Annotated in this window: 224 protein-coding genes, 1 tRNA gene, 1 other RNA gene and 8 pseudogenes (2 of these 234 cut by a window edge); 126 read left to right on the plus strand and 108 right to left on the minus strand. The window is 67.2% G+C overall.

Translation table 11 applies throughout. The annotated features are described in order from the left end of the window. On the plus strand, positions 1–824 hold the 3' portion of the coding sequence (locus tag QGN31_RS05700) for an MCE family protein (protein ID WP_014942778.1). It extends 484 nt beyond the left edge of the window; only the last 824 of its 1,308 coding nucleotides appear in the window; its start codon lies beyond the left edge, outside the window; the stop codon is at positions 822–824. Between the two features lie 50 nt (positions 825–874). Here the strand turns inward: QGN31_RS05700 and QGN31_RS05705 are convergent, their stop codons facing one another. Both QGN31_RS05705 and QGN31_RS05710 read right to left on the minus strand, forming a co-directional pair. Then, positions 875–1,792: a DMT family transporter gene (locus QGN31_RS05705; protein ID WP_009952918.1), complete on the minus strand. Its 918-nt coding sequence runs from the start codon at positions 1,790–1,792 to the stop codon at positions 875–877. 104 nt (positions 1,793–1,896) lie between these two features. Continuing rightward, entirely contained in the window at positions 1,897–2,772 is an 876-nt protein-coding gene (locus tag QGN31_RS05710; protein ID WP_014942777.1) for an oxidoreductase, read from the minus strand. A gap of 186 nt (positions 2,773–2,958) precedes the next feature. Between QGN31_RS05710 and QGN31_RS05715 the strand changes: the two genes are divergently transcribed. The 5 genes from QGN31_RS05715 (at position 2,959) to QGN31_RS05735 (ending at position 10,631) form a co-directional block, all read left to right on the plus strand. Further along, positions 2,959–3,990: a diacylglycerol/lipid kinase family protein gene (locus tag QGN31_RS05715; RefSeq protein ID WP_014380891.1), complete on the plus strand. Its 1,032-nt coding sequence runs from the start codon at positions 2,959–2,961 to the stop codon at positions 3,988–3,990. 436 nt (positions 3,991–4,426) lie between these two features. Then, positions 4,427–7,675: a thioester reductase domain-containing protein gene (locus tag QGN31_RS05720; protein ID WP_014942776.1), complete on the plus strand. Its 3,249-nt coding sequence runs from the start codon at positions 4,427–4,429 to the stop codon at positions 7,673–7,675. Between the two features lie 21 nt (positions 7,676–7,696). Further along, positions 7,697–8,605 (plus strand): metal-dependent hydrolase, encoded by a 909-nt coding sequence (locus tag QGN31_RS05725; RefSeq protein WP_008259582.1) that lies wholly within the window; start codon positions 7,697–7,699, stop codon positions 8,603–8,605. A 17-nt stretch (positions 8,606–8,622) separates the two neighbouring features. Continuing rightward, entirely contained in the window at positions 8,623–9,546 is a 924-nt protein-coding gene (locus tag QGN31_RS05730) for an alpha/beta fold hydrolase (protein ID WP_043955299.1), read from the plus strand. A 2-nt stretch (positions 9,547–9,548) separates the two neighbouring features. Next, positions 9,549–10,631 carry a PDR/VanB family oxidoreductase gene (locus QGN31_RS05735; RefSeq protein WP_014942774.1) on the plus strand — a complete coding sequence of 361 codons (1,083 nt, stop codon included), beginning with the start codon at positions 9,549–9,551 and terminating at the stop codon, positions 10,629–10,631. Positions 10,632–10,645: 14 nt separating this feature from the next. On the opposite strand, the gene QGN31_RS05740 is transcribed toward QGN31_RS05735, so the two are convergent. After that, positions 10,646–11,704, minus strand: a complete 1,059-nt coding sequence (locus QGN31_RS05740) for a hypothetical protein (RefSeq protein WP_014385615.1) — start codon at positions 11,702–11,704, stop codon at positions 10,646–10,648. Between the two features lie 95 nt (positions 11,705–11,799). Here QGN31_RS05740 and QGN31_RS05745 point away from each other — a divergent pair, with 95 nt between their 5' ends. The 3 genes and pseudogenes from QGN31_RS05745 (at position 11,800) to QGN31_RS05755 (ending at position 14,895) form a co-directional block, all read left to right on the plus strand. Then, positions 11,800–13,083 (plus strand): hypothetical protein, encoded by a 1,284-nt coding sequence (locus tag QGN31_RS05745; RefSeq protein WP_014942773.1) that lies wholly within the window; start codon positions 11,800–11,802, stop codon positions 13,081–13,083. Positions 13,084–13,128: 45 nt separating this feature from the next. Next, positions 13,129–13,419, plus strand: coding sequence for a YiaA/YiaB family inner membrane protein (locus QGN31_RS05750; RefSeq protein ID WP_009952929.1), 291 nt, complete (start codon positions 13,129–13,131; stop codon positions 13,417–13,419). Positions 13,420–13,546: 127 nt separating this feature from the next. Beyond that, positions 13,547–14,895 (plus strand): annotated as a pseudogene (locus QGN31_RS05755) (acyltransferase family protein). Here QGN31_RS05755 and QGN31_RS05760 read toward each other — a convergent pair. The 4 genes from QGN31_RS05760 to QGN31_RS05775 all read right to left on the minus strand — a co-directional run bounded on the left by QGN31_RS05760 (position 14,859) and on the right by QGN31_RS05775 (position 17,964). After that, entirely contained in the window at positions 14,859–15,524 is a 666-nt protein-coding gene (locus tag QGN31_RS05760) for a response regulator (protein WP_008259567.1), read from the minus strand. The pseudogene QGN31_RS05755 and the gene QGN31_RS05760 sit on opposite strands and share 37 nt — an antisense overlap. Continuing rightward, positions 15,517–16,674, minus strand: coding sequence for a MacS family sensor histidine kinase (gene macS, locus QGN31_RS05765; RefSeq protein WP_014712206.1), 1,158 nt, complete (start codon positions 16,672–16,674; stop codon positions 15,517–15,519). Before macS ends, QGN31_RS05760 begins: the two co-directional genes overlap by 8 nt. A gap of 57 nt (positions 16,675–16,731) precedes the next feature. Then, the gene (locus QGN31_RS05770; protein ID WP_014380876.1) at positions 16,732–17,421 is read right to left on the minus strand and encodes a PAS and ANTAR domain-containing protein; all 690 of its coding nucleotides are present in this window, start codon (positions 17,419–17,421) and stop codon (positions 16,732–16,734) included. A gap of 93 nt (positions 17,422–17,514) precedes the next feature. Next, the gene (locus QGN31_RS05775; RefSeq protein ID WP_014942771.1) at positions 17,515–17,964 is read right to left on the minus strand and encodes an Hsp20/alpha crystallin family protein; all 450 of its coding nucleotides are present in this window, start codon (positions 17,962–17,964) and stop codon (positions 17,515–17,517) included. Positions 17,965–18,107: 143 nt separating this feature from the next. Here QGN31_RS05775 and QGN31_RS05780 point away from each other — a divergent pair, with 143 nt between their 5' ends. Both QGN31_RS05780 and QGN31_RS05785 read left to right on the plus strand, forming a co-directional pair. Beyond that, positions 18,108–18,488, plus strand: a complete 381-nt coding sequence (locus QGN31_RS05780) for a MerR family transcriptional regulator (RefSeq protein ID WP_014385609.1) — start codon at positions 18,108–18,110, stop codon at positions 18,486–18,488. A gap of 64 nt (positions 18,489–18,552) precedes the next feature. Beyond that, positions 18,553–19,089 carry a DUF1360 domain-containing protein gene (locus tag QGN31_RS05785; RefSeq protein ID WP_009954052.1) on the plus strand — a complete coding sequence of 179 codons (537 nt, stop codon included), beginning with the start codon at positions 18,553–18,555 and terminating at the stop codon, positions 19,087–19,089. 3 nt (positions 19,090–19,092) lie between these two features. Here QGN31_RS05785 and QGN31_RS05790 read toward each other — a convergent pair whose 3' ends face one another. Beyond that, positions 19,093–20,403, minus strand: coding sequence for an NAD(P)/FAD-dependent oxidoreductase (locus tag QGN31_RS05790; RefSeq protein WP_043955295.1), 1,311 nt, complete (start codon positions 20,401–20,403; stop codon positions 19,093–19,095). Between the two features lie 307 nt (positions 20,404–20,710). Between QGN31_RS05790 and QGN31_RS05795 the strand changes: the two are divergent. The 5 genes and pseudogenes from QGN31_RS05795 (at position 20,711) to QGN31_RS05815 (ending at position 27,648) form a co-directional block, all read left to right on the plus strand. Further along, positions 20,711–21,414: pseudogene (locus tag QGN31_RS05795) on the plus strand (GAF and ANTAR domain-containing protein). 59 nt (positions 21,415–21,473) lie between these two features. After that, the gene (locus tag QGN31_RS05800) at positions 21,474–22,655 is read left to right on the plus strand and encodes a zinc-dependent alcohol dehydrogenase (RefSeq protein ID WP_009954047.1); all 1,182 of its coding nucleotides are present in this window, start codon (positions 21,474–21,476) and stop codon (positions 22,653–22,655) included. A gap of 93 nt (positions 22,656–22,748) precedes the next feature. Continuing rightward, positions 22,749–24,908: a glycogen debranching protein GlgX gene (gene glgX / locus QGN31_RS05805; protein ID WP_009954046.1), complete on the plus strand. Its 2,160-nt coding sequence runs from the start codon at positions 22,749–22,751 to the stop codon at positions 24,906–24,908. A gap of 86 nt (positions 24,909–24,994) precedes the next feature. After that, a complete protein-coding gene (locus tag QGN31_RS05810; RefSeq protein ID WP_014942767.1) occupies positions 24,995–26,788 on the plus strand; it encodes a sensor domain-containing diguanylate cyclase in 1,794 nt (597 codons plus the stop codon). A gap of 92 nt (positions 26,789–26,880) precedes the next feature. Beyond that, positions 26,881–27,648 carry an SDR family oxidoreductase gene (locus QGN31_RS05815; RefSeq protein WP_008259541.1) on the plus strand — a complete coding sequence of 256 codons (768 nt, stop codon included), beginning with the start codon at positions 26,881–26,883 and terminating at the stop codon, positions 27,646–27,648. On the opposite strand, the gene QGN31_RS05820 is transcribed toward QGN31_RS05815, so the two are convergent. Together QGN31_RS05820 and QGN31_RS05825 are read right to left on the minus strand one after the other, a co-directional pair. After that, positions 27,645–28,616 carry an aldo/keto reductase gene (locus tag QGN31_RS05820; protein ID WP_014942766.1) on the minus strand — a complete coding sequence of 324 codons (972 nt, stop codon included), beginning with the start codon at positions 28,614–28,616 and terminating at the stop codon, positions 27,645–27,647. The genes QGN31_RS05815 and QGN31_RS05820 overlap by 4 nt on opposite strands. Positions 28,617–28,795: 179 nt before the next feature. Beyond that, positions 28,796–29,812 carry a sensor domain-containing protein gene (locus tag QGN31_RS05825; protein WP_014383122.1) on the minus strand — a complete coding sequence of 339 codons (1,017 nt, stop codon included), beginning with the start codon at positions 29,810–29,812 and terminating at the stop codon, positions 28,796–28,798. Positions 29,813–29,981: 169 nt separating this feature from the next. Here QGN31_RS05825 and QGN31_RS05830 point away from each other — a divergent pair, with 169 nt between their 5' ends. Both QGN31_RS05830 and QGN31_RS05835 read left to right on the plus strand, forming a co-directional pair. Then, positions 29,982–30,539, plus strand: a complete 558-nt coding sequence (locus QGN31_RS05830; protein WP_014942764.1) for a hemerythrin domain-containing protein — start codon at positions 29,982–29,984, stop codon at positions 30,537–30,539. A gap of 67 nt (positions 30,540–30,606) precedes the next feature. After that, positions 30,607–31,266 (plus strand): UdgX family uracil-DNA binding protein, encoded by a 660-nt coding sequence (locus QGN31_RS05835; RefSeq protein ID WP_008259535.1) that lies wholly within the window; start codon positions 30,607–30,609, stop codon positions 31,264–31,266. A gap of 22 nt (positions 31,267–31,288) precedes the next feature. On the opposite strand, the gene QGN31_RS05840 is transcribed toward QGN31_RS05835, so the two are convergent. The 3 genes from QGN31_RS05840 to QGN31_RS05850 form a co-directional block, all read right to left on the minus strand. Then, a complete protein-coding gene (locus QGN31_RS05840) occupies positions 31,289–33,082 on the minus strand; it encodes a thiamine pyrophosphate-requiring protein (protein ID WP_009956826.1) in 1,794 nt (597 codons plus the stop codon). Between the two features lie 223 nt (positions 33,083–33,305). Next, positions 33,306–34,361 (minus strand): DNA topoisomerase IB, encoded by a 1,056-nt coding sequence (locus QGN31_RS05845; protein WP_043955827.1) that lies wholly within the window; start codon positions 34,359–34,361, stop codon positions 33,306–33,308. 141 nt (positions 34,362–34,502) lie between these two features. Beyond that, complete coding sequence (locus tag QGN31_RS05850) at positions 34,503–34,901, minus strand: heme-binding protein (RefSeq protein ID WP_008259529.1); 399 nt, start codon at positions 34,899–34,901, stop codon at positions 34,503–34,505. A gap of 324 nt (positions 34,902–35,225) precedes the next feature. Between QGN31_RS05850 and QGN31_RS05855 the strand changes: the two genes are divergently transcribed. The 7 genes from QGN31_RS05855 to QGN31_RS05885 are packed head-to-tail and all read left to right on the plus strand — an operon-like array spanning position 35,226 to position 39,696. Continuing rightward, entirely contained in the window at positions 35,226–35,765 is a 540-nt protein-coding gene (locus tag QGN31_RS05855; protein ID WP_014942762.1) for a Na+/H+ antiporter subunit E, read from the plus strand. After that, positions 35,762–36,022, plus strand: a complete 261-nt coding sequence (locus tag QGN31_RS05860; RefSeq protein ID WP_014383120.1) for a monovalent cation/H+ antiporter complex subunit F — start codon at positions 35,762–35,764, stop codon at positions 36,020–36,022. The genes QGN31_RS05855 and QGN31_RS05860 overlap by 4 nt, the downstream gene beginning before the upstream one ends. After that, a complete protein-coding gene (mnhG, locus tag QGN31_RS05865) occupies positions 36,019–36,366 on the plus strand; it encodes a monovalent cation/H(+) antiporter subunit G (RefSeq protein WP_014712192.1) in 348 nt (115 codons plus the stop codon). The genes QGN31_RS05860 and mnhG overlap by 4 nt, the downstream gene beginning before the upstream one ends. Further along, positions 36,363–36,662: a Na(+)/H(+) antiporter subunit B gene (locus QGN31_RS05870; protein WP_014383119.1), complete on the plus strand. Its 300-nt coding sequence runs from the start codon at positions 36,363–36,365 to the stop codon at positions 36,660–36,662. The genes mnhG and QGN31_RS05870 overlap by 4 nt, the downstream gene beginning before the upstream one ends. Then, positions 36,640–37,584, plus strand: a complete 945-nt coding sequence (locus QGN31_RS05875) for an MnhB domain-containing protein (protein WP_014942761.1) — start codon at positions 36,640–36,642, stop codon at positions 37,582–37,584. The genes QGN31_RS05870 and QGN31_RS05875 overlap by 23 nt, the downstream gene beginning before the upstream one ends. Further along, a complete protein-coding gene (locus QGN31_RS05880; RefSeq protein WP_014942760.1) occupies positions 37,581–37,949 on the plus strand; it encodes a Na+/H+ antiporter subunit C in 369 nt (122 codons plus the stop codon). Before QGN31_RS05875 ends, QGN31_RS05880 begins: the two co-directional genes overlap by 4 nt. Before the next feature lie 4 nt (positions 37,950–37,953). After that, a complete protein-coding gene (locus tag QGN31_RS05885) occupies positions 37,954–39,696 on the plus strand; it encodes a complex I subunit 5 family protein (RefSeq protein WP_014942759.1) in 1,743 nt (580 codons plus the stop codon). A gap of 1 nt (position 39,697) precedes the next feature. Here QGN31_RS05885 and QGN31_RS05890 read toward each other — a convergent pair whose 3' ends face one another. Continuing rightward, positions 39,698–40,501 (minus strand): SDR family oxidoreductase, encoded by an 804-nt coding sequence (locus tag QGN31_RS05890; protein WP_014942758.1) that lies wholly within the window; start codon positions 40,499–40,501, stop codon positions 39,698–39,700. Positions 40,502–40,680: 179 nt separating this feature from the next. Between QGN31_RS05890 and mbp1 the strand changes: the two genes are divergently transcribed. Beyond that, positions 40,681–40,917: a microaggregate-binding protein 1 gene (gene mbp1, locus QGN31_RS05895; protein ID WP_008259513.1), complete on the plus strand. Its 237-nt coding sequence runs from the start codon at positions 40,681–40,683 to the stop codon at positions 40,915–40,917. Positions 40,918–41,025: 108 nt separating this feature from the next. Next, on the plus strand, positions 41,026–41,313 hold the full coding sequence (locus tag QGN31_RS05900; protein ID WP_043955290.1) for a DUF3349 domain-containing protein: 288 nt from the start codon (positions 41,026–41,028) through the stop codon (positions 41,311–41,313). Positions 41,314–41,323: 10 nt separating this feature from the next. On the opposite strand, the gene QGN31_RS05905 is transcribed toward QGN31_RS05900, so the two are convergent. The 3 genes from QGN31_RS05905 to QGN31_RS05915 all read right to left on the minus strand — a co-directional run bounded on the left by QGN31_RS05905 (position 41,324) and on the right by QGN31_RS05915 (position 43,890). Continuing rightward, positions 41,324–42,088: an endonuclease/exonuclease/phosphatase family protein gene (locus QGN31_RS05905; RefSeq protein WP_014942756.1), complete on the minus strand. Its 765-nt coding sequence runs from the start codon at positions 42,086–42,088 to the stop codon at positions 41,324–41,326. Between the two features lie 69 nt (positions 42,089–42,157). Continuing rightward, the gene (locus QGN31_RS05910; protein ID WP_014942755.1) at positions 42,158–42,940 is read right to left on the minus strand and encodes a PIG-L deacetylase family protein; all 783 of its coding nucleotides are present in this window, start codon (positions 42,938–42,940) and stop codon (positions 42,158–42,160) included. Then, positions 42,937–43,890: an acyl-CoA dehydrogenase gene (locus tag QGN31_RS05915; protein ID WP_014942754.1), complete on the minus strand. Its 954-nt coding sequence runs from the start codon at positions 43,888–43,890 to the stop codon at positions 42,937–42,939. Before QGN31_RS05915 ends, QGN31_RS05910 begins: the two co-directional genes overlap by 4 nt. Positions 43,891–44,093: 203 nt before the next feature. Between QGN31_RS05915 and QGN31_RS05920 the strand changes: the two genes are divergently transcribed. Beyond that, positions 44,094–44,672: a nucleotidyltransferase family protein gene (locus tag QGN31_RS05920; RefSeq protein WP_009957454.1), complete on the plus strand. Its 579-nt coding sequence runs from the start codon at positions 44,094–44,096 to the stop codon at positions 44,670–44,672. On the opposite strand, the gene QGN31_RS05925 is transcribed toward QGN31_RS05920, so the two are convergent. Together QGN31_RS05925 and QGN31_RS05930 are read right to left on the minus strand one after the other, a co-directional pair. Beyond that, a complete protein-coding gene (locus QGN31_RS05925; RefSeq protein WP_008259505.1) occupies positions 44,666–44,923 on the minus strand; it encodes a DUF7218 family protein in 258 nt (85 codons plus the stop codon). The genes QGN31_RS05920 and QGN31_RS05925 overlap by 7 nt on opposite strands. A 72-nt stretch (positions 44,924–44,995) precedes the next feature. Further along, positions 44,996–47,098 carry a catalase gene (locus QGN31_RS05930; RefSeq protein ID WP_014942753.1) on the minus strand — a complete coding sequence of 701 codons (2,103 nt, stop codon included), beginning with the start codon at positions 47,096–47,098 and terminating at the stop codon, positions 44,996–44,998. Between the two features lie 211 nt (positions 47,099–47,309). On the opposite strand from QGN31_RS05930, the pseudogene QGN31_RS05935 reads away from it, so the two are divergent. From QGN31_RS05935 to QGN31_RS05960, 6 genes and pseudogenes are all read left to right on the plus strand, one after another. After that, positions 47,310–48,062: pseudogene (locus QGN31_RS05935) on the plus strand (chemotaxis protein CheB); the annotation flags it as partial. Then, positions 48,059–48,817 (plus strand): STAS domain-containing protein, encoded by a 759-nt coding sequence (locus QGN31_RS05940; protein ID WP_014385590.1) that lies wholly within the window; start codon positions 48,059–48,061, stop codon positions 48,815–48,817. The pseudogene QGN31_RS05935 and the gene QGN31_RS05940, both read left to right, overlap by 4 nt. A gap of 99 nt (positions 48,818–48,916) precedes the next feature. Continuing rightward, a pseudogene (locus QGN31_RS05945) lies at positions 48,917–50,609 on the plus strand (CheR family methyltransferase). A gap of 147 nt (positions 50,610–50,756) precedes the next feature. Beyond that, the gene (locus QGN31_RS05950) at positions 50,757–51,920 is read left to right on the plus strand and encodes a glycosyltransferase (RefSeq protein ID WP_014942752.1); all 1,164 of its coding nucleotides are present in this window, start codon (positions 50,757–50,759) and stop codon (positions 51,918–51,920) included. A gap of 42 nt (positions 51,921–51,962) precedes the next feature. Next, a complete protein-coding gene (locus tag QGN31_RS05955) occupies positions 51,963–53,045 on the plus strand; it encodes a helix-turn-helix domain-containing protein (protein ID WP_043955287.1) in 1,083 nt (360 codons plus the stop codon). 231 nt (positions 53,046–53,276) lie between these two features. Continuing rightward, on the plus strand, positions 53,277–54,242 hold the full coding sequence (locus QGN31_RS05960) for an alpha/beta fold hydrolase (RefSeq protein WP_014942750.1): 966 nt from the start codon (positions 53,277–53,279) through the stop codon (positions 54,240–54,242). Here QGN31_RS05960 and QGN31_RS05965 read toward each other — a convergent pair. Genes QGN31_RS05965 through QGN31_RS05975 form a run of 3 tightly spaced genes read right to left on the minus strand, consistent with a single transcriptional unit; the run spans position 54,237 to position 57,894 of the window. Next, positions 54,237–55,583 carry a flavin monoamine oxidase family protein gene (locus QGN31_RS05965; protein WP_009957462.1) on the minus strand — a complete coding sequence of 449 codons (1,347 nt, stop codon included), beginning with the start codon at positions 55,581–55,583 and terminating at the stop codon, positions 54,237–54,239. The two genes, QGN31_RS05960 and QGN31_RS05965, sit on opposite strands and share 6 nt — an antisense overlap. Positions 55,584–55,642: 59 nt before the next feature. After that, positions 55,643–56,758 (minus strand): hypothetical protein, encoded by a 1,116-nt coding sequence (locus tag QGN31_RS05970; RefSeq protein WP_014385582.1) that lies wholly within the window; start codon positions 56,756–56,758, stop codon positions 55,643–55,645. Then, the gene (locus QGN31_RS05975) at positions 56,758–57,894 is read right to left on the minus strand and encodes a phosphotransferase family protein (protein ID WP_014385581.1); all 1,137 of its coding nucleotides are present in this window, start codon (positions 57,892–57,894) and stop codon (positions 56,758–56,760) included. Before QGN31_RS05975 ends, QGN31_RS05970 begins: the two co-directional genes overlap by 1 nt. A 60-nt stretch (positions 57,895–57,954) precedes the next feature. Between QGN31_RS05975 and QGN31_RS05980 the strand changes: the two genes are divergently transcribed. The 7 genes from QGN31_RS05980 (at position 57,955) to QGN31_RS06010 (ending at position 63,735) form a co-directional block, all read left to right on the plus strand. Continuing rightward, the gene (locus QGN31_RS05980; protein WP_008259472.1) at positions 57,955–58,557 is read left to right on the plus strand and encodes a TetR/AcrR family transcriptional regulator; all 603 of its coding nucleotides are present in this window, start codon (positions 57,955–57,957) and stop codon (positions 58,555–58,557) included. After that, a complete protein-coding gene (locus QGN31_RS05985) occupies positions 58,554–59,426 on the plus strand; it encodes an SDR family NAD(P)-dependent oxidoreductase (protein WP_014385580.1) in 873 nt (290 codons plus the stop codon). The genes QGN31_RS05980 and QGN31_RS05985 overlap by 4 nt, the downstream gene beginning before the upstream one ends. 158 nt (positions 59,427–59,584) lie before the next feature. After that, on the plus strand, positions 59,585–60,532 hold the full coding sequence (locus QGN31_RS05990) for a DUF4129 domain-containing protein (RefSeq protein WP_041785156.1): 948 nt from the start codon (positions 59,585–59,587) through the stop codon (positions 60,530–60,532). Next, the gene (locus tag QGN31_RS05995; RefSeq protein ID WP_014383104.1) at positions 60,529–61,011 is read left to right on the plus strand and encodes a hypothetical protein; all 483 of its coding nucleotides are present in this window, start codon (positions 60,529–60,531) and stop codon (positions 61,009–61,011) included. Before QGN31_RS05990 ends, QGN31_RS05995 begins: the two co-directional genes overlap by 4 nt. Before the next feature lie 19 nt (positions 61,012–61,030). Continuing rightward, entirely contained in the window at positions 61,031–62,008 is a 978-nt protein-coding gene (locus QGN31_RS06000) for an AAA family ATPase (RefSeq protein WP_014385578.1), read from the plus strand. Positions 62,009–62,015: 7 nt separating this feature from the next. Further along, positions 62,016–63,278 (plus strand): DUF58 domain-containing protein, encoded by a 1,263-nt coding sequence (locus QGN31_RS06005; RefSeq protein WP_014942748.1) that lies wholly within the window; start codon positions 62,016–62,018, stop codon positions 63,276–63,278. Then, the gene (locus QGN31_RS06010; protein WP_014380857.1) at positions 63,271–63,735 is read left to right on the plus strand and encodes a hypothetical protein; all 465 of its coding nucleotides are present in this window, start codon (positions 63,271–63,273) and stop codon (positions 63,733–63,735) included. Before QGN31_RS06005 ends, QGN31_RS06010 begins: the two co-directional genes overlap by 8 nt. A 19-nt stretch (positions 63,736–63,754) precedes the next feature. Here QGN31_RS06010 and nuoN read toward each other — a convergent pair whose 3' ends face one another. From nuoN to QGN31_RS06140, 26 genes are all read right to left on the minus strand, one after another. Then, the gene (nuoN, locus tag QGN31_RS06015) at positions 63,755–65,344 is read right to left on the minus strand and encodes an NADH-quinone oxidoreductase subunit NuoN (RefSeq protein ID WP_009952984.1); all 1,590 of its coding nucleotides are present in this window, start codon (positions 65,342–65,344) and stop codon (positions 63,755–63,757) included. Next, the gene (locus QGN31_RS06020) at positions 65,341–66,921 is read right to left on the minus strand and encodes an NADH-quinone oxidoreductase subunit M (protein ID WP_014712170.1); all 1,581 of its coding nucleotides are present in this window, start codon (positions 66,919–66,921) and stop codon (positions 65,341–65,343) included. Before QGN31_RS06020 ends, nuoN begins: the two co-directional genes overlap by 4 nt. Before the next feature lie 5 nt (positions 66,922–66,926). Continuing rightward, positions 66,927–68,828 carry an NADH-quinone oxidoreductase subunit L gene (gene nuoL / locus QGN31_RS06025; protein WP_014383100.1) on the minus strand — a complete coding sequence of 634 codons (1,902 nt, stop codon included), beginning with the start codon at positions 68,826–68,828 and terminating at the stop codon, positions 66,927–66,929. Between the two features lie 10 nt (positions 68,829–68,838). Further along, on the minus strand, positions 68,839–69,138 hold the full coding sequence (gene nuoK, locus QGN31_RS06030; protein WP_008259456.1) for an NADH-quinone oxidoreductase subunit NuoK: 300 nt from the start codon (positions 69,136–69,138) through the stop codon (positions 68,839–68,841). Then, a complete protein-coding gene (locus QGN31_RS06035; RefSeq protein ID WP_014712169.1) occupies positions 69,135–69,923 on the minus strand; it encodes an NADH-quinone oxidoreductase subunit J in 789 nt (262 codons plus the stop codon). The genes nuoK and QGN31_RS06035 overlap by 4 nt, the downstream gene beginning before the upstream one ends. Positions 69,924–69,955: 32 nt before the next feature. Further along, entirely contained in the window at positions 69,956–70,450 is a 495-nt protein-coding gene (gene nuoI, locus QGN31_RS06040; RefSeq protein WP_230487587.1) for an NADH-quinone oxidoreductase subunit NuoI, read from the minus strand. 43 nt (positions 70,451–70,493) lie between these two features. Then, positions 70,494–71,765 (minus strand): NADH-quinone oxidoreductase subunit NuoH, encoded by a 1,272-nt coding sequence (gene nuoH / locus QGN31_RS06045; protein ID WP_014712168.1) that lies wholly within the window; start codon positions 71,763–71,765, stop codon positions 70,494–70,496. 61 nt (positions 71,766–71,826) lie between these two features. Then, positions 71,827–74,241: an NADH-quinone oxidoreductase subunit G gene (locus tag QGN31_RS06050; protein WP_014383097.1), complete on the minus strand. Its 2,415-nt coding sequence runs from the start codon at positions 74,239–74,241 to the stop codon at positions 71,827–71,829. 7 nt (positions 74,242–74,248) lie between these two features. Next, positions 74,249–75,589, minus strand: a complete 1,341-nt coding sequence (nuoF, locus tag QGN31_RS06055) for an NADH-quinone oxidoreductase subunit NuoF (RefSeq protein ID WP_009955121.1) — start codon at positions 75,587–75,589, stop codon at positions 74,249–74,251. Then, positions 75,586–76,344, minus strand: coding sequence for an NADH-quinone oxidoreductase subunit NuoE (nuoE, locus tag QGN31_RS06060; RefSeq protein ID WP_014942746.1), 759 nt, complete (start codon positions 76,342–76,344; stop codon positions 75,586–75,588). The genes nuoF and nuoE overlap by 4 nt, the downstream gene beginning before the upstream one ends. After that, positions 76,341–77,666, minus strand: a complete 1,326-nt coding sequence (gene nuoD / locus QGN31_RS06065; protein WP_008259439.1) for an NADH dehydrogenase (quinone) subunit D — start codon at positions 77,664–77,666, stop codon at positions 76,341–76,343. The genes nuoE and nuoD overlap by 4 nt, the downstream gene beginning before the upstream one ends. Beyond that, positions 77,666–78,373, minus strand: coding sequence for an NADH-quinone oxidoreductase subunit C (locus QGN31_RS06070; protein WP_009955118.1), 708 nt, complete (start codon positions 78,371–78,373; stop codon positions 77,666–77,668). The genes nuoD and QGN31_RS06070 overlap by 1 nt, the downstream gene beginning before the upstream one ends. Further along, positions 78,370–78,924: a NuoB/complex I 20 kDa subunit family protein gene (locus QGN31_RS06075; protein WP_008259437.1), complete on the minus strand. Its 555-nt coding sequence runs from the start codon at positions 78,922–78,924 to the stop codon at positions 78,370–78,372. The genes QGN31_RS06070 and QGN31_RS06075 overlap by 4 nt, the downstream gene beginning before the upstream one ends. An 8-nt stretch (positions 78,925–78,932) precedes the next feature. Further along, positions 78,933–79,310, minus strand: coding sequence for an NADH-quinone oxidoreductase subunit A (locus QGN31_RS06080; protein WP_008259436.1), 378 nt, complete (start codon positions 79,308–79,310; stop codon positions 78,933–78,935). Positions 79,311–79,576: 266 nt separating this feature from the next. Further along, a complete protein-coding gene (locus QGN31_RS06085) occupies positions 79,577–79,990 on the minus strand; it encodes an Rv3143 family two-component system response regulator (protein ID WP_008259435.1) in 414 nt (137 codons plus the stop codon). 54 nt (positions 79,991–80,044) lie between these two features. Then, positions 80,045–80,581: a YceI family protein gene (locus QGN31_RS06090; protein ID WP_193375514.1), complete on the minus strand. Its 537-nt coding sequence runs from the start codon at positions 80,579–80,581 to the stop codon at positions 80,045–80,047. A 32-nt stretch (positions 80,582–80,613) separates the two neighbouring features. Further along, the gene (locus QGN31_RS06095) at positions 80,614–81,027 is read right to left on the minus strand and encodes a nuclear transport factor 2 family protein (protein ID WP_014942744.1); all 414 of its coding nucleotides are present in this window, start codon (positions 81,025–81,027) and stop codon (positions 80,614–80,616) included. Between the two features lie 11 nt (positions 81,028–81,038). Continuing rightward, positions 81,039–82,427, minus strand: a complete 1,389-nt coding sequence (locus QGN31_RS06100; protein ID WP_014380850.1) for a phosphotransferase family protein — start codon at positions 82,425–82,427, stop codon at positions 81,039–81,041. Then, on the minus strand, positions 82,424–83,662 hold the full coding sequence (locus QGN31_RS06105; RefSeq protein ID WP_009955110.1) for an acyl-CoA dehydrogenase family protein: 1,239 nt from the start codon (positions 83,660–83,662) through the stop codon (positions 82,424–82,426). Before QGN31_RS06105 ends, QGN31_RS06100 begins: the two co-directional genes overlap by 4 nt. A gap of 10 nt (positions 83,663–83,672) precedes the next feature. Continuing rightward, on the minus strand, positions 83,673–84,296 hold the full coding sequence (locus QGN31_RS06110) for a TetR/AcrR family transcriptional regulator (RefSeq protein ID WP_009955109.1): 624 nt from the start codon (positions 84,294–84,296) through the stop codon (positions 83,673–83,675). Next, positions 84,296–85,207: a hydroxymethylglutaryl-CoA lyase gene (locus tag QGN31_RS06115; RefSeq protein ID WP_014383092.1), complete on the minus strand. Its 912-nt coding sequence runs from the start codon at positions 85,205–85,207 to the stop codon at positions 84,296–84,298. The genes QGN31_RS06110 and QGN31_RS06115 overlap by 1 nt, the downstream gene beginning before the upstream one ends. After that, positions 85,204–86,409: a CaiB/BaiF CoA transferase family protein gene (locus QGN31_RS06120; RefSeq protein ID WP_014385570.1), complete on the minus strand. Its 1,206-nt coding sequence runs from the start codon at positions 86,407–86,409 to the stop codon at positions 85,204–85,206. The genes QGN31_RS06115 and QGN31_RS06120 overlap by 4 nt, the downstream gene beginning before the upstream one ends. Continuing rightward, positions 86,406–87,602 carry an alpha/beta hydrolase family protein gene (locus QGN31_RS06125; RefSeq protein WP_009955106.1) on the minus strand — a complete coding sequence of 399 codons (1,197 nt, stop codon included), beginning with the start codon at positions 87,600–87,602 and terminating at the stop codon, positions 86,406–86,408. Before QGN31_RS06125 ends, QGN31_RS06120 begins: the two co-directional genes overlap by 4 nt. A 28-nt stretch (positions 87,603–87,630) precedes the next feature. After that, positions 87,631–88,725 (minus strand): homogentisate 1,2-dioxygenase, encoded by a 1,095-nt coding sequence (locus tag QGN31_RS06130; protein ID WP_009955104.1) that lies wholly within the window; start codon positions 88,723–88,725, stop codon positions 87,631–87,633. Positions 88,726–88,956: 231 nt separating this feature from the next. Continuing rightward, positions 88,957–89,928 (minus strand): NADPH:quinone oxidoreductase family protein, encoded by a 972-nt coding sequence (locus QGN31_RS06135; protein WP_014383089.1) that lies wholly within the window; start codon positions 89,926–89,928, stop codon positions 88,957–88,959. Between the two features lie 22 nt (positions 89,929–89,950). Beyond that, positions 89,951–90,949: an acrylyl-CoA reductase family protein gene (locus QGN31_RS06140; RefSeq protein ID WP_009955102.1), complete on the minus strand. Its 999-nt coding sequence runs from the start codon at positions 90,947–90,949 to the stop codon at positions 89,951–89,953. Between the two features lie 22 nt (positions 90,950–90,971). On the opposite strand from QGN31_RS06140, the gene QGN31_RS06145 reads away from it, so the two are divergent. Continuing rightward, a complete protein-coding gene (locus QGN31_RS06145; protein ID WP_009955101.1) occupies positions 90,972–91,829 on the plus strand; it encodes an oxidoreductase in 858 nt (285 codons plus the stop codon). On the opposite strand, the gene QGN31_RS06150 is transcribed toward QGN31_RS06145, so the two are convergent. The 3 genes from QGN31_RS06150 to hisN all read right to left on the minus strand — a co-directional run bounded on the left by QGN31_RS06150 (position 91,822) and on the right by hisN (position 95,323). Then, the gene (locus QGN31_RS06150; RefSeq protein WP_008259399.1) at positions 91,822–93,027 is read right to left on the minus strand and encodes an acyl-CoA dehydrogenase family protein; all 1,206 of its coding nucleotides are present in this window, start codon (positions 93,025–93,027) and stop codon (positions 91,822–91,824) included. The two genes, QGN31_RS06145 and QGN31_RS06150, sit on opposite strands and share 8 nt — an antisense overlap. 32 nt (positions 93,028–93,059) lie before the next feature. Further along, on the minus strand, positions 93,060–94,457 hold the full coding sequence (locus QGN31_RS06155; protein WP_008259397.1) for an acyl-CoA dehydrogenase family protein: 1,398 nt from the start codon (positions 94,455–94,457) through the stop codon (positions 93,060–93,062). An 80-nt stretch (positions 94,458–94,537) separates the two neighbouring features. After that, positions 94,538–95,323 (minus strand): histidinol-phosphatase, encoded by a 786-nt coding sequence (hisN, locus tag QGN31_RS06160; protein WP_014380847.1) that lies wholly within the window; start codon positions 95,321–95,323, stop codon positions 94,538–94,540. A 33-nt stretch (positions 95,324–95,356) separates the two neighbouring features. Here hisN and QGN31_RS06165 point away from each other — a divergent pair, with 33 nt between their 5' ends. Beyond that, positions 95,357–95,701 carry a hypothetical protein gene (locus tag QGN31_RS06165; protein WP_009955097.1) on the plus strand — a complete coding sequence of 115 codons (345 nt, stop codon included), beginning with the start codon at positions 95,357–95,359 and terminating at the stop codon, positions 95,699–95,701. 6 nt (positions 95,702–95,707) lie between these two features. Here QGN31_RS06165 and QGN31_RS06170 read toward each other — a convergent pair whose 3' ends face one another. The 7 genes from QGN31_RS06170 to QGN31_RS06200 form a co-directional block, all read right to left on the minus strand. Beyond that, positions 95,708–96,796: a PPE family protein gene (locus QGN31_RS06170; protein WP_014942742.1), complete on the minus strand. Its 1,089-nt coding sequence runs from the start codon at positions 96,794–96,796 to the stop codon at positions 95,708–95,710. A 48-nt stretch (positions 96,797–96,844) separates the two neighbouring features. Then, entirely contained in the window at positions 96,845–98,020 is a 1,176-nt protein-coding gene (locus QGN31_RS06175) for a PPE family protein (RefSeq protein WP_014380845.1), read from the minus strand. A 447-nt stretch (positions 98,021–98,467) separates the two neighbouring features. Further along, positions 98,468–99,265, minus strand: a complete 798-nt coding sequence (locus QGN31_RS06180) for a slipin family protein (RefSeq protein WP_009954275.1) — start codon at positions 99,263–99,265, stop codon at positions 98,468–98,470. Continuing rightward, positions 99,262–99,888 carry a hypothetical protein gene (locus QGN31_RS06185; protein ID WP_014712156.1) on the minus strand — a complete coding sequence of 209 codons (627 nt, stop codon included), beginning with the start codon at positions 99,886–99,888 and terminating at the stop codon, positions 99,262–99,264. The genes QGN31_RS06180 and QGN31_RS06185 overlap by 4 nt, the downstream gene beginning before the upstream one ends. A 2-nt stretch (positions 99,889–99,890) precedes the next feature. Then, entirely contained in the window at positions 99,891–102,221 is a 2,331-nt protein-coding gene (locus QGN31_RS06190; RefSeq protein WP_009954273.1) for a nitric-oxide reductase large subunit, read from the minus strand. Between the two features lie 712 nt (positions 102,222–102,933). Continuing rightward, positions 102,934–103,350 carry a pyridoxamine 5'-phosphate oxidase family protein gene (locus QGN31_RS06195; RefSeq protein ID WP_009954272.1) on the minus strand — a complete coding sequence of 139 codons (417 nt, stop codon included), beginning with the start codon at positions 103,348–103,350 and terminating at the stop codon, positions 102,934–102,936. 47 nt (positions 103,351–103,397) lie between these two features. Continuing rightward, positions 103,398–104,774: an FAD-dependent oxidoreductase gene (locus QGN31_RS06200; RefSeq protein WP_009954271.1), complete on the minus strand. Its 1,377-nt coding sequence runs from the start codon at positions 104,772–104,774 to the stop codon at positions 103,398–103,400. Between the two features lie 171 nt (positions 104,775–104,945). On the opposite strand from QGN31_RS06200, the gene prfB reads away from it, so the two are divergent. The 9 genes from prfB to ssrA all read left to right on the plus strand — a co-directional run bounded on the left by prfB (position 104,946) and on the right by ssrA (position 111,886). Next, entirely contained in the window at positions 104,946–106,058 is a 1,113-nt protein-coding gene (prfB, locus tag QGN31_RS06205; protein ID WP_008259372.1) for a peptide chain release factor 2, read from the plus strand. After that, positions 106,048–107,025: a mechanosensitive ion channel family protein gene (locus QGN31_RS06210; protein WP_026071243.1), complete on the plus strand. Its 978-nt coding sequence runs from the start codon at positions 106,048–106,050 to the stop codon at positions 107,023–107,025. The genes prfB and QGN31_RS06210 overlap by 11 nt, the downstream gene beginning before the upstream one ends. Continuing rightward, positions 107,022–107,510 carry a hypothetical protein gene (locus tag QGN31_RS06215; protein WP_014380843.1) on the plus strand — a complete coding sequence of 163 codons (489 nt, stop codon included), beginning with the start codon at positions 107,022–107,024 and terminating at the stop codon, positions 107,508–107,510. The genes QGN31_RS06210 and QGN31_RS06215 overlap by 4 nt, the downstream gene beginning before the upstream one ends. A 43-nt stretch (positions 107,511–107,553) precedes the next feature. Then, a complete protein-coding gene (gene ftsE / locus QGN31_RS06220; RefSeq protein WP_036459544.1) occupies positions 107,554–108,243 on the plus strand; it encodes a cell division ATP-binding protein FtsE in 690 nt (229 codons plus the stop codon). Continuing rightward, positions 108,244–109,137, plus strand: coding sequence for a permease-like cell division protein FtsX (ftsX, locus tag QGN31_RS06225; RefSeq protein ID WP_009954262.1), 894 nt, complete (start codon positions 108,244–108,246; stop codon positions 109,135–109,137). A 2-nt stretch (positions 109,138–109,139) separates the two neighbouring features. Then, positions 109,140–109,649, plus strand: a complete 510-nt coding sequence (gene smpB, locus QGN31_RS06230) for an SsrA-binding protein SmpB (protein ID WP_009954261.1) — start codon at positions 109,140–109,142, stop codon at positions 109,647–109,649. Between the two features lie 95 nt (positions 109,650–109,744). Continuing rightward, positions 109,745–110,488 (plus strand): EamA family transporter, encoded by a 744-nt coding sequence (locus tag QGN31_RS06235; RefSeq protein ID WP_434089309.1) that lies wholly within the window; start codon positions 109,745–109,747, stop codon positions 110,486–110,488. Positions 110,489–110,507: 19 nt separating this feature from the next. After that, on the plus strand, positions 110,508–111,353 hold the full coding sequence (locus QGN31_RS06240) for a maleylpyruvate isomerase family mycothiol-dependent enzyme (protein ID WP_014942739.1): 846 nt from the start codon (positions 110,508–110,510) through the stop codon (positions 111,351–111,353). A gap of 165 nt (positions 111,354–111,518) precedes the next feature. After that, positions 111,519–111,886, plus strand: a transfer-messenger RNA (tmRNA) gene (gene ssrA / locus QGN31_RS06245). Positions 111,887–112,092: 206 nt separating this feature from the next. Here the strand turns inward: ssrA and QGN31_RS06250 are convergent. After that, the gene (locus QGN31_RS06250) at positions 112,093–112,698 is read right to left on the minus strand and encodes a TetR/AcrR family transcriptional regulator (RefSeq protein ID WP_014385562.1); all 606 of its coding nucleotides are present in this window, start codon (positions 112,696–112,698) and stop codon (positions 112,093–112,095) included. Positions 112,699–112,773: 75 nt separating this feature from the next. Between QGN31_RS06250 and QGN31_RS06255 the strand changes: the two genes are divergently transcribed. The 5 genes from QGN31_RS06255 to QGN31_RS06275 are packed head-to-tail and all read left to right on the plus strand — an operon-like array spanning position 112,774 to position 118,434. Continuing rightward, entirely contained in the window at positions 112,774–114,981 is a 2,208-nt protein-coding gene (locus QGN31_RS06255) for a molybdopterin-dependent oxidoreductase (protein WP_083863020.1), read from the plus strand. A gap of 4 nt (positions 114,982–114,985) precedes the next feature. Beyond that, positions 114,986–115,810, plus strand: coding sequence for a nuclear transport factor 2 family protein (locus tag QGN31_RS06260; RefSeq protein ID WP_014942737.1), 825 nt, complete (start codon positions 114,986–114,988; stop codon positions 115,808–115,810). Positions 115,811–115,827: 17 nt separating this feature from the next. After that, positions 115,828–116,766 carry an NADP-dependent oxidoreductase gene (locus tag QGN31_RS06265; protein WP_041785151.1) on the plus strand — a complete coding sequence of 313 codons (939 nt, stop codon included), beginning with the start codon at positions 115,828–115,830 and terminating at the stop codon, positions 116,764–116,766. Between the two features lie 20 nt (positions 116,767–116,786). Further along, positions 116,787–117,800: an LLM class flavin-dependent oxidoreductase gene (locus QGN31_RS06270; protein WP_232065618.1), complete on the plus strand. Its 1,014-nt coding sequence runs from the start codon at positions 116,787–116,789 to the stop codon at positions 117,798–117,800. Next, positions 117,787–118,434, plus strand: a complete 648-nt coding sequence (locus tag QGN31_RS06275) for a maleylpyruvate isomerase family mycothiol-dependent enzyme (RefSeq protein ID WP_014385557.1) — start codon at positions 117,787–117,789, stop codon at positions 118,432–118,434. Before QGN31_RS06270 ends, QGN31_RS06275 begins: the two co-directional genes overlap by 14 nt. Positions 118,435–118,685: 251 nt before the next feature. Here the strand turns inward: QGN31_RS06275 and QGN31_RS06280 are convergent, their stop codons facing one another. From QGN31_RS06280 to QGN31_RS06310, 7 genes are all read right to left on the minus strand, one after another. Continuing rightward, positions 118,686–119,024 carry a DUF3024 domain-containing protein gene (locus QGN31_RS06280; RefSeq protein WP_014941576.1) on the minus strand — a complete coding sequence of 113 codons (339 nt, stop codon included), beginning with the start codon at positions 119,022–119,024 and terminating at the stop codon, positions 118,686–118,688. A 5-nt stretch (positions 119,025–119,029) separates the two neighbouring features. After that, positions 119,030–119,608 (minus strand): hypothetical protein, encoded by a 579-nt coding sequence (locus tag QGN31_RS06285; RefSeq protein ID WP_014941577.1) that lies wholly within the window; start codon positions 119,606–119,608, stop codon positions 119,030–119,032. Between the two features lie 39 nt (positions 119,609–119,647). Then, complete coding sequence (istB, locus tag QGN31_RS06290) at positions 119,648–120,451, minus strand: IS21-like element helper ATPase IstB (protein ID WP_014941578.1); 804 nt, start codon at positions 120,449–120,451, stop codon at positions 119,648–119,650. Further along, a complete protein-coding gene (gene istA, locus QGN31_RS06295) occupies positions 120,448–122,040 on the minus strand; it encodes an IS21 family transposase (protein WP_043955664.1) in 1,593 nt (530 codons plus the stop codon). Before istA ends, istB begins: the two co-directional genes overlap by 4 nt. Before the next feature lie 194 nt (positions 122,041–122,234). Continuing rightward, a complete protein-coding gene (locus QGN31_RS06300; RefSeq protein ID WP_014942734.1) occupies positions 122,235–122,642 on the minus strand; it encodes a hypothetical protein in 408 nt (135 codons plus the stop codon). A 133-nt stretch (positions 122,643–122,775) separates the two neighbouring features. Beyond that, on the minus strand, positions 122,776–123,237 hold the full coding sequence (locus QGN31_RS06305; RefSeq protein WP_014942733.1) for a DUF1942 domain-containing protein: 462 nt from the start codon (positions 123,235–123,237) through the stop codon (positions 122,776–122,778). A 123-nt stretch (positions 123,238–123,360) separates the two neighbouring features. Continuing rightward, positions 123,361–123,801 (minus strand): nitroreductase family deazaflavin-dependent oxidoreductase, encoded by a 441-nt coding sequence (locus QGN31_RS06310; RefSeq protein WP_014942732.1) that lies wholly within the window; start codon positions 123,799–123,801, stop codon positions 123,361–123,363. Positions 123,802–124,017: 216 nt separating this feature from the next. Between QGN31_RS06310 and QGN31_RS06315 the strand changes: the two genes are divergently transcribed. Both QGN31_RS06315 and QGN31_RS06320 read left to right on the plus strand, forming a co-directional pair. Then, complete coding sequence (locus QGN31_RS06315; RefSeq protein WP_014942731.1) at positions 124,018–126,219, plus strand: acyltransferase family protein; 2,202 nt, start codon at positions 124,018–124,020, stop codon at positions 126,217–126,219. Between the two features lie 97 nt (positions 126,220–126,316). Continuing rightward, positions 126,317–129,442: a Kelch repeat-containing protein gene (locus tag QGN31_RS06320; RefSeq protein ID WP_014942730.1), complete on the plus strand. Its 3,126-nt coding sequence runs from the start codon at positions 126,317–126,319 to the stop codon at positions 129,440–129,442. 7 nt (positions 129,443–129,449) lie between these two features. On the opposite strand, the gene QGN31_RS26320 is transcribed toward QGN31_RS06320, so the two are convergent. The 4 genes and pseudogenes from QGN31_RS26320 to QGN31_RS06330 all read right to left on the minus strand — a co-directional run bounded on the left by QGN31_RS26320 (position 129,450) and on the right by QGN31_RS06330 (position 132,984). Then, positions 129,450–130,571, minus strand: coding sequence for an ABC transporter permease (locus QGN31_RS26320; RefSeq protein WP_439709086.1), 1,122 nt, complete (start codon positions 130,569–130,571; stop codon positions 129,450–129,452). Positions 130,572–130,661: 90 nt separating this feature from the next. Then, a pseudogene (locus QGN31_RS26325) lies at positions 130,662–131,024 on the minus strand (ATP-binding cassette domain-containing protein); the annotation flags it as partial. A gap of 174 nt (positions 131,025–131,198) precedes the next feature. After that, positions 131,199–131,987, minus strand: a pseudogene (locus QGN31_RS26330) (FHA domain-containing protein); the annotation flags it as partial. Between the two features lie 46 nt (positions 131,988–132,033). Further along, a complete protein-coding gene (locus tag QGN31_RS06330) occupies positions 132,034–132,984 on the minus strand; it encodes a LysR family transcriptional regulator (RefSeq protein ID WP_008259343.1) in 951 nt (316 codons plus the stop codon). Positions 132,985–133,080: 96 nt separating this feature from the next. On the opposite strand from QGN31_RS06330, the gene QGN31_RS06335 reads away from it, so the two are divergent. The 9 genes and pseudogenes from QGN31_RS06335 (at position 133,081) to QGN31_RS06375 (ending at position 140,025) form a co-directional block, all read left to right on the plus strand. Then, a complete protein-coding gene (locus QGN31_RS06335) occupies positions 133,081–134,364 on the plus strand; it encodes an aromatic ring-hydroxylating oxygenase subunit alpha (protein WP_014942728.1) in 1,284 nt (427 codons plus the stop codon). Beyond that, complete coding sequence (locus tag QGN31_RS06340) at positions 134,361–134,684, plus strand: hypothetical protein (RefSeq protein ID WP_009955127.1); 324 nt, start codon at positions 134,361–134,363, stop codon at positions 134,682–134,684. Before QGN31_RS06335 ends, QGN31_RS06340 begins: the two co-directional genes overlap by 4 nt. A gap of 3 nt (positions 134,685–134,687) precedes the next feature. Then, complete coding sequence (locus QGN31_RS06345) at positions 134,688–135,518, plus strand: TauD/TfdA dioxygenase family protein (RefSeq protein WP_014380832.1); 831 nt, start codon at positions 134,688–134,690, stop codon at positions 135,516–135,518. Next, the gene (locus QGN31_RS06350; protein ID WP_014942727.1) at positions 135,515–136,372 is read left to right on the plus strand and encodes a TIGR03619 family F420-dependent LLM class oxidoreductase; all 858 of its coding nucleotides are present in this window, start codon (positions 135,515–135,517) and stop codon (positions 136,370–136,372) included. The genes QGN31_RS06345 and QGN31_RS06350 overlap by 4 nt, the downstream gene beginning before the upstream one ends. Positions 136,373–136,755: 383 nt before the next feature. Then, positions 136,756–136,951 (plus strand): annotated as a pseudogene (locus QGN31_RS06355) (adenylate/guanylate cyclase domain-containing protein); the annotation flags it as partial. Positions 136,952–137,031: 80 nt separating this feature from the next. Beyond that, positions 137,032–137,334: an RNA 2'-phosphotransferase gene (locus QGN31_RS06360; RefSeq protein WP_225326442.1), complete on the plus strand. Its 303-nt coding sequence runs from the start codon at positions 137,032–137,034 to the stop codon at positions 137,332–137,334. A 9-nt stretch (positions 137,335–137,343) separates the two neighbouring features. Next, positions 137,344–139,134, plus strand: a complete 1,791-nt coding sequence (locus tag QGN31_RS06365; RefSeq protein ID WP_014942724.1) for a WXG100 family type VII secretion target — start codon at positions 137,344–137,346, stop codon at positions 139,132–139,134. 2 nt (positions 139,135–139,136) lie between these two features. Next, the gene (locus QGN31_RS06370; RefSeq protein WP_043955278.1) at positions 139,137–139,562 is read left to right on the plus strand and encodes a hypothetical protein; all 426 of its coding nucleotides are present in this window, start codon (positions 139,137–139,139) and stop codon (positions 139,560–139,562) included. A 127-nt stretch (positions 139,563–139,689) separates the two neighbouring features. After that, positions 139,690–140,025, plus strand: coding sequence for a hypothetical protein (locus tag QGN31_RS06375; protein WP_041785145.1), 336 nt, complete (start codon positions 139,690–139,692; stop codon positions 140,023–140,025). A 16-nt stretch (positions 140,026–140,041) separates the two neighbouring features. Here the strand turns inward: QGN31_RS06375 and QGN31_RS06380 are convergent, their stop codons facing one another. From QGN31_RS06380 to QGN31_RS06395, 4 genes are all read right to left on the minus strand, one after another. Next, a complete protein-coding gene (locus tag QGN31_RS06380; protein ID WP_233425288.1) occupies positions 140,042–140,413 on the minus strand; it encodes a DUF732 domain-containing protein in 372 nt (123 codons plus the stop codon). 33 nt (positions 140,414–140,446) lie between these two features. Continuing rightward, complete coding sequence (locus QGN31_RS06385) at positions 140,447–140,953, minus strand: DUF2505 domain-containing protein (RefSeq protein WP_014385546.1); 507 nt, start codon at positions 140,951–140,953, stop codon at positions 140,447–140,449. Between the two features lie 54 nt (positions 140,954–141,007). Next, entirely contained in the window at positions 141,008–141,871 is an 864-nt protein-coding gene (locus QGN31_RS06390; protein ID WP_014942723.1) for a phytanoyl-CoA dioxygenase family protein, read from the minus strand. Positions 141,872–141,952: 81 nt separating this feature from the next. Continuing rightward, positions 141,953–143,407: a phospholipase D-like domain-containing protein gene (locus QGN31_RS06395; protein WP_014942722.1), complete on the minus strand. Its 1,455-nt coding sequence runs from the start codon at positions 143,405–143,407 to the stop codon at positions 141,953–141,955. 128 nt (positions 143,408–143,535) lie between these two features. Between QGN31_RS06395 and QGN31_RS06400 the strand changes: the two genes are divergently transcribed. Beyond that, the gene (locus QGN31_RS06400; protein WP_014942721.1) at positions 143,536–143,874 is read left to right on the plus strand and encodes a DUF732 domain-containing protein; all 339 of its coding nucleotides are present in this window, start codon (positions 143,536–143,538) and stop codon (positions 143,872–143,874) included. Here QGN31_RS06400 and QGN31_RS06405 read toward each other — a convergent pair. After that, positions 143,855–144,859: an oxygenase MpaB family protein gene (locus QGN31_RS06405; RefSeq protein ID WP_014942720.1), complete on the minus strand. Its 1,005-nt coding sequence runs from the start codon at positions 144,857–144,859 to the stop codon at positions 143,855–143,857. The two genes, QGN31_RS06400 and QGN31_RS06405, sit on opposite strands and share 20 nt — an antisense overlap. Before the next feature lie 98 nt (positions 144,860–144,957). Between QGN31_RS06405 and QGN31_RS06410 the strand changes: the two genes are divergently transcribed. Genes QGN31_RS06410 through QGN31_RS06425 form a run of 4 tightly spaced genes read left to right on the plus strand, consistent with a single transcriptional unit; the run spans position 144,958 to position 147,165 of the window. Beyond that, positions 144,958–145,554 (plus strand): TetR/AcrR family transcriptional regulator, encoded by a 597-nt coding sequence (locus tag QGN31_RS06410; RefSeq protein WP_009955143.1) that lies wholly within the window; start codon positions 144,958–144,960, stop codon positions 145,552–145,554. Positions 145,555–145,568: 14 nt separating this feature from the next. After that, entirely contained in the window at positions 145,569–145,841 is a 273-nt protein-coding gene (locus tag QGN31_RS06415; RefSeq protein ID WP_014942719.1) for a hypothetical protein, read from the plus strand. 58 nt (positions 145,842–145,899) lie between these two features. After that, positions 145,900–146,298 (plus strand): DUF4267 domain-containing protein, encoded by a 399-nt coding sequence (locus QGN31_RS06420; protein ID WP_009955144.1) that lies wholly within the window; start codon positions 145,900–145,902, stop codon positions 146,296–146,298. Between the two features lie 39 nt (positions 146,299–146,337). After that, on the plus strand, positions 146,338–147,165 hold the full coding sequence (locus tag QGN31_RS06425; RefSeq protein WP_014942718.1) for an LLM class F420-dependent oxidoreductase: 828 nt from the start codon (positions 146,338–146,340) through the stop codon (positions 147,163–147,165). Between the two features lie 2 nt (positions 147,166–147,167). Here the strand turns inward: QGN31_RS06425 and QGN31_RS06430 are convergent, their stop codons facing one another. The 3 genes from QGN31_RS06430 to QGN31_RS06440 all read right to left on the minus strand — a co-directional run bounded on the left by QGN31_RS06430 (position 147,168) and on the right by QGN31_RS06440 (position 149,690). Continuing rightward, positions 147,168–148,631 carry a protein adenylyltransferase SelO gene (locus QGN31_RS06430; RefSeq protein ID WP_014942717.1) on the minus strand — a complete coding sequence of 488 codons (1,464 nt, stop codon included), beginning with the start codon at positions 148,629–148,631 and terminating at the stop codon, positions 147,168–147,170. A gap of 20 nt (positions 148,632–148,651) precedes the next feature. After that, positions 148,652–149,218: a hemerythrin domain-containing protein gene (locus QGN31_RS06435; protein WP_008259311.1), complete on the minus strand. Its 567-nt coding sequence runs from the start codon at positions 149,216–149,218 to the stop codon at positions 148,652–148,654. 199 nt (positions 149,219–149,417) lie between these two features. Next, positions 149,418–149,690, minus strand: coding sequence for a WGxxGxxG family protein (locus tag QGN31_RS06440; protein ID WP_043955275.1), 273 nt, complete (start codon positions 149,688–149,690; stop codon positions 149,418–149,420). A gap of 341 nt (positions 149,691–150,031) precedes the next feature. Between QGN31_RS06440 and QGN31_RS06445 the strand changes: the two genes are divergently transcribed. Next, on the plus strand, positions 150,032–150,952 hold the full coding sequence (locus QGN31_RS06445; protein ID WP_008259307.1) for an HpcH/HpaI aldolase/citrate lyase family protein: 921 nt from the start codon (positions 150,032–150,034) through the stop codon (positions 150,950–150,952). A gap of 3 nt (positions 150,953–150,955) precedes the next feature. Here QGN31_RS06445 and QGN31_RS06450 read toward each other — a convergent pair whose 3' ends face one another. After that, positions 150,956–152,230: an HNH endonuclease gene (locus QGN31_RS06450; protein WP_201407247.1), complete on the minus strand. Its 1,275-nt coding sequence runs from the start codon at positions 152,228–152,230 to the stop codon at positions 150,956–150,958. 55 nt (positions 152,231–152,285) lie between these two features. Between QGN31_RS06450 and QGN31_RS06455 the strand changes: the two genes are divergently transcribed. Together QGN31_RS06455 and QGN31_RS06460 are read left to right on the plus strand one after the other, a co-directional pair. After that, entirely contained in the window at positions 152,286–152,642 is a 357-nt protein-coding gene (locus QGN31_RS06455; protein ID WP_041297978.1) for a DUF488 domain-containing protein, read from the plus strand. A gap of 1 nt (position 152,643) precedes the next feature. Further along, a complete protein-coding gene (locus QGN31_RS06460; RefSeq protein ID WP_014385540.1) occupies positions 152,644–153,261 on the plus strand; it encodes a GNAT family N-acetyltransferase in 618 nt (205 codons plus the stop codon). A 1-nt stretch (position 153,262) separates the two neighbouring features. On the opposite strand, the gene crcB (QGN31_RS06465) is transcribed toward QGN31_RS06460, so the two are convergent. Next, on the minus strand, positions 153,263–153,640 hold the full coding sequence (gene crcB, locus QGN31_RS06465; RefSeq protein WP_014385539.1) for a fluoride efflux transporter CrcB: 378 nt from the start codon (positions 153,638–153,640) through the stop codon (positions 153,263–153,265). Next, positions 153,637–154,035, minus strand: a complete 399-nt coding sequence (gene crcB, locus QGN31_RS06470; protein ID WP_008259297.1) for a fluoride efflux transporter CrcB — start codon at positions 154,033–154,035, stop codon at positions 153,637–153,639. The genes crcB (QGN31_RS06465) and crcB (QGN31_RS06470) overlap by 4 nt, the downstream gene beginning before the upstream one ends. Positions 154,036–154,137: 102 nt before the next feature. On the opposite strand from crcB (QGN31_RS06470), the gene pgm reads away from it, so the two are divergent. The 3 genes from pgm (at position 154,138) to QGN31_RS06485 (ending at position 157,168) form a co-directional block, all read left to right on the plus strand. Then, the gene (gene pgm, locus QGN31_RS06475; RefSeq protein WP_014385538.1) at positions 154,138–155,781 is read left to right on the plus strand and encodes a phosphoglucomutase (alpha-D-glucose-1,6-bisphosphate-dependent); all 1,644 of its coding nucleotides are present in this window, start codon (positions 154,138–154,140) and stop codon (positions 155,779–155,781) included. A 92-nt stretch (positions 155,782–155,873) separates the two neighbouring features. Continuing rightward, positions 155,874–157,055: an MFS transporter gene (locus QGN31_RS06480; protein WP_014385537.1), complete on the plus strand. Its 1,182-nt coding sequence runs from the start codon at positions 155,874–155,876 to the stop codon at positions 157,053–157,055. Between the two features lie 40 nt (positions 157,056–157,095). After that, positions 157,096–157,168 (plus strand) — tRNA-Ala (locus tag QGN31_RS06485). Between the two features lie 79 nt (positions 157,169–157,247). Here the strand turns inward: QGN31_RS06485 and QGN31_RS06490 are convergent. Then, positions 157,248–158,441, minus strand: a complete 1,194-nt coding sequence (locus tag QGN31_RS06490) for a tyrosine-type recombinase/integrase (protein WP_326544678.1) — start codon at positions 158,439–158,441, stop codon at positions 157,248–157,250. 179 nt (positions 158,442–158,620) lie between these two features. Here QGN31_RS06490 and QGN31_RS06495 point away from each other — a divergent pair, with 179 nt between their 5' ends. The 8 genes from QGN31_RS06495 (at position 158,621) to QGN31_RS06530 (ending at position 164,591) form a co-directional block, all read left to right on the plus strand. Further along, positions 158,621–158,902 carry a hypothetical protein gene (locus QGN31_RS06495; protein ID WP_326544679.1) on the plus strand — a complete coding sequence of 94 codons (282 nt, stop codon included), beginning with the start codon at positions 158,621–158,623 and terminating at the stop codon, positions 158,900–158,902. Positions 158,903–159,056: 154 nt separating this feature from the next. Next, the gene (locus tag QGN31_RS06500; protein WP_326544680.1) at positions 159,057–159,275 is read left to right on the plus strand and encodes a helix-turn-helix domain-containing protein; all 219 of its coding nucleotides are present in this window, start codon (positions 159,057–159,059) and stop codon (positions 159,273–159,275) included. Positions 159,276–159,479: 204 nt separating this feature from the next. Beyond that, on the plus strand, positions 159,480–159,701 hold the full coding sequence (locus QGN31_RS06505; protein WP_326544681.1) for a helix-turn-helix transcriptional regulator: 222 nt from the start codon (positions 159,480–159,482) through the stop codon (positions 159,699–159,701). 105 nt (positions 159,702–159,806) lie between these two features. After that, positions 159,807–161,255, plus strand: coding sequence for an AAA family ATPase (locus QGN31_RS06510; RefSeq protein WP_326544682.1), 1,449 nt, complete (start codon positions 159,807–159,809; stop codon positions 161,253–161,255). A gap of 726 nt (positions 161,256–161,981) precedes the next feature. Continuing rightward, positions 161,982–162,311 (plus strand): hypothetical protein, encoded by a 330-nt coding sequence (locus tag QGN31_RS06515; RefSeq protein ID WP_326544683.1) that lies wholly within the window; start codon positions 161,982–161,984, stop codon positions 162,309–162,311. Continuing rightward, on the plus strand, positions 162,308–162,682 hold the full coding sequence (locus tag QGN31_RS06520) for a flagellar hook-length control protein (RefSeq protein ID WP_326544684.1): 375 nt from the start codon (positions 162,308–162,310) through the stop codon (positions 162,680–162,682). The genes QGN31_RS06515 and QGN31_RS06520 overlap by 4 nt, the downstream gene beginning before the upstream one ends. Next, on the plus strand, positions 162,679–162,972 hold the full coding sequence (locus QGN31_RS06525) for a hypothetical protein (protein ID WP_326544685.1): 294 nt from the start codon (positions 162,679–162,681) through the stop codon (positions 162,970–162,972). Before QGN31_RS06520 ends, QGN31_RS06525 begins: the two co-directional genes overlap by 4 nt. Continuing rightward, positions 162,969–164,591 carry a terminase large subunit domain-containing protein gene (locus QGN31_RS06530; RefSeq protein ID WP_442792210.1) on the plus strand — a complete coding sequence of 541 codons (1,623 nt, stop codon included), beginning with the start codon at positions 162,969–162,971 and terminating at the stop codon, positions 164,589–164,591. The genes QGN31_RS06525 and QGN31_RS06530 overlap by 4 nt, the downstream gene beginning before the upstream one ends. Here QGN31_RS06530 and QGN31_RS06535 read toward each other — a convergent pair. Continuing rightward, entirely contained in the window at positions 164,588–165,295 is a 708-nt protein-coding gene (locus tag QGN31_RS06535; RefSeq protein WP_326544686.1) for a recombinase family protein, read from the minus strand. The two genes, QGN31_RS06530 and QGN31_RS06535, sit on opposite strands and share 4 nt — an antisense overlap. A gap of 183 nt (positions 165,296–165,478) precedes the next feature. On the opposite strand from QGN31_RS06535, the gene QGN31_RS06540 reads away from it, so the two are divergent. From QGN31_RS06540 to QGN31_RS26335, 7 genes are all read left to right on the plus strand, one after another. Further along, positions 165,479–165,724 carry a hypothetical protein gene (locus QGN31_RS06540; protein ID WP_326544687.1) on the plus strand — a complete coding sequence of 82 codons (246 nt, stop codon included), beginning with the start codon at positions 165,479–165,481 and terminating at the stop codon, positions 165,722–165,724. Between the two features lie 95 nt (positions 165,725–165,819). Beyond that, on the plus strand, positions 165,820–166,407 hold the full coding sequence (locus QGN31_RS06545) for a hypothetical protein (protein ID WP_326544688.1): 588 nt from the start codon (positions 165,820–165,822) through the stop codon (positions 166,405–166,407). After that, positions 166,404–167,210, plus strand: a complete 807-nt coding sequence (locus QGN31_RS06550) for a hypothetical protein (protein ID WP_326544689.1) — start codon at positions 166,404–166,406, stop codon at positions 167,208–167,210. The genes QGN31_RS06545 and QGN31_RS06550 overlap by 4 nt, the downstream gene beginning before the upstream one ends. A 165-nt stretch (positions 167,211–167,375) precedes the next feature. Next, on the plus strand, positions 167,376–167,870 hold the full coding sequence (locus QGN31_RS06555) for a hypothetical protein (protein WP_326544690.1): 495 nt from the start codon (positions 167,376–167,378) through the stop codon (positions 167,868–167,870). 127 nt (positions 167,871–167,997) lie between these two features. Continuing rightward, on the plus strand, positions 167,998–168,669 hold the full coding sequence (locus tag QGN31_RS06560; protein ID WP_326544691.1) for a hypothetical protein: 672 nt from the start codon (positions 167,998–168,000) through the stop codon (positions 168,667–168,669). Between the two features lie 106 nt (positions 168,670–168,775). Continuing rightward, positions 168,776–170,032 (plus strand): AAA family ATPase, encoded by a 1,257-nt coding sequence (locus QGN31_RS06565; RefSeq protein ID WP_326544692.1) that lies wholly within the window; start codon positions 168,776–168,778, stop codon positions 170,030–170,032. A 162-nt stretch (positions 170,033–170,194) separates the two neighbouring features. After that, positions 170,195–170,758: an HNH endonuclease gene (locus QGN31_RS26335; protein ID WP_442792211.1), complete on the plus strand. Its 564-nt coding sequence runs from the start codon at positions 170,195–170,197 to the stop codon at positions 170,756–170,758. An 11-nt stretch (positions 170,759–170,769) separates the two neighbouring features. Here QGN31_RS26335 and QGN31_RS06570 read toward each other — a convergent pair whose 3' ends face one another. Together QGN31_RS06570 and QGN31_RS06575 are read right to left on the minus strand one after the other, a co-directional pair. Further along, the gene (locus QGN31_RS06570; protein WP_326544693.1) at positions 170,770–172,125 is read right to left on the minus strand and encodes a hypothetical protein; all 1,356 of its coding nucleotides are present in this window, start codon (positions 172,123–172,125) and stop codon (positions 170,770–170,772) included. A 318-nt stretch (positions 172,126–172,443) separates the two neighbouring features. Beyond that, positions 172,444–172,659 carry a hypothetical protein gene (locus QGN31_RS06575; protein WP_009954684.1) on the minus strand — a complete coding sequence of 72 codons (216 nt, stop codon included), beginning with the start codon at positions 172,657–172,659 and terminating at the stop codon, positions 172,444–172,446. Positions 172,660–172,761: 102 nt separating this feature from the next. Here QGN31_RS06575 and QGN31_RS06580 point away from each other — a divergent pair, with 102 nt between their 5' ends. The 3 genes from QGN31_RS06580 to QGN31_RS06590 all read left to right on the plus strand — a co-directional run bounded on the left by QGN31_RS06580 (position 172,762) and on the right by QGN31_RS06590 (position 173,741). Then, a complete protein-coding gene (locus QGN31_RS06580) occupies positions 172,762–172,968 on the plus strand; it encodes a hypothetical protein (RefSeq protein ID WP_026071253.1) in 207 nt (68 codons plus the stop codon). Continuing rightward, on the plus strand, positions 172,965–173,342 hold the full coding sequence (locus tag QGN31_RS06585) for a type II toxin-antitoxin system death-on-curing family toxin (RefSeq protein WP_009954685.1): 378 nt from the start codon (positions 172,965–172,967) through the stop codon (positions 173,340–173,342). Before QGN31_RS06580 ends, QGN31_RS06585 begins: the two co-directional genes overlap by 4 nt. 204 nt (positions 173,343–173,546) lie before the next feature. Beyond that, complete coding sequence (locus QGN31_RS06590) at positions 173,547–173,741, plus strand: hypothetical protein (protein ID WP_014380809.1); 195 nt, start codon at positions 173,547–173,549, stop codon at positions 173,739–173,741. Here QGN31_RS06590 and QGN31_RS06595 read toward each other — a convergent pair. After that, positions 173,738–174,178 (minus strand): DUF5994 family protein, encoded by a 441-nt coding sequence (locus tag QGN31_RS06595; RefSeq protein WP_009954687.1) that lies wholly within the window; start codon positions 174,176–174,178, stop codon positions 173,738–173,740. The two genes, QGN31_RS06590 and QGN31_RS06595, sit on opposite strands and share 4 nt — an antisense overlap. 169 nt (positions 174,179–174,347) lie before the next feature. Continuing rightward, a complete protein-coding gene (locus QGN31_RS06600) occupies positions 174,348–175,982 on the minus strand; it encodes a fatty acyl-AMP ligase (protein WP_041785756.1) in 1,635 nt (544 codons plus the stop codon). A gap of 209 nt (positions 175,983–176,191) precedes the next feature. Between QGN31_RS06600 and QGN31_RS06605 the strand changes: the two genes are divergently transcribed. Beyond that, complete coding sequence (locus QGN31_RS06605) at positions 176,192–176,425, plus strand: hypothetical protein (RefSeq protein WP_026071254.1); 234 nt, start codon at positions 176,192–176,194, stop codon at positions 176,423–176,425. A 43-nt stretch (positions 176,426–176,468) separates the two neighbouring features. Here the strand turns inward: QGN31_RS06605 and QGN31_RS06610 are convergent, their stop codons facing one another. Further along, positions 176,469–177,914, minus strand: coding sequence for an aldehyde dehydrogenase (locus QGN31_RS06610; RefSeq protein ID WP_014385535.1), 1,446 nt, complete (start codon positions 177,912–177,914; stop codon positions 176,469–176,471). 164 nt (positions 177,915–178,078) lie between these two features. Here QGN31_RS06610 and QGN31_RS06615 point away from each other — a divergent pair, with 164 nt between their 5' ends. Genes QGN31_RS06615 through QGN31_RS06660 form a run of 10 tightly spaced genes read left to right on the plus strand, consistent with a single transcriptional unit; the run spans position 178,079 to position 186,340 of the window. Then, entirely contained in the window at positions 178,079–179,347 is a 1,269-nt protein-coding gene (locus QGN31_RS06615) for an aromatic ring-hydroxylating oxygenase subunit alpha (protein ID WP_014942713.1), read from the plus strand. Then, positions 179,344–179,679, plus strand: a complete 336-nt coding sequence (locus QGN31_RS06620) for a hypothetical protein (protein ID WP_008259272.1) — start codon at positions 179,344–179,346, stop codon at positions 179,677–179,679. Before QGN31_RS06615 ends, QGN31_RS06620 begins: the two co-directional genes overlap by 4 nt. Beyond that, on the plus strand, positions 179,676–180,929 hold the full coding sequence (locus QGN31_RS06625) for a metal-dependent hydrolase family protein (RefSeq protein WP_014385533.1): 1,254 nt from the start codon (positions 179,676–179,678) through the stop codon (positions 180,927–180,929). Before QGN31_RS06620 ends, QGN31_RS06625 begins: the two co-directional genes overlap by 4 nt. An 11-nt stretch (positions 180,930–180,940) precedes the next feature. After that, positions 180,941–181,393, plus strand: coding sequence for a MarR family winged helix-turn-helix transcriptional regulator (locus tag QGN31_RS06630; protein ID WP_008259268.1), 453 nt, complete (start codon positions 180,941–180,943; stop codon positions 181,391–181,393). Between the two features lie 56 nt (positions 181,394–181,449). Then, on the plus strand, positions 181,450–182,544 hold the full coding sequence (locus QGN31_RS06635; RefSeq protein WP_014385532.1) for a ferredoxin--NADP reductase: 1,095 nt from the start codon (positions 181,450–181,452) through the stop codon (positions 182,542–182,544). A 20-nt stretch (positions 182,545–182,564) separates the two neighbouring features. Beyond that, positions 182,565–183,308 (plus strand): SDR family NAD(P)-dependent oxidoreductase, encoded by a 744-nt coding sequence (locus QGN31_RS06640; RefSeq protein ID WP_014383055.1) that lies wholly within the window; start codon positions 182,565–182,567, stop codon positions 183,306–183,308. A gap of 13 nt (positions 183,309–183,321) precedes the next feature. After that, entirely contained in the window at positions 183,322–184,584 is a 1,263-nt protein-coding gene (locus tag QGN31_RS06645) for an aromatic ring-hydroxylating oxygenase subunit alpha (RefSeq protein ID WP_009954698.1), read from the plus strand. Then, the gene (locus tag QGN31_RS06650; RefSeq protein ID WP_009954699.1) at positions 184,581–184,919 is read left to right on the plus strand and encodes a hypothetical protein; all 339 of its coding nucleotides are present in this window, start codon (positions 184,581–184,583) and stop codon (positions 184,917–184,919) included. The genes QGN31_RS06645 and QGN31_RS06650 overlap by 4 nt, the downstream gene beginning before the upstream one ends. A 27-nt stretch (positions 184,920–184,946) precedes the next feature. Beyond that, the gene (locus tag QGN31_RS06655) at positions 184,947–185,789 is read left to right on the plus strand and encodes a TauD/TfdA dioxygenase family protein (protein ID WP_009954700.1); all 843 of its coding nucleotides are present in this window, start codon (positions 184,947–184,949) and stop codon (positions 185,787–185,789) included. Then, on the plus strand, positions 185,786–186,340 hold the full coding sequence (locus QGN31_RS06660; protein ID WP_014385530.1) for a carboxymuconolactone decarboxylase family protein: 555 nt from the start codon (positions 185,786–185,788) through the stop codon (positions 186,338–186,340). Before QGN31_RS06655 ends, QGN31_RS06660 begins: the two co-directional genes overlap by 4 nt. 2 nt (positions 186,341–186,342) lie before the next feature. Here the strand turns inward: QGN31_RS06660 and QGN31_RS06665 are convergent, their stop codons facing one another. The 7 genes from QGN31_RS06665 to QGN31_RS06695 all read right to left on the minus strand — a co-directional run bounded on the left by QGN31_RS06665 (position 186,343) and on the right by QGN31_RS06695 (position 192,312). Next, positions 186,343–187,170, minus strand: a complete 828-nt coding sequence (locus tag QGN31_RS06665; RefSeq protein ID WP_014385529.1) for a mycofactocin-coupled SDR family oxidoreductase — start codon at positions 187,168–187,170, stop codon at positions 186,343–186,345. Between the two features lie 44 nt (positions 187,171–187,214). Continuing rightward, the gene (locus QGN31_RS06670) at positions 187,215–190,043 is read right to left on the minus strand and encodes an MMPL/RND family transporter (protein ID WP_014385528.1); all 2,829 of its coding nucleotides are present in this window, start codon (positions 190,041–190,043) and stop codon (positions 187,215–187,217) included. Beyond that, complete coding sequence (locus QGN31_RS06675) at positions 190,040–190,438, minus strand: MmpS family transport accessory protein (protein WP_014385527.1); 399 nt, start codon at positions 190,436–190,438, stop codon at positions 190,040–190,042. Before QGN31_RS06675 ends, QGN31_RS06670 begins: the two co-directional genes overlap by 4 nt. A 147-nt stretch (positions 190,439–190,585) precedes the next feature. Continuing rightward, positions 190,586–191,011 carry a hypothetical protein gene (locus QGN31_RS06680; RefSeq protein ID WP_009954706.1) on the minus strand — a complete coding sequence of 142 codons (426 nt, stop codon included), beginning with the start codon at positions 191,009–191,011 and terminating at the stop codon, positions 190,586–190,588. A 77-nt stretch (positions 191,012–191,088) separates the two neighbouring features. Continuing rightward, on the minus strand, positions 191,089–191,274 hold the full coding sequence (locus QGN31_RS06685; protein WP_009954707.1) for a hypothetical protein: 186 nt from the start codon (positions 191,272–191,274) through the stop codon (positions 191,089–191,091). Between the two features lie 10 nt (positions 191,275–191,284). Then, positions 191,285–191,944: a hypothetical protein gene (locus QGN31_RS06690; RefSeq protein WP_014385526.1), complete on the minus strand. Its 660-nt coding sequence runs from the start codon at positions 191,942–191,944 to the stop codon at positions 191,285–191,287. A 44-nt stretch (positions 191,945–191,988) separates the two neighbouring features. Beyond that, positions 191,989–192,312, minus strand: coding sequence for a DMT family transporter (locus tag QGN31_RS06695; RefSeq protein WP_008259239.1), 324 nt, complete (start codon positions 192,310–192,312; stop codon positions 191,989–191,991). Position 192,313: 1 nt separating this feature from the next. Between QGN31_RS06695 and QGN31_RS06700 the strand changes: the two genes are divergently transcribed. The 4 genes from QGN31_RS06700 (at position 192,314) to QGN31_RS06715 (ending at position 195,579) form a co-directional block, all read left to right on the plus strand. After that, a complete protein-coding gene (locus tag QGN31_RS06700; protein ID WP_009954709.1) occupies positions 192,314–193,324 on the plus strand; it encodes an alpha/beta fold hydrolase in 1,011 nt (336 codons plus the stop codon). Beyond that, positions 193,321–193,761, plus strand: coding sequence for a DoxX family protein (locus tag QGN31_RS06705; RefSeq protein ID WP_014385525.1), 441 nt, complete (start codon positions 193,321–193,323; stop codon positions 193,759–193,761). Before QGN31_RS06700 ends, QGN31_RS06705 begins: the two co-directional genes overlap by 4 nt. A gap of 61 nt (positions 193,762–193,822) precedes the next feature. Further along, entirely contained in the window at positions 193,823–194,620 is a 798-nt protein-coding gene (locus QGN31_RS06710) for an SDR family NAD(P)-dependent oxidoreductase (RefSeq protein WP_014385524.1), read from the plus strand. Beyond that, positions 194,620–195,579 carry a phosphotransferase family protein gene (locus QGN31_RS06715; RefSeq protein WP_014385523.1) on the plus strand — a complete coding sequence of 320 codons (960 nt, stop codon included), beginning with the start codon at positions 194,620–194,622 and terminating at the stop codon, positions 195,577–195,579. Before QGN31_RS06710 ends, QGN31_RS06715 begins: the two co-directional genes overlap by 1 nt. A gap of 6 nt (positions 195,580–195,585) precedes the next feature. Here the strand turns inward: QGN31_RS06715 and QGN31_RS06720 are convergent, their stop codons facing one another. Continuing rightward, a complete protein-coding gene (locus tag QGN31_RS06720; protein WP_225331023.1) occupies positions 195,586–195,915 on the minus strand; it encodes a hypothetical protein in 330 nt (109 codons plus the stop codon). Between the two features lie 107 nt (positions 195,916–196,022). Between QGN31_RS06720 and QGN31_RS06725 the strand changes: the two genes are divergently transcribed. Then, positions 196,023–196,694 (plus strand): MspA family porin, encoded by a 672-nt coding sequence (locus QGN31_RS06725; protein WP_008259228.1) that lies wholly within the window; start codon positions 196,023–196,025, stop codon positions 196,692–196,694. Here QGN31_RS06725 and QGN31_RS06730 read toward each other — a convergent pair. Genes QGN31_RS06730 through QGN31_RS06745 form a run of 4 tightly spaced genes read right to left on the minus strand, consistent with a single transcriptional unit; the run spans position 196,691 to position 201,116 of the window. Continuing rightward, on the minus strand, positions 196,691–197,986 hold the full coding sequence (locus tag QGN31_RS06730) for an acyl-CoA dehydrogenase family protein (protein ID WP_014383041.1): 1,296 nt from the start codon (positions 197,984–197,986) through the stop codon (positions 196,691–196,693). The genes QGN31_RS06725 and QGN31_RS06730 overlap by 4 nt on opposite strands. Continuing rightward, positions 197,987–199,132 carry a CaiB/BaiF CoA transferase family protein gene (locus QGN31_RS06735; RefSeq protein WP_014383040.1) on the minus strand — a complete coding sequence of 382 codons (1,146 nt, stop codon included), beginning with the start codon at positions 199,130–199,132 and terminating at the stop codon, positions 197,987–197,989. Then, entirely contained in the window at positions 199,129–199,911 is a 783-nt protein-coding gene (locus QGN31_RS06740) for an enoyl-CoA hydratase/isomerase family protein (protein WP_043955270.1), read from the minus strand. The genes QGN31_RS06735 and QGN31_RS06740 overlap by 4 nt, the downstream gene beginning before the upstream one ends. Next, positions 199,908–201,116 (minus strand): acetyl-CoA C-acetyltransferase, encoded by a 1,209-nt coding sequence (locus QGN31_RS06745; RefSeq protein WP_225336798.1) that lies wholly within the window; start codon positions 201,114–201,116, stop codon positions 199,908–199,910. The genes QGN31_RS06740 and QGN31_RS06745 overlap by 4 nt, the downstream gene beginning before the upstream one ends. 499 nt (positions 201,117–201,615) lie before the next feature. Here QGN31_RS06745 and QGN31_RS06750 point away from each other — a divergent pair, with 499 nt between their 5' ends. Next, a complete protein-coding gene (locus tag QGN31_RS06750; protein ID WP_014942711.1) occupies positions 201,616–202,581 on the plus strand; it encodes an LLM class F420-dependent oxidoreductase in 966 nt (321 codons plus the stop codon). A gap of 3 nt (positions 202,582–202,584) precedes the next feature. Here the strand turns inward: QGN31_RS06750 and QGN31_RS06755 are convergent, their stop codons facing one another. The 3 genes from QGN31_RS06755 to QGN31_RS06765 all read right to left on the minus strand — a co-directional run bounded on the left by QGN31_RS06755 (position 202,585) and on the right by QGN31_RS06765 (position 206,400). Continuing rightward, positions 202,585–203,262, minus strand: coding sequence for a nitroreductase family protein (locus tag QGN31_RS06755; protein ID WP_193375513.1), 678 nt, complete (start codon positions 203,260–203,262; stop codon positions 202,585–202,587). Next, positions 203,262–204,788: an Hsp70 family protein gene (locus tag QGN31_RS06760; RefSeq protein WP_008259210.1), complete on the minus strand. Its 1,527-nt coding sequence runs from the start codon at positions 204,786–204,788 to the stop codon at positions 203,262–203,264. The genes QGN31_RS06755 and QGN31_RS06760 overlap by 1 nt, the downstream gene beginning before the upstream one ends. A gap of 82 nt (positions 204,789–204,870) precedes the next feature. Beyond that, positions 204,871–206,400, minus strand: coding sequence for an ATP-dependent DNA ligase (locus QGN31_RS06765; protein WP_014942709.1), 1,530 nt, complete (start codon positions 206,398–206,400; stop codon positions 204,871–204,873). Positions 206,401–206,512: 112 nt separating this feature from the next. Here QGN31_RS06765 and QGN31_RS06770 point away from each other — a divergent pair, with 112 nt between their 5' ends. Then, a complete protein-coding gene (locus QGN31_RS06770; RefSeq protein ID WP_008259206.1) occupies positions 206,513–207,280 on the plus strand; it encodes an SDR family NAD(P)-dependent oxidoreductase in 768 nt (255 codons plus the stop codon). Between the two features lie 128 nt (positions 207,281–207,408). Beyond that, on the plus strand, positions 207,409–209,586 hold the full coding sequence (locus tag QGN31_RS06775; protein WP_014942708.1) for an acyl-CoA dehydrogenase: 2,178 nt from the start codon (positions 207,409–207,411) through the stop codon (positions 209,584–209,586). 9 nt (positions 209,587–209,595) lie between these two features. Here QGN31_RS06775 and QGN31_RS06780 read toward each other — a convergent pair whose 3' ends face one another. Further along, positions 209,596–209,931: a Zn-ribbon domain-containing OB-fold protein gene (locus QGN31_RS06780; protein WP_014942707.1), complete on the minus strand. Its 336-nt coding sequence runs from the start codon at positions 209,929–209,931 to the stop codon at positions 209,596–209,598. A gap of 62 nt (positions 209,932–209,993) precedes the next feature. Here QGN31_RS06780 and QGN31_RS06785 point away from each other — a divergent pair, with 62 nt between their 5' ends. The 3 genes from QGN31_RS06785 to QGN31_RS06795 all read left to right on the plus strand — a co-directional run bounded on the left by QGN31_RS06785 (position 209,994) and on the right by QGN31_RS06795 (position 213,785). Next, on the plus strand, positions 209,994–211,187 hold the full coding sequence (locus QGN31_RS06785) for a thiolase family protein (RefSeq protein ID WP_043955818.1): 1,194 nt from the start codon (positions 209,994–209,996) through the stop codon (positions 211,185–211,187). Positions 211,188–211,205: 18 nt separating this feature from the next. Further along, complete coding sequence (locus QGN31_RS06790) at positions 211,206–212,663, plus strand: FadR/GntR family transcriptional regulator (RefSeq protein ID WP_014942705.1); 1,458 nt, start codon at positions 211,206–211,208, stop codon at positions 212,661–212,663. 129 nt (positions 212,664–212,792) lie between these two features. Further along, positions 212,793–213,785, plus strand: a complete 993-nt coding sequence (locus tag QGN31_RS06795) for a sensor histidine kinase (RefSeq protein WP_014380781.1) — start codon at positions 212,793–212,795, stop codon at positions 213,783–213,785. Positions 213,786–213,834: 49 nt separating this feature from the next. On the opposite strand, the gene QGN31_RS06800 is transcribed toward QGN31_RS06795, so the two are convergent. Next, positions 213,835–214,035, minus strand: coding sequence for a hypothetical protein (locus QGN31_RS06800; protein WP_008259198.1), 201 nt, complete (start codon positions 214,033–214,035; stop codon positions 213,835–213,837). 713 nt (positions 214,036–214,748) lie between these two features. Between QGN31_RS06800 and QGN31_RS06805 the strand changes: the two genes are divergently transcribed. Continuing rightward, positions 214,749–215,243, plus strand: coding sequence for a hypothetical protein (locus QGN31_RS06805; protein WP_014942704.1), 495 nt, complete (start codon positions 214,749–214,751; stop codon positions 215,241–215,243). Between the two features lie 119 nt (positions 215,244–215,362). Here QGN31_RS06805 and QGN31_RS06810 read toward each other — a convergent pair whose 3' ends face one another. Then, entirely contained in the window at positions 215,363–216,841 is a 1,479-nt protein-coding gene (locus QGN31_RS06810; RefSeq protein WP_009954730.1) for a cytochrome P450, read from the minus strand. A 113-nt stretch (positions 216,842–216,954) separates the two neighbouring features. On the opposite strand from QGN31_RS06810, the gene QGN31_RS06815 reads away from it, so the two are divergent. Both QGN31_RS06815 and QGN31_RS06820 read left to right on the plus strand, forming a co-directional pair. Continuing rightward, positions 216,955–217,590, plus strand: a complete 636-nt coding sequence (locus QGN31_RS06815) for a TetR/AcrR family transcriptional regulator (protein ID WP_008259189.1) — start codon at positions 216,955–216,957, stop codon at positions 217,588–217,590. A gap of 37 nt (positions 217,591–217,627) precedes the next feature. Beyond that, the gene (locus tag QGN31_RS06820; RefSeq protein ID WP_008259188.1) at positions 217,628–218,569 is read left to right on the plus strand and encodes an SDR family oxidoreductase; all 942 of its coding nucleotides are present in this window, start codon (positions 217,628–217,630) and stop codon (positions 218,567–218,569) included. Here QGN31_RS06820 and QGN31_RS06825 read toward each other — a convergent pair. Next, positions 218,504–219,558 (minus strand): annotated as a pseudogene (locus QGN31_RS06825) (DNA polymerase IV). The gene QGN31_RS06820 and the pseudogene QGN31_RS06825 overlap by 66 nt on opposite strands. Beyond that, entirely contained in the window at positions 219,555–220,169 is a 615-nt protein-coding gene (locus tag QGN31_RS06830) for a TetR/AcrR family transcriptional regulator (RefSeq protein WP_014942703.1), read from the minus strand. The pseudogene QGN31_RS06825 and the gene QGN31_RS06830 overlap by 4 nt, the downstream one beginning before the upstream one ends. Positions 220,170–220,260: 91 nt before the next feature. Between QGN31_RS06830 and QGN31_RS06835 the strand changes: the two genes are divergently transcribed. The 4 genes from QGN31_RS06835 to nrdE all read left to right on the plus strand — a co-directional run. Then, complete coding sequence (locus QGN31_RS06835; RefSeq protein WP_014942702.1) at positions 220,261–220,815, plus strand: NAD(P)H-dependent oxidoreductase; 555 nt, start codon at positions 220,261–220,263, stop codon at positions 220,813–220,815. Between the two features lie 528 nt (positions 220,816–221,343). Then, positions 221,344–221,583: a redoxin NrdH gene (locus tag QGN31_RS06840; RefSeq protein ID WP_008259184.1), complete on the plus strand. Its 240-nt coding sequence runs from the start codon at positions 221,344–221,346 to the stop codon at positions 221,581–221,583. Positions 221,584–221,614: 31 nt separating this feature from the next. Further along, positions 221,615–222,067: a class Ib ribonucleoside-diphosphate reductase assembly flavoprotein NrdI gene (gene nrdI / locus QGN31_RS06845; RefSeq protein WP_008259183.1), complete on the plus strand. Its 453-nt coding sequence runs from the start codon at positions 221,615–221,617 to the stop codon at positions 222,065–222,067. A 17-nt stretch (positions 222,068–222,084) separates the two neighbouring features. Further along, a protein-coding gene (nrdE, locus tag QGN31_RS06850; protein WP_014942701.1) for a class 1b ribonucleoside-diphosphate reductase subunit alpha crosses the window boundary here: on the plus strand, positions 222,085–223,827 show its 5' portion. 375 nt of this gene lie beyond the right edge of the window; 1,743 of the gene's 2,118 nt are visible here — the first part of the coding sequence; it begins with the start codon at positions 222,085–222,087; its stop codon lies beyond the right edge, outside the window.

Here is a 223,827-nt window from a genome sequence, read left to right on the forward strand (position 1 = left end):
AGAAGGTCGATCCGGTCAAGTTGAATCTGACGTTGAGCGCGGCGGCGCAGTCGTTGGCCGGGCTGGGGGACAAGCTGGGGCAGTCGGTGGTCAACGCCAATACGCTCCTCGACGACGTGAATCCGCGGATGCCGCAGGCGCGCAAGGACATTCAGCGGCTGGCGGCGCTTGGGGACACGTATGCGGACGCCTCGCCGGATTTGTTCGACTTTTTGAGCAACGCGGTGGTCACCTCGCGCACGATCAACGCGCAGCAAAAGGATTTGGATCAGGCGTTGTTGTCGGCGGCCGGGTTCGGCAACACCGGCGCGGACTTGTTCACCAAGGGCGGCCCGTATCTGGCGCGCGGGGCCGCCGATCTGGTGCCCACGGCCCAGCTGCTCGACACCTACAGCCCCGAGATCTATTGCCTGATGCGCAGCGAAGTCGATGCGCTGGGCCCCACGGGCGCGGCCGAAGGCGGCTTCAACGGTTACTCGCTGAACATGGACACCGAGGTGCTCTCCGGGCTCGGACTGATCGCGAACCCGGTGTCCGCGGTGCCCGTCATCGCGTCGCTGGTGGGCGGCATCGCCGGGGTGGTCGGCGGGGCGCCCAACCCCTACATCTGGCCCGAGAACCTGCCACGCGTGAACGCCCGCGGCGGCCCCGGCGGCGCCCCGGGTTGCTGGCAGAAGATCAGCCGCGACCTGTGGCCCGCACCCGAGTTGGTCATGGACACCGGCAACAGCATCGCGCCCTACAACCACCTGGACACCGGATCGCCGTACGCGATCGAGTACGTCTGGGGCCGCCAGGTCGGCGACAACACCATCAACCCGTAGCAGCCGAAAAGCTTGCTAGAGGCGGTGATTCGCGTCCCGCTCCGGCCCGCTCACGCTTGGGTGGCGGCGGTCGGCCGCTCATTGGATTTCACGTCGCGCCCCGCGCCGGCCGACACCGTGGCCGCCTCACCGCGCGCCAGGCCCACCGTCGCGACGATCACCACCACCGCCGTCACCGCCAGGACAAACCACTCCCAGCCGCCGGCCGCAAGCGTCTCGCCGAGCACGACGATTCCGAGGATCCCGCCCACCACGGGCTTCGCCACGATGATCGTCGGCAGCGACGCGGTGAGCGCGCCGGCCCGATACGCCGATTGGTGATAGATCATCCCGGCCACCCCGCAGCCCACCAGGGCATAGAGCTCGAAGGATTGCCACACCTGGCCCGGGTGGCGCTCGAGGATGTCGACGACGCCCTTCATCAGGACCGCGAACACCGCCAGCAGCGAGCCGGCCACCGCCGCAAGCAGCAGCGCCGCGACGGGACGATCCACCCAGATGCGGGCGCCCAACAAGCCCAACAGCAACAGCGGGCCGATCACCGCGGCCACCACGAGCCACGTCTGCAGCGGCGCCCGCTGCTGACCGCCGGTCGGGTCTCCGATCGCGATGAGCACCGCCAGCGCGACCGCCAGCAGCAGCGCCCAGGTCCACTCCCGGCGCGTGATCGGGTGATGGCTCATCCGCGCGTAAATCGGCAGCGCGAACAGCAGCGCCGTCACCTGCAGCGACATCACCAGCAACACCGAGCCCTTGTCGAGGGCGGCGGCCAGCAGCACGTAACTGCCGATGTCGCCCAAACCGCCCAGCCACCACCGGGTGTCGCGCAGCAACATGCCGAACAACGTCAGGTGGCCCACCCGCCTGTCGGTGACCTCCTGCGCGGACCGCTGACGCACGACGTTGCCGATCGCAGATGCCAGCGCGGCACACAGGGCGAGAATGGCCGCCAGATGCACGTCGGACATGGCATAACCTCCTCACCCAGCTGGCTTGTGCTCGAATTACTAATTTAATCGCGGCCCCGACCGGCGCGCCTCGCGGTTGCCCGGGCCGCACGGACGCGGCCCGCTCAGAGCGGGAATGCGGTTCCGGTGAGCCGCTCGGACAGTTCCCAGAGCGCGGCGGCGGTGCCCGCGCGCTTGGCCGGCCAGTTGCGCCACGTCGGTTGGGTGCGACCGTACAGCCCGAACCGCGGGCCGACGAAAGTGTTGCCCGGCAAATCCTGCGACACCGCGTACAACGTCTGGCGGGCGCCGAAATCCGCGTCGGTCGACACGATGCGGTCGACCGCCAGGACCGCCGCGTCGCCCAGTTTGCGGCCGGAGTTGCCCTGCAGGTTCGTGTGCGACCAGCCGGGGTGGGCGGCCAGGGCGCGCAGCGACGCGCCGACGCCGTCCAAACGCCGCTGCAGCTCGCTTGTGAACAGCAGATTGGCCAGCTTCGACTGGCTGTAGGACAGCCAGGCCGAATAGGGCCGCGACTGAAAGTTCAAGTCCTTGAGGCTGATATAGCCGAAGTGGTGCATCAGCGAGGACACCGTCACCACGCGGTCGGTCAGCTTGGGCAACAGCAGGTTGGTCAAGGCGAAGTGGCCGAGGTGGTTGGTGCCGATCTGACCCTCGAAGCCGTCGACGGTCACCGCGTGTTTGGTGGCCATGATGCCGGCGTTGTTGACCAGGACGTCGACGGTGTCGATGCCCTCGGCGAAGCGCCGCACCGACGACAGGTCCTGCAGATCGAGCTGGCGCACCTCGGCCCGACCGGGGCCGGCGATGCGGGCGGCGGCGGCGTGCCCCTTGTCGGTGTTGCGGACGGCCAGGATGACGTGGCCACCGACCCGGACCAACTCGCGGGCGGTGATCTCACCCAGCCCGGCGTTGGCGCCGGTGATGATGATGGTCCGTCCGGCGAACGAGGGCAGCCGGGCTGCGGTCCAATCGGCCATGGCAGACACCCTAACGACGCGCCTGCCGAGCGCGGCGCTGGGCCGAGCGGCCGCGCGGTGGCGGTGAGGACGCATTGCTCGTCCGGCGGCGCTCGCAGGTATCGTGCCTGGGATGACCAGCGACATCCCACCGGCGCGGGTAGCACGACAGCGGTGTTTTGTCAGGTACGCGTGGGGGACCGCCGGATGTTTCTAGGCGTCATCGTCAATCCGAAAGCGCGGAAGAATCGTGCCGCGCCCCGCGAGCGCATCGACGAACTGCGTCGCCTCGTCGGTCCCTGGGGCGAGGTGCATGAGACCGCATCAATCGACGATCTCCGCGACACCATCGCGCAGATCGGTCCCCGGGTCACCCACCTGGTGGGCGACGGTGGCGACGGCGCGCTGCACTGGTTGATCAACGAAACCGAGCGATGCATCGGCGACCCGGAAAGTTGGCCGGCGTTCGTCCCGTCCAACGGGGGCAGCGTGAACGCGGTGGCCCGCAAGGCCCGGGTCCGCGGCCGGCCGGAGACGATCATCCGCGCATTGGTCGCCGCCGCCGAGGCCGATCAGCCTCCGCCCGAGATGTGGCTCGACACGCTGGTGCTCGACGGCGAAACCGCCGACGGCGCGGCGTTTCATCGGCTCTGCTTCGGGCTGGCCGCGGGCGGGGTCGGGAACCGCTTCTACGACCGGTATTACGACGCCCCCGATCACGGTCGGCTCGCCGTCGCGCGGGTGATCGCCCGCAGCTTCGGCGACTACATCACGTCCAAGATCGCCCCGAGTCGGGTCAAGACGCCGAACTACGCCTCGATCCTGTTCACCCCCACGAGCGCTCACGTGGTCATCGACGGCGAGGAGGTCCCGTCGCGCACGCACAGCCTGCTGCACGCCGGCGCGATCGATCTGCGCATCGGTGGCCCGCTGCGGTTGTTCCCCAAAGCTTCCGAGCCGGGTGCGCTGCACTTTCAGGCCGGATACCTGCGGCCGTCGCGGATCGTGGCGCAGCTTCCCACGGCGCTGACCAACGGCATGCTCCGCGGCAAGGGGCTGCGTGATGTCAACGGCCACGAGATGATCATCGAGGCCGAGGACGAGCCGCTGTCACCCATCATCGACGGGGAGCGCTTCCTGGGCATCGTGAAGCTCGTGGCCCGGGCGGGACCGCGGATCCGCATCGCGCAGGTCGCCCCGTCCACCATCGCCCGGGCGCACAGCGCGCCCGCGCCGTGACGCCTGTCACTTTCTAGTTCCGCAATCCACTTCCGGCGCCTGGGCACAAAAGCCGGCAATATCGGAATCTGGAAATCTTTTCTGGCTCAGCGATTTGACCATAAGGCGACGCGGGTGGCAGGGTTATTATTGCGCGCGCCGCGGGACATATGAATTGCGTGGATTAGTACATCCGTACGTCAGTATCTGAGGAGCAACATCAGGCATAACCCCTGCTCAACGACCACTGAGATACTGAAGTCCGTATCGACACAGATCAGGATTTATGCAATTGAATTCGCCGCTTAAGTCGAAGCTGTGAATGTGTTGTGCATAGCCCATTAATGCTGCTGGATGTTTTGCTCTTCACCGGGCGTCAGGGTTACATTGGTTTTATATTCATGACGGAAGTCGTTCCCGGGCTCAGCCCAAACCTGGAAGGGGGGTCGCTCCAAAGATGGAGACGCTGATCGATTACCTGCACAAGTGGGAAGCGCTGAAGCCGGACCAGACTCTCTTCCGCTTCGTCGACGTCGACGGGCGCGAACTCGAGCACTACACCTATCAGAGCTTCGCCGACCGCACCCGCGAGCTGGCCGCCTACCTGTCCAAAGAGGCCGGCCTCAAAGCGGGCGAGCGCGCGTTGCTCGTCTACCCCCCCGGCCTGGAGATGATCGCGGCGCTGTATGCCTGCGCCCGAATCGGGGTGATCGCCGTCCCCGTCAGCCCACCGCTGCCCATGTCGTTCGAGTCCGGACTGGCCAAGCTCAGTTTCATCGCGCGGGATTGCGGCGCCAAGGCCGTGCTGTCGACGAAGCAGTTCGAGTACGACTTCCGGCTGCTGCTCGGCCAGCGCCACGGTGGGCAGGCGTGGTCCGACGCCGCACTGCCGGAGCTGCCCTGGTTCGCCACCGACGGCGCCCAGGAATTCGGCGGCGCCCCGGTGGCGGACACGCCGGGGGACGTGCTCTTCCTGCAATACACCTCGGGCTCGACGAACGACCCCAAGGGCGTCATCGTCAGCCACGCCAACGTGATTGCCAACGGGTCCGCCTTCACCGGCGACGTGGTCCTGGCCTCGTGGCTTCCGCAGCATCACGACATGGGCCTGATCTCGGCCTACATGTTCATCCTGCTGCTGGGCGGGTCCACCCATGCGATGTCGCCGCTGGACTTCCTCGCGCGGCCCTCGTCCTGGCTTCGGCTGATCAGCGACGTGCGCGCCACGCACACGCCGGGACCGAACTTCGCGCTCGAATACTGCCTGCGTGAAGACAAGCTGCCCGCGTCCGAGCTGGCCGGTGTCGACCTGAGCAGCCTCGAGTGCATCGTCGTGGGGGCAGAACCGTTGCGGGCCAACACCTTCGACCAATTCCGGAAGCGGTTCGGCGACTACGGCCTGCGGCCCGAGGCGCTGACCGGCGCCTACGGCATGGCCGAGTCCACCCTGATCGTCTCGATCCGGGGGCGCCAGACCATCACGGTGAACAAGCGCGGGCTGGAAAAGAATGTCGCGCGGGTCGAAAAGGCGTTGCCGGAGAACAGCAACCAGGTCCCGTTGGTCAGTTGCGGCAAGCCCATCGACGAAACCCTGGTTCGCATCGTCGATCCCGAATCGCGAACGGCGCTGGGCGAGGGCCGGGTCGGCGAAGTCTGGCTGGACGGGCCCTCCAAGGGCGGCGGCTACTGGAACCGCCCGGAGCTCACCGCGGAGATGTTCGGGGCCCGCATCGCCGGCGATGACCACCACACCTATCTGCGGACCGGCGATCTCGGCTTCCTCTACGAGGGTGAGCTGTTCGTCTGCGGCCGCAGCAAGGACCTGATCATCGTGCGCGGCGTCAACTGCTACCCCTCCGACGTCGAAGCCGTCGTCGAACGTTCCGCCGGCCAGGTCCGCAGCGGGTGCGTCGCCGCGCTGTCGGTCGAGCGCGACGAGCAGGAGGCGCTGGTCGTGGTCGCCGAGGTGCGAGACGAGCACAACCTGCCCGACGCGAAGGCCCTGGCCCGCGCGATCCGGCGGCACTGCCACATCGATCCGCACACCATCGTGTTCGCGCCGCCACGCAGCATCCCCAAGACGACCTCGGGCAAGATCCGGCGCGCGCGGACCCGCCAGCTGTGGCTGGACGGCACGCTGCCCGCGTTCACGAGTTGGGTCAACCCGGCGGCCACCCGGACCCGCGACGCCGTGGAGGTCGGTGCGGGCCCGCTGGAGCGCTTCCGCAATCTCATCGAGAGCTACGACCTCACCGGCGACGAGGACTGCTCGTTCGCCGACCTCGGCATCGATTCGCTGGCGCTGGCCGAACTCCGCACCGACCTGCAGGCCGTGCTCGAGGAGCACGGCGCGGGCGAGCTCGCCGACGAGGTCAACACGCGCCTGCTGCAGCGGCTGACGGTGGCCGAATTCTTCGGGCTGATGCGCCAATTCGGCGAGGGATCCGGCCAGCCGCTGGACGCCCTGCGCCGGGCGCTGGATCAGATCTCGGCCGACTACGAGGCCTACGAGACCGCGCAGATGCGCGCCGACGCCGCCCTGCCGCTGCCCGAGCTCGCGCCCGCGCGAGCGGGTGCGCCCACCGACATCCTGCTGACCGGCGCGACCGGGTTTTTGGGGCCGTTCCTGGTGGGCAGCCTGCTCAGCCGGACGTCGTACAACGTGCACGCGCTGGTGCGAGCCACCGACGCCGCGCACGGTTTGGACCGTATCGTCGCGTCGCTGCGCCGCGCCCAGCTCTGGACGCCGGCGCTCGAGGCGGAGGTCCGGGCGCGGGTGCGGGTGATCTGTGGCGATCTCGCCGAGCCCGCGCTGGGCATCGGGGAGGCGGCCTTCCAGCAACTCGCCGAGGACGTCGACGCCGTCGTGCACAACGGCGCGCTGGTCAACTACGTGCGGACCTACGACGCCCTGCGGCCCGCGAACGTGGAGGGCACCCGCGAGCTGTTGCGACTGGCGATGACCGCCCACCGCAAGACCTTCCACCTGGTCTCGAGCACGTTCATCTACGGCTGGAGCACCGAACCGGTGGTCGGGGAGTGGGACGCGAACGAGAAGATGGCCGGGCTGGACTTCGGCTACTCGCAAACCAAGTGGGTCGGCGAGCAGCTGGCGCTGGCCGCGCAGCGGAAGGGCCTCGACGTCCGCATCTACCGGCCGTCGCTGATCTCTCCGACCCGGGCGGGCTTCGGCAGCCAGGACGACATCCTGGTGCGCCTCACGGCATTCATGATCGAGCACGGTCTGGCCGTCAACGCGCTCAACCAGATCAGCCTGCTGCCGGCGGACCTCATCGCGGATCACATCGTCGCGCTGATGGACCTCCCCGACGAGTCGGGCAGTGTCTTCAACATGACGGCCGACGACTACTACAACCTGACCGACATCACCCGGATCTTGACCGAGCGCTACGGGTACCGCTTTGAGTACCACGACATCGAATCGTTCGCCGAGCAGCTGGATCGTCAGTGCACGCCGAACGACCAGATGTATCCGCTGGTCGACTTCCTCACCCGGTCGGCGGGCAAGATCGCGGCGATGCGCGACAAGCGCTACGACAACACCCAGTACCGTCACCGGCGGGGGCTGGCCACGGTCCGCCTGCGCGAGCCGGCGCTCACCGAGACGGTCGATCACCTCGTCCGGTTCTTGCGCAGCGAGCGTCTGATCACTGAAGTAGAGGACGAGGCCCAGCGCAGCGCCTAGCACGGAAAGGGGATGGCAACGATGTTCACCGTCGATGACATGGCAGCGGGCCCGCATGACGCCTCGCTCGATCACGAGCGCATCGTCCTGCAGGCGCGTGACGTCGACTTCGACTGGTCGACGCTGCCGTTCTACTACGTGCCGAACGAGCCCTTCACCACCCACTTCTGCAACGTGCTGCACCTGCTGTTGCCGGCGGGTGAGGAGTTCATCGTCGACGCGTTCAAGGACACCCTGCCGCTGATCAAAGACGATCAATTGCGGCGCGATGTGCAGGGATTCGTCAGCCAGGAGGCCATGCACTCCCAGGCGCACGCGGGGGTGCTCGGGCACTTCGCGGCCAACGACATCGACGTCACGCCGTTCACCGACCAGATGCGCTGGCTGTTCACCCAACTCATCGGTGACCGGCCGCACTGGAGCCGGCGCCGCCGGCAGAGCTGGTTGCTCGAACGGGTCTCGATGGTGGCGGCGCTCGAGCACTACACCGCGATCCTGGGCGAATGGATTCTGGACACCCCTCAGCACGACGCCCTGGGCACCGATCCGGTGATGCTGGACTTGCTGCGCTGGCACGGCGCCGAGGAGGTCGAGCACAAGGCCGTCGCGTTCGACACCATGAAGCACCTGCGCGCCGGGTATTGGCGGCAGGTGCGCACCCAGCTGCTCGTGACGCCCGCGTTGCTGTGGCTGTTCATCCGCGGCGTGCGGTTCATGTATTCGGTCGACCCGTACCTGCCACCGGGGACCAAACCGCGCTGGCGCGACTACTTCCGCGCGGCCCGAAGGGGCTTGGTGCCCGGGCCATTCCAGTTCCTGCGGGTCATCGGCGCCTACTACACGCCGAGTTTCCATCCGTCCCAGCTGGGCGGGGTGGGTCGCGCGGTCGACTATTTGGCCCGCTCACCCGCCGCCCGCGCGTCGCACTGAACACGGGAGCGTTCGGGATGACTCAGTCCAGCACAGTGATCGCCTCAGACGGGGTTTCGCTGGCCGTCCACGCCTACACGGAGATCGACCCACGGCGGCCCACCGTTCTGGCGATCCACGGCTACCCGGACAACCACCACGTGTGGGACGGTGTCGCAGGCGAACTCGCCGGCCGGTTCAACGTCGTGGCGTATGACGTGCGCGGGTCTGGCGACTCCTCCAAACCGGCACGGCGAACGGATTATGTTCTGCCGCAGCTGGTTTCCGATGTCGGCGCGGTGATCGACAGCCTCGGGGTTGGCCAGGTCCACCTGTTGGCCCACGACTGGGGTTCGATCCAGGGCTGGGCGGCGGTCACCGACGATACGGTGATGGCCAAGGTCGCCTCGTTCACGTCGATCTCCGGGCCGCACCTGAACTATGCCGGCAGGTTCCTACGGTCCCCGCGCACACCGCGCGCCGTCTTCGACGTCGTCAAGCAGGCCCTCGCGTCGTCGTACATCTGGTTCTTCCTGTGCCCGGTTGTGCCGGAGCTGGCAATCCGCTCGCGCGCCACGGGGAAAGTCTTTGCCGCGGTGGAACGTATCAGCCGCAGCCGCGGCAGCGACCGGCAGCGGGCGGCGGCGACCCGGTCGATCGACGACTACCTCAACGGCCTCAACCTGTACCGGGCGAACATGCCGGCGCCGTTCTTCGTGCCCGTGAAGCAGTTGCCGCAGACACGGGTGCCGGTGCAGGTGCTCGTCGCCCGGCGGGATTATTTCGTATCGCCCGCCCTGCAACGGTTTACCGGCTCCATTCCGGACGGCGGCAGGATCGTCCCGATCGAGGGTGGCCATTGGGTGGTCACCTCGCATCCCGACGTCATCGCCGGATTCACCGGCGAGTGGGTCAACCTGACATCGGAGCCCGCGGGCCGTCACGGCATGGGGCAGGCGTGAGGATGGCTGTGACACGGGCTATTTGGGACAGCATTCCGGCCGACCTCTACGGCCGGCGCAAACGCGACCGGATGTACACCGCGTTGTACGGCGTCGGCACGCTGTTCGGCGGCATGGCGTCGGCGTCGCGGTGGACGCCTTCACGGGTCCAGCCCGTGCGGCGGACCACGACCGCGGTGATCACCAAACGTGAGGAGCCGGCGCCCGACGTGGTCGCGTTGACGCTGGCCGACCGGGACGGCGGATTGCTGCCATCCTGGACGCCCGGCGCGCACATCGACGTCCGGCTCCCGTCGGGACGCCGCCGGCAGTACTCGCTGTGTGGTGCGCCCGGGCGGCGCACCGACTATCGCATCGCCGTGCGCCGCATTCCCGACGGCGGCGGTGGTTCGATCGAAATGCACGACACCTTGCACGTGGGGGACTCGATCGAGTTCGAAGGCCCCCGCAACGCGTTTTATCTCGTCACCGACGAGCACGAGGTGTTGTTCGTGATCGGCGGCATCGGGGTCACGCCCATTCTGCCCATGATCCAGACCGCGCAGCAGCACGGAATCGATTGGCGCGCCGTGTATGCCGGGCGCAGCCGCGATTACATGCCGCTGCTCGACGAAGTGGTGGCGGTCGCGCCGGACCGCGTCACAGTCTGGGCCGACGACGAGCGCGGCCGGATCCCCACCGCGGCGGACCTGCTCGCCGACGCCGGCCCAACCACCGCCGTCTACGTGTGTGGCCCGACCGCGCTGCTCGAATCGGTGCGCATCGCGCGCGACGAACACGCGAACGCGCCGTTGCACTACGAACGTTTCGGACCGCCGCCGGTGATCGACGGCGTCCCGTTCGAACTGGAACTCGCGCGTTCGCAGCGGGTGCTCACCGTGCCGTCCAACCGGTCGGCGCTGGACGTGATGCTCGACCGCGACTCGACGACGGCCTACTCCTGCCAGCAGGGCTTCTGCGGCACCTGCAAGGTGAAAGTCCTTGCCGGACAGGTTGATCGACGGGGGAGCGCCGCCGAGGGCGACGACGAGATGCTGGTCTGCGTGTCCCGGGCCAAAAACGGGCGCGTGGTCATCGACGCCTGAGCGTTTCGAATCGCCTACATGGGGCCGGGAAGCTCTCCCAGGCTGGAAAGTTCGGCATGCACGGGTCCGATGGCGGCCTGGTATTGCTCGTCGGTGATGGTCTTGGCGTAGTAGCGGCTCATGCGGAGCTGGTATTGCTGGTCCCGGAGTTGGCGGATCCGATCGAGCCTGGCGGCGTCCGCCGCGCCGAATTTGAGCTGCTCGACGCTGATGTGGCCGGCCATGACCTGTTCGATGGGCGAGAGCCGGTAGCCGCAATGGGCGAGCAGCTCCAAGTAGACCTTGTGGGATGGCTGCTCTCCTGCCCGCCACGTGCCGCGCTGGGTTCCCCATTCGAAGGCGGCCAGCACCATCGCGAGCGTTACGACGAGGGGGTGCGCGTCGGCGTTGGCCGCTGCCGCCAAGTCCTCATCGCGGGAGGCGTCGACGCCGAGAAGCTCTGCGGCTATTGACATGCTGGCCGGGCAGTGCAATTCGGTCAGGTAGTGGAAGTTGCGGGCGATGAAGATGTCGATCCATGGCGGCGGCGCCGCAAGGAGATTGGCCCGAACCCAGTCGCGGCGCGCCCCGGCGACGCTCCGCGCGAGTCGGTCCAGCTCGCGCATCAGCACCCAGTCGCGTTTGGCGTCGGCGGCGGCCTCGGATTCCAGCTTGGTGGGCCGGCATCCGGTGAACGTGGAACTTCCCTCAACCTCGTCGAGGCTTAAGGGTCGCGCTTGATCGAAGGTCAAGTACGACGCATAGACGTCGAGTTCCGACGATCCGGTCCATCGCGCCAAATCGCCCAACGTTCTCTCGCCGGGCGACAACCTGCAGATGTGGTCTCGCTGTCTAAGGTCGTCACGGGTGTAGATCAGGCCGATTTCCCAATGCTGCCGCTCGTGACGAGTTCCGACGTACACGTACCATCCGGCCGGCCCGGCGACTCCCGGTAAGAAGTGCGAAGAAATCTCGACCAGCAGGTCATCGATGGTGGCCGAGGCGGGATAGACCCAGAACTCGCGATGGGAGTCGACGTCGTCGCCCATGGCGACCGAGTCGCGGTCGACGGTCACCTTCACCGTGTCAGACATGTGCAGCCCTACCTACCTTGACCCTGGGGCTACAAAGTATCGGAACGCGTTGGCGTTCGGTATTCGATTGCGCGCCGCTGCGTCATGCTTGAGCGATGCCGAAGAAACCGCTACGCCCGCCGGCGCCGCCGGAATCCGGTCCAAACGGTCCGCTGCTGGGGACGTGGCAAGCGGCCGGGCTGAGCATGGCCGTGATCGCGTCCGCGGCGGCGGATGGGCTGGGCGCGCTGCTCGGGGCGGTGACCGTGATTCCGGTGATCTATGCCTTGACGCGGCTGCGCGCCTACGCCCCGCACGCGCGCAGTACCGCCGAGTTGATCGGCGCCACGCTGGGACCCCGGGCGGGTTTCGCGGCGGGCGCCATTCAGCTGCTTGCCTATCTCGCGTTGGCGGCCAGGTTCGCGGTCGCGCTCGGAGCGGTTGTGCTGGTGGACTTTTCCTCCGGTGACGACCCCGCCAAGGTTGTCCTGTGGCTGCCGGCTTGCGCACTGGTGGCCGCGCTCGCCGTCGGTGCCGTCGTCTGCTGGGTGACGACTCGGGTCGTCGCCTCGGTGGTGACGCTGCTCGTGGTCGCGGGTTTGCTCGTCTACGTCTACCTTGCGGTGGCGGTCACCGCCCGCGTCGCCGCGGGCAGTGACGCGGTCGTCATCGGAACGGCCGCAACCCCGAGCCAGCTGTCCGGCCAGCTCGTCGGGTTCGGTCTGGGGATGGTGGGCGTCGAACTCGTAACGGCCCGCGCCGCGCGCATCGCCCGGCCGGGCCGATCGATGTCGCTCGCGGTCGCGGTGGTGATCGGCGCGGCGGTCATCTTGTGGGTGGGCGACCACCAGGGCGTCGCGGGGCCGTGGCGGTGGAACGCCAAGTTTCTGACCGAGGCTGTTCCGGAGTTCTACGCCGACGCAGGCTGGACGTGGATGGCCGTCGCGGGCGTCGCGTTGACGGCGGCGGCCGCGTTGGCTTCGGGGTGGGCGGCGGTGCGCGTCGCCGCCGGGCTGGCGGCCGCTCGTGAGGCAACGCCGAATACCGGCCCGCGAGTGGCGGTAGTAGGGCTTGTCGCGGCGATGGCGGCCACCGTTTCGGCGCACGGGATGCGCGGGATCGCCACGGTCGTTTTCGGCGCGGCGGCCCTGTTGCTCATCTTGTTGTATGTGTTTGCCACAGAGGCAAATTCACGCATTCCCGGTGACAGCCTCGTGGCGTGGTGGGTGCGGCTGATCGTGCCCGCCCTCGCCGTGGTGTTGGTGGTCAAACCGGTCGTGGATGCCCACTTCGCCGTGGTGGAGGTGGCGACGGTGATCGCCACGATGCTCGGGGCGTGCGCCGCGAGTGTTGCGGCGTCGCTGTCGAGGGCACCCCGAGTCGTCGCCAAATCTGAGTAGTCTTACGGATCCCCGCCACGGGTGTGCCGTCGCAGGCTTATTGGCATGACCGTTCCCAACAGCATGTCAAAAACCACCGCCGCCTTCTTCGTTCAGGCCGCCGTCGCCTTCGCGATCAGCTTTCTCACCGCGCTGGCCGGGATTTACTTTCTTCCCCTTGACGCGTGGCAACGCCTGTTCCTCGGCATCACCTTCCTCTTCTTGGTGTCGAGCGCGTTCACGCTGGCCAAGGTCATTCGCGACCAGCAGGAAGCCGCAACCGTGCGGGTCCGACTCGACGAAGCCCGCATCGAGAGGCTGCTGGCCGACTACGACCCACTCAACACCGCGAGCTGAGTAGTACTACTCAGCCCCAACGCGTAGAACCGCTCAGGCTCACAGCCGCGCGGTCGGCAATGCTTCTCTCATCGCACGACTTCGGCCCCGCCGCAACGCTTTCATCCCGATTCGCAGAAGGACACCCATGTCAACTCTCGCCAGATTTCCCGACGTCGCCGAGGTGGCCGCGCGCACGCCGGCCGACCGTGATCGCGTCCTGGACGTCATACGCATCACCTCCTTGATCGGTGTGGTGCTCGGCCATACCGTGATGGCCATCAGCGTTATCGAAAACCATGTCCTGATCTGGGACAACCTGCTCACCACCTCGATGCTGTTCCAGGCGGCGACCTGGCTGCTTCAGATCATGCCGCTGTTCTTCTTCGCCGGCGCCGCGGCCTGCCTGTCCTCCTGGTCCCCGGGCACCAACTGGGGAGACTGGCTGATGAAACGCTGCACCAGGCTGTTCCGGCCGGTGTTCTACTACCTGGCATTCTGGGCGGTCGCGCTGACCGTGCTGTATCGGGCTCTGCCCCAACACATTTACGAGCCGATTGCCGGCGTCAGCACGCAGCTGCTGTGGTTCCTGGGCGCCTACGTCCTGGTGCTGGCCGCCATGCCGATGCTGTATCGCATCACCACGGCGCGGCGCCTCGCCGCGGGGGTGGCAGCGGTCTACGGGGCGATCGCGCTGATCGACGTCATAAGGCTGCATTCGCCGGGGATGATGCCGCTGGGCTACCTCAACTTGTGCGTCTGGCTCTTTCCGGCCATGTTCGGCGTCGCCTACCGCCGCCGGCTGCTCGACGGCCGCGCCGCGCTAACCGTGGCCGGCGTCTTCTTCGCCGTGGACATCGCACTGGTGCGCTGGGGGCCGTACCAGATCAGCATGGTCGGCACCGGGGATCACCATCTTTCCAACACCAGCCCGCCGTCGTTGCTCTTGGCCGGGCACGCAATCATCTTGAGCGCCTTGGCCATCGCGGGCGCACCGGCGATCGCGCGCTGGGCGCAGCGACCGCGGGTGTGGTGGTGGACCGCGATCGGCAACTCCGGAGCGATGACCCTCTACCTGTGGCACATGCCGGTGCTGCTGGGCGTGCACCTGCTCTTCGATTACCTTGGCTCCCCGCGGTTTCCGGGCCAGCCGGATTTCCTCGCCGTCAGCGTCGCGCAGGTGCTCATCGTGGTCCTCGCCGTGGCCGTGCTGTTCGTCGCGTTGCGGCCGCTCGAAAACAACCCGCTGGCCGGCTGGGACGGCGCCGAGACCGTCACCTCGCGCGGGCGGGGCGCGGTCGTCGGCGCGCTGCTGTGCGTGGCCGGTGTCGCGATCCTGGCCGCGATCAGGTGGGGCCTCAAGGACGACGGGCTGGTGTGCATGGCCGTGGTCGTGGCCGCACTCGTCGCCGCGCGGGCGGTGGCCCACGAGACCGGCGGGGCACCCCGCTAACAGCGGGTCACGGTTCGGAGTCCAGGCCATGCTCGATCGCGTAGCGCGCCAATTCCACCCGGTTCGCGACCTGAAGCTTACGGAATGTCGCCTGCACATGGTTTTCGACCGTGCGGTGGCTCAACGACAGCTTCACGGCGATCTGCTTGGCGGACAGCCCTTTTGCGACGTACCGCAACACCTCTGTCTCGCGTTCGGTCAGGCTGGGACGGGCGGGGCCGTCGTCCTTGCTCTGCGCGATGCGCCGGTATTCACCCAGCACCAGTCCGGCCAGCCCCGGGGTGAACACGGCCCGGCCCGCGGCCGTCGCCGTCACAGCCTGTGCCAGTTCGGATTTCGAGGCGCTCTTGACCAGGTATCCCGTCGCACCGGCTTTGACGGCTTCCAAGACGTCCTCACGTTCGTCGGAGGCCGACAGCACCAGCACCCGCGTCGACGGCGACGCCGCGAGCACCGCCGCGGTGGCCTGTGCGCCGTTCCCGTCGGGCAGCTGCATATCCATCACCACCACGTCGGGTTTGACCACGGCCGCCCGCCGCCCCGCGGCGGCCACCCCGTCGGCCGTGGCCACCACGGTGAATCCGCCCTCGGCCAGGTCGCGCGCGACCGCATCACGCCAGATCGGATGGTCGTCGACCACCATCACCGTCGCCGGCGCCGCATCCTCAACCACGACGTCCCTCCCCGCGCGGCACGCACAACTCCCACTCGGTGCCCTCGCCGGGGCCGCTGCGCAGTTGCGCGGTGCCGCCGAGCGACGCCAGCCGCCCCACGATCGATTGGGAGACGCCCAGGCGTCCCTGACGCGCCGCCTCCTCGAGTCGACCGGCCGCAATGCCCACGCCGTCGTCGCGGACACTGACCACGACGGAATCGCCGAGGTCCTCCACGAGTACGTACGCGCGTGCCTCCGGCCCCGCATGGGCACCGACGTTGTCCAGGGCATTGCCCACCGCGGCGTCGAGCTCCGTCCCTATCCGGCGTCCCAACAACACCGGAGTCGCCGGCAGGCTGATCGACACCCGGTCGGACGCCCGGCATCGCAGCAGCGTGCGCAGATCCATCGTGGCGCCGTCGGCATCGGGATCGATATCGGCGCATGCCACCCATCGACGCAGCGCTCGTTCTTGCTCGCTCGCCAGGTCGGCGAGTTCCGCTGTGGCGCCGCCGATTTCATGGCCCTTCTTGGCGACCAGCGCCAGCACCTGGATGGCGCCGTCGTGCACCTCGCGGGACAGCCGCTCGCGTTCCTGCACCGCGGCGCTCAACTGGGCCGCCCGTTGCAGTTCGGCGTGCGCGCGGCGCGCGGTCTGCGCGGCCATGCCGATCGCCATGCCGATGGCCAACTCGATGATGACGGTGGCGTTGTGCCCCAGGTTGAGGGCGAGGTAGTCCTTGACGGCGAAATTGGTGGCCATCACCGCCAGGCCCGTCAGCATCCCGCCACCGGGGCCGAACTGGATCGCGGCGGAAATCGTGGGATTGCTCGCCCACAATGTCGTCGGCCAGGTCTGGTTCTCGGCCGCCCAGTGCGGCGTCGCGACGACGGTGTTCGACCACATGAGCAACACCGCGATCGCGATCTCGGCCAGCACCCATGACGGTCGTCGCCCGAACCCCCGCAGGTAGGCGACGGCGCACGCCGCGCTCCAGCCGATCAGCACAGTGAACAGGACCCAACCGAGCGCGGGCCGGCGCAGATCGGGATTGATCGCGATTTGAAACCCGGCGGCATACACGCAACTCAGCAACCGAAAAACCTGCGCCGCGCGCCACAGCGGCGTCGTGGGATCGGGGCCGTGATTCGCCATCGTGGTCAGCATAAATGCGGACGGTCCCCAGCGGGTCGCCCACGCCGAAAAGACGTGGGCTGCAGTGCCTTACCCGCGGTCGTCGGCGGGACGGACGCGCTGGTGCGCCGTCAGGAGCAAATGGTCGAATTCCGACTGGGTATTGAGCGGCAAGCCCGCGCCGCGGAAGTCCTCGGCGATCTGTTCGGCGAGCGTGCGCAGCTTGACATTCGCCTCCTGCGAGAGCCATCGGAGCAACTCGAAGGCCGCGCTGTCGCTGAGGCCGTAGATCAGCATCAGCATGCCCTTGGCGCGTTCGATGCCCGCCCGATTCTCGCTGATCTGAGCGAGTTTCGCGCTGACCGCGTCCTCGTGCACCTGCCCGTTCGATGCGGAGACGTCGATGTAGAACCCGTGCGTCCCGATCACGTCGCCGTCGTCGTTGTAGAGCCGATCGCCGACCACGACGACGTGGCGTACGTTTCCGCCGGTGTCGATGATCCGGTGCCGGGTGCTGAACGCCTGGCGGGTGTTCACGATCTGATCGATGGTGGCCGCGACCTGCCCGCGGTCATCGGGGTGTTTGTGCGAGAGCACCAAATCGGTGGTGGGCACGACGGTGCCCGGCTCGTAGCCGTGCATCCGCTGCACCTGTTCCGACCATTCCCACCGCTGATCGGTGAAGTGGAACCGAAACCAGCCCGCGGGTTGCGCGTTGCCGCCGGACAACGCCTGCTCGACGCTGGCCGTTTCGCCGTTGAGTTCCCATGTCGATTCCACCGTGGCTCCTCGCTCACTGCCGTGGCGGGCGGCGGCCGCGAGGCCGGCACGCGAGCGCGTGCGCCTGCGGCCGCCGCCCGGTCCGTCGCCCGGTCAGGCGTTGATGACCTCGCGCTGGGTGGCGCCCTCTGCGACGGCGCGGTGCCCGTCGCCGCGGCCGACGGCGATCTTGCGGGGCTTGGCCTTCTCGGCCACCGGGATGTGCAGACTCAGGACACCTTCGGAATAGGAGGCCTGGATCTTGTCGGTGTCGAGGTTTTCGCCGAGCACCAGCTGGCGGCTGAACACGCCGCGCGGGCGCTCGGTGGCCAGCATCTCGCGGTTGGGGTCGAGGGCCGGGCGTTCGGCGCGCACGGTCACGACATTGCGCTCGATGTCGATGTCCAGCGAGTCGGTATCGATGCCGGGCAGGTCGAACTCGACGACGAACTCCTCGCCCTGGCGCCAGGCGTCCATCGGCATCACTGCAGGCCGGGCGGCCGTGCCGAGCACCTGGTGGGCAAAGCGGTCGAGCTCACGGAAGGGATCTGAACGCATCAGCATGGTTGTCACCTCTCACTCCGATCTACGCTGTGGTCCGACAAATTTCCTGTGTCTGACGACATAGATTCGGTATAGCATTGTCGACATATTCATGCAAGTGTGCTAAACAGATTTTTTGAATGAATCAGCTGAGGGGATGTGCGATGGTCGAACATCGCGGCGAGGCCGGGGCTCCGGCGTCCGGCCACGGCGTGTACGGAATCTCGGTGGCCGCCGAACTGTCCGGGATTCCGGTGCAATCGTTGCGGCTCTACGAACGCTACGGGCTGCTCACGCCCGCGAGAAGTCAAGGGGGAACGCGCCGTTACAGCGCCGACGACCTCGCGCGGCTCCGCCGCATCAGCGGTCTGGTCGAGGCCGGCGTCAACCTGGCCGGCATCGCTCGCATCCTCGAACTCGAAGACGACAACGAGACGTTGGCGGCCGCCAACACCGACCTGCGGTCCACCAACCGCACGTTGCGAGAAGCGGCGAAGGCGGCCAAGCCCGCCGAGTCCCGGGACCGGGAGGGCACGCGGCGGTGAGCTGATCGCCGATTGCGCCGGGCGGCGCCGGGTACTCGACCCCCTATGCCTTCAAGGAGAAGCGATGGGTGAGTTGACGGAAACCGGCGCCCAGGTGGTGGACGGTGCACGCAAGGAGGCGGACGCCTACCGCGGCGACAATCCCCGCCCGCTGGGGGGCTACCTGGCGGTGTTGGTGGTCTACGGCCTCGTCGTGACGGCGGCGGTAATCGCCGCGGTGGTCAGCGGGCGCACGTTGCCGTCGCGCTGGCGGATTCAGGACCTGATCATCCTCACGCTGGGCACCCACAAGCTCTCGCGAACGTTGACCAAAGACGCGGTGACCAGTCCGCTGCGCGCCCCGTTCACGCATTACGCGGGCACCGGCGGGCCGGCCGAGGTCCAGGAAGAGGTCCGCGAGCACAGCGAGCTTCGGCACAGCCTGGGCGAGTTGCTGACCTGCCCGTTCTGCCTGGACATGTGGGTCGCCACCGGATTCGCCATCGGTCTGGTGTTCGTACCCCGGTTCACCCGGCTGATCGCGGGCGTCTTCAGCGCGTTGGCCGGGGCGGATTTCCTTCAGCTCGCCTACGCGATGGCCCAGCAGTCCGCCGAAGGCTGACGATCAGCTGGTCTTGGGCATCGGGATGCCCTCGCTGGCGGTGAATTGCGCGTCGTCCTCGGAGGACAACCCGATGGAGACGACGGAGCGGTTGAACAGCACGTCGGTCAGGTAGGCCAGCGAGACCGCCCATCGGTTGACGCCGCGCGGAATCGCGTACAGGTGGTAGGACCTCGTCACGAGTTTGGCCGGCAGCCCGGACAAGTGGATGTTCAGCGGGTTGGCCACCGCGTAGCGGGGCCCCAGATCGACCACCAGACCCAGGTTGCGGTGCTTGTATTGCTTGGGGCTGCCATAACCGAGGCTGGCGGCGACGTTGCGGGCCAGCACCTTGCCCTGCCGGGTGGCGTGCTGGGCGGTCGGCGGCGTGATCTGGCCGGGCTGGGTGAGGTCGGGAACCGCGGCCGCATCGCCGGCGGCGAACACCTCCGGGTGACCGGGCACCTGCAGATCGGGCTGCACCGTGATCCGGCCTTTCTCGGTCGGCAGCCCCAGGTCTTGGATCAGCGGGGCGCCGGTCACCCCCGTCACCCAGGCGATCGTGTGCGTGTCGATGCGCGAATCGTCGCTCAGCACAACGTGATCGGCGTGCGCTTGCTTGAGCGTGACGCCGAGCCGGACGTCGATACCGCGCTTGCGCAACACCTTCATCGCGGCCTCGCCGAGCTTCTTGCCCACCTCGGGCATCACCTGCTCGGCCAGGTCCAGGAGCAGGAATCGCACTTCGGCGGGGTTGAAGCCCATCTGTTTGGCCGCCGCGTCGGCCAGCGCCCGCAGCTGCGCCACCAACTCGGTGCCCGAGTAGGAGGCGCCGACCACTACCACGGTGCGCCGGGCGGCGGCCACCTGCGGATCGTCCTCAATGTTGGCCAGCTCCAGCTGCTCGACGAAGTGGTCGCGCAGGTAGAGCGCCTCGGCGGTGGTCTTCAACCCGCGCGCATGCCTCGCGAGGCCCGGGACGTCGAACAACCGCGTCACCGACCCCGGCGTGAGCACCAGCCGGTCCCAGGACATGGAATGGCTGCGTTCCTCGGGATCGCAATACGTCAGCGTCTGTTGCGCGAAGTCCACCCCGTCGACGCGGCCGCGCACCGCGTGCACGCCCCGCAACGAATTGGCCAGTGGGACAGCGACAAACCGGGCGTCGACCACCCCGCCCGCCACGTCGGGCAGCAACGGTGTGTACAGCATGTAGTCGACCGGAGAAATGATCGTGATGTCCACGGGCGCGTGCCGCCGGCGCAGAATCCGGGCCAGACGGCGGGCGCAGGTGAATCCGGTGAAGCCGCTTCCCACGATCACAATGGAGGTCACCGACCCGAGTGTAGGCGGACTTCGGTGGTGAGGAGTGTCCCGCGCCGCCCCGCGACCGGCGACGGCTTGAAAACGACTGTTCGACAAGGGAATCCAAGGGGACAGGCCGGGCAAAACGGCCCAGGGCGTCCTCCCGCTCGGATGCCGCCGCCTACGCTGTTGTCCTGGCGTTTCGTTATCGTGCCTTGCGCTTCGTTGTATGGCTCATAGACTTCTGGTGAGCGTTGGTATGCGCGGGCTTTGCGATGCCATCGCGACGCCTATCAGGAAGGGCTCTGCGGGCCACGAACGGTTCGGGGGTGATGTGATGCGAGACGGCAGCGCCACGATTGCCAATCATTTGGTGGAGCTGGTGGCCAATCTGGAGCGTGAACATAGCGGCGGCCGGCCTGCACGAACTGCTCGACGACGGGGGTCCAGCACGTCACCGGCGCCCAGTACGCGGGGATCACCCTGGCCGAGAAGGGCGCGTCGGTCAGCAGTGTGGTCGCCACGCATCGCTACCCGACGGTGCTGGACGCCATCCAGGACACCTCCGGCGAGGGGCCTTGCCTGGCCGCGGCCTGGGAGCACCACATCATGCACATCGCGGACCTGAGCGCCGAACGGCGCTGGTTGCGCTACCGCCGCATGGCGCTCGAGCAGACCCCGATCCGCTCCATCCTGTCGTTCGAGTTGTTCATCGACGGCGGCAGCATGGCGGCGCTGAATTTCTATGCCGACCACCCGCACGCGTTCAGCGAGGAGTCGGTGGAGATCGGCACGGTGTTCGCCACGCACATTGCCCTCGGGTGGTCGATGATGCGCCGCAACGATCAATTCCGCAGCGCGCTGGCCTCGCGCGACATCATCGGGCAGGCGAAGGGGGTCATCATGGAGCGCTTCGGCATCGACGCCGTTGAGGCGTTCCAGTTGCTCACCCGGGTCTCGCAACAATCCAACATCAAGCTGATCGAGATCGCGCGGGCGCTGATCGAGAGCGAGCATCCGCTCAAGCACCGCGCGCACTGACCACGACGGGCGCCGGCGCCGTCGTTTCGTCGGGTGGCAGACGGGTATGCGCCCTTTCCATGAAGGCTGTCACGTGGCACGGCAAGCGCGATGTCAGGGTGGAGTCGGTGCCCGACCCGAAGATCGAGCAGCCCACCGATGCCATCGTCGAGGTGACATCGACCAACATCTGCGGGTCGGACCTGCACCTCTACGAGATCCTCGGGGCCTTCATGAAGCCGGGGGACATCCTCGGCCACGAACCGATGGGCATCGTGCGGGAGGTCGGCACTCAGACGGGCGACCTTCGGGTGGGGGACCGGGTCGTCATCCCCTTCCAAATCTCTTGCGGCAGTTGCTACATGTGCGGCCAGCAGCTCTACACCCAGTGCGAGACCACCCAGGTGCGCGACCAGGGCATGGGGGCGGCGCTGTTCGGCTATTCGGAGCTCTACGGCGAAGTCCCCGGCGGGCAAGCGGAGCTGCTGCGCGTCCCCCAGGCCCAGTTCACCCACATCAAAGTCCCTGTGGGACCGCCCGATTCGCGGTTCGTCTATCTGTCCGACGTGCTTCCCACCGCGTGGCAGGCGGTGGCTTACGCCGACATCCCGGAGGGCGGCACGGTCACCGTGCTCGGGCTGGGCCCCATCGGGGACATGGCGGCCCGCATCGCCGATCACCTGGGTTACCGCGTCATCGCCGTCGACCTGGTCCCGGAGCGGCTGGGCCGCGCGGCGCAACGCGGCATTCACACCATCGATGTGGGCCGGCTCGACTCCTCGCTCGGTGACGCGATCCGTGACCTCACCGACGGGCGTGGATCTGACTCCGTGATCGAAGCGGTGGGCATGGAGGCGCACGGCTCGCCGACCGCCAAATTGGCGCAGCAGGCCACCGGGCTGTTGCCGGACGCGCTGGCCAAGCGGCTCATGCAAACCGCCGGCGTGGACCGGCTGTCCGCGCTGTACTCGGCCATCGACATCGTGCGGCGCGGCGGAACGATCTCGCTGATCGGCGTGTACGGCGGCATGGCGGACCCGCTGCCGATGCTCACCCTGTTCGACAAGCAGGTCACCCTGCGGATGGGGCAGGCCAACGTCAAGCGCTGGGTCGACGACATCATGCCGCTGCTGACCGACGACGACCCGCTCGGCGTCGACACCTTCGCCACCCACGTGCTTCCGCTCGATGAGGCGCCGCACGCGTACGAGATCTTCCAGAAGAAGCAGGACGGAGCGGTGAAGGTCATCCTCAATCCGTGATCGGCTATGCCACAAGGCTTTCCGTGTAGTGACGCCGCCCCGGCGAGCGGCCCGGGAGTTTGACCGGCGCTTTCGCCGGGTATTGGATGCGCCATGACTCCAGCAGAGGCCGCAGACGCCGGCGCCCCCACACCCACCGGCGAGGTGTGGCCCGGCAGGGCCTACCCCCTGGGCGCGACCTACGACGGCGCGGGCACCAATTTCGCGCTGTTCAGCGAGGTGGCCGAGCGGGTGGAGCTGTGCCTGTTCGACGCCGAGGGCACCGAGAGCCGCATCACCCTGCCCGAGGTCGACGGCTTCATCTGGCACGCCTACATCCCCAACATCGAACCCGGCCAGCGCTACGGCTACCGCGTGCACGGTCCGTACGACCCGCAGGCGGGGCACCGCTGCAACCCGAACAAGCTGCTGGTGGATCCGTACTCCAAGGCCATCGACGGCTCGTTCGAGTGGAATCAATCGCTCTTCAGCTATAACTTCGGCGACCCCGACAGCCGCAACGACGACGACTCGGCGGCCAGCATGCCCAAGTCGGTCGTGATCAGCCCCTACTTCGACTGGGGAAACGACCGCCCACCGGACCGCCACTACGCCGACACCGTCATCTACGAGGCACACGTCAAGGGCCTGACCCAGACCCACCCGGACATCCCCGAACAGCTGCGCGGCACCTACGCCGCGGTGGCCCACCCGGTGATCATCGACCACCTCAAGGATCTCGGCATCACGGCCATCGAATTGATGCCGGTGCACCACTTCGCCAACGACTCCACGCTGGTCGACAAGGGCCTGTCCAACTACTGGGGCTACAACACGATCGGTTTCTTCGCGCCCGACTTCAAGTACTCCAGCGCGACCACACCGGGCGGCCAGGTGCAGGAGTTCAAGGCCATGGTGCGCTCGCTGCATGAGGCCGGCATCGAGGTCATCCTCGACGTGGTCTACAACCACACGGCCGAGGGAAACCACCTGGGGCCGACGTTGTCGATGCGCGGCATCGACAACGCCGCCTACTACCGGCTGGTCGACGACGACAAGCAGTACTACATGGACTACACCGGCACGGGTAACAGCCTCAACGTCGGGCATCCGCACGCGCTGCAGCTCATCATGGATTCCCTGCGCTACTGGGTGACCGAGATGCACGTCGACGGCTTCCGCTTCGACCTGGCCTCGACGTTGGCCCGCGAGTTCTACGACGTCGACCGGCTGTCGACGTTTTTCGAACTCGTGCAACAGGATCCGACCGTCAGCCAGGTCAAGCTGATCGCCGAACCGTGGGACGTCGGGCCGGGCGGCTATCAGGTGGGCAACTTCCCGCCGCAGTGGACGGAATGGAACGGCAAGTACCGCGACACCGTCCGCGACTTCTGGCGCGGCGAGCCCGCCACCCTCGACGAATTCGCCTACCGGCTGTCCGGTTCCGCAGACCTCTACGAGCACACCGCGCGGCGACCGGTGGCGTCGATCAACTTCGTCATCGCCCACGACGGGTTCACGCTGCGGGACCTGGTGTCCTACAACGAGAAGCACAACGAGGCCAACGGCGAGGACAACAACGACGGCGAAAGCCACAACCGGTCCTGGAACTGCGGCGCCGAAGGCCCCACCGACGACGAGGCCGTCAAGGCGCTACGCGCCCGGCAGCAGCGCAACTTCCTGACCACCCTGCTGTTGTCGCAGGGCGTTCCGATGATCTGCCACGGCGACGAACTCGGCCGCACCCAGAACGGCAACAACAACGGCTACTGCCAGGACAACGAGCTCACCTGGATCGACTGGGCCAACGCCGACGCGGGCCTGCTGGAGTTCACCCGCACGGTGTCGGCGCTGCGTGCCGAGCATCCGGTGTTCCGGCGGCGCCGGTTCTTTTCCGGAAAGCCGGTGGGCCGCCGCGGCCAGGGCGGGCTGCCCGACATCGCCTGGTTCACTCCCGACGGCACGGAGATGAGCGACGAGGACTGGGGCGCGGGCTTCGCCAAGTCCGTCGCGGTGTTCCTCAACGGCCACGGCATCCCCGGCCGCGACGAGCGGGGCCAACGGGTGCTGGACGATTCGTTCCTGCTGTGCTTCAACGCCCACCACGAACCGATCGAATTCACCCTTCCGCCAAAGGAATTCGGTGCCGCCTGGCAGGTCGTGGTGTACACCGGGCCCGACGAGACCACCCCCGCCGACGAGGTGCCCGGCGGAGGCACCCTCAACGTGGAGGCCCACACCGCCGTGGTGCTGCAGGGACTCCCGTCGAGCTAGTCCCCGACGACCGCCCCGTTCCCCGGATCGGGTGAATCGCTCTCGCCGACAAGCCACATCGGCTAATTTTTTCGGCGGCGGCATTGATGCTGCGCGCCGAGCGCCGGGAACGAGAGGGACAGCCGATGGACAGGCCCGGTCCTGACGCGCGACTGGAATCGGCGATGAACACCTCTGGGCGGGCCGCCGCGCTGTTGGTGCTCGTGGTCGCAGCGCTGACGTGGGTGGGCTGGACGGCCGGCATCGAGCGCTTGACGCGGATCTATCCGACCTGGCCGCAGATGATGCCGTGGACCGCGCTGTGGCTGGCCGCGCTGGGCGCGGCGATCCTGCTGCAATGGGGGAGTCCCTCGCGCGAGCGCCGATGGGCCGGACGGTGTTTGGCCGCGGCCGCGGCCGCCTTCGCCGTCCTCGTGCTCGCGGAGTACGCGAGCCTCGGCTCGTTCACCGTGGACAGGATCTGGTTCGGTGAGGCCGTCGGCATGCGCGAGTGGTCGTGGCCGGGGCGCCCGAGCGTTCAGACCGCGTTGTCGGCCCTGCCGTTGGCGACCGCCGTCGCGCTGATCCGGGTGGATCGGTGCACCCGCGCGGTCTGGCCGCTGTGCCTGGCGGCGAGCGCTGCCATCCCGTTCGTCACGGCCGGGGCCTACCTGTTCGACGCGCTGGCGCTGGTGGGGGTCTCGCCGTCAAAGGGCCAGGCGTTCCTGACGGCGGCGGTCCTGTTGCTGCTCGTCGCGGCCACGTCGCTGGCGCGCGTTGACCGGTTTCCGCTCGCGTGGCTGCTCGCGCGGCCCGACCGGTCCTCGCTGGTCCGGTTGCTCGCGATCCTGGCCGGCTTTCCGCTCGTCGTGGCCGTGGTGAGGCCGATCTTTTTGGAGCTCGGCCCGGACGCCAACGCGCAGTGGACCTTCTCGATCCTGCTGGGAACCGCGGTCGTCGGCGCGGTGACCTTCTACTTCAGCCAGCGCGAGCAGCACCTGCTGATCGCCAAGGAGCTGGCCAGCAAGCAACGCGCCGAGGCCGAGACGCGATATCGCATCCTCGCGGACAACGCCGTCGACATCATCGTGCACTTTCGCGGCGGCGGGGTCGCGTGGATCTCCCCGTCCGTGGAACCCGCGCTGGGCGGCCCGCTGTCGAGGTGGACCGGCACGGATTTCGCCCGCCGCATCCACCCCGAGGACCGCGACAAACTCCAAACCGCCCTGCGCCGCATCGCGGGGGGCGAACAGGTGCTCCAACGCTTCCGGGTGTGTTCCCTCGACGGCGAATACCACTGGGTCGACGGTCACGGGAAGCCCTACACCGATGCCCAGGGCAACACCGATGGGCTGATCGCGGCGTTGCGGGTGGTCGACGATCAGGTCGAGGCCGAACAACAATTGGAACGGTTGGCACGGTTCGACACCCTCACCGGCCTGGTGAACCGGGCCGAGGCCATGGCCCGCCTGGACGCCGCGCTGCGGCAACCGCGCCCCCCCGAAACGCATGTGGGCGTGCTGTTCTGCGACGTCGACCACTTCAAGGCGATCAACGACCGGTGGGGACACGGGACGGGCGACGTCGTGCTGGCGACCGTCGCGGCGCGGATCCGGGCGAGCGTCCGCCGCGAGGACACCGTGGGGCGCACGGGCGGGGACGAAATGCTGATCCTGTTGCCCGGCGTCCGCAGCGCCGACGAGCTCGCTCAGATCGCCGAGAAGATTCGCCGGCGCGTCGCCGAACCCATCCACGTTTCCGGCAACACGATAGGCGCGACCTTGAGCATCGGTGCCACGCTCGCCCTTCCCGCCGAGTCCGTCGACGCGGTCACCGCGCGCGCGGATGAGGCCATGTACCGGGCCAAGTCAGGCGACCGGAACGCCGTCGTGGCGACTTAAGTAGCGAGTGATCGCCAACGGACGAGTCGCATCCGGTAGGTTTCTGGCGACAGCGTCTCGCGTTACAAGAGAGGGCGAATATGTCAAGGACAGTGGTGGTCGGCGCCTCGAGTGGGCTGGGGCGTTGCATCGGGGTCGGTCTCGCGCAGCGCGGCGATCAGGTCGCGTTGCTTGCCCGGCGTCTGCAGCGCATCGAGGCCGCGGCCAAGGAGGCCGGCCCGAACGCGACCGCCATCGAATGCGACGTCACCGACGAGGCGTCCTGCCGGGCGGCGATCGGTCGGGCCGTCGACGCCCTCGGCGGGATCGACAACCTCGTCTACACACCCGCCGTCGGGCCGCTCGTGCGCATGGTGGACACCGACGCCGACACGTGGCGGCGCATCTTCGACACCAATGTGATCGGCGCATCGTTGGTGACGGCCGCGGCGATGCCGCACTTGACCGCGTCGGCCGGCAAGGCGGTGTACCTGTCCTCCGATGCGGGTACCTTCGGACCGCCGTGGCCGGGCCTGGGCGCGTACGGCGTCAGCAAGGCCGCCCTGGAACGGCTCGTGGAGGCGTGGCGGGCCGAACACTCCGACGTCGGCTTCACCAACCTGATCGTCGGGGAGTGCGCGGGCGGCGAGGGCGACGCGGCAACCGGAATGAACGCCGACTGGGATATGGACCTCGCCATGAAGGCGGTTCCGCTGTGGTCGTCGCGCGGCTGCATGCCCGGCAAATTGATGCCGGTTGACGACCTGATCGACGTCGTGCACACCATCCTGCGCACCAACGCCTCGACGTCGATGCCGCTCGTGGTCGCGCGCGGCGCGCCGGCCAGCCCGGCCGCGTTCGCCGAGGCCAACCAGTCCTAGCGGCGGCCGAGTTTCTCGCGCGCGAGGTCGGTGAGGAAGCGCGCCGCCGACGTCGGCCGGAACGCCAGCGCCGCCTCGGTGAGCGCGTCACGGGATTCGGTCGGCAGCTCGATGTCGGCGGCCGCAACGTTGAACTCGAGCTGCTCGACGCTGGACGCGCCGGGGATGGCCACCACGCCCGGGTAGCTGATCAACCAGGCCAGCGCCACCTGTGCCGGCTTGGCGCCGAGTTGCGTTGCGACGTCGCGCAACAACTGCAGCAGCGGCTCGACGCGGCGCAGGTTCTCGGTGCCGAACAACGAGTTCATCGCGCGGACGCCGCCGGGGCGGTTGTCGACGCCGTACTTGCCGCCCAGCAGTCCCTGCTCCAGTGGGCTGTAGGCGATCACGATGCGGTTCTCCCGTTCGGCGAACGGCACCAGGTTCTTAAGCGCCTTCGGATAGGCGAGCGAGAAATGCACCTGGTTGCTGATCACCGGCCGGCCCAGCGCGGTATCGGCCTTCTGCCATCGCTGCAGCGAATAGTTCGAGACGCCCGCCGCGCCGATCGTCCCGCTGTCCAGCAGGTCCCGCATCCCCGGCATGATCACCGAGTCCGGCACCACCGGGTTGGGCTGGTGGATCTGGTACAGCGGGATGCGGTCCAGTCCCAGCCGCCGGGCGCTGGCTCGCACGCGTTGCCTGACGACGGCGGGGAAGGGAGCGACCGGCATGATCTTGCTGGCCACCGCCACCTCGGCGCGTTCGTCGCCGAGCGCCTCGCCCAGGATCCGCTCGCTCTTGCCCAACCCGTAGACCTCGGCGGTGTCGAACAGCGTCACCCCCAGGGCTCGCGCGCGCCGCACGATGTCGCCCGCGGCGCCGGCGGCGTAGCTGTCGCCGTAACCCCATTCGCGCGAGCCGAACTGCCAGGTGCCCAAGCCGATCCGGCTGACCCGTCCGACCCCGTCGACGTCGACGTATTTCATCCGGTCAGCCTAGTGGCGATCGCAAGCGCGGCGGAGCCGGGCGCGGCGGGTCGCCGCGCGTGAGCCGGTGGCGATCGCAAGCGCGGCGGAGCCGGGCGCGGCGGGTCGCCGCGCGTGAGCCGGTGGCGATCGCAAGCGCGGCGGGTCGCCACGCGTGAACAGTTGACCTTGCCTGCCGCTCAGCCCGGGATCTTGCCGAGGATGTAGTTGGCGATGGTGACCGCGGCCAGCCGCGGGCGCTCGCTGTCCGTGGTGCCGCTGGCCGACACGTTCAGGTCGAGGACGACGTTGGCCTTGGCCGCGACCGCTCGCGCCGAGCGCACCTGTATTCCCTTGGGCGTCAAGTCCAATGTGGTGATGCCGTTGCCGGCGTCGGCGGGAGCGCTCACCGCCATCTTGATCGGCTGCCCACCCGAAGCCGTCACGGTGACGGTCGAGCCGCCGCACTGGCGCCATCCGGACAGCAGCGTGTCCAGTTGGGACTGCGCCCCGGCCGGATCGCGGAAAGCCGCCACGCCCTGGATGACTTGGATCGACTTGAACATGCTGCGCGTGTCGGTGAATTCGCCGGCGTGATACCCGGTGAAGGAGCCCGGGGTGTAGGCGTCCGGGCTGCCCGCGGCGATGCTTCCCCAGCATTCCGGGCGGTCGATGCTGCCGTCCTGCGCCGAGCGGCCGGGGCTGTTCCACGTCGGACCGACCTCGAGGTTCGCGTCGGAGGTGATGTTCCGCAGCGCGTCCAATCCGGGCAGCAGCGTGGTGATCGTGTCCGGTGGGACGGTCGGGGGCGGCGGTCCGGCCGACGTGGTCGCGTCGTGGGCCGTCCGGTGCGACGACGTGGACCCGCCCAGCGTCGCCCATCCGGCCAGCGCGACGACCGCCAACAGGATGAACACGTACGACAGCGTCACCCCGACCAGGGCGCGGTCGCGGCCGAGTTCGCCGGTGCGCCGGATCCGCGCCAACCCGAGGTGCCCCAGAACCGCTCCGGCGGGAGCGAACACGAACGCGAACACCAGTGACAGCGTCGCGAGGGTGTTGACGGCCGGGCGGTACGGCGGGGGTGCGGGCGGCGGCGGGATCCCGGGCGGTTCCGCCGGCGGTTCGATCGGCTCCATCGGCTCGATCGGGGGGACCCGGCCGAGTGGGTCGTAACTCAGCGGGTTCTGCCAATACGGGTCCTGGGGGTTGGTCACGCCGTGCCTCCTTCGCGGCCGAACCTGCCCGAAATGTAGCCCACGACCAGGGACACATACCCCACCCGGGCGCGCCCACACCCGTTTGATGGCCGATTTCGCCGGGTAGCCGCTTCGGTGAGCGCGCAACAGCCCTGCGCGTCGAACCAAGGGAGATGGGAGGGACACCATGGCACGCGCCATCACGTCGCCCACCGACGTGGTCGACTTTCTCGTCAGTCAGCACGAGCAGATCAAGGCGATGTTCGCCGACACCCTGGCGGCGTCCGGAGAAGCACGGGAGAAGGCCTTCGTCGAGCTTCGGCGGCTGCTCGCCGTGCACGAGACCGCGGAGGAGGAAATCGTTCACCCGCGGGCCAAGCGCAAGATCGCCAATGGCACCACCGTGGTCGACAAGCGGCTGCACGAAGAGCACGAGGCCAAGACCGTGCTGCAGCGGCTGGAAAAGCTCGACGTCGACAGCGAGGAATTCACCCGCGAGTTGACCAAGCTGCGCGACGCGGTGATCGACCACGCCGAGCACGAGGAGCGCGACGAATTCGCCAAGCTGGGCGAGGAATTGAGCGCCGACGAGCTGGAACGGATGGGCCGCGCCGCGCAGCTCGCCGAAGCCATCGCGCCCACCCGGCCCCACGCCGGTGTGGAATCACAGGTGGCCAACCTGGCCGCGGGCCCGTTCGCCGCGATGCTCGACCGTGCCCGCGACGCCATCGTGGGCAAGGGCTGACGAGCCACCCGAGGCTGGGTACCCCCGCTCGGTGGGGGAGCGGGGGTACCCACGCCGCCACATTCTCATGACAGCCACCGCGAAGGCCCCCGGCGCCGACCGCTATCTCCCCGAGGAGCGGGACATCGACGCGCTGCGCAGCGCGGCCGAAACATGCCACGGCTGTGCGCTTTTCGAAGATGCCACCCAAACCGTGTTCGGCAACGGGCATCCCGGGGCGCCGATCATGTTGGTGGGCGAGCAGCCCGGTGACCAGGAGGACCGCGCCGGTGAGCCGTTCGTCGGGCCGGCGGGCCGACTGCTCGCCCGGGCGCTCGAAGACGCCGGCATCGACCCGGTGCTCACCTATCAGACCAACGCCGTCAAGCATTTCAAGTTCACCCGCAAGGGCGGCAAACGGCGCATCCACCAAAAGCCCGGCCGCACCGAGGTCGTCGCCTGCCGGCCCTGGCTGATCGCCGAAATCGAGGCCGTGCAGCCCGAGGTCATCGTGTGCCTGGGGGCAACGGCCGCACAATCGTTGCTGGGCACCACCTTTCGGGTTTCCGAGCAGCGGGGCCGGGAGCTGAAGCTCCCGGCGTCCGTCGACATCGCAAGGACGCCCGAGCCCATCGTGGTGGCGACCGTGCACCCGTCGTCGGTGTTGCGCGACCGCAGCGACCGCCGCGACGAGGTCTACCAGTCGTTCGTCGACGACCTGCGCATCGCCCGCTCCGGGCTGGCGTAGTCGCTCGGCTGACCCGGCCCGGTCAGCTCTTCTTGTGCGGCATGAACTCCTGCATCTTGGTTTTCAGGCCAACCTTGACGAAGCCCACACGGTCCTCGTCACCGGACAACACCGCGGTGGTGGCCGACTTGAACTGCTCCCAGGTGGCGTGCGGCGGGATGGGCGGCATGTCGGGATCGGTGAAGACGTCCAGCACGGTGGGGCGGTCGGCCGACAAGGCATTGCGCCACGCGTCGGATAATTCGTCCGGATCCTTGATCGCCATGGCGTTCAGGCCCAGGCTGGCCGCGAACGCGGCGAAGTCGACGTCAGGAAGGTTTTGGGACTCCGCGAATTTCGGGGCGCCGGCCATCGCACGCATCTCCCAGGTCACCTGGTTGAGGTCGTTGTTGTGCAGGATCGCGATGATCAGGCGGGGGTCTTTCCACTCGCTCCAGTAGCGCTTGATCGTGATCAGCTCGGCCATGCCGTTCATCTGCATGGCGCCGTCGCCCGCGAACACGATGACCGGCCGGTCCGGGTGGCCGAATTTCGCGCCGATGCCGTAGGGAACCCCGGGGCCCATCGTCGCCAGCGTCCCCGACAGCGAGCCGCGCATGTTGCCGCGGAAGCGCAGGTTGCGCGCGTACCAGTTGGCCGACGAGCCGGAATCGGCTGTGACGATGGCGTTCTCGGGCAGCTGGGGGGACAGCTCGGAGAACAGCCGCATGGGGTTGATCGGGTCGGCGCTGACCATGGCTTCCTTATCCATCGTCTCCCACCAGCGCGCCACGTTCTTCTCGACGCCTTCGCGCCACGACCGGTCCTCCTTGCGGCGCAGGTGCGGAATCAGTGCGCGCAGTGCAGATTTCGCGTCGGCGACCAGGTTGACCTCGTACGGGTAGCGCATCCCGATCATTCGCCCGTCGATGTCGATCTGCACCGCCCGGCACTGGTCGAACTGCGGCAAGAACTGCGTGTAGGGGAAACTGGATCCGACGGTGAGCAGCGTGTCGCAGCCCATCATCAGCTCGTAGCTCGGCCGCGTTCCCAGCAGCCCGATCGATCCTGTGACCCAAGGCAATTCGTCCGAAAGGACGTCCTTGCCCAACAGCGCCTTGGCCGCGCCAGCGCCGAGCAGGTCGGCGACCTCGGCCAGCTCTTCGTGGGCCCCGCGCGCCCCGGTGCCCACCAGCATGGCGACCTTCTTGCCGGCGTTGAGGACGTCGGCGGCGCGCGCGATGGCGGCGTCGTCGGGGGCGATGTCCGGGTACTCGATGCCCAGGCTGGAGGGCACCATCTTGAACGCGTGCTCGGGCGGCGAGTACGGCAGCTCCTGGACGTCGCTGGGGATGATCAACGCCGTCGGCGCCCGCTGGGTCATCGCGATGCGGATCGCGCGGTCCAGCACGTTGGGCAATTGCTCGGGGACGGTGACCATTTGGACGTAGTCGCTGGCGACGTCCTTGAACAGGTTCAGCAGGTCGACCTCCTGCTGGTAGTTGCCGCCCATGGCGCTGCGGTTGGTTTGACCGACGATCGCCACCACCGGGACATGGTCGAGTTTGGCGTCGTAAAGGCCGTTGAGCAGGTGGACCGCGCCAGGGCCCGATGTCGCCGCGCAGACGCCCACTCGGCCGGTGAACTTCGCGTAGCCGACCGCCTCGAAGGCGCTCATCTCCTCGTGGCGCGACTGAATGAACTGGGGCTTGTTGTCCGCCCGGCCCCACGCGGCGAGCAGGCCGTTGATGCCGTCGCCCGGGTAGCCGAACACGTGCTCGACGCCCCACGCCCGCAACCGTTCCAGCAGGTAGTCGGAGACCTCTTGTTTGGACATGTTGTTCCCTCCTGGGCAGACGGTTCTTCAGTGCTGGCGGGTGGGCGTGTGTGGCTGTTGGTTGAACCACCTGCAGGCAGGCGTGACTACGGCAGGCGGCCGCGCATGGGCGGCTTTGGCACTTCCCACAGGTGCCGGGTTACCCGCAAAGAGGGTTGTTATTCCCCTTCACGGTCCGGCCGGCGGACTCACAGCGAGTTAACAGCTGACGGTGGGGAATCGTTCATGCCGTCTTGCGCAGGCCGGACGATCCGTTGGCGCTGTCGGCCTTGGCCACGCGCCGGATCAGCATTCGGGTGGCCTTGTCCAGAATCTCCTGCGCCAGGTCGGGCGATTTGGCGCGCTCGGCGCGGCGCGCCGCCGCGGCGATGGTCAGACCCTGCTCATAGCCGGTGACGACGCGGTGATCCACGTAGGAACCGCGCGCCACCGCGGGCGTGTTGCCCAGCTCCTCGGCGACCTCTTTCATCACGGCGGCCTCGACGCGCTTGGCCACCCGGCCCGATACCGCCGGGCCGGCGTCGGCGAAGGCCGCGGCCGCCAGCACCGTCCCGTGCCACGTTCGCAGGTCCTTGACGGTGTAGTCGTCGCCGGCCAGCTCCTTGAATCGGGCGTTGAGGTCATCGGCGCGCACATTGATCCACCCGGAAGAGTTGCGGCACACCAGCAATCGCTCGGTGCGGTCGGGCCTGCGCATCAGCGCACGCACCGCGCGGACCACGTCGGGGTCCTCGATTTCCACGGTGCGCCGAACCCCGCTCTTGGCCGGAAAGTCGAATTCGACGGCGTCACGCCGGACCACCACATGCTCACATAGCAGGGTGGACAACCCGTAGGACTCGTGTTCCTCGGCGTATTGCTCGCCGCCGGCGCGGAAGTAACCGCGGTCGAGCAGCCGCAGCGCGAGCGCCAGCACGCGCTTGCGGGTCAAGCCGTGGCGCGCAAGGTCTTTGGCGATCTCGGCGCGGCACGCGGGAAGCCGCGTCGAAAGTTCCAGCACCCGGTCGAACTTCTCCTCGGCGCGTTCGGCCTGCCACGCGGAGTGGTAGAGGTACTGCCGGCGCCCGGCGGCGTCGACGCCGACGGCCTGGATGTGGCCGTTCGGATGCGGCGAGATCCACACCTTCTTCCACGCCGGCGGGATGACCAGATCCTTGATGCGCTGCAGGGTTTCCGGATCGGAAACCGGCTTGCCGCCCGGCTCGTAGTAGGAGAAGCCCTTTCCGCGACGCTTGCGCGCGATTCCCGGCTTGCTCAGCACGCTGCGACGCAGTCGCATCATCGGCCCTCCACTCCCGTTCGCCGCCCGCACCGATATTCGCCAGAAGTACCCGCCCGCAAAGCCGTTCACACGGGTGCTCGGGAGTCAACGCGGAAACGACCCGCCACAACGTCGTGGCGGGTCGTCTCGTGGGCTGGATCAGCCGGCCATGAACTCGTGGTAGGCCGACTCCAGGTACGGCGGCAGGGCGGTGACATTGCACTGCCGTTCGGTCTCGCCGATCGGCGCCAGGATGCCGCGCAGGTCGTAGTACTCCTGCGGGTGCCCGGTGAAGTAGCTGCGCAGGCTCGATGCGGCCTCGGGGCGCGGCTGGCCATAGGCGGCCGTCACCACCTGGTTGGCCCCGGGGTGCGCAGCCAGATACTGCTCGGCGGATCCTTGCACCGAGGAGACGGTGGAGTTCACACCGGCGGGGCTGCAGTCGGGTGCCGCGGCAGCCGACGGCGCGCCGACGATGCCCATGGCCATCCCCCCGAGCAGGCAGCCGGCGCTGACTCCGGCCACTCGGCGGCGCGCGACAATACTGCTGATTTTCATGATGTTTGTTGTCCTTCGAAACGAAATGGATTTCTTTCGACTGAGGCTCCCGATCCTCGAAATCCAAAGTAGCGGAGGCAAACAGTGGCGATGTTCGCTGACGACGAACGATCGGGCGCGCTTGGGCCGTTGAGGGCGCTCGCGGCCGTCTTTGCTAAGCGAACCGTGAAGCGGTCCGCAAATTTCTAAGAGAACGCACCCGTTCTTAACCAATCGTGATGTCGATCGTGACGCAATCGTTATTCGGGGTGCGACCCACCGTGGACGGTTGATCATGCCGTGCGACGGGTATCCCGGACCGTCCCCGCGATACGAGGGCGAAAGGTGGGCATCGGGGTGGGCATTGCGGCGCGTGCGCAGCGGGTGGTGGCGCTGACGGCGTGGGCTTTTGCGGTGTGGATCCTGCTGACCTGGACCCCGACAGTGGAAAACCTGCTGGTCGGCCTGGTGGTGGCGGTGGGGTGCGGGTTCGCTTTCGCTCCGCTGGGCCCGGTCGCCGGGCCGTGGTCGGCGTTGGCGCCGCGCCGCCTCGCCGCATTGGTGGCGCTCGCGGCCGCCTGTGCGGCGCGCATCGTGGCCGCCAACCTGTCGCTGTCGCGCCGCATCTTGTCGCCGTCGCGGCCGCTGCGCTCGGGCATGATCATCGCGCCGACCCAGGCGCGCTCCGACGGGGAACTCGCCGCGACGGGCCTGCTGACGTCCCTGGTCGTGGACAACCAGTTCGTCGACCTCGATCGCGGCCGGCACCTGTTGCAGTATCACGCGATGGCCGTGCCGCGCGGCCCGGCGCGGGAATCGGTGAACGGGCCGCTGGAGAGCCGAGTGATCGCGGTGAGCCGGTCTCGGGGCGGGAGAAGCGGATGAGCGGCGTGCTTTCGGGGGTCTGCATCGCGCAGCTGCTGGTGGCGTGCGTCCTGCTGATTCGGCTGGCGCGGGGGCCGTCGGTGTCGGATCGCGTGGTCGCGCTGAACACCATCTCCACGCAGTGCGCGCTGGTGGTGTTGTTCTACGCCGCCGTGGCCGACCGCGCGATTTATCTGGACGTGGCGCTGTGGCTGGCCTCGTTCAGTTACCTCGGCGCGCTGGTGTGGGCGCGGTACCTGGAGCGGGGTCTGCTGTGAGCTCCGTCGTCACCGACGCACTAGTGATCGTCTTATGCGTTGTGGGAGTGTTCTTTTCGCTGAGCGGGGCGATCGGCATCCTGCGCATGCCCGACGTCTACACGCGAATCCAGTGTTCCTCCAAGACAATCACCGCCGGCGCGTTACCGCTGTTGGCCGGTCTGGCGGTGGCCAAAGGGCCTTTCACCGAGTACGGCTCGAGGGCGCTGCTGGTCGCCGTGTTGCTCCTGCTGGTCAATCCGATCGCCGCGCACGCGTTGGCGCGGGCGGCGTACAAGACCGGGGTGCCGATGTGGCACGGCGCGGTCATCGACCAGCCCGAGGGGCCCGGAGCGGGCCGGTGACATCGCTGTGGGCGGTCGACTATCTGTGCCTGGCGCTGGTCGTCGGCTGCGCGGTGCTGGTGGTGTTCCTGCGCAGCATCACCGGTTCGGTGATGGCCCTGTCGGCGATGGGCACCGTGCTGGGCGCGCTGTTCGTGGTCATGGCCGCGCCGGACGTCGCGCTCGCCACGGTCGCGGTCGGCGCGATCGCCCAGCCGGTCCTGTACCTGATCGCCATCGGGAAGATTCGCACCGACGTTTTCGACCGGGGTGAGCTGGGCGAGGCCCTCGACGATGGTGGTGCCCGCGATGACTGATCGACGACCCCCGCGCGAGGCCGGGTGGCATCGCGCGGGGCTGGGCGGGCTGCTGGTCGGCGGTTTCGCCGCCGTGGTGGCCGTCGGCTTCACGGCCTTGCCCGACGGTTCAAACGCGTTGCCGGACATCGCAAGACACGCGATGGCGATCGCGCTGCCGCGGTGGGGGACCACCGAGGCGGTCAGCGAAGTGGTCTACGGCAGCCGGGCCTTCGACACGTTCGGCGAGACGTTCTTGTTGCTGGCCGCCGTCGTCGCGGTGCTGCTGCTCTCGCGGGGCCGCGAACCGCGATCGGAGTTCGTCGGCGAAGCCAGCGCCGGGCGCGCCGAGCAGGAGAAGGCCGACCCCGACGAAGGCCCCGACCGGCGGGAGTCACAGGCGCGTGCGGCGGAAGACCAAGAGCGCCGCGACGAGCCGGAGCCCGCCCCCGAGCACGCCGACGACGACGCGCTGGGCGCGCCCGCCCCGGAGCGGGCGGTCGCGATGACGGTGGTGGTGCGAGTGGGCGCGCGCGTCGCCGCGGTCATCCTGGCGGTCGCCGGGGTCTACCTGGCCGCGTGGGGCTACACGCCCGGCGGCGGTTTTCCCGCCGGGGTGGTGCTGGCGGGCTGCGTCGTCCTGCTCTATACGGCGCTCGGGCACCGCGCGGTGCGCGCCGCGGTGCGCCCGGCGACGCTGGAGGTCGCCGAAATGGCCGGTGCCGCAGCCATTGTCGGGGTTGGCCTGGTGGGCATGTGGCTGACCGGTTCATTCCTGGACAATTGGCTTCCGCTGGCGCCCCAACAGACGATCCGCGCCGGTGGCACGCTGCAGGTGATCTCGGCCGCCGAGTTGGTGGAGGTGGCCACCGGCATCACGATCGCGGTGTTCGCGTTGCTGGGCATGGGACATGACTGGACACCCGACGAGGACGAATCATGATCGTCGCCAACTACGTCGCCGCCGGGGTGTTGTTCTGCCTCGGTTTGTTCGCGGTGACGTCGCGCCGCAACCTGATCAAAATCGTCCTCGGCCTGTCACTGATGGAGTCCTCGGCCTATCTGCTGCTGGTGTCGATGGCCTATCGCAACGACTCGACCGCGCCGGTGCTCGCCGGGCTGCCGGGCGGGCGCACTCAAAAAGACCTGGTTGCCGGGAATGTGGCCGATCCGGTGCTGCAGAACTTCTGCATCACCGCGGTGGTCATCGGGGTGGCCATCACCGCGGTGTTCTTGACGGTGGTGGTCCGGGTGGCCCAGCACTACCGCAGCGTCGACGCGGCGGACCTGACCGAGCTGCGGGGCTGAGCCGGTGCCGACGCCCGCGCAGCTGCTCCCGTTGCCAGTGGTGCTCCCGCTGATCGGCGCGGTGCTGGCCCCGCTGGCCGCCCGGCGGGCGCGGCGGGCGCCGCTGTGGTTGGCGGTGACCGCGTTGAGCGCATCGCTGGCGGTGCTGCTGGGCGTCGCCGCGCGCGTGTTCGCCGGTACCGGTCATCTGTTGACGCACTTCCTGTCCAACGAACACCCGGTGCGGGGAGCGTCGCTCGGAATCGCCTTGGTGGCAGACCCTTTCGGGCTCACCTTCGCCACGCTGGCCGCCGGGGTGGGCATCGTGTTGGTGGTCAGCGCGCTTTCCGAACTCGGAGACCTCGGCCGCCGAGAGCTGGGTGGCCTGGCCTGCCTGGTGCAGCTGCTGTTGGCCGCGCTGATCGGGGCCGCGCTCACCGCCGACACGGTCAATCTGTTCGTCTGGTTCGAGGTGGCCGCGCTGGCCAGCTACGGCCTGACCGGTTTCTTTCTGGAACGCCCCATCGCGGTGGAGGCCGCCTTCAAAAACCTGGTCCTCACCAGCATCGCCGGCTTCTCGGTTTTCATCGGCAGCGCGATGCTCTACTCGGCGAGCGGGGCGCTGAACTTCGGGCAACTGCACGGCGCCGTCGCCACCGGTGCCACCAGGGCGACGCTGCTCGCGGTCGCGTTTCTGGTGGCGGGCTTCGCGACCAAGGCCGGCCTGGTGCCGTTCCACGCCTGGCTGCCCGACACTCACACCCCCGTCCCGGGCGCCGTGTCGGCGCTGTTCTCGGCGCTGATGGTCGACCTCGGGGTGGTGGCGCTGGCCCGTCTCAGGCTGCAGGTATTCGTGAACCTGCCGTCGCTGCCGGCGCTGCTGACCGGACTCGGCCTGGCCTCGGCGCTGGTCGGCGCGGCGATGGCGTTGCTGCAAGACGACCTCAAGCGATTGCTGGCCTGGGACACCGTCGCCCAAACCGGAGTCCTGACAACGGGATTCGCGAGCAGGACCGCGGACGGCGTCGCGGGTGCGGTCTATCACCTGGTCAACCACGGACTGTTCAAGGCGCTGATATTCCTGTGCGCCGGCGCGGTGGTGCACGCCACCGGGCTGACCAAGCTCTCCGAGATGGGCGGGCTGGTGCGTCGGCGTCCGCTGCTGACCGCGGCGTTCACGGTCGGGGTGTTGTCGATCGCCGGCCTGCCGCCGCTGAACGGATATGCCTCACTTGGCTTGATACACAAGGGTTTGTCCGACCGGCCCGCCGTGCTGGGCTGTGCGCTGCTGGCGCAGGTCCTGACCGTCGCCGCCCTGGGGCGCGCCGCATACCTGGGCTTCTACCGCCGCCGGAACCGGGCATACGCCCATTTGGAGCCGCTCCGGCCGGGCATGAAGGCCAGCCTGATCATGTTGAGCGCGTGCTGCCTGGGCTTCGGCGTGCTGGCCGGCCCGTTCGTCGCGCACGTCGCCGGCCCCGCTACCGCCGGGCTGCTCGACCCGGCCGGATATGCGGCGGGCGCCCTGGGGTCGGCGGTCACGCTGCCGAACCCCGGCGTGGGATTTGGCTATTTCGAACCCAAGACGTTGGGAACCATCGCCATCGAGCTGATCCTCGGGGTGGCGCTGCTGGTGCTGGCGCTGCGGCGCGACGGCGTTGCGCGATCGCTGGGGTGGCTGCGGCGCGTCCACACCGGGAGCATCAACGACTACGCCGCGTTCGTCACCGGCGGGATGATCGTCGTCAGTTGTGCGCTGCTGCTGTGAGCTAAGCCCCGCCGGGTTTTTCGCCGTCGGTTGCATGGTGCCCGTCGGTGCTCGGCGCCAATGTCCGCAGCCACGTGTCGACGTCGGGACCGACGACCACCGCGTGCCCGGACGCCAACAGCGCCCCGTTGGCGAGCGCGGCCACCGCGGGCCGCACGGTCCGCACCTGCCGGCCATCGCCTTGCTGGGCAAGCAGTTTCGATGTCAGTTCGGGCAGGCGAATGGGGTGCGGGCCGGTGATGGTGCGCGGGGTGTGCGACTGTCCCAGCGCCGCCTCGACGAGGACGTCGGCGACGGTGTCGGCGGCGATCGGCTGAATCAGCCAGTCCTCGACGATCACCTCGTCACCGTCGAAGCTCACCGCATCGCAGTGGGTGGCGCATTCATACCACTGGGTGGACTTCACGATCGTGGTCGGCACCGGGCCGTCGAGCACGATGTTCTTCGCCGCCCGTTTGCCTTCGTAGTAGGGGATGCCGTCGAATTCCGGGTCGTCGATGCCCGCGATCGTCGGCACCACCAGGCGATGCACCTCCTGGATGGCACAGGCGCCCACGATGTTGTGCGAGGCGGTGGCCAGAGATTGACCGATGTCGGACGGCTCGGGCGGCACCGGATCGGACACGTCGATCGCGACGTCCACCCCCTGGAGCGCCTCGCACAGGTCCAACCCGCTGAACACATCGACGCCCTGCTCGCGTGAGATCTCGACCACCGCGACGTCGCGCGACCTCAGCCGGGCGACAACGCGGGACCCGGCCGTGCCGGTAGCCCCTATCACGGCGATGGTGGTCACCGCCTTCACCCCCCTTCGCGCCGCCGGCTAGTACTACTACCCGGTAAAACCCCGTTCAAACCGACCGATCGACGCTCCGATACGTGGGGCGTGGATGCGACGGCGGGGCGTTTGGCGAGGCGTGCGGCGGGAACGCCCTAGGTGCCATCGAGCGCAAGCTCACTCACCACCGAGAGGGAGGTCGACCCATGGGGGACCAGAAGAGCGGGCCGCAGGAAGCGGTGCAGGGCGCCGTCGAGGGCGTGAAGGGCAAGGCCAAGGAGGTCGGCGGGGCCGTGCTCGGCCGTGACGACCTTGCCGACGAGGGCCGGGCCCAGCAAGACAAAGCCGACGCCCAACGCGACGCGGGCAAGAAGGAAGCCGAAGCCGAGTCGGCGCGGGCCGGCGCGGACGCGGCCGAAGAGCGCCAGAAGAAAAACCAGTAAGCCGCTTGCTCGAGGGGTCCGGTCCGGGCCCGGTTTCAAACCGCCGCGCCCGGTTATCCCTGCCGTGTCCCGCTGGAGCGGGCGGGCGGTGGATGAGCGAGGTGGAACATGAACCTTCAAGCTCGGGTGTCCAGGGTTGTCGCGTTTCTGCGTGCGGGCTGCCCGCCGCTCGCCCCGGCCACGGGGTACGCACCGCTGCTGGCGTTGTTGCCGCGACGGGTGGCCGACGACGAGGTCATGGCCATCGCCCGCAAACTTGTTGCGCCCCAGCATCACCCGGTCGACAGCGCCGACGTCGGAGTGGAGATCATCAGGGTCACCGGCGAGGCGCCGTCGACGTACGACATCGAGCGTGTCCTGGGTGCCATGAAATCGGTTGGTGATCGCCCGTGCTGACGCCGCGGGCTCAGACTCGCTGGAGGTCGACCACCAGCGGTCGGTGATCGGAAATCGGCATGGGGCTGGCGTCGACCGCTCCGCCGCGCAGCCGGGGATCGTCGGTCAAGATGTGATCGAGCTGGCGGTTGGGGTTATCGGCGGGAAACGTTTCGGCGGTGGCCAACGCCCGCATACCCGACCAGCGGCCAACGGTTTTCGGCGTCATGTTCAGGTCGCCGGTCAGCAGCCGTGGACCGGGGAAGCCGCGCAGGTCATGAACCACCCGCAGCAGCTGGCGCCTGTTCCAGCCCGGAACGAAGGACAAATGCGTGTTGGCCACCGTCAGCCCGCCCATCGGGGTGCGCAGCTGCGCGATGACCGCCGCCCGCGGCTCCTCGTCGACGATCATCACCCGGTTGGGGCCGGGCAGGTACATCGGAAACCGCATCGGGATGCGGGGCAGTCGCAACACCTGCCAACTGGCCACGGGGTATCGGGACAGCAGGGCGATTCCGTACGCGGCTGTCCCGGGTTGTTCCCGGCCGGTGGCGGCCATCCAGGTCGCGCCCGGGGTACCCGAAATCGCCGCCACGAACCGGTGTTCGACCGCGCCCATGGCCTCGGCCGCCGCGGCGGTCAGGTCGGCCCGCTCGGAGCGTGGCTGATCGCAGTCGACCTCCTGCAGGCTGAGCACGTCCGGATCGAGACGGCGCACGCAATCGCGCAGGCGCGCAACGTCGACACCGTCCCCGACCGTGCGGCCGTGCAGGATGTTGAAGGTCGCCACGCGCATAGGTTTTCACCTACCCACTTTGCCGCCTGGGCACTCACCGCGGCATTTCGTCGCGGGTCGGCGCGGGGGTCACCGGAATACGAGTTCCCCCATCGCGGCGCCCACCGCGAGCAGCCGCGCAAGCACGAAACCCGGCAAGGTGGGCGAGGATTCCCCGCCGGCGGGCTCGAGTTGGCTCCGATAGCATTGCGCCGCGCGGCGTTTGCGGCACATCGCCCAACTCGGTGACGGCACCGAATAGGCCCGGTCCCACGGCACCGCGGGATCGGCGACGCGCGCCCAATGCCACATCAGCACCGGATATTCCAGCAGTGTCGTGCCGGTGCGGGCGCACGCCGCGGAGGCAGCGCGCCCGGCGGCTTCGTGATCGGGATGCCCGTCGCCCCGCCACGTCGCCGCACACCAGGCCGCCGGGCCGCCACCGTCGAGGATCTCCGCCAGCGTGTCGGCCAGCGTGTCCTCGTGATCGGTCAGCTCACCGTCGGGAAAACCCAGCGAGATCGGGCTGGGGACATTCAAAAGGCTGGCCGCCCGGCCCAATTCGTATCTGCGGATGGTTGCCATACGAAGTCGGTCCGTGACCGACACATCGGGCTGGGCAGCCCCGCCGTCGCTGACCGAGACCACCTGAACGTCAACCCCCAGCGCGGTCAGCTGCGTGGCCATCGCGCCCAGGCCGAGGGTTTCGTCGTCGGGATGCGGGGCTACGACGATCAGCCGTCGGCACTCCGCCAGATCCAGTGTCGGCAGGGGACTTTCGGCGAAAGCGGCCAGCCACAACGGCACCGGTGTGCCGCCGTGGGTCAGCGGATCGGCCGCGAACGCGCAGTTGCCCGCCGGCACGGTTTTCACGGCGCCCTCATCGCCTGCCTGCCCGCCAGCTGCCCGAGTTCGGCCAGGTCCCGCTCCGCATGGCTCTGCCGGATGTAGATGCTCAGGTCGGCGACCCGTTGAGCGTGCCGTCCGTCCTGGCACAGCGGGCCGGGGCCCAGGGCCCGGCCGGTGCGCGTAATTGCTTCGTCGACAGCGTGTTCCACGACCGTGCGGACGCGGCGGGCCAGCAGTTGCGCGGTTCCGGATCGGTCGAACGGATCCGCGTCGACCTGCGCCGCGGCCTCGACCAGCATCGCGTCACTGGCGGCCAGCGCGGCGTCCACCGCGCCCAGGTGCGCCAGCGAGTACGCGTCGGCGGATCGGCTTGCGGCGCAGCGGTATAGCGGGTCGGCGACCCTGCGTGCACCGCCGAGCCAACAGGCGGCGACACCGATTGCGCCGTGCCAGAAGCCCGGTCGATTCAGGTAGGCCCCGGGGTCACCCACGGCGACGGCCTGGGCGTTGGTGAACTGGACCGGCCTGGTGTCGCTGCCGGCCATCCCCGCGTTCCACCAGGTGCTGGGCAGGGCCTTGACGGCGGGGTCGGTCACGGTCACCGCGAACAGGCCTTGGGTCCCGTCCTCGAGCCGCGCCGTCACCAGCGCATGCGTGCAGAACCCGGCGCCCGCGCACCAGACCCTGGTGCCGTTCAGGGTGAACGCGCCGTCGGTGTCGGTTGCCGTCAACGCCGTGTCCGGCGCTTCGGCGGCCCACACGCCCCACAGCTGACCGGGGTCGGGGGGCTTGCCGCCCAACTCGTGCAGGATCGCGACCGCATCCACGTGCGACTCGGCGATCCTGGCCGCGACGATGTTGTCCTCGGCCAGCCGCGCCAGCCGCTGCCAGCGTTCGGCCGTGCGTCCCGACGCGGGCAGGGGAAGCTCGAGCCGTCCGGACTCGAGCCAGTGCTCGACCAGCCCCGCCGTCACGCCGGGCCGCCCACCGGGAGCGTTCCCCCCCGCCTGATGGGGTCGGGGGAGGGGGCCGAAATCACGACGGCCGCAGCATCGTATGAACGTGGCACCGCGGTTGACATAACGGACGATTTCCCCGTTGCGCGCAAGTTAAACGGCCTTACGACCGTCCGTCGTCAGGTTGCCGGTCCGGCCCGCGGGGTATCACCTAATGCACCATGGAACCCCTCGACGCACATGCCGACGCAACCAGCTGCGCCTCGCGGTTGCGGGAGGCGCTGAGAGGCGCCGCCTCGGCGCTCAAGGAACATGGGCCGCGCTTCGCCCTGGCCGGCAGCTATGCGTTATGGGCTTACGGCGCACCGGAACCCAGCCACGACGTGGACCTCGTGGTGGCCGAGGCCGACGTGGAGACGGCGGTGGCCACCCTGACCAATGCGGGCTTCGCCATCGAACGTCCCCCGGAGGATTGGTTGTTCAAGGCCCGCACCGGCGACACGCTCGTCGACGTCCTGCATCGCATCAACGGCGTGCCCGTCGACGCCGCGACGCTGGATCAGGCCGAACAGCAGGAGGTCCTGGCGATCGGCATGCCGGTGCTGCCCCCGACCATGGTGCTCGTCCAGCAGTTGCGCTCCCTGGGGGAGCATCACTGCGACTTCGGCCGGTTGTTGCCGGCCGTGCGCGCGGTGCGTGAACGCCTGGACTGGCAGCGCATCGAGGCGGAGACCGCCGAAAACGATTACGCGGTCGCCTTCTTGGTGCTGGCCGACCGACTCGGCCTGTCGCGTCAGTGATTACGCAGCTTGGCCACCAGCTTGTCCTTGGTCAGGCTCGAATAGCCTGACATGCCAAGCTCTTTGGCCCGCTTCTTCAGTTCCGGAACGGTCCAGTCCTGGTAAGACCCGGACTTTCCGCCCTTGCGGCCCACCGAGGACTTGCCCCGGCCGGCGGCCGCATTCGAAATCCGCGCGGCCTTCTCCTTGGAGTCGCCCTTCTTGCGCAGATCCTGGTACAGCTTCTCGTTCTTGATCGACGAACGCGGCATGATCCATCCTCCTGTCCACGATGAGACACCTTTTCAGTTATGCCCGCCCCGGCCGCGGGGAAAACACCGGCGCTAGGCCGGAACCGGGTCGGTGCGCCGTTGCCAGCAACGGTGTTGGGCGAGCGCGCCGGCGAATTCCTCGACGAAGCGATCGGGCAACTCGTCGGCGGCGGCCTTGGTGGTGATGACGGACTGGTCGTTGAGCACGTCGGTGTCCTCGGCGAGGCGGTTGGTGATACCGGCGGTGCGCAGCAGGTCGACGCCGGCGCCGTACGCCCCGATGGGCTTGAGGTGCTTGTAGGCCTCGGTCACGAAATGCACCGCATACCCGTCGTTGGACAGCGTCGCGATCGACCGCGGCCCGCACGCCACCACGACCGCGTCGTAGAGCACCGACGCCATCGTCGTGAAGGACCGGTCGACGGGCAGTTCGCCGCCGGATCCGCCCTCCAGCGTGCCGCCGGCCACCGGCGCCAACACCTCGACCACGGCCCCGCGCTGTCCCATCAGCTCGATGAAGCGCTGTGTCCCCACAACATCGACGCCGTTGGCGGCCAGCACGGCGACCTTGCGCGATTCGATGGTGTCGCCGGCGTCGGTGACCTGTGACAGCGCCGGTGAGGCGGTCACCGTGTCGACCTGCTCCTCGGGCGGCGCGGGAAGCCCCAGCTTCGCGGCCACCTGGGCGGCCAATTCGCCGTCGACCCGCGCGAGCTGTGCCACCACCGCCGAACGGATCTCGGGCATCTCCACCTTGCCGAGCTCGAAAGCGAACGCGGCGACGATGTGTTCGGCCTCCACGCGCGTCATGCTCATCCAGAACATCCGCGCCTGGCTGTAGTGATTCTCGAAGGACTCGGCCCGCTTACGCATGGTCTGCCCGTCGAGCCGCTGGGTGTAGTGCCGGAACACGTTCTCGTCGGCCAGCGCTGGGCAGCCGCCGCCGATGGTGTTCTTGTAGTAGCTGGAGCGGCCCTGCGGAATCGCGTGCTGTCCGTAGCCGTCGTGCTGGTTGGTCCGGACCTCGGCCACCGGCCGATTGATCGGCAGCTGGGCGAAGTTGGGGCCGCCCAGCCGGATCAGTTGGGTGTCCAGGTAGGAGAAGTTGCGGAACTGCAGCAGCGGATCGTTGGTGAAGTCGATGCCGGGCACCACGTTCGCCGTGTGGAACGCGACCTGCTCGGTCTCGGCGAAGAAGTTGTCCGGGTTGCGGTTGAGCACCATCTTGCCAACCGGGCGCACCGGAACCTGTTCCTCGGGAATGATTTTCGTCGCGTCGAGAAGATCGAAATCGAAGCTGAACTCGTCCTCCTCGGGAACGAGCTGGACGCCGAGCTCCCACTCCGGGTACTGGCCCGACTCGATGGCCTCCCACAGGTCGCGGCGGTTGTAATCGGGGTCTTTGCCGGCGATCTTTTGGCATTCGTCCCAGATCAGTGAGTGCACGCCGAGCCGCGGCTTCCAGTGGAATTTCACGAAAGTGCCCTCGCCGCGGTCGTTTACCAACCGGAAGGTGTGTACGCCGAAGCCCTGCATCATCCGGTAGCTACGCGGCAATGCCCGGTCCGACATCAGCCACATGATGGTGTGCAGCGTCTCGGGCTGCAGCGCCACGAAGTCCCAGAGCGTGTCGTGGGCCGACTGCGCCTGCGGAATCTCGTTGTGCGGCTCCGGTTTCACCGCGTGCACGAAATCGGGGAACTTGATGCCGTCCTGGATGAAGAACACCGGGAAGTTGTTGCCCACCAGGTCGTAATTGCCTTGTTCGGTGTAGAACTTGGTGGCGAAGCCGCGCACGTCGCGCACGGTGTCGGCCGAACCCCGCGAGCCGGCCACCGTGGAGAATCGCACGAACACCGGGGTCTGCAAGCCTGGAGTGGTCAAGAATCTCGCCGCGGTGTATTGCGCCAACGAGTCGTCGTACGGTTCGAAATAGCCGTAGGCGCCGGCGCCCCGCGCGTGCACCACGCGCTCCGGGATACGCTCGTGGTCGAAGTGGGTGATCTTCTCCCGGGCGTGAAAGTCCTCCAGCAGCGTCGGTCCCCGCTCACCGACCGACAGCGAATCGTCGGTGTGGTCGACGCGCACGCCCTGCTGGGTCGTCAGGTATCCCGTGTCGCGGCGGAACCGTGCGGATTCCAGGTCGCGCTGCTTGGGATTCTGGTCGGTGGCCATGGCCTCCCTCTCTGCCTGATGTGGAATCGGGACTGATTTGCTGTGATGGGCCGCTCAACGGTGTGGGGTACCACAGCGAAACCGGTGTAAAACGGCCCGAATCCGGCCCTGTCCATCGCGTCGACGGTTGCCTACCATCGATCGGGGTAGACGGAAGTGGTGATTGCGGCGGCGGACGGTGGCGACCTCGAGGGCGACCTCCAGGGCCTCCGATCGCCACCTGCTCGTCTCCGACCATCACGTCCTGCTGTCCCAGGGGCCCACCGAGAACGGGCATCGGCCGGCTATCAATGCGTTGTTCCGATCGGTCGCCGTAGCATTCGGGCCCCGCGCGATCGGCGTGCTGCTGTCCGGCGTGCTCGACGACTCCGTGCTGGGAATGGGAGCCATCCGTGCCCGAGGCGGCACCGCCATCGGCCAGTCACCCGAGGACGCATTGTTCCCCGCGATGCCCGTCAACGCCGCCGAGGCCGGCGTGGTGGATCGGCAGGCCGACGCGGCCGACATCGGAGCCGTCCTCAAAGAGCTGTCGCACCGAGAGATAGAGGGTTTTGCCATGGAGTGCGACGCCGCGATGGAGCTCGAGAACCGCATCGCCATGAGGTCGCGGTTCGCGACCGACTTCGACACGGAAAAACTGGGGTCGCCGTCCGGCTACACCTGCCCCGATTGCAACGGTTCGCTGGTTTCCATCAGTGAGGGCAACTTCCGCTGCCAGGTCGGCCACGCCTGGACGGCCGAAGCCTTGCTCGGCGCGCGGGACAACGAGCTCGAGGGGGCGCTGTGGATCGCGGTGCGCAGCCTGCGGGAAAAGGCCCGGCTCGCAAGGGACATGGCCGACAGGGCCGGGCCGGGACTGCTCGTCCGCCGCTACGCGGCGATCGCCGAGGAAACCGAACGCGCGCTGCACGTGCTCAGCGACCGGCTGTCCGGCGCCGCCCGACAGCCGGGTGACGCCGGATGACCGGTCGCAGCCCCGCTCCGCGGATCGCGCTGGAACCCGTTGAGGATGCCGCCATCCTGACGGTGCAGGGAGTGCTGGACAGCTCCACCTATCGAACGATCCGCGACGCCGTGATCAAGGCCGCGATCGCCGCGCCGCGCGCGGTGATCGTCGACATCAACGGGCTGCATGCGCCGTCAGCCTCGGCGTGGACGGTGTTCACCAGCGCTCGCTGGCACGTCAGCGTGTGGCCGGACGTCCCGATCCTGCTGGTGTGCGAACAACCGGTGGTGCGCCGCGCGATCACCAGGGCCGGGGTCACCCGATATGTGCCGATGCATCCGGATCGCAAGCTCGCGCTGGAGGCGGTGCACGGGCAGTCGGTCAAGGTCCGGCGGCGGGCCCGCACCGAGCTGTCGCGATCCAGCGCCAGCATCGATCTCGCCCGCACCGTGGTTGCCGATTGGCTTACCAACTGGGACATTCGCGAGGTGATCGCGGTCGCGGCCACCGTGGCCACCGTCTTCGTCGAAAACGTCCTCGACCACACCGAGAGCGTTCCGGTGCTGATCGTCGAGAGCTACCAAGACATCGTCTCCGTAGCGGTCGAGGACAACAGCCCGCAGTTGCCGGCCCGGCACGAAGATGCCGACCGCGGCGCCCACATCGTCTCGGGTCTGGCGATCGTGTCCGCCGTGTCTCGGCGGTGGGGGGCCACCCCCACGCTGTCGGGCAAGACGGTCTGGGCATTGGTCGGTCGGGAAAACCGCCTCTGATTTCGCGAGTAGTGTTCAAGTCCTTCGTCGAACCGTTGTCGGACGGGACTTGCATTGGAATCCGCCACTGACGAGGCTTTCGAGGCCCTGTTGCGCTATATGCGCGATTCGCGGGGCTTCGACTTCACGGGCTACAAGCGCACCTCACTGATGCGCCGCGTCCGTCGCCGGATGGACCAGGCGGGTTACACCTCGTTCGAGGAATACCTTGACTTTCTGCAGGCCAGCTCGGACGAATTCACCGCGCTCTTCAACACCATCCTGATCAACGTCACGTCGTTCTTCCGCGACGCGGAGGCCTGGGACTACGTGGGCGCCGAGGTCATCCCGCGGCTGCTGGCCGAGCGGGGACCCGACGACCCGATCCGGGTGTGGAGCGCCGGATGCGCGTCGGGCCAGGAGGCCTACACGCTGGCCATGATGCTGGCCGAGGCGCTGGGAGCCGAGGAGTTTCGCCAGCGGGTCAAAATCTATGCCACGGATGTCGACGAAGATGCACTCGGCGAGGAGCGCGGGGCGTCCTACGACGCCAAGGCGGTCGAGTCCGTGCCGCCGGAAATGCTCGGGCGCTACTTCGAGCAGGTCAACGGCCGCTACGTCTTTCGCAAAGACCTGCGCCGGGCGGTGATCTTCGGCCGCAATGACCTGGTCACGGATGCGCCGATATCACGGGTCGACCTTCTGGTGTGCCGCAACGCGTTGATGTATCTCAACGCGGAGACGCAGCGAATGTGTTGGGGCGTCTACACTTTGCGCTCATGCCCCAGGGCACGCTGTTTCTCGGGCACGCCGAGATGCTCCTCAGTCATGGTGACCGATTCACGCCGGTGAGCCTGAACCACCGAATCTTCCGCAAGGCGGCCGGGACCCATGTCGGCGCGGATCGCTACGAGCCGGGCGGGGCGTTCTACGAACGTCACGCGGAGCTACCGGGCCTGGCGACCGTGCGCGACCTGGCCTTCCGCGCCAGCCCGGTGGCCCAGATCGTGGTGACCGGCGAGGACACCGTCGCCATGATCAACCAGCAGGCCGAAACCCTGTTCGGCCTCTCGGCGCGCGACATCGGCCGGCTGCTGCGTGATCTCGAGGTCTCCTATCGTCCGGTGGAGCTACGCGCCTACGTGGAGCAGGCCAAGGTGGAGCGCCGTCCCGCGCGGATCCAGGACGTCAAATGGCAGCGGCCGGGCACCGAGACGGTGTGGTTCGAGATCCACGTGAATCCGCTCGTCGACGCCGAGAACGGTCTGCTCGGCGTGTCGATCGTCTTCTTCGACGTCACGAGGAACTGCAATCCACGGTCGAGGAACTCGAGACCACCAACGAGGAACTGCAGTCCACCAACGAAGAACTCGAGACGATGAACGAGGAGCTGCAGTCCACCAACGACGAACTGCAAACCATCAACGACATGCTGCGCGAACGCAGCCTGGAACTGGACGAGGCGAAGAGCTTCCAGGATTCCCTGGTCGACTCGATCCAGAGCGGCATGGTGGTGGTGGACCGCGAAATGAAGATCGTTCTGTGGAACCGCGGCTGCGAAGACCTGTGGGGGCTCCGCGCCGACGAGACGCTCGGGTCGCGGCTGACCGCCCTCGACATCGGCCTTCCGCTCGACGGCGTGCTGCCGTTGATCGGCAACGCCTTCGTCGACCCCGACACCTCCGGGGAAGTCGTGGTGGACGCGGTCAACCGGCGCGGGCGCCCCGCCCGGGTGCGGGTCACCTGCACGCCGTTTCGTTCGAACATCGGCACGGTCGGCGGCGCCCTGCTGCTGATGGAGGTTCTGGGCTAGCAGTCCACGCCAGCACACGTGTGGTCCATCAACCGAATTCCCGGCCACCAAACGAAGCGGTGATCTTGTTCGTTTCGCGGACGCCCCAGGGTGGTATGCCCAGGTGATGTCGGGGTGGATGGATGACGTGCGCGGAGGGAACCGCGAGTGAAGATCGCAATCGTCAGCGGCGATGACGTGGTCGGGGAGGACCCCGAGCAGCTGGGCGCCGCGCTGACCACCCAGGGGCACGATGCGGTGGTCTGCCTGCGGCAAAACGGCCGGCGGCGTGCCAGGGCCGGTGCCTGCCGCAGCGTGTCGGTCCCCGTCGGTCCGCGCGCCGCGGCCTCCGCCACCGACGTGCTGCCCTACGTCGGGGACTGGGCGGCCAGACTCGAGCGGGTCTGGTCGAAGGAACAACCCGACGTCGTGCACGCGTACGGGTGGCTGGGCGGGTTGGCCGCCCAGCTGGCCGCACGACGTCAGCGTGTCCCGGTAGTGCAGACGTTCTTGGGCCTCGCCACGGCATCAGGCGCCCACGCGGGGAATGGGAGCGAACGCCGGCGCATCGAGCCGTTGCTGGCGCGCGGCGCCGCCTGGGCGACCGGCGAGAGCAGCGCCGACGTCGATCTCCTGGCCCAACTGCGCCGCAGCCGGGCGCGGGTGTCCGCGTTGACCTGCGGGGTGGATTCCGAGCGATACACCCCGGCCGGTCCCGCAATTGCCCGTGACGGACTGCAGCGTGTTCTCTGCATAGCGCCGAACCCCCTGCAGCATAACGGTTTTGACATTGCGATCAGCGCGCTGTACCGCGTCCCCGGAGCGGAGTTGGTCATTGCGGAAACCGAGGCGACCAACCCCGCGCACGACGACGCGCGGGCCCAGCTGCAGTATCTCGCCAAGGAATTCGGGGTTGCCGACCGCGTCCGCTTCGCGGGCACGATCCCCGGCAACGAAATGCCGATGTGGGTCCGGTCCGCCGACGTCATGGTGTGCACCCCTCGCGAACCGTTGCGCCCCTCGACCGCGTTGCAGGCCATGGCCAGTGGCGTGGTGGTGGTCGCCGCGACGGTGGGCGCCCTCGCCGACGTCGTCCTCGACGACATCACCGGCGTCGTACTGCCCCCGGAGAATCCCGTCGGCCTGGCAGCCGCGCTGAGACGGCTTCTCGCCCAGCGCTTTCAGTGCGAAAGCATGGGCGCGGCCGGACGCAGCCGCGCACAGTCACGCTTCGCATGGGAGCGAATCGCGCTCGACGCGCTGAATGTCTACCAGAGCCTGGGCGCGCAGGGCCGGGCATCCACAGATCTGTCCTCGACGGCGGCACGGTGATGCAATGACGAGGCTGCCCCCGGTCTTTCCTCCGAGCCGGCCATGACCACCGCGACCCGCGCGACCGCCAGTTTGCCCTCTGGGGGGCTCCTGGGTTCCGCGGGCGAGGAGACCCGGGCCGAGTACCGCCCCGCACGTCCCGAGCTCGGAGGTGAGCACGAGCACGGGGTTCAGCCAGTCGCGGTGGAATACAAGCAGTTTCGCGGCATCGATGCGCGGGCTGCGCGCCGGCTTTTCGCCGCCGCCTATCGGCCGGGCTGGCGGCTCTCCGGCTTCACCGGACACTGCGCGGTGTCGCATCGGCGCCGGGACACCGGATCGATGACGGTGGACGAGGTGGCGATCCAGGGTCGATTGACGCTCGAGATCCCGGCGGGCGACACCGTTGTCGTCATACAGCCGCGCGCGGGATCGTTGAGCGTCGCGGGCGGCCCCTCGGCGACCGCGGACTTCCCCATCCTCGTCGCGCACGGCATGTCGTGTGTATTGCACTGCAACGGGGCACGTTTCGATGTGGTTGTCCTCGTGGCGGAGGTGCTGCACGCGGTCGCCGCCGAATGGCACACGGCGCTGTCGCAACGGACCCAGTTCTTGAAGTGGCGACCACGTTCGCGTGCCGCCGTGCGGGCCTGGCATCGCGCGCTCGACTACGTGTTGACGACGTTGGCGTGTGCCGACACCGCCCAGCAACCGATGATCGCCGCGGGCATGGCCAACCTGTTGGCCGGCGCGCTGCTCGAGTGTTATCCATCCAATCTGACCGAGCAGGATCCGGGCGGCGACGGCACGCTGCCCGAAACGCTTAAGGAGGCGGTGTCTTTCATCCACCGTCACACCACCGAGGACATCGGCATCAACGATGTCGCGGCCGCGGTGCATCTGACCCCCCGGGCGGTCCAGTACCTGTTCCGCCGCCAACTCGACACCACACCCACCGAGTACATGCGCCGTGTCCGGCTGCGCCGCGCCCATCTAGAGCTGATCGCGGCGTCGGCGGGCACCTCGACCGTCACCGAAATCGCCCAGCGGTGGGGTTTCGCGCACACCGGGCGGTTCGCGGTGCTGTACCGGCAGACCTACGGGCAAAGCCCCCACACCACGCTGCGCCAGCAGACCCCGGCGTGACGGCCGCGCGATCAACCGCTCACCCGGTGCAGCAGTTGCTTCGCGGCATAGCGCCCACCGACCACCGCGCCGGTCGCGGTGGCCGGAGCCGGGCGGATCCACGTCCGTACGTCGGTCAGCGCGATGTGGTACCCGAAGAGCCGGATTTCCCAAACCCATACCGAATGTCGGGATAAAATCGTCTCATCCTTAGCTGCGGCGACGGGGCCGTGTTCGAGGGGGGAGCGGCGCATGAGTGCTCGACGGGCGGTACGCGCCTTTGACCCGTTCCCCGAACGGCTGCCACCGAGCGAGACCCTGCCGGTCCGCGCGGCCGACGGCACCTGGCTGCACGCGGAGGTGTTCGGGCCTGCTGACGGTTATCCGATCGTCTTGACGCACGGCATCACGTGCGCGATCCGCGCGTGGGCCTACCAGATCGTCGACCTGGCCGGCGACTACCGGGTGATCGCGTTCGACCATCGCGGGCACGGCCGCAGCGGCGTACCGCGGGCCAAGGCGTACAGCCTCAAACACCTTGCGTCCGATCTGGATTCGGTGCTAGACGCGACGCTGGCGCCGCATGAACGGGCGGTGGTGGCCGGCCACTCGATGGGCGGCATCACGATCGCCGCGTGGTCGGAGCGCTACCGGCACAAGGTTCCGCGGCGCGCCGACGCCGTCGCGCTGATCAACACCACGAGCGGCGACCTGATTCGCAACGTGCAACTTCTCGCGGTGCCCCACGGGTTGTCGCCGGCGCGGGTGCTCGCCGGGCAGGCCCTCATCGGCGTCTTTGGTGGGTTTCCCGTCCCGGGTGCGGCCCGCATCCCGAGCCGTTACGTGGTCGCGATGCTGGCGACCGGGCGCGACGCCGACCCGAGCATCGCCCGCCTCGTCTACGAGCTCTTCGAGAACGCGTCGCCGCGGGGCCGGGCCGGCTGCGCGCGGGCGCTGGTCACGTCGATGGGGTCCCGCTATCTCGACCTGAGCGGGCTGACGGTGCCGACGCTGGTCATCGGCAGCGAACGCGACCGGCTGACACCGATCAGCCAGTCCCGCCGGATCGCACGCGACGTGCCCAATCTGATCGGTCTGGTGGAGCTGCCCGGTGGGCACTGCTCGATGCTCGAGCACCCGCGCGAGGTGAGCCGCCAGCTGCGCACGCTGGCCGAAGCGGCGATCCACCAATCGGCGACCAGCCGGATCAGCTCATAGCAGCGCGGTGATCTCGGCGGCCGCACGCTGGCCGGACCTGATCGCCCCGTCGAGGAACCCGGTCCATTCGTCGGCGGTCTCGGTGCCCGCCCAGTGGATCGGGCCGACCGGTTCGCGCAGCCACCGCCCGAACCGCGTCCACGACCCCGGCGGCACCGCCGCGGTCGGGCCGCCCGGCGCGAATTCCTCTGCGCCCCAACGATGATCGACGTAGTCGAGCGGTTTGAGTGCGTCGTCACCGAAAAGCGTTGCAAAGCAACGTAACACGTCGCGACGGCGCTGGTCGCCGGGCAGTGAGTCGAACGCGCGGGCGTCGACGAAACCCATGAGGATGCCCGGACCGTCCGGGTGCGGGCTGACGTCGAACGTGATGAAAACGGGGCCCCGGTCGGACAGCGCCTGCCCGGAAAAGCCGTTGGCCCGCCAAAACGGCGTGGAATAGGCCGCGTACGCCTTGCTGAGCCGGCCCTGCGGCCAATGCCGGGCGAGCTGCTCGTACTCGGCGGGCAACGGGGGAGTGAACTCGATCGAGGCGCGATGGGCCGGCGGGATCGCGACGATGACGAAGCCGGCCTCGGTCTCGCCGACATCGGTCGTCACGGTCACGCCCGCACCGTGGCGTTCGATGCGCCGCACCGGTGCGCCCAGCACCACCCGCGTGTCCAGTTCGGCGGCCGCGGCTTCGGCGATCTGTTGCGTGCCGCCGGGAAAGCGGTCCTGTTGGGCGCCGTCCTCGACGTCGAGCAGTCGGTCCAGGCCGCCGGCCGCGTGCGCGTAGCGGGCGGCGTGCAGCATCGACACGTCGTCGGGCTCGCACCCCCAGGTCACCCGCGCCACGATCGCCAGCAGGTCGCGCGACGAGGCGGTTGCCCGCACCGAGCGCAGCCAGCCGCCGAGCGACAGGCCGTCGAGTTCGCGCGCCCGGCGGGCGTCCCACGGGGCCGCCAGCGGGACGCCGCGGGCGATCCGGTCGAACTGCCAGCGCAGCCGGCCGATGTCCAGCAGCCCGGTCAGGGACAGCTTGGGAATGGTGCCGCGATACGCGTGCGTCCAGCCGCGCCAGTGGATCAGGTTCTTGCCGTCGTGGTGCGTGGGCGTGGTGGGAACGTCGAGTTCGGCCGCCATCGCCAGCACGGCGTCTTGGGTCGGCCCGACGAAAGTGCCGCCCAGATCGGCCGGCAATCCGGCGACGCTGCCGGTCAGCGACCGCCCACCGACCCGGTCGCGGCCCTCGAAGACCACCACGTCGTGGCCCTGCCGGTTCAGCTCGCGCGCGGCGGCCAGCCCGGCAAAGCCCGCTCCGACCACGACGACGTCGACGATCCGGGGCGGCTGTGACACGCGGTCTAGTGAACCGCATTTCTGCGAGTTGCAGGGCGAAATCGTGAAGCGCGGACCGGTTACGGCGCGACCGTCAGCCAGTCCTTGAATCCCGACGGGTCGTGGCGGCCCAGCGCGCCGTGCTCGTAGAGGCCCCAGCCCTCCACCGGTGGCTTGTCGCCGTCGCGGCACAGCGCCCGGCCGACATGGTCGATCACGCCGAACCCCGCGCGCGCGACGATCGCCGGGTCCGTCATGTCGTAGGTCAGCCGCTCGGCGAACTTCTCGCCCTTCCACATGCCGTGTATCCAGTCGGAATCGCCGCCGTAGCCGCCGCCGACGTGAATGGGGACCGGCAGCTTGGACTCCACGTCGAAGTGGACCTCGGTGCCGTCGGGGGAGGTGGCCTCGATGGTCGCGCCGGTCGGGATGCGGGTGCCCGAGCGGTAGTGGATCTTGACCCGCGGCCAGCCGAGCTGCTCGACGCGGCCGTCGCGCCAGATCCGGGTGCAGTCGTTGAGCGAACGGAACCCGTTGGGCTCCTCCTGAATGATCAGGACGATCGCGAAATCGTCGAAGGCCATGGGCACATAGAGCCACCACATGCCCTCGAACGGCGGGTCGGCGGGCCGTCCGGCGGGCTCGGCCTCGCCGATCGGGCGGATGCCCCAGGACCGGTCGCGGCTGCCCAGCCAGGTGTTGGGGTCGACGGTGATTTCCTCCCCGTCGACGACGATGTGGCCGCTCCAGCTGCCGAGTTGCGCGAAACGCTGGGCGTCCAGCGTCACCCGGTTGCCCGAACGCAGGATGTGCGGCTGCTCCTGGACGACGTCGAACAACCCCTTCCAGGTGAGATCGGCTGCGATGCCTTCCGTTTCGTCGAGCACGATGCGCAGCCGGTGCAGCGGTTCGATGACCTCGATCCGATAACCGTTGACGTGCTGGTTGAGGCGGTCCTGATCGATGGCGTCCGAAACGTGCACGGCGGTCTGCGTGTCCCCGCGCCTGACGAGCAGGAACGCGTCCTTGACCCCGAGGTTGGGGTAGTAGCCGATGCCGCTGATGACGAAGATGTTCCCGGTGCGGTCGTGGGCGTTGAAGTAGGAGCGGTCGTAGAAGTTGCGGTCCGAGGAGCCCGGCCACGCGATCGGCTGGGGGATCTGGTGTACCGGGTATTCGTCGAGCGGTCCGAGCATTACTGGTCCTCTCCGATCAAACGTCGCATCAATCCGGCGTGGTAGAACAGCGATTCGACATCGTCGGGCTTTTCGGTCTCGCCGAAGTGCACGCGCCGCGCGCCGGTGCGCATGAACACGCACGCCCACATGACGCCCGAGTACACGTAAAACCAGTGCAGGTCGCCGACTTCGACGCCGGCCAGGCGCGCGTAGGTCGCGCGCACGTCGTCCTCGCGCATCACCTCCGGCAACCCCGGCAGCGTCGCCAGGCCGGCGAGTTCTTGAAAGACCATGTGCGCGAATATCATCCACGCCACATCCAGCTCGCGCGGCCCCAGCGTCACCATTTCCCAGTCCAGCACCGCCACCGGCGCGAAGTCTTTGTACAACACGTTGCCGACGCGCGCGTCGCCCCACAGCAGCACCGGCTCGGCGGCGGCCGTTTCGGTCGGCCAGTTGGCCTCCAGCCAATCGAAGGTGCGTTCCAAAAGCGGCGATCGCCCGATGTCGGGCACGGCGAAGTCATACCAGGACCGCACCCAATTGAAGTGCTTGCGCAGCGCGGTGTCCCCGATTTGTCCCTCGGTGAGGAAGCCAAAGGTGTTCCGCGCGTCGGGAATCGAGTGCAGCGAAGCCAAGACGCCGACGGTGGCGTCTTGCAGTTCGCGTTGCCGCTCGGCGGGCGCGTCGGCGAACCAGTTGCCGCCGAACGTGTAGGGCATGACGTCGGGCGGCACCTCCCCGTCGACGTAGTCCATCACGAAGAACGGTGTGCCCAGGATGTCACCGGTGTTCTCCAGCCACCGCACCCGGGGCACGGGCACGTCGGTGAGTTCGCCGACCTTGCGGATGACGTCGAATTGGTGGTCGAGCCGGTAGGTCGGGAAGACCTGCACGTCCTCGGCGGTGGGCGCCACCCGCGCCACCAGCTTTTGCTCGGTCGGTTGCCCGTCCTGCTGCCAGCGGACGGTCAAGATGATCGTCTCCGACGACATGCCCGTCGAATCCACGCCGCTTTCGACGGTCACCTCGGGTTTTGCGCCGTCGGGCAGTACGGTGGAGAGCCAGCGCGACATCACCGTCGGCAACGTGGTGACGTCGCGGCTGGAGCGCTGCAGCCGGTCGACGTTGTCGACTGCCGGTTCAGTGGCCACGGGGAGTGCCTCCATCCTTTGAGACTTTTTCGCGGCAATTACGATACGGTAGGTAGCGTTATGAAAGCAGACCCGTCCGGCCTTGACAAGGCCCCCGGCGCCGGCCGCCCGCGCGATCCGCGTATCGACTCGGCCATCCTATCGGCGACCGCGGAACTGCTTGTCCAAACGGGCTATTCAAACATCAGTCTGGCCGCGGTGGCCGAGCGCGCCGGCACCACGAAGTCGGCGCTGTACCGGCGGTGGTCCAGCAAGGCCGAGCTGGTGCATGAGGCGGCCTTCCCCGTGGCCCCCACCGCGCTGGAGGCGCCGGCCGGGGATATCGCCGCCGATACGCGGATGATGATCGAGGCCGCCCGCGACGTGTTCACCACCCCGGTGGTGCGCGCCGCGCTGCCCGGCCTGGTGGCCGACATGACGGCCGATCCCGCGCTCAACGCGCGGGTGATGTCGCGATTCGTGGACTTGTTCGCCGCGGTGCGGGTGCGGCTGCGCGAGGCCGTCGACCGGGGCGAAGCCCATCCCGACGTGGATCCGGATCGCTTGATCGAGTTGATTGGGGGAGCGACGATGCTGCGGATGCTGCTGCGCCCGGAGGAAGAGCTCGACGACGCATGGGTGGAGCAGACCACGGCCATCGTCGTGCACGGCGTGCGGCGATGACGGGCCGGCTCGCCGGGCGCGCCGCGATCGTCACCGGTGCCAGCCGCGGCCTCGGTCGAGCGATCGCGTTGGCGCTGGCCGCCGAGGGCGCGGCGGTGGCGGTCGGCGGGCGCACCGAAGAGGTCTGGGATGACCGGCTGCCGGGAACGATCGGTGAGACGGTCGCCGACATCGAGGCCGCGGGCGGACGCGCCGTCGCGGTGCGCGCCGATCTGACCGACCGCGACGAGATCGCCCGACTGGTGGACTCGGCGCGAGATGCGTTGGGCCCGATCGCGATTCTGGTCAACAATGCGGCCTTCACCGCGCCCGGCCGCCCGCCGGCGCCCGGCGGCGAACCGCGCCCCAAGCCCGCCAAACCGCCGAGCGGCGCCGCCAAGCCCGGCTGGCCGGGGTTCGTCAGTACGCCCTTGCACGCGTATCGCCGGCATTTCGACATCGCGGTGTTCGCGGCTTACCAGCTGATGCAGTTGGTGTGCCCCGACATGATCGAGGCGGGCGGCGGGTCGATCATCAACATCACCTCGGTCGCGTCGCGACTGCCCGGTGATGGCCCGTACGCCGACCGCAGCGGCGGTGTGCTGCCCGGGTACGGTGGGTCCAAGGCGGCGCTCGAGCATCTAACCCAATGCGCGGCATTCGATCTCACCGACCACAACATCGCGGTCAACGCGCTGTCGCCGTCCAAGCCCATCCTCACGCCGGGGCTTTCCTACTACGCGCGCAACTTCGACGACACCGCGTCCGCGGATGAATTCGCCCGCGCGGCAGTGGAGTTGGCGCTCGTCGACCCCGGCAAGGTCACCGGACGCACCATCGGGCACCTACAAGTGCTCGACGGCAGTTTCCGGCCGTTCGCGCTGGACTGAGCCGGGGCGGTCGATCGCACTCCGGCGAAGCCCGGACCACGCCACCGACGCTATCGAACGCCAGTCCTGGCCCTAGGGCCGCCTGACGTGCAAGTATGAGCAAAGCCAGTGCCGCAACGGCGGCAGGCAACCGGTTGAGTGGTGTGCCCATGCCTGGTATGAATAAGCCGACAGGGCGGGTCGTGGCCCTGATCGTTCTCCTACTCGTGGTCGCGGCCGCCCTGCGCGGGTATTTCCCGGCTCAGCAGCATGCGACCCGCAGCGAGTCGGGGGGCCGGGCGGCCATGGTGTTCGTGGTCGCCATCCTGGCGGCGACGCTGGCCTTGGTCGCGATCGCGGTCGTCGCGCGGTTGCGAGACCCCCGTGCGCCCGCGCCGTCCGCCGGGGCGCTGTCCGACATGCTGGGCACCGGGAGGGGCCGACCGAGCTGGCGGGTGTTGCTGATCGGCCTCGCGGTGATCGTCGCGTGGCTGCTGATCGTGATGCTGCTGAGCAGGCTCCTGGCGCCCCACGGCATCGGCCCGGCTCCCTCCCCATCCGAGACCGGCGGCCAGCCGCCGTCGGGGCATGGCGGCTCGCCGCCACCACCGCAGCAGCAGCACCGGCCGCGCGACGGTTCCCAGAGCATGCTCGGCGTGCTGCTCGCCAGCACGGCCGCGATGTTGTTCGTGATCGTCGCCGGAACGGTCGCCACGGCGAGGCGACGGCGGCACCCGATCGCACTCCGCATCGCCGACGAGCCGGCCGAATCCCCGGCGGCCGCGGCGCCGCCGCGGTCACTGGCGCGGGCCGCCGAGCGTGGGCTGGCGGAGATGACGGACCTCAGCCGCGAGCCGCGCGAGGCGATCATCGCCTGCTACGCCGCGATGGAACGCGAACTCGCGCATGTTCCCGGGGCCGTCCCCCAGGACTTCGATACCCCGTCCGAGGTGTTGGCCCGTGCGGTCGAACGCCATGCCCTGCATGCCGATAACGCCGTACAACTGGTGAACCTGTTCACCGAGGCGCGGTTCAGTCCGCACGTGATGAACGAGGGACACCGCGACGTGGCGGTGCGCGTGCTTCGATTGGTCCTCGACGAACTCCGATCGCTGAGCGTCGCATGAAAAAGACCGCGACCCTAGGAGTTTGCCTCATCATCGCCATCGAACTGCTGACGCTGACGCAGCATGACCGCCGACTCGTGTTGGCGGCCTCCGGTATCGGGCTGGCCGTGGTACTGCTCGGCCTGCGGCGCACGCTGGGACGCGCGCCCGAGGCCGGCACCGAGCCCGAGGCCGACGACCTCGGGGATTCGTTGCGCCGCTGGCTTTCCACCACCGAGACGACCATCCGCCGGTCGGAGGCCACCCGGGCCGACTGGGACCGGCATCTGCGCCCGATGCTGGCCCGACGGTACGAAATCGCCACGGGCCAACGGCAAGCCAAAGATCCGGCCGCCTTCCACGCGACCGGCCGAATGCTCTTCGGTGTCGAGCTGTGGGACTGGGTCAACCCCAACAACGTCATCCGCAACGGTGACCGCCAGCCGGGGCCGGGCCGGGCGGCGCTGGAAGAGATTCTGCGAAAGTTGGAGCAGGTATGACAGGGGGCGCGATCCAGAAATGACGCTGCCGGCAGCAACCACGACCGCACACTGCGAGGCGATCCTCGACGAAATAGAACGAGTGGTGGTGGGCAAGCGCGCCGCGCTCAAGCTCATCCTGACCGCCGTTCTCGCGCGCGGTCACATCCTCATCGAGGACCTGCCGGGCCTGGGCAAGACGCTGATCGCGAGATCCTTTGCGGCCGCGCTGGGGCTGCAATTCACCCGTGTGCAGTTCACCCCCGACCTGCTGCCGGCGGACCTGCTCGGGTCGACGATCTACGACATGCAGTCGGGGCGCTTCGCGTTCCGGCCCGGACCGATCTTCACCAACCTGTTGCTCGCCGACGAGATCAATCGCACGCCACCGAAAACCCAGGCGGCGCTGCTGGAGGCGATGGCCGAACGACAGGTCAGCATCGACGGCGAAACACACCAGCTGTCACGGCCTTTCATCGTGCTGGCCACCGACAACCCGATCGAGTACGAGGGCACGTATCCGCTGCCCGAGGCGCAGCTCGACCGATTCGCGATCCGGCTGGAACTGCGGTATCTCTCCGAACGCGACGAGACCTCGATGCTGCGGCGGCGCCTCGAACGCGGATCGGCCGAGCCGACGGTCAATCAGGTCGTGGACGCGCACGACCTGCTGGCGATGCGGGAATCGGTCGAGCAGGTGACCGTGCACGAAGACGTCCTGCACTACGTGGTCTCGCTGGCCAACGCGACGCGGCACCACCCGCAGGTCGCGGTCGGGGCCAGCCCGCGCGCCGAACTCGATCTGGTCCAGCTCGCCCGCGCCCGCGCGCTGCTGCTCGGCCGCGACTACGTGATCCCCGAGGACGTCAAGGCGCTCGCCACCGCGGCGCTCGCGCACCGCATCACCTTGCGCCCGGAGATGTGGGTGCGAAAGATCCAGGGCGCCGACGTCATCGGGGAGCTGCTGCACCGGCTGCCGGTGCCGCGCACCGGCGCGAGCCCGGGGGACACCGGATGAGTCCGGCGTGACGCAGGGCCGCGAGATCGAGTTTCGCTGGCGCGCATCGGGATTGACGCGCGCGGTTGCCACCTGCGCGGGGTTCGCGATGGCCGCGGCCGTCATCGGCGCCCGGTGGCAGCTGATCGCGTTCGCGGCGCCGCTGCTCGGCGTGCTGTGTTCGATCAGCTGGCAGCGGCGGGTGCCGGAAATTCGCGTGCACGGCGAGCCCGACGCCCAGCGATGCTTCGAAAGCGAGCAGGCGCACCTGCGGGTGTGGATCAGCGGGGAAGAACAAGGGTTGTCGGCCGCCCGGCTCACGGTCCCGGACGTGGAGGGGATGGAGCTCGAGATCGCCGATGCCGATGCGGGCCGGGCGAAGACGGTGGCGGCCACGGCGCAGCGCTGGGGACGGTACCGGATCGCGGCCCGCGTCGAGGTGATCGCACGCGGTGGGCTGCTCACCGGCACCGGCGTTGTCGACGCCGCCGAGGTCATCGTGTTTCCGCTGACGCCGCCGCAGGCCACGCCCATCCCGCAGATCGAGTTGCTCGACCGGCTGGGCGCCCACCTGACCCGGCACGTCGGCCCCGGGGTGGAATACGCCGACATTCGTCCCTACGTGCCGGGAGACCAACTGCGCGCGGTGAATTGGCCGGTGAGCGCGCGCCGCGGCCAGCTGCACGTCACGGAGCGGTTGACCGACCGCGCGGCGGACGTGGTCGTGCTGATCGACGGGTATCGGCAGCCGGCGGGTCCGGCGACCGTAGCCACCGAACGGGTCGTCCGGGGCGCGGCGCAAGTGGTGCAAACCGCCCTGCGGCACGGTGATCGGGCCGGGATCGTCGCGCTCGGGGGCAACCGTCCGCGCTGGCTCGGCGCCGACATCGGGCAGCGCCAGTTCTATCGGGTGCTCGACACCGTGCTCGGTGCCGGTGACCGATTCGAGCGCACCACGGGCACGCTGGCGCCGCGCGCGGCGGTGCCTGCCGGGGCGATCGTCATCGCGTTCTCCACGCTGCTCGACACCGAATTCGCTCTCGCCCTCATCGATCTGCGGAGGCGGGGCCATGTCGTGTTGGCCGTGGACATCCTCGACAGTTCGCCGTTCGAAGACGATCAGGATCCGTTGGTCGATCGGATGTGGGCGCTGCAGCGCTCCTCGATGTATCGCGACATGGCCACCGTCGGTGTGGACATCGTGTCGTGGCGGGGCGAGAGCGGCCTCGAGCAGTCGATGGGTGTGCTGCCCGATCGCCGCCGCCGGGTGCGCGGGAGGCTGCGTGGATAGCGGTGGTGCGGGCGCGCTGGGTCGGCTGGGCTCGCCCGCGTTCGCGACCGGGTTCGGTCTGCTCATGGTGGGATCGGCGGCCGGGGGCTCGCACGGTTTCGCCGTGGCCGCGTGGGTGGCGGCCCTGGTTTCGGTGGGTGCGGGGACGGTATTCCGGTTCGCCGCAACGGTTGCCGTGCTGCTGGCGGTCGTGACGGTCACGCTGTCCGATCCGCCGGTCGTGTTCGTCGCGCTGTCCGGATTGTGCGCGGCCGCCTACCTGGTGTGCCGCCATGCGGCCGGCGCGGCCGCCCCGGTGGTGCTGAGCAGCTGGCCGACGGCCGTTGCCGCGGTGGGGTTTACGTTCGCCGGGTTGGTCGCAACGTCGTTCCCGTTGCAGTTGCCGTGGTTGCCGTTGGCCGCCCCGCTGGGTGCGCTGGTGATCTACCTGCTGGCGATCCGGCCGTTCTTGGCCTGAGCGCCGACGTCGGTCACCGTCAGTGCAGCAGGTGCGCGGCGTGATCGGCCAGGTCGAGCAGCGGCTGCGGGAAGATGCCCAACACCACGGTGACCGCGGCGCAGACCGCGATCGCGGCCTTGCTCAGGATGCCCGGCGCCACCACGTGCGGGGTGTCCTCGGTGGCTTCGGTGAAGAACATCGACACGATCACCCGCACGTAGAAGTAGGCGGCGACACCGCTGGCGACCACACCGACGATCACCAGGGGCGCGGCGCCCCCCTGGGCGGCGGCCTTGAACACGGCGAGCTTGCTGACGAATCCACTGGTCAGCGGGATGCCGGCGAACGCCAACAAGAACATCGAAAACATCACGCCCACAATGGGGGAGCGCTGTCCCAGCCCGGCCCAGTGCGACAGCGCGGCATCCTCGACACCGTCGTCGTCGCGAATCAGGCCCACGATGGCGAACGCGCCCACGGTGCTGAAGCTGTAGGCGAGCAAATAGAACAATGTGGAGGAAAGTCCGGTGTGGTTGTCGGCGATGACGCCGGTGAGGATGAATCCGACGTGGGCGACCGAGGAGTAGGCCAGCATCCGCTTGACGTCGGTTTGGTTCACCGCGGTGATGGTCCCCACCACCATGGTCAGGATGGAAATCGTCCACAGCACCGGCCGCCACTGGTCATGCAGCGGCGGCAGCGCCACGTAGATCACCCGAAGCAGCGCGCCGAACGCCGCCACCTTGGTGGCCGCCGCCATGAATCCCGTGATCGGGGTGGGGGCGCCCTGGTACACGTCGGGAATCCACGAGTGGAACGGAACGGCGCCGACCTTGAACAGCAGACCGACCGACAGCAGCGCGACACCGACCAGCGCCAGCGAGCTGTCGCCGCGTGTGGCCAGCGCGTCGCGGATACCGGTCAGCAGCAGCGTGCCGGTCGCGCCGTAGAGCAGCGCCACACCGTAGAGGAAGAAGGCCGACGAAAACGCGCCCAGCAGAAAGTATTTCATGGCCGCTTCCTGCGACAGCAGGCGACGGTGGCGGGCCAGGCCGCACATCAGGTACAGCGGCAAGGACAACACTTCCAGCGCGACGAACATCGTCAGTAGGTCGTTGGACGCCGGAAAGACCATCATGCCGCCGACCGACAGCATCGCCAGCGGGAAGAGCTCCGTCTGGGCGGCTCCGGCCCGCTCGGCCTCCCGCTCCGCGTCGCTGTCGGGCACCGCCGACGCCTGCGGGGTGAACGAGTCCAGGCCTCCCGTGCCGCCGGCGCCCGTTGCGACGGAAACCTTGCTCTCCGTTTTGGTTTGGGTCCGTTCGGCGATGAAGATGACGGCCATCACCGCGACCAGCAGCACGGTGCCCTGCAGGTACAGCGTCGGACGGTCGATGGCCATGGCGCCCAGGACCGCGGCCCGCCCCGAGCTCTTGATCGAGCGGCTCACGGCGACGACGGCGACGAACGCCGCGATCAAGCCGCCGAGGGCCAGCGTCACCTGGCCGGCGTAGCGGATGCGCCTGGGCAGGAACGCTTCGGCGAGGACCCCCACCACGGCGATGCCGAACACGATGAGGGTCGGGGACAGCAGAAAGTACTGGATGCTGGGGGTGGGGAGGGTCATCGCGGTCCTTCAGCGGTCCGGGCTTGGGCCGGCCTGGGATTGCCCACCGGCACCGTCGGTTTGGGGTCGTGCTGGCCGATGGTGGTCATGGTGTTCTCGACGGCCGGATTGATGATGTCGAGGACGGGCTTGGGATAGATCCCGAGCACGAGCAGCAGCGCGATCAACGGTGCGACGACGATCAATTCGCGCGCCCTCAGGTCGCCGATCTTCTCGTTGCCGGTGGCCACCGGCCCGGTCATCACGCGCTGGTAGAGCCACAGCATGTACACGGCCGACAGCACCAGCGCGGTGACGCCGAATCCGGCGGCCAGCCAGTACCGGTTGAAAGTTCCCAGCAGGACCAGGAATTCGCTGATGAACGGGGCCAGGCCGGGCAATGACAGGGTGGCCATGGCGGAGACCAGGAAGGTGCCCGCCAAGATGGGCGCCACCTTCTGCACGCCGCCGTAGTCGGCGATCGCCCGGCTGCCGTGCCGCGAGATCAGGAAGCCGGCGATCAGGAACACCGCCGCCGTGGACAGCCCGTGATTGAGCATGTACAGCGTCGACCCGCTCTGGCCCTGGCTGGTCATCACGAAGATGCCGAGGATGATGAACCCGAAGTGCGAGATCGACGTGTAGGCGATCAGGCGCATGATGTCGGTCTGGCCGATGGCGACGATCGCCCCGTAGACCACCCCGATGACCGCCAGCACGACGATCAGCGGGCGGAAATACGTTGAGGCATCGGGGAACAGCTGCAGGCAGTAGCGCAGCATGCCGAAGGTGCCGACCTTGTCCATCACGGCCATCATCAGCACCGCGGTGGCCGGGGTGGCCTCGACCGCGGCGTCGGGCAGCCAGCGGTGGAACGGCCACAGCGGGGCCTTGATCGCGAACGCGAACATGAAGCCCAGGAAGAGCGCCTTGAACACCGCGGAATCCGCCCCGTAGCGCCCGGAGGCGACGCCGGCGACGATCTCACGGAAGTCGAACGTGCCCGACCCGTGCTGCGAGGTCACCACATACAGCCCGATCACCGCGGCCAGCATGATCAGCCCGCCGAACAGGTTGTACAGCAAGAACTTCACGGCCGCACGTGAGCGGCCCGACCCCCCGCCGAAGCCGCCGATCAGGAAGTACATCGGGATGAGCATGGCTTCGAAGAACACGTAGAACAGCAGCACGTCCAACGCGATCACCGAGATCAGCACCATGGATTCGATGGCCAGCGTCAGCGCGACGTAGGCGTGCACGCCGCGCGTGCGCTGGCCCCCGTCGTTCCAGCCGGCGATCTGCAGCACCGGGATCAGCACCGCGGTCAGCAGCACCAGCACCACCGCGATGCCGTCGACGCCCAGGGTGTAGCCGGCCCCGAAAGCCGGGATCCACTGGTGCTTTTCGACGAACTGATACGGGGCGCCGCCGGTCTTGAACCCGAGGGTGACGACGATCGCGACCGCCAGGGTCGCGACGCCGAACACCAGGCCCGTCCACTTGGCGAGCTGCCGCAGCCCGGGTGGCATCAGGATGATCAGCACGGCTCCGGCCAGCGGCACCAGCCACAGCACGCTGAGCCATGGAACCGAGGTCATCGGGTTCACCACAGTTTCACCGCCAGGATCAGCGCGACCACCAGCACCGCGCCCGTCAGCATCGACAGTGCGTAGTTGCGGGCGAAGCCGGTTTGCAGGCCCCGCAGCCGATTCGACGCCTGGCTCACGAGCGCCGCCAGCGCGTTGACCGAGCCGTCGACGCCCGCGTTGTCGACTTCGACAAGCGCGTGGGTCAGTTGCGCACCGGGGCGCATGAACACCTCCTCGTTGAGGGCATCGCCGTAGAAGTCCTTGCGGACGGCCGACGTCAGGGGCGAGACCGACAGGGGGGCCACCCGGGGGATGTCCGCGGTGGCGTAAAGCCGGTAGGCGACGGCGATCCCGATGGCGACCACACCCAGTGCCAGCGCGCTGCTCACCCAGACCGGGAACGCGTGGGTGACTTCTTCGTGTTTCCCGACGACCGGTTCGAGCCAGCGCGCCAAGGTGCCACCGACCGCGAGCAGGCCGCCGGAGAACACCGAGCCGATCGCCAGCAGGATCATGGGCCACGTCATCAGGCCGGGCGCCTCGTGCGGGTGGGCGCCGGGCGCCCAGCGCTTTTTACCGAAAAAGGTCATCAGCATGACGCGGGTCATGTAGAACGCGGTGACGCCCGCGCCCAGCAGCGCCGCCGCGCCCAGCACGTAACCCCGGACGCCGCCGGCGGCCAGCGCCGCCTCGATGATGGCGTCCTTGGAGAAGTAGCCCGCGAAGGGCGGCACACCGATGATCGCCAGGTATCCCAGGCCGAACGTGGCGAACGTGATCGGCAGCGCGGCGCGCAGGCCGCCGTAGCGGCGCATGTCCTGCTCTTCGTCCATCGCGTGGATCACCGCGCCGGATCCCAGGAACAGCCCGGCCTTGAAGAAGCCGTGGGTGAGCAGATGCATGATCGCGAACGCGTAGCCGGCCGGACCCAGGCCCGCGGCCAGCACCATGTAACCGATCTGGCTCATCGTCGAGGCCGCCAGCGCCCGCTTGATGTCGTCCTTGGCGCAGCCGATGAACGCCCCGAGCAGCAACGTGACCGCACCCACGACGACCACCGCCAGTTGCGCGTCGGGCGAGAGGTTGTACAGCGGGTTGGACCGCACGATCAGATACACCCCGGCGGTCACCATGGTGGCGGCGTGGATCAACGCGGACACCGGGGTGGGGCCCTCCATGGCGTCACCCAGCCAGGCCTGCAGCGGCACCTGCGCGGATTTGGCGCAGGCGCCCAGCAGCAGCAACAGTCCCATCGCGGTCAGCGCGCCCCGCCCTGCGGCCGGCGCCCCGGCGAACACCCCGGCGTACGACAGCGTGCCGAAAGTGCTGAACATCAAGAACATTCCGAGCGCCAGCCCGGCGTCGCCGACCCGGTTCATCACGAAAGCCTTCTTGGCGGCGGTGGCGGCGGTCGGCTTGTGGTACCAGAACCCGATCAGCAGGTAGGACGCCAGGCCCACCCCTTCCCAGCCGACGTAGAGCACCACGTAGTTGTCGGCGACCACGAGCAGCAGCATCGAGGCGAGGAACAGGTTGAGGTAGCCGAAAAACCGCCGGCGGTCGGGGTCTTCGGCCATGTAGGCGACCGAATAGATGTGGATCAGTGAGCCGACCCCGGAGATCAGCAACACGAAACACACCGACAGCTGGTCGATCTGGAGCCCGAGGTCGACCTGGAGCTGGCCGACCGGGATCCAGCTGAACACCTTTTGGTGGATGACGCGGTCGTCGGCGGGGCGGCCGAGCAACTCGCCCAGCAGGCTCAGGCCCAGGGCGAATGCCGCCAGCGCGGTGGCGCAGCCCAGCCAATGTCCCCAGCGGTCGGTGCGCCGCCCGCCGAACAGCAGGATGGTGGCACCCGCCAACGGCAGCGCGACCAGCAGCCAGCTGTATTGAGTCCCAATAAGATTCGTCACGTGGCGCTCTTCAGCCTTTGAGTAGGTTCGCGTCGTCGACGGACGCCGATTTGCGGGCACGGAAAATGGTCATGATGATGGCCAGGCCGATGACCACCTCGCAGGCGGCCACCACCATCGTGAAGAACGCGATCATCTGTCCGTCCAGGTGGCCGTGCATCCGCGCGAACGTGACGAACGCGAGGTTGACGGCGTTGAGCATGAGCTCGACGCACATGAACATCACGATGGCGTTGCGGCGCAGCAACACACCGGCGGCCCCGATGGTGAACAGCAGCGCCGAAAGGTACAGGTAATTAGCGGGATTCACGACGGACCGCCTTGTGACAGACCCGAGCTTGCCTCGGGGGACGGGGTCTTCTTGCCGTCGGCGCCGCGGCTTTGCAGCATCGGCGACACCGACAGCTTCGAGTACGAGCCGTCCGGCAGCAGCGCGGCCACGTCGACGGCGTTGTGGCGGGCGTACACGCCGGGGCCGGGCAGCGGGGTGGGGTGCCCGCCGGGCCGGAATCGTTCCTGGGAGAGCTCGCGTTGCGTCTTGCGGCGTTCGAAACGCTCGCGGTGCGCCAGCACCATGGCCCCGACGGCCGCGGTGATCAGCAACGCGCTGGTGAGTTCGAATGCCCACAGGTAGCGCGAAAAGATCAGCGCCGCCAGCCCTTCCACGTTGCCGGCGGCGTTCGCGGTGGTCAGCCCGGCGAAGCCGCCCGTGGCCACGTTGCCGATGGCGGCGATGAGCAGGATGCCGAACCCGACACCGGCGGCCACCGCGGCGACGCGCTGGCCCCGCAGCGTCTCCCGCAGCGATTCGGCGGAGTCCACGCCGATGAGCATGAGCACGAACAGGAACAGCATCATCACCGCGCCGGTGTAGACGACGACCTGAACGACGCCCAAGAACAACGCGTCCTGGATCATGTAGAACACCGCCAGGATGATCATCGTCATGGCCAAAAACATCGCCGAGTAGACGGCGTTGACCGCCAACACCACCCCGAGCGCACCGATCACCGCCAGCGCCCCCAGCACCCAGAACGTCACCGCTTCGCCGGTGGAGGTTCGAGCGATGGTGTCGTGGGCGAAACTGGATGCCATCACGGACGTGACGGCGTGGCCCGCGAAACCGGTCACCGGGAGTCTCCGGCGTGCTGGTTGTCCCGCAGCCCGTGTGCGGTCACGTTGCCCAGGTAGTAGTCCTTGTCGGTGGCGCCCTCGGCCCTGGGATGCGGCGGCGCGAGCATGTCTTGCAGCAGCGGGGCCAGCAGCCGGTCCTTCTCGTAGATGAGGTCGGCGCGATTGTCGTCGGCCATCTCGTAGTCGTTGGTCATCGTCAGCGCCCGGGTCGGGCAGGCTTCGATGCACAGGCCGCAGCCGATGCAGCGCAGATAGTTGATCTGATACACCCGGCCGTAGCGTTCCCCGGGGGAGTACCTGAGTTCCTCGGTGTTGTCGGCGCCCTCGACGTAGATCGCGTCGGCCGGGCACGCCCACGCGCACAGTTCGCAGCCGATGCACTTCTCCAGGCCGTCGGGGTAGCGGTTCAGCTGGTGACGCCCGTGATAGCGGGGCATGACCGGGCCCGGCTTTTCCGGATACTCCTCGGTGACGCGCTTTTTGAACATCGATCCCAGCGTCACGCCGAATCCGGCCACGGCGTCCAAGAATTTAGCCACGTGCTTCCTCCTTGCTCGCCGCCGCCAGCGACTTCATCTCTTTCGCCGGCAGCGGCGGTGTCGGGAATACCGGTGTGGAGATCGATGCGGCCGGCACCTTCTTCGCCTGACGCCGCAGCTGGCGCTCCAGCGCGCGAATCCCCGGCGCGCTGAACGGTTTTCGCAGCAACATCACCAGGACCGTGGCGAACACGATGCTGCTCACCACGAGTACCGGGGTCCAGTGCTGATACCCCTGGTTGCGCAGTGTGCGGACCACCGCCGCGATCAGCACCCAGACCAGCGAGGCCGGGATCAAAAGCTTCCAGCCCAGGCCCATGAACTGGTCGTAGCGCAGCCGGGGCAGCGAGGCCCGCAGCCAGAAGTAGATGAACAAGAAGGTCCACATCTTGGCGGTGAACCACAGCACCGGCCACCACCCGGTGTTGGCGCCGGCCCACATGTTCAGCGGCCACGGCGCATGCCAGCCGCCGAAGAACAAGGCGGTGGCGAGCGAGGACACCGTCATCATGTTGACGTACTCGGCCAGCATGAACATCGCGAACTTCAGCGACGAGTACTCGGTGTGGAATCCCGCGACCAGTTCACCCTCGGCCTCGGGCAAATCGAAGGGCGCCCGGTTGGTTTCGCCGACCATCGAGATCAGGTAGATCACGAACGACGGCAGCAGCAGGAACACGTACCAGACCCGGTCCTGCGCGGCGACGATCTGTGACGTCGACATGGAGCCGGCGTACAGAAACACCGCCGCGAACGACAGTCCCATCGCCACCTCGTAGGAGATGACCTGGGCGGTGGAGCGCACCCCGCCCAGCAGTGGATAGGTGGACCCGGATGCCCAGCCGCCCAACACGATTCCGTACACCCCGATGGCCGACAGCCCCAGAATGAACAGCACCGCGACGGGGAGGTCGGTCAGTTGCAGCGGCGTCCGGTGGCCGAACACCGACACCACCGGGCCGAACGGGATGAACGCGAAGGCGGTGAACGCCGGGATCGTGGAGATGACCGGCGCCGCGAAGTAGACGAACTTGTCGACACCACCGGGCGTGATCGTTTCCTTGAGCGCCAACTTGATTCCGTCGGCCAGGCTCTGCAGGACGCCCCAGGGTCCCGCCCGGTTCGGTCCGGGCCTGCGCTGCATCCAGCCGAGGATCTTGCGTTCGAGCAGGATCGCGACGAGCACGTTGAGCATGAGGAACACGAAGATGGCCAGGGCCTTGCCGAGCACCAGCCACCAGGTGTCGTGCCCGAAGACCGTCAAGCCGGTGGTCATGTGCGCCGCTCCTCCTCATCGCTTCGCTCTGCATCGTCGCCGGCGCGAGTCATTTGCCCACTCCGATTTTCACTGTGCTGCCGGGGGTTGCCCCGAGCTGGCGGTACACCGCCGACGCCGACGAGTTGAGTGGGAGCCACGCCACCCGGTCGGGCATGTCGGTGACGAGCAGCGGCAGGCTGATGGACCCGCGTGACGTGCTGACGGTCACCGCGTCGCCCTCGGCGGCGCCGATCTCGGCGGCCGTGTCGGCGGACAGCCGCACGACGGATTTGCGGGCCGTTCCCGCCAGATGTGGCTCACCGTCCTGCATTCGGGCGTTGTCCAGCAACATCCGCCAGCCGGCCAGCACCGCCTCGCCAGCGCCGACCTCGGGTGGCTGCGGCGCCGCGACGTCCGGGCTCGCGGGGCGCTTGCCGTCCCAGTGCCGCAGCGCGGCCAGTTCTTCGCGGGCCGCGTCGACGGTGGACATGCCCAGGTAGACGCCCATCTCGTCGGCCAGCGCGTCGAGCACCTGGTGGTCGGACTGGGTGGCGTCCTGGGTGTTGCGCAGCGCGGCGTCGAAGGGCCGGAAGCGGCCCTCCCAGTTGATGAACGCGCCGGCCTTCTGTGTCGTCGACGCGACCGGGAACACCACGTCGGCGCGCCGCGTGACGGCGCTGTCCCGCATCTCGAGGCTGACCACGAAGCCGGCGCCGTCCAGCGCCGCCAGCACCGCTTCGGGGTCGGCGAAGTCGTCGGGCTCGACGCCACCCACCAGCAGCGCGCCCAGCGTCCCGTCGGTGGCGGCGGCCAGGATGCCGTCGGCGTCACGCCCACGGCCGGAGGGCAATTCGGACACGTTCCAGGCCCGCGCCACCTGCGCCCGGGCGGTCTCGTCGTCCACCGGACGGCCGCCGGGCAGCAGCCCGGGCAGCGCACCGGCCTCCAGCGCGCCCCGCTCGCCGGCGCGCCGCGGCACCCAGGCCAGGCGGGCGCCGGTGGTATCGGCGAGCCGCGCCGCAGCGGACAATCCGCCCGGCACGGTGGCCAAGCGTTCGCCGACCATGATGACCGCGCCGGGGGTGGACAGCAGGTCACCCACCTCGCCGGTGGCCAACCCGTCCAGCGCCGCGGCTTCGGCGCCGGGCACGGTCTTGATCAGCCGGCCGGACATCTTGTCCAGCGCCCGGGTGGCGAACGGCGCCACCGCGTAGACGGGCAACCCGCGTTTGCGGGCCGCCTTGCGCAGCCGCAGGAACACGATCGGCGACTCGTCCTCGGGCTCGAACCCGGCCAGCACGACCACCGGCGCCGACTCCAGATCGGCGTAGCTGACGGTCATCGGCCTGCCGGCGATGCGGGCCGCCAGGAAGTCGGCCTCCTCGGCCGAACTCGGCCGGGCGCGGAAGTCGATGTCGTTGCCGTCCAGCACGATTCGCGCGAACTTGGAGTAGGCGTAGGCGTCCTCCAGGGTCGCGCGGCCGCCGACCAGCACCCCCGTGCGCCCGCGCGCCGCCTCGAGGCCCTGCGTCGCGACGGCGATCGCGTGTGACCACGAGGTCGGCTGCAGCGAGCCGTCGGCGTCGCGAACCAGGGGAGTGGTGATCACGTCGGGCTGGGTCGCGTAAGTGAACGCCCACCGGCCCTTGTCGCAGTTCCACTCCTCGTTGACTTCCGGGTCGTCGCCGGCCAGCCGGCGCAGCACCTTGCCGCGGCGGTGGTCGGTGCGCTGTGCGCATCCGGAGGCACAGTGTTCGCAGACGCTCGGGCTGGAGACGAGATCGAACGGACGGGCCCGGAAGCGGTAGGCGGTCCCGGTCAGCGCGCCCACCGGGCAGATCTGCACCGTGTTGCCCGAGAAGTAGGAGTCGAACGGCTCGTTGGCGTAGATGCCGACCTGCTGCAGGGCGCCCCGCTCCTGCATGTCGATGAACGGGTCGCCGGCGATCTGTTCGGAGAACCGCGTGCAGCGCGCGCACAGGATGCAGCGCTCGCGGTCGAGCAGAACCTGCGAGGAGATGTTGATCGGCTTGGCGAAGGTGCGCTTCTCGTCGGTGAAGCGAGAATCGGCCCGCCCGTTGGACATTGCCTGGTTCTGCAGCGGGCATTCGCCGCCCTTGTCGCACATGGGGCAGTCGAGCGGATGGTTGATCAGCAGCAGCTCCATCACGCCGTGCTGCGCCTTGTCGGCGGCCTCGGAGGTGAGCTGGGTGCGCACGACCATGTCGTCGGTGGCCACGGTGGTGCACGAGGCCATCGGCTTGCGCTGGCCCTCGACCTCGACCAGGCACTGGCGGCACGCGCCGACCGGCTCCAGCAGCGGGTGGTCGCAGAACCGCGGGATCTGGATGCCCATCAGTTCGGCGGCCCGGATCACCAGAGTTCCCTTGGGAACGCTGATTTCGATGCCGTCGATGGTCAGCGTCACCATCTCCGGCGGACGCACCTCGTCGCCGGTCTCGGTTTTGGCAAGGCTCGTCATCAGCTCGTCATGCCTTTCCGTTCGGTATCAGCATGGAGTCTCGTGGGTCGAACGGGCATCCGCCGCCCTCGACATGGGCGACGTACTCGTCGCGGAAGTACTGGATCGACGACATGACGGGGCTGGCGGCGCCATCGCCCAAGGCGCAGAACGCTTTACCCAAGATGGAGTCGGAGATGTCCAGCAGTTTGTCGAGGTCCTCGTGGGTGCCGGTGCCGGCCTCCAGCCGCTCGTAGATCTTGTCCAGCCAGAAGGTGCCCTCGCGGCACGGCGTGCATTTGCCGCACGATTCGTGCTTGTAGAAGTACGTCCAGCGCTGCACCGCACGCACCACGCAGGTGGTTTCGTCGAAGATCTCCAGCGCCTTGGTGCCCAGCATCGAGCCGGCGCCGCCCACGCCCTCGTAGTCCAGCGGGACGTCGAGATGCTCGTCGGTCAGCAGCGGGGTCGACGAGCCGCCGGGCGTCCAGAACTTCAGCCGGTGGCCGGCCCGCACCCCGCCGGCGTAGGCGAGCAACTCCCGCAACGTGATTCCCAGCGGGGCCTCGTACTGTCCGGGGCGGGTGACGTGCCCGGACAGCGAATACAGCGTGAAGCCCGGGGATTTTTCGCTTCCCATCGAGCGGAACCAGTCCACGCCGTTGCCGATGATCGACGGCACGCTCGCGATGGTCTCGACGTTGTTGATCACCGTGGGGCAGCCGTACAGGCCGGCCACCGCGGGGAACGGCGGGCGCAGCCGCGGCTGGCCGCGTCGGCCTTCCAGCGAATCCAGCAGCGCGGTCTCCTCGCCGCAGATGTACGCGCCGGCGCCCGCGTGCACGACCAGCTCCAGATCGAATCCCGAGCCGTTGATGTCGCGGCCCAGGTACCCGGCGGCGTACGCCTCGGCCACCGCGTTCTGCAGGCGGCGCAGCACCGGCAGCACCTCGCCGCGCACATAGATGAACGCGTGGTTGGCCCGGATCGCGTAGGCGGCGATGATGACGCCCTCGACGAGGACGTGCGGTGTCGCCAGCATCAGCGGAATGTCTTTGCAGGTACCGGGTTCCGACTCGTCGGCGTTGACCACTAGGTAGTGCGGTTTGGCGGCCGCGCCGGTGTCGCCCTGCGGGATGAACGACCACTTGGTCCCGGTCGAGAAGCCCGCGCCGCCGCGCCCGCGCAGCCCGGAATCCTTCACCACCCCGATCACCGCGTCCGGCTCCATCGCCAGCGCCTTCTTCATCGCCTCGTAGCCACCGTGCCGGCGGTAGGTCTCAAGCGTCCAGGACTCGGGGTCGTCCCAGAAGCGGCTGAGCACCGGAGTGAGCGGCGTGGCGCCGGATGTCTCGGAAGTGGTTGTCATGGCTGGCCTTCCGGCGCGCCGGGCGCCTGCATGCCGTGTTCCTTGGCTACCTTCAGGCCGGCTAGGGTCGCCGCACCGGCGCCTCCCTGCCCCTGGTCGGGCCGCTCGTCGGGCAGGCCGGCCAGGATGCGCGACGTCTCCCGGAAGGCGCACAGCGGCGCGCCGCGGGTCGGGGCCTTGGGCTCACCGGAACGCAGCGAGTCGACGAGTTCGCGTGCCGATTCGCAAGTCTGGTTGTCGAAGAACTCCCAGTTGACCATCACCACGGGCGCGTAGTCGCAGGCGGCGTTGCATTCGATGTGTTGCAGGGTGACCGATCCGTCGGCGGTCGTGTCGTCGTTGCCGATGCCCAAATGTTCTTTCAGGGCATCGAAAATGGCGTCGCCGCCCATGACGGCGCACAGCGTGTTGGTGCAGACGCCTACCAGGTAGTCGCCGGTGGGGCCGCGGCGATACATCGTGTAAAAGCTCGCCACGGCGGACACCTCGGCTCCGCTGAGTCCCAGCTGCTCACCGCAGAACTCCAGGCCCGCCGGCGTCAGGTAGGAATCCTGCGCCTGCACCAGGTGCAGCAACGGCAGCAGCGCCGAGCGCTTCTCGGGGTAGCGGCCCATGATCTCCTTGGCGTCGACCTCCAGCCGGGCCCGCACCTCGGGCGGATACGACGTGGGCGCGCCCTCGACGACGAACGCGTTGGGCTCGTCCGGCGGCGGGCCGAGCCGCAGGAAGACCGGCTGTCCCTGCGGGCCGGTCACCGGTCCACCCCGCCCATGACCGGGTCGATGCTGGCGACCGAGGTGATCAGGTCGGCGACCAACCCGCCCTCGCACATCGCGGCGACCGACTGCAGGTTGGTGAAGGAGGGGTCTCGGTAATGCACTCGGTAGGGCCGGGTGCCGCCGTCGCTGACCATGTGCACGCCGAGCTCCCCGCGCGGCGACTCGACCGCGGTGTACACCTGGCCGGGCGGAACCCTGATGCCCTCGGTGACCAATTTGAAGTGGTGGATCAAGGCCTCCATCGAACCGCCCATGATCTTGGCGATGTGCTCCGGCGAGTTGCCCATGCCGTCCGGCCCCACCTTCAGGTCGGCCGGCCAGGCGATCTTGCGATCTTCGACCATGGTCGGGCCGGGCTTCAACTTGTCCAGGCACTGCTCGACGATCTTGATCGACTCCCACATCTCGTTGACACGAATCATGTAGCGCCCGTAAGCATCACACGTGTCTTCGGTGATTACGTCGAATTCGTAGTTTTCATATCCGCAGTACGGTTCGCTCTTGCGCAGATCGTGCGGCAGCCCGGTGGCACGCAGGATCGGCCCGGTGATGCCCAGCGCCATGCACCCGGTCAGGTCCAGGTAGCCGACGTCCTGGGTGCGGGCCTTCCAGATGGCGTTCTCGTTGAGCAGGCCGCTCATCTCGCGCAGCACTTCGCGCAGCGGTTCGAGGGCCTCGGCGATCTCGGTCTGCGCGTTCGGTGGCAGGTCCTGGGCCACGCCGCCGGGCCGGATGTAGTTGCTGTTCATCCGCAAGCCGGTGATCGATTCGAACAGGGTCAGCACGATCTCGCGGCCCCGGAAACCGACGAACATCGGGGTCATGGCGCCCAGTTCCATGCCGCCGGTGGCCAAGGCCACCAGGTGCGACGAAATCCGGTTGAGCTCCATCATCAACACCCGGATGACGTCGACGCGCTCGGGTATCTGGTCGGTGATGCCGAGTAGCTTCTCCACGCCCAGGCAGTAGGCGGTCTCGTTGAAAAACGGTGCGAGGTAATCCATCCGGGTCACGAAGGTGACGCCCTGGGTCCAGTAGCGGTATTCGAGGTTCTTTTCGATGCCGGTGTGCAGGTACCCGATCCCGCAGCGGGCGTCGGTGACCGTCTCGCCCTCGATTTCCAGGATCAGCCGCAGCACCCCGTGCGTGGACGGGTGCTGGGGCCCCATGTTGACCACGATGCGTTCGCCGGGATCGGCGTTGCGGGCGGCTTCGACGACCTTGTCCCAGTCCTGGCCGCCGGCGACCACGAGGGTCTCGCCGGCGCCGTCGTGCGTCGATTCGGTGGTGGTGCTCATCAGTTGTACGCTCTCCGCTCGTCGGGCGGGGGGATCTGTGCGCCTTTGTATTCGACGGGAATTCCGCCGAGGGGGTAGTCCTTGCGCTGCGGATGTCCGTGCCAGTCGTCGGGCATTTCGATGCGGGTCAGCGACGGGTGACCGTCGAAGATGATGCCGAAGAAGTCGTAGGTCTCACGCTCGTGCCAGTCGGTGGTCGGATAGATGCCGAACAGCGACGGGATGTGCGGATCATCGTCGGGCGCAGACACTTCCAGGCGGACGCGGCGGTTGTGCGTGATCGATTGCAGCGGATAAACCGCGTGCAGTTCGCGGCCGGCCTCGTGCGGGTAGTGCACCCCGCTGACGCCCAGGCACATTTCGAAGCGCAGTTGCGGTTCGTCGCGAAGGCGCTGGGCGACCTGCGGCAGCGCCTCCCGGCGCACATGCAAGGTGAGCTCGTTGCGGTACACCACCACTTTTTCGATCGCGTCCGTGAATTCGACGCCGCCCTTTTTCAGGGCCTCGGCCAGTCCGTCGACGAGCTCGTCGAAGTAGCCGCCGTAGGGCCGCGGGCTGCTGCCCGGAAGCAGGACTTCGCGCACCAGCCGGCCGTAGCCGGACGTGTCACCCGAGCCTTGGACGCCGAACATGCCGCGGCGCACGTCGATGACTTCTTCGTCGGCGCGGCCGATCGCCTCGTGTGGATCCTGATTCGGCGAACTCATCGCAGCAGTCCGCGCATCTCGATGGTGGGCCGGGCCGACAGCGCCGCCTGCTCGGCCTCGGCGATGGCGTCTTCCCGGTTGACGCCCAGCGGCATCTCCTGAATCTTCTCGTGCAGCTTCAGGATTGCGTACAGCAGCATCTCCGGCCGCGGCGGGCATCCGGGCAGGTAGATGTCCACCGGGACCACGTGATCCACGCCCTGGACGATCGCGTAGTTGTTGAACATTCCGCCCGACGACGCGCACACGCCCATGGCGAGCACCCATTTCGGCTCGGCCATCTGGTCGTAGATCTGCCGCAATACCGGTGCCATCTTCTGGCTGACCCGGCCGGCGACGATCATCAGATCGGCCTGCCGGGGGGTGGCCGAGAAGCGTTCCATGCCGAACCGAGCGATGTCGAATCTTGGCCCGGCGGTTGCCATCATCTCGATGGCGCAGCAGGCCAACCCGAATGTCGCCGGCCACAGCGAGTTCTTGCGGACATAGCCCGCCACCTTCTCGACCGTGGACAGCAGAATCCCGCCGGGCAGCTGTTCCTCAAGACCCACGTCTTACCTCAATCCCACGTCAGGCCGCCGCGGCGCCACACGTACGCGTAGGCCACGAAGACCGTGAGCATGAACACGACCATTTCGACCAGAGCAAACGTGCCCAACGCGTCATAGCTGACCGCCCACGGATACAGGAACACGATTTCGATGTCGAAGACGATGAACAGCATCGCGGTCAGGTAGTACTTCACCGGAAACCGCTGTCCTGCCGTCGCATGCGGCCCGCTCACCGAGGTCTCGGTGGGCTCGATCCCACACTCGTAGGCCGCCATCTTCGACTTGTTGAACCGTGACGGACCCGCCAGGCTCGCGATCACCACCGAGCCCACGGCAAAGGCCGCGGCGATCGCACCGAGCACCAGGATGGGTATGTAGACGTTCAATTCGCTCCATGATCCGTCGTACGAGCCGCCTGCAGCGGCCAGGCGGTAACCGGGCTGCTGTGACGAACTGGGTCTGAAGCCCGTCACAGTGATCTTCAACATAGCGTCGCGGCGCGCGGTGCGCTTGCCCGGGGTGGGCGTTTTGCACTATTGGGGGGCCGCACGCGTGCTGTGCTGCGCGAACTCGGACCGGCGCCGGTGGTCAGAACCGCCGCAGGCGGTCAGCGGAAGGCAAAAGCCGCGGCATGGCCGCGGCGAGGAGAAGGTCAGCGAACCGGGGTTCGCAGCAAATTGAGGACCGTGCGGCCCAGCAGGATGGGGTCGATGGGATGTGGCACCGCACCCTCGGCGCGCGACCAGGATGCCAGCCACGCGTCGTCGGGACGCCCGGTGAGCACCACCAGCGGTGGGCAGGTCTCGAGTTCGTCTTTGAGCTGTTTCGCGATTCCCATGCCGCCCGTCGGGGTGGCCTCGCCGTCCAGGATGGCCAAGTCGATGCCGCCCTCGTCCATCGTCCGCACCACCATCGGACCGGTCGCCACCTCGACATAGCTCAACTCGGGCAAATCCGGGTGCAGCTGCTTGCCGAGCGCGCGCATCACCCGTTCGCGGGTTTGGGCGTTGCTGCTGTAGACGAGGATCCGCAGGGCGACGCTGGATTGGGGGAGGCTGTCGGACACGGTGCAGATGCTACTGGGGTCGCTGCGGGCTTATCGCCGGTGCCCGCAGAAATCTCATCGCGATTCGCGCACGAAGATCGCTTCCGCCGCCGCGGTCACCGTCGGGCCGATCATGCCGAGCCGGTTCCAACCCAGGTCGAACCGGGCACGATCGAGCGTGGTCTCGCCGGCGACGCGGACCGAGCCGTCGTCGAGTTCGGAGATCGTGACGGGCAGCGGCAGCTCCGCGGTGATGCCCTTGATGGTGAAGTTGGCCCGAACGTCGGCGGCCTTGCCCGTCGTGGGGCGCAGCGCGGTGACGACGACGCCGATCTCGGGAAAGCGGTCCACGTCGAAGAAGTCCGCCGAGCGCAGGTGTTTGTCGCGGCGGCCGATCCCGGTGTCCAGCGAGGCGGCCCGGATGTCGACGCGCCCGAAAACCGCTCCCTTGCCGGTCAGTTGGCCGTCGCCGGTGAAGTCGGTGAAGCGGCCCTTGACGTTGACGAGCCCCCACATGTTGCGGACCTTGAACGTGATGGCCGAGCGATCCGGGACCAGGTTCCACCCGCCGGCGAGGTCGGGATCGTGAAGCAGTGTCTCCAAAGTCGTCATCGTCACCCCCATGTCTGGTGGCGAATCTAGTCTCAATCCAGCAACGGCGCGATCCCGGCGGGGTCGAAATATTCGTCGATGCGCTCGATCCGGCCGTCGGTGCCCACCCGGATCACGATGCACACGCGCAGCGAGATCGATTGCCCCGCATGCCCGGTCGCGTGCAGGACGTGCTGCTGGACGAAGCCCTGAGCGGACCCGTCGTCGAAGAGCTGCCGGTCGAGAATTTCGTAGCGGCGCTGCGTGGTCGCGCCGATGAACCACTCGATGACCCGCATCGCGCGGGCCTTGTCGTCCGTTTTGAGGGGGTCGCGGCGCGAGCCGACGCGCCATACCGCGATGTCGTCGCTCCACATCGCGCCGACCGCCGCGACATCGCCTCGCTCGATCGCCGTGAACAGGCGGTCGGCGGCCCCGATGACCGTTTCTGCGCGGGACGCGGGCATGGCGGTGGCTCCTATTCGCTGTCGTATCCGGGGTGGGCGACGGCGAGCCGGCGCCGTACCAGGGTGCGCAGACAGGCCGTGACGTCGGCCGCCCGGTCGTCCATCTCGCCGGACCGGATCGCGGCGGCCAGCTGGTCCTCGTCGGCGACACCCAGGCCGGCCAGCGCCGCACGGGATTCGGCCCCGCTGTCGTCGAGCAGTTCGCGCTCGACGATGCGCAGGGCGTTGGCCGCCACCCTGGCGTGAAAGTTGACCTGGCCGTCGGTCGCGGCCCGGACGTCGGTCTCCAGGAATTCGGCCACCGCGGCCACGAGTTCGGCCGCCCGCGGGCGGCCGTACGCACCGCTCACGGGGCCGCCCGGCCCCGATTGCCCGCCTCCTCCTCGCGCCGCCGCGCGGCGCCCATCGTCGGCGGGCGCGAGCAGGTTGAGCAGGTCCCACTCGGTCTCGCAGACGCGGCGCCCGATGGTGGCCAGCTCGACCGAGCGGTGCTGACCGCTCAGATGCCGTTCCGCCTGGAATCGGCAGATGACACCCCAGCGCAGCGTGGCCAGCACCAGCCACCAGTGAAACGCCACCCGGTCGACGGTAGTCGCGCCGGCCTGCTCGTAGGCCCGCAGGAAGCTCTCGATGCTGCCGAGGCCGCCGGCGCCCAGGCTGGCCGGGGCGCCGAATCGCCAGGCCCTAATGCAGAACCACGCCAGGTCTTCGTACGCCTGGCCGACGTGCACCAGTTCCCAATCCAGCACGGCGGCAAGGTCGGATCCGTCGACGATGAGGTTGCCCATCCGGAAGTCGCCGTGCACCAGCACCGCCGGCGTCGGGTCGGGCCGGTTTGCGGCCAGCCAGCGAAACCCCCATTCGAAGGTGGCGGTGGTGTCGCCCATGTCGTCAAGGCGCCGGCGCCATTCGTCGAGCTGGTCCTCGTGGGCCAGGCCCGGGCCGTGTGGGTCGGCGCGGTGAATGGCGGCCGCCGCCTGCGCGCACTGCTGCAGCAATCGGGCGCGGCCGGCGTGCCCGTCACCGGAGTCGAGCCGGCGTTGGATGCGCCGCACGATGGTCTCGCCCTTGATCTCATCGCAGATCAGAAACGGATTACCCAGTGCCGCAGGCGAATCGTCGGCGATCAGGACGTGGGGGACCGGAGCTCCGGCGGCCGCGGCGGCGGCCTGGGACCGGGCCTCGAGTTCCATGCCGGCATGCACGTCGTCGGGCGGACCGGTGCGCAGGATCAGCGAGCGGCGTTGCGCGCCGGTCACGGCCTCGAACGCCCAGGTGGTTCTGCTGGCGCCGCCGGTTAGCGCGCGCAGGTTCTCGACCGCCGTGTCGGTGCCGATGGCCGACGTGAGCACGGCGGCGAGTTTGGCGGTCAGCTCGGCCGACTCGTCATCGTGCATCATTTTCGGCCGAAGTTGAACAGCCGCTGCGCCACCCGGCGAATCTGGATCTCTTCGGCGCCCTCGGTGATCCGGTAACGACGGTGGTGTCGGTAGATGTGCTCGAACGGCTCGTGCCGGCTGTACCCGAGGCCGCCGAAGATCTGCATGGCGCGATCGGCGGCGTCGCAGACCAGGCGATTGGCGCGGTAATTCGCCATCGACACCTTGTCGGAGACCTCCATGTGGTGGTCGCGGTCCAGATGCCAGGCGGCGTATTGGACCAGCAGGCGCACCATCTGTGCTTCGGTCTGCAACTCGGCCAGCGGCCACTGCACCGCCTGGTTGACCGACAGCGGCTTGCCGAACACAGTTCGGCCGCCGGCGTATTCGGCGGCGCGGTCGATGCAGTATTGCGCGGCGCCCAGGCTGCTGGCCGCCTGCCGAATCCTGTTCTCGTGCAGGAAGGTTTGCGCCACCTCCAGGCCGCGATCCACCTCGCCGAGCACCGCGTCCGCGGGCACCCGAACGTCGGTCAGCTCGACCTCGCCGTGGTCGGTGGGCATGTTGAACGTCCACCAGTAGTACGGAACGTCGAACCCCGGCGTATCGGTCGGCACCAGAAACGCGGTGATTCCGCGTGCGCCGCCGGGCTCCCCGGAGGTGCGGGCGAAGACCAGGTCGTGGGTGGCGCGGTGCACGCCGGTGTTGAACCGCTTGGAGCCGTTGATCACCCAGGTGTCGCCGTCACGTTCGGCGTGTGTTTCCAGCCAGGTGGCATCCGAGCCGTGCTTGGGCTCGGTCAGTCCGAACGCCATCGAACGTTCCCCGGTGATCAGCGCTTCCGACCACACCCGGCGTTGCTCGTCGGTGCCGAAGCGCTCCATCATGATCACCTGCGGGAAGTTCCCGACGATCGACGACTCGTTCTGCAGGTCGTTGTGCAGGCCAAGTCCCTTGCGCGCCAGGTGTTCCCGGATGACGGCCATGTCGACGTTGCTGCCGTCGCGGCCGCCGAGCGAGGCCGGCAGGCCGTAGCGCAGCCAGCCCGCCTTGTCGGCGCGCCTGCGCATCTCGGCGAGCAGGTCCTCCCACTCGCGGGTGGGAATGCCGTCGTTGTCCCAATCGGTGCGCGCGTGCTCGCGGCGCTGGTCGAAATACTGGATGTTCTCGCGTTCCAGCGGTTTGATCTCGGTCTCGATGAACTCGTCCATCTCGGCGAGCACACCCGGAAGGTGCTCGGGCAGCGTGAAATCCATGGTTTTCTCCTTATGCGCCGTACAGGGTTCTCTTCCAGATCGTCGACAGCGTGGCGATGGCGTCCTTGTCGCTGATCTTGATGCCCAGGTTGGAGGGACCGACGAACACGGTGGTGAAGTTCTCGAACAGCAGCGCGATGGCCGCCGCGGTGTGTTCGGGGTTCAATTCGGCGCCGTAGCCCTGCTCCTGGGCGCGGCGCACCGAGGCCGCCACGAGATCGATGCCCAATCGCCGGAATTCGTTCTGCACGGCGGCGAACCGGCGCTGGGTGGCGGCCAGCTGGGCCACCGCGATCATGATCCCGATGTTCTGCTTGAACATGTTCCAGTAGCCGGTGACCACCGAGGTGAAAAAGGCGTCGTCGTCGGGGGCGTCGGGCAGGTGAACGCTGGCCCCCGACGGGGTCACCACCTCGTGCAGGAACGATTTCGCCAGCGCCGCCAGCAGGTCTTCCTTGTCGGTGAAGTAGCGGTAGAACACCGCCGGCGATTTCCCGGCGGCCGACGTGATGTCGGCCACCGTGGTGCCGTGAAAGCCCCGTTCGGCGAACAGTTTACGGGCGGCCTGCTCGATGGCCTGCCTGGTTTGGCGGCCTTTGGCGGTCAGCTCGCGGGTTGCCTCCGGGGCGGACATCAATTCTGTATCCGGTCGCCGGCGCGCAGCAGGGAGCTCGGTAAATCGTGGCCCACCAACGACTTCGCCACGGCGGCCGCGGCGATGGCGGCTTGCAGGTCGACGTCGACGTCGACACCGCTGTCGCGCAGCAGATACACCAGGTCCTCGGTGGCGATGTTGCCCGTGGCGCCGGGGGCGAACGGGCAGCCGCCCAGCCCGCCGACCGAGGCGTCCAGCCGGGTCACCCCGGCGGTGACCGCGGCGTAGGCGCTGGCCAGTCCGGAGCCGCGGGTGTTGTGGAAGTGGCCGCCCAGCGGCATGTCCCCGATGACCGGACGCAGTTGCGCGATCAGCGAACTCACGCGGCCCGGGGTGGTGGTGCCGATGGTGTCGGCGATCGACAGCCGGTCGGCGCCGCGCTCGCGTGCGGCCGCGGCGATGTCGAGCACCCGCTGCGGCGGGGTGGGGCCTTCGAACGGCGAATCCCACGCCGTGGCGATGACGACCTCGACGGTAACAGGGACGCCGGTGGGGCCGTCGTGCGCGATCGCGACGATCTCGTCGATTTGGTTGGTCGCCTCCGCGCTAGTGCGCCCGACGTTGGCCTTGCTGAAGGTGTCGTCGGCGGCCACCACGTACTCGATGGAGCGTAGCCCCGCGGCGACGGCCCGCCTGGCCCCGTTGGGGCTGGCGACCAGGGCGGAGAATTCGATGTCGGGGTAGTCGTGCAGGTGGGCGGCGAGCTCGGCGGCGTCGGCCATCGACGGCACCTTCGTCGGGGAGACGAACGCGGTGGCCTCCACCTCGCGGACGCCGGTGGCCGCCACCGCGGCCAGCAGTTCGAGCTTGGCCGACAACGGGATTGGCGCCTCGATCTGCAGGCCATCGCGCAGGGCCACTTCTCGAATCTGGACATGCTGGGTGGTCATAGCACCTCCTGGGCCCGCAGCTCCTCGAGTTCCGCGGCGGTCTTGCCCAGCAACCCGACGTAGACGTCGTCGTTGTGTTCGCCCGGACGCGCCGGGCCGGCGTTGCGCAGCCGGCCCGGAGATTCCGAGAGCACCGGAACGATGCCGGGTCCGAGCACATTGCGCTGCAACCGCTCGTCGTAGTGCTCGACCAGCATGTCGCGGGCCCGCAGCTGCGGGTCGTTGACGACCTCGGCGACCGTGTTGATGGGACCCGCGATCACCCCTGCGGCGGAAAGGGTTTCGATGATCTCGCCCGGCTGGCGTTCGGCCGCCCAGCAGCCGATGATGTTGTCGAGCTCGTCCTGGTTGCGGCCGCGCGCGACGTGCGTGGCGAACCGGTCGTCGGTGGCCAGCTCCGGGCGCCCCATGGCCTTGCACAGCCGGGCGAAGACGGTGTCCTGGTTGGCGGCGATCACCACCCACGAGCCGTCGGCGCTGCGGTAGATGTTGGACGGGGCGATGCCCTCGAGCCGGGTGCCCGACGGTCCGCGCACCACGCCGCCGACGTCGTAGTCGGGGATCGTGGATTCCTGAACGGCCAAACAGGATTCGGTGAGCGCGACGTCGACCACCTGGCCGCGCCCGGTCACGCTGCGGCGGTACAGCGCGGCCAGCGCTCCCTGGGCGCCGAACATGCCCGCGAGGCTGTCGCCGAGCGAGAGCGCCAGCCGGGGCGGTGGGCCGCCCGGGAAACCGTTGAGGTGTCGCAGTCCGCTCGCCGCCTCGGCGACCGACGCGTAACCGGCCTTGGACGCGTCGGGTCCGGTCTGTCCGTAACCGGAGACGCGCACCAGGATGATGCCGGGGTTGCGCTCGGACAGCACGTCGTAGCCCAGGTTCCACTTCTCCAGGGTGCCCGGGCGGAAGTTCTCCACCACGATGTCGGATTTCTCGACGAGCTCGCAGAACAGTTCGCGGCCCTGGGCGTGGCGCAGGTCGAGGGTGATGGCTCGTTTGTTGCGCGCGTGCACCGTCCAGAAGACGTGCTGCCCGTCGACTTCGGCCTGGCCCCAGGTGCGCAACGGGTCCGGGGCCTTGGGAAGTTCCACCTTGATGACGTCGGCGCCCATGTCGCCCAGCAGCCGCCCGGCGAACGGGCCGGCGATCAGGGTGCCCAGTTCGAGCACCCGGACGCCGTCCAGCGGACCTGTGGGAATCACTCGGCGCTCGCGAAGTCGTGCCGGACGAGCCAGTCCGTGACGATGGTGACCGCCGTGCGCAGCGCGTCACGCTGGTCGGGTCCCGCGTAATAGTGTGTGGCGCCGGGGATTTCGTGTATCTCCTTGTCCGGGTGCCCGATCGCTTCGAAAAGCCGGCGGGTGTGGCTGGGTGTGCACGCGTCGTCGGCCAGGTTACCGATCACCAGCGCCGGGATCGCGATATCGGGCCCGCAGGACACCGCGTCGCCGCGGGCGTCGTCGTAACTCCACTGCGAGAGCCAGCCGCGCAACGTGGAGAACCGGGCCAACCCGACGGGGCTCATGTTCACCACTTGAGGATCCCCCAGGTAGCACGTCCCCGGGGCGCGTTCGTTGGGATCGACGGTCGGGTCCAGCCATCGCGGGTCGGCCATGGTGCCGTGCACGACGAACCCGAACTCGTCGTCCGGCCGGCCGGCGGCCCTCAGCTCGGCCAACTTGTCTTTGACCCACGCGGTGATGCGGCGGTTGCGGTCGATCTGCGCCTGCCGGTACCGGGCCAGGAATTCTTGGCTGTAAGGCGGCTGGTTGGGGTTGTCGGGGTTGTACAGGTCAAGCTCGGGATCGCGCTTGGTCGGGTCGGATTCGTCGAGGATCGATGCGTCCAGCCACTCGGTCAGCGTGCCGTGACGGCTGATGTGCGCGGCCAGCAGCATGATGCCGTCGGCGGCGGGCAGGTCGAGTTTGGTCAGGTCCGGGCCGTCACCGGTCGGGCTGGAGGTGATCGTCGGATTCTGCGCCTGCTGCTGGTAGAACACCGACAGCGAACCGCCGCCACTCCATCCGGCCAGCACCACCTTGGAGTACCCCAGCCGTTTCTTGGCGTCCTTGATGCACTCGCCGAGGTCCTCGACCACCTTCTCCATCAGCAGCGCCGAGTCGGTGCCGCGGAAGCGGCTGTTGCAGTAGATGACGTGATGACCGGCGCGGGCCAGGGCATTGATCATCGGCAGGTAGGCGCCACCGCCGATCGGGTGCATGAACACCAGCACGGTGTCCGACGGATTGTCCCTGGGCTTGAGCAGGTAGCTTTCCAGCACGGTGATCTCGGCCAGGCCGCCGTAGACGTCCCGGACACCGGAATTGTTCTGGAAGGCAACGAGATAGGGGATGCGATCGTACTCGTGCTTCTTGGGTTTCACGGCGTGCGTCATTAGCGCCGCTCCTCCTCATCGCGGGTCATCAATGTTGTCCTAGGTCGTGGGCGAGTATTTCCGCCGACGGGGTCAGCCGGCGGCGGGTGTCGATGGCGATCACCTGCCAGTCGACGCGGGAGTATTCGTCGAACTTGCGGCGCGCCCGTTCGCGCGCCTTTTCGGGTGCGCCGTGGTGAACCCCTTGCGGCGCATGCGAAATCAAACCGGGCGGCATCGGGATGCCGTAGAGCGAGCCGCCGTGGAAGAAGGCGATCTCGTCGTAGTCGACGTTGCGGTGATACCACGGTGTGCGCTCGGTGCCCGGGACGCCCTCGGCGGGCTTGGGCAGGAAGTTCATCACGTAGACGCCGGTGGCCTGCATGAACAGGTGCACGGTCGGCGGCAGGTGGACGCTGTCGGAGGTGACCACGTTGTAGTCTGCGATGTTGAACGTGAACGCGAAGTTATCGCCGCGCCAGCCCTCGACGTCGAGCGGATTGTGTTGGTAGAACAGCGTTGTCGGTCCGCCCTCGTGGATCAGCCGGACCTCGTACTCGCCGCCGGACGCGTCGTCGTCGGCGGGGACCGGCTCGGGGATGACGACCTGCGACGGGTCGAAGGGGAAGTGGCGGCCGAGCGCGCCGGGGGGCGGTATCCGAAACTCGTCGCGGGCCTCGATCATCAGCATCGTCGTCGCGGTATCGGGCAGCTGGCGCCAGGTGCACGCCTTCGGGATGTACAGCCAATCGCCCTCCCGATAGCGCAGCGGCCCGAACTCCGTCTCGGCCAGACCGGTGCCTTGGTGGACGAAGCACAGCAGGTCGCCGTCGACGTGACGAGCGAAGAACGGCATCGGCTCATGGCGACGGCTCAACAGAATTCGGCAGTCGTCGTTGCTGAACATCAGCAGCGGCCCGCCACCCGCGTCGGTGGCGTCGCCGGGCTTGAGCTCGCTGGACAGCACGTCGAGGGGGCGCAGCGGGCCGACCGACCGGTAGGCGGTGGGATCGTTGCGCCGGTAGAGGTTGGCGGTGCGACCGGTGAACCCGCCGCGGCCCAGCTCGTCGTCCTTGAGCCCGTCAAGATCCGCATGAAGCCGGCGTGGCGTCTTCCCTTTCCGCAGGTGCACAAAGGATTCCATGGACGGCTCCTCCGATCGGCCAAGCTCGGCGGTCACAAAACTGAAAGTGACATTACTTTTTGTTTTGGTCGGACACAAGGGCCGCAAGAGCGCCAGGCCGTCGTCGTCTCGCGTCAGTCACAGTCGCCACAGGCGTCTCCGGCAGGCCGGACCCGCTCGGTGCCCACCTCCCAGCGACAACTCCGATGGCAACGCGCCCGCTCGCTGGGAGGCGGCCAACAAATACGTCCGTCAACCCCGGACGCGCAGCACGACCTTGCCCTTGGCGGTGCGGTTTTCGAGTGAGGCGACGGCGGCCGCGGCCTCGTCCAGCGGGTAGGTGGCCGGCTCGGGCGGGGCCAGCTCCCCGGAGGTGAGCAGACGTTCGAGGCCGGCCCATTGCTCGGCCAGCGCGCCCGGATGCGTGCCCGCCCACGCGCCCCAGCCCACGCCGACGACGTCAATGTTGTTGAGCAGCAATCGGTTTACCTTGACGGTGGGGATCTCACCGCCGGTGAATCCGACGACCAGCAGTCGTCCGCCGGGGGCGAGCGAGCGCAGGGAATCGGTGAACCGGTCGCCGCCGACCGGGTCGACAACGATGTCGACGCCACGGCCGTGGGTCAGCTCCTTGACCGCGTCCTTGAACCCGTCAGCCAGCACCACGTCCGTCGCGCCGGCGGCCGTGGCGATGTCGGCCTTGTCCTGCGTGCTGACGACGGCGATGGTGCGCGAGGCGCCCAGCGCCGGCGCCAACCGCAGCGCCGAGGTGCCGATGCCGCCGGCCGCGCCGTGGACCAGCACCGTCTCGCCGCGCTGCAACCGGCCCCGCACGGTGAGCGCGAAGTACACCGTCAGGTCGTTGAACAGCAGGCCGGCGCCGGCCTCGAAGCTCACGTTGTCGGGCAGCTTGAACACCCGGTCCGGGGCCAAGATTGCGACCTCGGCCATGCCGCCGGACAGCATCGTGAGGCCGACGACCCGGTCGCCGGGACCCACGTGCGCGCCCTCGGGCGCCGACCGGACCACGCCGGCGATTTCGGCGCCCAGCACAAAGGGCAATTGCGGGCGGTACTGGTACAGGCCGCGGGTGAGCAGGGCGTCCGGGAACGCCACCCCGGCGGCGTGCACGTCGACGACGACCCCGTCACCAGTCGGTTCGTCGATGTCGGCCAACTCGACCGAGTCTGGACCATCGAGCCGAGTCACCCGTACCGCGCGCATGCCAGCAGAGCCTACTGCCGCCTCAAAAACCGCCCGCGACCCGCACCACGGCCCGGCCGGAGAACTTGCCGGCGCGCACCTGATCGATCACGCCGACGACGTCCTTCACGTCGACGTCGCTGACCAGCGAGTCCAGGTGACGCGGCCGCAACGAATCACCCAGCCGGGCCCACAGCGCGCGCCGCGGCCCGATCGGCATCAGCACCGAGTCCATGCCCAGCAGCGCCACACCGCGCAGGATGAACGGCATGACCGTGGTGTGCAGGGCGGGACCGCCGGTGAGACCGCTGGCCGCCACCGCGCCGCCGTAGTCGATGGTGCTGAGCACGTCGGCGAGCGTCGCCCCGCCCACGCAATCCACCCCGCCCGCCCAGCGGGCCTTGCCGAGCGGTCGCGGTTTGGCGTCGGGATCGGCGGGCAGGCGACCGATAACCTCCGCGGCACCAAGGGTTTTCAGCCGCTCGGCGGCGTCGGCCTTGCCGGTCGAGGCGACGACCCGGTACCCGGCGGCCGCCAGCAGGTCCACGCTGACCGAGCCGACTCCGCCGGTCGCGCCGGTGACGACGATGTCGCCGGCGTCGGGTGCGATGCCCCAGTCGATCAGCGCCTGCACGCTCATCGCCGCGGTGAAGCCCGCGGTTCCGATCGCCGCGCCCTCGTGGGGGCTCAGCGCGCCGAGCGCCACCACCTGGTCGGCCGGCAACCGCGCGTATTCGGCGTAGCCGCCGTGGTGGCCGGTGCCGATCGCATAGCCGTGGGCCAGCACCGCGTCGCCGACGGCGAAGTCCGGTGAGGTGGACTCCACGACCTCGCCGGTCAGGTCGATGCCGGGCACCACCGGATAGTTGCGCACCACGCCGCCGCCGGGCGTCAGCGCCAGCGCGTCTTTGTAGTTGACGCTCGAATACAACACCCGGATCGTCACGTCCCCGGGCGGTAGGTCGTCGGGACGAAGCGTCTCGACCGACGCGGTTATCCGGTCACCATCTTGGCGCGCGACGAGCGCGTGAAACGTGTCCATGCTTCGACGCTAACCTCACCGTATGGATCCCTTTCCACTCGGTGGGTTTTCGGTCAACCGCGTGGGCTTCGGCGCCATGCAACTGCCCGGTCCGAACGCGTTCGGCCCGCCGCGCGACCGCGACGAGGCGTTGGCCGTACTGCGGCGCGCGGTCGAACTCGGCGTCGACCACATCGACACCGCCCAGATCTATGGGCCCGACGTTGCCAACGAGTTGATCCGCGAGGCGCTGCATCCCTATCCGCCAAACCTGGCGCTGGTCAGCAAGGTCGGCGGGCGCCGCGACGGCGACGGGGCCTGGCTGCCGGCCGGCGAGCCGGCCGAGCTGCGCCGCGACATCGAGACGAACCTGCGCACTCTCGGCGTCGAGCGGCTCGCCGTGGTCAACCTGCGGGTGTTCGACAGCTCGGCTCCCGATCAGCTGTTCGACGACCAGCTCTCGGCCATGATCTCCGCGCGCGACGCCGGGCTGATCGGCGCAATCGGACTGAGCAACGTCAGCCGCGAGCAGCTGGCCCATGCGTGCGAGCGCACCGAAATCGCCTGTGTGCAAAACGCATTCAATCTCATTCACCGCGAGTCGGCCGCGGTGCTCGGCGAGTGCACGACGCGGGGGATTGCGTTCGTCCCCTTCTTCCCGCTGGGCGCGGCGTTCATGCGTCCCAACCCCGTGCTCGGCCATCAGCTGGTCCAGGGGATCGCGCAGCGTCTCGGCCGCACCCCGGCCCAGGTCGCGCTGGCGTGGACGCTCGGCGTGGCGCCCAACGTGCTGCTGATCCCCGGCACCTCGTCGCTGCGGCACCTGGAGGAGAACGTCGACGTCGCCTCGATCGAACTGGACGACGACGACCGCGAGCGGCTGAACGCGGTCGCTACCTGAGCTCGGCCGAGGACAGGCCCAGCAGTCGGCGCGCGACGACCAGCTGCTGGATCTGTTGGGTGCCCTCGAAGATGTCCAGGATCTTCGAGTCGCGCGCCCACTTCTCCAACAGGGTCTGCTCGGAATACCCTGCGGTGCCGGCCAATTCGACGGACTTCAGGGTGACGTCGGTGACCATCCGGCCGGCCTTGGCCTTGCTCATCGACGCCTCCTTGGAGTTGGGGATCTTGTTGTCGGCCTGCCAGGCCGCCCGCAACGACAGCAGGTAGCTGGCCTCCCAGTCGGCTTCCATTCGCAAGAACTCGGCGGCCGCCGCGCTCTGAACGTGCGCCGGTCGGTCATAAGAGATTTCCACGCCGGCCTCGGTCAGGATCTTGCGGATCTCCTCGAGCGCCGCGCGCCCCACGCCGACGGCCATGGCGGCGACGATGGGCCGGGTGTTGTCGAAGGTCTCCATGACACCGGAAAAGCCCTTGCCGACTTCGATTTCGGGGTTGCCGAGCAGGTTTTCCTTCGGGATGCGGACGTTGTCGAACCGGATGGCGGCGGTATCGGAACCCTTGATGCCCAGCTTGTGCTCGAGCCGTTCGACCGTGACCCCGGGGTGCTCGCGCGGCACGACGAACGACTTGATCGCCGCGCGGCCCTGTGACTTGTCCAGGGTCGCCCACACCACGATGTGCGTGGCGCGCGACCCGGCGGTGACGAAGATCTTCTCGCCGTTGATCACGTACTCGTCGCCGTCCAGGGTGGCGGTCGTCGCGACCGCCGCCGAGTCCGACCCGAAGCCGGGTTCGGTGATCGCCATCGCCGCCCACACCTTGCCGAGGCGTTGCAGCTGCTCGTCGTTCGCGACGGCGGAGATGGCGGCGTTGCCCAGCCCCTGGTAGGGGACCGACAGCATCATCGCGAGGTCGCCCCAGCTGGCTTCCAGCGTCTGGAGCAGCGCGGCCATGTTGGCGCCGTTGTGGTTCTTGTCGCGCTCTTCGTCCTCGCCGCCGAGCGCGTTCGCTCCGGCGAATTCGAATGACTCCGAAGCGCCTTCGAAGAGGCTGAACAGGGTGTCGAGCTCGACCGGGTACGCGTGCTCCTTGAGGTCGTACTTGCGGGCGATCGGCCGCATCAACTCAGCGGCGCCCTGATGCGTCTTGGTCGTGACCGCTTGCATCTTGCGGGGCAGTTCCAGATTGATTGCCATGATTGAACTTTCAGCTCGAATGAGTTAACGACTTAGATGACGACGACACCCTCGGCGACGCCGATGGCCCGCAGGTCGCGGTACCACCGCTCGACCGGGTGTTCCTTGGTGTAGCCGTGGCCGCCGAGCAGCTGAACGCCGTCCAGTCCGATCTGCATGCCCTTGTCGGCGCCGAGCCGCTTGGCCAGCGCCGCTTCGCGGATGAACGGCAGGCCCTGCTCGGCACGCGCCGCGCCGCGCCAGGTGATCAGCCGCAGCCCGTCCAATTCGATGGCGATGTTGGCGCACATGAAGGCAACTGCCTGGCGGTGGGCGATCGGCTCACCGAAGGCCTCGCGTTCCTTCACGTAGGGGACGACGTAGTCGAGCACCGCGTGCGACGTGCCGACCGTCAGCGCCGCCCAGCCCAGCCGGGACAGCGCGATGGCCTCGGAGTAATCCTGATCCGAGGCGTCGTCCTCGCCGAGGCGCGCGCCCAGCGGCACCGACACCCCGGAGAGCTCGACGTGGCCCAGGGCCGCCGCGCGCAGCCCCATGCTCGGATCGGCCTTTACCGTCAGGCCTTTCGCCGACGACTCGACGATGAACAAGGCCGGTTTGCCGTCGAGCTGGGCGCCGACGATGAAAAGCTCGGCGTCGGCCGCGGCCGGCACCAATGACTTCACGCCGTCGAGGCGGTAGCCACTCGGGGTGCGCACCGCGGTCGTCTTGAGCCGGGTGGGGTCGAAGAGCGGTTGCGGCTCGGCGATGGCCACGCAGGCCTGCGGCACGTTCTCGCCGGCGAATTCCGGTAGGTAGGTCGCCTGCTGATCGGCGCTGCCCCAATGGGTCAGCGCGGAGGCGACGCCGCCCGGGGCGAGCAGCGGCAACGCCAAGCCCATGTCGCCGTAGGCGAGCGCCTCGGCGACCAGCACGTTGGTCACGCTGGAGCGGTGCGCGGCGATGCCGTCGAAATCCTCGGGAATGTTGATCGCCGTGATGCCCAGCTCGGCGGCCTTGGCGATCAGGTCTTGCGGGTAGGTGGCCGCCTCGTCGGCGTCGTGCGCCGCGGGGCGCAGCACTTCCTCGGCGAATTCGTCGAGGGTCTCGACGATCATCTTCTGCTCGTCGTCGGGCGTCAGGTCGAAATAGTCCTTGCCGCTGGACTTGAGCCGGGTCGGCCCGGTGCGCAGATTCTGGACCCGCTTGAACTGCCGAGAAGTCGTGGCGGCCGTAGAGAAAATCGTCTTGGTGCCGTAGCGCAGGGCGCGGTTGAGCGGGTCGCGCAGCTGGTATTTGTCCAGGAACTCCTGGCCGACGAGCGGGGTGATGAGCGCGATGGCGATGTCGACGCCGGTGCGTTTGTGCGGTTGCAGCCCGACCGCGGACTTATGGTCGCGCCGTTTGACGCGCGAGCGGGCGGTTGTTTTTGGTGAACCGGTATCGGTCATGGGTCAGCGGCCTCAGGTTGATGGGCAAGCGGATACAGCCGATCTTACTCCGGAGTAAGATCACAGAGAACACTTGTTAACTAATTCACAGTGAGGCTGCCGAGCACCTGCCCCTGCAGCAGGCCGTTGGTGGCCACGGCGCTGCCATGATGCGGTCCCGCGGTGCCGTCGAGCGCCGTCAGCGTCCCGCCCGCTTCGCGCACCAGGATGTCCAGCGCGGCCAGATCCCATACCGACACTTCCGGCTCGGCGGCGATGTCGACCGCCCCCTCGGCCACCAGGCAATAGGACAGGAAGTCGCCGAACGCGCGCACCCGCCACACGGCATCGGTCAGCGCGATGAAGCGGTCCCGCACGCCCAGCTGCGCCCACCCGGAAAGACTGGAGAACGACAGACTGGCCGAATTCAGTTGCGCCACTGAGGAAACCGATATCCGGCGGGGTGGTGTGCCGTTGAAGGCGACGAACGCGCCGTGGCCGTCCGCGGCCCACCACCGGCGCTGCAACGCCGGGGCGCTCACCACGCCGACGACGGGGACGCCGTCGTGCAGCAACGCGATCAAGCTGGCCCAGACCGGCACCCCGCGGACGAAGTTCTTGGTCCCGTCGATCGGGTCGATGATCCACTGCCGCCCGGTGAAGGTCGTGTCTCCGCCGAATTCTTCGCCGACGATGCTGTCCTTCGGGCGTTCGCGCGCGAGCGCCTCCCGCAGCTCGGTTTCGACCGCGCGGTCGGCATCGGTCACCGGCGTCAGATCCGGTTTGGTGTCAACGCGCAGGTCCAGCGAACCGAATCGGGAGGACGTCAACGAGTCTGCGCGGTCGGCAAGCGTCAGTGCCAGCGCCAGATCCTCGGTGCGACTCATGACGCAGTCTTATCACGGCCCTACGATGGCGGGGTGTGGGAATTCGGACTGCTGATCCTCCTGATCGCGGTGCTGGCGGTATTCCTGGTCCAGCGGTTCGTCCCGCGCGGTCCCCGCGGTGAGCTGCTGAGTGGCACGCTGCTGGTGACCGGGGTCAGCCCGCGTCCCGATGCCACCGGCGAGCAATTCGTCACCATCGCCGGAGTGATCAACGGCCCCTCGGTCAACGAACATGCGGTGTATCAGCGCATGGCCGTCGACGTGGATCAGTGGCCGACCATCGGTCAACTGTTCCCGGTGCTGTATTCGCCCAAGAATCCGGACAACTGGAGAATCGCCCCGCCGACTCCGCCCGCACCGCAGGAGCCGCAGTCCTAGGGCGCGTCAGCCGGCCGCGGGCGGGCGCGTCATGACCGTGATGCGAACGCCGTAGCGGGGCACCACAAGCGGTGCCCGCCGAACCGTCCCTCCGGGTATGCCGGGGACGCCGGCGGCGGCGGGCCCGGTGCGGGCGAGCGCCTCGGTCGCCGGCAGCCCGGACAACCCGCCGCCGGGCAACGCCGGGACGGGGTCACCCGCCGCGGCGGCCCAACCCGCGGGCACCGACATCGGGCCGATTCGGCCGGCGCGGGCCAGCACCGCATTGACGTTCCCCAGACCGGACGCGGCGCCGCTCAGCGCGGGCGCCTTCGGGAGCGCGGCCGGGACCGCCGCGAGGTTCGGCAAAATGCCCAAGTTCTTGTCCGCCTGGATGATTCCCGCGTTGAACCCCTCCGCCGTGAAGATTGATCGGAACGCGACCTGGGCGCCCTGGATGGTGTCCAGGATTCGCGCGAATCCGTCCCTTCTGGAAAACGCGAACAGCTGCGAACCCGGGCCCGCATTCGAGTTCGCGGCATTGGCGGTAGCTTGCGTAACGGCGTCCTGCTGCGCTGTCACCCCATCCTGAGTGGTCGCTTCGCGCGGGGCAGAGAACGGCGAAAACTGCACCGTTGCAGCAGAACTGGCGGAATAGCTGTACATCGCGGAGGCGTCCTGGGCCCAGTATTCGGCGTACTGGGCCTCGTTCGCCGCGATCGCGGCGGTGTTCTGCCCGAAGAAGTTCGTTGCCACCAGCGTCGCCAATTGGGTGCGGTTGGCCGCGACCGCGGGCGGGGGCACGGTCATGGCGCGCGCCAGCTCGTAGGCTGCCGCCGCCGCCCGAGCTTGGATGCCCGTCTGCTGTGCGCGCTCGGCCGTCGCGTGCAGCCATCCCACGTAAGGGGCGGCGCTGGCCGCCATCGCCTGGGAGGCGGGCCCGTACCAGGACAGGCCCGTCAGGCCGGACAGCACCGATTCGTACACGGCGGCCGTGATGCTCAACTCGGCCGCCAGTGAGTCCCAGCTTCCCGCGGCGGCCAACAACGACCCCGAGCCGGGGCCCGCGTACATGCGGCCAGAGTTCACCTCTGGAGGTAGAAACCCGAAATCCATTGTCTTACAGCGCTATCAGCTGCGTACAGCGGCCCTGTTGGCGGTGCGTCACCCGGCGGCCGGAGGGCGTGGCATCACCGTGAGCCGCACGCCGTAGCGGGGCGGGACACCCGCTCCGACGGATCGCGAGGCGCCGCCGCCCGGCATGCCGGGGTAGCCGGGGTAACCGGACGCTACCGGCTCCTCGGTTCCCGGCAGCGTGGTGAAACCGGCCGGCTCCAACGGCGAGATATGGGTGCTCGTGGGCGCGGCCCAGCTTGCGGGCACGGACATCGGCCCGATCGATCCGGCGTGCGAGAGGGTTGCGGTGACGTTGCCCAGGCCTGCGCCGAGACCCCCGCCGAGACTCGTTGTGGTGCTGCTGAGTGCGGGCGCCGCGAGAGCAGGGGCGGCGGCCAAGGGCTTAGCGAGAATACCCAAATTGTTCTCGGCCCCGATGATGCCGGATACGAACTGCTCCATGTTGTAGGGAGCGCTGAAGCCGACGCCGGTGCCCTGAATGGCGTCGAGGGCCGCAAAGAAGGGTTTGCCGCCGGCCGCCGCTGTCGTATCCGACAAGTCATAGATGTCGCCGTAGTAGTTGTAGGTGTCGCCCGTTTGCTGCGTGGATAACGGTGAATAACTCTGCGTGACGGCCTTGTTGGCGGCGGCGTTGCTGTTGGCCGCGGTCACGGCGGCCTTCTGGGCGCTCACCCCGGACTCGTTGGTGGAGTTGGTCGCGGGCGCAAACCGCGGCAACTGGGTCGCGGCCGCCGAGGACACGGAGTAGGCGGACATGGCGGCGGCGTCCTGGGCCCAATAGTCGGCGTACTGCGCCTCGGTGTCCGCGATGGCCGCGGTGTTCTGGCCGACGATGTTCGACGCCACCAGCGCCGCCAGCAGGGTGCGGTTGGCGGTGATCACGGGCGGGGGCACCGTCATCGCATACGCCTGCTCATAGGCCGCCGCGGCCGTCCGGGCCTGCATGGCCGTCTGCCTGGTCTGCTCGGCGGTCACCTGCAGCCACTCGGCGTAGCGGATGGCGGCGAACGCCATCGCCTGCGCTGCGGGACCGCGCCATTGCAGGTCCAGGCCCGAGAGCGCCGATTCGTAGCCCTCGGCGGCCGAACTCAGCTCGGCCGACAGCGCGTCCCAGCTTCCCGCCGCGGCCAACAGCGAGCCCATGCCGGGGCCCGTATACATCCGGGCGGAGTTGATTTCTGGTGGAACAAAAGCCCAATCCATTGTGGATACATCCCCTCGAAGTGCGGTCTGCGGACAGACGCCACTGGCGCCGGCGCTTGCCGCAACGGCGTTGATCAAAGTTGGTGGGGCCGATCCCAGGCCGGCATGACAAGCCGGCAAAGCTCACCCCCGCGTCGGGGGACGGGACGGCCGGGCGCGATCGCTCCGCGCCTGCCTAGCGGGCAGCGCGGTACTTATCGAGTTGGCGGACCGTGCGCACAGGGCATCGCGGGAGACCTTCGGTTTTTGGGCCCTTCAAAGGTCGCAGGTGCGGCCGACGTGTGCGGGGTTTTGTGTATTTCACGGCGCCGACCAGGCAGAATTAAGACTACGTTTGCCCATCGTTCATCTTCTGTTCACCGAAGCGGCCTCTAGATCTACGCGTGTCGAATATTGAAAGTAATTGACGCGCTTGATATTTGGGCTAACCCCGGCGTCGGCCCGCCGTCAACCGCGATGGTTGAAGCTGTCGACCACACCCCGTAGCATCTCGGGATTTCGGAGGAACGGCGTGATGATGTCGACCGGCAACGGGAAGACGACGGTCGAGTTCTGATCGGCTCCCAGCTCCAGCAGCGTCTGCAGGTAACGCAACTGCAGTGAGGCCGGGCTCTTCGACAGGGTCTCGGCGGCCTCGCGCAGCTCCTCCGAGGCCTGCAACTCGCCGCGGGCGTTGATGACCTTGGCGCGGCGCTCGCGTTCGGCCTCGGCCTCACGCGCCATCGCTCGCTGCATCGACTCGGGGATCTCGACGTCTTTGATCTCCACGACACGGACCTGGACGCCCCAGGGTTCGGTCTGCTTCTCGATGATCGTGCGCAGGTCGCTGTTGAGGTCCTCGCGGTGCGCGAGCAGCGTGTCCAGGTCCGCCCGGCCCAGCAGCGAACGCAGGGTGGTCTGGGCGATCTGCGAGGTCGCGACCGCGTAATTCTCCACCGCCAGAATCGCTTTCAGCGGATCGGTCACCTGGAACATCACGACGGCGTTGACGCGGGCCGGCACGTTGTCGCGGGTGATCACCTCCTGCGGCGGAATGGTCAGCGTGACCAGGCGCTGGTCGACGCGAATCATCTTGTCCAGAAGCGGAATGAGGAGCCGCAGCCCCGGGGCGTACAGCGGACGTACATGCCCCATCCGGAACACCACCCCGCGTTCGTACTCGCGCAGCACCACCAGCGACCACGTCGCGAGCACCACAAGCACAACGATTCCGGCGGCGATGAGGCCGATCACCAGCGTGGTCATGTCGTGTTGTCCTCCTTGGGCTTCCAGCCGCCCCAGCGCGTGGAGTAGCGGTCGATCGCCGCCGCCACCTGATCCTCGATCGCGGTGCGGTGCGGCAGGTGTTCAGGCGCGTTCGACGGAGTGTTCCACAGGTGGCGGACGAGCGGCGCTCCGAGCAGTGCGACCAGCAGCACGGTCGCCATCAGGACCAGCGCGTCCGCGGCCGAGTGGTTGGCGATCAAGGTGGCCAGCGGCAACACGATGCCCAATGCCGCCACGCAGCAGGCGATTCCGCGGTGAAACCGGCCGGCGTCCGAATGCGGCCACGGGTCGATCTCGCGGCTGATCTCGCGACCGTGCTCCGATGTGGTGCAGTCGGATTTGACGGGGCAGCTGTTGCAGACCACCGGCAGCGCGCGGTACCGCATGACCCGGTGCTTGGGATCGAACGACGTCGGCCACAGCCAGTGGTCCTGCGGACATATCCAGGCGTCATGGTCGGGCCGGTAGGTGAATTGGCCTGTGCGCCAGCGCGCCGCGTGCGCCGACGCCCGTCGGGCCATGACGTCGAAACTCCACCCGACGGCCAGCAGGGCCAGGGAGTACCCCGCGATCAACCACACCGAGGTCGCCGGCGCGGTCACCGTCAATCCTTCGCCGGCACCGCGGCGCCGGCCTCCGGCTCGACCGCGGCCTGGGTGTACAGCGGACTTTCGGGCAGCTCCTGCGCCGTCGTGCCCGACCGGAAATTGCGCAGCGCGATCCAGGCGATCCAGACGAACGGCAGCACGCCGCCGACGATCAGGATGACGTCTCCGGGTAGCCGCAGCCATTCGAGTACCGCGTTGCCCGGCTTGGTGATGTAGCCCAGCGACCGCGCCTCGAAATAGCCGTCGTTGACCGAATGGTAGAGCTGCAGCACGCCCAGCGGCAGCAGGGTGGCGAACACCATCCACGCCAGCCCGATGTTCATGCACCAGAACGAGATCCGCGCCAGCTTCTCCGGCCACTTGTCGGCCGGGATCACGTACCGGAAGGCGAACATGGCCAGGCCGACGGCGAGCATGCCGTAAACACCCATCATCGCCGCGTGCCCGTGGTTGGCCGTCAGGGCGGTGCCGATCTGGTAGTAGGACACGATGGGCAGGTTGATCAGGAACCCGAAGATGCCCGCCCCCAAGAAGTTCCAGAATCCGACCGCGACCAGGAACATCACCGCCCAGCGATGCGGGAAGGGATTGGCGTCGCCGGATTGCTGGCGCGCGCCGAGTTGCAGGAACGCCCACGCCTCGACGGTCAGGAAGGTCAGCGGTATGACTTCGGCGGCGGAGAAGAACGCCCCCAGCGCCATGTGCTCCACCGGCGTGCCGGAGAAGTACAGGTGATGCATGGTGCCGATGACGCCGCCGGCCGAGTACAGGATGACGTCGAGGAAGATCACGCCGAGTGCGATCCGCTCGCGCACCACACCGAGCAGAACGAACATGTAGGCCACCATCACGGTGGTGAACAACTCCAGGAAGTCCTCCACCCACAGGTGCACGACCCAGAACCTCCAGAAGTCCGCGACGGTGTAGTGGGCGTCGCTGCCGGCCAACAGGCCGACGGCGTAGAAGGCCGGGATGGCCAGCCCGGAGAAGAAGAACAGCCAGGGCATGTTCATCTTCGACTCGGTCTTGAGCCTGCCGCGGATGCCGCGCCAGATGATGGCGATCCACAAGAACATGCCGACGATCAGCAGGACCTGCCACAGCCGCGGCAGGTCGAGGTACTCCCACTGCTGGGAGAACAGCCCGCCCGCGGGGATCACGCCATAGATGGACAGCGCTTCACAGATCAGCGAGCCGAACACCACCACGGCGACCGCCCCGAGCAACACGTAGGCGAGCAACGCCTGACGCCTGGGTTCGCGACGCGCGATGAACGGCACCAAGAAGATGCCACCGGCCAAAAACGCCGCCGCCGTCCAGAACAGCGAGAGCTGCAGGTGCCAGGTGCGGGCGAGGTTGTACGGCAGCACGCGGGCCAGGTCCAAGCCGAAGAAGTTCGACAGGTCGGCCCGGTAGTGCTCAGCGGCCGCGCCCAGCAGCGTCTGCGCCAGGAACAGCACCGAGACGATGGCGAAGAACCAGATGCAGGCTCGTTGCGCGGGCGTCAGGCTCACCTCGCCGGGTTGGCGGAAGGACAGGGTGGACGACTCGGCGCTGTGCCAGCCGACCTTCTGGCTCCAGCGGCCGTAGACCGCGAACATGATGCCGATGCCGCCCAGCAGGGCGATCAGCGACAGCGCCGACCAGACGATCACCGGAGCGGTGGGGCCGTTGTCGACTCGCGGCTCGGCGGGCCAGTTGTTGGTGTAGGTGTACCGGTGCCCGGGGCGTTCGGCCGCCGCCGCCCATGCCGTCCAGGCGAAGAACCCGGTCAGTTCACGGATTTGCGCCCGGTCGGTGATCATGTGGGGCAGCAGACCGTATTTCGTCGAATTCTCCCCGAAGTAGGCCGCGTACCGGTTCTGGATGTGGTCGAACGCCGCGGCCTGCCGATCGGTGAACACCAACGTCTTGGTCGCCGGGTTGTAGCGGTTGGTGCGGAATTCGGTGACCACCCGATCGCGCGGCTCGCTGACACCCTGCGCCCTCAGCTGATCGGCGACGTCCTGCGTTGCCGCGCGCAGGTATTCGGCGGTGTAGTCGGGTCCCAGGTAGGCGCCATGACCGAGCACCGAGCCGTATTCCATCAGGCCGCGCGCCTGGTAGAGCTCCTGTCCGCGGGTGATGTCCTCGCCGGTGAACAGCAGCTGACCGGATTCGCTGACGACCTTGTCCGGCATCGGCATCGACGCCGAATAGGTGCGGTAGGCCAGAATGCCCATCACCAGGAAGCCGAAGATCATGACGAGGGCGACACCCTGGACCCAGCCTTTGCCGACCAGCGGCTGTGACGATGACTGTTGGGCGGAGGTCGGTTGAGCGGTCATGCGCGAGGTCTCCCGTCTAGGTGGTGGCTGTGGTGCCGCTGTCTCGCATGTCAAACAAACCCGGTTTTCGTCCGCACCCAGTATTCGGTTGCCGGCATCGCGATGGCAACAGTGAATTCGCAGCGTTTCGCGGCCAGTCGGTTCCAATGGCGCCAAATTCGAGACCGATCTCCTTGGGGGAGAGCGCTTTACGGCCAATAGCCTGAGAACGCACCGCTCAACGAAGGAAGTCGCGATGAGCAAAATGTATTCGGCTCCGGCGATTGTCGTGGGAATCGACGGATTACCCGACTCGCCGTCGCGCGCGCCGCGCTTGCCGACGCCCATCGGCCGTCGACGCGGCCGGCGAACCGCGCAAGGTGGAAGCGGACATCCTCTGGGGCAAAACGGTTTTCAAGCTGATCGGTTGCGTTCTCGTTGGTCCGCGCGGCCCTATTCCCGGTCGCCGTGATCCATCGGTCGACCAGCCGAAGGCTCGCGCAGGTCGGCACCGTCGTCGCCGAGGTGGACAACGGCACGGTGCTGCGGCACGCTTTCGAGGAAGCGAGGCTGCGCGGAGCCACACTGCGAGCGGTGTCGATCTCGCGCGATGCTGCGCTCGGAAACTTCACGGCGCCCGCGCAATTGGATCGCCGACTCGCACGGTGGATGCGGTTGTATCCCGACGCGCACGCGGAGCAGGCACTCCGTGCTCGCGATCCGCTGTGGCAACCTATGAATCGGGCTCCGGGCCGAACCGGAAATGACGACCGGTGACCTCGGTCGGGGTGATCCGCACATAGTGCGGCTTGCGCATGGCGGTCCACGGCAGTAACTGCGCGCGGTCTGCGTGTGCAATGTCCGCGTCGGTTTTCAGCAGCCGGGCGCGACCGCGGACGATGACGCTCCAGCCTTCGACGAGGTTGTGGTCGTCCACCTCGAAGACCACCGCGTGGTTCGCCACGGCCGAGAACAGTTTGGTGCCCTCGGCGGTGCGGAACAGCACGGTGCGGTCCTGCGCCACGAAGTTGACCGGAAAGATCTCGGGCTCACCGGCGAAGTTGGTGACCAGCCGGCCCAGCGTGACACTGCCCAACCGATTCCAGTTCTCGTCCTCGGTGAGTACGCTCACCGGTTCGTCGCTACGCACGACCCCAACGCTACGGAGAATCGCCGGCGTTGAGTAGGGCCGGCGATCTAGCCGTGGCTGACCCGAAGCAACTTGGCCAAGCTCGGCAGCTTGACCCGGGGGCGCCCGTGCGGCTCGCCGGCCGCCCGCTCGTGGGCGTCGATGAGCTCCCAATGCGCCGAGGTGACCAGTTTGGGCTGGCGCGAGGCCAGCCATTCGGCCAGCTGATCGGCGTGGTCGTCCGGGAAATCCGCCAGGCCGCCACCATCGGGGCGGGCGGCGCTGGCCAGGTCGGCGAGCAGCGTGTCCACGGTGTCCTGGGAGTCCTTCTTGTTGGTGCCGATGACGCCGGTCGGCCCGCGCTTGATCCACCCGACCACGTATTCGTTGCGGCTCCCGTCGACCCGGCCCCCACTATTGGGGATCGTCGCGGTCTTCTCGTCGAACGGTAGCCCCGGCGTGGGCACGCCGCGGTAACCGACCGAGCGCACCACCAGCTGCACCGGCAGCTCCTCGCGCTCGCCGGTGTCGTTGGCGGAGACCCGCCCGTTGGCGTCGGTGACGAGCTCGTTGCGGCCGAGCACAATCCGCTCCACCCGGCCCTCGCCCTTGATCTCGATCGGCGAGGTCATGAAGCGCAACACGATCCGGCGATGCCCCGGGCGCGGGGAGCGCTTCGCGTAATCACGCAGCACGTTGATGTTCTGCTTGGCCGTCTTGCCGGCCGCGGCGGCGTCCTCGTCGCTCACGCCCTCGAGCTGCGCCGGGTCGACGATCACGTCGACGTTCTCCAGATCGCCCAGCTCGCGAAGTTCGAGCGTGGTGAACGCGGTCTGCAGGGGCCCGCGCCGGCCGATGACCACCACTTCGTCGACCCCGCACGGCCGCAACGACTCCAGCGCGTGGTCGGCGATGTCGGTCTGGCCCAGCACGTCGGGATCGGTGACCAGGATGCGCGCGACGTCGAGGGCGACGTTGCCGTTGCCGACGACCACGGCGCGCGCGCCCGACAGGTCGGGCGTGGCCTCCTCGAAGTTGGGATGCGCGTTGTACCAGCCCACGAAATCGACGGCGGCGATGCTGCCCGGCAACTCCTCGCCGGGGATGTTCAGCGCGCGGTCGGACTGGGCACCGACGGCATAGATGACGGCGTCGTAACGCTCGGCGAGCTCACTGGCTTGCACGTGCTCGCCGACCGAGACGTTGCCGAAGAAACGGAACCGCGGATCTTGGGCCGTCTTCTCGAATTGCTTGCTGATCGACTTGATCTTCGGATGATCGGGCGCGACGCCGGAGCGCACCAGCCCCCACGGGGTGGGGAGCATCTCCAGCATGTCAACGGCGACATCGATGTCCTGCGACGCGTCGGCCGCCTTCAGCAAGGAGGACGCGGCGAAGAACCCCGACGGTCCGGAGCCGACGATTGCAACGTGGTACGGGCGCATTCTCGACCTTCTATTCGGGCCACGTCAGCGCCGGGGGCTTCCAAAATAGGCCGGCGCGCAACGCGGGGCGCACATGATCGTGCCTCGACTCTAAACGCATGACCGCTGGTCGTGACCTCAGCACTCGCCGGTGGCCGGGCAGGCTGGCGGCCCCCGGTAACGTTGTCGGCTGTGGAACCCGACCGTCAAGCCGACATCGCCGCCCTCGACTCCACCCTGACCACGGTGGAGCGGGTGCTCGATGTGGACGGTCTGCGCGCCCGCATCGAGAAGCTCGAACACGAGGCTTCAGATCCTCAGTTGTGGGACGACCAGACCCGCGCCCAGCGGGTGACCAGCGAGTTGTCCCACGCCCAGGGCGAGCTGCGCCGGATCGAGGAGCTGCGGGGGCGTCTGGACGACCTGCCGGTGCTGTACGAGCTGGCGGCCGAGGAGGGCGAGGGCGCGGCAGAGGCGCTGGCCGAGGCGGACGCCGAGCTGAAGGCGCTGCAGGCCGAGATCGAGGCCACCGAGGTGCGCACCCTGCTCTCGGGCGAGTACGACGAGCGCGAGGCGCTGGTCACGATCCGTTCCGGCGCCGGTGGGGTGGACGCCGCCGACTGGGCCGAGATGCTGATGCGGATGTATATCCGGTGGGCCGAGCAGCACAAGTATCCCGTCGAGCTGTTCGACACCTCCTACGCCGAAGAGGCCGGCATCAAGAGCGCGACGTTCGCCGTGCACGCCCCGTTCGCCTACGGCACGCTGTCGGTGGAGCAGGGGACCCATCGGCTGGTGCGAATCAGCCCGTTCGACAACCAGAGCCGGCGCCAGACCTCGTTCGCCGAAGTCGAGGTGCTGCCTGTGGTGGAGACCACCGATCACATCGACATTCCGGAAGGCGATGTGCGCGTTGACGTTTACCGTTCGAGCGGCCCGGGCGGCCAATCCGTGAACACCACCGACTCCGCGGTACGTTTAACCCACGTCCCAACGGGTATCGTCGTCACTTGCCAGAACGAAAAATCGCAATTGCAGAACAAGATCTCGGCGATGCGAGTGCTTCAGGCAAAGTTGTTGGAGCGCAAGCGATCCGAAGAACGCGCGGAGCTGGACGCGTTAAAAGGCGAAGGCGGCAGTTCGTGGGGCAACCAGATGCGCTCCTACGTGCTGCACCCCTATCAGATGGTCAAGGACCTGCGGACCGAATACGAGGTCGGCAATCCGGCGGCCGTCCTGGATGGAGACATCGACGGATTCCTGGAAGCGGGAATCCGTTGGCGCAACCGAAAAGATGACGAATAACACAAGCATTCTTGCGGCCTCGATGACGCACCGTTGGCACGACTTCTGGCGGGGCGAGATCGGTGAGTGGATCATCACCAGGGGTCTGCGGATCGCCATGGTGCTGATCGCGGCGGTGCTCGCGGCGAGGTTCGTCAACTGGGTGGCACAGCAGGTGACCCGGCAGCTCAACCTCGGCTTCGCCGAAAGCGACGCGCTGGTGCGCTCGGAAGCCTCCAAGCACCGCCAGGCCGTGGCCTCGGTGATCTCCTGGGTATCGGTCGTCATCATCGGCATCTGGGTCATGCTGCAGATTGCCGACGTGCTGCAGTTCTCGGTGGGGGGTCTGGTCGCCCCGGCCACCGTGGTCGGCGCCGCCCTGGGTTTCGGCGCCCAGCAGTTGGTGAGAGACCTGCTGTCCGGCTTTTTCATCCTGGTGGAGCGGCAGTACGGCTTCGGGGATCTGGTCACCCTCACCGTCGTTGCGGCCACGGAAGCCAGCGGCACCGTCGAGAACGTGACGTTGCGGGTGACCAGGCTGCGCTCGCCGGACGGCGAGGTGCTGACCATCCCGAACGGGCAGATCGTCAAGGTGGTCAACCTGTCCAAGGATTGGGCGCGCGCGGTGGTGGACATTCCGGTGTCGACCAGCGCCGACCTGAACCGGGTCAACGAGGTCCTGCACCAGGAATGCGACCGCGCGATGGACAACCCCGTGCTGGGGGCATTGCTGCTGGATGCGCCCACCGTGATGGGGGTGGAGAGCATCGAAGTGGACACCGTCACCTTGCGAATGGTGGCCCGCACCCTGCCCGGTAAGCAGTTCGAGGTCGGCCGGCAGCTGCGTGTCCTGGTCATCCGCGCGCTGGCCCGCGTCGGGATCGTGACGGCGGCGGACGCGCGGGTGGAGCTGGTCGACGACGCGTCCGTCCCGGCCGCCGAACGGCAAACCGATAATGACGTCCAAGGTGCGGGGCAAAAGCGGTGAAATTCACCCTGAACATCCTCGAGAAGCGCGGCGACGACACGGATGCCGAACATCGCTGGCCGAATTACGTCTTCGGCGGGCGGATGCGCACGTCGACCCTGGTGCTGATCATCGCCTTTTTCCTGGTGTGGTGGACCTACGACACCTACCGCCCGGCGCCGGCGCCAAAGCCCCCGGCCCAGCAAGTGGTGCCGCCGGGGTTCGTGCCCGATCCCAACTACACGTGGGTGCCGCGCAGCCGTGTGCAGCAGCCGCCGGCGACCGTCACCTATACGCCGACCCCCACGACCACGCCGCCGCCTCCACCGCCGCCACCCCCGGTGACCACGACCACCACCACTACGCCGCCGTTCCAGATGCCGCAGCTGCCGTGCATCCTCCCGGCGCCGTTCTGCCCGCCGAGCACGAGCCCGCCCACGCCGACGCCCGAGCAACCGCAGCCGGGCCCCGGTCCGACCCCCACGACGTCGCCCCCGGCCCGTTGACTTCGCCTGCCAGCGAAAATCACCGCTACACTGGCGTGCCGTGATGATCACCCTGGACCACGTCAGCAAGAAGTACAAAAGCGCGGCCCGTCCCGCATTGGAGGACGTCAACGTCAAGATCGACAAGGGTGAATTCGTCTTCCTGATCGGCCCGTCGGGTTCGGGCAAGTCGACGTTCATGCGGCTGCTGCTCGGCGAGGAGAGCCCGACCTCCGGCGACATCCGAGTGTCGAAGTTCCACGTCAACAAGCTGCGCGGTCGTCACGTACCGAAGCTGCGTCAGGTGATCGGAACGGTCTTTCAGGACTTTCGCCTGCTGCAGCAGAAGACCGTGTACGAGAACGTCGCCTTCGCGCTGGAAGTGATCGGCAAACGCAGCGACGCGATAAACCGCGTGGTGCCCGACGTGCTGGAAACCGTCGGCCTGTCGGGGAAGGCAAACCGGCTGCCCCACGAGCTGTCCGGCGGCGAGCAGCAACGCGTGGCGATCGCGCGGGCCTACGTCAACCGGCCGCTGGTGCTGCTGGCGGACGAGCCGACGGGCAACCTCGACCCAGATACCAGTAAGGACATCATGGATTTGTTGGAGCGGATCAACCGCACCGGGACGACGGTGTTGATGGCGACACACGACCATCACATCGTCGACTCGATGCGCCAGCGCGTCGTCGAGCTGTCGTTGGGCAGGCTGGTGCGCGACGAGCAGCGTGGCATCTACGGGATGGACCGCTAAGTGCGCTTCGGCTTCCTGCTCAACGAGGTCCTGACCGGCCTTCGCCGCAACGTCACGATGACGGCCGCGATGATCCTGACGACCGCCATCTCGATCGGGCTGTTCGGCGGCGGCCTGCTGGTGGTACGGCTGGCCGACAACTCCCGGGAGATCTATCTCGACCGCGTCGAGACGCAAGTCTTCCTCACCGACGACATCTCCGCCAACGACGCGACGTGCGCCTCAGCTCCGTGTAAGGCGCTGCGCGACAAGGTCGATGCGCGACAGGACGTCAAGTCGGTGCGGTTCGTCAACCGGCAGGACGCCTACAACGACGCCATCAAGAAGTTCCCGGAGTTCAAGGACGTCGCGGGCAAGGACTCGTTCCCCGCGTCGTTCATCGTCAAACTAAACAACCCCGAACAGCACGCGGAATTCGACGCCGCGATGCAGGGGCAGCCGGGGGTGCGCAGCATCCTCAACGAGAAGGACCTGATCGACCGGCTGTTCGCGGTGCTCGACGGGTTGCGGGATGCCGCGTTCGCCGTCGCGCTGGTGCAGGCGGTCGGGGCGATCCTGTTGATCGCCAACATGGTGCAGGTCGCGGCCTACACGCGACGCACGGAGATCGGGATCATGCGGCTGGTGGGCGCCAGCCGGTGGTACACCCAGCTGCCCTTCCTGGTGGAGGCGATGCTGGCCGCGTCCATCGGTGTCGCCATCGCGGTCATCGGCCTGATGTTGGTGCGGGCCTTGTTCCTGGATAACGCGCTGAGCCAGTTCTACCAAGCTCACCTGATCGCCAAGGTCGACTACGCCGACATCCTCTATATCTCGCCGTGGCTGTTTCTGCTCGGCGTGTCGATGGCGGCCCTGACGGCGTACGCGACCTTGCGCCTCTATATCCGGCGGTAGCTGTGGCCAAGGGATCCGGCCGGGCCAAGGCGGCGGGCGGCAAAGGTGGCAGCAAACAAGTTGTGGCCACCAATCGCAAAGCGCGGCATAACTATTCGATCATCGAATCGTTCGAGGCCGGGGTCGCGCTGCAAGGCACCGAGGTCAAAAGCCTGCGCGAGGGCCAAGCTTCGTTAGCTGACGCCTTCGCAACGATCGACGACGGCGAAGTGTGGTTGCGCAACTTGTACATTGCGGAGTACCAGCACGGTAGCTGGACCAATCATGACCCCCGGCGCAACCGAAAGTTGTTGTTACATCGGCAACAAATCGACAGGCTGGTCGGCAAGATTCGAGATGGTAACCTCGCCTTGATGCCGCTGTCTCTGTATTTCTCCGAGGGCAAGGTCAAGGTCGAACTGGCCCTTGCGCGCGGCAAAAGGGCTTACGACAAACGCCAGGACATGGCCCAGCGCGACGCACAGCGCGAAGTGGTCCGTGAACTAGGGCGCCGAGCGAAGGGCATGACCTGATCGGCGCCGCGTACGCCCAGCTGTCAGCCGTTACGTACGGTGTCAGCGATTTTGTGGGCGGTGTCGCAGCTCGGCGGGTGGCCGCGCTGCGCGTCATGCTGGTCGCCTATCCGATCGAGACAGTCCTACTCGGTGTGATGGCCATCTTCGTCGGTGGCCCTATTCATGTCGGGGCCGTTCTGTGGGGGACCCTCTACGGAATCGGCATGGCGTTCGGCATGTGGGCGTTCTTCGCGGCGCTGGGTTCGGGACCGATCTCCGTCGTCTCACCGCTGGCGGCCGTGCTGAACGCCGCGGTACCCGTCGCAGTGGGTATGGCTCTGGGGGAGCGGCCGGGGCAGGCGGCCCTGGTGGGTGTCGTGCTGGCCCTGGGGGCGGTGATGCTGGTCAGCCGCGAGGCCCCCGTCGAGGGGACCCCATATCGGTTCACCCCAAAAGTGGCCTGGCTCACGGTCGTTGCGGGCTCGGCGATGGGACTGAACCTGGTGTTTCTGCACCAGGCACCCCACGTCTGCAAGCTCTGGCCGCTCGTCTTCGCCCGGGTGGCGGCCAGCCTGGTGATCTTCGCGATGGCCGCAACCAGCCAGAACCTGAAGATGCCGCGCGGCAAGCCGTTGCGGTTGGCGGTCGCCGTCGCCGTCCTGGACATCTTCGCCAACATCACCATGCTGGCGGCCCTGCACACCTGGCTGCTGTCGTTGGCCAGCATCCTGATCTCGCTGTATCCGGCGGCGACGGTCGTCCTGGCGATGGTCGTGCTGCGGGAGCGGGTGACCCGCTGGCAGGGGATCGGCATGGTGCTCGCGATGGGGTCCGTGGCGATGATCGCGTCGGCCTGACCGGCCTACGATCCTGACCATGGCCGATCGCCCCGTCACCAAACTCGACAAGTCCACCGTGCTCACCGGTCTGTTCGCCGTTTGGGACGACCTCGACGCGCTGTTGGCGGGCCTGTCCGAGGCGCAATGGCGGGCCGCGAGTCCGCTGCCGGGCTGGGACGTCAAGGCCTTGGTGTCGCACATGATCGGCACCGAGTCCTTCCTCGCCGGCATCGCCGCGCCCCAGCCCGACATCGATGTCTCCGCGCTGGAGCACGTGCACAACGACATCGGAGCGATGAACGAGTGTTGGGTTCGCCATCTGGGCACCCACGCGGATGCCGATGTGCTGGAAAGCTTCCGGGCGATCACTGACGACCGGCGCGCGGCCCTGACGGCCCTGTCCGATGAGGAGTGGAACGCGGTGACGGCGACCCCCACGGGCCCGGACACCTACGGCCGGTTCATGCGGATCCGGGTGTTCGATTGCTGGATGCACGAGCAAGACATTCGCGTCGCATTGGAGCGGCCGCCCTCCGACGACGAGCTCGCCGGCCCGGCGGCCTCGCTTGCCGTCGATGAGATCGCCGCCACGATGGGCTACGTCGTGGGCAGGCTGGCCAAGGCCCCCGAGGGTTCGCGCGTCCAATTCGAGCTCACCGGCCCGCTGGCCCGCACCATCCGGGTCAGGGTCGACGGTCGGGCCGCCGTCGTCGACAGCTTCGCGGGACAAGAGCCGACGGCGACGATCCGGCTGGACGGGCTGCAGTTCACCAGGCTCGCCGGCGGCCGGCCGATGTGCCCCGCGCGCGCTCAGGACGTCGAACTCGGTGGCGACAAAGACGTGGCCGGCCAGATCGTCGAGCACCTCAACTTCGTGATCTGACCGCTCTTCGTCGCCTTTCGCGACGAACGTCGGATTGATGCGTTGATATGGGGGTTTTTCGCGCAACGAGTCGACGCTCGTGGCCCGGCGGGGAAGATAATCCCATTGCCGCTGGTTGATAGGCGGGTACCATTGATATTCCTGCCGAAAGTCGGCGGGATGCGAGGGGCTGAAAGGTTTCGACTTCGCGCATCGAATCAAGGGAAGCGTGCCGGTGCAGGCAACCGACCACCGTAAGCGTCGTTGCAAACAGATAAGCGCCGATTCACATCAGCGCGACTACGCTCTCGCTGCCTAAGCGACAGCTAGTCCGTCAGACCGGGAACGCCCTCGACCCGGAGCCTGGCGTCAGCTAGAGGGATCCACCGATGAGTCCGGTCGCGGGACTTATCGGGACATCAACAGCGACTGGGATCGTCATCTCGGCTTGTTCGCGTGACCGGGAGATCCGAGTAGAGGCATAGCGAACTGCGCACGGAGAAGTCTTGAGGGAATGCCGTAGGACCCGGGTTCGATTCCCGGCAGCTCCACAGAGAATGTGCTGGTCAGAGCAACCAAGCTCTGGCCAGTTTTCTTTCTGATCAATTCGGCCTCGGTGGTAGGGCCGGTTGCGCTGGAGGCGCAGAATTGCCAATCATCGAAGCATTTCCGAAGTGGGGCGCTCATCGCCGGGCGGACCTAGGCATGCTTCCCGCCTGTAGTCGGGGTAAGCGGGCGCGGTCGACCTCATCACGCGCGCTTAGCGCTTGCGGCGAACAACGATGCCGTTGAGCAGGTTTTCCAGAGCCGCGAGCGAATCTCTACTCTCGCGCATCGGGTCCGCTGAGCGGGCAACCGTCATCGCGGCTTCACACATCGCGCCATGAACGAGGTGCGCCAAAGGCTCCACCCGCTGGCGCCCGAGGTGGCCGTCGGCGATCGCTTGGGAAAGACCCTGCCGGAGCAGGGAAGTGACATGCTCGTCCTCGAGCTTGCGCATCGTCTCCCAACCGAGGACTGCGGGAGCATCGATCAGCGTGATGCGCTGCACCCCTGGATCCAGCACCGCGTCGAAGAACGCTCGGCAGCCACTCAGGACATTCTGCCAGCTGCTGTTGCCGCGTCGGGCAGCGCGCAGCACAGCCTGGCCGATCGCAACCTGCTCGGCTTCATAAACCGCGGCGAACAACGCGCGTTTGCCCGGGAAGTGGTGGTAGAGCGCGCCCTTGGTCATGCCGGCACCTTCGACGATGCCATCGACAGAGGTGGCGTCGAAGCCGTCCTCGGCGAATGCGCGGCGCGCCACCGACACGATCTGCTCGATGGTGACGCGCGTGCGCTCTGCTTGGGTACGCGGGCCGGTCACGGGTCTCAGCATACGCGATACATACCCAGGGTACATACTTGTGGTACATACTGTCAGTATGTATATACTGCCGGTATGCAAATCCAACGGCATGTCTGTCCGCTCTGCGAGGCCGGTTGCGGTTTGGAGAGCAGCGTGGATGCGGGCGAGGTCAGCTCCATCCGTGGCAATCGCAACCACGTATCGAGCCGCGGACATGTCTGCCCGAAAGCCTTCGGGCTCAAAGAGCTTCATGAAGATCCCGACCGGTTACGTGCACCGCATCTCCGCAGCGCCGACGGTCGGCTTCAGCCCGCGTCCTGGGAGGAGGCGTTCGCGGTCGTCGATCGACGACTCACCGCGGTCATTGACCAGCACGGCGCGGATGCCGTGGCCTTGTACCTCGGCAACCCGGTGGCACACGACTTTGCCACGACGCTCTATGGCAGCGCCGCGATGCGGGCGCTCGGCTCACGCAACATCTACACCGCGAACACCGTCGACGCGATGCCGAAATTTGTTGCCTGCCAACTCATGTTCGGCGGGATGTACACAGTGCCGCTGCCCGACGTCGACCGCTGCTCATATCTATTGATCTTGGGCGCTAACCCGATGGTGTCCAACGGGAGCCTGCTCACCGCTCCGGGTATGCGGGGACGGCTACGTGCGCTGCGGCGCCGCGGGGGGCGGTTGGTCGTGGTCGACCCCAGCCGGAGTCGAACTGCCCAAGAGGCCGACGAGCACTACCGGATCCGGCCGGGCACCGATGCACTGCTCCTGCTGTCGTTGGTGCATGTTCTGTTCAGTGAGGATCGCATCGATCTTGGCCGGCTGGGCCCGCACACTCGCGGCGTCGAAACCGTTGAGCAGGCCGCACGCGAGTTTTCTCCGGAGACCGTTGCTCCGCACTGCGAAATCCCGGCCGAGGAGATTCGCCGGCTCGCGCGTGATCTGGCCACCGCGCCGGCTGCGGCCGTGTACGGCCGCACCGGCACTTGCACTCAGCGCTTCGGGACCGTGTCGAGCTGGCTGATCGACGTCCTCAATGTCCTGACCGGCAACCTCGATCGGCCCGGCGGTGCCATGTTCGCCCGCCCTGCGGCCGATCTGCGACTGGTCACGGCGGGGCGGACGGGCACCGCGATCGGGCGGTGGCGCAGCCGGGTGCGTGGCGCCCCCGAGACTCTCGGAGAGCTGCCGCTGGCCTGCCTTGCCGAGGAGATCGACACGCCTGGAGCAGGGCAGGTGAAGGCGCTGATCACCGTAGCCGGAAATCCGGCGCGCTCAGCTCCGAACAGCTCGCGCCTCTCGGCTGCGTTCGAGCAGCTCGAACTCATGGTCAGCCTGGATCTGTACCGCAATGAAACGACACGGCATGCGCACGTACTGTTGCCGGCGCTCTCGCCGCTGACCAAGCCCCACTATGACTTGTTCTTCGGCCATTTTGCGATCCGCAACACTGCCACCTACTCACCGCCGGTGCTACCCGCGCAGCCCGGCGACAAAGCGGACTGGCAGATCTTGCTGCGCTTGATCGGAATCCTGGCACGACAAGGCGCCACGGCCGACCTGAAGGCCATCGACGACATGGTCGCCGAATCGCTGGCGAAGGCTGTCGGCGGCGATGCGCATGGACAGCTTCGCGGCCCCGAGCGTCTTCTTGACTTGTTGTTACGCGCAGGACCCTACGGCGACGCCGATGGGCCGCTCACCCTGGCCCGGTTGCGCGAGTATCCCAACGGGATGGATTTCGGCCCACTGAGCCCACAGCTGCCCGGGATACTCAACACACCGTCGGGGCAGATCGAGCTCGCCCCACCACCGTTGGTGGACGATGTTGCCCGATTGCGCGCCAGCTTCCTCCGGCCCCGTAAACCCAGCATGGTGTTGGTCGGGCGGCGTCACCTGCGGTCGAACAACTCCTGGATGCACAACTTGCCCACGCTGGCCAAAGGACCAGACCGGTGCACATTGCAAATTCACCCCACCGACGTCGCACGTCTCCAGCTCGGCAAGCACGCCCGGGTGAAGTCGCGCGCCGGCGTAATCGACGCTCCGGTGGAGGTGACCGACGCAGTGACCCCCGGCGTGGTCTCACTACCGCATGGTTGGGGACACGACGAACCAGGAACGGCTGCCGCTATCGCGGCACAACGGCCGGGAGTCAACAGCAACCTCTTGGCCGACGGCATAGAACTCGATCCACTATCCGGCACCGCGGTGCTCAATGGCATCCCGGTAGAGATCACTGCAACCCCCACACCAACGCTCGACGCCACGCAGGAGAACTCCCATGTCCACTGAGGCTGTGCTGCGCGAGGCACTGCGCAACTACGCCGAGGCTAAGAACCGACACGACGTCGAAGCGATCGTGGCCGCATACGCACCCGACGGCAGCTACCAAGACTCTGGGGTTCGCCAGCCGGTCACCGGCCACGCGCAATTGCGCAAGTTCTACGCGGCCTTCTTCCAATCAGTGCCTGATTACCAGGGCCACTTCGATGGGACGGCATTCGGCGACGACACGGCCGTGGTGTGGGGGCGCATGACCGGGACGGTGGGGAACAATCTCCTCGGCCTGACCACTGATCCCGGCAGCCGCATCGATGTCCCCGTCACGTTCGTGTGCACCTTCCGCGGCGGACAGCTCACCAGCGACTGCGGCTACTTCGATACCAGGATCCTTCATCACCAAGTTGGTTTCGCCGGGCCGGCTGCTGCGCTGGAGCCGCCGGTGTCAACGGTCGCATCCTTCGTCGCGGGTTGGGCCCGATTCTGGGCTGCGCCCACCGACACCACCCGCGTTCACGGCCTCGTCACCGACGATGTTGCGCTGCACTGGCCGGGAATTGCCGAACCATTGCGCGGACGCAATGCCTATGTCGCCCAACTGGCCGCCGCGGTCAAGCACGTTCCGGACCTGACGTTATCGGTCGCCGACTACGCGCACCGCGGCAACGTTCTCCTGATCGCGTGGGAAGGCCGTGGAACGGTGGATGGTTCGGTACGGCGCTGGTGCGGTGCCGACCGGTTCCGGCTTCAAGACGGCCAAAGCGCCGAGACGACGGTCGTATTCGATACGAGGGGCATGACGCCCAGCCGCAAGCGGCACCTAATTCCGGCCAAACCATAACTGAGGAGGCAGTTTTCGTGCGCGCAATCATCCAACATGAGTGGGACGGCCCCGCCTCCCTGCGGTTAGCGGAGGCCCCCGAACCGCAGCCGGCCCCGACCGAGGTGAAAGTCCGCGTTCACGCCGCTGGTGTTAACCCAGTGGACTACTACACAAGTGGAGGTCGGGCATATAACCGGGTGCTCAATCTGCCGTTCATTCACGGCTGGGACGTGGCAGGGGTAATCGAGGAGGTCGGCTACGGCGTCAACCGATTCAATGTCGGCGATCGGGTTTTCGGAATGCCGTGGTTCCCGCGCCAAGCGGGCGGATACGCCGAGTTCGTCACCGGGCCGTCACGGCACTTCGCGGCTATGCCCGCCGGGTTGGACTTCACCGAAGCAGCCGCCCTGCCGCTCGCGGGGCTCACCGCATGGCAGATGCTTGTCGACGTCGCCCACGTTGCGCCCGGCCAGCGCGTGCTGATAGCTGGCGCCGCTGGGGGAGTCGGGCATTTGGCGGTCCAGATCGCCAAGGCGCACGGCGCTTACGTCATTGGGACCGCCCGCGCCGCCAAACACCGCTTCCTTGCCGAGCTGGGTGTTGACCAGGCGTTGGATTACACCGTAACGCCGGTCCACGAGGTAGTCGGTGATGTTGACGTGGTGATCCAGATGTTCGGTGGTGATGCTGGTGTCGAGGCATTGGGATGTCTTCGTCCCGGGGGGATTCTGGTCAGCGCTCAAGCCGCCTGGACGCCAGGCCTGCACGAGCGTGCGAAAGAGCTCGGAGTTCACGCCTACGACTACCTGGTCGAGCCCGACGCGGCCGGCCTCCGGGGCATCGCGCAGCTCGTCGAATGCGGAAAATTGCGGGTGCATATCGCCGAGCGGCTCCCGCTAGCCGACGCGGCGCGTGCCCTGACCATCAGCAGCCAGGGCCGCACCAGCGGCAAGATCATTCTCACCGTGGTGTGAACGAACCGGACGTGGGCCCCATGACTTCTCTTGCATCTCACCGGCAACTGCACGATCCAGGTGGGAAAGGCGCATTGCGTGTCGGGATCGTGGCGCTGCTTGCCGCTGACCAATGGCCGGGTACCGAACCTGACCAACTCGCCCGCATGGTGCGCACCATCGAGGATCTCGGCTTCGACTCGCTATGGGCCAACGACTCACTGATTGGCCCACGTATCGAAGCGTTGACATTTCTCGCGGCTGCCGCTTCGGTGACTGAGCGGGTGACACTTGGCACCGCTGCGCTTCTTCCTGCGTTGCGCAGACCTGTACAAGCCGCGCAAGCGCTAGCCTCCATCGATCGATTGGCGCAGGGCCGCCTCGTCGTAGCTGTCGGTGCCGGCTTTCCGGGGATATCGGAGACCGAATACGCGGTGTCGGAAGTGTCATGGCGACGGCGCTCCAGGCGGCTCGACGAGACTGTTGCGCTCTGGCGACAGCTATGGGCCGGGGCAGGGCCGAGCGCGTTTCACGGCGATACGATCGCCCTGAGTGACATTCCTTCTGGGATAAGGCCGTTCAACCCTGCCGGGCCGCCGGTCTGGCTTGCCGGCGACACGCCGCGCGCCCGCGCTCGCGCGGGGGCGGCATATGACGGTTGGCTGCCCTACCCGCCGACGCCGTCGGGTTTCGCGACGGGTCTAGGTGACGTTCGCGCCGCAGCCAAGCTGGCTGGGCGGCCGACTGACGCCGTCACCCCAGCCCTTTTTGTGACGGTCCTTGTAACGGACTCGCCAGATGGCGGTCGATCCGAACTTGATCGGTTCACCACCGCAACGTATGGATTTCCGCTTGCGGCCGTCGAGAGTCTCCAGGCCTTCGCCGCCGGGTCCGCTGAGGCGGTTGCGGCCAAGCTGGCGAACTACATCGATGCCGGAGTGCGCCACTTGGTCTGCCGTATCGGGGTGCTCACGCAGGATGGGTTCCGGGTGCAGCTCGAACGACTTCGAGATGTGAAGGATCGCTTGGAGGAGGCGTCCCGTGCTTACCCGTGAGCGCACGACGGTCGGCCTGCTCCGCGAGTACCAGAACTTCTCGGATTTGTTGGCCAGGCTCGATATGTCGATGTGGACCCGAGCCACCCGCTGCGCCGGTTGGCAGGTGCGCGACGTCGCCGCCCATGTTGTGGGTCAGGCGATCGACACCGTCACGGGCGCAAGCGGTACGCGAAGCGCCGATGAACAGGCGGCGTCGCTGCGCGCCCAACCGCCCAACGACCTTGCCGCCCAGATGCGGCAGATCGGAGAGTCGACGGCAGGGCTGTTGACCGCGTTCGGCGACGACATGTGGGTCCGACCCAGTCCAGCACCGCGTTTCACTGTTGGCCGGGCAATACATGCTCTATTGATGGACGCGTACGTGCACGCCGACGACATCCGCGACGCCATCAATCAGCCATCAGATCTACGCGAAGGACTTTATGACAGCCTTGATTTCGTCCTCGACATCCTAAGCCGCGATCCCATCATCGCAGCCGACTCGCACGTAGTCCGCCTGCTTGCGATACCGGCCGCGGCATTCCCGAAGGAAAGCGGAATCGACGCCCACAAATTCCTTCTCGCTGCTACAGGGCGACGCGACCCACGGATGCTGGGTCTTCCCGAAACAGTGAATATCTTTCGCGCGTGACTGGAGCGTGCCCGCAGCTCAGTAACGGGCTTTTCCGAAATGGCGTGCAGCCCTGGGTGAGTAGTCCTGACGAGCCGCGCTTAGGCCGTCCGCGGTCTGCGAGGTTCGGCTAGTCGTCTGCAGGTTGATTCCTGCGAGCATCCCAAATTCTTTGTGTGTGCTCACCGATCGATCGGTGATGGATGGCAATGTCAACTTGAACTGGCCCCGGTGTGACGGCCGGATTTGGCCCCGGCCCAGGGTTCGGGTGGTTAGCCCCAGAAGATGCCGGTGGGGTCTTTGTCGATTTCGGTGAGCAGGTCGGCGATGCGGGCTGAGGGGTCGAGCAGGTCGTAGCGGTGGAATCGTTGGTGGCGGTCACGCCAGTAGAGGGTCCAGGTTTTGTTGGTAGCGGTGTAGCGCAGTCGGGCGATCGGGAAGCTGATCCAGTCCGGGCCGAAGTCGTCACGCCAAGGCGGGCGATGCTCGGTGATGGTCAGATACCTGGACGCTACCTCGCATTCCAGGCGTACTTCGTGGCGCGCGTCGTCGGGAACCCTTGCCGCGCACCAGCGTTGCACGCGTGCGACGTCAAGTTCGGGCAGTGCCATTCTGATTACCAGCGGGGTTGGCCGGCGGCGGTGGTGAGGTGGTCGTAGGCGTTGTCGAGTTGTCGTTGGCGGCGGCGGTTGGGTTCGTGGTTGGCTTCGGCGGCCAGGGAATCTATCAGTTCGTTGAGTTCGGTGTCGGTGACCGTGAGGTGCAATTCGTTGCCGTGGGCGTGGATGGCGAAAACTGCTCTGTGGCAGTCATGGTCGAGGAACGGCAGGGTCCGCAGGATTGCCGCGGTGTCGGCATCGACGAGGACATTCTGGACGGGTTCGGCCGCGCTCAACTGCTGGCGACGCAGGTCGTAGATCGAGGTGGCCCAGTTGCTGATGGTGCCGTCGTCATCGCAGTGGCTGCAGCACCAGTTGATGGGGTGATCGGGTTGGGTCCAGCTCACGACGATGCGGCCGGGGCAGGCACGGTGGGCTGGCCGGCGCCGGCACGGCAGGGCGGTTTCCCATCGGGTGTGAGCGTCGCCGGCCGAGGCTGCGGCGACAATCGCGCTTAGGTGTTCGGCGAGCTTGCGGGCCGGGCCCGGGGTGTCGGGTCCCACGTCGAGGAAGTGGTGCAGATCGGCGACCAACATGACCTGGTCACTGTAGCCGCCGCAGGGTGTAGGCGCGGGTCAGCTGCGGGTGGACTCAGTGGCTGTGCTGGTGCGTCTTTTGCGGGCATGGGCCAGCCGGTAGGAGGTGGTTCCGGTTTCGATGATCTGTCCGGCGAAGGTCAACCGGTCGACGATCGCCGCGCACAACCGCGGGTCGGTGAATGTCTTGGTCCAGGCCGAGAACGGTTCGTTGGAGGCGATCGCCACGGCAGAGCGTTCTTCGCGTTCGGTGAGCACCTGGAACAACAGTTCGGCGCCGCGGCGATCCAATTGCAGATAGCCCAGCTCATCGATCAGCAGCAGATCGACCCGCCCGTAGCGGGTGATCAGTTTGCTCAGCTGGGCGTCGTCGGCGGCTTCGACGAGTTCGTTGACCAGCTTGCTGGCCAGGGTGTAGCGGACCCGGTAGCCGGATTCGGCGGCCAGGGTCCCCAGGCCGATCAGCAGGTGGCTCTTGCCGGTCCCGGAGTCCCCGATCAAGCACAGCGGTTCACCGGCCTTGACCCAGCCGCAGGTGCGCAAGGTTCCAATGACAGCCGGGTTGATCGCCGGGTTGGCCTCAAAGTTGAACTCCTCGAGCCGTTTTGGTCGGGGAAATCCCGCGTCGTGCACGCGGCGTGCGGCGCGGCGCCGATCCCGGTCGTCACACTCGGCGATCACCAACTCCGACAAGAACCCCAGATAGGACTGCTGCTCGCGTTCGGCGGCCGCGGCGATCTCGGCGAAGCGGTCACGGATCGTGGGCAGCCGCAACATTCGGCAGCCCTGCTCGATGGCCGAGACCGCGGCTTGCTCGGTGACATTGCGTCGCGCAATACTCATGACGTTTCCCGGCCCAGCAAGGTGTCGTACTGGTCGACCGAGGGCAGCGCACGCGCATCGAGCAGACGGCGCTCGGCTAGCACCAGGACCTGCCCACCGTGAGCGGGCCCGCCCGCGGGGTCGGTGTCGCTGCCGCGACGGCGTCGTTCGGCGGCTTTGCGTGCTTCCAACGCGACCACATCGGCATTGGTGGCATCCACCGACAGTGCGGCGGCGATCCCGGCGAGCACATCGGCGTGGTCGAGACGGCGATGCAGCAGCAACACCTCCACCAGCGCCCGGGTACCGGCCGCATCGCCGTGAGCCCGCCGCGCTGCCGCCCACCAGGCGTCGTGCTCGGCGGTGAACACCTTGGCCGCCCGGGCTTGCAGCAAGGCGGTGGCCCCAGGCAGAGCGCCGGGTTTGCGGGCCAGGATCTCCAGGTAGTGATCCAATTCCAGCACCTTGGTGCCCTTGCCGACCGCCCGCGGATGCCGTGCGACCACGCTGGTGCGGTCATAGACGGTGACGTGGGAGGCCGACAGTTTGACCCGGAGCCGATGGCCGATGAACCGGGCCGGCACCGAGTACTGATTGCAGCGCACCATGATCTGGGCGTAGCGGTCCACCCGCGGGGTCAACGTCAACGCCGTATCGAACGGTTCACCGGGGATCGGCTGCAACGCCAGCTTCTCGGTCTGCCAGTCCTGCCCAACAGTGTTGGCGCGGTTGGCGATCCGACGCCGATCATCAGCATCATCAGCCGCAGCCAGCATCTCGTTGAGCTCGTCGATCGACTCGACCTTCGGCATCGGCACGCAATGGGTGCGGCGAAACCGCCCGCCTTCGCCTTCCACGCCGCCCTTCTCGTGACTGCCGTCGTGACCGGGCTGGCAGTACCAGGCTTCGAAACCGTAGTGCGAACGAAACGCGATCCAGCGTTCGTTCTCCTGACGAGAACGCCCAAACAGCACCTGCTTGACCGCGCTGTTGAGGTTGTCGTAGCGGATCTTGTCGACCGGTACGCCGCCGAGCCGGTCGAATCCGTACACGTGACCTTCCAGGAAGGCCTCCTGGCCCTGGGTCGCGAACGCCCGATGGGCCGCCCGCCCCGAGAACGACAACCGCATTGTGAACAGCGCGGTCTTGGTCTTCACCCCGGCCAGCACCACCCACAGATCATGGAAGTCGACCTCGGCTTCAGCGCCGGGCCGATACGTCTGCGGCACGAACCCCGCCTCCAACGCCCGGCCCGCTTCCGCGGCGATCTGCGGGCGCCGCTTGCGGACATGATCACGCACCGTCGAATACGACAACCCGGTCGCATCGTATTCATCGACCAGACGCGCCAAAACCCTTCGGGCGGTGTGACGTTGCTTCTTCGGGGCGTCCAGATCCGAGCGCAGCATCTCATCAATAGCGGCCTTGAACGGCTCAAGCCGCGGTGCCACCCGCGCCGGAACTTTGCGTGCCGGCGGCACCGCCGAGGCCAACGCCTGACGCACCGTGCGCCGGTGCACCCGATGCTTATCGGCCAGCGCCCGGATCGACAACCCCTCAAGCCGATGATCCCGGCGGATCGCCGCGAACTGCTCCACCTTCGACCTCACCCTCCAGACCCTCACCTTCATCACCACGCGATCCAGGCCATCCGGAACGCACGCGATCACCGTCAGGTGGGGCCAATCCACGTCGTCATAACCAACGCGGCGTGTCGTGAAGACGGAGCCAAATCAGACCGTCAAAACAGCACACCCGCGACCACACAGGTGGAGCCACTTCAAACCGTCCACCCGGGGCCAAGTCAGGCTGTCACAGCCAGATGGATTTCCTGAAAGTTCCGTCCACCGCGCCGGAATGTGGCAATGACCGCGGACGGCACCTCCTGCTCAGGCGTCGGTGCCGACAGCCACTCGCACGGTCTTACGTGCACCAAATCCACTGCGGCGGCCGCTTCGCCGGCGTCATAGAAGTACGGCCCGCAGATGCGGCCCAACCAGAACCACCCGTCGGTGTCGCGGCTCCACACAAACGAGCCGTCATCGAGGTCGGCGAATCGGCCGACCCGACGGACAAGCCGTTCCTGTTCGCCCGAGCGATCCACGTATTGCCCGAAGCCGCACAGGCCGAGCCGTCGAGCGCGGTCGATGGCAGCTTGCGGCTCGACGGCATCGTTGCGGGAACGCATCGGCGCGCGGTGGACGGCGACCATGACAAACATCGTGCCCTGATTACCGCCGGCAACCCCCAGGCGTGCGCCGATCGCCAAGCGCCGATGCTCGATGCGCTAGGACCGAAGTGGCTGCATCGGGGCGAACCCAGATGTGGCGGCGCTTACGGCGCCGTTAGCTCTTCCAGACGACCTTGTCGATGCCGGCGGCATCCCGGTAGACAACGCTGTCCGGCGCCGTGCCGCCTCGAACGTCGAAGTAGAGCCGCCCGGTCGCCTGGGCGCCCGGCGCGATCGGCTGGTTCGGCAGGCCGTCTACTTCATGCCCTTTCATGACCGCGTAGGTCGAGCTGTTGACGGCACGCGCGTTGAAGTCGGCAATGACCGGAGTCGCATTACCGCGCACACCTGTGGCCGTGACGTCGGAGCACCAGATGCCATCGTTGTGGCCGCTGGGCTGCAAGTTGTTCACGGTGTAGTTGATGGCTTCTGCGCCGTTTGCGCTTGGAATCTCTGCGGATTGGCCAAACGCTACGACTTGCGGATCCGCCAGCGCCGGCGACGCCATCAGAATTCCCGCCGTCGCGATGCCGGCGGCGGCCGCCGTCGTCTTCATGGCAACCTTGGAGAGCATCATGGCAAAACCCCTTCCCTAGGTCCCTGCGGTCAAGAAGCGCTAGCCGCTTGCTCGACATCCCCGGGAGGTATCCAGACTCGCCGGTTTCAAACCTGCTCGGGCGAGGTCAGAGGGTGAATCGTTCTAGCCTTTCGGACTCAGGACGACCACCGGGATGGGTCGTGACGTCCGCTTCTGATACTCCACGTAGCGGTTTTGGTTGTTGTTGTTGACGATCTGCCATAGCCGCGGGTAGTCGGGGGCATCGGGCAGCACCGGTCGCGCGGTGACGGCGAAACGCCGTGGCCCGACGTTGATCTCGACGTCGGGGTTGGCTTTCAGGTTGTGGTACCAGCCGGGGGCTTCGGGGGCGCCGCCCTTGGAGGCGACGACCAGATACTTGTCACCGTCGCGGGCATAGGTCAGCGACGTCGTGCGTCGTTTACCGGTCTTCGCGCCGACGGTATGCAGCAGCAGGCTCGGTATCCACAGCGCGCGGTGACCGATCCAGCCGTTCGTCTTTTGATACACCGTGTCGTGCACTCGCAGCAGCTGCGGAAGCACCTTTTCCTCCACGAAACTCATAGCTGTCAGTCTCGCTCGGCGGCGCCGGTATTTGCCAGGGGGTTCCTCGAAGCGGGAGGCAATTCGGACGTATATCCGCACATGGCCGCGGAGATAGCTATAGTCACCTCGGACTGAAGGGGCGGTTGGGGTCAAGGGGGGTCAGACGGCAATTGGCGCAGATACTGACATAGCTGCCCCCGTCGCGATTTCGCATGTATCTACCATTCTCGAGAGTTGCCCTTCACCCAGTTGGTGACGATGGCAGACGTTGAGAGCGTCAGCCCCGTCACGCAAGCGCGGGGCCTGCGTCCGCCGAAGCCGGCATTTCGCCAAGACCTCGAAGGCCTGCGTGCCGTCGCGGTGTTGGCCGTCGTGCTCTTTCATGCCGGCGTGCCCGGTGTGGGCGGTGGGTTCACCGGCGTCGACGTGTTCTTCGTCATCTCGGGATTCCTCATCACCGGAATGCTTTACCGCGAGGTAAGCACTGCAGGCACCGTCCGGCTGGGCCGCTTCTACGGGGCGCGAGCCCGCCGGCTGCTGCCGGCATCGGCTGCGGTGGGCGTTGTCACCGCGATCGCCTCGGCGATCCTGTTGCCCCCGTTGCAAGCCGAGGGCGTCATCGGTGACGGCATCGCCAGCGCGCTGTACATCGGCAACTACTGGTTCGTCTTCCACGGCATCGACTACCAACTTGCCTACACGCCGCCGTCGCCGTTCCAGCACTACTGGTCCCTGGGCGTCGAGGAGCAGTTCTACCTGGTGTGGCCGGCCGTCATCATCGGTACGGCCTGGGCCACCCGGCGGCGGCGTCGGCGCGCCGCGGGCGTGTCGTCCGAGCGTCCTTATCTCCTGGTCCTTGCGCTGGTCGCGGTCCTGTCGTTTGCCGCGTCACTGCTGGCCACCCCGATCGTGCCTTCCGTCGCGTTCTTTTCACTGCCCACCCGGGCGTGGGAGTTGGCCGTGGGCGGCCTGGTGGCCCTGACGACCACCCAGTGGCGCGGGCTGGCGGCGCTGCCCGCCGCGATCGCGGGATGGGCGGGCCTGGCACTGATCCTGCTGGGTTGCACGGTCTTGAGCGTGATGACGCCCTACCCGGGCACGGCCGCCCTGCTGCCCGTGCTCGGCACCGCGCTCGTGATCGCCGCGGGCTGTGTCCACCCCACCCGAGGGTGCGGGCACCTTTTGGCGTGGTCGCCGATCGGAGCCATCGGCCGAATTTCGTATTCGTGGTATCTCTGGCACTGGCCCGTGTTGTTGCTCGCGCCGCCGGTGCTGGGCCATCCGCTGGGACTGGTGGGCAGGCTCGCGACGGTCGCGATATCCGGCGGCCTGGCCGTGCTCACCCTGCGCTTCATCGAAAACCCGCTCCGCTTCGCCCCTTTCGTGCGCCGGTCCGCGTTCCGCAGCCTGTTGCTCGGTGGCGGTGCGACCGCGGTGGCGGTATGCGTGGGCGCGGCGTTGCTGGTGGCGATCCCCGCCCCCGTCGGTCACGGTGCCCCGGCGGCGGCGCTGAAAGTCACCGGGCCGATACCACCGGCGGGTGACAGCCTCGACGCGTACGACGCGGCGGTGCAGTACGCGTTTGCGCAAGTGCAGACGATGGTCGCGGTGTCCGCCGATCTCAAGGCAGTTCCGTCGAATCTCGACCCATCGATCGGCGCTGCTTCAGCCGAAAACCCGATCGCCTACTTCAAGGGCTGCTTGCGCAATTTTTTGGAGGCCGATCAGCCCGAGTGCATCAGCGGCGAGAGGGCGTCAAAGACCGGCGTCGCCCTGGTCGGTGACTCGACCGCAGCGATGTGGATCCCTGCATTCCAGCAGGTCACCGGGCGGCGGCACTGGCGGCTGGAGGCCCTGACCAAAGGCGGCTGCCCGATGCTGGACCTGCCCATCATCAACCCGTTCCTGCGCCGGGAATTCACCGAGTGCGACAAGTGGCGCGATCTGGTCGTCGCCCGCCTGCGCAACCAGCATCCACAGTTGGTCGTGTTGAGCCTGTGGCGCAAATACGGTGACCGTTACGACTTTCCAGCTGGTGTCACGTCATACGACTCGGCCTGGCTCGGCAGCCTGACCCGACTCGTCCAGCAGCTGCGCGGTACCGGCGCCAAGGTGCTGGTGCTGGGGCCGGCCCCGGATCCGCACGCATTGGTGCCGACCTGCCTGTCCGGTCACCTCGATGACGCGACGGCCTGCGCGCCGCCGAGATCGACGGCGGTGAACGATCCGGGCATCGCCGCCGAGGCGGCGGCCACCAAAGCCGGCGGCGGACAGTACGCCGACCTCACCGAGCTGTTCTGCACGTTGGACCGGTGCCCGGTCATCGTCGGCAACACCGTGGTGTTCCACGACGCCAACCATCTGACGTTCGAATACGCCCGGGAACTGGCGCCGGTGATGGGCGCGCTGGCCGATCGCGCGCTGCTCCCCGGCTGAGCTTTGCGACGATCCTCACCGGAACCGTTCAGCCGGTGCGCTCATGTTCGCTACCCTTAACTCGATCATCAGTTGCCTGGGAAGTTGAGGCCACGAAATGGCTGAAAGACCCAAGGCTCGCCCCCGGGCGCCGGGACCGAGCGACATCGTCGCGGAGTTGGCTGCCGCCGGATTCGACAACGCGCGCCAGATCGCTCGAGGCGCCGCCGGCGTGGTGTATCGCTGTCGCGAGACTGCGCTGGGTCGCAACGTCGCCATCAAGGTGTTGCCGACCTTCGGCGACGACGAGAGTCGCGAACGATTTCTCCGCGAGGGCTACGCCATGGGCGGCCTGTCGGGCCATCCGAACATCGTCAACATTCTGCGCGTCGGCGTCACCGCGGGCGGCCGGCCTTACATCGTGATGTCGTACTGCGCCGCCGGTTCCCTGGGCCTGCGGGTGCAGCGAGAGGGGCCGATCGCCTGGCCCGAAGCGATGCGGATCGGTGTGAAATTGTGCGGGGCGCTCGAAACCGCTCACCTGACAGGAACTTTGCACCGCGATATCAAGCCCGCGAACGTTCTCGTCAACGATTACGGCGAACCGCAGCTCACCGATTTCGGGACGGCGCACGTCGCTGGAGGCTATGAAACGGCGTCCGGGTTGTTTTCCGGCACAGTCGATTTCCTCGCGCCCGAGATCATGACCGGCGATCCGGCGACGGTCGAGACGGATGTTTATTCGCTCGGTGCCACACTCTATGCGCTCATTGCCGGCAACGCCGCATACGAGCGCCGCAGCGGCGAAGACCTCCTCGCGCAGTACACCCGGATCAAAAGCACGCGGGTCCCGGACCTGCGCCCCAATGGGATCCCCGACGCGGTCTGTTCGGCGATCGAAAAAGCGATGCGGTTCGATCCCGCCGAACGGCCGGCGTCAGCGGCGGAGTTCGGCCGCGAATTGCAGGAGAGCCTGCGCCGCAACGGATTAAAGCCCGATTCCATGTCGATTACCGCCGCGGGTGCGGGTTCGGGGCGCATCGCGCGGCCGGTGCCGAGACCGCCGAGGATCGCCAAACCGGGCCCACGGATCGCCGGCCCGGAAAGCGCCACCTCGCTGATGAATGCGCTGGGAGATCGCCCCACCTCGACGCCACCGCATCCGCCGTCACGGCCGCCCGGTCGCCAGCAGCCGGGCCGCGCACCCGCTGTCTCGCGCGGCTCAAACACGTCCGAGCCCACCCAGATGATCCCCGAACAGACAAGTGTCACCGACGCGATCGCGCCGACGAGTTCTGCCGACCGCGTTCCGGATACGCCGCGCGGATTGGCGACCGGCGCGGTGGCGTGGCCGAAACCGTCGAAAGCGAAGCGAAGCCGCGCCACCGCGGCGCTGATCGCCGTCGCGATCGTGGTGGCCGTGTTGGTGCTGGGCAGCGGCGTCTACGTGCTGCTGACGCACGGCAAGCGGCACCCCCAGGCCGCCGCGAGCCAGCCGAGCCAGGCGTCGGTGAAGTGGCAGCCGATCACGAACGCGCGCATCGCACGCGACGCGGCGGCAACCACCCAGGCCGATGGCACGATCTGGATATTCGGCGGAATCGGCAGCAACCACGCCGTCGTCGCAAACCACGAGGGGTATGACCCCGTCATCGACAGCTGGAAGAGCGGCGACGATCTCCCGGTCCCGGTTCAACAGGCCATGGCCGTGACGTGGCAGGGAAACCCGATCGTGCTCGGCGGCTGGCGCGCCGCGGGCGCGCAAAAGGTTGCCAGCGACCAGGTTTGGCGCGTGGTCAACAGCCACTGGGTGGAGCTGCCCCACCTGTTGCAGCCCCGCGCGGCAGCGGCGGCGGCCGTGGTGGGCGACCGCATCATCGTGACCGGCGGCGTCGACGCCAACGGAGCGCTGCTGAACTCAACCGAGATCTTCGACGGCAACGCCTGGACCCTCGGCACCCCCATCCCGACCCCGCGACAGATGCTGGCCGCGGCCTCGGACGGGAAGCTGGTGTATACGGTCGGCGGGACCAACGGGAACGCCGACCTGGTTGCGGTCGAGGCGTACGACCCGGCCGCGAAAACCTGGATGAAATTGCCCGACCTTCCCCACCCTCGCAGTGACCTTGGCGTGGCGATCGCGGACCGGCGCCTGGTCGCCGCCGGGGGTCAGTCGGCGGGGCAAGTCCTCAAGAGCGTGGCGGTGTTCGATCTGTCGACGAAGACGTGGGATGGCTTGCCGGACATGGGGACTGCGCGCCACGGCATGGCCGTCGATGCGGTGGGGAAGTCCATCTACGCCGTCGGGGGGTCGACGGCCGTCGGTGACGACCAGGTGACCGCGACGGCCGAGGCGTTGCAACTGCCGCCACGCCTGGCCCAGCCGGCCGCGCAGTGGCGTTCGCTACCGGACGCGCCGACACCCCGGCTGATGACGGCGTGGACCGTGCTGGGCGACAAGATCTGGATCATGGGCGGACTGCGCGACGGAGTCGCACTCCCGACGGTCGAGAGTTACGACCCGCGCACCGGCGCCTGGCAAGCCCAACCCCCGCTGCCCGTCCCGCTCCACCACGCCGCCGCGGCCACGTATCGCAACGAGGTGGTGGTCCTCGGCGGCGCCAGCGGCGACCTCACGCAGGCGTCCACCAAGGTGTTCGCGTTGCGCGGCGGCAATTGGGTGGAGCTGGCCGGCCTCAGCCACGCGCGGGCGGCACCGGCGGCCGCGGTGGTCGGTGACAAGCTCGTCGTCGCCGGCGGACAGAACGCCAAGCAGCTCGTCGGCCAGACCGAGGTCTTCGACGGCAGCTCGTGGCGCGACGCGGCCAACATGCCCACCCCGCGCGAGCACTTGGCCGCGGCGTCCGACGGCACCTACATGTACGCGGTCGGCGGGAGGTTCTTGTCCGCCGACAAGAACTCCGCGGCGTTCGAACGGTTCGATCCCCAAGCAGGGACCTGGACCAAGTTGGTCGACATGCCAACTCCGCGTGGAAGTTACGGCGCCGCGTTCATCGATGGCCGAATCGTGGCGGTCGGTGGTGAGGAACCAACCCAGGTGTTGGGAGTGGCGGAAATGTACGACATCGCCAATGCGAAGTGGTCCACGCTGCCCCCGCTGCCGACGCCGCGTCACGCTGAGGCGGTCGCGGCGGTGGGCAACACCGTGTACTGCATTGGCGGTGCAAACCGGCCCACCCATGAGGGCCCCGTCGCGACGGTCGAGGCATTGGACTTCGTCTAGCGACGGATCAATGGCGCTTGAGCCGGCTGCGCCACCCCACGATTCCCGCGTACACGACCGTCAGCAACACCAGCATGCCGACGTCGAACAGCCATGTCCCCGCCGTGTGTTTGAAGTGGCGGTCTTTCGGGGCGAGCGGCCCGGGCTCGATCGTCCACAAGTCGACCGTCGAGGCCTGCGCCGCATACCCCCAACGGGAGGGGACCGCCCAGGACATCTGGTCCAGCCCGATCCGGTCGGTGACCGGGACCATCCCACCGCAGAGCACCAGCTGCAACATGAGCGACACCACCAGGAGCGGCATGATCTGCTCGTTCGAGCGCGCCAGCGAGGACAGGACCAGGCCGATCATCGCCGCGGCCACGCACATGGCGGCGGTGGCGACGTACAGCTCGAGTGTGGCGCTGCCGAGGAGCAGGGCCGGCCGGGTCGGCGCGCCTTTCCCCAGAATGGTGATGGTGGTCGCGATCGTCGACTGGACGATGGCGAACACGAAGAAGACCGCCATCTTCGCGAGCAGATAGGCCTTGGTCGACAGGCCGACCGCCTGTTCGCGGCGAAAGATCGGGCGCTCGCCGATGAGGTCGCGGATCGTCAGCGCGGTGCCCATGAAGACGGCGGCCATGGTCAGCAACATCAACACCGATCCGGGCTCGTCGGACCCATCGCCGTTCGGATCGGCCACGCGGAATCCCGTGGAGCCGGGAACGGTCAGCGCCAGCGCGCCCATCACGAACGGCAACAACGCCAGAAAGATGAAGTAGGCGCGATCGGCGACGATCAGCCGGACCTGGCGGCGGGCGATCGTCGAGAATTGACGCCAGGTGCTGGAGCGCGCCGGAGCGCCGAGATCGGCCGGCTTGTCCGCGTCGGATACAGGAGGCGGCGGTTTGGCTTGGGCCAGGAATCGACGGTTGGCTTCGTCGGGGTCCGCGCCCACCATTCCAAAGATCTTGGCCCAGTTGGTGGTTCCCATGGTCGCTTCGATGTCGCCGGGTGGGCCGCAGTAGGCGGTCTTGCCGCCCGGCGCCATCAGCAACACCTGGTCGCACAGATCGAGGTAGCTCAGCGAGTGCGTCACCACCAGCACGACGCGGCCGGCGTCGGCCAGCTGCCGAAGCATCGTCATGACCTGCAGGTCCAATGCGGGGTCCAGGCCCGACGTGGGCTCGTCGAGGATCAGCAGCGACGGCCCGGTGAGCAGTTCCAGGGCCACCGAGGCGCGCTTGCGCTGCCCGCCGGACAGTTTGTCGACTCGCGTGTCGGCGTGCTTGGTCAAGCCGAGTTCCTCGATGACCTGCGCGACGACCTGCGCGCGGTCGGACTTGCTGGTGTCGGTCGGCAGTCGCAACTCGGCCGCGTAGTTCAGCGCCTGGGTCACCGTGAGCTGGCGGTGCACGACGTCGTCCTGGGGCACCATCCCGATCCGGCTCCGCAACGACGCGAACTGGGCGTGGATGTCGTGGCCCTCGAAGGTGATCGAGCCCGAGGTCGGACAGGTGGCGCCGGCGATCAGCCGGGACAACGTGCTCTTGCCCGCTCCCGACCCACCGATGAGCGCGGTCAGCGTCCCGGGCCGCGCCGTCAGGGACACCTTTTGGATCAGCCGCTTGTTGTCGACGTGAAAGTCGACCTCTCGCACTTCCAGCCCGCCGGTGCGGGTGGCCGCTTCGGCGCGGCGCAGCAGGATTTCACCGTTGAAAACCAGGTCGACGTTGCCGATCGTGACCACGTCACCCTCGGTGAGCGGTGCCGACAAGATGCGGGTGCCGTTGACGAAAGTCCCGTTGATGCTTTGCGCGTCGTGGATCTCCATGCCGGTGGGGCCCGGCACCAAGTAGGCATGATGGCGCGACGCCAAGACGTCCGAGATGACGATGTCGCTGTCTTCTGCGCGGCCGATGACCGCCGCCCCCGCGGGGGGCGCCCCGAGCCTCGAACGTGACCGCTGCACGGCGCGCCGCAGGTTGGCGCTGTCGAAGCCCGAGGCTTCAAGGGTCTGTGCCCCGATCTCGGTGAGCGGCTGGAGCCCCGCCGGCTGCGGCGCCGGGTGGGGCGCGCGCGGGGGCTGGCCGGCGGGCGGGTAGCGCGGCGGGGCGGGTTGCGGTCGCGCGATGCGGGGCGGCGGGACGCCGGGCCGCCGTGGCGGTTCCGGACGGGCGGTCTTCGGGGCGCCCGGCGGCGCGATCACCGGCACCGCCTCCAGGGTGGGCGGTAGTTGGCCCACCGCCCCGTCGTGCCGGCCGATCCCAAAGCTCAGACGCGGCCCGTCGGGCCGGGCGAGGTTGAGGCTCTGGCGATCGTGGATGTCGACGGCCCGTACCCGGTGACCATTGACGAAAACGCCGGAGGGCGAACCGTTGTCGATCGCGATCCATTTGGCCCCGTCGAAGCGAAGCAGGAGGTGGGCTCGAGCGATCAGCGGATGGGCGACGCGCATGTCGGCGCGGAGGTCACTTCCGACCACGATGTCGTGGCCCGGCGCGAAACTGCGCTGTGACCACTCCGATTGAACCGTCAGCACGGGCGGTGCAGGCCTACTCATCACCTAAGTATTGGACTCGCCGCCAGCAAACGCTCACTTTTTCGCTTTATAGGTGCAGACGGCCGGTTTTGCCGCCTGCGCTTCGCGCGGTGTTCTCGGTGATGATGTCGCACGCCGTCTCGTAGAACGCGCTGATCAACGTGGAGAACGAGAGCTGGAAGGGATGGATCATGTAGACGTCAAGCTGCTCGAGGCGCCATTCGGGCAGCACCGGCACGATGCTGCCGTCCCGCAACTCGGAGGTGACGATGATCTGGCTCGGCATCGCACCGACACCGAGCCCGTTCAGGATGTACTGCTTGCACACCTGAAAATTGTTGGCTCGCGCCCGAACCATCGGCGAGAGCTCATGGCGCCGCTTGTTCTTGGCGACGGTGAGCCTGCGCGGTCCCTCGCTGACTCCGCAGTCGATGAACGGCACGGTATCCAATTGGGTGGGAGCGGTGATGGGTTCGGGTAGCTCCCGTATGAACTCCGGTGACGCACAAAGGAACAGTTCGAGGCTGAAGACCTTGCGCGCGATCAGCGTCGAGTCCTGCAGCGGCCCCGTGCCGAAAACCACGTCGAACCCGTCGTGGACGGGATGAACGACGTTGTCCACCAAGCGGATATCCAGCCGCGACTGGGGATATTGCTTCAGGAATTTGGCGCCGACTCGCGATGCGTAGTCGATGCCGACAAAGACCGGGATGGCAACGCGCAACTCACCCTGCGGCTCGAGCTTGCTGCCTTCCACCAGCGCCCGCACACCGTTGGCCTCGGCCAAGATGTTCACGCCGTGGCTGTAGATCTTTTCGCCAAGGTCGGTGACGGTGAGCTGGTGCGTGTTCTTGCGCAGCAGCTTGATCCCGAGGTCCGCCTCGAGCTTGCTGAGCTTGCGGCTGACGGTGGACTTGGGCATGCCCAGCAGCGCGGCCGCCTTCGACAGGCTGCGGCACTCGACCACCTTGCCGAATACGAGCAAGGCATCGAGGTCGAACGGCAGGTTCTGCTCCACGTGGTGTTCCAAAATTGCAACAGGGTGTTGCAATTGAAGGCCTATTTGCGCATTTGGTCAAGTGCTACCTTCGGCCGAGAGGCGGAGGAGGGCCCGATGAGTCAGGACGTCTTGGTGACGAAGCCGTCGAGCGGGCACTGGACGGACGCCTATCCCGAATTGGGCCGTGGCCCAGTGTCACTCGAGGACTGTGTCTCAGAAGAGTTCTACGAGAAGGAACGCGAGCACGTCTTCAAAAAAACCTGGCTCTACGTCGGACGGGTTGAGCGGGTGCCGAAGTCGGGAAGCTACTTCACCCGCGAGCTGAGATTCCTCAACACGTCGATCATCATCGTTCGCGGCAAGGACGACGTGATCCGCGCCTTCCACAACATCTGTCCGCACCGCGGCAACAAGATGCTGTGGGAAGACGACCCGTTCGAAGAGGTACAAGGTCGCGCCCCGGTGCTGTACTGCCGATTCCACGGCTGGCGCTACAAGTTGGACGGTTCGCTGCACGCGCCCACCCGCAAGGATCTGCTGCTCGACTTCGACGCCGAGAGCTGCCGGGTGCCGGCGATCCAATGCGAGGTCTGGGAGGGGTTCATCTTCGTCAACCTCGACCCGCACAACACCGAGCCGCTGCGGTCCTACCTCGGCGAGCTGGCCCACGGCATCGAAGGGTATCCGTTTGCGGGGCCACACCAGGTGTATCGGTTCAAGGTCGAATTGCAGTGCAACTGGAAGATTTTCGTCGACGGATTCGCCGAAAGTTACCACGGGCCGTATCTGCACGCGTCCTCGTTCGGCGCCCTCACCGCGGAGGCGCGAGACGCCTTCGACCAGCCGAACCCGTTCACCGACGCGCTGGCCTACCGGCTCAAGGGTCCGCACCGGATGTTTTCCTTCGCCGGCGAGCCGTCGCAGAAGACGCCGTACTCCAAGCCCATTGAATGCGTGATGGAGGCGAGCGCGGCCGGCCCGTGGAACAAGCGGACCGATCGCGGCCCGATGCCGTCCGGGCTCAATCCGACTCGTTCGGAGAAGTACGGCTTCGATTCGTTCCAGTTCTTCCCCAACTTCGTGCTGATCTTCGGTTCGTCCGGTTTCAGTACGCACACGCACTGGCCGACGGGCCCGCACTCGCACATCTTCGAAGTCGAGATGTTCTACCAGCCGCCCAAGACGCACAAAGAACGGCTGGGCCAAGAGCTCACAGTTACCTTCCTCAACGACATCATCCTGGAAGACGCGAGCCCGTCGGAAGGGTTGCAGGCGATGCTGAACAGCGGTGCGCTCACGCATTTCACGATGAATGACGAGGAGATCCTGCTGCGTCACCTGCACAAGGTGGTGGGCGATTATGTGGCGGCAGGCGAGAAGGCGAAGGCCGGCCGATGAATGCCCTTTTGCCGCACGAGTTCTCGCAACTTGAGCACCTGGTGCCCGAATGGGCCATCGAGGATGGGCACGAGCGCTACGTGAAGCGTGTGAACAGCTCCATGGCCGAGATACAGGCGTTCTACGACGAGGTTTTTCCGCACGCCGAGGAGGCGGTCGCCTACATCGACAAGTTCGACTATGCCGAGCCGCTGCCCGAGGACGTCGCGAACCTGCGCAATCTGCTGTACTCGCTGATCACGGTCTCGTTGGCGGTGGAGTTGTGGAGGCAGCCGCGGGTAAAGCATTCGGCGAAGACCATTCTCACGAGATTGAGCTGACGCATGGGACTGTCCACCACACGACTCGACGTCATCGACTGCACGCCGTTGATCGGCAGCGAGATCAAGACCGATCTCGACACGCTGCTCAGTGGTCGCGAAGCCGAGGCGATCCGCGCGATCCTCGAGCAGCGCGGGGTGGTCTTCTTTCGCGGACTGCAGATCAGCGACGAACAGCAGGTCACCATCGCGAAAACCCTTGGCAGCATTGTGCAGAACGAGGGTGAGGGCGGGATCTACAAGATCTCGCTCGACACGAACGTCAATCAGCGCGCCGAGTACCTGAAAGGCTCGCTGTTCTGGCATTTCGACGGCTCCCTGCAGCCCTATCCGAATCTGGCCACGCTGTTGCGCGCCATGAAATTGTCCGACTCCGGCGGTCAGACCGAGTTCTGCAACACCTACGCGGCCTACGAGGAGCTGCCGGAGGCCGACAAGGAGACGATCGCCGGCCTTCGGGTGGTGCACAGCGCGGAGCGCTCGCAGTACTACGTGCGACCCGAGATGAGCTACGAGGAGATCGCGTTCTGGCAGAAATCGCCCACGAAATCCTGCCCCATGGTGTGGACTCACCGATCGGGGCGTAAGTCGTTGCTGCTCGGTGCGACGGCGGATTACGTGATCGACCTGCCGGTGGAAGAAAGCCGCGCATTGCTTGCGCGCCTTCGTGACTGGGCGACTCAACCGCGCTACGTCTACCGCCACGAGTGGCAGCTGGGCGACCTGCTCATGTGGGACAACACCGGGACCATGCACCGGGCGCTGCCGTATGCCGCTGACAGCGGTCGGCTCATGCACCGCACGGTCCTTGCCGGTGAAGAGCCGCTGGATTGAAACTCGGCATCGCGACACCTGTCGTCACGAACGTCGCCGGCGCGGCGTTGACGTGGGAGAAGACGGCCACCATCGAAGACATCGGTCGCGTCGCCGAGACGGCGGACGGTCTTGGCTATCACCACCTCACCTGCAGCGAGCACATCGGCATACCGTCGACCGAGGCCGCCCGCCGCGGCTCCCGGTACTGGGACCCGCTGGCCACGCTCGGCTACGTGTCGGCGCGCACCAGCCGGATTCGGCTCGTCACGATGACCCTGGTGCTTGGCTATCACCACCCGCTCGCGATCGTAAAGCGTTATGGCACATTGGATCACGTCAGCGGCGGCCGGGTGATCCTGGGCGTCGGCGTCGGGAGCCTCAGGGAGGAATTCGACCTGCTGGGCGCGCCGTTCGACGACCGCGGCGCTCGTGCCGACGACGCCCTGAAGGCGCTGCGGGCGGCGTTGCCCACCAACGAGCCGGTGTATGACGGCGAGTACTACTCGTTCGGTGGGCTCACCATCGATCCCTGTGCGCTGCAGCCACATATGCCGATCTGGGTGGGCGGGCGCACCAAGCGGTCGTTGCGCCGTGCGCTCACGCTCGCCGACGGGTGGTGTCCGTACTACGTGTCCATTGCCACCGCCGCCGAGTGGCTGCGGGCGCGAGAGCTGCCGGACGGCTTCGAGGTCGTCTTGCCCGCCGACCAGCCACTGGACCCGGTGGGTGAACCGGCGAAAACCGAAGACTCGCTGCACACCATCGCCGCCGCCGGGACCACCACGTTGTCGGCCAGGTTCATCCACCATTCGCTCGAGCACTACCTCGAACAGATTCACGCGCTGGCCGAGTTGCACGGCAAAACGTTCTGACCGGGCAGCATCAGAACGGCCGCACCGCAGATCGCGGGAGTCTAATCTCCTCGCATGGACCGCATCTGGCAGTGGGCGTGGGATCGGTACGGGGCGAGGTACACCTGGGCGGGCGGCGTGATCGCATTCGTCATCTCGGTGCCGATCTACCTCACCCTTGTCTCGTATCCGATCGTCGTGTTCGAAAGGTCCGATCGCTACGTTGCAGCGACGGCAGCCGTGTGGGACGCCGCTGTCTGGGCTGCCGCGTTGTCGGTCGTCGTCGGTGTGATCGCCGGAGCGAGTTGGTTGCGGCTACTCCAATACGGGAGCGTGGCTGCGACCTTGCATTGGCGGTCCAGTTGGTCGCGCTTCACAACAGCGTCGAGGCGGCATGGCGGCCCGCCGTCAACGTAGCCGCGCGCGTCGAGCAGCTAACCAGGACGACGGGCGACGCGATCCTGCTCACCCAGTCGTGCGTCGATGCGCCGGCTTCTCGACCTGTCGGCCTCGTCGATCGGGGGCCCCACACCCTCAAGGGCAAATCCGCAGCGGTGCAGGTCTTCACTCTGGAAAAAAAGAAGCTGGTCAGCGCCTTGACCCGCAAGAGGTGAAGTGCGCGGTCCTACGCAGCAAATTAAGATTCGGAGCGCAATCCCGGCGAGCCGTAGGAGACATTCGTGGCAGATGGATTGAAGGTCGATCCCGCCGCACTGCACGTCGGCAGCAACGACATGTTCAACGCGATCGGCGAGGCCGCGTTGGATTTCTTCAGCCATGAGGACGGCCTTGCGGCGGCCGCGCCCGGCTGGATCGGATCCTCGGAGCTGGCGCTGGGTGAGCTCGCGGCGCGCTGGCAGGCCCGCCACGACCACCACCAGCTGCAGGTGGACGGCCTGGGGTCGCACGTCGCCGAGGCGATGCTCGGCTACCTCACCAACGAGGACGAGTCGGCGCGAGCTTTTCGGTCGGTGCGGGAGTAGGGGCCACGAGTGGGGCAACTGACCCCCAATGACGTCAAGCGTTGGGATCTCGGCGCGATCCAGAAGGTGTTCGAGACCGCGAACGGACGCGCCAACACCTTGCAGGCGTTGGGGGAGAACCTCCAGCAGGTGCATAACGTTCTCAGCGGCTGGCAGGGGGAAGCCGGAGAGGCGTTTCGTGCTGACCTCGGTAAGGCTCGGCGTGACATCGAGGCCGACGGTCAGGAGTCCCGGCAGGTAGCCGCGGCGGTGGCACGCGCCGAGGGGGATGTGCGCGCATGCAAGCGCGAACTCGAGGACATCGAGCGGGCCGCTGAGGCCAATGGCTGGACCATCACGCCGGACTGGCGAATTGACGTGGGCGACACGTGGATTGGGCGCGATCCCATAGAATTTGCCGCCCAGCAACAGCTGCTGCAGGATCAGCTCATTGCGTTGAACGTGCATGCCCACAGCGCCGACCACGAGCTTGCCACCGCCGTCCGCTTTGCCGTGGGCGAAGTCCCGCTGGATACCGGCGGTCATGCACCAAGTGGTGGCGCACCGCCGCAAGGTCCGCCCAATCCGGCAGCAGGGCGCAAGCCACGGACGTGGCAAGACATGTTGTTGCCCGATGGCCCGGCAACCGCGGGCACGGACGGCGCCTCGCGGAAGGGCCCGCCTGTTCCCGCGGGCGCCGTTGGCATGCCCCTGTCGCTGCAAGACATGCTGTTGCCGGCTGGACCTGCCGGACCCGGGCGCGGCGGTGTCCCGCCGCCGCGGCTGAACCCAGGAGATGTCGAGAGCTTCAAGGCGATGGCGCGCCAGACCATGATTCGCGACGGTGTGCCGCCGAATCAGATCGAGGCGCGGCTGAATGACGTTGTGAGCCAGACACAGCAGTGGATCGACAACGGGATGCCCAACTACGTTCCACCCGAGCCGAAGGCCCCGCCGCCACCGGGATTCTCCGAAGGCTTTAGTGACCGTTGGTTCGCTACCGAGCAGGGGATCAAAAACCTTTTCGGGCAGGGAGGCCCCGGAGCTCCAGGTGTGCTCAAGTCATGGGAGCAGATGCTCAAAGGCACCGCCGAAACGGCCCTGAACCCCGTGGGCACCGGACTCACGGAAATCAAGAGCGCAATAGACTCCCCAAGCCTCGCTTACTATTTGGGCGGCAAGACCTCCGACGCCGCCACCACGCTGCCCACGATGCTCTTCGGTGGGGAAGGAGCGGCCGTCGTACGTGCGGGGGAATTGGCCGATATTGGCTCCGCTGTGCTTGATCCTGGCCTAGCGGTTTCGCCACATGCCCCGATCGGCATCGATCACCCCTTCGGCTACAACCCGTGGGCAGAGCAGGTGGCAACGGATCTCACCTACGCACACCTGCATGGAGAGCCCACAGCGGAACTCAGCCAGCAACTCGCTGACATGTCGACTCACTATGTCGGTGACAACCCAGACCGAGTAGTCCTCGGCAAGTTCGACGGATATGAAGGTGGCTACATCGGCGAGGCCAGAGCCCACGGTGGGATCTACTTCGACACCGGCGGCCCAACCTGGGAAGCCCTTACCGTGGGCCTCCGTGATGCGGACGCGACGGCCCTAACGTGGCAAGCCAACGAGAACTTCCTTCGAACTCGAATGGAGCAAGGTGTGCCCTGCATTGAATACGTTCTGGGTGATGAATATTCGTCTGTTGAAGAAGTCTATTTAAAGCGCCAAGGATCGTTCTCAGCCATGGAGATTGAGTTCCTAACGGAGAATGCGGCAAAGTATGGATACCATCGTGTTGGAAACACCTGGTTGAAGGATTGAGTGTGGACGACAACTTTGTGCAGGAAGTTCAACAAATCATAGGGCCCCTCCTCTTGAGCATGGGGTTCGACCTGTATGCCATTGACGTCAATGTGGACGAGGGGGGGCCGAAGGGTTCGGTTGTCTTCTACCGTGCTGCAGCTTGCAAAGTGCAGATTTATCGGTCGTCCCGGGAAGGCGAGATCAATGCGATGATTGGTCCACGCGATGCGCCGGATGTGCACGGCTTGTACGATCGGTCGCGGAAGTGGCATTATTTCAACGATTTCGATGATTCCCCAAAGCTTCCGCTCGAAGAATTAGTGCAAAAACTTCAGGACGAGCGTGCTAATTTTGAAAGCACACAGACGTGGCTTCAATGGATCAAGAGAGAACGCATATGCCGGTATTTCGAGTCAGCGCGTGACGCTATCGTCGCAGGACAGTGAGTAAAGCCGTCCGTGTAGGAATGGTCAGTTAAGTTATTGGATCAATATGGACCGCGCCTTGGACGATAAATCTGCGGCACTTCAAAGTGAAATCGATCGTTTGTCGGAAAGGCTCGGCGTGCGTCCCATGCCGGTTGGCTTCCGGACGACCGATGGTTTGAACATTTTCGTTGCCGAGGACGGTTCCTACCACTACACCTTCTACGAGCGCGGAAAACTCGGCTTCGACCGGGCGGGCAGCCTCGATGACCTTCTCTACTGGTACATGCAAGGCGTGGTTACGAGCCAAGCGGCTAAACGAGTCGGAGACAGGGCACAACGCTTCAAATACGAGTACCAGGTGCTATGCCAGTTCAATACTGATTGGGCTATCAGAAATATTCGGGAAACTGCGGCATTGTTTCGCCGGTACGGTCAGCCAGAGGACATCGCCTTACTCCCTGACATCGGCGAACCGTTATGACGCCAGTAGGCCCCGCCTAGCTGTTGGTCCAGCGGTCGAAAGCAGCCTCCATGTCGGGACAGAATGTCCCGACGGCAGCGCCCATGATCTGACCCGCTTGCGCGGATGCGTAGCCGTTGCTCGCCACCGTCGGGTAGATGGTGTCGAAGTCGGTGCCGCCACGCGCTTGCTGGCAGACGTTGTTCCCGATGTCGACAATCCTGCCCGGATTGTCGTACGGCACATGCAACACGTTCAGTGTGTGCAGATAAGCGCCGACGGAGATGGGATCGGGGTCGGCGTGGGCTGTGGGCGCGAGCCACACCAGCCCGGTCAGCGATGCGGCAATCAGTGCCGACGGAGACAAGGCCTTGCCGTGGCCGATGCCGGCCGACACTCTCGGGTCCATGGACAGGGAGCGTAAATGCTGCGAAGCGCAGTTTTATGTGTTTTCGGCGATCCACGTAGTGGTGAAGCGCAGCATCTCGGGGATTCCCTCCGCCAAACCTGCCCCGATGGACTTTTCGAGTTTGCCGCCCACCAAAGGGATTTTGACGTTCACCTGAAGGGCGGCGCGCAGTTGCGAACCGCTGTCATCCGTCGGCGCCAGCCACGTATCCGCATGGCCTGATCCCAATCCGCCCGAAGCGGACACGGTGACCCGCCCACGCACCTGGCGATCGCTGTCCGGACGCCACGTCTCGGTCTGCACGATCTTCACCTCGCCGGTAACGAATTTGGCGACCAGCCCGGGCAGGAGCTGACGACCGAGGCGTTGAGTCGTGCGCACCGTCACCGTGCCGTCGGCGTCGGCCACCAGTGAATCCAAGGTGGTGTCGGCGGCGCCGGCCGCGATGCGGGCCAGCCAATAGTCCTCTCGGCCGAACGCGGCGTGAATCTGCTCAACGCTGGCGGGCGACTCGGTCAGGACGTCGAATGATCGCGACATATCGGACCATTCTTGCAGAGGCGGATCGTCCGAGGCGGTGAAGCCGCCCCGCATCTATGCGTCGGGACCAGATCCCAACAGCCGCAACGGATGCAAGCCATCGACGTTGCCGACGAACGGCGGGTGGATGCTGTAGCCGAGCATGCGGCGGATGTCGTCGGAGACCGTGCGCGCGATGTCGCGCGACACCGACAACGTATAGGCCTCCATCGGCCGCAGCCACGGCTCACAGTATTGAGCGGTGATGGCCAGCCGCTCGTGGGCGGTGTTGTTGGCACCCCCGCCATGCCAGAGGGTGCCGACGAAGAAGACGCAGGAGCCGGCGGGCATGACCACCGGCAACGCCTCGTCGTCGGAGTCCGGCCGGCGCTTGCCCCACCGGTGGCTCCCCGGGTACAGGACCGTGGCGCCGTTGTCGGCGGTGAAGTCGTCGATCGCCCAGATCGTGGCGGCCGCCAGCGGCGCGCGTGGGCGTGGAATCGGGTAAAAGCCGTCGTCATGGTGTGCCAGCTGTGCGGCCTCGCCGGGCTGAATGTTGATGGCCTGCAACGCCGAAAGCAGATAGTTGGGCATCAGCAACCGGTCGAGAGCGGCGAGCACCCGGGGATGGTCGACAAGCCGATCGCACGCCCGTGTCCTGCTCAGCACGCTGTAGATCCGCTGCGTACGCCGGCCCTCGAACGAGTTGCGTCCGGTATGCCCGAGCCACGGCCGCACGGTCTGGCGAATGTGCGCGCATTCTTCGGCGCTCAGCAGGTTCTCCCAGATGACGTAGCCGTCGCGGTCCAGGGCCGCCATGTCGGCTTCGGCGATCGCGCTGTCGATCGAACTTCCGCCCGTCGGCGTACTCTTGTACCGCTGCGCCAGGTCGCCCCGAAGGTCCTCCAACGTGGTGACGGATTCGTCGTCGATGCTCATGGGTGCTCGTCCTTAGTCCACTGGCACTTCTGCCCAGACTAGGCCGAGTCCGGTTCGACTCACACCCCAATCGCCGGCGCGTTAACCCCGGAGGCCGGTGATGAAGCGTTGCACGCTTCGGCTCAGCGACCGCGGCACATGGTCGGGGTCCATCAGCTCGTTCTCGGCCAGCGGGCCCGCCTCATCGGCCACGGTGCGCTCGGTGAAGGGCTGCAACGTCTTGCCGTCGCCTCGAAGCGCCTCGACGGCCTTGTGCACCGACCGGTGTTCGGCGATCGCTCTGTTGAGCTCGCCAGGCGACACCCCTAAGTGCTCGGCCACCAAACCGTTTCGCACGGAGGCGATTTCACGGCGCACGTCATCGTCGGAACTTGCCGGCGGCGCCTCGATGGCCACATCGCATTCGCTGTCGAATCCCAATGACCGGTTGTTGAAATTCGACGACCCGATCCGCAGCAGCCGATCGTCGACCACCAGCACCTTGGAGTGGATGTAGATCGGCGCGCCGCGGTCGGTCACCGGCCAGTAGATGCCCAACCGGTCATGCTCGTCGGCCTCCCACAGCTGGTGAAGCAGGAGGTGGCGTGCGCTGTCCATCGTTCCTCGTTCGAGCGGGTTATTGCCTTTACGCGCAAGCACGATGACGATCTCGGGGCCGTCGGCTTCCCGCAGCCGCGCCGCCAGGGCGTCGGCGATGGTGCGCGACGCCAGGTATTGGTTCTCCACGTAGATGGTGTCGCGGGCCGCCGCTATGGCGGCAAGGTTGAGCGCCTCGACCTCGCGGACCTCGGGGCGATCGTCCAGTTCGGGCAGGGTGAGCGCGATCCCGATGTCCACGTTGCGCAGCGTCGGTTCCAGCTTGCCGGGCCACGCGCTGTGCCGCGCCTCCACGGGCGCCAACGCTTGTTTCGTCGCCGTCTGCCACCGCGCCAACGCTTGCTCGCCAAGAGCCCGCGCCGCCGCACCGTCGACCGCGGCCCCGACGTCGTGCCGTGGCCCGTAGCTGCGGCGTGCCGTGCGGCGGTGGCGGTTGACATGCTCATGGGCGCGGGTGTCCCAGCGGTCAAGGGTGAGGTCGATGCCGCCGCAGAAGGCCACCGCGTCGTCGACGACGACGATCTTCTGATGATGCACCGAGCCGAGCGGATGGGCGCCGTCGATGGCGAAATGCATTCGCTTACTGCTGATCTGGTTCACCAGCGATACCGGGGCGAGCCCGTACCAGAGGCCATCGAAGGCCGGGAGCAGACGCAAATTGGACTTCAGCAGGTAGATGTCCAGACCCGGCCGCTTCCACAGCATCCAATAAAGGAAGGTGCCGAGCTGGTTCGGGCCGGGCAGCGTCTTGCGGCCGCGCTCGAATGTCACTCGGGAGTCGAAATCCCAGCCGATCAGCATGATTCGGTGGCGGGCGCGCAGCATCGCCGCCTTGACGTGTTTGAAGTAGTCCGCCGCATCGACGATGGGGGCGAACTTGTCGGCACGCGCCGTACGCCAGCACGTCTGGCCGGGACTCAGCAGTCGATCGTCGTGCACCGCTGGGGCTCTCAACAGGGTTGATGGGTCAGCGCGGACATAGCCACTGTGTACCACATGCAGGCCCTTCGCCCAGGTGGCCAAGGGCTGCCGGCGCCAGGACCGCGGCTCTGTACCAAGATGAAGCCATGCGCATCCCTGTAGTGCTTGCGGGCTTCGTCGTCTTCATCGGTGTGGCCACGCCGGCGCACGCCGATCCGGCCGGCAATTCAGCCGCGGATGTGAGCTTCCTGACCGCGCTCAACAAGGCCGGCATCACCTATGAGAGCCCCGCCACCGCGGTCGGGGTCGGCAAAAGGGCGTGCGAGCTGATGGACCAGGGCCATCCCCAGGTCGACGTCATCCACAACGTGTCGTCGAGCAATCCGGGGTTCACCGTGGACGGCGCCGCGCAGTTCACCATGATCGCCGCGAGCGCTTACTGCCCCCAGCACCTAGGGCAGCCGGTTACACCGACTGGAAGCTGAGCTCCACCTCGGAGCGGGTGCGGACCTGATCGGTGCCGGGCACGTAGGTCGGCACGGTGTGGGGGACGGTGGTGCCTCCTTTGACCCGGGCCTGGGCCTGCCGAAACTCCGGCGTCGGGCCCGCCGCGGCGTTGATCCCGTTGATGATCGACCACACCGCGGTACGACGGGCGGTGCGTTCGATGATGTTGGGGTCACGGTGCTGCAGCAGCTGCTTGGCCCATTTCGGCATCGTGTCGCGAATGGCCCAATCGACGGCCGCCTGCGGCATGGGAACGTTGGGGCCGGTGCCCATCGCTTTCCCATGAGTCACAGCCAATTTCGGCAAGTACGACTCCAGGCACTCGAGCGTCTCGGCCTTGGTGGTCGGCAGATCGGTACCGCCCAGGGCGTGTCCGACCCGGACGAACTCGCCGTAATAGCGGTCGAGGTTCTTGCCGCGCAACGGCATTGGGTGATAAAGCTCGTGCGCGGTGGCTAGCCCCCAGACGACCGTCGCGTAGTTCCATCGCAGCCACTCGGGATCGTCGGCGTCGTAGCGGGCTCCGTCGGGACGGGTGCCCTTGATGGTGTGATGCATCGCGCGCACGGACGTCGCCAGGCGCTCGGCGGTTTCCGTCGACCCGTACGCCGTGCCGATGAAGAAGGCGACTGAGTGGCCCAGCCGCGTCGCGGCGCCCTCGGGGTCGATCTGCGGCACGCGCGATATCGGGTTTCCGTTGCTGTCGCGCTTGATCAGGCGCGAATGGTGCATGCCCATCCAGTAGATCGACGGGTCCAGGGATTCCATGAAGGCCGCGCAATACAGGCCGAAGATCAAGGCGGGCAGGTGCGAATGCACGCGCCACACGGCGCTGTCGGGACCGAACCAGCCCGGATCGCCGACGGGCGCGGCGAATTCCATGCCGCGGAAGAAGCGCCGCCGCATGGTGTCGTCCAACCGCTTGTTGATCATCTGCCCGACTATTTGGTGTGGCAGGAACACGAATCACTCCCTCGGGACTTCTGGTCACGACTGTAACCAGAATATGTTTTGGTTACGGGTGTGACAAGACCCGCGCCGTCTCGACCTACGCTGTAGGGATGTCGAGTCCCACCCGGTGGGCCGGTGTACCGCTCAAGGACCGCCGTGCCGAGCGTCGTGCGCTGCTCGTCGAGGCCGCGTATCGCCTGTTCGGCAGTGGGGGCGAGGCCGCCGTCTCGGTGCGCTCGGTCTGCCGGGAGTGCGGGTTGAACACCCGGTATTTCTACGAGAGCTTCGGCGACACCGACGATCTGCTCGGCGCGGTGTACGACCGGGTGAGTGAGCAGCTCGCCGAGGTGATCGCGGCCGCTATCGAGGAGGCGGGGGATTCGCTGGGCGCCCGCACCCGCGCCGGCATCGCGGCCGTGCTGGGCTTCTCCTCGGCCGATCCGCGGCGCGGCCGCGTGTTGTTCACCGATGCGCGCACCAACCCGGTGCTGGCCGCCCGCCGCCGCGCCACCCAGGACATGTTGCGCCAGGGGGTACTGACCGAGGGCTGGCGTCTCAACCCGGGTTCCGATCCGGTGGCCGCCGAGGTCGCCGCGGCGATGTACACCGGCGCGATGGCCGAGCTTGCCCAGCAGTGGCTCGCCGGTCATTTGGGCAATGATCTCGACGCGGTCGTCGATTACGCTTTGAAGCTGGTGTTGCGGTAGCGGGGAGTGCGGTGATGGGCCAAATCGAACATGCGATGGACCCGGTACGGCGCGTCCTCGGGCGCAAGGTCACCATCGGCGGGCTGATCGAGTTGGCCGTGTGGCTCGCGATTCCCTACCTCTGTATCGGTTTCGCGTGGACCGTTTTTCACCCCGAGCAGACCCAGCGAATTCAGGCAAGGATAGAAGTGGTGTCACCCGCCGCCGCCGACGCCTTCGCCTTCGGTGTGGCCACGGTGCTGTGGCCGGCCGCGCTGCAGATCGCCGACGCATGCCCGGCGCCATGACCGGCGTTCGGAGCGAATGCGTGCGCGAGACGGGCTTTTGCTCCTAGGCTCAGGGACCATGTCAATCGACCGGTTCGGCCTCTCCGCGGGCACCATTCGGCTCGCCTCTGGCGTTTCGTTTCTCGTTGACCCCCTGCGCGCAAACAAATTGTGGGGCGACCCCGAGGAGCCGACGCCGACGGCGCAACTGTTGTTGCGATCGATGGGTTATCGCGACGCGCTGATCGGTGCACTGCTGGCCGGCGCGGCGCTGCGCGGCAAGAACACCCGCGGCTGGTTCCTGGCCTCCGCCGGAGCCGACGTGGCCGACCTGGTCGGCGGGTTGAGCGTGCACAGCGAGTTGAAGCCCTCGCAGCAACTGATCGGCCTGGGCGGCGCCGTCGTCGGGATCGTCACTGGGCTGTGGGGCGCGGTACGTCCGGCCAGGCGGACGGGCGAAGCGCCAGAGCCTGCCTGAGCGCTGACAGCCGAGCGGAGATGCTGTTGACTGAGCGGCATGGGTTTCGGTGTGCTGACATTTGTTACCGACGAGGGCATCGCTCCGGCGGACTTGGGTAAGGCGCTCGAGCAGCGCGGTTTTGAATCGCTCTTTCTCGCCGAGCACTCGCACATTCCGGTCGACGCGAAAACTCCGTACCCCAGCGGGGGACCGATTCCGCGAAAGTACTACCGCACACTCGATCCGTTTGTCGCGCTGACGGCGGCGGCGGCCGTCACCGAGAGGCTCCTCGTGGGCACCGGCATCGCGTTGGTGCCGCAGCGCGATCCGATCCACGTCGCCAAGGAGGTTGCGTCGCTGGACCTGGTGTCGCAGGGTCGATTCCGCTTCGGCGTGGGCGTGGGGTGGCTGCGCGAAGAGATCGCCAACCACGGCGTCGATCCCGCGGTCCGGGGACGCGTGGTCGACGAGCGCCTCGACGCGATGATCCAGATCTGGACGAGCGAAAAGGCCGAATTTCATGGTGAATTCGTGGACTTCGACCCCGTCTACAGCTGGCCCAAGCCCGTGCAGCAACCGTATCCGCCGCTGTATCTGGGCTGTGGACCCGCGGGCTTCAAACGCATCGCCCGGCTCAACGCGGGCTGGCTCTCGATGACAGGCTCGGCGGGAGAGCTAGCACCGCAGCTGGACCAACTGCGCGAGCTGGTCGGCCGGGACGTGCCGGTGATCCACTTCCACGGCGGGGAGGCCACGGCGGCTGAGCTCGAGGGCTACCGAGATCTGGGATTGCAACACCTCTTGGTGAACCTGCCGACGGAACCGCGGGATCAGACGCTGCAACGCCTCGATGAGTTGCAGGACGAGTTCGCTAAGCTAGCGTAAGGCTAAGTGCCGCAGAAGGTTTGGTACTTCCCGAAGTCCTCGGGGGCGGGACTGGCGTAGCGCTCCCAACCGGGCCGTTCCACGTACGGCTCGGTCACCGCCGCCAGGAGCCGCTCGACGGGCGCGAGATCGCCGTCCGTCGCCGCGGTGAGGGCCTCCTCGACCAGATGGTTGCGCGGGATATAGATCGGGTTGGTGCGATCCATCGCGTCGGCGTCGGGGCGCAATGCTTGCCAGCGCGCCAACCACGCGTCAAAGCCGGCCAGGTCCATGAACAGTCCGCGCGCGGGCTCCGCGTCGCCTCGCGCCACATGGCTGAGCTGTCGGAAGAACGACGTGTAGTCGACGCGGTTCTGTTTGAGCAGAAGGAGTAGCTCCTCGACCAAGGCCGTGGCGAATTCGGCGTCGACGCCGGCGGAGAGGCCGAGTTTGGCCCGCATGCCCGAGGTCCACACCGCGTCGTAGCGGGCTTGGAACACCCCGAACGACTGCTCCGCCAGTGCGATGGACTCCTCGCTGCTGTCCGACAGCAACGGAAGGAGTGTCTCGGCGAAGCGCGCGAGGTTCCAACCGGCGATGACCGGCTGGTTGCCGTAGGCGTAGCGGCCCCAGAAATCGATCGAACTGTAGACCGTGTCCGGGTCGTAGGCCTCCATGAACGCGCAGGGACCATAGTCGATCGTTTCCCCGGAGATCGTCATGTTGTCGGTGTTCATCACCCCGTGAACGAACCCGACCAACATCCACTGGGCGATCAGCGCGGCCTGGACCGCGACGACCGCTTCGAACAATGCGAGATAAGGGCGTTCGGCCGCGGCCGCGGCGGGATGGTGGCGGGCGATTGCATGGTCGGCGAGGCGGCGCAGCAGGTCCTTGTTGCCGGTGGTCGCGGCGTATTGGAAGCTGCCCACCCGCAGGTGGCTGCTGGCCACCCGGGTCAGCACGGCGCCCGGCAGTGTGGTTTCGCGATATACCGGGCGGCCGGTGCCGACCACGGCCAACGACCGTGTCGTCGGGACGCCCAACGCGTGCATCGCCTCGCTGACGATGTATTCGCGCAGCATCGGTCCGACGGCCGCCAGGCCGTCCCCGCCCCGGGCGAACGGTGTGGCTCCGGAGCCTTTCAGGTGGATTTCGCGCAGCCGCCCGTCGGTGTCGACGAGCTCGCCGAGGAGCAGCGCGCGCCCGTCGCCCAATCGAGGGACGAAGCCGCCGAACTGATGCCCCGCATAGGCCTGGGCGACGGGGGCGGCCCCGCTGGGCACCAGGTTGCCCGTCAGGAAGTGCAGCCCGTCGTCGCCGCGCAGCCAGGCTGCGTCGAGCCCGAGACTCTCGGCGAGCCGGTCGTTGAGCACGAGCAACCGCAACCCGGGAAATGTCTCGGCTTGCCAGCGGACCGCCATTTCCGGCAATTCGCGGAAGAACCGGTCTTGCAGGGCAACGGTGGTGTCCGGGGCAACGCTCATTTGATCGAGCCTACGGAAACTCAGCCGACGGCATGTCCGATGAGGTCGCGGGCGCGATCGAGCATGGAGGCAAACGGGCCGAGTGCAAAGTTCAGCTTTGCCGACTCGACGCCTGGGTGGGGGTGGGTCGGCGCGATGGCTTCGGCGGCGCGCACCGCCGTGCCCATCCGCTTGAGATCGTCGTCGTCGAGCTGGCGTGTGAGGACCGGGAATTCCTCGGTCTCCTCCTGCTTGGCGTGCTCGAGCACGGCCTCGCGCAGTTTGGTGAGTTCGTCGATGAACCGCTGCGAGGTGACGTCGAGCTGCTCGATCTGCGACAGCAGCTCCTTGGCCCCATGCTCTTCATTCAGGCGGGCGTCGACGATGGCGTCGCCGTCGTCGGCCTCCTTGCGTGCGCGCGGGTGCACGATCATTTCCTCGGCGGTTTCATGGACCGCCAGCAGTTGGCGCAGCGCCGCGAACGGCTCTTCCCGCGCTTTGGGATCCGTAGCGTGCAGCACCTGGTCAAACATGTCCTCGATGAGGTTGTGCTGTGCTTTCAGGAACGCGACGACCTCGTCGGGTGACTGGATAATCATGTCGGCCATCGCCGATACCTCCAGTGATCGGGGGTTGTGAAACGCACGCTGGGCTGTGTGCGGCTTGGCGAGGTATACCCGCTGCAGAAACGGCCAAACGGCGCCCCGCGGTGCGGGACGCCGTTCGGCAGGGCTAACTGAAACCGGGATACGTTGGGGAACAATATATTTCGTCGCCAAACCCGGTGCCCACAGGTCGGCGAAGGGGCTAGACGCCGCGGTCGCGAGGGGTGGTCGGTGCGACGCCGGGGCGCGCGGCGGCGTCCTTGCGGCGCATCAGCCCGGCAAGCCCGCCCAAGCCGAGGAGGCCGAGAAGGCCCCACAGTCCGCTGTTGTCGCTGTGCTGACTATTGTCGTTGTCCGCCAACGTCGTTGTGGTCGGCGACGGCGCCGGAGCGCTCGGAACGGCGGCATTGGCGACACCTGTTCCACCGAACAACAGCGCCCCGGTGGTTGAAACGATTGCAATGGCCCTACGCATGTTTACTCCTAATGGGTTTTCTCGGTCGCGGCCAACGGCCGATCGAGAGGCATATGGGGACCAGGGTGCTCTAGTCTCCGCAGGAAACGGCGTCCGGCCGGCGGCCGCGACGTCCAGGGAGGTGGCTACCCCGGGCGGCCAGGGCGAAACTCGGCGGCGGGTCCGTTTCGTTTGCTGGCCGGTCCGGCGATTCGCCGCTCCACTCAGGAACTCCGCGGGCGGCGCGGCCGAGTCGTCAGCACGTCCGCGGGGGATTGCGCGACCAGTTGTTCGCGACATCGCTACGGTTAAGGGGCACACGCCCGCCATTCGAAACCACGAGAAGACGACAGATCAGCGAAATGTACGAACAGGTCAACAGCAGCGCCGCCGCACCCGAAGACATCGGCTCTCGCATCGACCCGGTACTGGCCCGAAGCTGGCTACTGGTCAACGGCACGCATCCCGACCGGTTCCAGTCCGCGGTGGACTCGCGCGCCGACATCGTCGTTTTCGACATCGAGGACGCGGTCGCGCCCAAGGACAAGCACGCCGCGCGCGACAACGTGGTGAGTTGGCTGGGTGCCGGCAACGTGGACTGGGTCCGCATCAACGGCTTCGGCACCCCTTGGTGGGCGGACGACCTGGCCGCCCTGGCCACCACCCCGGTCGGCGGGGTGATGCTGGCGATGGTCGAATCGGTCGACCACGTCACCGAGACCGCGAAGCGGCTGCCCGACGTGCCGATCGTGGCCCTGGTCGAAACGGCCCGAGGCCTCGAGCGCATCACCGAGATCGCCGCGACCAAGGGAACCTTCCGGCTGGCGTTCGGTATCGGGGACTTCCGCCGCGACACCGGCTTCGGGGACGACCCGGCGACGCTGGCCTACACGCGATCTCGCTTCACCATCGCCTCCAAGGCCGCCGACCTGCCCAGCGCGATCGACGGCCCGACCATCGGCTCCAATCCGCTGAAATTGATCGAGGCCACGGCGGTCTCCACCCAGTTCGGGATGACCGGCAAGATCTGCCTGACACCCGACCAGTGCGCCGTCGTCAATGAGGGTCTGTCGCCGTCGCAGGACGAAATTTCTTGGGCGAAAGAGTTTTTCGCCGAGTTCGAACGTGACGGGGGAGAGATCCGCAACGGCTCCGATCTGCCCCGCATCGCGCGGGCGACCAAGATCCTCGAGTTGGCTCGCGCGTACGGTATCGAGGCGTTGGACATCGACGAGGAAGAACGCGATCACTCACCCGCGCCGTCGGATACCTATCACTACTGAGCGCTACGCCGCATGTCGCGCGAGCGCGACGCCGACGCGGACTTCGAGCTTGCTCATCGTGATGGTGGGGCCCCGCGGCGGCGCCGTCGAACGGTAGGTTGTGCCCGTGGGCGTCGTGAAAAGCGCCGTATGGGTGTGGTTTTCGTCGACGCTCGTGCTCACCCGCCACCCCGCATTTTCCTTGACGTAGTTGCACTGTTCGCACAATCCGAGGCCGTTGCCCGCGGTGGTCGGGCCGCCGTCGGCCCACGGCTGCGCGTGGTCGCGGTGCCTGATCGGCGCGTCGCAGTAGGGAGTGCGGCAGTGTTGATCGCGGAGCCCGATGAACGCGGCCAGGCCCTGCGGGAAGAGTCGCGCTCGTGACTCCATGGCCACCAGCGCCCCGGATTGGGGATGCGTGTAGAGCCTGCGCAGGGTCGCTCGCGAACGTCGATCGGCGGCGGCCTCGGCGACCATGCTGCGCGCGACCGACGCGGGGATGGGGCCGTAGCCGGCGACGTCGGCCGGCGCATCGTCACCGCCGAGCAGCGTCTCGTCGGTCAGCGCGAGGTTGACCGCGACCGGGGTGGGGACCGTTGCGCTGCGGCCGGTGACCCTTTCCACCAGGGTGTCGGCCATCACCTGCCCGCGCGTTCGCCCGTCGCCGCAGGTGTCTGCCTCGCGGCGCAGCGTGGCATACACCGAAACCCCCTGAGCCACCGGCAATAACGCGGTGACATAGCTCATGGTGTCGGGCGCCGGGCGGATGGTGACGGTGCGGTCTTCCTCGGCCTTGGCCGCCCGCTCGACGATGGCGTGCGGATCGAGCCGGTAGGCGATCGCCTTCGCGGCCGCGGCCACTCGCGCGTCGCCCATGCCGCTCAGGCTCGACGGGTCGGCACACATCTCCGCGTCCAAGGCGCGACGGTCCTCGACGTCCAGGCATGCGCTCTCGCGCACGATCAGCGTCGCCCGCCACTCCGACAGGGCCCCGCATTCCAGGGCGGCCAGCGTATGCGGCATCTCGTGCACCAGGGCTTTGGCGAAACCGAGATGCCGGCCGCCCCGCGCGGGGGAGTCCCGTCGCGCCAGGGCAACCTCGCTTGCCACGCCGCGTCCGCGGCGCGCGGCGGGCACCCCGGTGGCCGCTTCGGTGGCTCGACGCGCCGCGTCCAGGGCGGCCGCCGCCCGGGCCTGGCCGGCGGCCGCCGCGGACTTGAGCATTTCCAGCTCGGCGATACGCTCTACCAGCGACGATTCGTCGGCTGCCGGATCGACGGCCGTCAATTCCTCGAACATACTTTCGATAGTAATTGTGCCCACTGACAAGCGGGCCCGTGGCTACTCTGGGCATGTGAGCCCCAGAGGGCGGATCCGAGTCGTGCGGGTCTACGACGACGTCAGCGCTGACGAGGGCCAGCGCGTGCTGGTCGATCGGGTCTGGCCGCGCGGCATGCGCAAAGACGACCCGCGGGTGGGCATCTGGTGCAAGGAGGTCGCACCCTCGAAGGACCTCCGCGAGTGGTACCAACACCGGGCCGAACGATTCGACGAGTTCACCTCGCGTTACGAGGCGGAACTGCGCGACAGCGCCGCGCTGGCGGAGTTGCGCAAGCTTGCCAAGCGGGTTCCGGTCACGTTGGTCACGGCCACCCGCGAGGTGGACATCAGCCAGGCGGTCGTCCTGGCGAAGCTCCTCGGAGCCCACTGACATGAGCGACGCGGAACGCGTCCTCCCCCGGGAATTGACTGATCTTCCCGAGGAGATCCGCAGCGTCCCGCCGCCGCCGATCCCGGACCTGCCCGAGCCGTACGGTTTGCGTCTTGCCGAGCCGGACGCCGACGCCGAGATGATCGCCGAGTGGATGGGCCGCCCGCACCTGGTCGAAGCCTGGGAGTCCCACTGGCCGGTGGCGCGGTGGCATCGATACCTGCGGGCGCAGCTCGACGGGGGCTTTTCTCGTCCGTTCCTGGCGCTGCACGACGGGGTGGACCGCGCCTATATAGAGATGTACAGGGCAGCAAAGGATTCCATCGCCACCCGCTACGACCACGATCCCTACGATCTGGGCTTGCACGTCGCGGTCGCCGATTTGGATTACATCCAGCGTGGACACGTCGGTTACCTGCTGCCGCACTTGGTGGGCAGCATCTTCACGCTCGATCCCCGGTGTCGCCGAATCATGTTCGACCCCGACCACCGCAATGCGTTGGCGCGCAAGTTCTGTGAGCGCGGCGGCTGCGCATTCCTCGGCGAACACGACATGGCGAATCGGCGCATGGCCCTGTACGTGCTGCCCCGCACCCCCGACGACGTCCCGCGCGCCTGACTCAGAACAGCTCGGCGAGGCGCTGCCCGATGAACGCCGCCGCTACGCCCAACACCACGCTGACGACGACGTTGGCGAGCGAGGAGCGCAGCTGGCGCTCCTCGCCGAGTCGCTGCGTTTCCAGCATCCAGGTCGAAAACGTGGTGTAGGCGCCGACGAACGCCGTGCCGGCCAGCAGGGCGGCCTCCTTGTTGAGCGCCAAACCCCCGAGAAATCCGAGAAGCGCTGCGCCACTGATGTTTACGACGAGCGTGCCGAACGGGAACGGCCGGGACACCCGGCGCGCGACCGCACGGTCGATCACAAAGCGCAGCACCGATCCGACGCCGCCGATGAACGCGACGCCCAGCCACACCACGGCAGTCGTCGCGGTGGTCATCGGCGCACCCGCACCCGGCGCACCAACTTGGTGGCCAGGTGCACCGCCAGCAGCCCGAGCACGATGCTGGCGACGGTGTAGCCGACGGCCAGCCCCCAATGACCGTGCTCGATCATCCTCACCGTCTCGACCTGCATCGTGGAGAAAGTCGTTAAACCGCCGCACAATCCGGTGCCCAGCAGCGGGCGCCGATAGCTCGACGTCGGCAACCGCTCCAGCAGCCGGGTGGTGAAGTAGCCCACCAGAAACGCCCCGACGATGTTGACCGTGAACGTCGGCCACGGCCAGCTCTCTGGGTGGCCACCGGCGAGGTCGCTCAGGGCGGCCCGGGCCAGGGAACCCAGCGCCCCACCGGCAAACACCGCGGCCAATTCGCGATAGTCCCGTTGCGCCACTGGCGTCGATTCCCTTCGTTTGCCGGTGCGCTACGCAGCGTATGGCGGGAGTCCAGACCGGCGCAGGCCGGGGGCGGCGGGAGACGGGCAGAATTGGTAACCATGGTGGCCAACCCTCGCGCCGGTCAGCCGGCCCAACCCGAAGACCTTGTCGATCTGCCCCACCTGCTGACGGCCTATTACTCGATTCAGCCCGATCCCGGCGACGTCGCCCAGCAGGTGGCATTCGGCACGTCGGGCCACCGCGGGTCGGCGCTCAATGGGGCGTTCAACGAGGCGCACATCCTGGCGATCACCCAGGCCATCGTCGAGTACCGCACCGCCCACGGCATTACAGGCCCGTTGTTCATCGGCCGGGACACGCACGGCCTCTCCGAGCCGGCCTGGGTCTCCGCGCTGGAGGTGCTGGCCGCCAACGACGTCGTCGCCATGATCGATTCCCGCGACCGGTACACGCCGACCCCGGCGGTCAGCCACGCCATCCTCACTTACAACCGCGGTCGCACCGACGCGCCGGCCGACGGGATCGTCGTGACGCCGTCGCACAACCCGCCCTCGGACGGAGGCTTCAAATACAACCCGCCCAACGGTGGCCCGGCCGACACCGACGCCACCAACGCAATCGCCAAGCGCGCCAACGAGATTCTGCGCGACGGCTCGGGCGTCAAGCGCATCCCGCTGGCCCGCGCGCTACAGACCGCGCAGCGCCACGACTACCTCGGTAACTATGTCGACGACCTGCCCAACGTGGTCGACATCGATGCCATCCGCGCGGCCGGGGTGCGGATCGGCGCCGACCCGCTGGGCGGGGCGAGCGTGGACTACTGGGGCGAGATCGCCACCCGTCACCGCCTGGATCTGACCGTGGTCAATCCGCTGGTCGACGCGACATGGCGGTTTATGACGCTCGACCACGACGGCAAGATCCGGATGGACTGCAGCTCACCGGACGCGATGGCGGGACTCATCCGCGGGATGTCCGACAACCCCGGCCGCTACCAGATCGCCACGGGCAACGATGCCGACTCGGACCGCCACGGCATCGTCACGCCCGACGCGGGGCTGCTCAACCCGAACCACTACCTGGCGGTGGCCATCGAATACCTGTACACGCAGCGGCCGTCGTGGCCGGGCGGCATCGCGGTCGGCAAGACCGCGGTCAGTTCGTCGATGATCGACCGGGTGGTCGCCGGCATCGGCCGCAAGCTCATCGAGGTGCCGGTCGGCTTCAAGTGGTTCGTCGACGGCCTGATCGAGGGCGGCATCGGCTTCGGCGGCGAGGAATCGGCCGGTGCGTCGTTCCTGCGGCGCGACGGGTCCGTGTGGACCACCGACAAGGACGGCATCATCCTGGCCCTCCTGGCCTCGGAAATGCTGGCCGTCACGGGGACGAGTCCCTCCCAGCGCTATCAACAGTTGACCGCCGAGTACGGCACGCCGTTCTACGCGCGGGTCGACGCGCCCGCCGACCGCGACCAAAAGGCCCGGCTCGCCAAGCTGTCCGCCGACGAGGTGACCGCGACGGAACTGGCGGGGGAGCCCATCACCGCCAAGCTGACCGCGGCACCCGGGAATGGGGCCGCATTGGGCGGATTGAAGGTGACGACAGCCAACGCGTGGTTTGCCGCGCGACCGTCGGGAACCGAAGACGTGTACAAGATTTATGCGGAATCTTTCAACGGAGAAGAGCATTTAGCCGAGGTGCAAGAAACTGCGCGCGAGGTAGTTAATAAAGTCATTGGGTGACCCTTTCCCTCCGCCTTACCCGTCCGGGGGGACGCGCGTCGCGTTCGACCCGTCTGCCGCGCGAAGTTTGGATCCTTAGCTGGGCAAATATCATGGTCGCGCTTGGTTACGGAGTCATTTCACCGGCGCTGCCGTCTTTCGCCCGCAGTTTCGGCGTCAGCATCAAGGCGGTGACTTTCTTAGTCACCGTCTTTTCGTTGGCCCGCCTGTGTTTTGCGCCGGTCAGCGGGCAGCTGGTCCAGCGGTTGGGGGAGCGGCGGATCTACATCGGCGGGATGGTGATCGTCGCGGTCTCCACCGGCGCGTGTGCGTTTTCCCAGGCTTACTGGCAATTGATGGCTTTCCGCGTCATCAGCGGAATCGGATCGACAATGTTTTATGTTTCGGCGCTGGGACTGATGATCCATATCAGCCCGCCCGACGCCCGCGGACGGGTCGCGGGCCTTTTCACCACGTCGTTCATGGTCGGGGCCGTGGGCGGCCCGGCCGTCGGCGCCCTGGCGGCCGGTTGGGGGCTCACCGCGCCGTTCATCGTGTACGGCGTCGCTTTGCTCGGTGTGGCGGTGGTGCTGTTTTTCGGCTTGCGGAATTCGGCCCTGGCGGCCCCGGGGCCGCCGACGCGGTCGACGGTGACGATGCGAGAGGCGTTGCGCGTGCGCGCCTATTGGTCCTCGCTCGGGGCCAATTTCGCGACCGGTTGGTCGGCGTTCGGCCTTCGTGTCGCCCTGGTCCCCTTGTTCATCACCGACGTCATGGGCCGCGGCGTCGGCGTCATCGGCATTGCGCTCGCGGCATTCGCCGGGGGCAACGCGCTGGCCATGATCCCCAGTGGCTACCTGTCCGACCGGATGGGACGGCGCACGTTGATGATCGTGGGCCTGGCGTTGTCCGGCGCGGCGACCATCTTCTTGGGCGCGGCGTCGTCATTGCCGAGGTTTCTGGTCGCCGCGGTGGTGGTGGGGGCGGTGACGGGCATCTACATGTCGCCGATGCAGGCCGCCGTCGCCGACATCCTGGGCAGTGAGGCGCGCGCGGGCAGTCCGGTGGCGGCCGTGCAGATGATGTCCGACCTGGGCGCGATCGTCGGATCCATGACGCTCGGTTGGGTCGCCGAGCGGCTGAGCTACGGCTGGGGTTTCATCATCAGCGGCATCGTTTTGCTGATCGCCGCGGTGGGCTGGGTGGTGGCGCCGGAGACCCGGACGGTGCCCGTTCCGGAGCCCGACCCCTTGCCGTCTCCGCACACGCTGAATCTTCCTGAGCAGCAACTTTGAAGGACGGTTACCGGTGGTGTAGCTTCGATGAGCACGACTTGGGGCTATGGCGCAGCTGGTAGCGCACCACACTGGCAGTGTGGGGGTCAGGGGTTCGAGTCCCCTTAGCTCCACCGTAAGGAAACCCGCTCTGACCACTGGTCAGGGCGGGTTTCTTGTTTGCCGGCTGGACAGTGCAACGGGCAAATTGTCCTAACTCTGTCCTATCGCCGCTGAGAACATCGCAGACGCCGCAGTCAGCCGGTCGTCGGTTACGCGCCCGTAGACGGCCTGAGTCATGCGCTCGGTGTGGCCGTGCCATGCCGCGACGACATCAGCGGCGACGCCCGCCGCCCGCATCCGCGAGATATTCGAGTGCCGCAGCTTGCCGAGCGTGATCGCCTTGAGCCCGGCCGCGCTGCGCTGCGCTGAGAACTCGCGCGAGTATTCGCGCACCGGCAGCGGCGTGCCGTCGACCCGCGAGAGCAACAGGTCGCCGTCGGCCAGCGGCCGGCCTACCGCCAGGCGCTCGCGCAGGTGGGCCGTGCGCATGGCCTTGAGCATTGCCAGCTCGCGCGGCGGCAGCGGCAGATCGCGGGCGCTGCGGTCGGTCTTGGTCGGCACGATCGTGTCGCGCCCGTTGACGTCGACCCGAGCTTGTCGGATACGCAGCCCGCCGGTTTCTAGGTCGAGGTCCGACCACCGCAGTCCGCCGACCTCTTCACGCCGCAGCCCGAGCAGTGTGAGCGCGAAGCACCCGGCGAGGCGGTGGGACGTAATGTGATCGAGAAACTTGCCCATCTGCGCCGGCGTCCAGATGTCCCCGGCGGCGGTGGCGGTGACCGACTTCTGCTCGGGCGAGTCGAGATCCGCCGAGGGGTCATAGGTCAGCCAGCGCATCCGTTTCGCGTGCGCCATCACCGATTTGAGCCTGACTATCGCGCGGCGCTTGGTGGCGGGTGCGAGCGCCTTGCCGCTCTTACCCGTCAGCGCCGCCGACCAGTCCGCCAGGGCGGCCGGCGTGAGCCTCTGGACCGGCACCGCGCCGAACGCCCGGCGGGCGTAGGCCAGCGACTCGCGATCTGCGCGAACAGTGTTCGGCCCGATGGACGGGTCCGCCGCGCGCAGTTTGAGCCAGTGGTCGGCAACCTCATCGAACGTCTGGACCGACTTCGGCGCCCACGTGGACGCCTTCCACTGCTGGCGCTGCTCGGTTACCCAGTCCTGAGCGGCCTTCTTTGTAGCGAACACCTTGGTGGGCCGCACCTGCTTGCCGGTCACCGGGTCGGTGCCAAGGGTGGGCCGTGCTCGCCATCCGTTGCCGTTGGGCAGCTTCTTGATTGAGCTGTCGGTGCGTTCGCCGCGCGCCGTTGGCTGCTTTGAAAGCTGCTGGTCGGTCGCGCTCATTGGCCCGTCTCCTTGGTCGTGGTGCTCCAATCGCGACGCAGGTGGCCTCGCCGCTTGGCTTCTCTGATCCATCGGTCGACCGTGGGCAACTCGGCGTGCATCTGCTTGACGACCGTATGTCGCGGTGATTTGTCGCCGAGACGACGGGCTTCGACAAGCAACGCGGCGACCCGCCGGTAGTGGTCATCATCGAGGCGCTGCCGGCCACGGCGCTCGGGTTGTGTGCGGTGCGGGTCGTCGAGTTCGTCAGCCGTAACGAAGGCGCCGTCATGTCGGGCGATGAACCGAGCCGCAGCGTGAGCGAGGCGGCGTACTGGAACCTGCCGAATTGTGGCCGGCTCAATCTCGGCAGCGTCGTCGTCGGAGACGAGGTGCAGTTCCACGAGACGTGGTGCCGCGCCACTCATGTCGACGCGGACACGGTAGCGGTGGGAATGACCGAAGAGGGGTATCTCGATTAGTCCGTTGGAGCTGCCGCGCCGGCCACTGACACGGCGGATACCAGACAGGTCGACGTCGCCTTTGATCAACTCAGGCGGACTATCAGCGCTCATGATCGCAAAACGATAGCATACTGCCTGGACAACTATCTATCGAGCGGGCATCGTAATAGTCATGAGTTCACTGACTGAACAATTGCCACTGACGCTCGCTGATCTGCAGAGCGGGCCGCCGACAGTCAGCGTCGAGCGTGCGGGGCAGTATCTAGGCGTCTCGCGTGCATTCGCCTATCAGATGGCCCGTGAGGGCCTGTTGCCAACGATCAAGCTGGGCGCACGCCGTGTCCGCGTTCCCGCTGCCGCATTACTTCGGATGCTCTCCGGAGAACAGTGATTCTTCCGGTTGGATTGGCGTGGACCGGATTTGGTGATTCCCCCGTAAGCCAGGTATCCGGTCCACGCCAGTCCGACCGGCTCTCGCACCACCACGACCAACGACTACACCGCCCCCGTGTCCAGGGGCGGTGTAGTCGTCCGAGCGGCCAGCGATTGCACCTTCATTTCATAACGTCGGATCACTTCCGAGAGGAAATCAGTAATGAGCGACACCGCCACTGCCGCACCTGAGTACATCGACGAGGGTCAGACCGCAGCCAAGATCGGTTCGACACGCGCCGCCCTGCGTCAGGCCCGATACCGGGGAACCGGGTTGCCGTTCGTCCGTATAGGCCGGCGCATCCGTTACCGCGTGGTTGATCTGGAGGCTTACCTGGCTGACCGGACTTTTGCAGCGGGATCGTCACCGCCACAACAGGACTGACCAGCCACCAGAAACAGGTGATGCCGCCCCTGCGCGAGTTTGGCCTCTGCGCGCGTAGCGGGACGGCACCACCCCAACGACTCCCGGACAGGAATTGGAGTGCACGTGCAGGATACCGCCCCACAGGGCAATCGCGCAGTTTCACCAGAGGCCAACGGTCACAACGGTAATGATGCGGACTTGCCGGACTGGCTGATCAAGTCCAACGAGAAGCATCGTCAGCAGCGTGAGGCCCAGGCCGTTACCGAGGAACGCTGCAAGCGGTGGGCACCCTGGCGCTATGCCGTGGAGGATCTCCCCCGGGGCCAGCGGTGGGCACGTGATCTGCACCGACAGATCTCCCGCGACAACGCTCGTCGTGATTCATCGAAGTATTCGCCTGAGTTGAGCATTCCGGGCGACCGCGCCGTGAAAGCGGGTGCCACCGATGAACAGCTCGCCGCCATGCCTGCTCTCACCGACGAAGAGTATGGCGCACTGCGCGAACGCGAAGCCGCTGAACTTGAAGCCGGGAGGTTACGGGTCCGTTCCCTGGCCCGACAGATCGAGGCGGCCAGGGCCGCAGCCGAAGTCGAGATAGTCGAGCGGGTCAACCTGGCCGAGTTTGCGCCCGACGAAACGCCTTGGGTCGTTGATGGCGTGCTCGCGCGCGGAGCAGTGCTCGGACTGTTCGCCGAGCGCAAGGCCGGCAAGACGACGCTTGTGCGCGAGCTGGTGCGTTCAGCACTCGACGGAACGCCATTTCTTGGCCGGTTTGCGGTGTCACTACCCGCTGACGCCGAAGTGGTGTTGTTCGACACTGAGATGACGCTCAACGGCCTGCACAACCAGTATCGACGCGGCGGCGTCGAACACCTGGACCGGCTGAACCTACGCTCCCTGCGCGGCCGTGAGCGGTCGCTCGACGCGCGCATCGAAGCGGTGCGGGCTCGCTGGCGTGAACAGGTCATGCCGGGCTCGCTGATCGCGGTTGATTGCCTGTACAGCCTGTTTGGCGCGCTGGGCGTCTCGGAGAATTCCGACGAAGTGGTCGCCGTGCTCGCCGGGCTGCGGTCACTGGCGACCGAGTGCCAGGCCGCCGGACTGGTGATCGTCCACCACCTCGGGAAGGACGCCGACCGTGGCGCCCGCGGCCACAGCTCCCTTGAGGGATTTCCTGACGCGATAGCCCGCATTGAGCTGGACGGCCCACCAAGCACCGAGACGACACACGTCTTCTCCGCTTACGGTCGTGACGTTGCAGTTGACGCCGCAGTGCTCACCCTCGGCGAGGATCACCGCCTAACCCTTGGCGGCAATCCACGAGCCGAGCGCATCAGTGCGGCGCACCGCGCCGATGACGACGCCACTTGGCGTCTGATCGACCAGCACCCCGGCCTGTCGGTCCGCGCTCTGGGCAGTCTGCCGGTTGAGGCGCGGGGCAAGCTCTCTCGCGACCGTATTCGCACGGCGGTCGATCGGCTGGCATTGCTCAACCGCATCGTGAACAAAGGAAGCAACGGGGCTCCCGAATGGCACGCTGTCGAGGGAGTAGACCCGTTTCTTGCGGGATGACCTGGAAGGTCTGGGCGGTGCTTTCAGCACAGCCGCACCGGCGGCCCAATTCCACCAATGCACGTCCGCGCACCCCGCGCACCCTCTGATCTGCGGTTACATGTCCGGACCGCCACGGGGACGCTGACGCGCGCGGGGTGCGCGGACGTGCGCGGACGATGTTGCCGCGCAGCAATAGTCCCTGTTCATCAGGTATTTTTCCGTAATCAGTGCGCGGTAGTGCGCGGATTGTCGTGCGAGGGGTGCGCGGGGTGTACCGGATCCCTTTAGGGTCCGCGCACCCGGCTACCCCGGCGCGCACCCCCGGCCAGCCCGCCATTGAGGCGGGGGCTGTGAAAGATCGACGTATCGGCCCGCGGTCAGGGGATGCGACACCATTGCCGCTGAACTGACAGGTTGTGGAGGCTGTGGGACACCGCGCGCCGCCGCGCACACCGGCCGCTGCACGCGATGAGAACACAATGCGTACATGGCCGATCGAATCCCGTTGGTGCATAACGAGTTGCGCGTATTCGACGATGCTGAAAAGCGTTGCACCGCAATGCATTTCGCGTCAGTTGTAGTCGTCGAATTCGCTGCAGCACAGGGGGTTTGCGTGTGGCCCCGGTAATGCCTCGCCGAGATTCCCGCGCTCGTGCCATCGAGGCATTACGGCTGCGGGCTCGTCGGAAGACGTGGCAGGAAATCGCTGATGAACTGGGATTTCGTTCACGCGGCGGTGCGCAGATGGCGGTGAATCGACTGGTCCGCGAATGGGTCAACGACCCGGATTACGCCACCACTGAACGCGCCGTCTCTGCGGCGTCGTTGCAAGCACAGGAACCGGGACTGTTCGATCTGTATGAGTCCGCGGTCCAGCGCGGCGATGACGAGGCGGCAGCCTCTCTGTCTCGTGAGCTGCGATCGCTGGTCACTGATCGCGCCAAGCTGACCGGCATTGCCGCCCCACAGCGCACGGAGGTCAACGTCAACCTGTCCGTTGGCGAGATGATCGCCCAGACCCGACAACGCCTGCTCGCGCTCGACAACACCATTGACGCCGAGGTCATCGAATGACGACCAAGCGAGACGCGATCGACGCGGCCCTGTCGATGGCCGAGGACATCAACGCCGGGAAGATCAACCCGGCCAACCTGGACGCCGAGCTGGTCGACAGATGCCGCGAGTTGTTCGGCAGCGTCGCCGGCCCCGCGGATGCGCTGTGGTCCTTGCACGTCGATGTCGCGCGCCAGGTGCTCGGACTGGGCGGTGTGGCCGCTGACGAGTTATCCGAATGGCTGGCGGTGGCCCGTCAGCGGACCGGAGAGCCGCCACAAGCGCCTAACCACCCCGATGTACCGGCCGAGGGGCTTTCGTCCGCGAGCGGCCCGCACAGCCCCGAAATCGAGGGCTCCGAGCTTGCCAGCGAACCGGAGGAAGACACGTGAACACCGTTGGCATCCAACACAATGCAGAGTCGTGCAGGCATTCTCAAGATCGTGCTTCCCCGGCTGTCACGCGCACGGCAACCGACGAGCAGCTCGACGCTGCGATCCTCGCCGTGCTCGGTGAGGCCGCTGGCAACGTGGTGCCCTGGGCCGAACTGCGCGACCGGCTGCCCACCGCGCCCTATTGGGCGAAAGTTCGGGCGCTGGTTCGACTTCACCAGTCCGGCAAGCTGTGCGCGTTCAAGGTGCGCGGGCGCACTTACGTCGACCCAATTGTTGTGGTCGCATGACGGACACCCTGCGCGCACTCGCCGCGGCCCGTGCGCTGACCGCGCACCGAGCCCGACAGCGACCGGCGACACCGGCCGAGCTGGCGGCACGAATCCTTCCCGGTTATCGAATCACCCCGGCCGTGGCGATGATCAGCGATGCGCTGACCGGCGCGATCGCGCAGCCGGATCGACGGCTGATCATCACCGAACCACCGCGAGAAGGTAAGTCCACCCTGGTCGCTGTGATCGGCACGCTGTTCGCACTATCCGACAACCCCGATGAGCGCGTAATACTGGCAAGCTACGCCGATTCGCTGGCGTGGGAACACAGCCGCACAGCACGGGCTCTGGTCGAAGAACACCGCGATTTGTTGGGTTTCGGGCTGTCGGCCGACAAGACCAGCGCGGCCAGGTGGGCGATCGACGGCCGCACCGGCGGCCTGTTGGCAGTCGGAATCACTTCCGGAGTAACGGGATTCGGCGCCGGGCTACTTCTCGTTGATGACGCCACCAAGAACGCGGCGGAAGCCGACAGCGCGGCCAGTCGCGCGCGCGTGCTCGCCGAGTTCCGAGCCACGCTTATGACCCGCGTTCACCCCGGCGGGTCGGTATGTGTAATCGGTACCCGGTGGCACGAAGACGACCTGATCGGCTCGCTACTGCGTGAAGAACCGGAGCGGTGGACCCATATCAACATCCCGGCCGTGGCTGAGGCCGGCATTCCTGATGCGTTGGGCCGTGCGCCTGGCGTGGCGATGACCTCCGCACTGGGTCGCACCCGTGAGCAGTTCGACGACCTGCGCAGATCGGTCGGCGAACGTGCTTGGTATGCGCTATTCGAGGGCGTACCAAGCAGTCCCGAGGGCGGGCTGATCAAACGCGAATGGCTCGACGACTGGCGCTTGCCGGCCGCACCGCAGCACCCGGTCCGAACAGTCGTGGCGGTCGATCCCGCCGATTCCGGCGAACGCGACGCGGCGGGAGTCGTCGCTGCCTCGCTGACCGCTGACGGCACCGTGGCAGTGATCGCCGACGTGTCCGCGCACATGACCAGCGAGCAATGGGCCAGGGCTGCGGTCGATCTGGCGATCGAGCTGGGCGCAAGCGAGATCAGCGTGGAGGCATTCAGCGCGGGCACGACCTACGTGCGCGTGGTCAGGGAAACACTGGCGCGCTACGCGCCACACACACCGATCAGAGTGACCGGCTGGCCGCCGAAGGGCAGGCCGCGCCGCGGTGATGCGATGGCCCGCAGCGCCGCACTGCTACAAGCTCTCGAAGTCGGCACATGCAGGATCGCCGGTCACCTGCCCGAGCTTGAAACCGCGGCTGTGCAATGGCAGGCAGGCCAACATCAGCCAGACTGCTTGGCCGCCCTGGTCATTGCGCACGACGTCTTGGCGCCCGTGGCCGGCCAACGTGCCGCGTTCGCGGTTCCCAACTTCACTGGCCGTATCACCGATCGGCCCGGCCTCGACGTCCTCGCGAAGCTCGGCCCGCGCGGCCACACGGCCGAACCACAACCGGCGGTAAGCACCAAGCCAATGCCGGCATTCCTGACCCGCAACGTGCGCATTGGCCGGAGTGCTAGCTATGACCCGCTGCCGGCCCACTTGCGCGGCGCGGCACAAGGCTAGGAAACCTCAGCACGGATGTGCTCGGCGTCCTGGCCTTCCAGCACGCGCTTGATCGTGGCAGCTTCCCACTTGCCACCGCGCGCACTGGGCACACCTTCGGCGGTCAGCTCGGCCGCAATCGCACGCAGTGACGCACCACCGGCCCTGGCCTCGACGATGCGCGCGACTACCTCACGCGGCAGTGTCGACGGCCGGCCGAGCCGCACACCCTGCGCCTTGCGCACGGCGAGTGCCCCCTTGGTCCGGTCGCTGATCAGTGCACGTTCCAGCTCGGCCACGCTTCCCATGATCTGGGTCTGGAAACGACCCGCGGCAGTGCTGGTGTCGATGGTGCTATCGACCGAGACCACGCCTCCGCCCGCACGCTCGACACGGTCGATCACATCGAGCAAGGTACGCAGACCACGTGCCACGCGGTCAGTCTTGGCGACCATCAGCATCGCGGCCTTGCCATCCTCGATAGCCTCGATGGCAGCGGCAAGGCCGGGCCGCTGCTCGACACCCTTGGAGCCGCTGATGCCCTCGTCGGCGTGCCATCCCACGATGACCCACCCGCGGCGGCCGGCCTCGGCCTCGATGGCCGCGCGCTGGGCTTCGAGCCCGGCACCGGAGGCGGCCTGCTCGTCGGTGGACACCCGCACATAGGCAATGGCAGTGCCAGCGGTGGCAAACGTTTTAACAATTCGACCGTTTTGTTTACGCATACGTCTGAGATAACCGTCCGAGGTTGGCGGTGCCCAGCGGAATCGCTTGCAGCCCAACCGCTCTCGTACTCACCAAAATTTTTGGGTTTCAAATGTCGACAATGCAGACTCTGTAGGTATTTAGCAGACTCTGCGCCCGGCCGTGGCAGCCACGCTTGCACGGTCGTTTGTCAGGGTGTGGCCATGACCGACACCCGCATTCTTACCAACCCGGCAGCGCTGACACCGAGCCAGTGGTCGGCCCGGCTGGCCGCCTTTTTGGCCCGCGGTCGCGGTAACGATGACCCCAACGTGGTCGCATGCCGGGCGGCCTTGAGTTACTGGCGGTGCCGGCGGGTGATCGACGCCGAGCGCGAACAGCTCGCACCCGCACACATTCCCGCCCTGGCCGACATGCTGCGTCATGCGCACACGGCGGTGAGCGCGTGAGGGGTTACATCCGGCGGCGGCCGGAGCGACCGGAACCGCCGGAGCCGGTCTACAGCCAAGATCAACAGCGCGAGCGACGCCGTAGGTGGTTGCGAGTGGTCTACCGCGGTGATTTCGACCTGGCGTCGGAGGTTTCAGCGATCCTGAGCCCTTTGGCCGATCAGGTAGCGGTGCTGCCTCACCCTCTGGCGATGCGTCCCAAGGTCGACGGCGCGGCCAAGGCTGTACACGAGCTGCTGTCGACCGTGGTCGGAATGCTGGCCGAGTCAGCGCGTCTGGACAACGAGGCCCACGCCCGCATCGCGCGGGCGGTGCGCGATCTCGCCCAGCGTCCACACCCGCCACAAATCAGTGACGAACAGATCGTGTCGGGACGTTGGGCCGCGCTACTGGTCAAACATGTGGCCGTGCACAGCGACGACTTGGCCGCGTTCCTGGGCCGCGCGCTGCCACCGAGTCACCCACAACTCAAAAGCGCATCGGCCAGCGAGCGTTTGGAAGCCGCACTGCGCGTACTCGACACCGCCGCACTGGACTTGTCGCGGCTCATACCCAAAGTCGCTCGGCACCAAGCATTGCCGAGCATCGAGGCGATTAACGCCGCCACTAAGGCCCGCCAGGAGCGCGAGCGCACAGAACGGGCCCTAGCCAAGATGAAAACGACAGGAGCCAGCTTGCGATGACCACAATTGAAACCGGCACCTTGTCGCCCATCCAATTCGACGTACCGCTGTTGCCTGCGCCCCCGCACGGCCTGTATCAGGTCATCACCTGGGCCCAGGACGAGGCCGAGCCGCTGCGCTGGCTGCCCTCCGGAGTCGTCATCCGACCATCCAACTTCCCCGGCGACGACGGTTTCGGAATCTGGGGTGCGCCATGGTGCGCCTCGGTTGACGACCTGACCGACGACGACCTCAAGACCGGCGAGCGGCCAGACATCGACGACCTCGAACCTTTCACGGCGATGACCGTTTACGGATTCGATCACAACTACTGCGGTGACATGACTCAAGCTGAATTGCAGGACGTGCGCGACCGCGCCGCGCGCAACCTGGCGCGGCTGGAACAACGGGCGGTGGAGACGAGCTTCGCCACCCGGCTGCTCGACGACGCCGGCACCGCCATCGCAGCCACCGACATTGCTGACGCCATCGCCAAACTGGAAGCACACCTGGCCAAGACACAAACGGTGGGCGTGATCCACGCCAGCGCCCAATGGGCGACCCCGGCGCTGAGCCACGACGTGCTGACAGCGGGCGCCGATGGAACGTTCCACACTGCGCTGGGCCACCAAGTCGTTTTCGGCGGTGGGTACGTCGGCACACTGGGCACCACGCTCGTCGCGAGTTCTCCGGTATTCGGATGGTGCGGGCCGGTGTCGCAGTACGAGGACATCAAGCACTCCACCAATCAGTTCGTCGCTCTAGCCGAACGCAGCGTGCTCATCGGCTACGAATCCGCCATTGCGGCAGTCGAAATCAGCTAGGTGCATAGCAAGCACTGTCATCTACGGCGAGCTGCGCCGCGGGACGCCCGTAGCCAGCGTGGCGCAGCTCCCCGCAGATGACAGCGCAAGTCGTGGAGGCGGCGGTGGAACTGGCTGCGGGCCGCACCGCCACCTCCACGACCTGACGACCCGAGAGGACCCGCAATGAGAAGAACCCGGTCGGCCGACAACATCACCGCGGCAGAACTGGCAGCGGCATTCCACGAGGCCGGCCACGCGGTGGCCGCCGTGCTTCTCGGCGGCCGGGTGCACAAGGCAGTGCTAGGCGAACGCCCGCGCACCGAATACGACGACTTGCCAGACAGCGTGAGCGCCCGCACCACATATGCCGGTCCCTGGGCCGAGGCGCGTTGGCTTCGAGGCCGCAGCCCTGGGCCCGGTGACATGCAGCGAGTGCTGCCGACCACCTCGCTCGATTGGCAAGCTCTCGTCGCCGCTGGCGGCCCGGCCGCGGGGCTCGCGGTCATCCCGCTGCTTGAGCGATGCTGGCCGGCGGTGGAACGGGTGGCCGCGGAGCTGCTCGTCAAGGGCCAGGTAGGCCACGACGAAATCTGTACCGCACTGGGGGTGACCGACGACGGCGGGCCGGGCAGCTTGGAGCTGGCCAACATCCGCGCCGGGCTGCGCGCTGTGTCGTAACGCGCACCGCTCACGAGAGACGGGTTCGATCACCTTGCGCGACAACGTAATTGGCTGGCGAGTCTGGTATACCCTGCCAGCCGAGGGCCGACTAGCACTGTACTCACCGGTGTGTGGACAAACACCGGTGAGCGCGATCGGCACGGGCCGGCGGACGACGAACTACACCCGTGAGCGAACCCTGCGCGCCGCGTGCTGGTTTAACGACCACGATGCGCCCGCACCCAACTGCTCGTGCGGCCTGTATGCCGTGGCCAACGTCGTCGACGCCCTCTACCGGCTGTGCGCCATGACGTCGAACATTCGCCGTCTTGTTAGGGGCGGCTGTTGGCCCTATCGGCCCAGCATGGGCATGGTGCCAGTGTTGGCCCACGTCACGCTCCACCAGGTGATGGACCACGACGACATCGCGACGGCGCCGATCCTGTGGCATGACGAAGCGGATTCGCTTGCCACCAACTTCCCGGTGCTGCGGGCTGGCTCAGCCGAAATCCAGCGCATGTTCGTCACCGCGGAGCCCAGGGGCACAGCGACCAGCGCCGAGGCCAAACGTGGCGCGCTGGAGGATGCTGTCGTACTTGCCGAGCGTCTGACAGAGCAATTCGGCGTGCCTGCGGTCGCCGGCTTCCCCGAGTACACCGCACAGGATTGGGACGCGCGACCAGAGTGGATGCGCGCGGAACCCTGGCGCAGCGAATACCGGGTGGGTGGTGTGCTGTGGCGGTTCGCTCGAGCATCGGCCGTCAGAAGCACAAACAGCCGACATCAGCACCGACTGCAAGCGGTTGCAGCCGGATAGTGTTCGCGCGTGGCTATCGACGTCAGCAGTAGCGAGCACTCTAGGCTGTGGGTTCTATCACCAGCGCACTATTTCCAGGGAAATCATGTACATACGCCGCGTCGCAATGTCGTCGATCAAGGGTTTCGACGAGGTGGATCTGAGTTTCGCGGGTCACGGTGAGCCGCTCGCAGGTTGGGCGGTGATCACCGGGGACAACGGCAGTGGTAAGACAGCCTTCCTAAAAGCGATCTCTCTCGCGTTGCTGGGACCCGAACAAGTCAACTCGCTGGTGCCCGACTTGCGGGGATGGATTGCAGAAGGCGCGGATCGCGGCACGATTTCGGTCGAAGTCAAGCCGGACCACGAAGTCGACAAGATGAAGCGAGGAGGATTCCCCGCGGGGACTGTCTGGGCTGAAGTGGAAATAAGACGCGATGGGCGACAAACAGATATCGCATCCGCGGACATCTTCAAAAACAAGAAAAAAGGTGCCCTAAACGGTCCTTGGCAGCCGTTAACTCCGGGATGGTTTTCCGTCGGCTATGGTCCGTTTAGGCGGCTGTACGGTAGCTCGCCCGATGCTCAGCGCTTAATGATGCTTCCAGGTCGTGTCCCGCGTTACGCAACGCTCTTTAAAGAAGACGCGACCCTAGCCGAGGGTGAAGAGTGGGTAAAGCAGTTGAACTATCGACGTCTAGAGAAAAACAAAGACGATGCTACCATTTTGGAAGCATTCAAAAAGCTCGTCGGCGACAATTTTCTCCATCAGGGCGTTGGCATTGACGAAGTCAATTCAGATGGAATTTGGTTGAGAGATCCGGCGAAACATCGCATGCCGCTCGCCGATATGAGTGAGGGCTATCGTTCCGCCCTCGCAATGTTCATCGATATCTTTCGACACATGTCCTCGGTTTATGGAGCGGAAGGGTTGGTCGCAGAAACCCAAAATGGTCGGTTCATCCTTGATCGCCCCGGCGTAGTGATGATAGATGAGGTAGATGCGCATCTACATCCCGCGTGGCAAAGAGAGATTGGCTTTTGGCTTAAACAGCATCTCCCGAACGTGCAGTTCATTGTAACCACACACAGTCCACTTGTTTGTCAGGCCGCAGATTACGGACGTATCTATCATATGCCGTCGGCAGGAAGTGGCTCGCCGTTCAAGGTCTCGCAAGACGAGTATCGCAAAATTATTGCGGGCAAGCCTGACGAAATATTGCTCTCCGATGCATTTGGCATGCTGCACACTCGGTCACCGCGGGCCGTAGAAGCGCTAACGAAACGCGCTCGTTTGAAGGCAAAAGCTCGCTCGGTCGGCCTAAGCAAAGAAGAGCAGACCGAATTCGACCAGCTCTCATTGTTTGCCGTTGACGCCAGTTAACTAGTAATGCGTAAGCTGATTCGCCTAGAGTTGCCGTTGAACGGCAGAAGGGCTCTTTATAGCCGCTCCAAAATATGCGTTTCGGCAGATGATGCACGAATCATGTGGAACGCATTCCGCGCTTCGTCGGATTGTTCGCCCGTCGTCAAGGCACTGGAAGACATGGCTGGACCTCGTCAGCGGTGCGCGTATTGCAGTGATTCGCATGCATCCGACATAGACCACTTCAAGCCAATCGCAGTCGATCACGGTTCCACTTTCAAATGGCCAAATTTATTGTGGGTTTGCACTCGATGCAACCGGAAGAAAGGGAAGAGGTTCCCTGCTACGGCGAGCGGCGATCCGTTATTGATCGATCCATCGATAACGGATCCTTGGCGACATATGACACTTGACACCGCTTCCGGATTTATCGCACCACGATATATTGTGGACAAGTACGACATTTTTGGGGAAGCGACGCTTGAGGTACTGCCGACTATCAATAACGAAGCGGTTGCCGAAGGCCGAGCGCGGACATGTAAAAGACTGCGTTCTGCCGTTAATTCGGTCAACGAGGAGCCAACTCCTGAAGCGATATCTGAGCTATTATCCGAGGTCTCACAGGACGACGTTGGCGTCTCCCGCTGGTATGGTTATTGGGAGGGCGCTGCCGAAGCAGAATTACTACTCCTAAAGCAGACCAGGCGAAATATTTGGAAGCGGTTTCTTCGTGCATGCGCCTAGACTCGATCGAGCTAGCTCTGCTCGGGCTCCTGGTACTGCTCTGCATAGGCCAAAACCCTCGGATCGAGCGGTGAGAACGACGGGGTTCGCAGCCGTCGAGTGAAGCCCGGCCCCGTCTGTAGCGCGTACATCCCTCTCCGTCCGTTGAATCGCCCGATCAGTTCGCGGACCGTCTCGACATCCTCGGCCACTTCCGCAGCAGGGAACATAATCGCGTCGATCTTGTCTTGGAGCGGCCCAAAAGCCGGTATCAGCACTTTGATCATGTCCAGCACACTTGGGTCATCCGTCATCGCCTCCAGCTCGGTCCGCTTGTATGCCTTGCCCATGACACCCGACGACTTCGACATCCAATACCGGCTCATGCCGAGAATGACTTCCGCCTCCGCATTCAGGCGAGCCGTGAATGCGATCGTGAAGGCGTTCATGTTGATGTGGAGCATCACGTGGCGAAGCTCGATAAGCCACCTGTAACCAAAACAACCGGAATAGATGTCGTTGAACAGTTTTCGCACGGCTTTATGCTCATCCGACTCATCGCCGAACTTGTGCTTGACTAGGTAGTACGTCTGATCCTGATGAATGTGCAACGCGCTTGTGAAGGCGATCAGTGCTGATCGGATACGGCGGATGCGCTCATGGGACTCGTCCATGTTCGACAGCGAGAACACCTGATTCTGAATGTCGCGCAGTACTTCGCACACGACGTCGATGAATGCGTCGCTCGAATCGGAGACGTAACTAAACAGATCCTGGTCGATCAACTGCCTTAAGCGGTCGTGCGCTTGTGCATATCGGTTCTGCTCGTCCTCGGTGAACTCGCTGACCTGCGTGAAAATTATGTCTGCCTCCACTTCAGGGTCCTGGTAGCCGAGAATCGCGCCGTATGGATGCTCCCTCGCATAAGCGTCGTCCGCCTCGTCCTCGGCGACGCGGTTAGCCAACGCATCTTGGGCGTGCTTCAATGTCGCGCCGACCGCTTTAACTCTGTCCTGGATCTCGTCAGCTGGAGGCGGACCGTAGTCGACCCACCCTTGCGCGTCGTGCCGCACGCCCTCTAGCGCGGCCCGCAACGTCGCGTCCGCCGCACCACGGGTGATTCGTTCATCCAGCGCCGCCGACGATGCGACCTGCGTGATTGCGCGCACCGCCCCCAAGAGTGCAAGCATCGCGGCGCTGTCTGGCGCCGGGGGGTCTTCCATGACGCAGCGCTTCCACTCGTCGCCCGCCGCGCAACAGAAGTCTGTCGCCGTCTCGCCGGGTAGTGCGGAGAGTCCGCCGATGAAGTCGTCGAGCCAGCCGGTCCACCGGATCAGAACATCGTCTTGTGCACGTGCTGAGCCGGCGGTGTTCGTGTCGTCAGTCATTTCGCCGTTCGTCGCTCGCGTGTGTCTGTCAGTCGTCGTTGCCGGGTGCCGACAAGAGTGTAGGACTGGATCAGTCGGCCTGCGAACACCCGTTCGGTGTGTCCTAACCGTGTCCTAAAACTCTCGATTACGGGCAAATTCGCGCTGGACACATCAGCACAGAGCAGCCCCTCCGACCTGGACTAATCGGTACGGCGTGGACGCCAGGCCAGTAGCGAGCACACCTCGTTTCACACTGGCAGTGTGGGGGTCAGGGGTTCGAGTCCCCTTAGCTCCACCGAAATAACTGGGCGCATCGCGCCAATCGACGTCGCGGATTTAGCAGAATGCGGCGGTCATGAAACTCCCGCCGGCCACGAGCGCGATGACGAGCGCGGCGGTCTCGTGTCCCGTCGACGCCGCGGCGACGACGCCGGCGACCGCGCTGATGAATATCGTGACGGCCAGAAACGCCATGAACAGCCGGTGCGAATTGACCGCTGCGCCGGAACGAGGCGTGACCATGGCCTTGTTCGTACGATTCACGCCCACCATGAAATCTCCTTGGTTGTGACGCCCGCAACATATAACGCGCAGATGTGGCCTGCATCACACATCACTAGGCGCGCCGTGGTATCAGTCCGGTATCATTCGGCTATGGGAATGACTCTTCGGCCCAGTGAACAGCAGGCGGAAGCGCTGCGCAGGCAGGCCAGTGCGGAAGGCCGATCGATGCAGGCCGTCGCGCTGTCGGCCATCGACGAGTACATCGCCCGGCGGGCGCACAAGGCCAAGGTCGCCGATGCGCTGCAGCGCGTGCTTCGCGAGGAGGCAGGTGTTCTGGAGCGCCTCAAGGACGCATGACGGACTATCTGGACCTCGAGGATCTTCTGGAAATTGCCCGAAAAGCCGTCGGAGTGGACGTCATTGTCCGGGATTACGGCTTGCTTGAATCCGCTCTGGCGCGTCCTCGAGCCTCCATCTTCGGCCAGGACGCCTACCCGGATCCCCACGTCAAGGCCGCCGCACTGCTGCATTCGCTGACACGGAATCACGCGCTGGTGGACGGGAACAAGCGACTCGGGTGGGCGGCCTGCCGGACGTTCCTGGCAATCAACGCCCAGTGGATCAGTGCGCCCGAGGACGATCGCTTCGATTTGGTGATCCGGGTGGCCACCGGTGCGATGGCCGGTCTCGACGACATTGCGGCACAACTGCGCGGCTGGAGCCACCCGTGACCGCTGCGAACCACGCCGGCTTCGGGCAACGCCGTTATGCGGCGCGATCCGCCAATTAGGTTTTCGTCCTGGGTCGCATTAATCTAGCCCGCGGTTCGATTGCGACTCAGGAAAGCAGCCATGCCTGTTCAGCCCACGTTGCTGCGCCGACAAGCGTCGCGCGGCGTTCGTCGACAGCGGGTCGTCCCCCGCGTGAAGTGTCCGATGGTCGGTCAGTGCTTCGACATCGAAGTCACCCGCGACGCCGACGGATGGGCGATCACCGTCCCCGAGATCGGCAGGTCCACCCGCACGACAAGTCGGGCCGCTGTGGAACTGGCCGCGCGCGAATGCATCGCAACCTGGACCGGCATCCCGATCGGTTATGTCGCCGTCTACGTCGTGAGCGAAATCGCCTAACGGTCGAGGGCGCGTTGTTGTCGGGCGGCCTGCAGGATCGAGCCGGCGGTGACGAACGCGGGTTTGTCGCGATCCTTGGCCTCGACGGGCAGTCCGGCCGCGCGGCGCAGCACCATCAGTGCAAGCCCGCTGTATGTCGCATAAGGAACGATCAAAAGGTTCACCCGCTCCTCGCCGCCGATGAACGTCATCACGTGCTGGCGCTTGTGTTCCCATCCGTGCCAGTTGAAATCGGGCGGTCGTTGTAGTGCCGGCCAGTTGACGTTGACAGAGCAGATGTCGCCGAGCAGGGGTGTCAGCGCCGCGACAAGGCCGGGTAATTCGTTGGTGATGCGGTCCGCGCGTGGCCACCACGCTCCGTCGATGTCGCCGCCTAACTGGCGGGCTACCGAGACCCGGACGGGGACGGCCGTGCGTCGGCTCGCCGTGCGATACACAGATTGTTCCTAAGTTCGGCATCGCTCGTCCGCGGTCGCGTGGCGAGTGGAGGAATCGCATTGCCTTTGGGTGTTCACTGCGCCCATTGCGGTGGAACACCGCGGACAACGAAACGGCTCACCTACGACGCTACCCCACCACCGAGATTTGCTCGCTATAGGAGCGCGCTCATGTGACCAGGGGCAGCGCGTAACCGCGACGCAGCTTGCCGGACGGCGTCTTGGGAATCGCCCCCGGGGCCAGCACCACCACACTGCGTGGCCGCGCCGCGACTTCGGTGACGACTTCATGAGCGACCTCATGCTTGATGCGCCGCACCTGCGCGGGATCGTCGACGTCGTTCGACTCCACCGCAACGGCAAACGATTCCCGCGAACGGCCGGCATCGAGCCGCACGGCGGCCACACACCCTGCGCGCACCCCGACGACGCGCCCGGCAGCACGTTCGACATCAGCGGGGTAGATGTTGCGTCCGGCCATGATGATGACGTCTTTGGCCCGACCGCACACGACCACGTGGCCCTGCTCGGTGAGATAACCCAGATCGCCGGTGTTCAACCACCCCTGGTCGTCTTGAGCGGCCATGAAACCGGCCGTCGTGAGATACCCGGACGTGACCGGATCTCCCCGCAACTCGATGACTCCCACACCGCGGGGCGCCTGAACGGCGCCGTCCTCATCGACGACGCGTGCCTGTATACCCTTCAGCAGCGGCCCCAGCGATGCGAGTCGACGAGTGCGGCCGGCGGCGGTGGGCACTGCGCGGCGCAGCACCGCCAGCATATCGCCGTCCACCTCATCAACGACGAGTCCACGGCCACACTCCGAAAATGACACCGCCACAGTCGTTTCGGCCATTCCATAAGCGGGCAAGATCGCTTCTGGACGCAGTCCGAACGGCACGCCGGCCAAACACAGTTCCTCCACGTCGGCCGGTTCGACCTGCTCGGAACCTGATAATGCCCACCGCAACGACGACAGATCAAAATCACCGGGCTTTGCGTGCCGCCGTAACCGCTTGGCGAGCATCGCGTAGGCGAAATTCGGTGCCGCGGTCATGGTCGCTCGGTACTTGTCGATCAACTTGGGCCACAACAAGATATCGGACAAGAAGTCGAGTGGCGTGATCTTGACCAACTCGGCACCGAATAGCATTGGCACCGTTAAGAATCCGGTCATTCCCATGTCGTGGAATAGCGGTAACCAGCTCACGATCACGTCGGTGTCCAAGTCGTACTGGGCACCGACGAACATCGCCTCGGCGTTGGCGAACACGTTCGCATGGGTGATCATCACTGCTTTAGGGCAATCCGTCGAGCCAGACGTCAACTGCAGAAGCGCCAGATCGTTCTCATCGCTGTCGACGACGGTGGTCGGTGCGGCGCTCAATAGCTCGGCCATCGTCACCACCGCGACATCGTGCTCGGCTAACACGTCCACCGCGGCCATGAACGGCTCCGACACGATCACGACGGTTGCCTCGATCATCGTGATGACCGCCAAGGTGTCGCGCACCCACGCCTGCAGATCGGTGCGTGGCGTCGGTTGATGCAGCATCGTCAAACACGCGCCGCGCAGCCAGACCCCCTGCGCGATCGGCGCGACTTCCGCCGGAGCGCCGGCCAGCACACCGACCCGATCGCCCGCGCCGACCCGGAGGGCGGCCAGTCCGCCGGCTACCCGTCGGGCGCTCTGATGTACTTCGGCCCAGCTAGACCGAACCGGCGAACCAGGTTCGCCGGTCACCAGGCCATGGGTACTCGACTCCGCAGCGCAGAGCATCGCGTCAACGAATCTGCTCACCGCCACCTCCCCTGTGTCAGGCCAGCTACAGGCCTGTTTTGGTCATCTCGGGACGTATGAGGTGCCGAGGACATGCTACTGACCTCAGGCGCGTCTCCCCGGAGGGCGCGCCGCTTGTCCGGGTCAGGCTGACGGCGCGGCAAGCTGATCCGTCCGCGAGAAACGCCGAACTACGGATAGGCTGTTGGGAACAAGGGAGGATGGACGTCATGTCCACACAGAATTGGTGCGACGCACCCGAGATTCACCCGTCGCAGATCCGGGTCGGCGACGTCATCGGCACGCGCCGCCCCACGGAACTGCGCCTGACCGTCAAGATGATCAGTGGTCCGCAGAGCGGTCCGCGGCAATGGACATTCTTCAGCCGCGACGACAACGGCCAACAGCGCACCAGCACGTTCGGCGAGGACGACGTGGTTCGCAGATACGCCAAAGCGGCATGACGATGCCGTAGATTCGTGCCAAACGCCAAGGGCGCCAACGGATCTAGGATTCCGCGGCGATGGCGATCGACTTCGTTTCCAGGTAACCGTCGAGGCCTTCGGGCCCGAGTTCGCGGCCGTAGCCGCTGGCCTTGACGCCCCCGAAGGGCGCGAACGGATCCATCGTGTAGCCCTGGTTGACGCCGACGGTCCCGGTGTGGATGCGGGTGGCCATCGCCAGCGCACGGTCGCTGTCGTTGCTCCACACCGAGCCGGCCAGGCCGTAATCGGAATCGTTGGCGATCGCCAGCGCCTCCTCGTCATCGCGGTAGGGGATGACGGTGATGACGGGCCCAAAGATCTCCTCCCGGGCGATGCGCATCGAATTGTCGGCCGCCGCGAACAGGGTGGGCCGGACATACCAGCCGCGGTCGAGTCCGTCGGGCATGTCGGTGCCGCCGATGACGACGCGCGCCCCCTCGTTCTGGCCGATCTCGATGTAGTCGCGAACGCGTCGCTGCTGGCGCCGGGACACTAACGGACCGAGCTGGGTGTCGGGATCGTTGGGATCGCCGACGCGAAGGCCGGCCATCTCGGCGGCGAGCGCGTCGACGTACTCGTCGTGGCGCCCCTGCGGCACCAGGACCCGGGTGAGCGCATTGCAGATCTGGCCGCTGTTGGACAGGCTCGCGGATCGCACCCCGGCGGCCACCTTGTCCGGCGATGCGTCGTCGAGAACCAGGGCGGCGGACTTGCCGCCGAGTTCCAGGCTGACTTTGGTGAGGTTGACCGCACACGATGCGGCCACCGCCCGCCCCGCCGCGGTGGAGCCGGTGAACGACACCTTGTCGACGCCCGGGTGGGCGACGAGGTAGGCGCCCAGCGCACCGTCGCCCGGCAGGATGCTGACCACGCCCGGCGGCAGGCCGGCTTCGGCGATCATCTCGCCTAAAAGCAGCGCGTCCAACGGGCTTTCGGGGGCGGGTTTGAGCACGACGGCGCAGCCGGCCAACAGCGCGGGCACCAGTTTGGTGACGATGAGGAACTGGGGCATGTTCCAGGGCACGATCGCCGCGACGACGCCGACGGGTTCCTTGCGGACGTGCACGTCGCTTCCGAAGAACCCGGGCCTGGTCTCCTGCCACGGGTGCCGTTCGGCCAGGTCGCAGAACGCGCGCATCATGAATGCCGGCAGGCCGACCTGGGCCCGCTGGGCGAAGCTGATCGGGGCGCCGATCTCGGCCGTGATCGTGGTGGCCATCTCCGCGCGGCGTCCGTCGTAGATGTCGGCCAGGCGCCGGATCGCGGCGACCCGTTCCGCCGGCTCGCTGCGGCCCCAGGGCCCGAAGGCCGCGCGCGCCGCCGCCACCGCCGCGTCGACGTCGTCGGATCCCGCCGCATTGACCTCGGCGATCGGTTCCTCGGTGTGCGGAGAGATGACGTGCAAGACGCCGGCCTGCGGCCGCGCCCCATCGCTTCCGGCGATCTGCACTGCGGGGTGATGGTCCATCCGCGCCTCCCGGGGCCAGTATCAACTACTTGCTATTGGTGACACGAGGATATACCGTCGGCCGTGACGGAGCCCTCAGGGATCGGTGAAACCGGTGCGCGGGTGGTTGTTTTCGCGCAGGCATTGCTGCAGTTTCGCTGAGATTGGACTGCTAAGGAGCGATCATGGCTCGATTTCCTAAACCGCCGGAGGGGAGCTGGACCCAGCATTACCCGGAATTGGGCACCGAGCCGGTGTCCTACCGGGACTCGATCAGCCCCGAGATCTATGAGTTGGAACGTGACGCCATCTTCAAGCGTGCCTGGCTCAATGTCGGTCGTGTTGAACAGCTTCCGCGCAAAGGCAGTTACCTCACCCGCGAGCTGAAGGTTGTCAACACCTCAATCATCTTGGTGCGCACCACGTCTGGCGACATCAAGGCTTATCACAACGTGTGCCGGCATCGCGGCAACAAGCTGGTGTGGAACGACATGCCGCAGGAAGAAACAGCCGGGGTGTGCCGGCAGTTCACCTGCAAGTACCACGGCTGGCGCTACGACCTGGACGGCAACCTCACCTTCGTGCAGCAGGAGGAGGAGTTCTTCGACCTCGACAAGGGCCGCTACGGGCTGGTGCCGGTGCACTGCGACGTGTGGGAAGGGTTCATCTTCGTCAACTTCGCCAAGAAGCCCGAGCAGTCGCTGCGAGAGTTCCTCGGACCCATGATCACCGGGCTGGAAGGTTATCCCTTCGACAAGATGGTCTCGCGCTGGTGCTATCGCTCCGAGGTCAAGGCGAACTGGAAGCTCTACATGGACGCGTTCCAGGAGTTCTATCACGCGCCCGTGTTGCACGCGAACCAGTCACCGACCGCGTACTCGAAGGCGGCCGCCGAGGCGGGTTTTGAGGCCCCGCACTACCGGCTGGACGGGCCGCACCGGCTGGTCAGCACCTCGGGGGTGCGCGCCTGGGAAATGGCCGACGAGATGCGCAAGCCGATGGAGGACGTCTGCCAGAGCGGGCTGTTCGGGCCATGGGACAAGCCCGATCTGGGCCCGATGCCCGAGGGGCTCAACCCGGCGAAATGTGATCCGTGGGGGCTGGATTCGTTCCAGCTGTTCCCCAACTTCGTCATCCTGTTCTGGGGCCAGGGCTGGTATCTGACCTACCACTACTGGCCGACGTCCTATAACAGTCACCTCTTCGAGGGCACGCTGTACTTCCCGGCGCCGCGCACCCCGCGTGAGCGCGTCGCTCAGGAACTGGCGGCGGTGTCGTTCAAGGAATACGGGCTGCAGGACGCCAACACGCTGGAGGCGACCCAGACGATGCTCGAATCCCAGGTGATCGACGAGTTCTTGCTGTGCGACCAGGAGGTCCTGATCCGTCACCTCCACAAGGAGACCGCCGCCTGGATCGATGACTATCGCCGGACGACGAGCGCGGGGGTGTGAACGAGATGCCGATGCTGCCCGCCGAGTTCGCCGACCTCGAACCGTTCGCCGACTGGTGCCTGGCGAGCGAACCCGAACGTTACGCCAAGAGGCTGGCCAGTTCCATGGTCGAAATGAAGGCCTTCTACGACGCGATCACCCCGCGGGCCGAGGAGGCATTGTCGTTCTGCGACAAGTTTTCTCTCGACGACCTGCCGGACGACGTTCTGAATCTGATGCACCTGCTCTACTCCATGATCATGGTGTCGTTCCCGGTGGAGTGCTGGAAGCAACCCCGCGTCCCCGACTCGGGTGCTTCGACCCTGGACTGCGTGTCCGAGCCGGTTCCATGACCGAGGCGATCGTCCTGCGGGCGGCGCGGTGGGCCGACGTCGTCACGGGCCGGATCCACGCTCCGGCGGTGATCGTGGTCGACGGCGAACGCATCTCCGCGATCAATCCCGAAGGGCCGCTGCCGGACTCGGCCACCATCGTCGATCTCGGCGACGTGACGCTGCTGCCGGGCCTGATGGACATGGAGCTCAACCTGCTCATCGGCGGACCCGGCGGGCCGGAGGGCCTGCCGTCGCCCATGCATGGCGTGCAGGACGACCCCGCCTATCGCACGTTGCGCGGGGCGGTCAACGCGCGCACCACCCTGGAGGCCGGGTTCACCACGGTGCGCAATCTCGGGCTGATGGTCAAGACCGGCGGGTATCTGCTCGACGTGGCGCTGCAGCGCGCAATCGACCAGGGGTGGCACGTCGGGCCTCGCATCTATCCCGCCGGCCATGCCGTCACCCCGTACGGCGGGCACCTGGACCCGACGGTCTTTCAGCGGTTGGCGCCCGGGGTCATGCCGCTATCGGTGGCCGAGGGCATCGCCAACGGCGTACCCGACGTGATCGCCTGCGTGCGTTACCAAATCCGGCACGGCGCCAAGCTGATCAAGGTGTCGGCCTCGGGCGGGGTGATGTCGCACAGCACCGCGCCCGGCGCGCAGCAGTACTCCGACGCCGAGTTCGCCGCGATCGCCGACGAAGCCCACCGGGCTGGAGTCCGCGTGGCCGCGCACGCCGTCGGGGACACCGCGGTCCAGGCCTGCATCCGCGCGGGCATCGACTGCATCGAACACGGCTTTTTGGCCAGTGACGAAACGATCCAGATGATGGTCGACCACGGCACCTTCCTGGTCTCGACCACCTACCTGACGGAGGCCATGGCCATCGACCGCATCGCGCCGGAGCTGCGCAAGAAGGCGCTGGAGGTGTTTCCGCGCGCAAAGGCCATGCTGCCCAAGGCGATCGATGCGGGCGTCCGGATTGCGTGCGGCACCGACGCGCCGGCCATCCCGCACGGCCAAAACGCCAAAGAACTGGGTGCGCTGGTGCAGCGGGGCATGACTCCCGCGCAGGCAATCCGGGCGGCCACGGTGGTGGCCGCCGAGCTGATCGACGCTGACGACGAGTTGGGCAGGCTGGCGCCCGGCTATCTCGCGGACATCATCGCTGTGCCGGGAGACCCGTTCGACGACATCGCCAAGACGCTCGAAGTCCGTTTTGTCATGAAGAACGGACAGATCTACAAAAGCCCCGCGGCCTGACGGAGGCAGGTATGGAACTCACCGACAACATCCTGTGGCTGCTCAAGCAGGCCTTCTATTACTCCCTGACCACCATCAACGAGGCGATGCGCGAACACGGCGTGAGCACCGCCCAGATCGGTGTGCTGCGCCAATTGGCCAACGAACCCGGGTTGTCCGGCGCCGAATTGGCGCGGCGGCTGCTGATCAGCCCGCAAGGCGTCCAGCTCGCGCTCACCGCGTTGGAACGCCGTGCCCTGGTGGAAAGGAAGCAGGACCCCCAGCACGCGCGCATCCTGCGGGCCTACCTGACCGGCGAGGGCCGCAAAGTCGCCGAAACGGTGGTCAGTGACGCGATCGCCGCACACCAGGAGGTGTTCGGCGTGCTGACCGAGGAAGAGCAGCGGACCCTGCGCGAATTGCTGGGCCGCGTGGTCGAAAAGGGCACCGGCCATGAGCTGTTCGACGATCACGTCGACGGATGACGTGACCAATATCTAGTACTTGAGACTAATCGCAAGTAGTTGATACTCTGACGGAGATGGGCGATCACCACAGCACAGCCAACGCCGGTCCGGCGACCGTGACCGGCGGCGCAGCGGGCGCTGTCGACATGGCCGATGCCCCGGAAGGCTTTGTGCCGCTTCGGGTCAAGCACGTGATACCCGAAACCCGCGACGCCGTGTCGATCGTTCTCGATGTTCCCCGGGGCAGCGCGGCACGGTTCGGCTACCAAGCCGGGCAATTCCTGACGCTGCTGGTCCGCGTCGACGGGCGCGAGTACCGGCGCTGCTACTCGATGTCGTCATCCCCCGCGGTCGGTGAAGACCTGCGCATCACGGTCAAACGCGACCGCGGCGGCGCGGTGTCCAACTGGCTCAACGACACCGCCGCACCCGGCGACCTGCTCTACGCCCTTCCACCGCAGGGACGCTTCGTCTTGAACGACACCGGCCGGGACCTGGTCGCGTTCGCCGGCGGAAGCGGCATCACGCCGGTGTTTTCGCTGTTGCGCACCGCGCTGGTGTCCGGCACGCGCGGCGCGCGGTTGTTCTACGCCAACCGAAACCGGGACGCGGTGATCTTCGACGAGGCCCTCAAAACGCTGGAAAAGCGCCACGCGGACCGTTTCGTCCTGCACCACCATCTCGACGACCAACGCGGCTTCGCCACCCAGGCGGACATCGCCGCGTTCGTCGAGAACACCGACGGCGCCGACTTCTACGTCTGCGGGCCGAACGAGTTCATGGACACGGTGCGAACCGCCCTGGGCGCGGCGGGCGTGCCCACCGGCCGCCTGCACATCGAGCATTTCGACGTGACCGACGTGGCCGCGGCGGCGCCGCCGGAGACCGACGCGGTCACCGACGAGGTCACCATCGTGCTGGACGGATCGACGACCACCGCGCCGTACTACGCGGGCAACACGCTGTTGCAGACAGCCCGTATGGCGGGGCTGCGGGCGCCGTCCTCGTGCGAAATCGGTTCGTGTGGAACGTGTATGGGGCGCCTGACGCAGGGTAGCGCCCGGATGATCAACAACGATGCGCTCGACCAGGATGAGGTCGACGACGGCTGGGTGCTGACGTGTCAGGCCGTGCCGACCAGTCCCACGGTGCGGGTGGTCTACGAATGAGCGATAGGGCGGCGGATGCGATGACCAGGGTGGCGGTGGTGACCGGCGGCGCCTCAGGCATGGGCGAGGCGACGTGTCACGAATTGGGCCGGCGCGGCCTCAAGGTGGCCGTCCTCGATGTCAACGAGCATGCGGCGCAACGCGTCACCGACGGCCTGCGCGCCGAAGGCGCGACCGCGCTCGCAGTGGGCGCCGACGTCACCGATCGGTCCGCCGTCGAGCAGGCGTTCGCGAAGGTGCGCAGCGAACTGGGACCGGTGACGGTCCTGGTGACCAGCGCCGGGATGTTCGGGTTTTCGCCCTTCTTGGACATCACCGCCGCATCCTGGTCGCGGATCATCGATGTCAACCTGACCGGCACGTTTCATTGCTGCCAGGTCGCGCTCCCGGACATGGTGGAGGCGAACTGGGGGAGAATCGTGATGATCTCGTCGTCGAGCGCCCAGCGCGGATCCCCGTTCGCCGCCCACTACGCGGCGTCCAAAGGCGCGGTGATCACGTTGACCAAGTCGCTGGCCCGCGAATACGCGGCGAACGGGATCACCGTCAACAACATCCCGCCCTCGGGCATCGAGACCCCGATGCAGCACCAGGGCCAGGCCGCCGGGTACCTGCCCTCCAACGAGCAGATCGCCAGCAATATCCCGGTGGGCTACCTGGGCACCGGGGCCGACATCGCGGCCGCGGTGGGCTTTTTGTGTTCGGAAGAAGCGAGGTACATCACCGGTCAGGTCTTGGGCGTCAACGGCGGATCGGTGATGTGATAGTGAGGATGCGATGACGAGATCAGGCCGGCCGCCGGAAGGCTCCTGGACCGAGCACTACCCCGAATTGGGCACGGGCCCCGTCTCTTTCAGGGATTCCACGTCCCGCGAGTTCTACGAACTCGAGCGGGAGGCGATCTTCAAGCGCGCGTGGCTCAACGTCGCCCGGGTGGAGGAATTGCCCCGCGTCGGCAGCTACCTGACCAAAGAGATCGAAGTCGTCGGGGCGTCGGTGATCGTGGTCAAGGGCAAAGACGAGCGAATCCGCGCCTTCTACAACGTGTGCCGGCATCGCGGAAACAAGTTGGTGTGGAACGACTATCCCGGCGAGGAGACCCGCGGCACCTGCCGGCAGTTCACCTGCAAGTACCACGGCTGGCGCTACGACCTGCAGGGCGCGCTGAAGTTCGTGCAGCAGGAATCGGAGTTCTTCGACCTCGATCCCGCGAAGTATGGGCTGCGTCCGGTGCACTGCGACGTGTGGAACGGCTTCGTCTTCATCAACTTCGACACCGAGCCGCGCCAGAGCCTGCGCGAGTTCCTCGGCCCGATGATCACCGGGCTGGACGACTATCCGTTCGGGAAGCTGACCGAACGCTACGACTGGGTGGCCCACAACAACAGCAACTGGAAGATCTTCGCCGACGCCTTCCAGGAGTACTACCACGTGCCGTCGCTGCACTCGCAGCAGGTGCCGGCGGAGGTGCGCGACCCCAACGCCGGATTCACCTGCGGGCACTTCCAACTCGACGGCCCGCACCGGCTGGTCTCCACCGCCGGGCGGCGCCGCTGGCTGTTGCCGCCGGAATACATGTACCCGATCGAGCGCGCCACCCGCAGCGGGCTGGTGGGGCCGTGGCAGACCCCGGACATCGGCGAGCTGCCGGCCGGGCTCAACCCTGGTGGGATCGAGCCCTGGGGGATCAGCAATTTCCAGATCTTCCCGAACATCGAGATTTTGATCTACGGCGGATGGTATCTGCTGTACCGGTACTGGCCCACCTCGCACAACACGCACCGGTTCGAGGCGTACACCTACTTCCACCCGGCGAGCACCGTGCGCGAGCGCATCGAGCACGAGGTCGCCGCGGTGGTGCTCAAAGAGTTTGCGCTACAAGACGCCGGAATGCTCGGCGGGACCCAGGCGGCGCTGGAATACGGCATCGTCGACGACTTTCCCCTCAACGACCAAGAGATCTTGGTACGCCACCTGCACAAGGTCGTCGTCGATTGGGTCGAAGCCTATCGCCGCGAACAGGATCCGGTGGGGGTGTGACCATGCATCCCATGTTGCCCAGCGCATTCGCCGAGCTGGAGGACTACGCCCAAACCTGGTGCCTGGCAACCGAAACCGAGCGCTGGAACGCCCGGGTCGGCGCGTCGATGCCGCAGCTACTCGACTTCTACAACGCGTTTTTTCCGCGCCTCGAAGAGGCCATCGACTACTGCGACAAGTTTCCGCTCGACAACCTGCCCGACGATGCGCTCAACCTGTTGCACATGATCTATTCGCTGGTCATGGTCGCCATGGCGGTGGAGATCATGCATCAACCGGCCCCGGTCGACGCCGCCGACGCGGTCATGACCCGGACCGGCTGGCCGGTGCCCTGATTCATCCCTCTCCGGAAAGGAGCGACCATGGGTCTGCTCACCATCACCAAACTCACCGAGTCCGTCGGCGCCGAGGTCGCGGGCCTGGGGCCCACCGAGCTGGCCGACGACTCGGTCGGCGCGGCGGTGTTGGATGCGTTGGAAGACAACGGCGTTCTGGTCTTCCGCGGCCTGCACCTCGATCCTGTGGCCCAGGTCGGCTTCTGCCGCCTCCTCGGCGAGGTCGATCACTCCTCGGACGGCCATCACCCGGTGGCCGGGATCTACCCGATCACGCTGGACAAGTCCAAGAACGCCTCGGCCGCCTACCTGAAGGCCACCTTCGACTGGCACATCGATGGCTGCACGCCGCTGGGCGACGAATGCCCCCAGAAGGCCACGGTGCTCTCGGCGGTGCGGGTGGCCGAATGGGGCGGGGAAACCGAGTTCGCCAACAGCTACGCCGCCTACGACGACCTGACCGATGAGGAGAAGCAGCGGTTCGGCACGTTGCGCGTGGTGCACTCGCTGGAAGCGTCCCAGCGCCGCGTGTATCCCGATCCCTCCCCGGAACAGGTGCAGCGCTGGCGATCTCGGCGCACGCATGAGCATCCCCTGGTGTGGACGCACCGCAGCGGCCGCAAATCACTCGTGCTGGGCGCCTCCGCGGACTACGTCGTCGGCATGGAGCTCGACGAGGGCCGCGCCCTTTTGGACGAGCTCCTGGCGCGCGCGACGACGCCCGAGAAGGTCTACAGCCACAGCTGGTCGGTCGGGGACACCGTCATCTGGGACAACCGCGGGGTGCTGCACCGTGCGGCCCCGTACGACCCGGACTCCCAACGCGAAATGCTGCGCACCACCGTGCTCGGCGACGAGCCGATCGAATGACCACGGACGGTCGTCACCCGCTGCGCCTGACGCCGCTGCCCGCCGGGGAATGGGACGAGCGCGCCCGGGAATCGCTGGCATCCCTGATCCCCACCGAGCGGGCGAATCCCGTTGGCGCGGGCAATGTTTTGTCCACCCTGGTCCGCCATCCCGACCTGACCGCGGCCTACCTGCCGTTCAACGCGTACCTGCTGACCCGATCGACGCTGTCGCCGCGGGTGCGAGAAGTCGCGCTGCTTCGCGTGGTGCACCGGAGCAAGTGCGGCTATCTGTGGTCGCACCACCTCCCCATCGCCGCGCGAGCGGGGCTGTCCGAATCCGAGATCGACGACATTGGGACCGGCCGCTGCGCCGATGAGACCGACCGGGCCGTGATCGCCGCCGTCGACGATCTCACGGCCGACAGCACGGTCGCCGAGACGACCTGGGATGACCTGTGCCGCTTGTTCACCGAGCAGCAATGCATGGATCTGATCTTCACCATCGGTGGCTACCTGCTGCTGGCCTTGGCCGTCAACACTTTCGGCGTCCAAGACGAGGCGCACCACTGAGATCAGATTTTCAGGTAACCCTTGTCGGCGGGGATCTGCGCGGCGGTGACGAGCGAGGACGCGTCGCTGGCGAGCCACAGCACGATGTCGGAGACCAGGTCCGGGTCGGCGAGTGAATCGGTGGGCAGCGCGCCGGGGGAGAAGCTGTGAATGTAGGTCTGGTGGTCGGCGAAGAGCTGCCACATCGAGGGGTCGTTGCCCATCGGGGTGTCGGTGCCATACGGGTGCACCGAGTTCACCCGGATGCCGTGCTCGCCGAGCTCGACCGCCAGGGAGTTGGTCATGCCGACCACACCGAACTTGCTGGCGCAGTAGTGACCACACCCCGGTACGGCCTTCACGCCCGCGGCCGAGCTGATGGTGATGATCGAGCCCCCATTGCCGGCCTGAATCATCGCGGGCACAGTGGCTTTGATGGTGTTCCACACACCGGTCAGGTTGACGTCGAGGACGTCCTGCCATTGCTGCGCCGAGATCTCCCAGAGTCGGCCCCAGTTCAGCACGCCGGCGTTGGCGACGACGATGTCGAGGCGGCCGAATTGGGTGATCGCCTCGTCGACCACCCGCTGTTGCCCCGCGGCGTCCCGGACATCGACTTGGTCGGCCAGCATCTTGCGGCCTTCGCTTTCCACCAGGCGCGTCGTCTCGGCAAGGTCCTCGGGTGTCGAGGCCGGATAGCCATTGTGCGCCGCGACCGGGGCGCACGCGTCGATGGCGACGATGTCGGCGCCGGCCCGCGCCAACCGGACGCAATGGGAGCGGCCCTGCCCACGCGCGGCGCCGGTGACGAAGGCGACTCGACCGGCCAGGGGAGTGTCGTTGGCGCTCATGCGATTTGGGCCTTCCGTGTCGGGGTGGCGGTGGGATTGCGGGATCAGCGCTGGGGCAGCGGGCGGGAACGCACCAGCGTCGGCCACCAGAACCACGGCCCGAGGATGCGCAGGATGCACGGCACGACGAACGAACGCACGATCAGGGTGTCGAGCAGCAGGCCGATGCACACGGTGGAACCCACCTGACCGATGGTCCGCAGATCGCTGGTGAGCATGGCCAGCATGGTGAACGCGAACACCAGGCCCGCGGATGTGACCACGCCCCCGGTGCTGCCGAGCGCGCGGATGAGACCGGTGTGGATGCCGCCGTGCAACTCCTCTTTGACCCTGTTGATCAGCAGCAGGTTGTAGTCCGACCCGACGGCCACCAGGATGATGAACGTCAGCGGCAGGACCAGCCAGTGCAAATGCAGGCCCACGAGGTGCTGCCAGAAAAGTATGGACAGGCCGAACGCGCCGGCGTAGGAGAAGGCCACCGTTCCGGGAATCACCAACGCCGCCACCAGACTTCGCGTGATGAACATCATGATCAAGAAAATCAGCACAAACGCCGCGATCGCCGCGATCAGCAGGTCCGACATCGCGTATTGCTTGATGTCCTTGTCGTTGGACCCCGAACCGCCGATGTAGACCCGGGCGCCGGCGAGAGAGGTCTCCTTGAGGATCGTCTTGATCGCGTCGGGGAACTGTTCGACGTGCTCCACCCCTTCGGGTCCCATCGCGTCGCCCTCGTGGGTGACGATGAAGCGGGCCGCCTTGCCGTCGGGCGACATCATCAACTTCATGCCCGTCTTGACGTCCTCGTTGTCGAAACCCTCGTGCGGGATGTAGAAGTAGTCGTCGCTGCGGGACCTGTCGAAGTCGTTGCCCACGTTGATCAGGTCGTCGAACGTCTGGTCGGTCTGGATGGACTGTAGATCCGCCGACCCGTAACTGTTGACCAACTTCAACTGCAGCGCCTCGGTGTCGTCGGCGGTGGCTTTCAGTTGGGCGATGATCTGCGGGAACGCCTTGTCCACCTCCGTGAGCGAGATCCTGGCGTGGTTGATGTCCTCGGCCAGGTGGTCGATGTGGTCGATGGTGTCCCACAAGGATCGGAACGCCCAGCAGATGGGGATGTCGAAACAGTGCTTCTCCCAATAGAAGTAGCTCTTGATCGGGCGGAAGAAGTCGTCGAGATTCGAGACTTCCTCGTTCATCTCTTCGCTGACCCGTTGCAGGTCCTCCACGGTGAGCACCGTCTGGTGCAATTCGTCGGACACCTTTTGGAAAAAGCCGATCTCCTTTCGCAACACCGCGACGGAGTGCGCCTGGATCTCGGCCTGCGCGTCGGTGTTGGAGTTCTGCTCCCTGTTGAACGGGAGTTGTTGGCCGTTGCCGCTGCCCTGCGTGGTGAACAGGTACGGGATGCTGGCGTGCTCGAGCGCCCGGCCCAGGGGCCTGGTCATGCCCTGCACCATCGCCACGCCGTGCAACCGGATCAGGGCCTTGGCGACCCGGTCCAGCGAGATGAAGTCGGCCGAATTGCGCATGTCGTGGTCGGTTTCGACCATCAGCATCTCGGAGAACAGCTTGCTCTTGGGAAAGTGTCGATCCGCCGCCTGGAAACCCAGGTTGGCGGGCGCGCCGGCCGGCTGGTACTGCCGGTCGTCGTAGTTCTGCCGGTAGGTGGGGACGAAGATCGCCCCGATCATGACGACCGCGGAGCTGGCCGCCAGGATGGGCACCGGCCAGCGCACCACGCTCGCCCCGATGCGCCGGTACAACAGTCCCTTGGTGCTGGTTCTCGGGTCGAACATCCCGAACAGGCTGCCGACGGTCAACACCGCCGGGCCCAGCGTCATCGCCGCGGCGATGGTGAACAGCATCGTGATCGCGACGGCCGGCCCCATGGTGTGGAAGTAGTTCAGGCGCGCAAACGTCAAGCAGTAGCACGCGCCGGCGATCGTCAGGCCGGACCCGATGATGATGGGTGCGACGCCCTTGTAGGCGATGTAGAAACTGTCCTCCCGGCTTTCGCCGGCCTGCCGCGCCTCGTGGTATCGGCCCATCAGGAATATGCCGTAATCCGTCCCCGCGCCCAGGGTCAGCGCGATGACGATGTTCACCGCGAACGACGACAGTTCGATGTACCCGTAATGCCCCAGGGTCGAGACGACGCCCTTGGCGACGAGCATCTCGATGAGGACGCCGAGCAAGGGCACCAACAGGGTTGAGGGCGTGCGGTACACGAGCAGCAGCATCACGACGATGAGGATGATCGTGACGATGGTGACGTTGTTCAGGCTGGCGTTGGCGATGGCGAGGGTGTCGGAGGCCAGCGGGGCCGCGCCGCTGACATAGACCTTGAGCCCGGGTGGCGGGGTGTCCTTCCTGATGATGTCGCGGACGGCGTCCACCGACTGGTTCGCCTGAATCTGGCCGATATCGCCGGCGAGACGCAGCAGCACGTAGGTGCACTTGCCGTCGACGCTTTGCGCCCCCGCCGCCGTGAAAGGCTTGCCCCACAAATCCATCACGTATTGCACGTGTTTGGTGTCGTTTTGGAGGCGGCGCATCAGGTCGTCGTAGTACCGGTGATCCTGGTCTCCCAGTTGCCGGTTCGCCTCGAAGACCACCATGGTCAGGTTGGTCGAGTTCGATTCCTGAAACTTTTCGCCGATGTGCAACAGCGCCCGCTGGGAGGGGGCGTAGTGCGGGACCATGGGCCCGGCGAGTTCCTCTGCGACCCGTTCCACTTGGGGCATAAAGGTATTCGTCGTGACCGCGAGCAGGCCCCAGAAGAAGATGATCGGTATCGCGAAAGCGCGGACCATCCTGGGGATGAACGGGCGCTTGACCCCGGGCTCATCGGAGCGATGCTCGCTCATGCCGATTTCACCCTGCACTGGACGTCGGCGTCCTGATGGTCATCCGACTGTTCGTCGCGGACTACGCCATTGACCAGCATCCGGCAGCCGACCTGGCCGCCATGAACGTGCACCGAAATGCTGCCGGACGCCACCGTGAGTGTGGTGGTCTCCGTGTGGGTCCACGGCAGGGTCGTGAAATCAACCTGATGCGGGTGGCCCTCGATGTCGATGTAGACGAGCTTGCCGCCCTGCCCGGGGGAGCCGAACACCTCATAGGTGATCCGTTTGGGGTTGAACTGCTCGGGGGCCTGCGGACCGTTGACGGTGACGACCGGCTCCGGCTCGGAGAACTGGTGCACCTTGTACATGCACAGCAGGCCCACACCGACCGCGACGACGGCGACCAACGGCATCCAGATTCGCGCCAGGACAGTCCGCCCGACTGAACGAGGGCCCACTCGATCACCTCTGAAGAATCCGTTTTGCACATCGTGTTCTGCCGCGGCCCCGGCCTCGGAGCCCATACGGATAGTAGACGGTCATGTACTCAACGGACAGAGTCAAGGCAGTTTCTGCAGCCGGCGCTTCAGACTCGCGCTGCGGCGCAGCTGAATGGCCAGGTTCGTCGAGGTCAGCATGGGGATCACGCCGAGGAACGTGCGCTCGGAAGGCGTCGCTCCATGCAGGTGGTACAGGCTGCCGAAGACGAAAAAACAGCTCAACATGAACAGGGCGCCGGGGATGCACAGGGCCATCACCGACCGACGATCGGCGACGACCTGCCTGGCGTAGTCCACCTCGTCCTGCGACATCGGTTCGCGTTTGCGCACCTTGTGCAAAACCGCTTTAGCGCTGCCGATTTCCTCGCTGATCGGCAGGGTCGGCCGGCGCTCCAGGCGATTGACGTAGAAGCCGGCGACGGCCGCCAATAGCACTGCCAGCGCGAGGCTGATCGCGGTCAGAAGGCCATACAGACTCGCACTCATTCTCAGTCCCTGCTCTCCGCCGACGCACGAGGCGAAAACTTTCCGGAGAACGCTACCCCAATCGTCGCGGCGCGACGTCAGGGCTTTCCGGAGTCCCGGTCCTTGAGCACATCGCGGATGACCATCCCCAGCAGGAACAGCAGGGCGAGCGGAACGAGCAGCTTGAACACCGTCGACGCGTGGCTGTACAGCAAGCCGTAGGCGATCGTTCCGATCAGCACCATGGCGAGCAGGATGCCGCGATTGATCTTGTTCGTACTCATCGGGAAGACCTCACTTGTCGATTGGCTTGCGGTGCTTGCGATTTCGGCGCACGACGATCCAGAGCAGCGCGCCCATCGCCAGGGCGATGCCGGAAATGACCAGCGTCACCTTCAGCCAGGCCCAGTCGTCGTGCTTCTCGTGGGCGACCGCAGAGGTGGCCACCGGCGCGTTGGCGGGGACGTCGAGGGCGGCCAGCCTGCTGACGAACGCACTGGTGGTCGCGTACGGGTCGGGTCCGTGCTCGGTGGCCGACTGATTCATCAATTCATCGACGCGGTCCGCAATGACTTTGGGCACCTTGTAGGCACGGACGTGGTAGCCGTGCGAGTCGATGACGACGATGACGCCGCTGAACTTCGGCTCCCGCGCCGACATCGCGCCGTGGATGGCATCCGCCGTGGTCACACCGCTGTTGCCGGGCGCCACCGCTGCCACCCAGACCGGTGGCTGGGGGCTCCACGTCCACGGACCGGCGAGGATCTGCCGATTCAGTTCGCCGACATTGCGCAGCGGCGGCCTGGCCCCGGGGTCGGTCACCACATGCGTCTCGGCGTTGAAGTGGGCCACCAGCTCGTCGGTGTAGGCGTCGGCCGAGGCGCGCGGAGCGAGCAGCAATGCCAGCGCCATGGTCAACGCAACGAGGGCGAGGCCACGGAATCGAAAGGTCACTTTTCTCCTGCCACGAGTCGTTGCGTCGATCCTGGCTGCTGCCCTCAGTGGGCGCCACTCAAATTGAGCGTGACGACACCCGCGATGATCAGGCCGACGCCGACGACCTTGGTCAACGATATCGACGAGCCCAGGAACAGCACGGCGATCAACACGATGAGGGCCGTGCCGATGGCCGACCACAACGCGTAGGCGACGTCGGTCTGCATGCCGCGCGAAATCGAGACCGCCAGCAACGCGAACGAGATGGCGTAACCGATCAGGCAAACCACGGTCGGCCAGAGTCGAGAGAAACCTTCGGTGCTCTTGAGCAGGCTGGTCGCCACCACTTCCGCGAAGATCGCGCCGAGCAGGTACAGGTAGGTCAACATGCCCGACAACGCTAGCCGCGGGTACGGCGAACCTGACACACTGATCACCCTGGCGCGGCGTCCGTTCGGAAAGGAGTTGCGTGCGATGGCGTTTCCCGCTCACGTGTTGAGCCTCGACGTCAGCGGCGCGATCGGCGAGCGGGCATCGCTGGCGGCGACCTATTACCCGGCGCGCGCGGGCAACGCCGCGGCCGCCGTCCTCGTCTGCCTGCCGGGCGGCACCTACAGCCGCGAGTACTGGGACCTCGAGATTCCCGGCCACGACGGGTACAGCTTCGCCGAATTCGCCACCGGCGACGGCTACGCGGTCGTGACGATCGATCCGTTGGGCACCGGCGAAAGCTCGCAACCGGCCCGCGACTTCGACTTCGCCGACATCGCCGCCACGCTGGCCTGCGCCGTGGCGGCTCTGCCGGACACCATCGGCGTCCACGCGCCGCCGGTGGCCGTGGCGCATTCGCTGGGCGGCTACCTTGCCCTCACCCAGCAAGCGCTGTTCCCCAGTTACTCCGGCATGGCGCTCCTCGGGTGCACCAATCGGCACGTCGCGCCGCTGAACCTCGATGCGGCGCTCATCGCTCGCGCCGGATCCCCGCAGGGGCGCGCCGAGCTCGCCCAGGAAATCCTTTCGGCCTTGCCGCAGCCGTATTTCGAGGGCCCGCGCGAGCATCTGCAGAGCTGGTTTCACCTCGCCGACGTTCCCGCGGCCGTCGTCGCCGCCGACTCCGTAACCGCCAAGTCGGTGGTGCCGCGGGTGTTCGGCACGGCGATGATCCCCGGCATCGTGGCCGACCATGCGGCGCGCATCGACGTCCCGGTGCTGGTCGGTTTCGGCGCCGTCGACGTCTCACCGGATCCCCGCGCCGAGGCGGCGCTGTACCGGAGTTGCCCCGACATCACCACGGTGGTGTTGGCCGACAGCGCGCACTGCCACAACATGGCGTCGAGCCGGCACCGGCTGTGGCGGCGACTGCTGGACTGGACCGCGACCGTAACGTGTGGATCGTGACGAAGGGTCTCGACCGCCGCCTGGCCCGCCACGCCCCGGCCGTGTTGTCCGCGTTTCGCCTCGTCTACGGCCTGCTCTTCGCCGCGTACGGGTCGAGGAGCCTGTTCGATTGGCCCGTCCGCTCGCCCGTTGTCGTCGCGTTCGGATCCTGGCCCGGCTGGTATGCCGGCCTGATCGAGATCGTCGCCGGCCTGCTCGTCGCCGCCGGGTTGTTCACGCGCACCGCCGCATTCATCGCGTCGGGCGAGATGGCGGTCGCCTACTTCTGGATGCATCAGCCCATGGCCCTCTGGCCCGTCGCCGACCCGCCCGGGGGCAACGGCGGCGCGCTGTCCATCCTCTTCTGCTTCGCGTTCTTCCTGCTGGTCTTCATCGGCGGCGGCCCCTACTCGCTCGGCGCGGCGCGCGGCAGGAGGCTTCCCCTCAACCGGCGATAATGGCATTCTCTGATGCGGAGAAGCCATTTCCGATGACGGCGGTTCCGGAGGAGGACGACCAATGAGCGTGCAGCAGTGCGACGGGATGGTGGCTCTCGTGACCGGGAGCAGCCGGGGCCTGGGCAAGGCGATTGCCGCGCGCCTGGCCGAGAGCGGAGCCACCGTGGCGCTGACCGCCCGCACGATGGATCCCGATCCCAAGTACCAGGGCTCGCTGAGCCAGACGCGCGACGAGATCGTCGCCGCCGGCGGGAAAGCCATTGCGGTCCAAGCGGATCTGTCCCAAGCCGAAGACCGCGAACGGCTCTTCGCCGAGGTGACCGGCGCCGTCGGCGCACCGGACATCCTGGTGAACAACGCCGCCGTCACCTTCCTGCGGCCCCTGGACGGGTTCCCCGAGCGGCGCGCTCGGCTGATGATCGAGATGCACGTCCTCGGCCCGCTGCACCTGTGCCAGCTGGCGATCCCCGCGATGCGCGAGCGCGGGCGCGGCTGGATCCTGAACCTCACCTCGGTGGGCGGCGACCTGCCACCCGGCCCGCCCTTCTCCGAGTTCGACCGGACCGCGGGCTTCGGCATCTACGGGACCGCCAAGGCCGCGCTCAATCGGTTGACGAAAAGCCTTGCGGCAGAACTGTACGACGACGGCATCGCCGTGAACGCCGCCGCACCGTCCAACCCCGTCGCCACGCCCGGCGCCGGCACCCTCGACCTGGCCAAGACCGACACCGAAGACATCGCCCTGATCACCGAAACCGCGTTCCGTTTGTGCACGGGCGATCCCAAGTCGTTGACCGGGCGCATCGCCCACACCCAGCCGTTCCTCGCCGAGGTCGGCTGGACCGCACCGGCGGGCTGATGGCCGAGCTCGACCTGGGCGAACTGCGCGCGCGCCTCGCCGATGCGGGGGTCACGGACGTCGCTCCACTATCCGGGGGCGCCTCCAGCCTGACCTTCGGGGGTGACCTGGGTGGCCGGCGTGTGGTGATCAAGGTCGCTCCACCGGGCGTCGAACCGGTCGCTCATCGCGACGTGCTGCGCCAGGCACGTATCCTCAAAGCCCTTGCCGCGACCAGTGTTCCGGTTCCCGATGTGCTGCGGGAGGACTTGGGACGTCCCCCGGACACACCGCCGCTGTATGTCATGTCCCGGGTCGACGGCGACTGTGTCGAACCGCTCTTCGACGGATGCGCGCCCGTTGCGGACGTGACCGACCGGTACCGGAACGCGTGCCGGGCCATGGCCGCGCTGCACCGGCTTTCGCCGACGGAGCTCGGGCTGGGCGATGAACCCGTCGTCGACCCGGTCGCCGAAGTCCACCGCTGGTCCGACACGCTGAACACCGTCGATCCGGCGCTGGCGCCCGGCTGGCCGAACGTCCGCGACACCCTATTGGCCTGCGCGCCAAGCGCGATGGCGCCGGGCGTGGTGCACGGTGACTTTCGGCTGGGCAACCTGCTCGCCTCCGGGGCGCGGATCAACGCGGTGATCGATTGGGAGATCTGGTCGATCGGCGATCCGCGCATCGATGTGGGCTGGTTCCTGATCAACTGCGACCCGGACACCTACCGCAGGGTTCCGGCGCCGGACGCGATGGCACCGCCGACCGCCGAACTCGCCGAGCTCTATCGGTGCGAGTTGGGTTGCGAGGCAACCGATTTGGGCTGGTTCACCGCGTTGGCGTGCTACAAATCGGTGGCGACGTGGTCGCTGATCGTCAAGCACAACCGCCGAAGGCGATCGCCGCGGGCCGAATTGGAAGCGATGGCAGCCAGTCTGCCGCGGTTACTGGGGCGCGCCCTGTCGATGCTGGACTGACGGTACTCAGCCGCAGTGGGCCCCGAGATTTTGACAAACCATTCCGACACCGCCGCCGGTGGTCGACAGTTCGTTTTCATCATCGTCGATCGGATTCGTCATCGTGGTCGGGAACTGTATCGGCCATTCGTCGATCGCCGGGATGTCGGGCTGCTGGCCGGCGTCCGGATTCGCAAGGGCCGTCCCGGTGCCACCGGTCAGCGCCGCGAGGACCGTCGAACCCGCGACCAGTAGGCAAGCGCACCTGCGAGAAATCATCGCCACCCTCTCCGTGATCCGCCGGATACTGGAGATTGTCGAAACGCTACTGCCGATTCTACATTGCATAACAGTCACGAACGAACAACAAATGTGGATTGCCGGCCAGCAAATTTCGCGCACCAAATGCGACCCTGCGTACGGTTTCGCCCGTGAGGCCGGTAGCCATCGTCGTCCGTCGTGCCATGGCTATCGCCGTGTGCCTCGCGATGTCGGTGATCGCGGCGCCCTCGGCCGACTCCGAACCCCAGCTCGGTCCCGCCCCGCCCGATGCGGCGCCACCGGCCGGCGCGGCGGTGCCCTCGAATCCCCCCGCGATCCTGAACACCCCCGACGGCTGGACGCTGGGATTGGGCGCCAAGGACGAGATGCAGGTTCCGGTAGCGCCGCTGACCACCGCGATCTCGTCGCGCGAATACATGTCCAGCGGCATCTTCGTCGGCTCGCTCCGCGGACCCGAAGAGGCCCACGGCGTCCTGGAAGTCGGCTACCAGATCGGCTGTGGGATCGACATGAGCACCTCCAACGGTGTGATCATGGAGGGCGGCGCCGGGATCATCCCCGGCGTCAGCCCGACGTTCGACGCCACCGGCACGCTGCCGCCCCTGCTGCCGTTCGTGTCGGCACCCATCAACGGCGTGATGAGCGTGGGACTCAAGCCGGGCCTGGTGATCGTGGTGCCGGTGATCAAGAAGCAGTTCAAGGGCGCGAATCCCTGGGTGATGATCAGCAACTTTCACGTCAAGATCGACGGCTGCGTGGGCCAGTCGTTCATCCGCTCCTATGCGGTGCTGACCCGCCAGACCGACCTATCCGACGTGGTGCTGTCCTACGTGGGCGTCACGAAAGCGGTTTAGCCGCGGGGGATGCCCGCCAGCTTGTCGGCGAACTTTTCCTCCGCCGCCGCGCGCAGCCGCAGCAAATGCTCGGAGGGGAACAGGTCGGGTGCGGGCTCGCGGTCTTTCAGCAACAGCCGCGCCAGCGTCACCTTGTGCACCTCGGTCGGGCCGTCGGCCAGCCCGAGCACGAACGACTCCACCAGGTACTGCACGAAGGGCATCTCGTGGGTGGTGCCCAGCGACCCGTGCAGCTGAAGCGCCCGCGAGGAGACGTCGTGCAGCACCTTCTGCATCATCGCCTTGACCGCCGAGATGTCGGCCCGCACGGCGTGGTAGTCGTTGAATTGGTCGATCTTCCAAGCGGTTTGCAGGGTCAGCAGCCGGAAGGCCTCGATCTCCATCCATGAGTCGGCGACCATCTGCTGCACGAGTTGTTTGTTGGCCAGGACCTCGCCCTGGGTGTAGCGCGATGCCGCCCGCTCGCAGATCATGTCGAAGATCCGGCGGACCAGCCCCACCGTGCGCATCGCGTGGTGAATGCGCCCACCGCCCAGCCGGGTCTGCGCGACGACGAACGCCCCGCCGCGCGGCCCAAGCATGTGATCGGCCGGCACGCGGACGTTTTCGTAGCGGACATAGCCCTCGCGCCCGCCGCCTGTGGGCTGGTAGCCCAGTCCCACGTCGCGCAGCACGTTGATGCCGGGGGTGTCGCCGGGAACGACGAACATCGAGTAGCGCTGGTACGGCGGCGCGTCGGGGTCGGTCATCGCCATCACGATGAGGAAGGACGCCATGGAGGCGAACGACGAGAACCACTTCTCCCCGTTGATGACCCAGTGATCGCCGTCTTGCACCGCGGTGGTGCGAAACACCTTCGGGTCGGCGCCGCCCTGCGGCTCGGTCATCGAGAAGCAGGAGATGATGCGGTTGTCCAGCAGCGGCTCGAGGTAGCGCGCCTTGAGCTCGGGTGTGCCGTAGTGCGCCAGGATCTCGCTGTTGCCGGAGTCGGGCGCCTGTGATCCGAAGACGATCGGAGCGCACTCCGAGCGACCGAGAATCTCGTTGAGCAGCGCCAGCTTCACCTGCCCGTAGCCCGGGCCGCCCAGGTGCGGGCCGAGGTGCGTGGCCCACAGCCCGCGCTCCTTGACGATCTCCTGCAGCGGCGGGATCAGCGCCTGGCGCACGGGGTCGCCCAGGTCGTGAGACTCCTTGACGATCAGGTCGATCGGCTCACATTCCTCGCGGACGAAGCCTTCGACCCATTCCAGTTGCTCGGCCCATTCCGGGTCGGTGGAAAAGTCCCACGACATTCAGCGTCTCCTCTTGCTCTGTGCCACCACGCCGGAGTCGACGAGTTCGGCGATGGTTTGCGCGTCCAATCCCGCCTCGCGCAGCAGCGCTTGCGTGTGGTCGCCCGGCAGCGCGGGGGCCGACGGCGTAGCCGGTCGCGTGCGGGAGAAGCGCGGCGCCGGCGCGGGCTGGGTGATGCCGTCGAGTTCGACGAAGGTCCGCCGCGCGACGTGGTGCGGATGCCGCGGCGCCTCGGTCAGCGAAAGCACCGGTGTGGCACAGCATCCCGGCGTGTCGAGGATGCGTTCCCATTCATCGCGGGGCTTCTCGGCGAAACGGGCGGCCAGGGCGGCGCGGTGCGCGGCCCACGCGGCCGGGGCGTCGTCGTCCTGGGGCACGGTGACGCCGAGGCGATCGCACAGTTCGGCGTAGAACTTCGACTCCATGGCGCCGACGGCGACGTGACCACCGTCGGCCGTGGCGTAGACGCCGTAGAAGTGCGCGCCGCCGTCGAGCAGATTGGCTTCGCGTTCGTCGCGCCAGGTGCCGGCCGGCAGCATCCCGAAGTAGGGCGCCAACAGCGTCGCCACGCCGTCGACCATCGCGACGTCGAGCACCTGACCCACCCCGGACTCGCGCGCCTCGAGGATCGCGCTGAGCAGGCCGACCGCCAAAAGCATTCCGCCGCCGCCGTAGTCGCCGATCAGATTCAGCGGCGGCACCGGGGATTCGGCGGTGCCGATGGCGTGCAACGCGCCCGTGAGGGCCAGGTAGTTGATGTCGTGACCGGCGTGACCGGCCAGCGGCCCGTCCTGCCCGTACCCGGTCATGCGGGCGTAGACCAGGCGCGGGTTGCGCTCGGTCAGCGCGTCCGGCCCGATGCCCAGCCGTTCGGCCACCCCCGGGCGGTACACGTCGACGAAGGCGTCGGCGCCGGCGGCCAGCCGGTGCACCAGGTCCCGCCCACGGGGGTCTTTCACGTCGGCGGCCAGCGAGCGCTGGCCGCGCCGGACCGTGTAGTCGATCGGCAATGGCGCGTCGACCCCCGCGACGGCGTCGATGCGCACGATGTCGGCGCCCAAGTCGCCCAACAACATTCCGCAAAACGGCGCGGGCCCCAGCCCGCCCATCATGACGATGCGGACGCCGCGCAGGGGTCCGGTCATGAAGACCACTTCTTGCGGCGTTCGGCCGCCTCGTCCGTCGCGTGCGTGATCACCTGGTTGCGGTTCTCCAGTTCCAGCGCCGACTCGAAGCTCGCGGCGTCGGTGTTGACCTGCAGGGCGCGCTTGGTCAGTTGCGCTCCGAGCGGGGCATGGCCCGCGATCAACGTGGCCAACTCCACCGCTCGGCCGGCCAACCCATCCGCCGCGACGACTTCGCTGACCAGCCCGCGCCGATCGGCTTCGGTCGCCGACACCGTGCGGCCGGTGAGCATCCAATCGGCGGCCACGCTGGTGCCGACGATGCGCGGCAGGTGATAGCTCATGCCCATCTCGGCGCCGGAGAGCCCCAGCAGGATGGCGGCGTTGCCGAAAGTGGCGGCGGCCGAGCAGATTCGGATGTCCGCGGCCAGGCACAGCGCGAGGCCCGCGCCGACACAGGGGCCGTTGACGGCGGCGATGACGGGCTGCGGCAGGGCGCGCACCGCTTCGGCGAGGGCGGCCATCCTCTCCTGGAAGCGCATCCGCTCCAGCGCCGGCGCGCTGGCTTCGAGCATCGACGGCCCGAAGTCGCGCACGTCGATGCCCGCGCAAAACCCGCGTCCGGCGCCGGTCAGCACCACGGCGCGCACCGTGGCGTCGACGGCCAAATCGCCGAGCAGGCCGCGCAATTCGGTTTGCATCGTCTCGTTGATGGCGTTGAGGCGCTGCGGGCGATTCAGACGCAGGACGGCGACACCGTCACCGGGCCGGTCGAGCTCCAGCGTGGTCGGCACCCTCACACCCGCTCGATGATCGTCGCCGTGCCCATCCCGCCGCCCGTGCACATGGTCACCAGTCCCGTTGTCAGGTCACGACGTTCGAGTTCGTCGAGAACGGTGCCGATCAGCATGGCGCCGGTGGCGCCGATCGGGTGCCCGAGGGCGATCGCGCCGCCGTTGACGTTGACCACGTCGGGATCGATGTCCAGATCGCGCATCGTCTTGAGCGGGACCGCGGCGAAGGCCTCGTTGATCTCCCACAGATCGATGTCGGCCACCGTCATGCCGGCGCGTTCCAGGCACCGCTGCGCCGCGGGGCCGGGCGCGGTGAGCATGATGATCGGTTCGCTGCCGATGGCCGCGGTCGCCCGGATCTGCGCCCGCGGGGTCACGCGGTGGGTGTGCATCCAGTTGGAGGAGGCGAGCAGCACGGCGGCGGCGCCGTCGACCACGCCGGACGAGTTGCCCGCGTGGTGCACGTGATCGATGCGGTCGACGCCGGGATAGCGCTCGAGGCAAATCTCGTCGAACGTGCGTTGCTCGCCGTCGGCGCGCGCGGCCCCCATCGCCTCGAAGGCCGGTGTGAGGCGTGACAGCGTCTCAGTGGTGGTGCCCGGGCGCGGATGCTCGTCGTGTTCCAAGCGGCCGGCGGGTGCGGCCACGTCGACCAGGGAACGATCGAAGCGCCGCTCCTCGATGGCCACGGCGGCGCGGCTCTGGCTCTGCGCGGCGTAGGCGTCGACGACCTCGCGGCCGAATCCCTCCAGTGTCGCGATCAGATCTGCCGAAATGCCTTGTGGCACAGTCGGGTACACTGCGCGAAGATCGGGATTGTTGCCGTCGATCGTCGGGACCCCGGCCGTTACCCCCCACCGCGACATCGACTCGACACCGCCGGCGATCGCCAAATCCTCACTGCCGGCGGCGATGCCCGCCGCCGCAACGGTGACGGCCTGCTGGCCCGAGCCGCAGAACCGGCTCAACGTCATCCCCGGCACGGTCTCCGGCCACCCCGCCAACAGAACGGACATTCGGGCGATGTCGTCGCCGTGGTCCCCGCTGAGGATGCCGTTGCCGGCGATCACGTCATCGACGTCGACCGGATCGAAGTCGGTCCGCTCGGCCAGCGCGGTGAGGCAGCGCGCGAGCAAGGCCTGCGGGTGCACCGCGTGCAGTCCGCCGTCGGGGCGGCCTCGCCCGCGCGGCGTGCGTACCGCGTCGAGAATCCAGGCGTCGATGGCGGACTCCGATCGTCGTGGTGGGCTCAGGTCACCAGCGATCGTAAATCGTCTCTCGGCCGCGGAGAACCACCTTCTCCGAATTGGCGATGCGATTCTCGCGGGACGCGGGGCTGTGCGGGCGGTGCGTGCGGGGGCCAGCGCCGCCTGTGGCGCCGGCGGGCCGCTGCGGGGGCCCCAGTCACATCTGCCACACCGGCCCGGCGGGGGGCGCAAGCTGTTTGCCCGCCTCCTAGCGACAACGTCGTGCGGGGGCCCGGCGGGGTGCCGTCGTGCGGGGGCCCGGCGCGGTGCCGTCGTGCGGGGGGCCCGGCGCGGTGCCGTTGTCGCTGGGAGGTGGGCATTCGCTACTGCCCTTCCGGGACGCGACCAATGAGGCCGATGTTGCGTGCCGCGCGGTTGGGCGCAAACACGCTGCGCCGCAGCCCCGTTCACGCCACCCCCATCGGCCGCGCATAACCGGGCGCTGAGCGGGTAGCCGGGCGCCATGACCAAGATCGGATACTTTCTCACCTGCGAGCAATTCGGCCCCAAGGAGCTCATCGACCAGGCCAAGCGCGCCGAGGACGCCGGCTTCGACGCGCTGTGGATCTCCGACCACTACCACCCCTGGAACGACGAGCAGGGCCAAAGCCCGTTCGTGTGGGGAGTGATCGGTGCCCTCTCGGAGGCGACGTCGCTGCCCGTCAGCACCGCGGTGACCTGCCCGACCATCCGGATCCATCCGGCGGTCATCGCGCAGGCGTCTGCGACAGCGGCGGTGCAACTCGACGGGCGCTTCGTGCTGGGGGTGGGCAGCGGCGAGGCCCTCAACGAGCACATTCTCGGCGACCCATGGCCGTCCGCCGGTGTGCGCCTCGAAATGCTGGAGGAGGCGGTCGAGGTCATCCGCAAGCTGCACCAGGGTGGCGAGGTGAGCCACCACGGAAAGCATTACGAGGTGCAGGAAGCGCGGGTCTACACGCGGCCGGAGCAGCCGGTGCCGATCTACGTGTCCGCGTTCGGTCCCCAGGCCGTGGAGCTGGCCGCCCGCATCGGCGACGGGTACAGCATCGCCATGCCCGACGGCGATCTGGTCAAGCAATTCCGCGAGGCCGGCGGCGGCGACAAACCGGTACAGGCGGGGACCAAGGTCTGCTGGGATCGAGACGCCGACGCCGCGCTCAAGACGGCGCATCGGTTGTGGGCCAATGAGGGGTTGCCCGGCCAGACCTCCCAGATCCTGCCGCGGCCCAAGGATTTCGCCGCACTCATGTCGCTGGTGCCACCGGAGACGGTCGCCGAGAGCGTCGCCTGCGGCTCGGACCCCGAGAAGCACGTCGCGCAGGTGCGCCAGTACATCGACGCCGACATCGACGAGATCTACGTGCAGCAGATCGGTCCCGACATGGACGGTTTCTTCGCGGCGTGGCGCCAAGCCGTGTTGCCCGAGTTGCGCGGCGAAACCCGCTGAACCTCAGCCGAACGGCGGGCCGTCGAACCGATCCCGGGTGATGAACTCCGCGACCGGCCGGCGGCGCAGTTTGCTCAGCTGCCGCACCGGTTTGCCGAGCGGCACCACCGCGGCGACCGCATGCCGATCGGGGATGCCCAGCAGCCCACGGACGTCCTCTTCGGCGGCGATGGCCATCGTCGTGATGGTGCCGCCGTAGCCCTCGCTGCGCGCGGCGAGCAGGATGTTCCAAATCAGCGGATAGACCGACGCCCCGCCGGCGATGCCGACGCGGTCCAGATGTTGATCGAGGGCGGCGACGACGGTCATATCCACCGAAACCACCAGAACCACAGGCGCTTTCGCGATCGGCGCGACGAACGTGTCGGGGATCTCCGTCTCCTCGATGGCCTTCTGCGGCACCGCGCTGGGATGGATTGAATTCCAGGGGTTTTCACCCGCCTGCAGCTGCGCGAAGTACCTGCGCGCGGCGGGCATCCCGAGTTCGGCCAGCCTGCGCCGCACCGCCGCGTCGCGCACCACGGTGACGTGGGCGCCCTGCCGGTTGCCGCCGCTGGGCGCGAAGCGAGCGTTGTCGAAGATGCGCCCCAGCACCTCGTCGGGCAGCGGATCATCGGTGAATTCCCTTGCGGCGAACGCCGTTCGCATCACGTCGTAGAGCTGCGTGCCGGGGTGGCTCATCAACTCGCCGACCCGCACCGCTCCAGGCGGAAGGTGCGCTCGAACCCGGCCGGGTGCGTCGTCAGGGTCACTTCCACCGCCCCGCTGGGCGCGATGACGTAACGCTCCTCGACATCGGGGCCGTCCCGCCCCTCCGCCCAGCGGCCGACCGGCTGACGCCCGAGGTCGTCCCGGTCGCGCAGGGCAGGGTCGAACGGAAACAGCACCGGGTCGTACGGCGTGACGTCGCCGTCCGGCCGCCCGTTGACCAGGCGGCTGCACTCCACGAACCGGAAGTGCCCGATGTTGTGCGCCGCCCGATATCTGCGCTTCACCACCAGCGGGGATCGGCCGTCGTCGGGAAGCGAGACGTCCTTGCACACGATCGGGTCGAACACGACCCCGGCGCCGGCCTCCGCCTCCCGGAAGACGCCGAAGTTTCTCGAAAAGCGTTCGGACAGCGCGAAACCCGATTCCTTGTCGAGGAAGACGGCAAGGCCGATGGCCGTGGCGGCGAAGGGGTGCGGCGAGCGCTTGACCCGCTTGTCGCCGAAGGTGCTGCGCAGCATCCGGGACACCAGCGGGAAACCGCCCGCGCCCCCGACGACGTAGATGCCCGCCACCTCCGAGAGGTCCACGTCCTTGCGGCCGCGCGCCGGGTCGCGCAGGACCCGGTCGAGCAGCTCCATCGTGCGGTCGACCAGCGGCGCACACACCGCGTAGACGTCGTCGATGGGGCAGGAGAACGGGGGACGATCGACGGGGGAGAGGTCGACCAGGAAGCGTCGCGTCTGCGGCCCGACCGCCTCCTTGCGGGTGGCGCATTCCTCGGCGAGCAGGTCGCGCGTGGCGGCGTCGACGACGGGCCGGCCGGCGCCGGCCAGCACCAGCTCGACGATGGCCTCGTCGAAGTCGTCACCGCCCAGCCGCTGGATGCCCTCGCTGACGACGACCTCGTTCGCGTGCCCGGTCATCTTCAGCAGTGAGGCGTCGAACGTGCCGCCGCCCAGGTCGTAGATGAGGACGTGTTCGCGTTTGGTGGTGATGGTGGAGCGGTACCGGTGGGCGTATTCCAGGCTGGCCGCCGACGGCTCGTTGAGCAGGGCGACGACGCGGAATCCCGCGGCCACGTAGGCGTCCAGCGTGAGGAGGCGCTGGGCGCTCGAGGCGTTGGCCGGCACGCTGATCGCGGCTTCGATCGGTTCGCCGGAGGCCAGGTCGGCGTTGGAGTGACGCTGCAGGTCGGTTTTGAGCTGCGCCAGGAACCCGGTGAGCAGATCGGCCAGGCGGTAGTCACGCCCGGCCAGGTTGACCTGGGTCTGCGGGCCGGCGTCGTTGAGCAGACGCTTGAACGAGCGCAGCACCGACCACCCCGGATCGTGCCGGACGGCCGCGGCGTCGGCGCCGAAGCGCAACTCGCCGGCGGCATTGGCGGCGATGATCGACGGCCACGCGTCGACGCCGTCGAAGGAGACGACGGGATAGTTGCCTCGATCGACGGCCGCGACGACGGTGTGGGTGGTGCCAAAGTCGATGCCGACTCTCATCGCGCAAGTTTAGGACCGCGCCTCGGGCTTGGGCACAACCTTTTCGTTCGGCGCGTCCGGTCGCCTGTAAGAAAGGCCTCGCCTAGTACAGCGCGCGCACGGCGTCGATGGTGTCGGCCTCGGCGGGGCCCTTGTCGTCGCGATACCGCACCACGCGGGCGAACCGCAGCGCCAGCCCGCCGGGGTAGCGCGACGATTTCTGCACGCCGTCCAGGGCCACCTCGACCACCTGCTCGGGTCTTACGTGCACGACGTAGCCGTCCGTCCCGCCGATCGCCAGGTCGGTGAACCGGGCGGTCTGCCAGTCCAGCATGGCGTCGGTCATGCCCTTGAAAGTCTTTCCCACCATGACGAATTCGCCGCTGTCCGGGTCGCGGGCGCCCAGATGGATGTTGGAAAGCTTGCCGCGGCGGCGCCCCGACCCCCATTCCACGGCCAGCACCACCAGGTCCAGGGTGTGCACCGGCTTGACCTTCAGCCAGCCCGCCCCGCGGCGGCCGGCCTGATACTGCGCGTCCGGCGCCTTGGCCATCACACCCTCGTGGCCGACGGCCAGCGTCGCGTCCAGGAAGGCGCCGGCCTCCACGGGGTCGGAGGTGAGCAGCCGATCGACCCGCTGCGCGGGCGGCACCAACGCGTCCAGGGCGGCCAGCCGGTCGGTGGTCGGCGCGTCGAGCAGGTCGACGCCGTCGCGGTGCAGGATGTCGAAGAAGAACACCGAAAGTGGTTGCGCGGCAACGGCCGCGGCGACATCGACCGAGCGGCCGAACCGGGAGGCGGTGACCTGGAAGCGCTGCGGCCGGTTGTCGGGCCGCAGCGCGATCGCCTCGCCGTCGGCGATCAGGTCGTTCACCGGCAGCGCCAGCGTCGCCTCCACCACCTCGGGCACCCGGGCGGTGACATCGTCGAGGCTTCGGGTGTAGACGGTGACCTGGTCGCCGGAGCGGTGGATCTGCACTCGCGCCCCGTCCAGCTTGGCCTCGAAAATCGCCCGCCCGCCGTGGCGTTCGATCGCGTCGGCCACACTGGGCGCCGTCTGCGCCAGCATCGGGCCGACCGGGCGGCCGACGCGCAGGGTGAAGGCCTGCAGGGCGGCGGGTTCGCCGGACAGGGCCGCCGCCGCGACCGCGGGCAGGTCCCCGCCCAGCATCGCGGCCCGCTGCACAGCGGCCGCCGGGATCCCGGCGGCCTTGGCCACGGCGTCGGCCATGATTCCGGCCAGCGCGCCCTGGCGCAGTTCGCCGCCGAGCAGTCGCAGCAGGAACGTCTGCTCGGCTTCGGCGGCGGCGGCGAACAGGGTGGTAAGGAGCGCGGCGCGGCGCGCCTGTGCGCCTTTGCCGGACACGGCGCCGATCTCGGAGAAGGTGGCGTCGACGGCGCCCACGGTCAGCGTGGCGTGGGAGGCCGGCGGCGGGCGCGAGCGCAACGCCGCCCAGCCGACCCCGATCTGGCGCTGGCGCAACTCGCCGGACAGCCAGGACACGACGATCATGACGAGGGCGGGATCGGGTGCGGCCCGCGCCAGTAGGTCGGCGATGTGGGCGACTTTTCTCAGCCGCGACGACGTGCTTCCGACGTCGGTGGACGCCTTTGCCACGTCGAGGAGGAGCACGGTTGCCAGCTTGGCATGGCTCGGTGACAAGCGTCCGGAGCGGACACGCTAGCGTGCCTACGTAACGTTACAGATTGCTTCGATTCTGACAAGCAACAAATGGGAGGTCCGGATGGAGATCAAAGGAAAGAAGGTCGTCGTCATCGGCGGCGCCTCGGGGATGGGTCGCGCCAGCGCCGAGCTGCTGCACGATCGCGGCGCGGACGTCGCGGTGCTCGACCGCGAAGGCTCCGACGGTAAGACGGTGGCCGAAGGCATCGGCGGTACCTTCTATCCCGTCGACGTCACCGACTTCACCGGCACCGAGGAGACACTGCAGGCCGCGGTCGACAAGCTCGGCGGGCTGCACGTCGTGATCACCACCGCCGGTGGCGGGATCGCCAAGCGGACCCTGACCAAGTCCGGGCCGCACGACCTCGAATCCTTCCAGTCGGTGATCGACCTCAATCTCATCGCCACCTTCAACATCAGCCGGCTCGCCGCCGCGCACATGGCGAAGAACGAGCCCGAAGACCCCGACACCGGCGAGCGCGGCGTCATCATCAACACCGCGTCGATCGCGGCCTTCGAGGGCCAGATCGGGCAGGTCGCCTACACCGCCGCCAAGGCGGGCATCGCCGGTATGTGCCTGACCATGGCGCGTGACCTGGGCTCGGTGGGCATCAGGGTGCTGGGGATCGCCCCGAGCCTCTTCGCGACGGGCCTCACCCAGGGCATTCCCGACGAATTCGCGGCGGCGCTGACCAAAGACGCGGCCTTCCCCAAGCGGCTGGGCCGTCCCGAGGAGTACGCCAAGCTGGTGGCCGCCATCGTGGACAACCCGATGCTCAACGGCCAATGCCTGCGCCTGGACGCCGGGCAGCGGTTCGCCCCCAAGTAGGCGCCGCCCGTTGGGGCCCTCCCCGCATTAAGTACACTCTTTAGCCAGCCGCCCCGCTTCCCCTCGAAGCGGGGCAGGCACCCAGCAATCACACCCGGCTGGCATGCGGCGCGCGAGGAGGGCCCCTCATGGGAATCGCATTAACCGACGACCATCGTGAACTCGCCGAGGTGGCTCGCGGGTTCCTGACCGCGCAAAAGGCGCGCTGGGCGGCGCGATCGCTGCTCGATGCCACCGACGAGCCCCGGCCCGGATTCTGGCAGAACCTGGTCGAGTTGGGCTGGCTCGGCCTGCACGTCGACGAAGAGTACGGCGGCTCCGGCTTCGGGCTGCCCGAACTGGTGGTGGTGATCGAAGAGCTCGGCCGCGCGGTGGCGCCGGGGCCCTTCGTGCCGACGGTGATCGCGTCGGCGGTGATCGCCAAAGACGGTGCGGCCGAACAGAAGTCGCGGATGCTGCCCGGCCTGATCGACGGAACGGTCACCGCGGGCGTCGGATTCGACGGCCAGGTGCAGGTCGCCAACGGCGTCGCGAACGGCGAGGCCGGAATCGTGTTGGGCGCCGGCCTTGCCGAGCTGCTGCTGATCGCCGCCGGCGACGACGTGCTCGTGCTCGAGCGCGACCGCGCCGGCGTTTCGGTCGAGGTGCCGGAAAACTTCGATCCGACACGGCGATCCGGCCGGGTGCGCCTGCAGGACGTGCGGGTGTCCGACGACGACATCCTGGCGGGGGCGCGGCAGTCGGCGCTGGCCCGGGCGCGCACCCTGCTGGCCGCCGAGGCGGTCGGCGGGGCGTCGGACTGCGTCGAGGCGGCCGTCGACTACGCCAAGGTGCGCCAGCAATTCGGGCGCACCATCGCCACCTTCCAAGCGGTCAAGCATCACTGCGCGAACATGCTGGTGGGCGCGGAGTCCGGGATCGCCGCCGTCTGGGACGCCGCCCGCGCGGCGGGCGAGGACGCCTCGGAGGACGAGGCGCAATTCCGCCTGATCGCCGCGACGGCCGCGGCGCTGGCGTTCCCGGCCTACGTCCGCAACGCCGAACTCAACATCCAGGTGCATGGCGGCATCGGCTTCACTTGGGAACACGACGCGCACCTGCACCTGCGGCGTGCCGTGGTGACCACGGCGCTGTTCGGTGGTGACGCCCCGGCCGCCGACGTCTTCGAGCGCACCGCCGCCGGCGCCGTCCGCGAAAACAGCCTCGACCTGCCGCCCGAGGCCGAAGAACTCCGCGCCGGCGTCCGCGCCGACGTCGCCGAGATCGCCGCACTGGACAAGGACGCCCAGCGCGACAAGCTGATCGAGACGGGCTACGTGATGCCCCATTGGCCCAAGCCGTGGGGACGCGCGGCCGACGCCGTCGAGCAGCTGGTCATCGAGGAGGAGTTCCGCGCGGCCGGTATCAAGCGGCCCGACTACGGGATCACCGGGTGGGTGATCCTGACCCTCATCCAGCACGGAACGCCTTGGCAGATCGAACGATTCGTGGAGAAGGCGCTGCGCAAGGACGAGATCTGGTGCCAGCTGTTCTCCGAACCCGACGCCGGCTCGGACGCCGCGTCCATCAAGACGCGGGCCACCCGCGTCGACGGTGGCTGGAAGATCAACGGCCAGAAGGTGTGGACCAGCGGGGCGCACTACTGCGCGCGTGGGCTGGCCACCGTGCGCACCGACCCCGACGCCCCCAAGCACGCCGGCATCACCACGGTGATCGTCGACATGAAAGCGCCCGAGGTCGAGGTGCGGCCCCTGCGGCAGATCACCGGCGGCTCGGACTTCAACGAGGTCTTCTTCAACGACCTGTTCGTGCCCGACGAGGACGTCGTCGGGGAGCCCAACTCCGGCTGGACGGTCGCCCGCGCCACGCTGGGCAACGAGCGGGTCAGCATCGGGGGCAGCGGGTCGTTCTACGAGGGCCTGGCCTCGCAACTGGTGCAGCTGACCCAGGAACGCCCGGATCGGTTGGCGGGCGGGCACGTTCGGGTCGGGAACTATCTGGCCGGGGAGACCGCACTGCGCCTGCTGAACCTGCGGCGCGCCGCGCGCAGCGTCGAAGGCGCGGGCCCGGGCCCCGAGGGCAACGTGACCAAGCTGAAGCTGGCCGAGCACATGGTGGAAGGCGCCGCGATCATGGCGGCGCTGCTGGGTCCCGAGGTCGCGCTGCTCGACGGCGCCGGCGCCCTGGCCGGCCGGCTGATGATGGGAGCGCGCGGCATGGCGATCGCCGGCGGCACCTCCGAGGTGACCCGCAATCAGATCGCCGAGCGAATCCTCGGCATGCCGCGCGACCCGCTGATCAACTGATTCCGCGGCTCACGCCGGCGCGAACTGCGGCGCACCGGCGGCGCCCCGCTCCGGGCGGAGCGTGACCGGCATCCCGCAGGTCACCGAATCGGGTTCGCAGTCAACGATATTGGCCGCCACCCGCAGGCCACGCTGCTCGGCGAGTTCGACGATGGCGATGACGTAGGGGGTGGGGATCTCCGGGTTGTACGGGTGGTGGTTGACCGTGTAGGTGAACACCGTGCCGCGCCCCGACACCTCGCGCGCCACCAGCGAGCCCCCGCACTCGCGGCATTCGCCGCTCGCCGGATGCACCCAGCGCGCGCAGTCGTCGCAGTACTCGATGAGCAGCGCCCCGTCTGACACGACGAATACAGTACACTCAATTGATTCGACGCGGCGACGGTGTGGTCTGACGGGCGGTGTACATGACGCATTTCGAAAAAGACGCGATCTTGTCCGGCATCGGGATCTCGCGGATCGGCCGTCGCACCGGCATTCCGGGCCTGGAGCTGACGATGGAGGCGGTGCGCGGGGCCATCGAGGACGCCGGATTGGCCGCGACCGACATCGACGGGATCGCCACGCTCGGCGACACACCCGCCGAAGACGTCAACGCGCAACTGCGCATCGACGCCGCGGACTGCGGATCCGGGTTCGGCACCGGCGGCCTGCTGTCGCCGGTGATGTCGGCCTGCCGCGCGGTCGCCGAACGCCGAGCCCGGCACGTGGTGGTGTACCGGACGATCCAGATGCTCGGCGGCACCGTCCCGGTCAAGCAGGAAGAGAACGCTCCCGCCCCTCCCTTGGCGCGGATGTTCGAGACACCCGAGGGCGAGCCGAAGCCCGCCGTCGGGGCGATGGACGACGTCAACGATCTGGTTGCGGCGCAGGCCTATTCGGCCGCCAACTGGCTGGCGCTGAACTGCCGTCGCCACATGGAGCTGTACGGGACCACCAAAGAGCAGTTGGGGTGGATAGCGCTCAACGGCAGGCGCAACGCGGCGCTGAATCCCCGTGCGGTGTACCGGGATCCGATGACGATGGCCGACTACCTGGGGGCGCGGCCGGTCTCCACCCCGCTGGGACTGCTGGACTGCGACGTCCCGATCGACGGCTCGATCGCGGTGGTGGTGTCCCGCGCGGAGTACGGCGCCGACTGTCCGCACCGCGCGGTGCGGGTGGAGGCGATCGGCGGATCCGACGGCGCCGGTGGCTGGTTTCACCGCGACGACTACCCGAAGATGGCGATGTCGGACGCCACGGCGCAGATGTGGTCGCGGACGCAGCTGCGGCCCGCCGATCTGGACGTCGCCCAGTTGTACGACGGATTCACCTATCTCACGCTGGCGTGGCTGGAAGCCCTCGGTGTGTGTGGGGACGGCGAGGCCGGGCCCTTCGTCGAAGGCGGCGCGCGGATCGCCCGCGACGGCCTGCTGCCGCTGAACACCTACGGCGGCCAACTCTCGGCGGGGCGCATGCACGGCTACTGGGCGTTGCACGAGGGGTGCCTGCAACTGCGCGGCGACGCGGGGGGGCGGCAGGTCGCCCGCCGCCCGGAGGTCGGCGTCGTTTCCGTCGGCGGTGGGCCCGTCGCGGGGTGCATGCTGCTCACCTGTTGAGCGTGTGATTGAGCTCAGATGAGTGAGGACCTGAAGGCCGGCCACGCGGACAAACTGGCGTCGATCCTCGCCCGCGACATCGAGGCGGACATCGTCCGCCGCGGCTGGGCCGTCGGCGAATCGCTGGGATCCGAACTCGCCCTGCAACAACGCTTCGGCGTGAGCCGATCGGTGCTGCGCGAGGCCGTTCGCCTGGTCGAGCACCACCAGGTCGCAAGGATGCGGCGCGGCCCCAACGGCGGGCTGTACATCTGTGAGCCCGACGCCGGGCCCGCCACCCGCGCCGTCGTCATCTATCTCGAATATCTGGGCACGACGCTGGGCGATCTGCTCAACGCGCGTCTGGTGCTCGAGCCGTTGGCGGCCTCGCTCGCCGCCGAGCGCATCGACGAAGCCGGCATCGCGCGGCTGCGGGCCGTGTTAGACGCCGAGGAAAAGTGGCAGCCGGGCTTGCCGGCGCCGCGCGACGAGTTCCACATCGCGCTGGCCGAGCAATCGAAAAATCCCGTGCTGCAACTGTTTATCGACGTCCTGATGCGGCTCACCACGCGCTACGCGCTGGCGTCGCGAACGGACTCGGCGACCGAGGCCATCGAGGCCGTCGAACACCTGCACGCCCACCACTCCAAGATCGTCGCCGCCGTCACGGCCGGTGATTCCGCGCGCGCCAAGACGCTGTCCGAGCGACACGTCGAGGCGGTGACGGGCTGGCTGCAACGGCACCATCCCGGCGACAGGGTCCGCGGGCGCACGCGGCGGCGGCGTCTCGATTCCGAGGTGCCCCGCGGCAAGCTGGCCGAGATGCTGGCCGTCACCATCGGCGACGACATCGCCGCCAGCGGCTGGCACGTCGGGTCGGTCTTCGGCACCGAGGCGGCCCTGCTGGCGCGCTACCGGGTGAGCCGCGCGGTGTTCCGCGAGGCGGTGCGCCTGCTCGAATACCACTCGATCGCCCACATGCGCCGCGGACCCGGCGGCGGACTCGTCATCGCCGAACCCGCTGCCCAGGCCAGCATCGACACGATCGCGTTGTACCTGCAGTACCGCGACCCGAGCCGCGAAGACCTACGGTGCGTCCGCGACGCCATCGAGATCGACAACGTCGCCAAGGTCGTCAAGCGGCTCGACGAGCCCGAGGTGGCGGCATTCCTCGTTGCGCATCGGTCACGGCTGCCGGACGCCGCGCAGCCGACGCCCGACGACGTCCGGCGGGCGATCGCGGAGGAGTTCAGTTTTCACGTCGGGTTGGCGCAGCTGGCCGGCAACGCGCTGCTCGACCTGTTCCTCCGGATCATCGTCGAGTTGTTCCGCCGGCATTGGTCGAGCACCGGGCAGGCGCTGCCCACCTGGTCGGACGTGCTGGCCGTGCACCACGCTCACTTGCGCATTGTCGAGGCGGTGGAGGCCGCCGACGAGAGCGTCGCCTGCTATCGCCTCCGCCGTCACCTCGATGCCGCCGCCTCCTGGTGGCTGTGATCGCGCCACCCGATGTCGCCGCCCCGCGTGTGCGCGCAAATGTGATCTGTTGCGCGGCATAGCGAAGGCCCGTCTTGGGTACTGGAAGGGGGGATGGGCGACAGCCGATCCAGCAGGGGGTTGGCGCAAGTGATCGAAAGCGAGAGCGCTGAAGTGGCGGCGGATACCGAAACCAGACAATACGGTTTCGTCCACTCCGCACTGATTTATCACTCTCAGCAGGAGTTTTTGGACTTAGTGGGCCGCTTCGTCGGCGACGGTTTGGCGTCAGGCGAGGCGGTGCTGCTCGCCGTGCCTCCCGAGACCCTGGCCCTGCTGCGGGGCGAGTTGTACGACGGCGAGGCGTTGCCCGCCGACGTGTACATGACCGACGTCACCGAGGCCGCCCGGAACCCGAGCCGGTTCATGGCGATGGAGGGCGCGTTCATCGACGAGCACCCGGATCGGCGGGTGCGGATCGTCAGCCAGCTCGCGTGGCCGGGCCGGACCGAGGAGGAGTTCGTCGCCTGCATCGAGCACGAAGCACTGGTCAACACGGCGATGGACGCATACCCGGCGACAAGCCTGTGCCTCTACGACGCGAGCGCGATCGGCGACGAAGTCCTGATGGATGCCCGAGCGACGCACCCGTTGTTGTGGAAAAGCGGTGCGCTGCACCGCAGCCCGGACTACGCGCCGAACGAAGTGCTGCAGCGTTGCAACCAGCCGTTGGCCGCGAATCCCGGCGCCGTCACCTACATGGTGAGGAAGTCCGCGGATCTTCGGCCCGCCCGCTCGTTCGCCGTCGACTATGCGGGGTGGATGGGGCTTTCCCAGGAGTGCATCGAGGATCTGCAGTTGGTCGCCACCGAGTTGGCCACCAATAGCCTGATGTACACCGGGGGCGCCTGCCGGTTGGCCTTCTGGAAAGACGACGGATATCTGGTGTGCGAGGCCCGCGACACCGGACAGCTCGACGATCCGCTGGTGGGCCGCCTCGACCCGGGTCCGTGCGGCCCCGCCAGCCGCGGCCTGTACTTGGTCAACGCCATTTCGGACTTGGTGCGCACGCATACCGCCAGGACGGGAACGACAATTCAGGCGTACCTGCGGTTTGAGCCCGCACCCGAGCCGGCTGGGTAACAAACGACCCGCCGGCAAGGGGATCCGGCGGGTCGTTTGTGGTGAACGGCTAGGGGAGCAACCCGCCTACAATTCCGCCGACGTCGCCGATCACGCCACCCACCACACCGCCGACGGTGCCACCAAGGGTGCCGCCGCTGGCGGGTGCGTCGGCCGGGGTCATCGTGCATCCCGTGGGCAGCAGCAATACCGCGGCAAGCCCCGTGGCCGCCGCGGCAGTTTTAAAGGCTTTCGTCTTCAATGAGGTCATAATCGTCCCTTTCAGATGCGTTAAGGACTTATGGACACCTGTTACGTCTCACCAGTGTTAAGTGAGAAGTGGCTGGATATGTCACGAGCAGGCTGAATCGCCCGCTGCGCAATGGCATTGGAAACATGTTTCGACCGAGGCGGCGCTCGTGCGACATCGTTAGATGATGACGGCGTCGGGTGCCGGCTGCGATCGATCAAGCGTCATAGGTTGTCTCCGCTGAGGACGACGTCCGCTCGGTCCTCCCCAGCGGGCTACCCATCGTGACCCTTTAGAGCAAGCAGCCAACGACTCCATCGCAGCCAGTCGTGCTGGTGGTCGGCGCGCATCCCGTCAGTCCAAGCAAAGCTGCGGCCAGCCCGACGGCCGCGGCGACAGCTTTGAGGGTGTTCCGAGTGGGCGTTGACTTCATGATCGTGCCTTTCAGGTGAGGGGATAGTTCAACAGCCGTCTAATTGACTGTTACCGGGCTTCTTACCCCCTGTCAACCCCGCCCAAACCAAACTATTCGTATTATTTCCTATATTTTTTTGTACGGTCGTATGGGAGTTGAAGGCGCGGAGCGAAGGGGGCTAATGTCAACGCTCATGCGTCTTCTCGCGCGTTTCGTAGTAGCTAGCACCCGCAGCGGGGTCTGATTCTGACCGACCCCCCGCTGTGGGTCGGAAGCTACTGCCGTCGGTCGCACCAGCTGACCAGAGAAGACCGGCACTATGACTTTTCCCGAGCGCAACCCGCTCCAACCTCTCGACCCCGCCACCGCGTGGTTCGGCGATCGTTTCGGGGTCTCGTTACCCCGCGGGCTGCGGGAGCAGGCCGACGCCATGTCCTGGGAGACCTTCCACGCGACCTACGGGCGCAGCACGGGACCGCTGCGGCTAGGCCAATGGGAGTGCACGGGCGCGGTGCGACCCGGCCCGCAGGCCCGCAACTTCCAGGCCGTGATCGCCCTGGGCGACCGCATCGGCACCGCGACCGTGGCCGCCAGCGGCCCGATCGCGGCCCTGACCGCGATGCTGCACCAGCGCGGGATCACCGTCGAAATCGTGAACTTCCATCAGATGCAGTCGCCCACCGGCACAGCCACTTTCATCCGCGGCAGCGACGGTGCCCGCGCCGAGTGGGCGATGGGCCTCTCGGACGATCCGACGCAGTCGGCACTGCGCGCGGTCATCGCGTGCGCCAACCGGTTGCTCGCGGTCGACTGATGCCGCGCACCTCGCGCAACCAACTAGGGGAGTTTCATTTGCGCTAGCGCCGGTGGTAGCGCAAATGAAACTCGGTCTCTACCGCGCCGGCGGTGACGGTGACACGCCGTCGCGGAAGTTCAGAGCGGGCGCAGCACGATCGGCATGCCGTCCATCGGAATCGGCATGCCGCCGTAATCCCAGCGCGGCTGGTAGCCCGGCCGGGCCAACTCGATGCGGTAGCGGCGCAGCAGCCGGTGCACCACGGTCTTGACCTCCAGCTGACCGAACACCATGCCGATGCACTTGTGCGCGCCGCCGCCGAAGGGTGCGAAGGCGTAGCGGTGATTCTTGTGCTCCGAGCGCGGTTCGGCGAACCGCTCGGGGTCGAATTTGTCTGGCTCCGTCCACAATTCGGGCAGTCGGTGGTTCATGCCGGGCCAGATGGTGATGTTGGTGCCGGCCGGGATGTAATGGCCCAGCAGCTCGGTGTCGCGCACCGCCATCCGCATGTTGAACGGCAACGGCGTCACCATCCGCAGCGATTCGTTCATGATCAGTTCGAGCGTTTCCAGCTTCTCCAGCGACTCGATGTCCAGCGGACCGTCGCCGAGCCTGGCCGACTCCTCGCGCGCCCGCTCCTGCCATTCCGGGTTGGCGGCCATGTTGTAGACCATCGTGGTGGTCGTCGACGTGGAGGTGTCGTGGGCGGCCATCATCAAGAAGATCATGTGGTTGACGATGTCTTCGTCGGTGAAGCTGTTGCCGTCGTCGTCCTCGGTGTGGCACAGCACCGTGAGCATGTCGTTGCCCGTGGCGTTGCGGCGCTCCTTGACCCGCTCGTTGAAGTAGTCCTCGAGCAGCTGGCGGGCGCGCAGGCCACGCCACCACTTGAACGGCGGAACCGGCTGCCGGATGATCGCCCCACCGGCGCGGGTCGTGGTGGTGAACGCCTGGTTGACCTTGGTGACGAGGTCGTGGTCGGACCCTGGCTCGTGCCCCATGAACACCAAGGACGCGATGTCGAGGGTGAGTTCCTTCATCGCCGGGTGGAACAGGAATCGGGCGTCGTTGGTCGGCCAGCCGGCGACGATGTCGGTCGCCACGCGGTCGATGTGCTCGACGTAGCCGGTCAGGCGGCTGCGGGTGAACGCCTCCTGCATGATGCGCCGGTGGTACATGTGCTCGTCGAAGTCCAGCATCATCAGCCCGCGGTTGAAGAACGGCCCGATCACCGGGTGCCAGCCCTTCTGCGAGAAGTCCTTGTTGCGGTTGGAGAACACGGCCTGGGTGGCGTCGGGCCCCAGCGCCGTGACCGCCGGCATGATTGGCGAATCCAGGTAGATCAGCGGGCCCTTGTTCCGGTAGAGGTACAACGCGTAGTCCGGGCCGCCGCGAAACAATTCGATGATGTGGCCGAGGATCGGGAGCCCGGCGTCGCCCATCACGGGCTTCAGGTCGCTGCCGGCGGGCGGTTCCGCCAGGACTTTCGTGTCCCACTCGTGGGCGAGCAGACGCTTCTCGATCGCCCCCATGCCGGGGATGGTGTTCAGCGTCGGGGTGAATCGGCGCCGCGCCTGATCCAGCAGGTAGTGCGGAGTGCTGATGGTGGCGGTCATAGACGCTCCTTTGCGTGCCCTCGTGGTGACAGCGGTCACTGATTATTACCTTCGCTGAAAAACTTGACGGCTGTCAAGTTTGCTTTTTGCGCGGCGTGGTGCAAGGTCAGGGAGTGAGCAGCCACCCCGCCAATCCGGAGCCGGGCGCGCGTCGGCGTGGCGACAAGCAACGCCAGGCGATCGTGGAGGCCGTGCGCGAACTGCTGCAGGAAAAACCGTTCGCCGAGTTGTCCGTCAGCACCATCAGCCTGCGCGCCGGGGTCGCCCGTTCGGGCTTCTACTTCTATTTCGACTCCAAATACGCCGTGCTGGCACAGCTGATGGCGGAGGCCACCGAGGAGCTCGAGGAACTCACCCAGTACTTCGCGCCACGCCAGGCGGGCGAGTCACCCGAGGAGTTCGCCAAGCGGATGGTCGGCAGCGCCGCCGCCGTCTACGAGCACAACGATCCGGTGGTGACCGCCTGCAACGAGGCCCGCCACACCGACGTGGAGATCCGCGACCTGCTCGACCAGCAGTTCGAGGTGGTGCTGGCGCAGATCGTCGCCATCGTCGAGGCCGAGATGAAGGCCGGGACCGCCAGGCCGATCAGCGACGATCTTCCGACGCTGATCCGCACCCTGACGGGTACCACCGCGCTGGTGTTGACCGGCGACCCGGTTCTGACCGGATCCGACAGCGACCGTGACCGACGGGTGCGCGTGCTCGAGCAGTTGTGGCTGCACGCCCTGTGGTCCGGCCGTCCCTAGCGCCGGTCTGGGTGATACCGGCGGTATCGTCACCGCCATGGCGAACAAGGCGTCCGGGCGGTATTTCGCGGGAAAGCGGTGCTTTGTCACCGGCGCGGCCAGCGGCATCGGCCGCGCGACGGCATTGCGGCTCGCCGCCCAGGGGGCCGAGCTCTACCTGACCGACCGCGACTCCGACGGTCTGGCACTGACGGTGGCCGACGCGCGCGCGCTGGGCGCGCAGGTCCGGGAGCATCGGGCGCTCGATATCGCCGACTACGACCAGGTGGCCGCGTTCGCCGCCGACATCCACGCCGCGCATCCGGCCATGGACGTGGTGCTCAACATCGCCGGCGTATCCGCCTGGGGCACCGTCGACCGGCTGACCCACGAGCAGTGGAGCAAGATGGTCGCCATCAATCTGATGGGCCCGATCCACGTCATCGAGACGTTCGTGCCGCCGATGGTGGCGGCCAAGCGGGGCGGCCATCTGGTCAACGTGTCCTCGGCGGCCGGGTTGGTCGCCCTGCCCTGGCACGCCGCCTACAGCGCCAGCAAGTACGGACTGCGCGGCGTCTCGGAGGTGCTGCGTTTCGATTTGGCCCGCCACCGCATCGGGGTGTCGCTGGTGGTGCCCGGCGCGGTGAACACCCCGCTGGTGGGGACCGTGGAGATCGCCGGTGTGGACCGCGAGGATCCCAACGTCGCCCGGTGGATACGGCGATTCGCCGGCCACGCCGTGTCGCCGGAGAAGGCCGCCGAGAAGATCCTTGCCGGCGTGGCCAAGAACCGATACCTGATCTACACCTCGGCCGACATCCGGGCGCTCTACGCGTTCAAAAGGCTTGCGTGGTGGCCCTATAGCGTCGCCATGCGCCAGGTGAACGTGATCTTCACCCGCGCGCTGCGGCCCGGTCCGCCCAACCCGGCGCCGCTAGTCCGGCATGAGCAACTCCAGCCGCACCCCGAGCAGGCGGACCGGGCGGTCGAGGGAGAATAAATCCAGGACGCGCAAGGCGGCAGCGACGATCGTGTCGCGATCGGTGGTGGGCGCGTCGAGTTTGCGAATCTTGGTGCGGTGTAGAAGGTTGAGGTTCGCACGGTGACCGCCACCCGCGTCACGACCCGCGCTTCGGCCAGCACGTCGTCCAGCGCTTGTTCGGCCAAACCCGTTACGGCCGCGTTCATCTCGGCGCGATCGGTGAGGTCGCGGGGAAAGGTGACGACGTGGCTGCGCGAGCGCGGCACCCACGGCTCGGCGCTGACGTGGCTGTCACCCCCACCCTTGGCCAACAGCAGGAGCCACAGCCCGGTGCGCGCCCCGAACGTGGCCGTCAACAACTCGGCGTCGCTGTGGGCCAGTTGCCAAACCGTCGTAATCTCAAGATCCGCAAGCTTTTTCGCGGTCTTGGGCCCCACGCCCCATAGCGCGTCGACCGGACGGTCGGCCATCAGCGCCATCCAATTCGCATCGGTGAGCACGAAAACGCCGTCGGGCTTGGCGAATCCGGTGGCGACCTTGGCGCGTTGCTTGTTGTCGCTGATGCCGACCGAGCAGGACAGTCCGGTTTCGGTGGAGATGACGCTGCGGATCTGTTGTGCCACCTCGCCGGGGTCCTCGGCGTGGACGGCGACGTAGGCCTCGTCCCATCCCCACACCTCCACCGGATGTCCCAGATCCCGCAGCAGGCCCATGACTTCACCGGACGCCGCGTCGTAGGCGGCCGGGTCGGAGGGGAGGAAGGTCGCATCCGGGCAGCGGCGGGCCGCCGCGCGCAGTGGCATGCCCGCCCGCACACCGAATTCCCGGGCCTCGTAGGAGGCGCAGGTGACGACCTTGCGCGGTTCGCTGGGATCACCGCTGCCGCCGACGATGACGGGCAGCCCGGCCAATTCGGGGCGACGGCGCAACTCGACCGACGCCAGGAATTGGTCGAGGTCCACGTGCAGGACCCAGTCGCGTGCCGCCGCGGACATGCCGACGTTCATCTCCCACAAAGCTTGCGCGCCAAGCTTTCCCACGCGTCGCCCAACGTCCGCAGGGTGTGACCGCCGTCGTTCAGCTGATGCTCCACGTAGTCGGTGTCGAGGAGGGCGAGCAGGGCGTCGGCCTGGACCACGAGGTCGCCGGACGTCTCCGCCGAGGCCAGCAGCACGCGCACGTGCCTGCGCAGGACGGCGGCCGGCGGCCCGTAACGGGTCCGCGGGTCGCGGTTGGCCGCTGACAGCAGCGCGTGATGGGTGTGGGCGAAGCGCATCCGTTCCCGGCCGAAGGCCACCAGCCGATCCAACGGCGGGGCGTCGGGACCGAGCGGTGGGGGACCGAACAGAAACGCCTCCTGGCTGGCGCGTTCGTCCTCGTCGAGCAGCACCATCATCAGGCCGGCCCGGCTGCCGAACCGGCGGAACAGGGTGCCCTTGCCGACGCCGGCGGCCGCGGCGACGTCGTCCATGGTGACGGCGTCGGCCCCGCGCTCGGCGACCAGGCGACGCGCCGCATCCAGCAACAGCGCGCGGTTGCGCAGGGCGTCGCCCCGTTCCTGCGCCGGCAGCTGCGGCACGCACATCGGCAACTCGCCCGACCGTTCGACGCCGCTCACCCTTGCACTTTAACGCCGGAGGAATAAATCGGACCACAGTCCGTTTAGGTCGTGCGAGGATGTATACCAACGACCGAAGGGAACTGCGAGAGTGGCAATCAAAATCTTGGCGTTAGTGGGAAGCCTGCGCGCGGCGTCGATCAACCGCCAGATCGCCGAATTGGCGGCGGCGGTCGCCTCCGACGGCGTCAGCGTCACGCTCTTCGAGGGGCTCGTCGACCTGCCGTTCTACAACGAGGAGATCGACGACGCGATGAACGCCGACGCGCCGCCGCTGGCCCCGGTGGCCGCGCTGCGCGCCGCGGCGGCCGACGCCGACGCCGCCCTGGTGGTCACACCCGAGTACAACGGCAGCATCCCGGCGGTGGTCAAGAACGCGATCGACTGGCTGTCGCGCCCGTTTGGCGACGGCGCGCTGAAGGGCAAGCCGCTGGCCGTCATCGGGGGCTCCTTCGGCCAGTACGGCGGGGTGTGGGCGCACGACGAGACCCGCAAGTCCTTCGGCATCGCCGGCGCGCGGGTCGTCGATTCGATCAAACTGTCCGTGCCGTTCAAGACGCTGGAAGGCAGGCCGCCCGCCGAGCATGCCGAGCTGTCGGCGAACGTGCGCGACGTGGTGGGCAAGCTCGCCGCCGAAGCCGGCTGATTGGCGGAAGTCGACAAGCCGTCCGGGAGGTGACCAGCGGGGTTGCCGCCGACGAATAGCCAAAGCCGCCAGCACCGTCTGGCGGCTTTGCTAGCTGTCGCTGGACCCGTCGCGGCCAGCGGTTCGAAACCGGGGTTGTCGGTGGCCGCTGCTATACCGATACCCGGAGGCGCCTTGGCCTCGGTGTGTGATCTGCGACACGCCGGGGCGGGTTCCCAAATTTGTTCGACACAGGCCTCACGACCAGGGAATTTCAGAAATGTTATTCAGAACATCTTGTATCTCGACATCTTGTCAGCCACTAGGTGTAGTGTTTCGATGCACCGGCGGATCCCAGGATCGCCAAGCCAGCCAGGCTCGGTGAACCCCCCGAAATCGGCGCGAAGTGGTCGAAGACAGGTCTTCGGCACTGGTCGCCGCAGGACGGGAATCTGGGCGCCTGCCGGATCGCTGAACCTAGCAAAGACGCAGTCCAAAAGTAGTTGCCAGTCCATTGGGTCCCCCTCTTCCGCAAAGGAGCGGCATTCTATGAGCATCACCGTGTACACCAAGCCGGCATGCGTGCAGTGCAGCGCCACCTACAAGGCGCTGGACAAGCAGGGCATCGTCTACGACACGGTCGACATCACGTTGGACTCCGAGGCGCGTGATTACGTGATGGCGCTGGGCTATCTGCAGGCTCCCGTCGTGGTGGCCGGCAACGACCACTGGTCGGGTTTCCGGCCCGATCGCATCAAGGCGCTCGCCGCGGTGGAACTCAGCGCGTAAGGCAAGACGTTAGGTAAGGAGTTGCCGCACCATGGACACCACGGGGCGCAACCTGGTCTATTTCTCCTCCGTGTCGGAGAACACCCACCGCTTCGTGGAGAAGCTGGGGATTCCCGCCACGCGGATACCGCTGCACGGCCGTATCGAGGTGGACCAGCCGTACGTCCTGGTGCTGCCCACCTACGGCGGCGGGCGGGCCACTCCTGACCTCAACGCCGGCGGCTATGTCCCCAAACAGGTCATCGCCTTTTTGAACAATGAGCACAACCGTTCGTTGATCCGCGGCGTCATCGCCGCGGGCAACAACAACTTCGGCGCCGAATTCGCCTACGCGGGCGACGTGATCTCACGCAAGTGCGGCGTCCCATACCTCTATCGCTTCGAACTCATGGGAACCCAGGACGACGTGGATGCCGTCCGCGCGGGCTTAGCCGATTTCTGGAAGGAACAGACGTGTCAACAACCGTCGCTGCAGAGCCTGTAACCACCGGAGCCCACGCGTTGCCGGGGGAGACGGATTACCACGCGCTCAACGCGATGCTGAATCTGTACGACGCGGACGGCAAGATTCAGTTCGACAAGGACCGCGAGGCCGCGCATCAGTACTTCCTGCAGCACGTCAACCAGAACACGGTGTTCTTCCACAATCAGGACGAGAAGCTGGACTACCTGATCAAGGAGAACTATTACGAGCGCGAGGTTCTCGACCAGTACAGCCGCAACTTCGTCAAGACGCTGCTGGACCGGGCCTACGCCAAGAAGTTCCGGTTCCCGACGTTCCTGGGCGCGTTCAAGTACTACACCTCCTACACGCTGAAGACGTTCGACGGGAAGCGCTACCTGGAGCGCTTCGAGGACCGCGTGGTCATGGTGGCGCTGACGCTGGCCGCCGGTGACACCATCCTCGCCGAGAAGCTCGTCGACGAGATCATCGACGGACGGTTCCAGCCGGCCACCCCGACGTTTTTGAACTCGGGCAAAAAGCAGCGCGGCGAGCCGGTGAGCTGCTTTCTGCTGCGCATCGAAGACAACATGGAGTCCATCGGGCGATCGATCAACTCCGCGCTGCAGCTGTCCAAGCGCGGCGGGGGAGTTGCGTTGCTGCTGAGCAACATCCGCGAGCACGGCGCCCCGATCAAGAACATCGAGAACCAGTCCTCGGGCGTCATCCCGATCATGAAGCTGCTCGAGGACTCGTTCTCCTACGCCAACCAGCTCGGGGCGCGCCAGGGCGCGGGCGCGGTGTACCTGCACGCGCACCACCCCGACATCTACCGATTCCTGGACACCAAGCGCGAGAACGCCGACGAGAAGATCCGCATCAAGACGCTGAGCCTGGGCGTGGTGATTCCCGACATTACCTTCGAGCTGGCCAAGAAGAACGAGGACATGTACCTGTTCTCGCCCTATGACGTCGAGCGGGTGTACGGCCTGCCGTTCGCCGACATCTCGGTCACCGAGAAGTACTACGAGATGGTCGACGACGCCCGCATTCGCAAGACCAAGATCAAGGCGCGCGAGTTCTTCCAGACGCTGGCCGAGCTGCAGTTCGAATCCGGCTACCCCTACATCATGTTCGAGGACACGGTGAACCGGGCAAACCCGATCGACGGCAAGATCACCCACTCGAACCTGTGCTCGGAGATCCTGCAGGTCTCCACGCCGTCGGTGTTCAACGATGACCTGTCGTATGCCAAAGTGGGCAAGGACATTTCGTGCAACCTGGGGTCGCTGAACATCGCCAAGACGATGGACTCGCCCGACTTCGCCCAGACCATCGAGGTGGCGATCCGCGCGCTGACGGCGGTGAGCGATCAGACGCACATCACCTCGGTGCCCTCAATCGAGCAGGGCAACAACGAGTCCCACGCGATCGGGCTCGGACAGATGAACCTGCACGGCTATTTGGCCCGCGAGCGCATCCACTACGGCTCCGAAGAGGGCGTCGACTTCACCAACATCTACTTCTACACCGTGCTCTACCACGCGCTGCGCGCGTCGAATCGCATTGCGATCGAACGGGGAAGCAAGTTCGGTGGCTTCGAGAGGTCGAAATACGCCTCGGGTGAGTTCTTCGACAAGTACACCGAGCAGGTGTGGGAGCCGGCCACCCCGCGGGTCCGCGAGATCTTCGCCGAGGCGGGCATTCGCATTCCGACGCAAGACGATTGGCGGCGGCTGAAGGAGTCGGTGCAGGAGCACGGCATCTACAACCAGAACCTGCAGGCCGTCCCGCCGACGGGG

The organism is Mycobacterium sp. 2-64 (assembly GCF_035918375.1).
Taxonomy (GTDB): Bacteria; Actinomycetota; Actinomycetes; order Mycobacteriales; family Mycobacteriaceae; genus Mycobacterium; species Mycobacterium intracellulare.

What these genes read in the sequence shown, in the direction of transcription:
- QGN31_RS05705 (WP_009952918.1), bottom strand. Translation starts at nt 1,792, where the DNA reads ATGTCCGACGTGCATCTGGCGGCCATTCTCGCCCTGTGTGCCGCGCTG.
- QGN31_RS05710 (WP_014942777.1), bottom strand. Translation starts at nt 2,772, where the DNA reads ATGGCCGATTGGACCGCAGCCCGGCTGCCCTCGTTCGCCGGACGGACC.
- QGN31_RS05715 (WP_014380891.1), top strand. Translation starts at nt 2,959, where the DNA reads ATGTTTCTAGGCGTCATCGTCAATCCGAAAGCGCGGAAGAATCGTGCC.
- QGN31_RS05720 (WP_014942776.1), top strand. Translation starts at nt 4,427, where the DNA reads ATGGAGACGCTGATCGATTACCTGCACAAGTGGGAAGCGCTGAAGCCG.
- QGN31_RS05725 (WP_008259582.1), top strand. Translation starts at nt 7,697, where the DNA reads ATGTTCACCGTCGATGACATGGCAGCGGGCCCGCATGACGCCTCGCTC.
- QGN31_RS05730 (WP_043955299.1), top strand. Translation starts at nt 8,623, where the DNA reads ATGACTCAGTCCAGCACAGTGATCGCCTCAGACGGGGTTTCGCTGGCC.
- QGN31_RS05735 (WP_014942774.1), top strand. Translation starts at nt 9,549, where the DNA reads ATGGCTGTGACACGGGCTATTTGGGACAGCATTCCGGCCGACCTCTAC.
- QGN31_RS05740 (WP_014385615.1), bottom strand. Translation starts at nt 11,704, where the DNA reads ATGTCTGACACGGTGAAGGTGACCGTCGACCGCGACTCGGTCGCCATG.
- QGN31_RS05745 (WP_014942773.1), top strand. Translation starts at nt 11,800, where the DNA reads ATGCCGAAGAAACCGCTACGCCCGCCGGCGCCGCCGGAATCCGGTCCA.
- QGN31_RS05750 (WP_009952929.1), top strand. Translation starts at nt 13,129, where the DNA reads ATGACCGTTCCCAACAGCATGTCAAAAACCACCGCCGCCTTCTTCGTT.
- macS (WP_014712206.1), bottom strand. Translation starts at nt 16,674, where the DNA reads ATGCTGACCACGATGGCGAATCACGGCCCCGATCCCACGACGCCGCTG.
- QGN31_RS05775 (WP_014942771.1), bottom strand. Translation starts at nt 17,964, where the DNA reads ATGCTGATGCGTTCAGATCCCTTCCGTGAGCTCGACCGCTTTGCCCAC.
- QGN31_RS05780 (WP_014385609.1), top strand. Translation starts at nt 18,108, where the DNA reads ATGGTCGAACATCGCGGCGAGGCCGGGGCTCCGGCGTCCGGCCACGGC.
- QGN31_RS05785 (WP_009954052.1), top strand. Translation starts at nt 18,553, where the DNA reads ATGGGTGAGTTGACGGAAACCGGCGCCCAGGTGGTGGACGGTGCACGC.
- QGN31_RS05800 (WP_009954047.1), top strand. Translation starts at nt 21,474, where the DNA reads ATGAAGGCTGTCACGTGGCACGGCAAGCGCGATGTCAGGGTGGAGTCG.
- glgX (WP_009954046.1), top strand. Translation starts at nt 22,749, where the DNA reads ATGACTCCAGCAGAGGCCGCAGACGCCGGCGCCCCCACACCCACCGGC.
- QGN31_RS05810 (WP_014942767.1), top strand. Translation starts at nt 24,995, where the DNA reads ATGCTGCGCGCCGAGCGCCGGGAACGAGAGGGACAGCCGATGGACAGG.
- QGN31_RS05820 (WP_014942766.1), bottom strand. Translation starts at nt 28,616, where the DNA reads ATGAAATACGTCGACGTCGACGGGGTCGGACGGGTCAGCCGGATCGGC.
- QGN31_RS05830 (WP_014942764.1), top strand. Translation starts at nt 29,982, where the DNA reads ATGGCACGCGCCATCACGTCGCCCACCGACGTGGTCGACTTTCTCGTC.
- QGN31_RS05835 (WP_008259535.1), top strand. Translation starts at nt 30,607, where the DNA reads ATGACAGCCACCGCGAAGGCCCCCGGCGCCGACCGCTATCTCCCCGAG.
- QGN31_RS05840 (WP_009956826.1), bottom strand. Translation starts at nt 33,082, where the DNA reads ATGTCCAAACAAGAGGTCTCCGACTACCTGCTGGAACGGTTGCGGGCG.
- QGN31_RS05845 (WP_043955827.1), bottom strand. Translation starts at nt 34,361, where the DNA reads ATGCGACTGCGTCGCAGCGTGCTGAGCAAGCCGGGAATCGCGCGCAAG.
- QGN31_RS05850 (WP_008259529.1), bottom strand. Translation starts at nt 34,901, where the DNA reads ATGAAAATCAGCAGTATTGTCGCGCGCCGCCGAGTGGCCGGAGTCAGC.
- QGN31_RS05860 (WP_014383120.1), top strand. Translation starts at nt 35,762, where the DNA reads ATGAGCGGCGTGCTTTCGGGGGTCTGCATCGCGCAGCTGCTGGTGGCG.
- QGN31_RS05875 (WP_014942761.1), top strand. Translation starts at nt 36,640, where the DNA reads ATGGTGGTGCCCGCGATGACTGATCGACGACCCCCGCGCGAGGCCGGG.
- QGN31_RS05880 (WP_014942760.1), top strand. Translation starts at nt 37,581, where the DNA reads ATGATCGTCGCCAACTACGTCGCCGCCGGGGTGTTGTTCTGCCTCGGT.
- mbp1 (WP_008259513.1), top strand. Translation starts at nt 40,681, where the DNA reads ATGGGGGACCAGAAGAGCGGGCCGCAGGAAGCGGTGCAGGGCGCCGTC.
- QGN31_RS05900 (WP_043955290.1), top strand. Translation starts at nt 41,026, where the DNA reads ATGAACCTTCAAGCTCGGGTGTCCAGGGTTGTCGCGTTTCTGCGTGCG.
- QGN31_RS05905 (WP_014942756.1), bottom strand. Translation starts at nt 42,088, where the DNA reads ATGCGCGTGGCGACCTTCAACATCCTGCACGGCCGCACGGTCGGGGAC.
- QGN31_RS05920 (WP_009957454.1), top strand. Translation starts at nt 44,094, where the DNA reads ATGGAACCCCTCGACGCACATGCCGACGCAACCAGCTGCGCCTCGCGG.
- QGN31_RS05925 (WP_008259505.1), bottom strand. Translation starts at nt 44,923, where the DNA reads ATGCCGCGTTCGTCGATCAAGAACGAGAAGCTGTACCAGGATCTGCGC.
- QGN31_RS05930 (WP_014942753.1), bottom strand. Translation starts at nt 47,098, where the DNA reads ATGGCCACCGACCAGAATCCCAAGCAGCGCGACCTGGAATCCGCACGG.
- QGN31_RS05940 (WP_014385590.1), top strand. Translation starts at nt 48,059, where the DNA reads ATGACCGGTCGCAGCCCCGCTCCGCGGATCGCGCTGGAACCCGTTGAG.
- QGN31_RS05955 (WP_043955287.1), top strand. Translation starts at nt 51,963, where the DNA reads ATGACCACCGCGACCCGCGCGACCGCCAGTTTGCCCTCTGGGGGGCTC.
- QGN31_RS05960 (WP_014942750.1), top strand. Translation starts at nt 53,277, where the DNA reads ATGAGTGCTCGACGGGCGGTACGCGCCTTTGACCCGTTCCCCGAACGG.
- QGN31_RS05970 (WP_014385582.1), bottom strand. Translation starts at nt 56,758, where the DNA reads ATGCTCGGACCGCTCGACGAATACCCGGTACACCAGATCCCCCAGCCG.
- QGN31_RS05980 (WP_008259472.1), top strand. Translation starts at nt 57,955, where the DNA reads ATGAAAGCAGACCCGTCCGGCCTTGACAAGGCCCCCGGCGCCGGCCGC.
- QGN31_RS05985 (WP_014385580.1), top strand. Translation starts at nt 58,554, where the DNA reads ATGACGGGCCGGCTCGCCGGGCGCGCCGCGATCGTCACCGGTGCCAGC.
- QGN31_RS05990 (WP_041785156.1), top strand. Translation starts at nt 59,585, where the DNA reads ATGAATAAGCCGACAGGGCGGGTCGTGGCCCTGATCGTTCTCCTACTC.
- QGN31_RS05995 (WP_014383104.1), top strand. Translation starts at nt 60,529, where the DNA reads ATGAAAAAGACCGCGACCCTAGGAGTTTGCCTCATCATCGCCATCGAA.
- QGN31_RS06000 (WP_014385578.1), top strand. Translation starts at nt 61,031, where the DNA reads ATGACGCTGCCGGCAGCAACCACGACCGCACACTGCGAGGCGATCCTC.
- nuoN (WP_009952984.1), bottom strand. Translation starts at nt 65,344, where the DNA reads ATGACCCTCCCCACCCCCAGCATCCAGTACTTTCTGCTGTCCCCGACC.
- QGN31_RS06020 (WP_014712170.1), bottom strand. Translation starts at nt 66,921, where the DNA reads ATGACCTCGGTTCCATGGCTCAGCGTGCTGTGGCTGGTGCCGCTGGCC.
- QGN31_RS06035 (WP_014712169.1), bottom strand. Translation starts at nt 69,923, where the DNA reads ATGGCATCCAGTTTCGCCCACGACACCATCGCTCGAACCTCCACCGGC.
- nuoI (WP_230487587.1), bottom strand. Translation starts at nt 70,450, where the DNA reads ATGTTCAAAAAGCGCGTCACCGAGGAGTATCCGGAAAAGCCGGGCCCG.
- QGN31_RS06050 (WP_014383097.1), bottom strand. Translation starts at nt 74,241, where the DNA reads ATGACGAGCCTTGCCAAAACCGAGACCGGCGACGAGGTGCGTCCGCCG.
- nuoF (WP_009955121.1), bottom strand. Translation starts at nt 75,589, where the DNA reads ATGACAACCACTTCCGAGACATCCGGCGCCACGCCGCTCACTCCGGTG.
- nuoD (WP_008259439.1), bottom strand. Translation starts at nt 77,666, where the DNA reads ATGAGCACCACCACCGAATCGACGCACGACGGCGCCGGCGAGACCCTC.
- QGN31_RS06070 (WP_009955118.1), bottom strand. Translation starts at nt 78,373, where the DNA reads ATGAGTTCGCCGAATCAGGATCCACACGAGGCGATCGGCCGCGCCGAC.
- QGN31_RS06090 (WP_193375514.1), bottom strand. Translation starts at nt 80,581, where the DNA reads ATGACGACTTTGGAGACACTGCTTCACGATCCCGACCTCGCCGGCGGG.
- QGN31_RS06095 (WP_014942744.1), bottom strand. Translation starts at nt 81,027, where the DNA reads ATGCCCGCGTCCCGCGCAGAAACGGTCATCGGGGCCGCCGACCGCCTG.
- QGN31_RS06100 (WP_014380850.1), bottom strand. Translation starts at nt 82,427, where the DNA reads ATGATGCACGATGACGAGTCGGCCGAGCTGACCGCCAAACTCGCCGCC.
- QGN31_RS06105 (WP_009955110.1), bottom strand. Translation starts at nt 83,662, where the DNA reads ATGGATTTCACGCTGCCCGAGCACCTTCCGGGTGTGCTCGCCGAGATG.
- QGN31_RS06110 (WP_009955109.1), bottom strand. Translation starts at nt 84,296, where the DNA reads ATGTCCGCCCCGGAGGCAACCCGCGAGCTGACCGCCAAAGGCCGCCAA.
- QGN31_RS06115 (WP_014383092.1), bottom strand. Translation starts at nt 85,207, where the DNA reads ATGACCACCCAGCATGTCCAGATTCGAGAAGTGGCCCTGCGCGATGGC.
- QGN31_RS06125 (WP_009955106.1), bottom strand. Translation starts at nt 87,602, where the DNA reads ATGACGCACGCCGTGAAACCCAAGAAGCACGAGTACGATCGCATCCCC.
- QGN31_RS06130 (WP_009955104.1), bottom strand. Translation starts at nt 88,725, where the DNA reads ATGGAATCCTTTGTGCACCTGCGGAAAGGGAAGACGCCACGCCGGCTT.
- QGN31_RS06135 (WP_014383089.1), bottom strand. Translation starts at nt 89,928, where the DNA reads ATGCGCGCGGTACGGGTGACTCGGCTCGATGGTCCAGACTCGGTCGAG.
- QGN31_RS06140 (WP_009955102.1), bottom strand. Translation starts at nt 90,949, where the DNA reads ATGGACACGTTTCACGCGCTCGTCGCGCGCCAAGATGGTGACCGGATA.
- QGN31_RS06145 (WP_009955101.1), top strand. Translation starts at nt 90,972, where the DNA reads ATGGATCCCTTTCCACTCGGTGGGTTTTCGGTCAACCGCGTGGGCTTC.
- QGN31_RS06150 (WP_008259399.1), bottom strand. Translation starts at nt 93,027, where the DNA reads ATGGCAATCAATCTGGAACTGCCCCGCAAGATGCAAGCGGTCACGACC.
- QGN31_RS06155 (WP_008259397.1), bottom strand. Translation starts at nt 94,457, where the DNA reads ATGACCGATACCGGTTCACCAAAAACAACCGCCCGCTCGCGCGTCAAA.
- hisN (WP_014380847.1), bottom strand. Translation starts at nt 95,323, where the DNA reads ATGAGTCGCACCGAGGATCTGGCGCTGGCACTGACGCTTGCCGACCGC.
- QGN31_RS06170 (WP_014942742.1), bottom strand. Translation starts at nt 96,796, where the DNA reads ATGGATTTCGGGTTTCTACCTCCAGAGGTGAACTCTGGCCGCATGTAC.
- QGN31_RS06175 (WP_014380845.1), bottom strand. Translation starts at nt 98,020, where the DNA reads ATGGATTGGGCTTTTGTTCCACCAGAAATCAACTCCGCCCGGATGTAT.
- QGN31_RS06180 (WP_009954275.1), bottom strand. Translation starts at nt 99,265, where the DNA reads ATGACCACGCTGGTGATCGGCCTCATCGCCGCCGGAATCGTTGTGCTT.
- QGN31_RS06190 (WP_009954273.1), bottom strand. Translation starts at nt 102,221, where the DNA reads ATGACCGCTCAACCGACCTCCGCCCAACAGTCATCGTCACAGCCGCTG.
- QGN31_RS06200 (WP_009954271.1), bottom strand. Translation starts at nt 104,774, where the DNA reads ATGCGCCCGTACCACGTTGCAATCGTCGGCTCCGGACCGTCGGGGTTC.
- QGN31_RS06210 (WP_026071243.1), top strand. Translation starts at nt 106,048, where the DNA reads ATGACGAATAACACAAGCATTCTTGCGGCCTCGATGACGCACCGTTGG.
- ftsE (WP_036459544.1), top strand. Translation starts at nt 107,554, where the DNA reads ATGATCACCCTGGACCACGTCAGCAAGAAGTACAAAAGCGCGGCCCGT.
- QGN31_RS06235 (WP_434089309.1), top strand. Translation starts at nt 109,745, where the DNA reads ATGCTGGTCGCCTATCCGATCGAGACAGTCCTACTCGGTGTGATGGCC.
- QGN31_RS06240 (WP_014942739.1), top strand. Translation starts at nt 110,508, where the DNA reads ATGGCCGATCGCCCCGTCACCAAACTCGACAAGTCCACCGTGCTCACC.
- QGN31_RS06255 (WP_083863020.1), top strand. Translation starts at nt 112,774, where the DNA reads ATGCAAATCCAACGGCATGTCTGTCCGCTCTGCGAGGCCGGTTGCGGT.
- QGN31_RS06270 (WP_232065618.1), top strand. Translation starts at nt 116,787, where the DNA reads ATGACTTCTCTTGCATCTCACCGGCAACTGCACGATCCAGGTGGGAAA.
- QGN31_RS06280 (WP_014941576.1), bottom strand. Translation starts at nt 119,024, where the DNA reads ATGGCACTGCCCGAACTTGACGTCGCACGCGTGCAACGCTGGTGCGCG.
- QGN31_RS06285 (WP_014941577.1), bottom strand. Translation starts at nt 119,608, where the DNA reads ATGTTGGTCGCCGATCTGCACCACTTCCTCGACGTGGGACCCGACACC.
- istB (WP_014941578.1), bottom strand. Translation starts at nt 120,451, where the DNA reads ATGAGTATTGCGCGACGCAATGTCACCGAGCAAGCCGCGGTCTCGGCC.
- QGN31_RS06300 (WP_014942734.1), bottom strand. Translation starts at nt 122,642, where the DNA reads ATGGTCGCCGTCCACCGCGCGCCGATGCGTTCCCGCAACGATGCCGTC.
- QGN31_RS06305 (WP_014942733.1), bottom strand. Translation starts at nt 123,237, where the DNA reads ATGATGCTCTCCAAGGTTGCCATGAAGACGACGGCGGCCGCCGCCGGC.
- QGN31_RS06310 (WP_014942732.1), bottom strand. Translation starts at nt 123,801, where the DNA reads ATGAGTTTCGTGGAGGAAAAGGTGCTTCCGCAGCTGCTGCGAGTGCAC.
- QGN31_RS06320 (WP_014942730.1), top strand. Translation starts at nt 126,317, where the DNA reads ATGGCTGAAAGACCCAAGGCTCGCCCCCGGGCGCCGGGACCGAGCGAC.
- QGN31_RS26320 (WP_439709086.1), bottom strand. Translation starts at nt 130,571, where the DNA reads ATGACGATGCTTCGGCAGCTGGCCGACGCCGGCCGCGTCGTGCTGGTG.
- QGN31_RS06335 (WP_014942728.1), top strand. Translation starts at nt 133,081, where the DNA reads ATGAGTCAGGACGTCTTGGTGACGAAGCCGTCGAGCGGGCACTGGACG.
- QGN31_RS06340 (WP_009955127.1), top strand. Translation starts at nt 134,361, where the DNA reads ATGAATGCCCTTTTGCCGCACGAGTTCTCGCAACTTGAGCACCTGGTG.
- QGN31_RS06345 (WP_014380832.1), top strand. Translation starts at nt 134,688, where the DNA reads ATGGGACTGTCCACCACACGACTCGACGTCATCGACTGCACGCCGTTG.
- QGN31_RS06375 (WP_041785145.1), top strand. Translation starts at nt 139,690, where the DNA reads ATGCCGGTTGGCTTCCGGACGACCGATGGTTTGAACATTTTCGTTGCC.
- QGN31_RS06380 (WP_233425288.1), bottom strand. Translation starts at nt 140,413, where the DNA reads ATGGACCCGAGAGTGTCGGCCGGCATCGGCCACGGCAAGGCCTTGTCT.
- QGN31_RS06385 (WP_014385546.1), bottom strand. Translation starts at nt 140,953, where the DNA reads ATGTCGCGATCATTCGACGTCCTGACCGAGTCGCCCGCCAGCGTTGAG.
- QGN31_RS06390 (WP_014942723.1), bottom strand. Translation starts at nt 141,871, where the DNA reads ATGAGCATCGACGACGAATCCGTCACCACGTTGGAGGACCTTCGGGGC.
- QGN31_RS06400 (WP_014942721.1), top strand. Translation starts at nt 143,536, where the DNA reads ATGCGCATCCCTGTAGTGCTTGCGGGCTTCGTCGTCTTCATCGGTGTG.
- QGN31_RS06410 (WP_009955143.1), top strand. Translation starts at nt 144,958, where the DNA reads ATGTCGAGTCCCACCCGGTGGGCCGGTGTACCGCTCAAGGACCGCCGT.
- QGN31_RS06415 (WP_014942719.1), top strand. Translation starts at nt 145,569, where the DNA reads ATGGGCCAAATCGAACATGCGATGGACCCGGTACGGCGCGTCCTCGGG.
- QGN31_RS06420 (WP_009955144.1), top strand. Translation starts at nt 145,900, where the DNA reads ATGTCAATCGACCGGTTCGGCCTCTCCGCGGGCACCATTCGGCTCGCC.
- QGN31_RS06425 (WP_014942718.1), top strand. Translation starts at nt 146,338, where the DNA reads ATGGGTTTCGGTGTGCTGACATTTGTTACCGACGAGGGCATCGCTCCG.
- QGN31_RS06430 (WP_014942717.1), bottom strand. Translation starts at nt 148,631, where the DNA reads ATGAGCGTTGCCCCGGACACCACCGTTGCCCTGCAAGACCGGTTCTTC.
- QGN31_RS06435 (WP_008259311.1), bottom strand. Translation starts at nt 149,218, where the DNA reads ATGGCCGACATGATTATCCAGTCACCCGACGAGGTCGTCGCGTTCCTG.
- QGN31_RS06440 (WP_043955275.1), bottom strand. Translation starts at nt 149,690, where the DNA reads ATGCGTAGGGCCATTGCAATCGTTTCAACCACCGGGGCGCTGTTGTTC.
- QGN31_RS06445 (WP_008259307.1), top strand. Translation starts at nt 150,032, where the DNA reads ATGTACGAACAGGTCAACAGCAGCGCCGCCGCACCCGAAGACATCGGC.
- QGN31_RS06450 (WP_201407247.1), bottom strand. Translation starts at nt 152,230, where the DNA reads ATGTTCGAGGAATTGACGGCCGTCGATCCGGCAGCCGACGAATCGTCG.
- QGN31_RS06460 (WP_014385540.1), top strand. Translation starts at nt 152,644, where the DNA reads ATGAGCGACGCGGAACGCGTCCTCCCCCGGGAATTGACTGATCTTCCC.
- crcB (WP_014385539.1), bottom strand. Translation starts at nt 153,640, where the DNA reads ATGACCACCGCGACGACTGCCGTGGTGTGGCTGGGCGTCGCGTTCATC.
- pgm (WP_014385538.1), top strand. Translation starts at nt 154,138, where the DNA reads ATGGTGGCCAACCCTCGCGCCGGTCAGCCGGCCCAACCCGAAGACCTT.
- QGN31_RS06480 (WP_014385537.1), top strand. Translation starts at nt 155,874, where the DNA reads ATGGTCGCGCTTGGTTACGGAGTCATTTCACCGGCGCTGCCGTCTTTC.
- QGN31_RS06490 (WP_326544678.1), bottom strand. Translation starts at nt 158,441, where the DNA reads ATGAGCGCGACCGACCAGCAGCTTTCAAAGCAGCCAACGGCGCGCGGC.
- QGN31_RS06500 (WP_326544680.1), top strand. Translation starts at nt 159,057, where the DNA reads ATGAGTTCACTGACTGAACAATTGCCACTGACGCTCGCTGATCTGCAG.
- QGN31_RS06505 (WP_326544681.1), top strand. Translation starts at nt 159,480, where the DNA reads ATGAGCGACACCGCCACTGCCGCACCTGAGTACATCGACGAGGGTCAG.
- QGN31_RS06515 (WP_326544683.1), top strand. Translation starts at nt 161,982, where the DNA reads ATGGCGGTGAATCGACTGGTCCGCGAATGGGTCAACGACCCGGATTAC.
- QGN31_RS06520 (WP_326544684.1), top strand. Translation starts at nt 162,308, where the DNA reads ATGACGACCAAGCGAGACGCGATCGACGCGGCCCTGTCGATGGCCGAG.
- QGN31_RS06530 (WP_442792210.1), top strand. Translation starts at nt 162,969, where the DNA reads ATGACGGACACCCTGCGCGCACTCGCCGCGGCCCGTGCGCTGACCGCG.
- QGN31_RS06535 (WP_326544686.1), bottom strand. Translation starts at nt 165,295, where the DNA reads ATGCGTAAACAAAACGGTCGAATTGTTAAAACGTTTGCCACCGCTGGC.
- QGN31_RS06540 (WP_326544687.1), top strand. Translation starts at nt 165,479, where the DNA reads ATGACCGACACCCGCATTCTTACCAACCCGGCAGCGCTGACACCGAGC.
- QGN31_RS06550 (WP_326544689.1), top strand. Translation starts at nt 166,404, where the DNA reads ATGACCACAATTGAAACCGGCACCTTGTCGCCCATCCAATTCGACGTA.
- QGN31_RS06555 (WP_326544690.1), top strand. Translation starts at nt 167,376, where the DNA reads ATGAGAAGAACCCGGTCGGCCGACAACATCACCGCGGCAGAACTGGCA.
- QGN31_RS06565 (WP_326544692.1), top strand. Translation starts at nt 168,776, where the DNA reads ATGTCGTCGATCAAGGGTTTCGACGAGGTGGATCTGAGTTTCGCGGGT.
- QGN31_RS26335 (WP_442792211.1), top strand. Translation starts at nt 170,195, where the DNA reads ATGGCTGGACCTCGTCAGCGGTGCGCGTATTGCAGTGATTCGCATGCA.
- QGN31_RS06570 (WP_326544693.1), bottom strand. Translation starts at nt 172,125, where the DNA reads ATGACTGACGACACGAACACCGCCGGCTCAGCACGTGCACAAGACGAT.
- QGN31_RS06575 (WP_009954684.1), bottom strand. Translation starts at nt 172,659, where the DNA reads ATGGTGGGCGTGAATCGTACGAACAAGGCCATGGTCACGCCTCGTTCC.
- QGN31_RS06580 (WP_026071253.1), top strand. Translation starts at nt 172,762, where the DNA reads ATGGGAATGACTCTTCGGCCCAGTGAACAGCAGGCGGAAGCGCTGCGC.
- QGN31_RS06585 (WP_009954685.1), top strand. Translation starts at nt 172,965, where the DNA reads ATGACGGACTATCTGGACCTCGAGGATCTTCTGGAAATTGCCCGAAAA.
- QGN31_RS06590 (WP_014380809.1), top strand. Translation starts at nt 173,547, where the DNA reads ATGGTCGGTCAGTGCTTCGACATCGAAGTCACCCGCGACGCCGACGGA.
- QGN31_RS06605 (WP_026071254.1), top strand. Translation starts at nt 176,192, where the DNA reads ATGTCCACACAGAATTGGTGCGACGCACCCGAGATTCACCCGTCGCAG.
- QGN31_RS06610 (WP_014385535.1), bottom strand. Translation starts at nt 177,914, where the DNA reads ATGGACCATCACCCCGCAGTGCAGATCGCCGGAAGCGATGGGGCGCGG.
- QGN31_RS06615 (WP_014942713.1), top strand. Translation starts at nt 178,079, where the DNA reads ATGGCTCGATTTCCTAAACCGCCGGAGGGGAGCTGGACCCAGCATTAC.
- QGN31_RS06625 (WP_014385533.1), top strand. Translation starts at nt 179,676, where the DNA reads ATGACCGAGGCGATCGTCCTGCGGGCGGCGCGGTGGGCCGACGTCGTC.
- QGN31_RS06630 (WP_008259268.1), top strand. Translation starts at nt 180,941, where the DNA reads ATGGAACTCACCGACAACATCCTGTGGCTGCTCAAGCAGGCCTTCTAT.
- QGN31_RS06635 (WP_014385532.1), top strand. Translation starts at nt 181,450, where the DNA reads ATGGGCGATCACCACAGCACAGCCAACGCCGGTCCGGCGACCGTGACC.
- QGN31_RS06640 (WP_014383055.1), top strand. Translation starts at nt 182,565, where the DNA reads ATGACCAGGGTGGCGGTGGTGACCGGCGGCGCCTCAGGCATGGGCGAG.
- QGN31_RS06645 (WP_009954698.1), top strand. Translation starts at nt 183,322, where the DNA reads ATGACGAGATCAGGCCGGCCGCCGGAAGGCTCCTGGACCGAGCACTAC.
- QGN31_RS06655 (WP_009954700.1), top strand. Translation starts at nt 184,947, where the DNA reads ATGGGTCTGCTCACCATCACCAAACTCACCGAGTCCGTCGGCGCCGAG.
- QGN31_RS06660 (WP_014385530.1), top strand. Translation starts at nt 185,786, where the DNA reads ATGACCACGGACGGTCGTCACCCGCTGCGCCTGACGCCGCTGCCCGCC.
- QGN31_RS06665 (WP_014385529.1), bottom strand. Translation starts at nt 187,170, where the DNA reads ATGAGCGCCAACGACACTCCCCTGGCCGGTCGAGTCGCCTTCGTCACC.
- QGN31_RS06670 (WP_014385528.1), bottom strand. Translation starts at nt 190,043, where the DNA reads ATGAGCGAGCATCGCTCCGATGAGCCCGGGGTCAAGCGCCCGTTCATC.
- QGN31_RS06675 (WP_014385527.1), bottom strand. Translation starts at nt 190,438, where the DNA reads ATGCCGTTGGTCGCCGTCGTCGCGGTCGGTGTGGGCCTGCTGTGCATG.
- QGN31_RS06680 (WP_009954706.1), bottom strand. Translation starts at nt 191,011, where the DNA reads ATGAGTGCGAGTCTGTATGGCCTTCTGACCGCGATCAGCCTCGCGCTG.
- QGN31_RS06685 (WP_009954707.1), bottom strand. Translation starts at nt 191,274, where the DNA reads ATGAGTACGAACAAGATCAATCGCGGCATCCTGCTCGCCATGGTGCTG.
- QGN31_RS06700 (WP_009954709.1), top strand. Translation starts at nt 192,314, where the DNA reads ATGCCCGACAACGCTAGCCGCGGGTACGGCGAACCTGACACACTGATC.
- QGN31_RS06710 (WP_014385524.1), top strand. Translation starts at nt 193,823, where the DNA reads ATGAGCGTGCAGCAGTGCGACGGGATGGTGGCTCTCGTGACCGGGAGC.
- QGN31_RS06715 (WP_014385523.1), top strand. Translation starts at nt 194,620, where the DNA reads ATGGCCGAGCTCGACCTGGGCGAACTGCGCGCGCGCCTCGCCGATGCG.
- QGN31_RS06725 (WP_008259228.1), top strand. Translation starts at nt 196,023, where the DNA reads ATGGCTATCGCCGTGTGCCTCGCGATGTCGGTGATCGCGGCGCCCTCG.
- QGN31_RS06730 (WP_014383041.1), bottom strand. Translation starts at nt 197,986, where the DNA reads ATGTCGTGGGACTTTTCCACCGACCCGGAATGGGCCGAGCAACTGGAA.
- QGN31_RS06735 (WP_014383040.1), bottom strand. Translation starts at nt 199,132, where the DNA reads ATGACCGGACCCCTGCGCGGCGTCCGCATCGTCATGATGGGCGGGCTG.
- QGN31_RS06750 (WP_014942711.1), top strand. Translation starts at nt 201,616, where the DNA reads ATGACCAAGATCGGATACTTTCTCACCTGCGAGCAATTCGGCCCCAAG.
- QGN31_RS06755 (WP_193375513.1), bottom strand. Translation starts at nt 203,262, where the DNA reads ATGAGCCACCCCGGCACGCAGCTCTACGACGTGATGCGAACGGCGTTC.
- QGN31_RS06760 (WP_008259210.1), bottom strand. Translation starts at nt 204,788, where the DNA reads ATGAGAGTCGGCATCGACTTTGGCACCACCCACACCGTCGTCGCGGCC.
- QGN31_RS06770 (WP_008259206.1), top strand. Translation starts at nt 206,513, where the DNA reads ATGGAGATCAAAGGAAAGAAGGTCGTCGTCATCGGCGGCGCCTCGGGG.
- QGN31_RS06775 (WP_014942708.1), top strand. Translation starts at nt 207,409, where the DNA reads ATGGGAATCGCATTAACCGACGACCATCGTGAACTCGCCGAGGTGGCT.
- QGN31_RS06785 (WP_043955818.1), top strand. Translation starts at nt 209,994, where the DNA reads ATGACGCATTTCGAAAAAGACGCGATCTTGTCCGGCATCGGGATCTCG.
- QGN31_RS06790 (WP_014942705.1), top strand. Translation starts at nt 211,206, where the DNA reads ATGAGTGAGGACCTGAAGGCCGGCCACGCGGACAAACTGGCGTCGATC.
- QGN31_RS06800 (WP_008259198.1), bottom strand. Translation starts at nt 214,035, where the DNA reads ATGACCTCATTGAAGACGAAAGCCTTTAAAACTGCCGCGGCGGCCACG.
- QGN31_RS06805 (WP_014942704.1), top strand. Translation starts at nt 214,749, where the DNA reads ATGACTTTTCCCGAGCGCAACCCGCTCCAACCTCTCGACCCCGCCACC.
- QGN31_RS06810 (WP_009954730.1), bottom strand. Translation starts at nt 216,841, where the DNA reads ATGACCGCCACCATCAGCACTCCGCACTACCTGCTGGATCAGGCGCGG.
- QGN31_RS06820 (WP_008259188.1), top strand. Translation starts at nt 217,628, where the DNA reads ATGGCGAACAAGGCGTCCGGGCGGTATTTCGCGGGAAAGCGGTGCTTT.
- QGN31_RS06840 (WP_008259184.1), top strand. Translation starts at nt 221,344, where the DNA reads ATGAGCATCACCGTGTACACCAAGCCGGCATGCGTGCAGTGCAGCGCC.
- nrdI (WP_008259183.1), top strand. Translation starts at nt 221,615, where the DNA reads ATGGACACCACGGGGCGCAACCTGGTCTATTTCTCCTCCGTGTCGGAG.